Below are 169197 nucleotides of genomic sequence, written 5' to 3'. Positions count from 1 at the left end.
GCTGATAATCTTGTTGACTAACAGTCTTAACTCACAAGCACCCACACGAATTGCTTGATTCAATTGTTAAAGAGCGGTGGGTTGATTCTTTCGTCTCAACCGAGGCGCGCATTCTACGCTGGCCTCACATTCTGTCAAGCGTTTATTTCGAAGTATTTTTCCAGAAACCTGAACAACTTCAAACACTTGACTCGCTTCGATCACTCGTCAGCGGGAGGCGAATTCTACAGCGTTTCAAACCGCTGTCAACCACCTTTTTCACCGCTTCCGAACTTGAAGATCGAAGCACTTCCTCACTGCCTGAACGACTAACTCATTGATTAACAAGGCGTTTATCGTTTCGGCTGCGCCGGAAGTGGGGCGAATTATAGACACTTGAAATCTGCCGTCAACCCCCAATTCAGAAAACCGTCATAAACCTTATTCACGTGCTGCTCCTATATAGAAGCAGCACTACACCACGCCTGCGGCGTGGAGTTGGTCATAGGTCTGGGCATCCATGTTCAACAGCTGCTGCAGGACTTCCTGGGTATGCTCGCTCAGCAAAGGAGGCGCATGTCGGTACTCCACGGGACTTGCGCTCAGCCGTAGTGGGCTGGCGACCATGGGGAGGGTGCCCGCCAGAGGATGTTTCAGTTGAATGGCCAGCCCTCTGGCAAGCACCTGAGGGTCGGCGAACACCTGGGCCAGATCATTTATCGGGCCGCAGGGCACGCCAGCAACTTCGAGTTCGGTGACCCACTGCTGGGTCGTCTTGAACACCGTCGCCTGCCGGATCAAGGGTATCAGCTGCGTGCGATTGGCTACCCGCTGCTGGTTGGAGGCGAAGCGGGGGTCGGTGGCCCACTCGGGATGGCCGGCCACCTGGGCGAACTTGGCGAACTGGCTATCGTTGCCCACCGTCAGGATGAAATCGCCGTCGGCGGTGGGAAAATCCTGATAGGGCACGATGTTTGGATGGGCATTGCCCAAGCGCCCAGGCGCGACCCCTGTGGTGAGGTAGTTCATGGCTTGGTTGGCCAGACAGGCTACCTGCACGTCCAGCAGGGCCATGTCGATCTGCTGGCCACCGCCGCCTTTGTCGCGATGCGCCAATGCAGCCAATATGGCGACAGTGGAATACAGACCGGTCAGGATGTCAGTCAGAGCGACGCCCACCTTGGCGGGTCCGGCACCAGGATCGCCATCGGCCTTGCCGGTGAGGCTCATCAGGCCGCCCATGCCTTGCACCATGAAGTCGTACCCTGGGCGGGTGGCATAGGGGCCGGTCTGGCCGAAACCGGTGATCGAGCAGTAGATCAGTTGCGGATTAACGGCACTGAGTGACGCATAGTCCAGCCCATACGCGGCCAGACCGCCGACCTTGAAGTTCTCGATGAGAATGTCGGAGTTCTCAGCCAGCTCGCGGATCAACTGTTGCCCCTCGGGCCGAGTGAAATCGATGGTAACCGAGCGCTTGTTGCGATTGGCCGCCAAGTAATAGGCGGCTTCACCCGTGCTGTTGCCTGCCTGATCCACCAGAAACGGCGGTCCCCAGGCTCGGGTGTCGTCACCCCGGCCTGGACGTTCGACCTTGATGACCTCGGCGCCGAGGTCGGCGAGGATCTGACCCGCCCAGGGCCCGGCCAGCACCCGTGACAGATCGAGTACACGAAGATGCGAAAGCGCGCCCATGACGACCTCCTGTCAATAGAAGGCTTGCAGGCCGGTTTGCGCACGCCCCAGGATCAAGGCGTGCACGTCGTGGGTGCCTTCGTAGGTATTGACCACCTCCAGGTTGACCAGATGGCGGGCAATGCCGAATTCGTCGGAGATGCCGTTGCCGCCGAGCATGTCTCGGGCCATGCGTGCGATGTCCAGGGATTTGCCGCAGGAGTTGCGCTTCATGATCGAGGTGATCTCCACCGCCGCGGTGCCTTCGTCTTTCATCCGCCCCAGACGCAGGCAGCCTTGCAAGGCGAGGGTGATCTCGGTCTGCATGTCGGCCAGCTTCTTCTGGATGAGTTGGTTGGCGGCGAGCGGGCGACCGAACTGCTGGCGATCCAGGGTGTACTGCCGAGCGGTGTGCCAGCAGAATTCCGCTGCCCCCAACGCGCCCCAAGAGATGCCGTAACGCGCGGAGTTCAGGCAGGTGAACGGCCCCTTGAGACCACGCACATCGGGAAACATGTTTTCTTCCGGGACGAACACGTTGTCCATGACGATTTCACCGGTGATGGAGGCGCGCAGGCCGACCTTGCCGTGAATGGCGGGTGCGCTGAGGCCGGCCCAGCCTTTTTCCAGAATGAAGCCGCGGATGTCACCCGCATCGTCCTTGCCCCACACCACGAACACGTCGGCAATCGGGCTGTTGGTGATCCACATCTTGCTGCCGCTCATGCGGTAGCCGCCGTCGACCTTGCGCGCCCGTGTAACCATGGCGCCTGGATCGGAGCCGTGGTCGGGTTCGGTCAGGCCGAAGCAGCCGATCCACTCGCCACTGGCCAATTTGGGCAGGTATTTCTGCTTTTGCGCTTGAGTGCCGAATTCATTGATTGGAACCATCACCAATGACGACTGCACGCTCATCATCGAGCGGTAGCCGGAGTCCACCCGCTCTACCTCACGGGCGATCAGGCCATAGCAGACGTAGTTGAGACCACTGCCGCCGAATTCTTCCGGGATCGTGGCGCCGAGCAGACCCATCTCGCCCATTTCGCGAAAGATGGAGGGGTCGGTGGTTTCATGACGAAAGGCTTCCAGGACACGCGGCATGAGCTTGTCCTGCGCGTACTGCTCCGCACTGTCGCGCACCATGCGCTCTTCCTGGGTAAGTTGCTGGTCCAGTAGCAGTGGGTTGATCCAGTTGAACCTTGCCATGTGTCCGTCCTCTCGAAATCGATATGCCGGCAGATTAGGCCGCTGTGGCTTGGCGGACAAAGCAGGATTACGCATGGGCTTGTGATAATTTCTCACTTCATAAGTGGGCCATGGTGCACAGCGCCGGGACTTGAGTGAGGAACGGTTACATGCGCAGACGAATACCTAGTACGGCCGCACTGATCTGCTTCGAGGCGGCGGCGCGCCATGAGAGCTTCACCAAGGCGTCTGCCGAGCTGTTCCTGACCCAGGGGGCGGTTTGCAGGCAGATTGCCAATCTCGAGGCGTTTCTCGATGTGCGCCTGTTTCGACGCTCCAAGCGAGGCGTGAAGCTGACCGAAGCGGGATTGTCATACAGCCGCCGGGTGGCTGCGCAACTCGATGCCGTGGAGCGCGAGACGCTGGCGGTGATGGGGCAGCAGGGCGCCAGTACCCTGGAGATGGCCGTGGTGCCGACCTTCGGTACCCAATGGCTGCTGCCGCGACTCAAGGACTTCCAGCGGCATAACCCGCAGATCACGGTCCACCTGACCAACCGGACTCGACCTTTCCTGTTCGCTGATACCGACTTCGATGCGGCGATCTACTTCGGGGACGGTGACTGGCCGGGCACGCAGACCAGCAGGCTAATGGAAGAGCATCCCGTTCCCGTGTGCAGTCCGGCGCTTCTGCAAGGGCAGTCGGCATTGACGCCGGCCCGCATTGCCGAACTTGCGCTGCTGCAGCAGAGCACTCGTCCCTATGCATGGCGACAGTGGTTTGCCAGCCTGGACATGAACGTACCGCGTGATTTGAGCGGTCCGCGCTATGAGCTGTTCTCCATGCTGGCTCAAGCAGCGGTGCACGAAATGGGGATTGCGCTCATACCTCCGTTTCTGATCCAGCGGGAATTGCGCGAGGGCAGCCTGGTCGTTGCTAATGCCCACGAGCTGACCAGTTCCAAAGCCTATTACCTGGCCGTGCCGGACAGGCATCGCGAGCTGGGATCGCTGCGGGTTTTTCGCGATTGGCTGATGCAGCAGGCGCAGGATTATCACGCAATGGAAGGGCGCCAGCATCGCTGACGATGCGTAGTGGTGCCTTGAAAGACCCTACAGATATATGTTTTTGGCGCGTTTCTGAAACATACGAAAAATGGCGAATTTTCAGCGCCAGCCTTTGCACTGCCTGACTATGGCGTGTTTTTGACGCTGATTGGTCTCTACCCTGCAAATATTTCGCAAAATATTTCGACGCATCCAGTCATCGCTGTAAGTACCGATCTAGAAGGCTTTGAGGCCTACCGCTGTGACATTCGGTCACAGCGTGACTTGTAGTGCTTTGCGTGTATCGCTCCACAACCTGTTGAAGCCGCTCGTCGGGGCCTGCAAAATGCCGCGGCCCGCCGTTTTCAGGCGGTATCGTGCTGATGGGCCATCGCAGAATGAGCCATAGCCAGTGCTTGGGTACGACCAGGAAGAAGATCCAGCAGGAGATATAACGTGCACATTGGTGTTCCTCTCGAAACGCAGCAGGGCGAGACACGTGTAGCCGCCACCCCGGAGACCATCAAGAAGCTGGTCGCTCAGGGCCATGTGGTGACGGTTGAAAGTGGCGCAGGCGTGCGCGCGAGCGTGACCGACGGTGCCTATGAGGCCGCTGGCGCGATCATTGGCAGCGCGGCGCAGGTGTTTGCCACGCAGCTGGTGCTCAAGGTCAATCCCCCCAACGACGCAGAACTGTTGCAGATGAGCACCGGTACGGTGCTGCTGGGCATGCTCAACCCGTTCAACAACGAGTTGATCGCCAAGATGGCGGAGCGGGGCATCAGTGCTTTCGCCCTCGAGGCAGCGCCTCGTACGTCACGCGCGCAGAGCCTGGACGTGCTGTCTTCGCAAGCCAACATCGCCGGCTACAAGTCGGTTCTGCTGGCGGCGCATCACTACCCACGGTTCATGCCGATGCTGATGACCGCAGCCGGTACCGTCAAGGCGGCACGGGTGCTGATTCTGGGTGCCGGTGTGGCGGGGCTGCAGGCCATCGCCACAGCCAAGCGCCTGGGTGCGGTGATCGAGGCCTCGGACGTACGTCCTGCGGTGAAGGAGCAGATCGAATCGCTGGGGGCGAAGTTCATCGATGTGCCGTATGAAACCGACGAGGAACGCGAATGCGCCGAAGGCACGGGGGGTTACGCCCGGCCCATGCCTGCCAGCTGGATGCAGCGTCAGGCGCAGGCGGTTCACGAGCGCGCCAAGCAGGCTGACATCGTCATCACCACTGCGCTGATTCCAGGGCGCAAGGCGCCTACGTTGCTCAGCGCCGAAACAGTGGCACAGATGAAGCCTGGCTCGGTGGTGATCGACCTCGCAGCCCTGCAGGGCGGCAACTGCCCACTGACCGTGGCCGATCAGGTGGTGGTGCATAACGGCGTGACCATCGTCGGGCCGACCAACCTGCCGGCGCAGGTGGGTGCCGACGCTTCGGCGCTGTATGCCCGCAACCTACTGGATTTCATGAAGCTGCTGTTCGACAAGGAAGGGCAGTTCACCATCAACCTGGAAGACGACATCGTCGCCGCGTGCCTGATGTGCCGCGATGGCCAGATCGTGCGCAAGAACGGCTGAGGACACTACAAATGGAAGACATGCTGATCTCCCACGGTATCTACAACCTGATCATTTTCGTGCTGGCCATCTATGTCGGCTATCACGTGGTCTGGAACGTGACACCTGCGCTGCACACACCACTAATGGCCGTGACCAACGCCATTTCGGCCATTGTCATCGTTGGTGCCATGCTCGCCGCAGCGCTGACCGTGACGCCTCTGGGCAAGACCATGGGCACCCTTGCCGTTGCGCTGGCAGCGGTGAACGTATTCGGCGGGTTCCTGGTGACCCGGCGGATGCTGGAGATGTTCAAGAAGAAAGCCCCGAAAGTGAAGGATGAGGCGTCCAAACAATGAGCATGAACCTGGTTACGCTTCTTTATCTGGTGGCATCGGTGTGCTTCATCCAGGCATTGAAGGGTCTGTCCCATCCAACCACGTCGCGACGCGGCAACCTGTTCGGCATGCTGGGCATGACCCTCGCGGTGCTCACCACCGTCGGCCTGATCTACAAGCTGGGCGCAGAACTGGCAACCGCCGGCATCGGCTACGTGCTGGTCGGTCTGCTGGTGGGCGGTACCGCTGGGTCGATCATGGCCAAGCGCGTGGAAATGACCAAGATGCCGGAGCTGGTGGCCTTCATGCACAGCATGATCGGTCTGGCGGCGGTGTTCATCGCTATCGCCGCCGTGGTCGAGCCGCAATCGCTGGGCATCGTCGCGCACCTGGGTGACGCGATTCCAACCGGTAACCGCCTGGAACTGTTCCTGGGCGCAGCGATTGGCGCCATCACCTTTTCCGGCTCGGTGATTGCCTTTGGCAAGCTGTCCGGCAAATACAAGTTCCGCCTGTTCCAGGGCGCGCCCGTACAGTTTGCCGGCCAGCACAAGCTCAATCTGCTGATCGGCCTGGGTACCTTGCTGTGTGGTCTGATCTTCATGTTCACGGGCAGCTATGCCGCCTTTGGCCTGATGCTGGCCCTGGCGTTCGTCCTGGGTGTGCTGTTGATCATCCCGATCGGCGGGGCCGGCCTGCCGGGGGGGGGGTCCATGCTCAACAGCTATTCGGGCTGGGCTGCAGCGGGCATCGGATTCTCGCTGAACAACTCGATGCTGATCATCGCCGGTTCGCTGGTGGGTTCCAGCGGTGCGATTCTGTCCTACATCATGTGCAAGGCGATGAACCGTTCGTTCTTCAACGTCATTGGCGGTGGCTTCGGCGCCGTTGCGGACGCGGGCCCGGCGGGTGCCAAGGAAGCACGGCCAGTGAAATCGGGTTCGGCGGACGATGCCACGTTCCTGCTGACCAACGCCGACACCGTGATCATCGTGCCTGGCTATGGCCTGGCCGTGGCCCGCGCGCAGCATGCGCTCAAGGAGCTGACCGAGAAACTGACCCACGCCGGCGTGACCGTCAAATACGCGATCCATCCGGTGGCCGGACGTATGCCGGGGCATATGAACGTGCTGCTAGCCGAAGCCGAAGTGCCTTATGACCAGGTCTTCGAGATGGACGACATCAACTCCGAGTTCGGCCAGGCCGACGTGGTGCTGGTGCTCGGCGCCAACGACGTGGTCAACCCGGCGGCCAAGAACGATCCGAAATCACCCATTGCGGGGATGCCGATCCTTGAAGCGTTCAAAGCCAAGACCATCATCGTCAACAAGCGCTCGATGGCCAGCGGCTACGCCGGTTTGGACAACGAGCTGTTCTACCTGGACAAGACCATGATGGTCTTCGGCGATGCCAAGAAAGTCATCGAAGACATGGTCAAAGCTGTGGAGTAAACGCCGCACCAGGCGCTGCACTGTGAACGGCTAACCCCGCCCATGGCGGGGTTTTTTGCATCTACGGTAAAAGTGTTTTACGGGAAAAGGTGCGGAATAGAGCGGTTGATGCGACTTTGGTCGCAGGACGCGACTGCCTGCATTCACTAGACTGCGCAGCACGCGTTTCGCTTCTCGGGATAATGAACATGCACGCTGACCGTATTCGCCTGGCTTCCTTGCAGGACAAGATAATGAGCGCCGCCCAGGCGGCTGAACTGATCGAAGATGGCATGACCGTGGGCATGAGTGGCTTCACCCGTGCCGGGGAGGCCAAGGCCGTTCCCCAGGCGCTGGCGGAACGCGCGCTGCGCATACCGCTCAAGATCAGCCTGATGACTGGCGCAAGCCTGGGCAATGACCTGGACAAGCAGTTGACCGAAGCCGGCGTGCTGGCCCGGCGCATGCCATTCCAGGTCGACAGCACCTTGCGCAAGGCCATCAATGCCGGCTCGGTGATGTTCATCGACCAGCATCTGTCCGATACCGTGGAACAGCTGCGCAACCGCCAGATCAAGGCCGTCGACCTGGCCGTCATCGAATGCGTCGCCATTACCGAGGAAGGGCATCTGGTGCTCAGTACATCGGTGGGCAACTCGGCAAGTTTCGCGATCCTGGCCGAACAGGTGATCGTCGAGATCAACCTGGCGCAGCCATTGGAGCTGGAAGGGCTGCACGACATCTATATTCCCAGCTATCGGCCCACACGCCTGCCGATCCCGGTGTTGAGCGCCGATACCCGCATCGGTCGCTGCGCGGTACAGATCGATCCAGCGAAGATCAGCGCCATCGTCATCAGCCAGCAGGCCGACTCACCGTCGACCGTGCTGCCACCGGACGACGATACCCAGGCGATCGCGGGCCATCTGGTGGACTTTTTCAAGAGCGAGGTCGACGCAGGGCGTTTGACCAACAGCCTCATGCCGTTGCAGGCGGGCATCGGCACCATCGCCAATGCGGTGATGCACGGCCTGCTGGATTCACCGTTCGACAACCTGACGATGTACTCCGAAGTGCTGCAGGATTCGACCTTCGACCTGTTCGATGCCGGCAAGCTGGCGTTCGCTTCGGGCAGCTCCATGACCTTGTCGGCACGCAAGCACGCGGAAGTCTTCAGCCACTTCGAACGATACAAATCGCGCCTGGTGCTACGTCCGCAGGAGATTTCCAATCACCCGGAGGTGATTCGACGCCTGGGCATCATCGGTATCAACACTGCGCTGGAGTTCGACCTGTACGGCAACGTTAACTCTACCCATGTCTGCGGCACCCGGATGATGAATGGCATCGGCGGGTCGGGTGATTTTGCGCGCAACGCCCACCTAGCCATCTTCGTCACCAAATCGATTGCCAAGGGTGGTGCAATTTCCAGCGTCGTACCCATGGTCAGCCATGTCGACCACACCGAACACGACGTCGATATCCTGGTGACCGAGCAGGGCCTGGCGGATCTGCGCGGCCTGGCACCGCGGGAGCGGGCGCAGGCGGTGATCGATAACTGTGTTCATCCCCAGTATCGAGAGGCCCTGCAGGGCTATTTCGATCAGGCATGCCTACGTGGCGGCCACACGCCTCATGTCTTGCAGGAAGCACTGCAATGGCACATTAACCTGGAAGAGACCGGGCGCATGTTGGCAGGCTGAAGCGCACAGTTTAGCTGTGATGCAATACAGTTCTTGGAAGTGGTATCTGGACTCACCAGCACGAAGCATAAACTGTACTACTGTACGGGTAGAAATCGAGGTCGAGTTGCTTGGAGTGAATGCATATCGAGCAAAAATGCACTACTTGAGGGCAGACCCGTACAGTTGCCTCATTCCAGAGCAAGACAGTTGGGTTTAACAGTCAACTGACCGCACACAATACAGGTGAACTGTGCCTACTGTTCTGGACAGGGAACGCGGAAAATGGGTACCAGATAAACCACTACTCAGCCCCGCCACAAGCGGAAGGATGTACATCATGGAACGTACCCTCAGTTCCGATCTGTTCCAGGCCAACACCAAAACTGCTCAAACTTCGGCTCCTCTGCGCTTTTTCGCCAACCTGATGCTTTGGCAGCGCCGTATCGCCAGCCGCCATCAACTGGCTCGTCTGGATGCTCGTCTGCTGGCCGATGCCGGTATCAGCGAAGCCCAGCGTTGCGAAGAGTTGAGCAAGCCGTTCTGGCGTTGATGCAACGCCGCGCTGGTGACAGAGCCTGAAGGCCGAACCAGCAACGAATTCTAAAAAAGCCCGTCGCGGTCAACGCTGACGGGCTTTTTTTTGCCTGCACAAAAGCTGACAGATACAGTTATGTGATTATGGTCAAAGACCATAACAGTTGAATCATCGCTCACGCTGGATGGTCGGAGTGCTGGCGCCCGAAGCTTCGAGGCGCTCTAATAAGCTTCATAGCGCTCAAACTTCGCCTTGATCTGGAGATCCATCATGTCCCGTAATCATCTGTTGGGTGCCGCCGTATTGTTGGCTCTGGCCAGCGGCGCGCAGGCTTCAAGCTTCGTCGTCACGACCGATGCACTGGTCCGTGGGGTCAATGCATCGACCAATGCAACCTCTGACCTGTCTTCCTCGCTGCGCGACAACAAGATCGTGCGTGAAGCGCGGGACGATGCGGCGAGCTTCGTCGCCAGCCAGGGCGATATCCGCGGTGCCAAGCTGGAAAGCGCTTTTGCCCATATCCGCAAGGTCGCCCCGCAGATGCAGGCCAGCGACGCGCAACTGGCCCAGGCCATTCTGGCCATCTGATGCTCTGCAACGGGTACCTCCCGCAGATGAAGAATGCGGCAGGCTGCTGCAGCCTGCACATCGCGGGTGGTTCTCGGACCCACGTTGGGCTAGCCTTGCCGGCCCAATCGCTCTACATCTGAAGCCTGATGCGTTATTTGCCACTGATTCTCGTCATCTGGGCGTCGTCGGCTGCGGCCTTCGACGTGAGTCTGCAGTCCTCGGTGATCACCTTGTATGTGACCAGCAAGGTCACGACGGCCCCCTTCGATCGCAAGTTGATCCTGTCTGCCCGTGACGATGCTGCGTGCTTCGTCGCCAGCAATGGGCGATGTCGTGGGGCACGGCTGCAGGCAGCTCTGGCGAGCATTCGCCAGAAGCACCCACAAATTGCTGCCAGCGACCTTGAACTGGCGCAGGCGATACTCGTCCAATAGACACCTCGTATTACGGAGAAGCTCCATGCGTACCCCGCTGATTGCCGCTACCCTCGGCCTGTTCTTGTTGGCCGATGTGGCCCAGGCCCAAACTGTCGTGGCCACCAGTAATATCATCGTTCGTGCATTCGGCCGATCGATCGATTTCACGTCCGACACCACCACTTCGATCCGTGACTCCAAGGTGGTCCTGGAAGCTCGGGACGATGCGGCCAGCTATGTGGCCAGCCAGGGCGATATTCGTGGCGCCCAACTGGAGGCGGCTTTCAATACGCTGCGCGAACGCGTTCCACAGGCGCGCAGCGCCAGTGACCAGGATCTCGCCGAAGCCATTCTCGCACTGTGAGACGATTGGCCAGCTGGCTGCTGGCGGCAGGCCTTCTGCTGACGACGGCGCAGGCCACTGCCGGCTTGCAGCTGGTCCTTGATCGCAGCGGGCTGGACGCTCGACAGGCCGATGCCAGCCAGGCACTGCTCGACGATGCGATGGCTGCATTGCCGCCGCGCTTCGTCGAGCAACTGGACCGCCGGATCGACGTCAGTTGGTCGTCGCGCATGCCTGACAACGCCTATGGTCAGGCCTCCCTGGTCTCGAGCCTGGAGTTGAACCTGAACCAGCTGCAAGGACTGGCCGATGGCTCTTCGGCCCAGCGGCGGACCAACCGTCCCCACGGTACGGTGCGCGAGGAGCTGCTGGCCACCGTGCTTCACGAGCTGACCCATATCTATGACCGCGCGCGCCTCTGGACACCTGCCGAGCGCACGCTGGTCAGCCGCTGCGGCCGACAGGATGCAAGCCTGGGCAAGGTAGGCCTGCCCGATGAGTGCCGCGGCCAGACGACTCGCCGCTTCACCCTGAGCGACGATCCACGCCTGTTGGACCTGGCCGGCTGGCAGCAATATGTCGGGCGCCGGGGCGAGCGCGAAGAGCAGAACCGTCAGATCGTGCGCAGCCCTGATATCTATGAGGTGAGCAGCCCCAAGGAATTCGTCGCGGTCAACATGGAGTATTTTCTCCTCGACCCGACCTATGCCTGTCGTCGTCCGGCACTGTTCGAATATTTCAAGGCGCGGTTCGACTGGGCGCCCGCACGCCAGCAAAGCTGTGCTCAAGGCCTGCCGTATCTGAATGCGGGCAGCGACTTTGCCAAGACGCCGCTGGGCAAGATCGATCCTGAACGGGTCTATGCGGTGGACTACCTGCTGGCCGAGGCCAATCAGAACCTGGCCAGCCGCTGGGGGCACAGCATGCTGCGCCTGGTCATCTGCGCACCGGGGCGGCCACGTGGCCCGGACTGTCGACTGGATCTGGAACAGCACCTGGTGTTGTCCTACCGCGCGTTCGTCAATGACGTGCAGCTTTCCACCTGGGGCGGGCTGATGGGGCAATACCCCTCGCGCCTGTTCGTGTTGCCGTTGTCGCAGGTGATCGACGAATACACCAAGACCGAACTGCGCAGTCTGGCTTCGGTGCCGCTAAAGCTGGATCGGCCGGAGATCGAGTCTTTGGTGCGCCATGCGGCCGAAATGCATTGGAGCTACGACGGCAGCTACTACTTTCTGTCCAACAACTGTGCGGTGGAAAACCTCAAGCTGCTGCGCAGTGGTACGCATGATCCGCGCTTGCAGGGTATCGACAGCATCTTGCCTAACGGCTTGCTCGAGGTTCTGGAAGGCCGCGGGCTGGCCGATGGCAGCGTACTGGATGATCCGCGCGAGGCACTGCGCCTGGGTTATCGGTTCGATTCGTATCGCGATCGCTATCAGGCCATGTTCGAGGTGCTGCGCAAGCATCTGCCGATTCCGCAGCAAAGCGTCGAAGCGTGGTTGGAGCAGAGCGCGCAGCAGCGGCAACCCTGGTTTGCCCAGGCCGATCTGCGCACCAGTGCCGCGCTGCTGTTGCTGGAGCAGGCCAGTTACCGACGTCAGCTGCTGTTGGCCCAGGAGGAAGTGAAGCAGCGCTACCTGGGTGCTCGCGAGCTGGGTGATGGTAGCGTGGCCAATGCCAACCAGATGTTGCAGGAGATCCTCGCCAACAGCGGATTTCTCAGCCGACCGGCGGAGTTGCTCGACAACGGGGGCTACGGTCTGCCGCAGACGGCGGAGTGGCAGCGCCTGGAATCGGAAAGCAGTCAGCGCCAGCAACAGCTGCAGCGCCTGAGTACCGATCTGGACAAAGAGGTGAGGGCGCTGCTGACGCCTGAGCGGGCTAGGGAAATTGCGGCCACCGAAGCGAATCTGAAGCAGGTGGGGGAGCATCTGCGTGAGTTGCACAAGGCGGCGGGGGGGTTGGTGTTGCCCTAGGTGGGACCGTTGGATCTTGGTGATCTGACTGGCCTCTTCGCGGGCAGAGCCTGCTCCCGCAAGGTCAATTGTATCGTTTTGAATGGCGAAAGGTTGTTGAAAGCTTGCCGACTTAGCATCGACTCACCCCCGGCGTAAGACCGGCCGGCCAGAAAGCAGCATCCAGATGCGCTTTCGGCCTCTTGAACAACAACAATGGTGAAACCGATGTCCTTGATGATCCCTACCCGTAGTGCCTCCCTTCCCATACTCCCGGCTCTTGCCATTCTTCGCTGAACCTATCGTTCTTCGTCCTTAGCCGCGCTGTGCCTGGAGTATTCCCATGCTGACATTCCTTGGCTTTGCCATGGTCATCACGTTCATGTTCCTGATCATGACCAAGCGCCTTTCCGCGCTGATCGCCTTGATCATCGTGCCTATCCTGTTCGCCCTGTTCGGTGGTTTCGCACCGGAAATCGGCCCGATGATGCTTGCGGGCATCACCAAGCTTGCGCCGACCGGCGTGATGCTGATGTTCGCCATCCTGTATTTCGCACTGATGATCGATTCAGGTTTGTTCGACCCGGCAGTGCGCAAGATCCTCAAGCTGGTCAAGGGCGACCCTCTGAAAGTCTCGGTCGGTACCGCCGTGCTGGCGCTGATCGTTTCGCTGGACGGTGACGGCGCGACCACCTACATGATCTGCGTGGCGGCCATGCTGCCGCTGTACCAGCGCATCGGCATGAGCCCGAGGATCATGGCCGGCTTGATCATCCTGGCAGGCGGGGTCATGAACATGACGCCGTGGGGTGGTCCCACTGCACGTGCCGCCAGCGCCTTGCATGTCGACCCTTCGGACATCTTCGTGCCGATGATCCCGGCCATGGCGTTCGGCGTCATCGCCATCCTGGTGATTGCCTACATGTATGGCAAGCGCGAGCGGGTTCGCCTGGGCGAGCTGCATTTGCAAGGCGATGAAATAGACCACAGCGAGATCAGCGTCTCGCAGTACCCGGACGCGCGCCGGCCCAAATTGATCTGGTTCAACGGCGGCTTGACCCTGCTGTTGATGGTGACCTTGATCATGGGCCTGCTGCCGCTGCCGGTGCTGTTCATGATCGCGTTCAGTATCGCCATGATCGTCAACTACCCGTGCCTGGAAGCGCAGAAGGCACGTGTTGCCGCTCACTCCGGCAGCGTTCTGGCAGTGGTCGGGTTGATCTTTGCCGCGGGTATCTTCACCGGCATCCTGACCGGTACCGGCATGGTCGACGCCATGTCCAAGAGCCTGCTGGCCGTGATTCCGGATGCCATGGGCCCGTACCTGGCCGTGATCACCGCGTTGGTCAGCATGCCGTTCACCTTTTTCATGTCGAACGATGCCTTCTACTACGGCGTCCTGCCGGTACTCGCCGAAGCGGCTGCGCACTACGGTATCTCGCCGGTCGAGATGGCGCGTGCCTCGATCGTCGGACAGCCGGTGCACCTGCTCAGCCCGCTGGTTCCCTCGACCTACCTGCTGGTGGCCCTGGCCGGTATCGAGTTCGGTGACCACCAACGCTTCACCCTCAAGTGGGCAGTACTGGTTTGCCTGTGCATAATGTTCGCCGCACTGGCCATGGGGATCTTTCCTCTGTTCAGCAGTCTATAAATCTTATTCGCGGGCCAGGCCGGATGACGTTGCGCCGCTGCCATTCACAGGTAGCGGCGCCATAGTCTCCGGCCTTGCGTCGCCCTGGCCTCCAACACGAAGGACTTCACATGGAATGGTTCACCAACCCGGAAATCTGGGTTGCTTTCTTGACCCTGACAGCACTGGAAATCGTGCTGGGCATCGACAACATCATCATGATCTCGATCCTGGTGAGCCGGATGCCCAAGCATATGCAGGCGCGTACGCGAATCTTCGGCCTGGCGCTGGCGATGGTCACGCGTATCCTGCTGCTGCTTTCGATCACCTGGGTCATGCGCCTGACCGCCGACCTGTTCGTGGTGTTCGGCCAGGGCATCTCCGGGCGTGATCTGATTCTGTTCTTCGGTGGCCTGTTCCTGCTGTGGAAAAGCTCGCAAGAGATCTACCACGGCATGGAAGGCGAAGAAGAGGGCGGGGACGAAGTTGCAGGCAAGGGCGGCAACTTCATCTACACCATCATTCAGATCGCCATCATCGACATCGTGTTTTCGCTGGATTCGGTCATTACCGCGGTCGGCATGGTGTCCCATGTGCCGGTCATGGTCGCTGCGATCATCGTCGCGGTGTTGGTGATGATGGTCGCCTCGGGCACCATCAGCCGCTTCATCGATCAGCATCCGTCGCTGAAGATGCTGGCGCTGTCGTTCCTGCTGGTGGTCGGTACCGTACTGATCGCCGAAGCCTTCGATGTGCATGTGCCCAAGGGCTACGTGTATTTCGCCATGGCCTTCTCCCTGGCCGTGGAAGCGATCAACATCAAGATGCGTACCGCCATCGCGCGCAAGCGTCGCGAGTCTCAGGAAGAGTCCTGAGCCTGCAGAGCTGCGTGCTGCCCTGGCGGCACGCAGTGATGGCCAGCAATGTGCTATGAACGACTCGCCGGTCAGGGAGTCTGTTCCATTGACTTGGCCGATTTCGATGGAAGGGATTCATGCACGAGCGGGTGAAAAGCGCTCCAGGTACACAGCGCCGCCTGTTGTGCCTGTGGCTTCTGGCAGCGGCGCTGTTGTGCGCCGGCCGTGAATCCTTGGCGCTGGACCGTTTCCAGGTTGAAGGCTATCTGTTGCCCAATGGCCTGCAACTGCTGCTCAAGCCTGGCGACGAACGTGCCCATGTGTCCATCCGCCTGGTTGTCGGCGTGGGTTTCGACGACTTCTCCTGCGCCGATCAGGAATTGCCCCACCTGCTCGAGCACCTGCTGTTCAGCGGTATCGACGAGCACGGCGAAGGCGGCCTCGAAGAGCGCATGCAAGCGCTGGGCGGCGAATGGAATGCCTTCACCAGCAGTGCCGACACCACTTTCGTGATCGAAGCACCGGCGCGCAATCAGCGCAAGGTGCTCGACCTGCTGCTGGCCGCCATCACCCAGACCAGAATCGATGACAACGTCCTGGCAAGCACCAAGCGCATCATCGAGCACGAAGATGGCACCCATCACTCCCACCTGCAGCACCTGCTCGACAAGCCAGCTCAGGACAGCAATGCCAGTAGCCAGTTGGCCATCGAGTTGGGGCTCAAGTGTCCGCAGCCTGCGGAAGTCACCGATCTGACCCTGGAACAGGTGCGTGAGGTTCGGCAGAACTGGTATGCACCGAACAACATGAGCCTGATCGTCGTCGGAGGCCTGGACAAGTTGTTGCCCGCCTATCTTGAGCGGACCTGGGGCGCGCTGGACGCGATCGAGCCCAGCGATCATCAGGATCTTCGTACAGTCACCCACGAAGCCGAGCCGCAGGCCGACCTCATACGCGGCTGGCTGGGCGACGACGCCACGCTTCACCTGTATTTCCTCGAACCGGTGCTGGATACCGCACACCCGGCGACGCTGGACCTGCTGCAAAGTTATCTGGAGTGGGAGCTGTACCGCGAACTGCGACTGGCCCACGGATTGTCGTACGGCCCCTGGGTGGCCCGCGAGTCGTATGGCGACAGCGGCCTGTTGAGCCTGAATGCCGCGGTGGACCAGGCCGATATCGGTCAGGCAGGTCTGGTCATGGGGCAGATGATCGCGCGTCTGCGCGACAACGGTGTGGACGCTGCGACCTTCAAGCGCCTCAAGAACCTGGCGATTGCCCGGCAAGCATGGGCGGCACAAGGCAACATTGTCTTGGCCGACTACTATTGGGGGGCATTGGCCGACTATACCGACGGCCGCTTTGCCAGCCCGGCACGGCAGTTGGGGCAGGTCACCGTGGAAGATGCCAATACTGCATTGCGTCAGCTGGTCAGCAAGCCGGGGTACATACGTGTGGAAAAACCGCTGCTCAGCTATGACCAGTTCTATCAGCTTGCCTGGGCAGTGTTGATCGGCCTGGCACTAATGCTGATGGGCCTGATCGTATGGCGGCGTCGCGCCAAACGACACTGAGCCCTGCCAGAGCCGTCTTCTGATTGCCGTTTCTTTGCCTTTTTTGTGTGGAAGACCATGCCGTACTTCGTCCAGCGACTCATCGACCTTATCAAACGCTATCCGGGCGTGATCGCGCTGGGCGGTTTCCTGTCCGGGATCGGCAGCTTCGTGCTGGTCGATCGGCAGGCAGGGCTGGCCAGCTGGATCGCGGTGGTGATGCTGCTGACCTGGGTCTGGCTGATGCTGGAAAACACCTTCACCCAGTTGTTCGCACGGGTGTTCAAGCGCGAGATACCGACGCCGGTGCTGCGCTATGCCACGCAGATGATCCACCAGGAAAGTCTGTTCTTCGTGCTGCCTTTCTTCTATATCACCACCACATGGAACAGTGGCCAGTGGGTGTTCACCGGCTTGCTGACCCTGGCCGGGCTGGTGTCGATCATCGATCCGCTGTACTACAAATGGGTCGCGCCCCGGCGCTGGCTGTTCATGGCGCTGCACACCTTCACGCTGTTCGCGGCGTTGCTCACGGCGCTGCCGATCATCCTGCACCTGACCACCGACGAAAGCTTCAAGCTGGCGCTGGCCATCGCCATGCTGCTGGCTTTTCCAAGCCTCGCCGTCAGCTTTCCGATCAATCACTGGCGCCGGGGCGTGGCGCTGGTGGGGGTGACCCTGATGATCGGCGGCGCCGGGTGGCTGCTGCGTTCCTGGGTACCGCCTGCGACCCTGTGGCTGACGGAGGTGGCGGTGACCACGGAGCTGGACAACCGTAGCCGCACTCACGGGGACAGTCTGGAGACGGTCAGCGCGGCGCAACTGCGCAGTGGTGGTCTGTATGCCTACACCGCAATCAACGCCCCACGGGGCCTGGACGAGCGGATCTACCACGTGTGGCAGCACAAGGGTAAGGAAGTCGACCGCATCGCCCTGGACATCCACGGCGGCCGCAAGGAAGGTTATCGCGCCTGGAGCCACAAGCAGAACTTCCCCGACGATGTCACGGGAAGGTGGCAGGTGCGGGTCCTGACCGAAGATGGCCAGATTGTCGGCGTATTACGCTTCAAGGTGACCGACAACGCCACTCAGGCAGCGGTGGCGCCGAAGAACCAGTAGCACACGACGATGGCCGCAATGACCCCGGCCAGGTCCGCCAACAGTGCGCAGCCCACGGCGTGGCGGGCGCGCTGGATGCCCACGGCACCGAAGTACACTGCCAGCACATAGAAGGTGGTTTCGGTACTGCCTTGAATGGTGGCCGCGACCAGGGCCGCAAAACTGTCCACGCCGTGGGACTGCATGGTTTCGATCAACATCGCTCGCGCGGCACTGCCGGAGAACGGCTTGACCAGTGCGGTTGGCAGGGCGTCGACGAAACGGGTGTCCATGCCCAGCCACTGGACCAGGTGGCGAATCCCGTCCAACCCCAGCTCCAAAGCGCCCGAAGCGCGCAGCACGCCGACCGCACAGAGCATGGCGACCAGGTAGGGCAGCAGGCTCTTGGCGACATCGAAACCTTCCTTGGCGCCCTCGACGAATGCTTCGTAGACCTGGACCTTGCGTAGCGCCCCGATGGCCAGAAAGAGGATGATCAGGCCGAACAGGGTGAGGTTGCCCAGGATCGACGACAGCCCTGCAAGCGCGGTCGCCGACAGGGTGCCCAGAAACGCCATGAACAGGCCCAGCAGCAGCGCACCCGGGACCAGATAGGCCAGAACCACCGGATCCCAGAGGCGCAAGCGCTGCATCACAGCCACCGCCAGCAGGCCGACCAGCGTACCGGCGGAAGTGGCTAGCAAAATCGGCAGAAAGACCAGAGTCGGGTCCACGGCGCCCTGCTGGGCGCGGTACATGAAGATCGATACCGGGAGGAGGGTCAGAGACGAGGCGTTGAGCACCAGGAAGAGGATCTGCGCATTGCTCGCCGTGGTAGCGCTGGGGTTGAGTTCCTGCAGCGAGCGCATGGCCTTGAGGCCAATGGGCGTCGCGGCGTTGTCTAGGCCCAGGCCATTGGCGGCGAAGTTCATGGTGATCAGCCCCAGTGCCGGATGCCCGCGCGGAACCTCGGGCATCAGCCGGCTGAACAGCGGTCCGAGGATCTTGGCCAGCCAATCGACGATACCTGCCTTCTCGGCGATTTTCAGGAAACCCAGCCAGAGGGTGAGGGTGCCGAACAGCAGGACCATCACTTCGACCGACAGCTTGGCCATGGCGAACAGGCTTTCGACCATGGCCGCGAAGATACCGGCGTTGCCGCCGACCAGCCATTGGCCGAAGGCCGAGATCGCGGCGATCAGAAAGAAGCTGAGCCACAGGCCGTTCAGCATGGGTATTCCCTCATTCGAAGATGCGCGGATGATAGCCCAAAGCGAAGTGGGATTCTGCCCCGCAGGGCAGTGGGGGGTGTCAGGATTTTCGCGCGAAGCCGGACGCGGCTTGCACCGCTACAGGCAGGCACCTATAGCGGTTGTGAGCCCTTCGCGGGCAGAGCCCGCTCCCACAGTTTCATGTAGCTGCGGCGCGAGCTGTGTCAGGAAGCGACGCGCTCCTTGTTGCGCCAATGCGGCAGGGAGTTCCAGTAGCGCTCGCCCTTGGCATCGTCGTACATGCCTTCCCAGCGCGAGATCACCAGCACTGCCAAGGCATTGCCGATCACGTTGAGCGCGGTGCGGGCCATGTCCATGATGCGGTCGACGCCGGCGATGAAGGCCAGGCCTTCGAGGGGGATGCCGACACTGCCCAGTGTTGCCAGCAGGACCACGAACGACACGCCCGGCACGCCGGCGATGCCTTTGGAGGTCACCATCAAGGTCAGCACCAGCATCAGCTGTTGCCCGATCGACAGGTCGATGCCATACAGCTGGGCGATGAACAGCGCAGCGATGCTTTGATAGAGGGTCGAGCCATCGAGGTTGAACGAGTACCCGGTCGGGACCACGAAGCTGCTGATGGCCTTCGGCGCACCATACGCTTCCATCTTCTCGATCACCCGCGGCAACACGGTTTCGGAACTGGCCGTGGAATACGCCAGCACCAGTTCATCCTTGAAGATCCGGAACAGCTTGAAGACCGAAAAGCCGAACAGGCGTGCAATCAGGCCCAGCACGACGATGGCGAAGAACAGGATCGCCACGTAGACCAGCACCACCAGCTTGGCCAGGGGCAGCAGCGAAGCGAAGCCGAAGTTGGCCACCGTCACTGCAATCAGGGCGAAGACCCCGATGGGGGCGTAGTTCATGATCATGTGCGTGACCTTGAACATGGTTTCCGATACGCCCTGGAAGACCTTCACCAACGGCTCGCGTGTCTCGCTGGGCAGGCTCGACAGGCCAAGGCCGAACAACACCGAGAAAAAAATGATCGGCAGCATGTCGCCGCGCACGATCGAGGCGAACACATTGGAGGGAATCAGGTTGAGGAGCGTGGCCACGAACGCATGGTCATGCTGCACCTCGGCCGTAGTCTTCTGGTACTGCGAGATGTCCACGGTACCCAGGGTACTCATGTCGATGCCCACACCGGGCTGGAACAGATTGGCCAGACCCAGGCCGACCAGAATGGCCACCGTCGTCACCACCTCGAAGTAGAGGATGGTCTTGACGCCGATGCGGCCCAGCTTTTTCGCATCACCAACCCCGGCGATGCCGACGATCAGCGACGAGATCACAATAGGGATCACGATCATCTTGATCAGGCGGATGAAGATATCCCCTGCCGGCTGCAGGATGTTGCTGATCCACCAGGCCTTCTCGGCGCTGAAATGATTGAGCAATGCACCCAGTGCGATACCTAGTACCAAGCCGATGAGTATCTGCCAAGCGAGGCTCAGTTTTGCCTTCTTCATGTCGTTACCCTTTTTCCAAGTCAACTCGTGAGCGCCGCGCGGAAACCGAGCGGCCCTCCGTAGAGGCTTCGCCGCCCGTAGCGAAGCGCTTTGGCGAACGAAAAAAGGCGCAACTATTCCGATGCGTTGCAGCAGCGTCTAATGCCGGAAACGACTACCCCATGCAGAATCGGCATAATGTAATCGAGTGGATTTATGACGCAAACGCCTTCGTTCGGATAGACGACTGGTCATGACAGGCGATTCGGGAGGTTTCAACGGATTGATAAGGCGGCATGACCCATTGCGTTCGAGAAACCGAACACGCAGTCAAGAATGTAGGAAAAGTATGAAACAAGATGAAAGGCAGCCAAGTTCGCCTGTATAGGCTCTGCGCAAGCCAGGGTACGCAATGGTCGTACATGGCTTGCGCAGCAGCTGTTGCCTGACCCGGCCCGGTTCGGAGGTCCTCCCTGTACCCCTAGGTCACTCCGAACCAACTGCATTCAGAACAACCCGACCCCATGGTCATGACCGACACCTTCTGAGTGCCGACCATTCGGGCCGGGTAGACCTGGCCCAATCTGTAAATCCATACCACGTTGCGCTACTTGCGCTGCATGCCACGCCAATCAGGAAGTCAGTACCAGTTAGGGTCTTTCTTCAACTGCTCCATCAACATCTGCTGCATACCTTCATCAGGCTTGCCGAGAAAGCGATAGGTGGCGTGACGCGTGGGCGACTTGTCAGCGGGCAAGCCTGCTGGCACCTGAACGTACAAGGCGTAGGCATCTTCCTTGTCCATGCTGAATGCCACCAACAATCGACCACTCTTGCAGCTGTCGGCGGTCTCGCACAGCGGGCCCACCAGATAGTTGTCGCTATCTTCGGCGACGGCAGTCATCTGCTCTGTCGAAACGCCGGACAGATTGATGATCCAATCCGGCACGCGTTCTTCGGATTTGATCACTGACTGCCAGGTGTCACGGTATTCGGCACCCGAGCTCAGAATTTCACTGACTCGGTTCTGACCGTCATTGGCGGCCATCGCCATGCTGCTGCCGACCAGCGACAGCGCCATGGCTATACCCTTGAGGGTCACGCTGGTCATGGTCAGCCTCGACCGCGACGGCCGAAAATGAACGAAACGACGAACAGCACCAGGAATACGACGAACAGGATCTTGGCGATGCCTGCTGCGGTGCCGGCGATACCACCGAAGCCCAGAACGGCGGCGATGATGGCGATGATCAGGAATGTGACTGCCCAACTCAGCATGGTGTATCTCCTTTACGATTTGTCGTGTTTTATCTGTTGATCAGATGCGTTACCCAAGCTCAGAACACCCAACTGCGAATGTGTTCAACCGGTTCGCTGGTTTGTACGCGTTCGATGTTTCCGGATTGCTTGTAGCCCACCCAGTGCGCGCTGGCAGGATTGAGATGAGCCGTATCGACAAGACGCTCTTGAGGCGGCAGGAGAAGCTCCTGCTGCTGCGAGGCTGCCCAGCTTGCATACTGCTGAACCGCCAACAACGTCACAAAAGCGGCCAGGACCAAGAACAATGCTTGGCGCATCGATTGGGACAGGGCGGACGCTTGAGCGGCTTGAGGACGGTTCATCCGGTAACTCCTTGAACTTGGATGGCGGCTGTACGTGTAATCTTGATACGGATATTGCAGCCTGCATGCCAACCTTTTTATTCCAACAATTACCTTTTAAATCAGTTACTTATAGACAATTAAGATTGCCGTTGGGTAGCAACCTGCACGATGAGCCCGTCGAGGTCGGGCTATTTGCACGATCAGATAATGGGCTTGGATATTTTCAGCAGATCGGCATCAACTCCGCGGACACCGCGAATGTTGCGCGCAACCTCGACCGCCAGGGTTTTCTGCTCGGAGCTGGCGACATCGCCCTTGAGCGTGACCATACCGGTACGGGTCTCCACGTCGATGCTCAGCCCGTCGAGATCGCGATTGAGTAGCAGGCTCGCCTTGATCTTGCTGGTGACCCACGTATCACTCAGCGCTTCCTCGGTTTTCTTCGCCTGGGTCTCGGCACGCGTGGTAGCCGTATCCGCCGCGCCGAGGCTGATCAGATTGTTCACCTGGTAGACGCCATCGGTATTGGTCGCCAGGGTGCCTGCCAACTGTTTCGCGTCGGCCGTCTGTGCCTGGCCTTTGAGCGTGACGACGCCATCAGCCGTGCTGACCACGATGTCCAATGCCTGAGTGCTGGTGTTCCACAGCAGCTTGGACTTGATGATTGCCGTGAGCGTGGCGTCTTCCAGATGTTGCGCGAACTGCTGCCGTTGATTGACGTGCTCAACCAACTCCGGATTCAAGGTGAGACGGTTGTCGACCTTGTCGATACCTTGGGTATTGAGCGCTACCTGCTCGGCCAGCTCGCGGTCGACTTCGTCTTCCACGGCGCCTGTCAGGGTGGCGGTACCTTGGTCGACCTTCACGCCGAACTCGAAGCCGTTGAGCTGGCGATTCAAGGCCAATGCCGTCCAGATCGAGCCCTCTTGCCGGGCCGCCTGCAATTGCTGATCGAGACTGGCGGGGGCCGCTGCGGCCAACGACGAAAGGCTGACCAGGCCTGCGATGACGCTCGCCAACGTGAGTCGTTTGAAGCTGCGCATTCGTACTCTCCTCCAATTCAAGACAAACAGCTGATTATCGCAAGGCACATGCCAAACTTTTTACCTACTGAAAGCTCAGACATTTCATACAGTTAGAAATGTCATGAGCGAATAGCTACCATGCAGCCTGCCGAATCAATCAGAATTGACCATGCAAGCTGCCCGATCTTTCCGGGATCAACCAAGAAATTTCTCTAAGGAGCGTAGGAAAATGGAATCTGGCACGGAGCATAAAGGCCGCATTCTGCTGGTCGACGATGAGTCGGCCATCCTGCGTACCTTCCGCTATTGCCTGGAAGACGAAGGCTACAGCGTCGCGACGGCCAACAGCGCCAACCAGGCGGATACCCTGATGCAGCGTCAGGTCTTCGATCTGTGCTTCCTCGACCTGCGCCTGGGCGAAGACAACGGCCTCGATGTCCTGGCGCAGATGCGCGTGCAGGCGCCCTGGATGCGCGTCGTGATCGTTACCGCGCATTCGGCGGTGGATACTGCCGTGGACGCGATCCAGGCCGGTGCTGCCGACTATCTGGTCAAGCCCTGCAGCCCTGATCAGTTGCGTCTTGCGACCGCCAAGCAGCTTGAGGTACGCCAACTCTCGGCACGCCTCGAGGCACTCGAAGGCGAGGTGCGCAAGCCCAAGGACGGCCTGGACTCGCACAGCCCGGCGATGATGGTCGTGCTGGAAACCGCGCGTCAGGTGGCGGTCACCGATGCCAACATTCTGATCCTCGGCGAGTCGGGGACCGGCAAGGGCGAACTGGCACGGGCCATCCATGGCTGGAGCAAACGCGCCAAGAAAAGCTGCGTGACCATCAACTGTCCGTCCCTGACCGCCGAGCTGATGGAGAGCGAACTGTTCGGCCACAGCCGAGGCGCATTCACCGGCGCCAGTGAAAGCACCCTGGGCCGCGTCAACCAAGCCGACGGCGGCACGCTGTTCCTCGATGAGATCGGCGACTTTCCCCTGACGTTGCAACCCAAGTTGCTGCGTTTCATCCAGGACAAGGAATACGAAAGGGTGGGTGACCCGGTCACGCGTCGGGCCGACGTGCGCATTCTGGCGGCGACCAACCTCAACCTCGAAGACATGGTTCGCGAGGGACGTTTTCGCGAAGACCTGCTGTATCGCCTGAACGTGATTACCTTGCACCTGCCACCACTGCGCGAACGCAGCGAGGACATTCTCACCCTGGCCGATCGTTTCCTGGCGCGCTTCGTCAAGGAATACGCGCGGCCTGCCCGTGGCTTCAGCGAAGAGGCTCGCGCCGCTCTGCTCAATTACCGCTGGCCGGGCAACATTCGTGAGCTGCGCAACGTGATCGAACGGGCCAGCATCATCTGCCCCCAGGAGCGCGTCGAGGTCAGCCATCTGGGCATGGCCGAGCAGCCTGCCAACAATGCGCCGCGCATCGGTGCCGCGCTGAGTCTGGACGAATTGGAGAAAGCCCACATCGGTGCGGTGCTGGCCACCAGCGATACCCTGGATCAGGCCGCCAAGACCCTAGGCATCGACGCCTCGACGCTTTACCGCAAACGTAAACAGTACAACCTATGAAACTGGCCATGAAGCTGCATACCCGGCTGTTTCTCAGCATTTCGGCGCTGATTACCGTCGCGTTGCTGGGGTTGGTGCTGGGTCTCGTCAGCGTGATGCAGATGGCTGCTTCGCAGGAAAGCATGCTGCGCAGCCATTTCACCACCCTGGACCTGGGGCTCAAGATGCGCCAGAACCTGGGCGATCAACTGGTCATGATGCTGGACGCGAACCCGAACGCAGCGGGCATCGCTCAGGCACAGCAGCAGTTTCAGGCGTTGCTCGATGAAGGCATTGCGCACGAGCAAAGCCACAGTGCCCACTATGGCTTTCTGCAGTCCGCCGAAAACTTCCAGACCTTCGTCGCGCAATACCGCGCCACGGCCACGCAACACTTGCCGCTGAGCCAGAACCCGCCCTTGAGCCAGGCGTTCAATACCTTGCGCACCGGTTTGATCGACTCTTACAAAGGCACCTTGCAGAGCATCGCGGCGCTGGAGCACGAGTCTCACCAACGAGCGATGTGGGTGTCGGGCCTGCTCGGCCTGGTGGGGCTGGCGGTGCTCATCGTCGGCTACTTCACCGCGCACGGTATCGCCCGCCGTTTCGGTGAACCCATCGAAGCCTTGGCCAAGGCCGCAGACGATATCAGTCAGGGCAACTTCGACGTGCAACTGCCGGTGTCACCGGCGGCTGAACTGAATCGGCTGGCCAGCCGCTTCGGCACCATGGCCCACGCGTTGCGCCAGCACCAGGCGACTAACGTCGATGAGCTTCGCGCCGGTCAGCAACGGTTGCAGGCGGTGCTCGACAGTATCGACGACGGCTTGCTGATGATTGATCGGCAAGGTCAGTTGGAGCATTTGAACCCGGTGGCGCAGCGTCAGCTGGGCTGGGAAGACCATCGTCTGGGCCTGGGTCTGGGTGAGGCGCTGGGCAGACCGGACCTGGACGAGCAGCTGAACCTGATCCTGCGCGGCGGCAGCATGGAACGTGCGCTGGACGACCTGAGTTTCGATGTCGATGGAGAGGCGCGGCTGCTGTCGTACAGCCTGACGCCTGTGACCCACACCCAGGGCAATATCCTTGGTGCGGTCATGGTGCTGCACGATGTGACCGAGCAGCGCGCCTTCGCGCGCGTGCGCAGCGAGTTCGTCCTGCGTGCCTCCCACGAACTGCGTACGCCGGTGACGGGCATGCACATGGCCTTCGGGCTGTTGCAGGAGCGCGTGCATTTTCCCGAGCAGAGCCGCGAGGCGGACCTGCTCATGACGGTGAACGAAGAAATGCAGCGCTTGATGCAGTTGATCAATGACCTGCTCAACTTCTCTCGCTACCAGAATGGTCTGCAGAAGCTGGTATTGGCCCCGTGTGCGCTGGATGACCTGCTGCAACGCGCCTACGAGCGTTTCGCCAGCCGTGCCCATGAACTGGGCATTACGCTGACCGTCGAGCTGACCGAAGGCCTGCCGCGCCTGCACGTGGATGCAGGGCAGCTGGATCGGGTGCTGGACAACCTGCTGGAAAATGCCCTGCGACATACCGCGGAAAACGGTCACATCCGCCTGCAGGCACGTCGCCATGCCGAGCGGGTGATCATCAGCGTCGAAGACAACGGCGAAGGCATCGCCTACGGCCAGCAGGGGCGGATCTTCGAGCCTTTCGTGCAGGTGGGCCGCAAGAAGGGCGGAGCCGGTCTGGGCCTGGCGCTGTGCAAGGAAATCGTGCAACTTCACGGTGGCCGCATGGGCGTCTATTCACGGCCTGGTCAAGGTACCCAGTTCTACATGACCCTGTCGATCTAGGCGGACGTCCCGAGCGCTGTCCGCGCTCAGGCTTCGTCGCCCGCACGCCGGCCAGCGCGGCGCCGGCCCTTGGTGATCAGTTCCTTGAACTGGCGCGCATTCAACGCCTGTGCAAACAGCCAACCCTGACCGTAGTCGACGCCTTCGCTTTCGAGCAACAACGCCTGGGCCTCGTGCTCGATGCCCTCGGCGATCACGCGCAGATCCAGGGCATGGGCCATGCGAATGATGTGGGGTGCCACACCACTGCTTTCAGCGTCATCGCCCAGGGCGTCGATGAACGCCTTGTCGATTTTCAGGCAGTCCACGGGCAGGCTTTGCAGGTAGGCCAGGCTGCAGTAGCCGGTGCCGAAATCATCGATCAATACCGTATGACCGACATCGCGAAGAGCTTGAAGGTTTTCGCGCGCCACGTCGACGTCGATCAGGGAACGTTCGGTGACCTCGAAGGCGATCTGCTCGGGCGCCACGCGATAGATCGCCAGCAGTTGGGCCACCACCTCACCGATACGCGGCACGGTGACGTCGCACGCGGCCAGGTTCACCGAGATGTACAGGTGCGGATTGGCTCGCAACAGGTGGCTGAGCTGCTCCAGCGACTGCTGCAGGACGAAGTCGGTGATCTGCCGGATCTGCCCGCTGTGCTCGGCCAATGGAATGAACAGCTCCGGGCTGGTGAGGGTACCGTCGGGTCGGCGCCAGCGTACCAAGGCCTCGGCACCGACACAGCGCCGATTGCTCAGATCGAAGATCGGCTGGTAGAGCACCTGCAGTTCCCCGCGACGCAACGCACCGTGCAACTCGCCACCCATCGAGCGGCGCTGAGTGATCAGTTGCAGGACCAGCCAGCCAATGCACAGGGCCACCACCAGGCTGACCGGAAACAGCAGCCACAATAGGGTATTGAATATCGGCAGTTCCTTGCTGCGCGGCGCAATCAGCACCAACTGAAAGTCCGGAGACTTGGTGGACATGCGGTAGATCAGCCGGTCCGACGTTACCTGCAGGGCATCGACCGCGTCGGCGCGCCAGCCCGAGGCCGGCGGCCAGGGCTGCTCGGAGCCGAGCACGGGAATCGCCCGGCGGCCCTGATCCAGAACCACCAGCAGGCTGCCACCGGCGGGCAGATCGACCACATCGCTCAAGTGCCCTCGGGAGGTCGAGACCCGGAACGGCCCGCGTCCGAGCATCAGCGCGGCCCAGTTGTCATTGCGTTGGGTAGTGGTGTTGAGCCAATAACTGTAGGTGGAACCCTGGATGTCCGGGGGGCGACTCAGGCTGGCGACGTCCTTGCCACGGCGATTGGAGCAGCGCTGGGCGCCGTCGATGAACGCGGCCTCGAATACGAAGCGGTTATCGAAGCCGATCTTCTCCAGGGCGTCCATCATCTGCGGGCCGCAATGGCGGACAGGTTGCGCCTGCAACGCATCGACACCCTCGCGCAATTGACCGAACACCTGCTCCAGGCGCACCAGGAACCGTTCGCCGCTGGCATTCATCTGCTGCCTTTCGCTGAGCTGAAGCTGATGCATGATCAACGCGAAACTGGCCGCAAACAGCAACAGCGCGCTGGCCAGTGCGGCGAGCATCGCCAGCGCCCAGGGGCGGTACAGAAGACTGCGGAGCTGCGGGAAAACGGCGGCCATCGAGAATCATCCAGTCGGGGGCATCAATGTATAGCAACAGGATGGCGATTGGCCCGCGCTTTCGGGCCCATCAACGTGAAATCCATCGTTACCTGCTGTTGAGCGCCTGCAGGATCGCGGCGCTTTGTGCATCGGGCTCGCCGTCGAAGCGTTGCGGGCGGAAGTGCATCTGGAAGGCGGCGATCACATGCCGTGTGGCGACGTCCAGTTCGCCGGTCTGGACCACGTTGTAACCCAGTCGGGCCAGCTGCTGCTGATACCACGAGATGCTTGGCGGGCTGACCTGGAAACGCGCCTGATTGCGCGCCACGGCTTGCGCATCGGGCCAGATGCCCAGGCCCTGCTCGGCCAGGCGCTGCCAGGGAAACATCGGCCCCGGATCGGTCTTGCGCAGCGGGGCGATATCGCTGTGGCCGATGATGTTGCGCGGGGCGATGCCGTTGCGCTGGACGATATCCTTGAGCAGCGCGATCACGGCCTGGATCTGCGCTTCGCTGTAGGGGTACCAGACACGACCGTTCGGGGTGTCCTTGTAGCCGGGGTTGACGATTTCGATGCCGATGGAGCTGGAGTTGAGCCAGGTCCGGCCATCCCACTGGCTGTCGCCGGCATGCCAGGCACGCTGGCTCTCGTCCACCAATTGGTAGACCGTGGCCGAGCGATCGCCGATCAGGTAGTGACTGCTGACTTCCCCGTGGGTCAGCAATTGCAGGGACCGCGCCTCGTCGGCCGAGGTGTAGTGCAGCACCACGAATTGCACGCGATTGTCGTGATTCGCGGAAGGGTGACTGCGGTCGATGCTCAAACCGTTCGAGCAACCGGCCAGCACCAGCAAAGATAGGGCAACTAGGAGCAACTTCATGGGAGGGTCACATGCAGGTTGTAGGAAAAGAGCGTGAGCATAGCCTAGCTGGTGGCTCGGATTGAGGTGACATGCATGACGCCTCGTTGCCGAATGTTGCGTACACGTTCGAGGCAGGCTCAGGGCGCCTGTTCGATCTGGTTGCGTCCAGCTTCCTTGGCACGGTACAGCGCCTGGTCGGCACGCTTGAGCACCTGACTGGCGTTTTCACCTGATTTGAACACTGCCACACCGGCAGACATCGTCACGGTGACGCGCTCGCCCTTGAAATGGAAAGGGCATTGCTCCACCGCTGCACGCAGGCGTTCGAGCAAGCGACTGCCGCCGCTCAGATCGCTGCCGGGCATCAGCAGGGCGAACTCCTCGCCACCGAAGCGGGCGATGAAATCGTCACCGCGCAGGCCCTTGCGCAGGACATTGGCGATGATCTTCAGAACCTTGTCGCCGGCCTGATGGCCATAGGTGTCGTTGATCGATTTGAAATGGTCCAGGTCCAGAATGGCCAGCAGCAAGCCCGTGCCGGTTTGTTGCAGGCGCCCATGCTCCAGCGCCAGCCGCTCGTTCCAGGCGGCTCGGTTGGGCAAGCCGGTGAGCGGGTCGAGCAATGCCTTGTGGCGCTGCTGTTCGAGCTTGTCGCGGTAATCGAGTGCTTCGCGCTCCATGCTGGTCACTCGCTCGCCGAGACCGTGCAGACGCGCGGCGATTTTCTGCTCGCGGGCCTCACGCTGCAGACGGTGCTGTTCCATGCTGGCCAGCAGGCCTTCGAGGCGGCTTTCCAGCACTTGCTTGAGGCCATCGATATCGGTAGCGCCGCGCATGCTGGTCTGCAGACCGTCGACGTGTTCGCGCAATACATCGTCCAGCGCCAGGGCGGCACTGCGCGACTCGACATGGTCGCCATGGGTGAGCTGCAACTGACGCTGGAAATTCTCCAGACGTTGATTGAGCTGCTGCAGGTAGCGCTCGAATTCCTGCTGGCTGCCGTCGTTGACGGCCAGCATCAATATGGCGAGCTCATCCAGCACCGGCAACAGCTCGTACCAGTTCAGCCCCCGCTGGATGCGCGCATGCATGGCCTGGGCCTGAGCCATGTAGCGCTCGGGCAGGGTCAATTCGCTCAGCAGTTCGAGCAAGGTGGTTTCGATGTGGCTGGCCACGCTGCTATAGGGCGGTTCAAGGCTGGCGGGCAAGGCGTAGAAGGCCTGCTCGTCGGTCAAGTCGCCGTCGAGCACTTCCATCTGTTCGATGGGCTGCTCGGTGGACTGTTCGGGGGGCTCCTCGACAGGCTGTTCGGCCGGCTCGGTGATGGCGGGCGATGCGACGGCCTCGGCATCGCTGACTACAGGCTCCACAGTGCCAGTGCTGCGAGCGGGCAGGATTGGATGGGGCTCTACGGGTTGAACGCGAACGGGCTCAGGCTCGGCAACGGATGACAACTGTACTGGGGGTGCTTCCGGTGCTTCTTGTACTTCTGCCACTTCGGGCACTTCGGGCACTTCGGGCTTTGCCATAGCTGCTGGAGGCACCGAGTCTGGCACCGGCGACGCATCCTGCATGGGCTGGAGCGAGCCCGCATCGACCGCATCGGGACTGCCGAACAGACGCTGCAGCAAGCCCGCCCGCTGCGCGCGCAACGGTCGGTCGAGGGTATTGAGTGCCCGCTCCTGCAGACCACTGAGCTCGCTGAGCAGCAGCGGCATTTCGCGTGCCTGGCCGGCGCGTTCCTCCAGGCCGTGGGCAAGCTTCTTCAAGGGTTTGCTGATGTCGCGAGGCAAGGGTAGCGATTGCAGCTGGGTGACCAGCGCCCCCAGTGCGGTGCCGATCTGCTCGACACGGGACTGACGCCGCTGTTCGGACTCCAGCACTGCGGTTTCCAGGCGCGGGATCAAGGCAGCCAGCTTGGCATCCATGTCCTCGCCGCGCAGTACTTCGCGCATCTCCTTCATGCACGCGTCCACCGCGCGGTCGCTGCCCTCGGCGGCCAGGCTGCTGCGCACCAGACCCCGACGCAGCAAGTCGAGCCGAGCGTTCCAGCGCCGCTCGAGCTTTTCCTGCTGGTCGATGCTGTGCAGGTATTTCTCTTTCCAGCGCTGGCTGTCGTCGCTCATGGCAAGGGCTGCTCGTTGACCTGCAGCTCACGCCCACCCGCGATGGGCGCGCTGCGAAAACGTCGTATCGCGGGTGTCGCCGTTTACTTGGCGGCGGCGCGTTCCTTGGCGATCAGCTGGTCGGCGACGTTCAAGGTCTGCTCCGGACCACCGGCGGTGCCCAGGTCGAAGCGATACTTGCCGTTGACGATCATGGTCGGCACGCCGGAGATCTCGTACTTCTTGGCCAGCTCCTTGGCCTTGGCGATCTGGCCCTTGATGGCGAAGGAGTTGAAGGTCTGCAGGAACTTGTCCTTGTCCACGCCCTGGGTGGCGACGAATTCGGCCATCTCCTGCGGGTCGGTCAGGCGCTTGTGTTCCTTCTGGATGGCGTTGAACACGGCGTTGTGGACCTTGTGCTCCACACCCATGGCTTCAAGGGTCAGGAACAGCTGGCCATGGGCGTCCCAAGGGCCGCCGAACATGGCAGGAATACGCACGAAGTTGACGTCGGCCGGCAGCTTCTCGACCCATGGATTGATGGTCGGTTCGAACGCGTAGCAGTGCGGGCAGCCGTACCAGAACATTTCAACGACTTCGATCTTGCCAGGCTCGGCCACAGGCACCGGGGCGCTCAATTGAACGTAGGTCTTGCCGGCTTCCAGCGGCACATCCGCCGCCTGGGCGGTAACGCCCATGGCACTGGCGACAACGAGAAAGGCGCCGAAAATCAGATTACGCATGCGTGACTCCTGAGCAGTTTCATACAAGGGACGGATCGGTGTGAGCACCGGACCTGCCTGATGGAGGCGGGTAGTGTAACGGCAGTGATGTCAAAAAAGGGTAGACGGGAAGGGCGTTTGCGCTAATTTCATTGCGCAATGGATGCAACACGGCGTGAGCGAACCGCAAGGGCGGACCTGATGCTGACCCGAATCGTATGGCTTCAACGTAGCGCCTGGATATACGCTGCCAGGGCCGCGATATCGTCATCGTTCAGTTTGGCCGCAATCCGATGCATGATCGGCGCCGCAGCGTCGTCACCCTGACGGAAATCGGTCAAGCGCTTGATCAGGTAGGGTGCGTGCTGCCCACCCAGCCGGGGAAAGCCGGCAAGCGCAGCGCCGGCGCCGTCCGGGCTGTGGCAAGCGCTGCAGGCGGGCAGCCCCAGGGCAAGGTCGCCGCCGTGATAGAGGTCCTGACCACGCTGCGGCGCGGCGGCCTGGGCTTCGCCAGGGGTCGGCTTCTGGCTGGCGTACCAGTTGGCAATGTCGAGCAGATCCTGATCGCTGAAGCCGGCCAGCGTGCCGGCCATCTCCGGGACCACGCGACGGTTGTCGCGGATGTCCAGCAACTGCTGGTTCAGATAGCGCTCGCCCTGGCCGGCCAACGCTGGAAAGATCGGCACCAGGCTGTTGCCGCTGGGACCATGGCACGCCGCGCACAGGGTCGTCAGCGGCTGACCTCGGGCGCCATCGCCCACCAGCTCGGCAGCGCTCGCCGCACCGCTGGCCAGCAGGGCGCCGAGCAGGCCCATCACACGTATTGCGCTCATCGACTGATCCAACCAGGGTGAAGTTCGCAGCCTGCCGTACCCCACGGCAGGCCTGGATGCATTATGCCTGTGCGCACGCCATTGCCGGCAAAATCACCCACATATTGCCCAGCCCTATATACTTCGCTGCATCGTTCTTGCGGCCTGTGCATCGGGCCCTGCCTCTACCGGAAATCACATGCAACTCAAAAACCCCATCCTGGGCCTGTGCCAACAGGCTACCTTTTCGCTCAGCGCTGCCAAGGTCGACCAGTGCCCCGATGACGAAGGGTTCGAGGTCGCGTTTGCCGGCCGCTCCAACGCCGGCAAGTCCAGCGCCTTGAACACCCTGACCCACGCCAGCCTGGCGCGCACGTCGAAAACCCCGGGCCGCACGCAGTTGCTCAACTTCTTCAATCTGGACGAAGACCGCCGCCTGGTCGACCTGCCGGGTTACGGCTACGCCAAGGTGCCGATCCCGCTCAAGCAGCACTGGCAGCGTCACCTGGAGGCGTACCTGGGCAGCCGTGAAAGCCTCAAGGGGCTGATTCTGATGATGGACATCCGCCATCCGATGACCGACTTCGACCTTCTGATGCTGGACTGGTCGGTGGCCAGCCACATGCCCATGCACATTCTGCTGACCAAGGCCGACAAGCTGACCTATGGCGCGGCCAAGAACACGCTGCTCAAGGTTCAGGCGGAAATTCGCAAGGGCTGGGGCGATGCGGTGAGCATCCAGTTGTTCTCTGCGCCCAAGCGTCTGGGTCTGGAAGAGGCCTACACGGTGCTCGCGCGCTGGATGGAGTTGCCGGACAAGGACAGCGCCGAGGCCTGAACAGAAAAGCCAGGCAAAAAAAACCCCGGACTTCGTATGGGGAGGGGGAAGTCTGGGGCTCAAGGTCCGAACCGCTGAGGGTCCGGATATCTGCCAACACTTAACACAACATAGGAGCATCGAAAGGCTTCACTAGCCAATCCCAATTTCTGACTGAGGATGGCCGGCGGAGTTCCTCGGTAGATGCAAACTATTTGCACTAAGTCGTTGGTTTCATGTGAAGTTCAGGGTTTCATGATTGCTGGCATCGGGCCAGGCCTGTTCGCGGCCACTGACCGCTCCTACGGAAAATCGGTGTGTAGGAGCGGCCAGTGGCCGCGAAGCAGCCGACACGGTGTCGAATCAGTGCGCCTCGTCCCAGTTGGAGCCCACGCCCACTTCCACCAGCAGGGGCACGTCGAGCTGCGCAGCGCCGCTCATGTGCGGACGGATCTGGGTGCCGATCTGTTCGACCAGATCTTCACGCACTTCCAGCACCAATTCATCGTGCACCTGCAGGATCACCCGCGCATCCAGCTCGCTGTCGGCCAGCCAGGTGTCCACGGCGACCATGGCGCGCTTGATGATGTCTGCCGCCGTGCCCTGCATCGGGGCGTTGATCGCGGTGCGTTCGGCGCCGCGGCGCAAGGCCGGGTTCTTGGCATTGATGTCCGGCACATACAGCCGACGGCCGAACAGGGTTTCGACGAAGCCCTGCTCGGCGGCCTGGGCGCGGGTGCGCTCCATGTACTCGAGCACGCCGGGATACTGGGCGAAATAGCGATCGATGTAGGCCTGCGATTGCTTGCGATCGACGCCGATCTGCTTGGCCAGACCGAATGCGCTCATGCCGTAGATCAGGCCGAAGTTGATCGCCTTGGCGCTGCGCCGCTGGTCGGTGGTGACCTGAGCCAGGTCCACACCGAACACTTCCGCTGCCGTGGCGCGGTGCACGTCCAGATCGTTCTGGAAGGCATACAGCAGGCCTTCGTCCTTGGCCAGGTGGGCCATGATGCGCAGTTCGATCTGGGAATAGTCGGCAGCCAGCAGACGATACCCCGGCGCGGCGATGAACGCCTGACGGATGCGGCGGCCTTCGGCGGTGCGGATCGGAATGTTCTGCAGGTTCGGATCACTGGATGACAGGCGCCCGGTAGCAGCGACCGCCTGATGGTAGGAGGTATGGATACGCCCGGTGCGCGGGTTGATCTGCTCCGGCAGACGGTCGGTGTAGGTGCTCTTGAGCTTGCTCATCGAGCGGTACTGCATCAGCACCTTGGGCAGCGGGTAATCCTGCTCGGCCAGTTCGGCAAGCACTGCTTCGGCCGTGGAAGCCTGGCCCTTGGCCGTCTTGGAGATGATCGGCAGACCGAGTTTCTCGTAGAGAATCACCCCCAGCTGCTTGGGCGAGCCCAGGTTGAACTCTTCACCGGCGATCTCGAACGCTTCGCGCTCCAGGGCGACCATCTTTTCGCCCAGCTCCACGCTCTGGATACCCAGCAGCTTGGCATCGACCAGTGCGCCTTGGCGCTCGATACGTGCCAGCACGGGCACCAGCGGCATTTCGATGTCCTGCAGCACGGGCATGAGGCTAGGCACGGCGTCCAGCTTGGCCTGGAACAGCTGGTGCAGGCGCAGGGTGATGTCGGCGTCTTCGGCGGCGTAGGGGCCGGCCTGTTCCAGAGCGATCTGGTCGAAGGTCAGCTGCTTGGCGCCCTTGCCGGCGATGTCGGCGAACTTGATGGTGGTGTGGTTCAGGTACTTGAAGGCCAGGCTGTCCATGTCGTGCCGAGTCGCGGTGGAGTCGAGCACGTAGGATTCGAGCATGGTGTCGAAGGCCACGCCGCGAACCTCGATGCCGTTTTCCTGCACGCCGCCAATCGCACAGTTGGCCAGGATGTTCATGTCGTACTTGGCGTGCTGCCCGACCTTGAGCTTGCGCGGGTCTTCGAGCAGCGGCTTGAGCGCCAGCAGCACGGTGTCGCGGTCGAGCTGCTCGGGCACGCCCATGTAGGAATGGGTCAGCGGAATGTAGGCCGCTTCGTGCGGTTCGACTGCAAAGGAAATGCCCACCAATTGCGCGCGCTGTGCGTCCAGGCCGGTGGTCTCGGTATCGAAAGCGAACAGGCTGGCCTGTTCGAGCTTCTCCAGCCAGACATCGAAACGGGCCTGATCGAGGATCGTCTCGTAGCGGACCTCGATGGCGGCCACCGGCTCCTGCACCGGGGCCAGTTCCTCACCGGCGCGCCGGGCGTCGCGCTCGACGTCTTCGATCCAGCTGCGGAATTCAAGCTCGCTGTAGATTTCCAGCAGGGCGTCGCGGTCCGGCTCGGTGCACATCAGCTGATCGACTTCGACGTCCAGCGGCACGTCGATCTTGATGGTCGCCAATTCGTACGAAAGAAAGGCCATCGCCCGGTGCTCTTCCAGCTTGGCCGGCAACGACTTGGCGCCGCGAATGGCCAGGGTCGGGACCTTGTCGAGGTTCTCGTAGAGCTCCTTGAGGCCACCGCCGATGCCGGTGAGCAGGCCTTGAGCGGTTTTCTCGCCCACACCGGGAACGCCGGGAATGTTGTCCACCTTGTCGCCCATCAGGGCCAGAAAATCGATGATGTGCTCGGGGCCGACGCCGAATTTCTCTTTCACGCCTTCAATGTCCAGCACGCTGCCGGTCATGGTGTTGACCAGCGTGATGTGGCCATCGACCAGCTGTGCCATGTCCTTGTCACCGGTGGAAATGACCACCGGCCGATCCGCGGCCGCGCTGCTGCGGGCCAGGGTACCGATCACGTCGTCCGCTTCGACATTGTCCACGCACAGCAACGGGTAGCCCAGCGCGCGGACCGCCGCGTGCAAGGGTTCGACCTGCACCCGCAGGTCGTCGGGCATGCTGGGTCGGTTGGCCTTGTAGTCGACGTACAGGGCATCGCGGAAGGTCCCGCCCTTGGCGTCGAATACCACGGCGAACGGGCTGTCCGGATACTGTCGGCGCAGGCTCTTGAGCATGTTCAGCACGCCCTTCACGGCGCCCGTGGGCATGCCCTTGGAGGTGGCCAGCGGCGGCAGAGCGTGGAAAGCGCGGTACAGATAGGAGGAACCGTCCACCAGGACGAGAGGAGCTTTGCTCATGAGCAGAATCAACCTTTTCGGCGAGCTCGGCGTTAGAATGCCCCGAGCTGTGACCACAAGAACCATGTCAACAAGAACTGTGACAACAAAGGGACAAGGTTATCATGCGCAATGTAAAACGCCTGTTGCTCGCGACACTGCTGCTGAGCGGCCCGCTGATGGTCCAGGCTGCTGACGATGCGCCTTCGGCCGATCCGGACGTGACCATTCGCCAGGACGGCGACAAGACCATTCAGGAGTACCGCCAGAACGGCTTCCTGTACGCCATCAAGATCACCCCGAAGCACGGCAAGCCGTACTTTCTGGTGCGCGCCGATGGCACCGACGACAATTTCATCCGCTCCGACCAGCCGGACATGTTGATCCCGGCATGGAAGATCTTCGAGTGGTGAGGCTGTAATTTTCAATTCAACCGGGCGCCGCCGTTGTGGCGCCAGTATGGGCAAATCTACGACATGTCTGTGTTTACACCCTTGACCCGCGCCGAGCTCGAAACCTTTCTGGCCCCTTATGGCCTTGGCCGTCTGCGGGACTTCCAGGGGATTGCCGCCGGTACCGAGAACAGCAACTTTTTCATCAGCCTGGAGCAGGGTGAATACGTACTGACTCTGGTAGAGCGCGGGCCGACTCAGGATTTGCCGTTCTTCATCGAACTGCTCGATGTGCTGCACGACGCGCAGCTGTCGGTGCCCTATGCCTTGCGCACCACCGACGGGGTCGCGCTGCGTACCCTCGCCGGCAAACCGGCCCTGCTGCAGCCGCGCCTGGACGGTCGGCATGTGCAGGCACCGAACAACCAGCACTGCGTTCAGGTAGGCGAGCTGCTGGCGCACATTCATACGGCAACCCTGGACGCACCCCTGGTACGCCGAACCGACCGTGGCCTGGACTGGATGCTGGAGGAGGGCGAAAAGCTGGTCGCTGGCCTCGACGCGGCGGCTGCCGAATTACTGCGTCCGGCCCTGGCCGAGATCCAGGCGCATCACGCGCAGATCCTGGCGCTGCCGCAGGCCAACCTGCACGGCGATCTGTTCCGTGACAACGTGATGTTCGAAGGCACGCACCTGACCGGCGTGATCGATTTCTACAATGCCTGCTCGGGGCCAATGCTCTACGACCTGGCGATCACCGTGAACGACTGGTGCTCGGACGAGCAGGGTGCGCTGGATGCGCCACGGGCGCGGGCGTTGCTGGGTGCCTATGCGGCGCTGCGGCCGTTCACCGCAGCCGAAGCGCAGCTCTGGCCGCTGATGTTGCGCGTGGCCTGTGTGCGTTTCTGGCTGTCGCGCCTGATCGCGGCGCAGTCGTTTGCCGGGATGGATGTGCTGATTCACGATCCCAAGGATTTTCAGGATCGCTTGGGGTTGCGGCAAAAGGTTGGGGTGGCGTTGCCGTTTGCTTTTTAGCTCCCGAGATCGTGGGGCGGCCTTCGCGGGCAGAGCCCGCTCCCACAGGAACCTGCTTCTGGCATGAACCCTCTCTCACAGGGCAGGGGTTCAGGCTTGAGGGAGGAGCGTCAGAGCTTTTCCAGGCAGCCGGCGAGGTTGTCGGCCAGGTTGGCCAGCAGGGTCTCGTAGCCCGTCGCGGTGGCCTCGTCGAAACCACCCAGGGCGTCCAGTTCGGCCAGGGTCACCGGCAGGCCGGCCGTCAGGGTCTGCGCCAGCTTCGGCCGCATCGGCGGCTCGCTGAACACGCACGTCTTGCCCACTTCCTGCAGCCGCTGGCGCATTGCGGCGACATGCTGCGCGCCCGGTTGCACTTCGGCTGCCACGGCAAATACGCCCGTATGCTTGAGGCCATAGGCCTCCTCGAAATAATCGAAAGCCTCGTGGAAGACGAAATAGGGCTTGCCCTGGATACCCGCCACCCGAGCGGCCAGGCGGGTGTCCAAAGCATTGAGACGTTGCGTGAACGCCGCCAGGTTGGACTGGTAGCGGGGCGCATTGGCCGGATCGGCCGCGGACAGGTCGGCGGCCATGCGCGTGGCGATCACCCGGGCGTTGACGGTGGAAAGCCACAGGTGGGCGTCCAGCGTGCCTGGGCGATGGTCGTGATCGTGGTCCGACGCTTCCTCGGCGTGGGAGTGACTGTCCTCGGCGAAATGGCGCAGATGCAGCCCCGGCAGCGTCTGGATGGTCACCGTGGGCTTCTGCCGAGTCTCCAGGACGCGGGGCAGAAAGCCTTCCATGTCCGGGCCGATCCAGTACAGCAGATCGGCGTCGCCTACCCGGCGTACGTCCGATGGTCGCAGCGCATAGTGGTGCGGCGAGGCGCCGGGCGGCAGCAGTACTTCAGGCTGGCCCACGCCGTCCTGCACGGCGGCTGCGATCAGCTGCACCGGCTTGATGCTGGTCAGTACACGCACCTGGGCCTGTGCCGGCAGGGCGGTCATGCAAGCGGCGAGCAAACCGATGGAAAGAGCAAAAATACGAACCACAATGGACACTCTCGGGGGCAAGAACAGGTAACATAATAACGTCTCTATCAGAATTCGTCGCCGCTCATGTCCAAAACACCGCTGGCCAGCCGTCCTCACGACCACTCCCATTGCGTCCATCACGCACTGAGCGAGGCCGATGCCTTGTGCCTGAAACAGGGCCTGCGTTTGACTGCCTTGCGCCGTCGCGTACTGGAGCTGGTCTGGCAAAGCCACAAGCCGCTGGGCGCCTACGACATTCTCGCCGTGCTCAGCGAACAGGATGGCCGTCGCGCAGCGCCGCCCACGGTCTATCGCGCCCTGGACTTTCTGCTCGACAACAACCTGGTGCACCGCATTGCTTCGCTCAACGCCTTCATCGGCTGCAACCATCCCGAGCACGCCCACCAGGGCCAGTTCCTGATCTGTCGCACCTGCCATGTCGCCGTGGAACTGGAGCACAAGACCATCAGCGATGCCATCGTCGAGAGCGCGCAGGGTATCGGCTTCGCCGTCGAGGGGCAGACCGTGGAAGTGGTCGGCCTGTGCGCGGCCTGCCGGGGGGCGTGATGAGCGAAGCCTTGATCCGCTTGGACCAGGTCAGCGTGGAGTTCGCCGGCCAACGTGTGCTCGATAACATCCATCTGTGCGTGCAGCCTGGGGAGATCGTCACCTTGATCGGCCCCAACGGCGCCGGCAAGACCACCCTGGTGCGTGCCGTGCTCGGTTTGCTCAAGCCCGACTCGGGCAGCGTCTGGCGCAAGCCTCGGCTGCGCATCGGCTACATGCCGCAGAAGCTGCACGTGGACCCGACCCTGCCGCTGTCGGTGCTGCGTTTCCTGCGCCTGGTGCCGGGTGTGGACCGCGCGCGCGCCCTGGCGGCGCTGGAGGAAGTGGGCGCCGCCCAGACCATCGACAGCCCGATCCAGACGGTCTCCGGCGGTGAAATGCAGCGCGTGCTGCTGGCGCGAGCGCTGCTGCGCGAGCCCGAACTGCTGGTGCTCGACGAGCCGGTGCAAGGCGTCGACGTGGCCGGCCAGGCCGAACTCTATGCACTGATCACACGCCTGCGCGAGCGCCATGGCTGCGGCGTGCTGATGGTGTCCCACGACCTGCATCTGGTCATGAGCACCACCGATCAGGTGGTTTGTCTGAACCGCCACGTCTGCTGTTCCGGTCATCCTGCGCAGGTCAGCGGCGATCCGGCCTTCGTCGAGCTGTTCGGCAGCCACGCGCCGAGCCTGGCGATCTATCACCATCATCACGACCACGCCCACGACCTGCATGGCGGCGTGGTCAGTGACACTCACGTACACGGAGACAGCTGCAAGCATGGCTGATTTTTTACTGTATGCCTTGCTGGCAGGCCTTTCCCTGGCAGTGGTCGCGGGACCGCTGGGTTCGTTCGTGGTCTGGCGCCGCATGGCCTATTTCGGCGATACCTTGTCCCATGCGGCCCTGCTCGGCGTAGCCCTGGGCTTCGTGCTCGACATCAGCCCGGCGCTGGCGGTAACGGTGGGCTGCCTGCTGCTGGCGATATTGCTGGTGACGCTGCAGCAACGCCAGCCGCTGGCCTCGGACACCCTGCTGGGGATCCTGGCGCCGAGCACCCTGTCGCTGGGCCTGGTGGTACTGAGCTTCATGCATGACGTGCGCATCGACCTGATGGGGTATCTGTTCGGTGATCTGTTGGCGATCAGTGCGACCGACCTGTACTGGATCGTCGGCGGCAGCGTGGCCGTGCTGGGGCTGTTGATCGCCCTGTGGCGGCCATTGCTGGCGATCACCGTTCACGAAGAGCTGGCACGCATCGAAGGGCTGCCCGTGGCAGGTCTGCGCATGGCCTTGATGCTGTTGATCGCCGTGGTGATCGCGGTGGCGATGAAGATCGTCGGCGTATTGCTGATCACTTCATTGCTGATCATTCCGGCGGCGGCCGCCCAACGCCATGCACGCTCGCCCGAGCAGATGGCACTGGGCGCCAGCGTGCTGGGGGTCATCGCGGTGTGTGCCGGGTTGGCGCTCTCGTGGTTCAAGGACACCCCGGCCGGGCCGTCGATCGTGGTGAGTGCTGCGGTGTTGTTTCTGCTGAGTTTTGCGTTGCCCAAGCGGTAGGGCGCGTCAGGCGCGAGTCGCTATGACCTGTATACCTCGCGCCGATTGCCCAATTGAACGACCAGAACTCGCAGCGCCCCATCCTGGATGTCACAGATCACTCGGAAATCCCCAACCCGATATCGCCACAAACCACCCAGCGGCCCCGTGAGTGCCTTGCCAGTGCTCCGTGGATCATCCCGACCGCCAATGCGCTCATCCATGAAATCGAGGATACGCCTGGCTGCCTGCTTGTCGAGTTTGCGCAATTGCGTTTTGGCCGTGTCGGTGTAATCAATCGTCCAGACCAAGGTCTTTCCTCAAGTCCGCTGCCGAATGCACACTCTCCTGACCTCTACGGACACGCTCCAGAACGTCCGCTGCCAAGTAGTAGTCCTCTAGGTCGGCCAGGCCATTGTCGATAATTTCGCGCAGGTAATACGCTTTGGTGCGTCCGGTGCTGCTTGCCAGAAAATCGAGGCGCTGCTCGGTTTCCGGAGCCAATCGAATAGAGGTAGGCATGACAGAAACTCCCGTGTGATACGTGTATTCACTGTATCACACAAAGGTTGTGTTCAAGAATGGACGCTGCATGTCACAACAAAGGGATCATGGGGAAGCGATTTTCGGCGCCCATATTTTCGCCGACACCCCCACGGTGTAGACTTGGCCGTTTTTTGGGCAAATAGAGAGTCGCAGCAATGAAGCCGTTCGCCTCCCGTTATCTGCTACTTGCCACACTTTCCCTGCTGTTGACCGCTTGCCAGACTTCGTCGCGCGACCCTGCCGCTGACGCAGGTCCCGATGCCTGGCAACAGCTGGAAACCAACATCGCCAGCAGCGAGCTGGCCACGGCTGAAGATCAGTTGGTCAAGCTGCAGGCCCAGGCTCCGCAGGATCCGCGCGTCAACGAGGCGCAGCGGCAATTGGCCGAGGCCTATCTGCAGCGCAGCCAGGTGATGCTGCAGAAGGGTGACGTCAATGCGGCGGCCACCGCGCTGGGCCGTGCTCGCGTGTTGATGCCTCAGGCACCGGCCCTCATCGGTGGCGTCAATGGCGCGATCGCCCAGGCGCGCAAGGCCGAGCTGGAAAAAGCCGAAGCGGCCCTGAAAGCGGCCGAAGCGCGGCCGAAGGCCTTGGTGCTGGATCCGAACGCCAGTGTTTCAGCAGTGCCTTTGAAGATGCACAGCGCACCTCAGTTACGCGCACAGATGCGCGACATCGCGACCGACGTCGTTCATTACCAATGTGATGTGATCATTCAGGTGGCCCAACCAGGCGAATATCGCCGGCTGGAAGCGCTGCTCAAGCAGCGCGTCAGCGAACAGTTGCCAGAAATGCAACTGAAGGTCGGTCGCCGTGTGGTGCACGGACAACCGACCCAAGTGGTGCTTATACCGCGCCGTTAAGCCGGAATGGCTTTGGCGGCAGGTTCACGATCCCACACGCGATGCTTGGCGATCGCAGCGATGAACGCCTTGATGGTGCTGTCATCGTCGCCCACCAGCAGACCGGCATCTTCCTGCAGGCGCAGCGCTTCGAGCAGCGCCTTGCCATCCTTGCTGACACCGATTGCCTTGAGGTGCTTGTAGGCTTCGAGCAGGTAGTGCAAGGCCACGCCATCGGCGCTCAGTGCCTTGATCGAATCCGCGCCACCTGGCACCCACACTGCGTCGAAAGCCACCGACGGCAGACCTTCCTGGGAAGCGTCGACTGCCAAAGTCTGGCCGTCGGCAGTCTTGACCGGTGCGCTGGTCGGGCCCAGAACCTTGGCGTGTGCGCCTTCGGCCTTGAGCGCCTTCTGCAGGGCAGCGACCGCTTTGCCATCCACACCGTTGGCCACCAGGATCGCCACCTTGCGGCTCTTGATGTCGCCCGACAGAAGGTTGGTCTGGCTCAGCGCAGGCGATTCCTTCAGTGACGAAGGCTTGACTGATACGGTGCCCTTGGTCGGCGCAGGCAGACCCAGGTTGGCGGCAACGCGCGAAGCCAGTTCCAGATCGATGTTGGCCAGGATTTCGTTGACCTGACGGGCACGAATGTACTCGCGCTCGACCTTGCCCAATTCGAAGCTGTAGGCCGCAATGATGTGCTCTTTCTCGGCATGGCTCATGCTGTTGAAGAACAGCGTGGCTTGCGAGAAGTGGTCGGAGAACGATTCGCTGCGCTCGCGGACCTTGTGTGCGTCGACACGCTCGGGATAGGTCTCGAAGCCGCCATCGATCGGTGCCGATGGAGTTTCCTTCGGCCAGCCACCGTCAATGGAGTTTGGCTCGTAGGACGCACGGCCCTTGTCGATGCGGGTGCGGTGCTGGGCATCACGCTGACCGTTGTGGTTCGGCGCGATCGGACGGTTGATCGGGATCTCGTGGAAGTTCGGCCCACCGAGACGGCTGATCTGGGTATCGGTGTAGGAGAACAGGCGACCCTGCAATAGAGGATCGTTGCTGAAGTCGATACCGGGAACGATGTGGCCCGGGCAGAAGGCAACCTGTTCGGTTTCGGCGAAGTAGTTGTCCGGGTTGCGGTCCAGGACCATGCGGCCCAGCGGAGTGACCGGGACCAGCTCTTCGGGAATGATCTTGGTCGGGTCGAGCAGGTCGAATTCGAACTTGTGTTCGTCTTCTTCCGGCACGATCTGCACGCCCAGTTCCCATTCCGGGTAGTCACCCATCTCGATGGATTCCCACAGGTCGCGGCGGTGGAAATCGGTGTCCTTGCCGGCCAGTTTCTGCGCTTCGTCCCAGACCAGCGAGCAGGTGCCGAACTTTGGCTTCCAGTGGAACTTGACGAACGTTCCCTTGCCTTCGCCGTTGACGAAACGGAAGGTATGGATACCGAAGCCCTGCATGGTACGCAGGCTTTTCGGGATCGCACGGTCGGACATGGTCCACAGCACCATATGCGCAGACTCAGGCACCAGCGAGACGAAGTCCCAGAAGGTATCGTGAGCGGAACCGCCGGTCGGGATCTCGTTGTGTGGCTCAGGCTTCACGGCGTGAACGAAGTCGGGGAACTTGATCGCGTCCTGAATGAAGAAGACCGGCATGTTGTTGCCGACCATGTCGAAGTTGCCTTCGTCGGTGTAGAACTTCACGGCGAAACCACGCACGTCGCGCACGGTGTCACCAGAGCCGCGTGGGCCCTGCACGGTGGAGAAGCGGACGAAGACCGGGGTCTTCTTCGCCGGGTCGCGCAGGAAGCCAGCCTTGGTCAGGGCCGAATGGTCTTCGTAGGTCTCGAAGAAGCCATGGGCAGCAGTACCGCGGGCGTGGACGATACGCTCCGGGATGCGTTCGTGGTCGAAGTGCGTGATCTTCTCACGCATGATGAAGTCTTCGAGCAAGGACGGGCCGCGTGCGCCGGCTTTGAGGGTGTTCTGGTTATCGCTGATCTTCACGCCATGGTTGGTGCGCAGCGCTTGTCCGGTGCCATCGGCACGGAACTGCTCGAGCGATTCCAGTTTGGCGTTGGTGTTCTGACGATCCAGGGTGTCGGTGCCAGCCGCTTCGCTCTTGCCGGCAGGGGGGGTCTTGTTGCTCATCGGGCCTTAACTCCTTGGTTCACGGCAGTCCGTGGACGGACTTTGATAAGTACCCTCACCTGATCACGGCAGGCATGGGTCAGGAATACTCAGCAAGTGACCTGACAAATTGCAGGGGCGTTCCTTTTTTTTTCACGAACGGTCGCAAAGCCGACCTTTAGTCGCGTTATTGCCAAATCGCAGGTTGCGGCGAAAATAAATGCTAAATACGACTGGACGCCTGGGCTAAAATGCGCGCCCGGCTATCAGCTGCTACCCCATTCATGCGCCCCACAAGGTTCGCTACGTGATCGAGTTCCAAGATGTCCACAAGACCTACCGCGTGGCCGGTAGGGAAATTCCCGCGCTGCATCCCACCCGATTCACGGTGCCGGCAGGCCAGGTGTTCGGCCTCATCGGCCACTCCGGCGCGGGCAAAAGCACGCTTCTGCGCCTGATCAACCGCCTGGAAAACCCCAGCGGTGGCACGATCATCGTCGACGGTGAAGACGTCACCGCGCTCGATGCCGACGGCCTGCGCGGTTTTCGGCAACAGGTCGGCATGATTTTCCAGCATTTCAACCTGCTGGCCTCCAAGACCGTTGCCGATAACGTGGCGATGCCGCTGAACCTGGCCGGGCGCCTGTCGCGCAAGGAAATCGACCAGCGCGTGGCCCAATTGCTCGAGCGCGTCGGCCTGTCCGATCATGCGCGCAAGTACCCGGCACAGCTGTCCGGTGGTCAGAAGCAGCGTGTCGGCATCGCCCGCGCGTTGTCGACCAACCCCAAGATCCTGCTCTGCGACGAGGCCACCAGCGCCCTGGATCCGCAGACCACGGCTTCGGTCCTGCAACTGCTGGCCGAGATCAACCGCGAACTGCAACTGACCATCGTGCTCATCACCCATGAAATGGACGTGATCCGTCGGGTCTGCGATCAGGTGGCGGTGATGGACGCCGGACACATCGTCGAACAAGGCCCTGTGGCCGACGTATTCCTGCACCCACAGCATCCGACCACCCGTCGTTTCGTTCAGGAAGACGAGCAGGTCGACGAGAACGAGCAGCGCAGCGACTTCGCCCATGTGGCGGGCCGCATCGTGCGCCTGACCTTCCAGGGCGAGGCCACCTACGCACCGCTGCTGGGCACCGTGGCGCGCGAGACCGGCGTCGACTACAGCATCCTGGCCGGTCGCATCGACCGCATCAAGGACACCCCCTATGGCCAGTTGACCCTGGCAATCACCGGCGGCGACATGGACGCGGCATTCGCCCGCTTCACCGCTGCCGACGTTCACATGGAGGTGCTGCGCTGATGGACCTGATCAACTTCTTCGCCAGCGTCGACTGGAGCGAAATCTGGCAGGCCACCCTCGACACGCTGGTAATGCTCGGTGCGTCGCTGCTGTTCACCATCCTGCTGGGCCTGCCGTTGGGTGTTTTGCTGTTCCTCACCAGCCCGCGGCAGATGTTCGAAAAGCCCAGGCTCTATGCGGTGCTGTCGTTCATCGTCAACGTGGTCCGCTCGCTGCCGTTCATCATCCTGATCATTCTGCTCATCCCCACCACCGTGGTGCTGGTGGGTACCTCGCTGGGCGTGGCCGGGGCGATTCCGCCGCTGGTCATCGGCACCGTGCCGTTCTTCGCGCGGCTGGTGGAAACCGCCCTGCGCGAAGTCGACCGCGGCATCATCGAGGCAACCCAGGCCATGGGCGCCACGACGCGGCAGATCATCACCCGGGCGCTGGTGCCCGAGGCCCTGCCGGGGATCATCGCGGCCATCACCGTGACGACCATCACGCTGGTGTCGTACACCGCCATGGCTGGCGTGGTCGGCGCCGGGGGCCTGGGTGACCTGGCGATTCGCTACGGCTACCAGCGTTTCCAGGACAACGTGATGTACGTCACGGTGATCATCCTGATTCTGATGGTCCAACTGCTGCAGATGCTGGGCGACCGCCTGGTCGTGCACTTCTCTCGCAAATAATCGTAGGTCTGGCCCACGGGCCGAAAAGGAAATCGAAGATGAAAAGACTACTGGCCGCCATGGCCGCCGTCGCTGCACTGTCCGCCCAGGCCAACGAAAGCCTGAACGTGGCGGCCACCGCCGTGCCCCATGCCGAGATTCTGGAATTCGTGAAGCCGCAACTGGCCGAGCAGGGCGTGGACCTCAACATCAAGGTGTTCACCGACTACATCCAGCCCAACGTCCAGGTCGCGCAGAAGAACATGGACGCCAATTTCTTCCAGCACCAGCCGTATCTGGATGAGTTCAACAAGGGCAAGGGTACCGATCTGGTCGCCGTGACCGGCGTTCACCTGGAGCCCCTGGGCGCCTATTCGAGCAAGATCAAGCAGCTCGACGAGCTGGGCAACGGCGCCAACGTGGTGGTGCCCAACGACGCCACCAACGGCGGTCGTGCCCTGTTGCTGCTGCAGAAATACGGCCTGATTCGCCTCAAGGACCAGAGCAACATCCTGGCCACCACCAAGGACATCGTCGAGAACCCCAAGGGCTTGAAGATCCGTGAGCTGGAAGCGGCGACCATCCCGCGCGTACTGACGCAGGTCGACTTGGCGCTGATCAACACCAACTACGCCCTGGAAGCCAAGCTGGATCCGTCCAAGGATGCGTTGTTCATCGAAGGCAACGACTCGCCCTACGTGAACATTCTGGTGGCGCGCCCGGAAAACAAGGACTCGCCGGCCATGCAGAAACTGGCCGCCGCGCTGCACAGCCCCGAGCTCAAGCAGTTCATCACCGAGAAATACAAGGGCGCGGTGCTGCCCGCTTTTTAAGCCCGTGACAGGTCGAGTGTAAGCTCGACCTTCCTTTCTCAATCGCCCGCGACCAGCCCAGGAAGCCGGGCGATCATCTTCGCATTGTCGATCGGCCCGCGAATGAACCCCCTTTGTCGCCCATCCGGCCCGATCAACGCCAGGTTGGCGCTGTGCTCCACCAGGTAATTGGGCTTGCGCGTGTCGGCGGGGATGAACGGAATGCTGATGGCGCTGGCCAGCGTCTGTAGGGTTTCGACCGGCGCGACCCACCCTTCGAAGCCTGCCTTGAAATAACCCAGGTACTGCTTGAGCCGCTCGGGGGTGTCGCGGTGCGGGTCGACACTGATCAGCACCACCTGCAAGCGCTCGCGCGTGGCGTTGGGCAGCTGTTGCTGCACGTCGCGCAGGTTGGCCAGGGTGGTCGGGCAGATATCCGGGCAGAACGTGTAGCCGAAGAACAGCAGCGACCACTTGCCCCTGAGCTGGTCGACGTGAACGGGCGCGCCGTCCTGGTCGGTCATCTGCAGCGCAGGCATCGCGCGACTCTGGGCCAACAGGATAATCCCCGCATCGACCAGTGCGGCGCGGTTGGGTTGGCTCTGCCGGGTGAGCAGGTGGTGAACGCTCAATCCGATCAGCAAGGCGAGGACGCCGGCAACGATGAAGACGATTTTCTGCGCTTTTGTCATGAGTCTGGGGTCAATGCACGTAAGAGGGGCGACGTTATCAGGCGAGCCATGAGGAGGGTAGTGGTTCGCGTCGTTATGAAATGTGTCCCGACTATGACAAATGCGTCTTAGCCTTCCCGATGGGCCAGCTATCGTTCCCACTTCACTTTCGTGACACCCGCCTGGAGCCTTCATGAACACCGCCGCATTGCGCGAGCAGATCCAACGTGCCACCGAACACGAGGCCGCTTCCGGCCAGCTGCAGCAGCGCCTGGAAAAACAGCTGCCGCAGCTGCACCCGTCCATCGACATCGCTGAAGGCAACGACACCGCCCTGTGGCGCTTCGTCAGCGCCTACATCGATGAAGTCCCGCAACTGCTCGACGCCGCCAGCGAAGTGGCGGTCAAGGCGGGTATCCAATCGCAGATCGATCCGGTGCTGAAGATTGCCGAAGAATACTTCCTGCAACCGCCCGGCATTCTCGCGGACCATCCAGGAATGGATGGCCTGCTCGATGAAGCCTACCTGGCCCATCGTCTGGTAGAGGAAATCAACGATCTGTACATTCGTCACCTCGGCCAGCCGCTGATACCGCTGGACATGACCGTGGCCAACCTGATCGCCCACCAGTTGATCGGTGAAACCTTCGCCAACGAGTTGGACGAGGTCGTGCACCATTCGGTGGACCAGATGCTGTGCGATGAAAGCTTCGAGCTGCCGTCGGTGCAAGCCTACCGCGACAAGCTGGTCAGCCCCGAGACCGGGGCAGCATGGAAACAGTGGCCGTGCATGTCGCGGCGCCTGGGGATTGGCCTGGACTTGAACGCAACCTCGCAGGCTGCGACAGGGCCTGACGAGCACTAGTCGCCAAGCCCTGCAGAGCGCTTCCCGATTGCCGGGTCAGCTGCCGAAGCCTGCGCTGGTCCGCAGCTGACCTTCGATGCGCCGCTTGAGGCCGCGGCTTTCGATGATCATCCGCGAGCCCTTGCTCTGATTCGCGCGGCCCCAGTCCTCCAGCAGTTCCAGGCAGGAGTGGTCGATGTAGGTCAGGCCAGCAAGCGGCACATGGACAATCGTACCTTCCGGAATGCTCGCCAATGCCTTGGTCAGCGCCGGGACCTTGAGAAAGGTTGCCGAGCCCACCATGCGCAACTCCACCTCACCAGGGGCCTGGTCGACCAGGGTGATCTTCAGGCGCGCCGCCTTGAAGGCCAGCTTCAGCAGGGTCAGGGCGAAGCCCAGCAGCACACCGGTAAGCAGATCGGTGAAGACGATCGCCAGGGCCGTGGCCGCGTAGGTGAACATCGGCATGCGACCGTAGCGGCCCAGGCCCTTGAAGGCCTTGAAGTCGACCAGCTTGACGCCGGTGAAGACCAGCACGCCCGCTAGGCTTGCCACCGGGATGCTCTGCAACAGGCTGGACAGCAGGACGACGAAACCGAGCAGCCAGACACCGTGCAGGATCGCCGACAGACGGGTCTGCGCGCCGGCCTGGACGTTGGCCGAACTGCGCACGATCACACCGGTCATCGGCAGTGCGCCGAGGATGCCGCACAGCATGTTGCCCACACCTTGCGCCGACAGTTCGCGATCGAAATCCGAACGCTGGCCATTGTGCATGCGATCCACCGCAGCCGCTGACAGCAACGTCTCGGCACTGGCGATGAAGGCCACGGCAATGGCGGCGATCAACAGGGCCGGATCGGCCAGGTTGAGCAGGTCGGCGGGGCGCAGCCAGTCGATGGCTTCAGCCAGGGTCGCCGGCACTTCGACACGCTTGACCGGCATGGCGAAGAACAGGCTCAGCCCGGTGGCCAGCCCGACGCCCAGCAGTGCACCGGGAACGAAGCGCAACTTTTGCGGACGCAGCTTTTCCCAGGCGTACATGACGGCGATGGTCAGCAGGCCCAACAACCCGGCTTGCCAGCCCAGCCCGCCACCGATGCTGGGCATGGCCTGGCCGACGACCGCAGGAAATTCGATCAGGTTGCTCAGACCCGAAGGCTGCGGCGCCCGGTCGAGCATGACGTGGACCTGAGACAAGACAATCAGCACGCCGATACCGGCCAGCATGCCGTAGACCACCGCCGGCGCCGTGACGCGGAACCAGCAACCGAGCTTGAAACGCCCGGCCAACAGTTGCAGCAGACCAGCCAGCAGCAGGATGGGGCCGAGCATGGCCATGCCGTGCTGGCGAACCAGTTCGAAGACCAGCACGGCCAGGCCGGCGGCCGGGCCACTGACCTGCAACGGCGAGCCGGCCAGAAAGCCGACCACGATACCGCCGATGATGCCGGTGATCAGGCCTTTGGAGGGCGGCATTCCCGAGGCGATGGCAATACCCATGCACAACGGCAGCGCGACCAGAAATACCACGACCGAGGCGAGCAACTCGCGCGGCAACACCGCTTTCATGTGTGCAATATTCACGTTCAATCTCCTGCAAGCATTCAAGCGAGCCGGGCCACTCTTTTCGACAGGCAGCAGTGTGCCTGCCCAATCCCCTGTAGCCCAACCGGCGCGGCGGTTACAGGTGGATTCGGCAAGCAATCGTTGAGGTGTGCTGTCGACAGATGATGGCCAGGCAGGCCCTGTCAAACGGACGCCACGGCGACCTAGAAGCGGCCCTTGGGCGTGGCGCTAGGCGTCGTGGTCGTTCTGTCGAGCGGACGGAAGCAGTCCTGCTCGGCGTCGTAGGCCTTGATTTCGCTGGTTTCGATGTTGTAGATCCAGCCATGGATAAACAACTGGCCACTGGCCATGCGCGAGGCCACCGATGGGTGGGTGCGTAGGTGCTGCAGCTGGGAGATGACGTTTTCTTCGGTCAGCACTTTCATGCTTTCGGCTTCGTTGGCGCAGTTGCAGTTGTCTTCGACCACGGTGCGGGCCACTTCCGAGTGGCGCAGCCAGGCCTTGACGGTTGGCATCTTTTCCAGCGAAGCGGGGTTGAGTACGGCGCGCATGGCGCCGCAGTCGGAGTGGCCGCAGACGATGACGTGCTGCACGCCCAGGGCCAGGATGGCGTATTCCAGCGCGGTGGAAACGCCACCGTTCATTTGTCCGTAGGGCGGTACGACGTTACCCACGTTTCGAGTAACGAACAGGTCGCCGGGAGAGCTTTGGGTGATGAGTTCGGGGACGATGCGCGAGTCGGCGCAGGTGATGAACATGGCCCGCGGTGCTTGTGCGGTAGCAAGCTTCTTGAACAACTCTTGTTGCTGAGGGAAGACGTCATGATGGAAATGCAGAAAGCCGTCGACGATTTGTTTCAGGGAGGCTTCAGCCGTATCGGCATGGCTCGGTGTAGGATCCTTGTCGCTCATGATTCATCCTCTTGCTGGATTTGAGATGGTTCCCAGTTTACCGGGTAAAAATTCCCACAGCTCACGGCTGGACGAGACGATTTACATAGGATTATGACTTGTAAGTCATTTGTCACTAACGTTACCGGTGAAAACTTAACTGAACCTGAATCGAGCGCTCTATTGTGCGGGGATGGGGGTTGTCTAGACGATGGACGGCGTCCCTGTAGCAGCGGCGCGAGTCGCGTCCGGCTTCACCGCGTTCGCCCAGATGCACCGCTTAAACCGCCGACGCGGCTTGCGCCGCTGCTACATAAGATTCAAGTCGTCTGCATGGCGGCAGGAGAACTGTGGGAGCGGGCTCTGCCCGCGAAGCAGACGCCGCGGTATGCCTGGGCCACCGCATGCTCCGTTTCGCGGGCAGAGACCCGCTCCCACAGGGTCGATGCGTGGCTTAGCGCACCAGGCAGGGACGCTTGTTATCGAATTTCCAGTCTGAAATCAGGTATTGCATGGCAATGCCGTCATCCCGCGCGCCCAGGCCCTTGGTCTTGTACAGCTCGTGGGCCTTGGCCACTTCGTCCATGTCGATGTCCACGCCCAGGCCCGGCTTGGCGGGCACTTTGACGAAGCCATCGATGATCTGCAACGGCTCCTTGGTCAGGCGCTGGCCGTCCTGCCAGATCCAGTGCGTGTCGATCGCGGTGATCTCGCCCGGTGCCGCAGCGGCCACCTGGGTGAACATCGCCAGCGAAATATCGAAATGGTTGTTGGAGTGCGAGCCCCAGGTCAGCCCCCAGTCGTTGCACATCTGCGCAACCCGTACCGAACCCTGCATGGTCCAGAAATGCGGGTCGGCCAGCGGGATGTCCACCGACTGCAATTGAATGGCGTGACCCATCTCGCGCCAGTCGGTGGCAATCATGTTGGTGGCGGTGGGCAGGCCCGTGGCACGGCGGAATTCGGCCATGACTTCACGTCCCGAATAGCCGTTTTCCGCACCACAGGGGTCTTCGGCGTAGGCCAGCACATGGTGCTGATCACGGCACAGGCTGATCGCTTCTTTCAGTGACCAGGCACCGTTGGGGTCCAAAGTGATGCGCGCGTCAGGGAAACGCTCGGCCAGTGCCGTCACCGCCTCGATTTCCTCGGCACCGCGCAGCACGCCGCCCTTGAGCTTGAAGTCGTTGAAGCCGTACTTGGCCTTGGCCGCTTCGGCCAACCGCACCACCGCCTCGGGGGTCATTGCCTTTTCGTGACGCAGGCGGCTCCAGTCATCAGCGGCGTCCGGCTCGCTGCGGTAGGCCAGGTCGGTCTGGCCACGATCACCCACATAGAACAGGTAGCCGAGCATCTTCACCGCATCGCGTTGCTGGCCTTCACCGAGCAGCGCTGCCACCGGCACCTCCAGAAACTGCCCGAGCAGGTCGAGCAGGGCGGCCTCCATGGCCGTCACGGCATGGATGGTGATGCGCAGGTCGAACGTCTGCAGGCCACGGCCTGCACTGTCGCGAGCCGCAAAGGTGGTGCGCATGCGGTTGAGGATCTGCTGGTACTGGCCGATGGGCTGGCCCACCACCAGGCTGCGGGCGTCTTCCAGGGTCTCGCGAATGCGCTCGCCCCCGGGCACCTCGCCAACCCCGGTGTTGCCGGCGCTGTCCTTGAGAATCACGATGTTGCGGGTGAAGAACGGGCCGTGGGCACCGCTGAGGTTGAGCAGCATGCTGTCGTGCCCGGCAACCGGAATGACTTGCAGGCTGGTGACGATGGGGGCGTTGTGCGTGGTCATGTCGTTTTCCTTGTCATTGAATCCACGCCAGGCGCTGCAGGGGCCTGGCGAAAACGGTACAGGGGATCGCGTTCGTCAGAGCGGTCGCGCCTGCACGGGTTCGGCAATGCCGCTCACGGGTTTGCCAGGCTTGGGCTGCGTACGGGCGAAGAACACCACGATCGCGGCCAGCACCGATGTCGCGGCCAGGCCGTACAGCCCGCCCTGGATCGAGCCGGTGCTCTGCTCCAGGAAACCGAAGGTGGCCGGCGCGACGAAGCCGCCCAGGTTACCCACAGAGTTCACCAGTGCGATCACCGCCGCGGCAATGCGCGCGTCCAGGTAGGCCTGGGGAATGGGCCAGAACAGCGAGGACGCCGACTTGAAGCCGATGGCGGCGAAGCACACGGCCACGAAGGCAAACACCGGGCCGCCCGTGGTGGAAAGGAACATGCCGGCGGCGGCGATCAGCAGCGCTGTGGCCACCCAGGCCTGCTGGAACTTGAACTTGCCCGACAGCGCGGCAAACGCGTACATGGCGATGATCGAGATCAGCCAGGGTATCGAATTGAGGAAGCCCACCTGCAGGTCATCCAGACCGCCCATTTTCTTGATGATGCTGGGCAGCCAGAAGGTGGCGGCATAGATGGTCAGCTGGATGCAGAAGTAGATCAGGCAGAACAGCAGGATCTGGCGATCCTTGAGCAGCGTGCCCAAGGTCGGCTTGACGGTGTGCATGGCATCGCGTTCGCGCTGTTCGCGATCGATCTCGCCCACCAGCGCGTCTTTCTCCTCCAGGGTCAGCCATTTGGCGTCGTGGACCTTGGAATCCAGCCAGAACCAGACGAAGAAGCACAGCAGCACCGAAGCCAGGCCTTCGATCAGGAACATCCACTGCCAGCCGTGCATCCCCAGGCCTTCGATCTGCAACAGCGCACCGGCCAGGGGTCCGGAAATCAGCGAGGCCAAGGCCGAGCCGCTGAGGAAGATGGCAATCGCCTTGCCACGCTCGACGCCAGGCAACCAGCGGGTGAAGTAGTAGATCACGCCAGGGAAGAAGCCGGCTTCGGCGATCCCCAGCAGGAAGCGCAGGATGTAGAAGTGGGTTTCGTTCTGAATGAACGCCATCATCGTGGCGACGATGCCCCAGGTGAACATGATCCGCGTCAGCCAGACCCGTGCGCCGACTTTCTGCAACAGCATGTTGGACGGCACTTCGAACAGTGCATAGCCGATGAAGAACAGCCCGGCACCGAAGCCATAGGCCGCCGCGCCGATGCCCAGGTCATGCTCCAGGTGCGTGCGCACGAAGCCGATGTTGACCCGATCGATGTAGTTGACGATGAACATGATGACGAACAGCGGGAGTACGTGACTCTTCACTTTCGAGACGGCGCGGGCCAGGACGGCATCGCCGGTTGCAACGTTTGAATTGCTCACAATTCAAATCTCCCACTGATTGTTTTTATGCGGGTAGTTTCTGTGTCGATCGGCAGCTGCGTGCTCGGTCGGCAGACATCATACAACTAGATATTCGTTGAACTCAACGTATGCAGGGCCAACCAATCTGCCATTCGTCGTTGTCATACATCTTTTTCAGCGTTGTCGATGCTGTTGTTGAACGGTCGGCGTCATCCTGTGGCTGGTCCGGCAGCGCCCGGAAGATGCTCGCAAGGTATGATCGGTTTTTTCGTCCGGGAGCCTCATCGATGTCGAAGCGACCAAACAGCCTGGCCCATGGGCTGGTCGAGGCCTTGAGCCAACAGATCCGCCTGGGCACCCTGGCGCCGGGCGCCAAGCTACCGTCGGAGGGCGCTATCGTTGCCGAGCACGGCGTCAGCAGAACCGTGGTGCGCGAAGCCTTGTCACGGTTGCAGGCATCGGGTCTGGTGGAAACCCGGCATGGGGTAGGGACGTTCGTGTTGCAACGCGAGCCGGCCCTTGGCCTGCGTTTGAACGTCGACACGGCGCTCAGTGTGCGCGGCATTCTCGAGTTGCGTCTGGGATTGGAGACCCAGGCGGCCGCCCTGGCGGCCAAGCGCCGCAGCGAGTCTCAACTGCAACGCATGCGCAAGGCACTGGACGACTATCAACGCTCGCTGGCCAACAACGATAGCTGCGTGGAGGAAGACAAGCGCTTTCACCTGCTGATCGCCGAGGCAACGGGTAATACGTATTTCACCGACATCATGCAGCACCTGGGCGATGCGATGATTCCGCGCACTCGGCTCAACGCGCTGGAGAAGGGCGATGCCGATCTCTCCCAGCTGGGGCAGGTGGCGAACCTGGAACATGAAGCGATCTACCAGGCGATTCGTAAGCAGGATGCCGATGCGGCACGGGCGGCGATGTGGCTGCATTTGAGCAACAGCCGTGATCGTTTCAATGCGGATTGAGGAGGCCTTTTTACTGGAGGGTGTCGGTGAGGGCCCTTTCGCGGGCAGAGGGCTCGCCGCCCGCACCGCTCCCACAAGGCTGGGATTGAGGGGGCCTTTTTACTGGAGGGTGTCAGTGAGGGCCTCTTCGCGGGCAGAGGGCTCGCCGCCCGCCCCGCTCCCACAAGGCTGGGATTGAGGGGGGTCTTTTTACTGGAGGGGGTCAGTGAGGGCCTCTTCGCGGGCAGAGGGCTCGCCGCCCGCCCCGCTCCCACAGCGGGGTGAATTCTCAACCGGCCTTGTGGGAGCGGGTCTCTGCCCGCGAAGAGGCCGCCAGCCATGATCAATGGCTGGTGGACTGCCCCAGGTCATCGCCGGAGGTGTGCTTCATGTCGTCGCCGCGCATCTGCTTGACGTCGTCGGCCGACACCGTCGAGCCCTGATTGCCCCAGCTGGTGCGGATGAAGTTCACCACATCAGCCACTTCCTGATCGGACAGGCGCCAGGCGAAGCCGGGCATGGTGAAGGTGGACGGCGCCGTGTGCGTGGCCGGCAACGTGCCACCTGCCAGCACGATATGGATCAGCGAACTGGCATCCTCGGTCTGCAGCACCGGGTTGCCAGCCAAGGCCGGGAACACACGGGTGTAGCCCTGGCCATCGGTCCGATGACAGGCCGCGCAGTTGTCGATGTACACCCCGGCACCGACCTTGCTGTCGTCTCCCTTCCACAGTGCGTCAGACACACGTGCGTCGTATTCATGGGGCTTGTCGGCACGGTCCACCGCCGGCAGCGTCTTCAGGTATCGAGCGATGGCAGTGAGGTCTTCATGGGTCATGTACTGCATGCTGTGCTCGACCACATCGCTCATGCCGCCGAACACCGCACTGCGATCACTGCGGCCGGTCTTGAGAAACTGCACCAGTTGCTCTTCGCTCCAGCTGCCCAGACCGTCCTTGTGATCGCCGCGCAGGCTCTTGGCGATCCAGCCTTCGAGCGGTGCGCTGCCAGCCAGGAAGTCGGCGTTGTCGCCGGCGCTCAGGGCCTTCTCCTGCATGGTGATCGCCCGTGGGGTATGGCAGGCGCCACAGTGCCCAAGCCCTTCGACCAGGTAGGCGCCGCGGCTGATCACCGGATCGGAGCCCGGCGGCGGCTGATAGGCGCTGACCGGAGGGGCGAACAGTCCGCGCCAGATCGCCAGCGGCCAGCGCATGCTCAGTGGCCAGGGAATGTCGGTCGGCTTGTTCGGTTCGGCCACCGGCGCCACGCCCTTCATGAAGTAGGCGTACAGGGCGTGCATGTCGGCGTCGCTGACCCTTGCATAAGACGGGTAGGGCATGGCCGGATACAGGCTGCTGCCGCTCTTGCCGATGCCGTGGCGCACGGCCTTGTCGAAGTCTTCGAAGCTGTAGTTGCCGATGCCGTCGCTGTGCGGCGTGATGTTGGTCGAGTAAACCGTGCCGATCGGCGTCTCCATGCCCAACCCGCCGGCGAACGGCGCACCGCCCTTGGCGGTATGGCAGGCCACGCAGTCACCGGCACGGGCCAGGTAACGGCCCTGCTCGATCAGGGCGTCGTCGGACTCCGCGGCCCTGACCGGCAGACTGGTCAACAGACTGGCGAGCAGGGTCAGCGCAGCGATCTGGATAACGTTCATCTCTGCGCTCCTTATGCCTGCACCAGCGGGCCGGGGTTCTTCAGGTACTGCTCGCGAATGGCCCGTGCCGACCAGTAGGTCAGTGCCGCCACCAGGCCGGTGGGGTTGTAGCCCAGCCCCTGGGGAAAGGCCGAGGCGCCTGGAACGAACACGTTGTGCACATCCCAGCACTGCAGGTAGCGGTTGATCGCACTGGTCTTGGGATCGGTGCCCATGATCGCGCCACCGTTGAGGTGGGTGGTCTGGTAGGAGGCGGTATTGAAATGCTCGCCGACCTTTTTGCCCAGCAAGGCAATGGTCTTGGGGTTCATGGCCTGGGCGACCTTGCTCATTTTCTCGACCATGAAGCGGTTCATCTTGATGTCGTTTTCCTGCCAGTCGAAGGTCATGCGCAGCAACGGCAGGCCATAGGCATCGCGGTACACCGGATCCAGATCCAGGTAGTTGCCGCGGTAAGATTGATGGGCGCCGTGGGCGTCCATCGACACCTGATGGGTGTAGTAGTCGGCGGTGGCCTTCTTCCAGGCGCTGCCCCAGGCTGGCGTGCCCGGTGGATTGGCCGTGCCGGCGATGGGTCGGCTGCCGGCCTGGTTGACCCACATCGGCGAGCCGCCGACGAAGCCATGGGGGCCGTGGTCGAAGTTGTCGGCATTGAAGTCGTCGAACGCCACACCGTTGCCACCGGCGCCGATGAAGTTGTTGGTGTGGGTGTCCTTGTCGAAGAACGCCTTGATGGTGGCCATGTTCTGGTAGGCGAAGTTCTTGCCGACCACACCTTCGCCGGTCTTGGGATCGTAGGGCTGGCCGATGCCGGAAAGCAGCATCAGGCGCACGTTGTTGAACTGGAAAGCACCGAGAATCACCAGGTCCGCCGGCTGCTCGACTTCACGCCCCTGGGCATCGACGTAGGTCACGCCGGTCGCCTTGCGCTTGGTGCTGTCCAGATTGACCCGCAGTACATGGGCGTTGGTGCGCAGCTCGAAGGTTTCGACCTGGCGCAACGCCGGGAGGATGTTCACGTTCGGTGACGCCTTGGAATACATGTAGCAGACATAGCCGCTGCAGAAACCGCAGAAGTTGCAGGGGCCCATCTGCGCACCATAGGGGTTGGTGTACGGCCCCGATGTATTGGCCGACGGCAGATTGTACGGCTTGTAACCGACCTCGGCGGCGGCCTTCTGGAACAGCTGCGCCGAAACGGTGTTCTTCTGCGAGGCCAGCGGGAACGGGTTGGAACGATCCGGTGCATAGGGGTTGCCACCCTTGCCTTCGCCGACCCGCACGCCGTTCACCGTCCAGGCCTGACCCGAGGTGCCGAAGACTTTTTCGGCGAAATCGAAGAACGGTTCCAGCTCTTCATAGCTGACACCGAAGTCCTGGATAGTCATGTCCTTGGGGATGAACTGCTTGCCGTAGCGCTCCTCGTAGTGGCTGCGCATGCGCAGTTCCATGGGATCGACACGGAAGTGCACGCCCGACCAATGCAGACCGGCGCCGCCGACACCCTTGCCCGGCAGAAACGCACCCAACTGGCGGTTGGGCAGTGCAACGTCGTTGACGCTGTGGCGGATGGTCACGGTTTCCTTGGAGATGTCCTGAAACAGCTTCTTGCGCACGCTGTAGGTCAACTCGTCGATCACCTGTGGATAACTGCCGTCCGGGTAGGTGTCCTGCATCGGGCCGCGCTCCAGCGCTACCACGTTGAGACCTGCCTCGGTGAGTTCCTTGGCCATGATCGCGCCTGTCCAGCCGAACCCGACGATGACCGCGTCGACTTTCTTCATTACCGTTGTCATGTCAGGCCCTCTCGCCGCGAATCGATACAGCCGGGAAGGGGTATTGCTCGTTGCGTTCCACCCAATCCATGAAGTCGGCGCGTGCGCCGGGAAAACCGATCTGAGTCCAGCCGACCATGCCCTTGTTGCCGCCGTGCACGGGGTCACAGAAGAAGCCTTCACGGGTGTTCTGCAGGATCAGACTGAAGAAGGCAGTGGCGGGCAGTTCGTCGAAAACCAGCTCTCCGGCTTCGATCTTGCCGAGAATACGGTCCTGGGTAGCGCTGTCTTGCTCAGCGAACACTTTGCCCGATTGAGCCTTGCACCAGGCATCAGTGGCAGCGATGCCCAGACGGTAGATCTGCTGGGGCACCAGCTGCAGTTGATAGCCCATCTGGGGCGGGGCATCGGTCACGAACGGACCTTGCATGTACCACAATGCCCCCGTGGCATACGGGGTGTTCATCTGCCGATCAATGAATTCCGCTGCGCCGGCTTCCAGGGCACCGGGGCCCAGGTCATCCGCTGGAATCAGCCGAGCCACCGCGGCCTGTACGAAAGCCCACTCTTCAGCGGTGAAAAACGACGGCTGATAATCGGCGGTTGGCACCGGCTTAGGCGGCGCGGTCCGCGTATCCGCCTGGGCATCGGCCGTCAGGGCACCGAGGCCCAGGCCGCTACTGGCAACGGTCACCACCGGAATCAAGGTCAGTGTTTTGCGCAGAAAATCCCGGCGCGGGTTGTTTTCTTGCTCGGACATCAGGGTTCTCATCAGCTGTTCGATACGGTTTTTATCGATGCGCAGCTCAGCGGTACGTGTTCGTTGCACCACGCGGCCAGAGGCGGGTGATGCTTTGTGGAAGGCGCAGACGCGACACATTCGACACGAAGCCAGGCGCGGCAAAATGCCGCCCTGGCGCTTCAACCGACAAATGTATCTATTTGTGACGGCAAATGAAACCGGTTTCAGCCTCAATATGCACTGACTGGCTGGACGTCATTGTTCAAATCCGTCAAGCCTTGATGCCCAGATCCGCCAGTAACGCCTCGATACCCGGCTTGCTGCCGGCAAAGCTTTCGACCAGCTCCGCGAATGGCCGCGTTCCGCCGGAGGCCAGAATCAGACGGTGGAAATCCTCACCCGCCTGACTCGCCAACAGCCCTTCACGTTCGAAGCGAGTGAACAGGTGGGCCGCGAGCACCTGCGCCCAGACATAACTGTAATAACCGGCCGCGTAGTCCGCGGCAGTGAATACGTGAGCAAAGGTGTTGAGCCAACGCACATAGGGTGGATGACGTACCACTTGCGTGTTTTCAAGCACCTGCTCGCCGATCTCCTGCGGTGAAAGCCCACTGCTCGCGCTGTGCAGGCGATAGTCCACCAGGGCGTATTCGAGCTGCCACAGCAGCGCCTGGGCACGGAAGCGAGCCTTGGCCGCGAGCGCCTGTTCAACGTAAGCGCTGTCGATCCGTTCACCGGTCAGATAATGCCGCGACATCGATTGCAGGATTTCCGGCTGCATGGCCCAGTGTTCGAACACGCCGCTGGGCAGTTCCACCGCATCTTCGGCCACGCCCTTGATGCCGGACACGCTGCCGTGATCGATGCGGGTCAGCACGTGGTGCAACGCATGGCCCAACTCGTGGAAGAACGTCTGGATATCGCCCAGGCTCAAAAGGCAGGGAAACTCTGGCGTCTGGGCAGCGAAATCACAGCCCACATGGGCAATCGGCAGTTGCAGGCGTCCGTCGGCGAAGCGGTGGCGGTCACGCAGAGCCTCCATCCAGGCACCCGCGCGCTTCTTCGGCCGGGTGTGCAGGTCCAGGTAAATGTAGCCAAGCACCTGATCCCCTTCGCTGATCTGGAACAACCGCACCGAAGCCGGTTGGCGCGGTGCTGGCGGGCATTCGTGCCACTGCACGTCGAACAACTGGGCCAGCAAGTGTTGCGTGCCGTCCATCACCGCCTGCATGGGGAAATATTCGCGCACCTTGAGTTCCGTCACACCGTGATGGATCTGCAGGTATTTTTCCTGATAGTAGTTGCAGTCCCAGGCCTCCAGCGTTGGCACACTGAACAGCGCGGCCAGTTCCTGCACAGGGGCGAATTCGGCCTGCGCCGCGGGGCGAACCTTGTCGATCAGCTGCAGCAGCAGCTTCTCCACGTCGGCGGCTTCGTCGAACATGCGTGTGGCCTGAGCCAGCGAGGCGTAGCTGCGATGCCCACTCGCTTCGGCCAACTCGGCACGGGCCGCGAGGATGCGTTGCAGCACCGGCCCGTTGTCATTCTCTCCAGCGCGCGGGCCCTGGTCCGAAGCCTGGGTGTAGAAGGCCTTGTACACCTGTTCGCGCAGCGAGCGGTCGTGAGCCTGGCTCGCCACCGCCAGCACCATCGGCAGTTCCAGGGTCAGTAGCCAACCAGAAAGGCCGGCCTCGCGTGCCCGCTGGGCCATGCTGGCGCGTACGGCGGGGGCGATACCCGCCAGCGCCGCTTCGCCCGCGAAGGCCAAGGGCCAGGCCTGGCTGGCCGCGGCCCGGGTATCGGCGACGTCTGGGACAACCCCGCCAGTTCCACGTGCAGGCGTTCGATGCGCATCTGGGTCGCACGCGCAGTGCCCACCCCGGCCAATCGCGCGGCGCGCAGGGCGTGATTCAATGCCGCCTGCTGGGTCGAATCGAATTCGAGGGCCTGCGGGCTTTGCTGCAGCAGTTGCAAGGCGGCCTGCACCGTGCGGTTGTGTTTGATGGCCGACTCATAGGCCCGTACCCGCTCGCGGCATTTCGCATAAGCCTCAATCACCGCCAGATGGTGATGGCGACTGAGCAACTGCTCGGGTTGCAGCACCGCCAGCAAGCGCTGATGCATGTCTTCCAATGGCTTGACCAAGCCTTCCCACGTGGGTGATTCGAGCTGCTCGGGGAGTAGTTGCGCCAGCTGACGCAAGTTGCTCTCGATCACATGGGTGATGGCCGGCTCGACGTGTTCGGCCTTGATGAGGTGATAGGGGACTATCTCGTGGTTGCCCAGCAAGGGGTTGTCGGCAAGAAGCGCGGGGAGTACCGACGAGGGTGCGGTGGTCATGTTCGATTCCTTGAGTGACGCCTGAGTGGCGAGCCAGTCTAGGAAGGCGAACGACCTGCGAAGTGGTAGCCGGCTATTGCCGTCGACCTGCCCTTGCGGCAAGTCGACGGCAGGCCTGGCTCAAGGTTTCTTGAGCTTGGGGTTGGGGAAGAACTGCACCGGTTGCGAGGTGGGCCGGGCGACCTTGACGGCCACCTTGTTGACCCGTGTGCCCAGTTCGCTGGGCACCGACTGGCCCTGCGCATTGAGCGTGTCGCTGTAACCACAGGCCACGCACTCGCGATGGGGGACCTCGTCGACGCTCCACATCATCAGCTTGTCAGGCTCGCTGCAGGCCGGGCAAACGGCCCCGGCGATGAAGCGTTTCTTGGTGATCATGCCGCCGCTTCCTCGCTCAGACCGCTATGGCGCAACAGGGCATCGATGGAGGGCTCGCGACCGCGGAAGTCGACGAACAGGACCATCGGGGCCTGCGATCCGCCACGCGCCAGAATGGCTTCGCGGAAGGCGCGACCGGTGTCGGCATTGAGCACGCCGTCTTCCTCGAACTTGCTGAACGCATCGGCCGACAGCACTTCGGCCCACTTGTAGCTGTAATAGCCCGCCGCGTAGCCGCCGGCGAAGATGTGCGCGAAGCTGTTGGGAAAGCGGTTGTAGGCCGGCGGACGCATGACCGAAACCTCGTCACGCACACCGTCCAGCACTTCCATCACGCTGCGGCCATCGCCATGGGAGGCATGCAGCTCGAAGTCGAACAGCGAGAACTCGATCTGGCGGACCATCATCAGACCAGACTGGAAGTTTTTCGCCGCCAGCATCTTTTCCAGCAGGTCCTGAGGCAGCGGCTCGCCGGTTTCGTAGTGACCCGAGATCAAGGCCAGGCCTTCGGGCTCCCAGCACCAGTTTTCCATGAACTGGCTGGGCAGCTCGACCGCATCCCACGCCACGCCGTTGATACCCGACACGCCGACGTGCTCGACCCGCGTCAGCAAGTGATGCAGGCCGTGGCCGAACTCGTGGAACAGCGTGGTGACTTCGTCGTGAGTCAGCAGCGCCGGCTTGCCGGCATCGGCCGGGGTGAAGTTGCACACCAGGTTGGCCACCGGGCTCTGCAGCTCGCCATTCTCGGTGCGACGGCGGTCGCGGGCGCCGTCCATCCAGGCGCCGCCACGCTTGTTGGCGCGGGCGTAGAGGTCGAAGAAGAAGCGGCCCACGTGCTGGCCGTTTTCCTTGATCTCGAACAGGCGCACGTCAGGGTGCCAGGTGTCGAAACCTTTCTGCTCGGCGATCTCGATACCGTACAGGCGCTGCACGATGGCGAACAGGCCGCCCAGGACCTTGTCGATCGGAAAGTAGGCGCGCAGTGCTTCCTGAGAAACGCTGTAGCGCTGCTCACGCAGTTTTTCCCCATAGAAACCGCTGTCCCAGCTTTGCAGGTCGGCACAGCCCTGTTCGGCGGCATAGGCGCGCAGCTGCTCCAGGTCCTGGGCCGCGAACGGCTTGCTGCGCTGGGCCAGGTCACGCAGGAAGGTCAGCACCTGATCGGTCGACTCGGCCATCTTGGTGGCCAGGCTCAGTTCCGAATAACTGGCATAGCCCAACAGCTCGGCCAATTCCTGCCGCAGGTCGAGGATTTCGCGCATCACCGGGCCGTTGTCGTTCTGGCCGGCATTGGGGCCCTGGTCCGAGGCGCGGGTGCAATAGGCTGCGTAGACTTCTTCACGCAGGGCGCGGTCTTGAGCGTAGGTCATGACGGCGTAATAGCTGGGGAACTCCAGGCTGATCAGCCAGCCGTCCAGACCCTTGGCCTGTGCTGCGGCCGCCATTTGCGCCTTGGCCGAATCGGTCAACCCGGCCAGGGCCGATTCGTCGGTGACGTGCTTGGTCCAGGCCTGGGTGGCGTCGAGCAGTTGGTTGGAGAAACGGCTGCCCAGCTCCGACAGCTTGCTCTGCACCTGGGCGTAGCGCTGCTGCTGATCCACCGGCAGATCGATACCGGACAGGCGGAAGTCACGCAGCGAATGCTCCAGAATGGTCTTCTGGGCTACGTCGAAGCCCGCGGCTTCAGGACTGTTGGCCAGGGTTTCGAAGGCCTGGAACAGCTCGCGGTTCTGACCCAATTCGGTGGAGTAGGCACTGAGCGCCGGCAGGCAGGCCTCATAGGCCTGGCGCAGTTCGGCGCTGTTGCACACGGCGTTGAGGTGGCTGACCGGGCTCCAGGCAGCGCCCAGGCGGTCGTTCAGCTCGTCCATGGCCAGCACCAGGCCGGCCCAGGTAGGCTGGCTGCCTTGGGTTTGCAGAATGTGGGCAATGGCCGCGCGGTTGTCGGCCAGGATCTGTTCAATCGCCGGTTGTACGTGCTCGGCACGGATCGCCGAGAACGGCGGCAGGTCGTAGGACTGCAGAAGGGGATTCGCGCTCACGGTTAAACACCTTGGCTATGAAGAAACACTGGGACATCTTAATTACAATTACGACTCACCGCAGCTATCGACAACACAGAGGATGCCTATCGTGGCCATTCGCAATTTCCAGCAGCATACGCCGCGCCTGGGCGAACGCGCCTTCGTCGACCGCTCGGCGGTGGTGATCGGCGACGTCGAGATCGGCACCGACAGCTCGGTCTGGCCGCTGACCGTGATCCGCGGCGACATGCACCGAATCCGCATCGGCAAACGCACCAGCGTGCAGGATGCCAGCGTGCTGCACATCACCCATGCCGGCCCTTTCAATCCGGACGGTTTCCCGCTGCTGATCGGCGACGATGTCACCATTGGACACAAAGTCATGCTCCACGGCTGCACCCTGGGCAATCGCATCCTGGTCGGCATGGGCAGTACCGTCATGGACGGCGCGGTGGTGGAAGACGACGTGATCATCGGCGCCGGCAGCCTGGTAGCTCCGGGCAAACGCCTGCAGAGCGGCTTTCTGTACGTGGGCAGTCCGGCCAGGCAGGCCCGGCCGCTGACGGACAAGGAACGTGCGTTCTTCACCTATACCGCTGGCAACTACGTGAAGCTCAAGGACCAACACCTGGCCGAAGGCTTCGACAAGGACTGATTCCGTGCACTATCAAAACATTCTGTTCGACCTCGACGGCACCTTGACCGACCCGCGCGAGGGCATCACCCGCTCCATTCAGTATGCCTTGGCCAAGCTGGGCATCGACGAACCCGACCTGCGCAATCTGGAACACTTCATCGGTCCGCCATTGCTCGAGCAGTTCATGCACGCCTACGGCTTCGACGAGGCCCGCGCCTGGCAGGCGGTGAATTTCTATCGCGAACGCTTCCGCGTCACCGGCCTGTACGAAAACCAGATCTTCGCAGGTGTCATCGCACTGCTCGAAACCCTTCAGGGACAAGGTCGGCATCTGTACATCGCCACTTCAAAACCCTGGGAATTCGCTCGGGAGATCGCCCGGCACTTCGATTTCGCCAGGCACTTCAAGGTTATCTACGGCAGCGAACTGGATGGCACGCGGACCGACAAGGTGCAGTTGATTGCCTACATCGTGGAACAGGAAAAGCTGGACCCTGCCCAGACCTTGATGGTCGGCGACCGCAAGCACGACCTGATCGGTGGCCGCCGCAACGGTCTGGACTGCGCGGCGGTGGGCTATGGTTTCGGTTCGCGGGAGGAATTGGTCCTGGAGAATCCGACGTATCATTTCGACACGTTGCAGGCGCTGCATGAGGCGTTCCTGCAAGACGCAGGATGAGTCGGTAACGATGCGGGCCATTCGTGGCCACTGACCACTCCTACACAAGACTTGTCGCAACCCTGTAGGAGCGGCCAGTGGCCGCGAACAGGCCCGAAAGGGCACTGCAAAACTACCCACCCAACCGCGCCAACTCAGCTCTGCGCTCGTCCATCGGTAACTTGCCCAGTGCCGCCGCCCGATCATAAAAGGCGCGCCAATCGCCAGCGACCTGCCGGAACAAACCCGCGAACGCCGGCACCCACTGGTCGTACAGACCAAACGGCAACAGCTTGGCATTGTTCATCGGCCCGTTGATCCAGGCATCGAAACGCCTGTCTCCCTGCCAAGGCCCATCGCGCAGCTGGCGATATTCGCGGCGCAGGCGCTCGAACTCGGCAACCTTGCCCGTGCGCATGGCCTGCGCAGATAACGGTTGGGCGTACAGCACAGCCAGGCGTTCGCGGGTGGCGAGCACCAAGGCGGTGAACTGGTCACGTTGCGCCACCAGCGTGCTTGCCGCCGACGGCAATCCTCGCTGGACACGCCACTGCCGGGTGCCTTCCTGCTCGACGAAGGTGGCGAAGGACTCATTGAATTCGGTGTCGTCTTTCACATACACACGCTGATGCGCCAGCTCATGGAAGATCAGAGTGGCCAGACGCTCGTCGCCCCAACCGAGCATGGTGTTGAGAATCGGATCGTCGAACCAGCCCAGGGTCGAGTAAGCCTCGACGCCCCCGACATACACATCCTGGCCCGCCAGCTTCTGCAACGCCGCTTCACCCCGAGCACCGGACTGACTGTAGTAACCGCGATAAGCCACACACCCGGCAATGGGGAAGCAATGGGTCAACGGCGCCAGGGAAAACTCCGGTGTGGCGAACACGTTCCACACCACCAATGGCCGACCGATGTCGGCGTACAGGCGATAGCTGCGGTTGTCCGGCAGATGCAAGTGCTCGCTGGCGAAGTCGCGGGCCGCCTGGGCACGCTGCAATTGCTCGCGCAGCCGCGGGTCGCGCGACGGATCGGCAAGGATCTGCGCCACCGGCTCGCGTGCCTGCAACAGCTGCCACTGGCCCTGCATCAACTGGCCGTAATAGCCCGCGCTGCTGCAACCGTTGAGCAGGAACAGCAGGCTCAGGGGAACAAACAGGCGCAAACCGCGGTCGAGTGCGGCAAGAATGGAACGACGAACAACAACGAATTCATGCATGTGGTTTTCCATGGCCAGGCCCGCCAGCGAGCAGGTGTTATCGGCGCTGACCCTGCATCTTACGATCCCATGAGGAGAATTCCATGCGCGCATTGATCATTGCTGGCAGCCTGCTGACGCTTGCCGGCTGTGCCGGACTGCCCGACCCGGATCCCAACCAGGCCTGGATCGATCTTGCGGCCGACGACCAGAACGCACTGCACGCGACCCAGGTCGACGAGAAGGAATGGACCGACACGCGTTATTTCGAAGTCGAACCCGGCCGCCATGAGCTGACCGTACGCCTGCAATTTCCGGTAGAGCCAACCAACATCGGTCCGGTGCACGCACCGCTGTGGCGTGATTGTGAATTGAACGTTACCTACGCAAGCTTCGATGCAGGCCAACGTTATTTTCTGGAAGCGGGCAGCGTCGGCTTCAGCCCTTGGGCCAGACTCTACGACGAGCAGCGCAAGCTGGTCGGCCAGGCCCAACCCGCGGGCTGTCAGAGCACTTGAGCACCGCTCACCCGGTATAACCACTGACGGCGCCGACTCGCGCCGTCGGCACAAAGCTTCTAGACTCGATACTCGTCTTGCCGATGGTTCTCTGCAGCCAAGGAACTCCCATGCGCGCCGTGCTCGCCCTGTTGACCTTCGCCACGCTCGCTGGCTGCGCCAACCCGCCGTTGCCCACCGTCGATCCGGGCAAAGCCTGGATCGACATGTTCACCACGACCGGGCGCCTGGTCATGGCGGAAAGTCTGGATGGCCGCAAGCTCAACGATGGGCGCTATTTCCAGGTGAATCCCGGAAGCCATGAGCTTGAAGTGCGGTTTGATTACGAGATGTATGCCGGAGGCGGGCTGGTCAACGACCCGTTCGACCGTACCTGCTACCTGACCGTGCGCTATGACGGTTTCAAGGCTGGCGAGCGCTACCGGTTGGAGGGCAGGGCGATTGCCATGCAAGCCAGTGCGCGGCTATATGATTCGAGCAGGCAGATCGTGGCCGAGGACCGGGCCATTCACTGCATTCCCTGAGCGGCTGCTTGAGCGCCATGGCGTGATTGCACCGCAGCGCAATCAGTCGTCGTTTTTCTGATAGACGATCTTGCGCGTGCCATTGTCGCAGGAGCCCACGACCATATTCGGGTCCTTGGCATCTAGGTTGTCGACAATTTCCAGTGTGTACGATGTGACACCCTGGGCCTGGATCTTGGCCTCGATTTCGGCCTTCAAATCCTCACATGGCTTGGGTGCTGCCAACGCCGTGGTTGCCAACACACTGCACGCCATCGCCAAAATCAATTGCTTCATGACTCGATTCTCCTGATGAGTGGGCAGTGTAAGGCAACCGGGCGCACGCTACCTCAAGATTCCAGGGTGGCGCTCAGGGTGATGTCGGCGTTCAGTACTTTCGATACCGGACAGCCTTCCTTCGCCTTGTTGGCCAGTTCTTCGAACTTGGCCTGGTCGATGTTCGGAATCTTGGCCGACATGGTCAACTTGATGGCGGTGATTGCAAAACCTTCGCCTTCCTTGTCCAGGCTGACTTCGGCGGAAGTCTTGATTTCATCGGGGGTGAAGCCTTCGCCGCCCAGGATCATCGAGAATGCCATGGAGAAACAGCCGGCATGCGCTGCGCCGATCAGCTCTTCCGGATTGGTGCCCGGCTGGCCTTCGAAACGGGTGTTGAAGCCGTAGGGATTGCTTTTCAGAGCGCCGCTCTGAGTGGAAATCTCGCCCTTACCGGTTTTCAGATCGCCTTTCCAGACAGCCGATGCGGTTTTCTTGATGCTCATAAAAGCCTCCATGATGGGCGCGACGGGTTCGCGCGGTGTCATGTGTTCAGAGGGCAGGGCGCTGGGCAAGTTCAGCGCGATTCGGACAGCTGGCTATTGAATCCGGGCAAGATGCCCATACTGACTATTCATAAGAAATAAACATTCGGTAGCAAAGATGCGCGGGGCATCCCACCTGCCACATACCCACAGGATGCCATTGATCATGACCGTTTTGACCGATACGAAATACTCCGTTCTCGACCTTGTGCCCGTACGTGCCGACCATGGCCCGGCACGGTCGCTGCACAATGCCCTGGACCTGGCGCGCCATGCCGAAACCTGGGGCTACAACCGCTTCTGGGTGGCCGAGCACCACAACATGGATGGCATCGCCAGCTCGGCGACCTCCGTGCTGCTGGGCTATCTGGCCGGCGGCACGTCCTCGATCCGAGTGGGCTCGGGCGGGGTGATGCTGCCCAACCACGCGCCGCTGGTGATCGCCGAACAGTTCGGCACGCTGGAAAGTCTGTACCCAGGACGCATCGACTTGGGCCTGGGCCGCGCGCCTGGGTCGGACCAGATGACCGCGCGCGCGCTGCGCCGTGAACGCTCCGGCAGTGCCGACGACTTTCCCGACGACGTTCGCGAGCTGATGGCCTATCTGGGGCCTCGTACTCCTGATCAGAAAGTGATCGCCGTGCCGGGTAGCGGGACCAACGTGCCGATCTGGCTGCTGGGCTCGAGCCTGTTCAGTGCTCAGCTGGCAGGCATGTATGGCCTTCCCTATGCCTTCGCATCGCATTTTGCGCCGCGTTACATGCATGAGGCGATCCGTGTCTATCGCGCCCATTTCCAGCCTTCCGAGGTGTTGGACAAGCCGTATGTGATGCTCGGTGTGCCATTGGTGGCCGCCGACAGCGACGAGCACGCCGACTACCTGGCCACTTCGGTCTACCAGCGCATTCTCAACCTGATGCGTGGCCAGACCCTGGTGCAGCAGCCACCGGTCAAGAGCATGGAAGGGTTGTGGTTGCCCCATGAAAAAGCAGCGGTCGGGGACTTTCTGGGCTTGGCGGTGGTAGGGGGACCGGCGAAGATCCAGGCCAAGCTTGAGGTGTTGCAGGAGCAGACGCAGGCGGACGAACTGATCTTCACGTGCGATCTGTATGAACATGCCGATCGGCTCAGATCCTATGAGCTGTTGGCGCAGGTGATGAAGGGTTGAGCCTGCGCTGATCTGAGTTGCTGCGGCGCCTGTTTCGCGGCCGCTGACCGCTCCTACAGGGGATTGGATGTCCTGCGGGAGCGAGTCATGGCAGCGATACCATCAACGCTTGTAGACGATGGCCTTGGTGCCGCCTTCACACGAACCGACAACCTGGAAACCTTCATCCGGAGTGACATTGTCGACCACTTCCAGCGTGTAACCCGACACGCCGTTGGCATCGATCTTCGCGGCGATTTCGCTCTTGAGCTCCTCGCACGGCTTGCCTGCAGCGAACACGCCGCTTGCCACGCTCAACAAACCCACAGCCAACAAAATTCGCTTCATCGCTTGCATCCTTGGTTTGGTACTGCCGCTTTAAGACAAACGGCGGATCGCCTGTGGTCAGGTCGATACGCCGGGAGTGTTTTGTAACTCAACCTATGGCATTCGGCCAGTCGGAAGATTCCGTGTTTTCTGTCAGCTATTTTGGATACGGAAGCCAACTTTCAGAGTGACCTGGAAATGAGCCACTCGACCATCCTCGATATGACCACGGGTTTCGGTCACTTCGAACCACTCCATTTTCTCGATGCTCTTGCTCGCTTCGGCCAATGCGTTGTTGATGGCGTCTTCGATGGTGGTGGTCGAGGAACCGACCAGTTCGACTTTCTTGTACGTGTGGTGATCGCTCATGGTGCTCTCCAGTGGATGGACTACGAAAAGTTGTCTACCTGTGTGGGGATTTCTGCGCTAAAAGTTCATACGCACTGCACTTTCATCCTGTCGCGCAGTCGGAATCTACACACGCTATTCACCACAACGAAGGAGAGATACCCATGGCAATTTCGACCCGCAAGGCCTCGCTGCAAAGCATGGAAGCAGAAATCGAAAGCCTGCTGCGCTCCCTGGAAAGCCTGAAGGAAGATTCCACCGAGGAGTCGCGCAAGACCCTCAAAGCGCTGAAGGCCAATGCCGAGACCGCGCTGAGCCACTCGCGCAGCCTGATCAGCGATGCGTACGAAGAAGTGAAGGTCAAGACCAAAGAAACCGGTATCGCTACCCGTGACTACGCTCAAGAGCACCCTTGGGCTGCAGCTGGCGTCGCCGTCGGCGCGCTGGGTCTGATCGCCGCTTACCTGATGTGCAATCGCAGCAACTAATCGACCTGACGCGCCAGCTCTTGCTTGAGCCATAGCGCCAGTTGTCGGGCGCGCCCGTCCGAGGCGCGCCGCGGGACCCAAAGCGCCAGCCGCGCCGGGGTTTGCGTAAAACCCCATGGCGCGGCCAGACGCCCGGCCCGCAGGTCATCGATCACCAGCGGTTCGGGTGCGATGGCAATGCCCAGTCCAGCCACTGCGGCTTCCAGCAGATAATACAAATGCTCGAACCCCTGTCCCAAGGTCAACGCCTCGGGTTCCAGGCCGTTGCGCCGTACCCAGCTGGGCCAGGCCTGTGGCCGTGATGTCGTGTGCAACAGGGCGTGCTTGAGCAAGTCTTTGGCCGTACAGTTCTGCAAGGCTTCGAATCCCTGGAAGCGCGGGCTGAGCACAGGTCCGATGCGTTCTTCGGCCAGTTCGAACACGTCCATGTCGGCGGGCCAGGGTGGTTCGGCAAACATCAGCAAGGCGTCCAGGCCAGGACGGCGAGGGTCCAGATCGCCTTCGCCGGCCGATAGATGCAGGCGCAAGTCCGGCAAGTCGCTGTTCAATCGACCCAGACGCGGGATGAACCAGCGCGCCAGCAGGCTTCCCGAGCAGCCCAGGACGAACGGCGCCTGAGCCTGGGCCTGACTCAATTCCGCACAGACCAGACGCAGGCGTTCGAAAGCCTCGGCGCTGGCATCACGTAGCCGACTGCCGGCATCTGTGAGTTTCAGGCCACGTCCCTGCTTGACGAACAATGCGATGCCCAGATGCTCTTCGAGCAGCTTCAGTTGTCGGCTGACGGCACCGTGGGTCACGCTCAAGGATTCAGCCGCCTTGCTGACGCTGTTGAGGCGGGCAGTGGCTTCGAATGCCTTGAGAGCATTCAGCGGGGGCAGGTCACGGCTCATGGTAATGTGAGAATTCCTGACAGGTTGCCGAGATCTTATCGGTTTTCCTGAGCGGCTGTCATGGGTACAGTAGTGACATCGCCCTTTCATTTCCCCTGGAGCTTCGCATGACCCAGAGCAATCTTCGCAGTGGCCCGGACAGCAACGGCCTGTTCGGCGCCTTCGGCGGCCGCTACGTCGCCGAGACCCTGATGCCGCTGGTGCTTGAGCTGGCTCGGGAATACGAAGCGGCCAAGGCCGATCCCGAGTTTCTCGAGCAGGTCGCCTACTTCCAGCGCGACTATATCGGCCGGCCCAATCCGTTGTATTTCGCTGAGCGCCTGACCGAACATTGCGGCGGGGCGAAAATCTACTTCAAGCGCGAAGAACTCAACCACACCGGCGCACACAAGGTGAACAACTGCATCGGTCAGGTGCTGCTGGCCAAGCGCATGGGCAAGAAGCGCCTGATCGCCGAAACCGGCGCCGGCATGCACGGCGTGGCCACGGCCACCGTGGCCGCGCGCTTTGGTCTGCCTTGTGTGATCTACATGGGTGCCACCGACATCGAGCGCCAGCAGGCGAACGTGTTTCGCATGAAACTGCTGGGCGCCGAAATCGTGCCGGTCACTTCCGGCACCGGCACCCTGAAAGACGCCATGAACGATGCCCTGCGTGACTGGGTCACCAATGTCGACGATACCTTCTACCTGATCGGTACCGTGGCCGGCCCACACCCGTATCCAGCGATGGTGCGCGACTTCCAGTCGATCATCGGCAAGGAAACCCGTGAGCAGATGCAGGAGAAGGAAGGTCGCCTGCCCGACAGCCTGGTTGCCTGCGTCGGCGGTGGTTCCAATGCCATGGGCCTGTTCCACCCCTTCCTGGATGACAGCAGCGTGGAGATCATCGGCGTCGAAGCTGCCGGCCATGGCGTGGATTCGGGCAAGCACGCCGCCAGCCTCAACGGTGGCGTTCCCGGTGTACTGCACGGCAATCGCACCTATCTGCTGCAGGACAACGATGGGCAGATCACCGATGCACACTCCATCTCGGCTGGCCTGGACTACCCCGGTATCGGTCCTGAACACGCCTGGTTGCACGAAATCAAGCGCGTGAACTACACCAGCATCACCGATGAAGAGGCGTTGGCTGCGTTCCATGCCACCTGCCGCCTTGAAGGCATCATCCCGGCGCTGGAAACCGCTCACGCCCTGGCCGAAGCCATGAAGCGCGCGCCGACGCTGCCTGCCGATCACCTGATGGTGGTGTGCCTGTCGGGCCGCGGCGACAAGGACATGCAAACCGTGATGAGCCATATGGGCGCCCAGGGCGCGAAGGAGACACTGGCATGAGCCGCCTCGAACAACGCTTTGCCGAACTCAAGGCCGAGGGCCGCGCGGCCCTGGTCACCTTCGTCACCGCTGGCGACCCCGGCTACGACGCTTCCCTGTCGATCCTCAAGGGCCTGCCAGCCGCCGGTGCGGATGTCATCGAGTTGGGCATGCCCTTCACCGATCCGATGGCCGACGGCCTGGCCATTCAGTTGGCGACCCTGCGGGCACTGAACGCCGGTCAGACGCTGGCGAAAACCCTGCAGATGGTTCGTGAGTTCCGCGTCGAAAACAGCACCACGCCCATCGTGCTGATGGGCTACTACAACCCGATTCACCGCTTCGGCGTCGAAGCCTTCGTGGCCGAGGCCAAGGAGGCCGGTGTCGACGGCCTGATCATCGTCGACCTGCCGCCCGAGCATGATGGTGAATTGGCGACCCCGGCACAGGCCTCGGGTATCGACTTCATCCGTCTGACCACGCCAACCACCGACGATGCACGCTTGCCAAGGGTGCTGGAGCGCAGCTCCGGGTTCGTCTACTACGTATCGGTGGCCGGCGTGACCGGTGCCGGCTCGGCTACCACCGAGCACGTAGGCGCTGCCATAGAGCGGCTGCGTCGGCATACCGACCTGCCGATCAGCGTTGGTTTCGGCATCCGCACGCCCGACCAGGCTGCCGCCATTGCCCGCCTGGCCGATGGCGTGGTGGTCGGCTCGGCACTGGTGGACAAGATCGCCCATGCCCAGCACCACGGTCAGGCTGTGGAAGATGTGCTGTCGCTGTGCAGTCAACTGGCGCAGGGCGTACGTAAGGCTCGTGTCAGCTGAAGGTAAAGATTCCAATACAGAGGAATTAGCCTCCGGTTCACGGGACTAAACGGCAAGACCAAGGGGGATCGAACCTGTGTTCGGTCCCCCTTTTTGCTGTTTGGCCGTGAAGGAAATCCATGATGAACATGCCAAAAAACCTGATCCTGAGCATGGGTGCATTGCTGATCGCTTGTGCACCGCTGGTGCAAGCCGCACCCGGTGGTCCGGGTGGACCGGATGAGCAACGTCAAGGACGCCAGGAACAACCCCATCAGCGGCCGGGCGGACCCGATCGGCCTGATCATGACGACCGCGGTCCGGGCAACCGTGGCCCAGGCAACCCAGGTGGCGGCATCGCGCGCGGTGGTCCACCCCAGGATTTCGGCCCCGTACGCCAGACCATTCAGGATCATCGCGACGTCTTCCGGCCCGGCAACCCACCTCCCGCCAGTATTCGCGCCATCAAGGGACAACCCCTGCCTCGCGGCTACGGTGCCCGCCTCGACGGTCCCGCGCTGAAGCATCTACCACGTTACGAAGGCTACGAATGGCGCCGCATGGGCACGGATGTGGTGCTGATCGCCATTGGTACCGGGATCGTTTATGAGGTATTGCAGGGGGTGCTGAACTGATCAACCATCTAGAGATGCACTGCCTGTCGTGACGCCTTCGCGGCTGTACGCCGCTCCTACACGGTCGCATTTCTTTGTAGGAGCGGCGGACAGCCGCGAAAACGGTGAGATAGGCGCTGCATAGCTTGCAGCAGAACCACGCCGACTCATAGCAGCAACGCAGCAAACTATTCAGCGCATTCGCTTCGAATCACTTCTAGCGCATAGCCAATGTCACTCGGCATAAACGCGTCTAGGAATGCCGGACATATCGTGATACTCAAAGAATGGAATGCTAACACTTCCATGGAAAGGCGCATTTAGCCCCCATTGACCATACCCAGCCTCTAGATGGCTAGGCGCTCCACCGGACGCAGACAGAGGGAAATTTGCAGCGGATAGGCTATCAACAGGCGAGCTCAAAACCGGCATTGACGGCTGCACCGGAACATCCAAGCTTTCATCGAACAGAGCTCTTAAGGCGCTTACAATCTCTTCATGCAAAACAGGATTATCGATACCAGGCTCGAACACACCCCAAAAACTAAATCGAGACAAACCCATCAAATCTCCAAATGTTGTAAACATAGAATTGCTGTTTTTTGTATTGCCAATCACCTTGATACCCCCCGGTGGGTAGTCGAGATTCATATCGTTTATAAGCCCAATCGACTTCACGGCGGCACGCCACCGAGGTAGTATATTTCCGCTGTCTCCGGACAAGACCACTTTTCGAGTCTGTCCTTCTTGGTAGAGATACCCCGTAGTCACCTGGTGACCTATTACACCCACCTCAGCGTGATGTTTTTTAACTGCAAAATGCCATGCTCTCAATGAGTGGCGATTAGAGGTGCCAATTGTCGCCGTACGAAGCGTGACGCGGTCGGTAGCTAAGCCATGTAGCTCCGCCATGACCTCTCCGTTCGGGTGACGAAGCGCCCAAAAGTTGTGGCTCCATAGACCGGCGATAGCATGTGAACGTGCTTCGATTTGATATTGCTGTGACATGGGTAACTCCTGTTAAGGGATGGATGTATGACTTCGCGAACTGTAGCCCGCGGTCTATGCTTCCACTACCCGGCTTATGGAGTTAAATACATAATTAATATTTTCTCATATTCTAATGAGAAGCCGCCCAAGCGCTTATACACCCCATGCCACTAGCCAAAAAGTCCATGGATGACCAATTCGATAGATCTGAAACAGGCTCGACATAGTCGAAACCGTAAACAAGCGTGATATTGCCCCAACAGCCGCTCACTTTTTCGACGTTGCGATCCGGCTGCTGGAAATGGGTTTCGCTGATTACCGTACATACAATCCGGTTCAAGGCGTGTTGAGCAGAAACGCATTCGCCTTTCATGCCTTTGAAAAACGCTACCAGTGATGCATGGTCCAACGGTCGAAATGCCCGAGCGCCTATGGATCTACCTTCATCAAGACGAAGGGAAGGCGAGTGATCATCCGGCATCATGCGGATGATCGTATAGGTGAAGATATCGATTGGGGCAGGCGGCTGATAATCTTGAGGGATGGGTAGATAACATCCTGAAACGGCGGTAGATACAACGGCGACTGCTATGGCACGGCGCATGTCGATGCATTCCTGATCGGTGGGATCATGCAGGGTAGCCAGTCGACCGATAGTGCAGTAGCAGCCGTTTCCCAAGTGAGTGTGGGATATCCCCTCTACCGCTGGCTCTGCTCCTCCATCACCCAATCCACGAACCGTTGCACCATTTGTCCACGGCGTTTGCGTTGCGGCACCACCACGAAATAGCCCAACGCCGATGTGGCGGCGCCTTCGAAAGGGCGGCAGAGCAGTTGCTGCTCCAGCAATGCGTCCACCAGGTGACGCCAGCCGATGGCAACGCCTTGCCCGGCAATCGCGGCCTGGATGAGCAGTGTGTAGTTGTCGAAGCGCAATTGCCCCGGCGCTGGGGCACTGGGGATGTGCAAGGCGCGGAACAGGCCGCTCCAATCGAACCACTGACAGCTGCTTTCACCGCGCAGATGCAGCAGCGGCCATTCGAGCAATGCATCAGGGCCCAGCGGTAGCGTTCGATCTTCCAACAGGCGCGGGCTGCAGACCGGGAAGACTTCTTCGTTGAACAACCAGTGACTTTCACCCTGACGGAAACGGCCATCGCCGAACAGAACTGCCACGTCAATGTTCGGGCCGAGCATGGCGTGGCTGCGTTCGCTGGTGACCAAGCTGACATCGACCTGTGGATAACGCTGATGGAAGCGATGCAGGCGTGGCATGAGCCAATAGGCGGCGAACGCGAAGTCGGTGGAGACCTGAAGCACTTCGTGCTGGGTCTGGGTGGTGATCAAGCCCAGACAGTCGTCGATACTGCGCAGCCCTCCCTGTACCGCCTCGAACAGGGTGTAGCCTGCGTCGGTCAGCTCGATGCCTCGGTAGATACGATCGAACAGGCGGATGGCCAGTTGTTCCTCAAGCCGTTTGATCTGCTGGCTGACGGCAGGTTGCGTCGTACCCAACTCGGCGGCGGCAGCCGTGAAACTGCGCAGCCTGGCGGCGGCCTCGAAGGCCCGCAACAGGTCAAGGGAAAGCTCTCCGAGGCTTGCCAACATAAGCGCTACTTATCCTAGGTATTGTTCTGCGTGGGCTTTACCAGGCCACAGCCGCACCGCATGGTGAACGGCAGAAACTTCGCATTAATCTCCACTATGGAATGCCCTGAGCCGATGAAGCGCAAGAACATTCTTTTCATCATGGCCGATCAGATGGCCGCCCCTCTGTTGCCGATCTACGCGGCGTCTCCCATCAAGCTGCCGAACATCAGCCGCCTCGCCGAAACCGGCGTGGTGTTCGATGCCGCCTACTGCAACAGCCCGCTGTGCGCGCCGTCGCGTTTCACCTTGGTCAGTGGGCAGTTGCCGAGCAAGATCGGCGCCTACGACAACGCTGCCGAATTTGCCGCCGACGTGCCCACCTACGCCCACTATCTGCGCCGCCTGGGTTATCGCACGGCGCTGTCGGGAAAGATGCATTTCTGCGGCCCTGAACAACTGCACGGTTACGAGGAACGCCTGACCAGCGATATCTATCCCGCCGACTATGGCTGGGCCGTCAACTGGGACGAACCCGACGTGCGCCCCAGCTGGTATCACAATATGTCCTCGGTGCTGCAGGCTGGCCCCTGTGTGCGCACCAACCAGCTGGATTTCGATGAAGAAGTGGTGTTCAAGGCCCAGCAGTACCTGTTCGATCACATTCGCCAAGACGGCGACCAGCCTTTCTGTCTGACGGTGTCGATGACCCATCCGCACGATCCCTACACCATTCCCAAGCCGTTCTGGGACCTGTACCGCGACGAAGACATTCCCCTGCCGCAGAACGTGCCGAGCCAGACCGAACTGGACCCGCATTCGCAGCGCCTGCTCAAGGTCTATGACCTGTGGGACAAACCCTTGCCTGTGGATAAGATCCGCGACGCACGACGCGCCTATTTCGGCGCGTGCAGCTACATCGATCACAATGTCGGCAAGCTGATGCAGACCCTGGAAGAAACCGGGCTGGCCGACGACACCATCATCGTCTTCTCCGGCGATCACGGCGACATGCTTGGCGAGCGTGGGCTCTGGTACAAGATGCATTGGTTCGAGATGGCGGCGCGGGTGCCGCTGCTGGTCTGCGCCCCTGGCCAGTTCAAGCCGGGGCGCGTACAGGCGGCTGTTTCCACCGCCGACCTGCTGCCCACCTTCGTCGAGCTGGCCGGCGGCGAACTCGAGCCCGGCCTGCCTCTGGACGGTCGTTCGCTGGTTTCCCACCTGCAGGGTGAAGGCGGCCACGACGAGGTGTTCGGCGAGTACATGGCCGAAGGCACCAGCAGTCCGCTGATGATGATCCGCCGCGGGGCGATGAAATTCATCTACAGCGAGCAAGACCCCTGCCTGCTCTACGACGTGGACAACGATCCACACGAACGCGAAGACCTGAGCCAGTCACCCTCGCACCGGGCACTGTTCGAGGCTTTTCTGAGTGAAGCCCGCCGTAAATGGGACATGCCGGCGATACACCAACAGGTGCTCGCCAGCCAGCGCCGCCGTCGTTTCGTGGCCAGTGCATTGACCCAGGGCACGCTGAAGAGCTGGGATCACCAGCCGCTGGTGGACGCCAGTCAGCAATACATGCGCAACCACATCGACCTCGACGACCTGGAGCGCAAGGCACGTTATCCACAACCCTGCCCATTACATCAGACGCTTTGAGGGGAAGTCCGCATGAAGGTGACCATGAAGATATCCACAGCCCTGGCAGCCGGCTGGTTGGCGGCTGCCGGCTCGCCGGCGTTCGCCGATGAACCGCTGTCTGACCCACAAAGTTGCGCTACCGTGAAGATGGCTGACCCGGGCTGGAGCGACATTGCCGCCACCAATGCGCTGGCCAGCCTGGTACTGGAGGGCATGGGCTACAAGCCCAAGATCGACACCCTGGCCGTGCCCATCATTTTCGGCGGCTTGAAGGATGGGCAGGTGGATGTCTTCCTTGGCAACTGGATGCCGGCTCAACAGGGTTTCTACGACAAGTTCGTCGCCAACGGCGATGTTGTGCAGTACGCCAAGAACCTGGACGGTACCGAGTTCACCCTGGCCGTTCCCGATTATGTCTACGACGCCGGAGTGAAGGATTTCGCCGACCTGGACAAGCATGCCGATCAGTTCGGCAAGAAAATCTACGGCATCGGTTCGGGGGCACCGGCCAACCTGTCACTGGCCGAGATCATCAAGAAAGACGAATTCGGTTTGGGTGACTGGAAGCTGGTGGAGTCCAGCGAGCAGGCCATGTTGGCCGAGGTCAATCGCAACGTGAAGAAGAAGGCGTTCGTGGTCTTCCTCGGTTGGACGCCGCACCCGATGAACGTGCAGATCAAGCTCAAATACCTCACGGGCGGCGAGAAGTATTTCGGCTCCACCGGGACCGTGCACACTTTGACCCGCAAGGGTTACGCCCAGAGCTGCCCGAACACCGCCAAGCTGCTCAGCAACTTGGTGTTCACCCAGGAGATGGAAAACGGGATCATGGCCGATGTGGCCAACAGCAAGAAGACCAGCGCTCAGGCGGCGCATGCCTGGCTGAAAGCCAATCCGGCGGTGCTGGAGAAGTGGCTGGACGGAGTGAAGACACTGGATGGCAAGGATGCGCTGCCAGCGGTGCGGGCGAAGCTTTGATTTTTACGGGCTTGATGGTGGTGGGTGTCAGTGATGGCCTCTTCGCGGGCAGAGCCCGCTCCCACATGGATACCGCGTTGAGCACTGGATCTCTGTAGGAGCGGGGCGGGCGGCGAGCTCTCTGCCCGCGAAGAGGCCTTCACTGACACCCCTTCAATCGACTCGACCCGCCGCCATCTCCCGCCGCAACTGGCTCAGCACCGGCGCCGTATCCACTGCCACGCCGCGCCAGTAGGTGAAAGCTTCCGCCGCCTGCTCGACCAGCATGCCGAAACCATCCAGCGACAGCCGCGCACCGTGTTCGCTGGCCCAGCGACAGAACGGCGTCGGTTCCTTGCCGTACATCATGTCGTAGCAGACCGTGACACCGGGTTCGATCAAGCTGCTGGCAATGGGCGGCAGATCGCCTGCCAGGCTCGCCGACGTGGCATTGATGATGATATCCACAGGCTCTTCCAGCCAATCGAAGCCACTGGCCGCAACCGGGCCCAGATCAGCGAACAGCCGCGCCAGCTGTTCGGCTTTCTCGACCGTACGGTTGGCGATCACCAGCGACAGCGGCTGCTGTTCGAGCAGCGGCTCGATCACCCCTCGCACCGCACCGCCGGCACCCAGCAACAGAATGCGCTTGCCTTGCAAGGTCACACCGGCGTTGTCGACCAGATCGCGCACCAACCCCACGCCATCGGTGTTGTCGCCACGCAGGCCGCCATCGGGCAGACGACTGAGCATGTTCACCGCGCCGGCACGCTGCGCGCGTGGGGTCAGCACGCTGCACAGGCTGAAGGCCTGCTCCTTGAACGGCACGGTGACGTTGGCGCCCAGGCCTTCCTTGAAAAAGCCCAGGGCACAGTCGGTGAAGCCATCGATGGGCGCCAGCAGCGTGCTGTAGTCCAACGCCTGGCCGGTCTGCTCGGCAAACAATCGGTGAATGGCCGGTGACTTGCTGTGACCCACCGGGTTGCCGAAAACCACATAACTGTCCATGCGAAACGGTTCCTGAATCAAAGGGCGGAGGCTTGTGCCAGCCAGTCGCGGTCCTGGAGGAAATAATCGGTCAACCGCGCTTCTTCGCTACCAGGCGCAGCCTTCCAGTCATAGCCCCAGCGCACCTGCGGCGGCAGCGACATCAGGATCGACTCGGTGCGGCCTCCCGACTGCAGACCGAACAGCGTACCGCGGTCGTAGACCAGGTTGAACTCGACGTAGCGGCCGCGGCGGAATTCCTGGAATTCACGCTGCTGCGCGGTGTAGGCCATGGCCTTGCGACGCTGCACGATGGGCAAATAGGCGTCGATGAAGGCATCGCCGATGGCGCGCATGAAAGCGAAGCTGGTGTCGAAATCCCATTCGTTCAAGTCATCGAAGAACAGGCCGCCCACACCGCGCGGCTCGCCGCGGTGCTTGAGATGGAAATAGTGATCGCACCAGGCCTTGTAGCGTGGATAGACATCGGCGCCAAAGGGCTCGCAGGCCTGCTGGGCGACGCGGTGCCAGTGGATGCAGTCTTCTTCGTGGGCATAGTAGGGCGTGAGGTCGAAACCACCACCGAACCACCAGACCGCCTCTTCGCCTTCCTTTTCGGCGATGAAGAAGCGCACGTTGGCGTGGGACGTGGGCACATGCGGGTTGTGCGGGTGAATCACCAGGGACACGCCCAGCGCCTCGAAACCACGGCCGGCCAGTTCCGGGCGATGGGCGCTGGCCGAGGGGGGCAGGCCGGTGCCGAATACGTGGGAAAAATTGACCCCGCCTTTTTCGATCAACTCACCGTCGGCAATCACCCGGGTACGACCGCCGCCGCCCGCTGGACGCGTCCAGGCATCCTCGACGAAGTGCGCGCCGCCGTCTTCGGCCTGCAAGGCGTGGCAGATTCGGTCCTGCAGATCGAGCAGATAGGCTTTTACGGCCTCGGTGCGGGTAGTCATGGCATCACCTTGGAGAAGGGCAAATACCGCCAGCGGCCTGCGAACACGCCTGACCGGCGATCAAGTCGGCGCGTAGCATAGCATCGCTCACCGCCTGCGGCAGTTGACGCCGATCAAGCAAAGGCGTCCGATAGGCCTTCGCCCAACGACAGCAGGAGTGAACAGATGGCAAAGCGTATCCAGTTCGGTTCCACCGGCGGCCCGGAAGTCCTCGAGTTCGTCGACTTCGAGCCCAGGCAACCGGGCCCGCAGGAGATTCGCGTAAGCAATCACGCCGTGGGCGTGAACTACATCGACAACTATTTCCGCAGCGGCCTGTACCCGACGCCACAACTGCCATCGGGCCTGGGCACCGAGGCGGCCGGGGTGGTGGAGGCGGTGGGCAGCGAGGTGGACGGCTTCAAGGTCGGCGACCGTGTGGCCTACGCAGGCGGCCCTCTGGGCGCCTACAGCGACCTGCACGTGTTGCCTGCGGCCATGGCCGTGCACCTGCCGCAAGCGATCAGCTTCGAGCAGGCCGCTGCGGTGATGCTCAAGGGCCTGACCGTTCAATACCTGTTGCGCCAGACCTACAAGGTCGAAGCCGGAGAAACCATTCTGTTCCACGCGGCCGCCGGTGGCGTGGGTTCACTGGCCTGCCAATGGGCAGCGGCGTTGGGCGTGAAGCTGATCGGTACCGTCAGCTCGCCCGCCAAGGCCGAGCGAGCCAAGGCACTGGGGGCCTGGGAGGTGATCGACTACAGCCACGAGGATGTGGCCAAGCGAGTTTTGGAGCTGACCGACGGCAAGAAATGCCCAGTGGTCTACGACGGCGTGGGCAAGGACACCTGGGAAACCTCGCTGGACTGCCTCCAGCCACGTGGCCTGATGGTCAGCTTCGGCAACGCCTCCGGCGCGGTCAGTGGAGTCAACCTGGGGATCCTGTCGCAGAAGGGCTCGCTGTACGTCACCCGGCCGACCCTTGCCAGCTACGCGGTGCCCGGTGCGGTACAGGGCATGGCCGACGAACTGTTCGAGATGATCGCCAGCGGCAAGCTCAAGGTCGACGTCAGCCAGCAGTACCCGTTGAGCGAAGCGGCGAAGGCACAAACGGCCCTCGCCGCACGCGAGACGGTGGGCTCGACCATCCTGCTGCCGTGAAGCCGGGCAGGGAGCCTCACGCTGACGGCTCTCTCGCCAGGTTTAGGGCAAGAGTCAGGGCCAGAGTCAGGGCCTGATCACCTCGCCGGTGACCAGGTCACGGATCACGCTCGGACTCTTCCGCCCACCCAGCGCGCCCCCCAGCACCAGGTCCACTTCGCCCCGGAAGTATTGCTCCACGCGCAGGCGGCTGCGGGCAGCCGGACGGCCCTGGCGATTGGCCGAGGTCGACACCAGCGGCCCTACCAGCGCACACAGCTCGCGCACCTGCGGGTGATCGCTCACGCGCAGGGCCACGGAGTCGTGAATGCCGGTGATCCATTCGGGCAACAGGTCCTGATGAGGCACCAGCCAGGTATTCGGGCCGGGCCAGGTGCTGGCCATCCGATCGATCCAGTCCTCGGGGAAGTCCTCGAACAGGAAGTCGAACTGACGAATGTTGTCGGCGACCAGTATCAGACCCTTGTCGACCGAGCGCTCCTTGATGGCGAGCAAGCGGTAGACCGCCTCTTCGTCCCACGGATCGCAACCCAGCCCCCAGACAGCTTCGGTCGGGTAGGCGATCACCGCGCCCGCTCGGATCTCGCGCGCCGCTTGTTGCACACGCCAACTGCTCACCATCTGCTGTCACTCCCATTGGAAACTGCCGCCAGTGTACTTAGCTGGCACGTGCAAACCAACGCCCCGCCTGACTGACCACACGCCCCTGCAGTTCCAGCTCGGTGAGTTGCGCCATCACCTGGGGCAATGGCCAGCCGAGGGCTGCGGCCAGACCTTCAGTGGTATGCGCCGCTGCCACCAACGTGCTCAGCAGCGGATCTTGCGATCGTTGCGGTGCTGGCGACGAGGCTGGCGGCAGGCGCTGCCAACCCTGCAAGCCTTCGAGGATGTGATCGATGGTCTCGACCAACTGCGCACCGTCGCGGATCAACTGATGACAACCACGGGCGCCAGGATGATGAATCGAGCCTGGCAGTGCCCACACTTCGCGACCATGCTCGGCGGCAAGACGTCCGCTGGCCGGACTCGCTTCGATGACCAGCACGCCCAGCGACAAGCCGCTGATGATCCGGTTGCGCCGGGGAAAATTGCCGGGCTGTGCCTGGGCGTGCAGGGGAAACTCGGAAACCAGCGCGCCACGGGCCTCGACGATGGCCTGCGCCAAGGCACGGTGCTTCTGTGGATAAAGTTTTTCCAGCCCGGTGCCCAAGACCGCGATGGTATATCCACCCACGTCCAGCGCCCCTTGGTGGGCAGCACCGTCCACACCCAGGGCGAGACCGCTGGTGATCGTGAATCCCGCACCTGCCAGGGTGCGAGCGAAGGCCCGGGCATTGTCCAATCCGGGCGGCGAGGCGCGGCGACTGCCAACCACGGCGATCTGCGGCCGCTCCAGTACGCCGGGGTCCCCGCGCACGAACAGCAGCGGCGGTGGATCGGCGATCTCCTTGAGCAGGGCCGGGTAGTCAGGCTGGTCCCACATCAGCAAATGCTGGTCCGCACGCTCTAGCCAGGCCATCGCAGCCGCAGCAGATTGATGAATGCCGGGGTCGCGGCGGGCCTGGGCGCTGGCGTCGCTGCAACCTGCACCGCGCCATTGCACGGCCGAGGCATCGAGCGCCGAACGCGCACAGCCGAAGTGCGCAACGAGCTTGTGAAAGCGTTGCGAGCCAATGTCGGGGAGTAGTTGCAAGCGCAGACGCGCTTCGAGTTCGGAACAGGTGTGGGTGTTGCTTTCGAAAAGCGGCATCCGATCTTCCTTGAATCGGCAGGCTCGCAAGCAGCTGGACAAGCTGTGGATAACTCTGTGCACAAAAGTATCGGAATGCGCCTGGGCACGATCCTCTCGTACCCAGGCGCCAGGTGCGGCTACGGGTTGCCTACCTTGTCCATCACTGCCAACGAGCGGTTGGCGTTGAGGATCAAACCATAGCTCAGCTTTTCATAGGTGCGGAACACCATGAGCAGACCGGAACGCTCGTCCGGGACCTTGATCTGCTCGCCAGTGATACGATCGCGCACTGTCTCGCCGGTCTTGTAGACCGCCAGAACGTCGCCTTCGCGCAGCCCGTCGCGCTTTCCGCGGTTCAAGGTGACCACGTCGTACTTGCCGATCTGTGTAACACCTCGTGGCACATCAATGATCACACCATGGATGTCCGACTGCGGCGCGCTGGGAAAAAATGTCGAATTGACCGCACGCTGTTCATCGCTGAACAGCCGATCGCCCAGGCGAACTTCTTCGCGCGAGCGCTGCAGGACCAGGGTAGAAATGTCACCTTCGGTCGCGACGATTTCGCCACCACCGATATTGTCGGCGTTGATGCCCAGAAACTCCTGGGTATCGGGATCCGTGTAGGCCTTGCCCTGGCGGAAGATGCCATAGACCGACTGCGCCGGATCGAACGATCCGCGAGCGTAGATGCGGTCGCCCATGCCACTGAGCACCCGCTCGGCATTGCCGGCGACGATGTAGGGTGCGGCGTTGAAATCTTCGACCGAATCCATGATGCGGTTGGTCAGCAGAAAGCTGTTGATCGATTCCAGCGGTATGCTGGGAATGGCTTCTGCCACGGGTGTGGTGCGCACTTTGGGCGAGAGCTTGATGGTGCCGCGCGAGGCGCCGCGCTCGAGCATCAGTTGCGGCTGACCATCGACGAAGCCCAGCACCAGCGAGTCGCCGGGGTAGATCAGGTCGGGGTTGGCAATCTGCGGATTGGCGTGCCAGAGCTGCGGCCACTGCCACGGCTGGCGCAGAAACTTGCCGGAAATGTCCCACAATGTGTCGCCACGGACCACGGTGTAGCGCTGTGGGTAGCCGTCCCTGAGCTGCACCTGCGCCTGCGTCAGGCCGGACATTGCCAGCAGTAGCAGGGCGAGTAGTGATTTCCTCATGCCGTGAATCCCTTTATCATGTCTGTTCACGCGAAATAACGACTTTACCTCACAGTGCAGCACATACGCATATGGCTATTTTAAACATCCTCGAATTTCCAGACCCGCGCCTGCGTACCGTCGCCAAGCCGGTCACGGTGGTGGACGACAGCGTTCGCCAGCTCATCGATGACATGTTTGAAACCATGTACGACGCGCCGGGCATCGGTTTGGCCGCTACCCAGATCAATGTGCACAAGCGCATCGTGGTCATGGACCTGTCCGAAGATCGCAGCGAACCGCGGGTGTTCATCAACCCCGAGTTCGAGTCGTTGACCGACGAGATGGACCAGTACCAGGAAGGCTGCCTGTCGGTGCCCGGCTTCTACGAGAATGTCGATCGTCCGCAGAAGGTCAAGGTCACGGCGCTGGATCGCGACGGCAAGCCCTACGAACTGATCGCCGAAGGGCTGCTGGCCGTATGCATCCAGCACGAGTGCGACCACCTCAACGGCAAGCTGTTCGTCGACTACCTGTCCAACCTCAAGCGTGACCGGATCAAGAAGAAGCTGGAAAAACTGCACAAGCAGCAAGCCTGATTCCGGTGCCCCCGTAGGAGCGGTCAATAGCCGCGAACAACGCACCTCGGTGCGTCAGGAAGGGCCCCTTCGCGGCTGTCAGCCGCTCCTACAAAGGGTTGCGGCCCACCTCCAACAGCGAGAACTCCATGCGCATCGTCTTCGCGGGCACTCCCGAGTTTGCCGCCGAACACCTCAAGGCCCTGCTGGCCACCTCCCACGATATCGTCGCCGTGTACACCCAGCCGGATCGCCCGGCGGGACGCGGGCAGAAACTCATGCAAAGTCCGGTCAAGCAACTGGCCCTGGAGCACGGCATCCCTGTGCTCCAGCCAGCGACGCTGCGTGACCCGCAGGCACAGGCCGAACTGTGTGAACTGGCTTCGGACCTCATGGTGGTGGTCGCCTACGGGCTTATCCTGCCGCAGGCGGTGCTGGATATTCCGCCGCTGGGCTGCATCAACAGTCATGCTTCGCTGCTGCCACGCTGGCGCGGTGCAGCGCCGATCCAGCGGGCGGTGCAGGCCGGCGATGCGCAGAGCGGCGTCACCGTGATGCGCATGGAGGCCGGTCTCGATACGGGCCCCATGCTGCTCAAGGTCAGCACCCCGATCGATGCCCACGATACCGGCGGCAGCCTGCACGACCGTTTGGCGCAGCTTGGCCCGCCGGCGGTGGTCCAGGCCATTGCCGGCTTGGCTGCGGGATCCCTGCCAGGCGAAACCCAGGACGACAGCCTGGCCAACTACGCGCACAAGCTGGACAAGAACGAAGCACGCATCGACTGGAGCCAGCCGGCCGAAGTGCTGGAACGCCTGGTACGGGCGTTTTTCCCCTGGCCGATCTGCCACAGCACCTTGAACGGCGAGGCCCTGAAGGTGCTGACGGCCGAGTTGGCCGAGGGCAGCGGTCAGCCGGGTGAAATCCTTCAGGTCGACAAGGACGGGCTGACCGTCGCCTGCGGTGTGCAGGCACTGCGCCTGACCCGCCTGCAGTTGCCGGGCGGCAAGCCACTCAACTTCAGTGACCTGTTCAACAGCCGCCGCGATCGCTTCGTGGTCGGCACGGTGCTGGGCCAATGAACCCACGTCTGGCGGCGGCCCGCGCGCTCGCGGCAGTGCTCAACGGCAAGGCCTCGCTCAACAGCTCCCTGCCCAAGGAATTGGACAAGGTCGAAGCGCGGGACCGTGGCCTGGTCCAGGACCTGGCGTTCGGCACGGCGCGCTGGCAGCCCCGTCTCGATGCGCTGGCGGAACGCTTGCTGCAAAAGCCCTTCAAGGCCGCCGATGCCGATGTGCATGCCCTGCTGCTGGTGGGCCTCTACCAGCTGCTGTATACCCGCGTGCCGGCCCATGCCGCGATTGGCGAAACCGTCGGCTGCGCCGACAAGCTGAAGAAACCCTGGGCCAAGGCATTGCTCAACGCCGTACTGCGGCGCGCACAACGCGAGAGCGACGCCATTCTGGCCGAACTCGAACGCGATCCGGTGGTACGCACCGCACACCCGCGCTGGCTGCAGAAATCGCTGAAAGCCTTCTGGCCAGAGCAATGGGAAGCCATTTGCGCTGCCAACAACGCTCATCCGCCGATGATCCTGCGGGTCAACCGCCGCCATCACGACCGTGATGCCTACCTGGGCCTGCTGGCCGAGCAGGGCGTGGCCGCGCAGGCCTGTGTCCACAGCCGCGATGGCATCGTTCTTTCAGAAGCCTGCGACGTGCGCGGGCTGCCCGGTTTCAGTGAAGGCTGGGTCAGCGTGCAGGATGAAGCCGCGCAGTTGGCCGCCGAGCTACTCGACCTGGCCCCCGGTCAACGCGTGCTCGATGCCTGCTGCGCGCCAGGTGGCAAGACATGCCATATCCTGGAAGCCGAACCGGCCCTGGCTGAGGTTGTGGGAATCGATCTCGAAGCGAAACGCCTGGTCCGGGTGCGCGAGAACCTGCAGCGTCTGGGGTTGCAGGCTCATTTGATCGCCGCCGATGGCCGCGATACCTCGGCCTGGTGGGACGGCAAGCCGTTCCAACGCATCCTGCTCGACGCACCCTGTTCGGCCACCGGCGTGATCCGCCGTCATCCCGACATCAAGCTGACCCGCCAACCCGACGACATCCATGCCCTGGCCGTGCTGCAAGGCCAGTTGCTCGACGCCATGTGGCCGACCCTGGAGGTTGGCGGCGTGTTGCTCTATGCCACGTGCTCGACCTTGCCCACGGAAAATACCGAGGTCATCGAAGCGTTCCTCGCTCGCACGCCCGGCGCACGCGAACTGGACCTGGCCACCTCTGCCGGGATCAAGCAGGCCCATGGCCGCCAACTGCTGGCGCAAGAGGGCGGTCACGATGGCTTCTACTACGCCAAACTGATCAAGATTGCCGCCGTACGCGGCCATTGACGGGGAATAACGGATGAAGATCATCATCCTGGGTGCAGGGCAGGTGGGCGGCACTTTGGCCGAGCACCTGGCCAGCGAGGCCAACGACATCACCGTGGTCGATACCGACCCCGAACGCCTGCGCAACCTCGGCGATCGCCTGGACATCCGTACCGTGCAGGGCCGCGGCTCGTTTCCGACCGTGCTGCGCCAGGCCGGTGCCGACGACGCGGACATGCTGGTGGCAGTGACCAACAGCGACGAAACCAACATGGTCGCCTGCCAGGTCGCCTACACCCTGTTCCATACCCCGACCAAGATCGCCCGGGTGCGCGAATCGGCCTATCTCACCCGTGCCGGCCTGTTCGACAACGATGCCATCCCGGTGGATGTGCTGATCAGCCCTGAACAGGTGGTGACCAACTACATCAAGCGCCTGATCGAATACCCCGGCGCCTTGCAGGTCATCGACTTCGCCGGAGGCAAGGCGCAGCTGGTTGCGGTCAAGGCTTACTACGGCGGCCCGCTGGTGGGCCAGCAATTGCGGCAGATTCGTCATCACATGCCCAAGGTCGATACACGCGTGGCGGCCATCTTCCGTCGGGATCGGCCGATCCTGCCCCGCGGCGACACGGTCATCGAAGCGGACGATGAAGTCTTCTTCATCGCCGCCCGCGAAGACATTCGCGCGGTGATGAGTGAACTGCGCCGGGTCGACCAGAGCAACAAGCGGGTGGTCATCTCCGGCGGCGGGCAGATCGGCGAGCGCCTGGCCGAAGCCATCGAAAGCCGTTACCAGGTGAAGATCATCGAGATGAATCCGGCGCGCTGCCGCTATCTTTCCGACACCCTGGACAGCACCGTGGTGTTGCAGGGCAGCGCCTCGGACCGCGACCTGATGCTCGAAGAGAACATCGCCCAGGCCGATATATTCCTGGCCCTGACCAACGATGACGAGGCCAACATCATGTCCTCGTTGCTGGCCAAGCGACTGGGCGCGCGCAAGGTCATGACCATCATCAACAACCCGGCCTACGTCGATCTGGTCCAGGGCGGCGAGATCGACATCGCCCTGAGTCCACAACTGGCGACCATCGGTACGCTGCTTGCGCACGTACGGCGTGGCGATATCGTCAGTGTGCATTCATTGCGCCGCGGCGCAGCCGAAGCCATCGAGGCCATTGCCCATGGCGATGCGCGCTCGAGCAAGGTGATCGGCAAGCCCATCGAAACCATCGACCTGCCACCGGGAACCACCATTGGCGCGATCATTCGCGATGACCAGGTGATCATCGCCCACAGCGACACGGTGATCGAAGCCGGTGACCACGTGATCCTGTTCGTTGTGGATAAAAAATACATCCGCGACGTGGAAAAGCTGTTCCACGTGGGCCTGAGCTTCTTCTGACCTCCGATCCCGCTCCCTCACAGAGCGAGCTCTCCAGGAGCCCGCTCTGTGGAAGCAGGTCTGGAAGCATGTCCTGTGGGAGCGGGTCTCTGCCCGCGAAGAGGCCATTACGCCAGGCCGCTACCTCAATACCACTTCGCCTCACCCGCGGGCCGCTTCTTGAAGCGCTTCATGCTCCACATGTACTGGCTCGGATAAGCCCGCACATACTTCTCGACCACAGCACTCATCGCCGCGACCGAGGTGTGCGTATCGGTGCTGTACATGGCCTCGGGCGCCGCTTCCAGAATGACCTTGTAGCCCGAACCGTCCGGCAGGCGCAGCGCATGCAGGAACACACCGACGGCCTTGCCGCCAGCCAGCATGTTGGGCACGAACTTGCTGGTCAGCGCCAGCGTACCGAGGAAGGGGACGAACATGCCGGCCGATTCGGCCGGTTCCGGGTCCGCCGGAATGCCCACCTGGCCGCCCTTGCGCACCTCCTTGATGACACTGAGGATGCCTTCCTTGGTCGAGGCCGCCACGCGGTTGCCCAATTGCACCCGCTGCTTCTGCAGCAACTCGTCCACTGCCTTGAGCTTGGGCGGTCGGTAGAAAATGATCGGCTTGCACTGGTTGCAGTAGAAGTGATTGAGCACCTCCCAGTTGCCCAGATGGCTGGTGATGCCGACCACGCCCTTGCCCGACGCCAGCGCCTGAGTGAGCACCTCCAGGCCCTCGACTTCGCGAACCAGATCGAGCGAGCGCTGGGCCGGCCAGATCCAGGCGCAGGCGCTCTCGGTCAACGTCTTACCGATGTCCATCAGGCTGCGGCCTACCAGACGCTCGCGCTCGGCACCGTCCATCTCCGGAAAACACTTGGCCAGGTTGATACGCACCACATCGCGCGACCGGGTCGGCAGCTTCCACATCAGCCAGCCGATGGCGGTGCCGACCCGTTGCACGGTGCGCCACGGCAGCAGCGCGAACAACCGCAAGGCACTGACCATCAGCGCCCCTTTGAACTTATCCACAGATCACTCCTTAATTGCCCAGACGCTCATTCTAGCCTCAGCCGGCCAGCGCGGCGTAGCGATCGCAATCTCGGGTATGGTCCATGACCATGCCCGAGGCCTGCATGAAGGCGTAACAGATGGTCGGGCCGACGAAGGTGAAGCCGGCTTTCTTCAAGGCCTTGCTCATGGCTCGGGCCTCGCCGGTTTCCGTGGGGATGTCGCTGCGATCGTGCGGATGATTGATCTTCGGCTGTCCACCGACGAACGACCAGAGAAAAGCCACCGGGTCTTCAAGCTGCAGCCAGGCGCGGGCGTTCTTGCGCACCCCGTTGAGTTTGAGGCGATTGCGCACGATGCCTGGATCCTGCATCAGCTCCTCGATCTCCTCGTCACTCAGCTGCGCAAGACGTTGCGGGTCGAAGCCGTGGAGCACCTGTCGATAGCGTTCACGCTTGCGCAGCACGGTGATCCACGACAGGCCGGCCTGGAACCCTTCCAGCGAAAGCAACTCGAACAGGGCGCCCGCCTCGCGCAGCGGCACTCCCCATTCAAGGTCGTGATAGGCCTGGTACAACGGGTCTTGGGTACACCAAAAGCAGCGAGGCATTGGGGCTCCATGGGTAGAGGCGCCGCGGAATCGCGGTATACTCCCGCTCTTTATATTCGCAGCCCTAGAAACAGGTGAATTTCGTGAGCCAGCCTACGCCAGCCGTGCGTACCTTCCAAGACTTGATCCTCGCCCTGCAGCAATACTGGGCCGAGCAAGGTTGTGTGGTGCTTCAGCCCTACGATATGGAAGTGGGCGCCGGCACTTTTCATACCGCCACGTTTCTGCGCGCCGTCGGCCCGGAAACCTGGAACGCCGCTTACGTGCAACCCAGCCGCCGTCCGACTGACGGCCGCTATGGCGAGAACCCCAACCGCCTGCAGCACTACTACCAGTTCCAGGTCGTTCTGAAGCCCAACCCGGACAACTTCCAGGAGCTGTATCTGGGTTCGCTCAAGCACATCGGCCTCGATCCGCTGGTGCACGACGTACGCTTCGTCGAAGACAACTGGGAGTCGCCGACCCTGGGCGCCTGGGGTCTGGGCTGGGAAGTCTGGCTCAACGGCATGGAAGTCACTCAGTTCACCTACTTCCAGCAGGCCGGTGGCATCGAGTGCTACCCGGTCACCGGCGAAATCACCTACGGCCTCGAGCGCCTGGCCATGTACCTGCAGGGCGTCGACTCGGTCTACGACCTGGTCTGGGCCGATGGTCCGTTCGGCAAGGTGACCTACGGCGACGTGTTCCATCAGAACGAGGTGGAGCAGTCCACCTACAACTTCGAGCACGCCAACGTCGACAAGCTGTTCGAACTGTTCGATTTCTACGAGAGCGAAGCCAAGCGCCTGCTCGAACTGGACCAGCCCCTGCCGCTGCCCAGCTATGAAATGGTCCTGAAGGCGTCCCACACCTTCAACCTGCTCGATGCCCGCCGCGCCATTTCGGTCACCGCGCGCCAGCAGTACATCCTGCGCGTGCGGACCCTGGCCCGCGGCGTGGCACAGGCCTACCTGATGGCCCGTGCCAAGCTGGGTTTCCCCATGGCGACCCCCGATCTGCGTGATGAAGTATTGGCCAAGCTGGAGGCTGCGCAATGAGTGCTCAAGATTTTCTGGTCGAGCTGGGCACCGAAGAGCTGCCACCCAAGGCCCTCAACACCCTGGCCGACGCTTTCCTGGCCGGTATCGAGAAAGGCCTGCAGGCCGCTGGCCTGAACTACAGCGCCAAGAACGTCTACGCCGCGCCTCGTCGTCTGGCCGTGCTGATCACGGGCCTGGACACCCAGCAGCCGGACCGCAGCATCAACCTCGACGGCCCGCCGCTGCAGGCCGCTTTCAATGCCGAAGGCGAGCCGACCCAGGCTGCGTTGGGTTTCGCCAAGAAATGCGGCGTGGACCTCAGCGAAATCGATCGCAGCGGCCCCAAGCTGCGCTACAGCCAGAACATCGTCGGCAAGCCCACGGCCAGCCTGCTACCGACCATCGTCGAAGACTCGCTCAACGACCTGCCGATCCCCAAGCGCATGCGCTGGGGCGCGCGCAAGGAAGAATTCGTGCGGCCGACCCAGTGGTTGGTGATGCTGCTGGGTGACGATGTCGTCGATTGCACCATCCTGGCTCAGAAGGCCGGACGCGAATCGCGCGGCCACCGTTTCCATCATCCGCAGAACGTACGCATCAGCTCGCCGGCCAGCTACCGCGAAGACATGCGCCAGGCCTACGTGCTGGCCGACGCTCATGAGCGCCGTGAACTGATCGCCCGACGCACCGCCGAGCTGGCTACCCAGCAGGAAGGCAGCGCCATCGTGCCACCGGCCCTGCTCGACGAAGTGACGGCGCTGGTCGAATGGCCCGTACCTCTGGTGTGCTCGTTCGAAGAGCGTTTCCTGGAGGTGCCGCAGGAAGCCCTGATCACCACCATGCAGGACAACCAGAAGTACTTCTGCCTGCTGGATGCCGACGGCAAGCTGCTGCCACGCTTCATCACCGTGGCCAACATCGAGAGTAAGGATCCGCGTCAGATCGTCGAGGGCAACGAAAAAGTCGTACGCCCACGCCTGACCGACGCCGAGTTCTTCTTCAATCAAGACAAGAAGCAGCCGCTGGAAAGCTTCAACGCGCGTCTGGAAAACGTGGTGTTCCAGGCCCAGTTGGGCAGCGTCTACGACAAGGCCGTACGGGTCTCCAAACTGGCGGCCTACATTGCCTCGCGCATTGGTGGCGATGCCCAGCGCGCCGCGCGGGCAGGCTTGCTGTCGAAGTGCGACCTGGCCACGGAAATGGTCGGTGAATTCCCGGAAATGCAGGGCGTGGCCGGCTACTACTACGCGCTCAACGATGGCGAGCCCGAAGACGTTGCTCTGGCGCTCAACGAGCAGTACATGCCGCGTGGCGCGGGTGCCGAACTGCCCAGCACCCTGACCGGCGCAGCCGTGGCCATCGCCGACAAGCTCGACACCCTGGTCGGCATCTTCGGCATCGGCATGCTGCCCACCGGCAGCAAGGACCCCTATGCCCTGCGCCGTGCCGCGCTGGGCGTGCTGCGCATCCTGATCGACAAGCAACTGGACCTGAACATCAACGATGCCGTGGGCTTCGCGGTCTCGGCCTTCGGCAGCAAGGTGAAGTCCGCAGGGCTGGCCGAGCAGGTGCAGGAGTTCATCTTCGACCGCCTGCGTGCTCGCTACGAAGACGAAGGCATCGATGTCGCCACCTACCTGTCGGTCCGTGCACTGCAGCCTGGTTCGGCGCTGGATTTCGACCAGCGCGTGCAGGCTGTCCAGGCGTTCCGCCGGTTGCCCGAAGCGGCTGCCCTGGCGGCAGTGAACAAGCGCGTCTCGAACCTGCTGAGCAAGGCCGACGGCAAGATCTCCGCCACCGTGGAGCCCAAGTACTTCGACAACGCCAACGAGTTCTCGCTGTATTCGGCCATCACTCAGGCCGACCAGGCCGTGGTGCCCATGGCCGCCGAGCGTCGCTACAACGAAGCGCTGACCCGTCTGGCCGCCTTGCGCGAGCCAGTGGATGCGTTCTTCGAAGCGGTGATGGTCAATGCCGAAGATGCCAATGTGCGGGCCAACCGCTACGCCTTGCTGGCACGGCTGCGCGGTCTGTTCCTGGGCGTCGCCGATATTTCGTTGCTGGGGTAAGCCTTGAAACTGCTGATTCTCGATCGCGATGGGGTCATCAACCATGACTCCGATGCCTACATCAAATCGGTCGCCGAATGGCTGCCATTGCCCGGCGCGATCGAGGCCATTGCGCAGTTGCACCAAGCCGGCTGGACGGTGGCGGTCGCCACCAACCAGTCTGGCCTGGCGCGCGGATACTACGATCTGGCTACCCTCGACGCCATGCACGAGTGCCTGCGCTCGCTGGTGGCCGAGCAGGGCGGTGAGGTCGGCCTGATCGTGCATTGTCCACATGGTCCGGATGACCATTGCACCTGCCGCAAACCGCTTCCGGGCTTGTTGCAGACCATCGCTGCGCACTACGACGTGCCTCTGGCCGGCGTCTGGTTCGTGGGTGATAGCTTGAGTGACCTGAACGCCGCAACGGCGGTGGCTGCTCAGCCGGTGCTGGTGAAAACCGGCAAAGGCCTGCGTACCCTGACTCATGAACTGCCCGAAGGGACGCTGATTTTCGATGACCTGGCGGCAGTCGCCGGGCACCTTATCCACACTTGACGGTACCCACCGCTATGTCGATCCTGCGGGCAATCAGAATCTTTGCCTTTTATCTGCTATTGGGCAGCAGCGCCTTGCTGTGGTGCACGCTGAGCTTCTTCATCGCGCCATTCCTGTCGTTCAAGGCGCGCTACCGTTTCATCAACGTGTACTGGTGCCGTTGTGCGCTGTGGCTGACACGCGTCATGCTCGGCATCGATGTGCAGATCAAGGGTGCACACAACGTTCCCAAGACACCCTGCGTCATCGTCTCCAACCATCAGAGCACCTGGGAAACCTTTTTTCTTTCGGCCTATTTCCAGCCCCTGAGCCAAGTGCTCAAGCGTGAGCTGCTGTTCGTCCCGTTCTTTGGCTGGGCCATGGCCATGTTGCGCCCCATCGCCATCGATCGCGACAACCCAAAGCTGGCACTCAAGGAAGTCGCGAGCAAAGGGGACACTCTGTTGAAAGATGGGGTGTGGGTGCTGATCTTTCCTGAAGGTACCCGCGTTCCCTATGGCCAGATTGGCAAATTCACCCGCAGCGGCAGTGCCTTGGCCGTGAATGCCGGGTTACCCGTATTGCCCATCGCTCACAACGCCGGGCGCTATTGGCCCAAGGAAGGCTGGAACAAGCACCGTGGGACCATCGAAGTGGTCATTGGTGAACCGATGTACGCCGAGGGTACAGGCCCGCGAGCCATTGCAGCCCTGAACGAGCGCGTACAGACGTGGAATGAGCAAACCCAGCAGGCCATGGGCGCGCTGCCGGAAAAGCCCGAAATCGCACCGACACCGGTTATCTGATTTCTGTGGATAACTTGTGTATTGTTTCTCGCGTAAACTATTTGAAAACTACGTAACCATTTGTTGGATATGAAGTTTTCTAAAGGCTATAAATCCCTGCCATTGGTGCATAAGTTTTTTGCACGGCGGTGAAAGGCTCGACTTTCGAGCCTTTCACCGCAGCGTCTAGACCTTGTCCAGATCAACGTGCCGCGTTTCCTTCAGACAGAACATCCCCACCACGAAGCTGACCCCGGTCACCAGCACCGGGTACCACAGTCCGTAGAAGATATCCCCCGTGTACACCACCAACGCAAACGAGACCGTGGGCAGGAATCCGCCGAACCAGCCGTTGCCGATGTGATAGGGCAGGGACAGGGAGGTATAGCGGATACGGGTGGGAAAGAGTTCCACCATCACCGCTGCCAGCGGGCCATAGGTCATGGTAGCGATCAGAATCATGGCAACGATGATCAACACCACCATGGGTTGATTCACCAGGCTCGCATCGGCCTTGGCAGGGTAGCCGGCCTGGGCGATGGCAGCCCGCAACGCCGGCTCGTCATAGCCTGTGATGCGCTGCTCGCCGATCGTGATCGCCACATCGCTGCCGTCGGCTGGAGCCGAGGAATACGGCACACCCGATTTGATCAGTAACGTCTTGACCTTGTCGCAGGGGCTGTCGAATTTGGCCTTGCCCACCGGATCGAACTGGAAGGTGCAGGTGGCCGGGTCAGCCATGACCGTCACTGGCGCTGTGCGAGTGGCCTGGTCGATCTGCGGATTGGCGTAGTGGCTCAAGCCCTTGAACAGCGGGAAATAGGCAAAGGTTGCCAACAGCAATCCCAGCATCAGGATGGGCTTGCGTCCAATGCGGTCGGACAACCAACCGAAGAATACGAAGAACGGCGCACCGATGATCACACTGATGATCAGCAACTGGTTGGCCAGCGCCGGATCCATCTTCAGCATTTGCGTCAGGAAGAACAGCACGTAGAACTGCGCGCAGTAGAAGGTCACCGCCTGCCCGGCGTTGATGCTGAACAGCGCGGTCAGCACGATCTTCAGGTTCTGCCAGGAACCGAAGGACTCCCGGATCGGTGATTTACTGGTCTTGCCCTCGGACTTCATCTTGGTGAAAGTCGGCGACTCGCTCAGGCTCAGACGAATCCAGGTCGAGATACCCAGCAACACGATCGACAGCAGGAACGGCAGGCGCCAGCCCCAGACCTCGAACTGATCGCCGCTGATGTAGCGGCTGCCCAGGACCACCAGCAACGACAGGAGCAGGCCCAGGGTGGCGGTCGACTGGATCCAGCCGGTATGAAAACCTCGCTTGCCCTGTGGCGCATGTTCGGCCACATAGGTCGCCGCGCCACCGTACTCACCTCCCAGTGCCAGGCCCTGCAGCATGCGCAGGATCACCAGAATGATCGGCGCTGCGATGCCGATGCTGGCGTAGGTCGGGAGCAAGCCTACCGCGAAGGTCGATATCCCCATCAGAATGATGGTCATGAGAAAGGTGTACTTGCGCCCGATCATGTCGCCCAGGCGACCGAACACCAAAGCGCCGAAAGGGCGCACCAGAAAGCCTGCTGCAAATGCCATCAGGGCAAAGATGAAGGCTGTGGTCTCGTTCACTCCGGCAAAGAACTGCTTGCTGATCACCGCAGCCAGGGCGCCGTACAGAAAGAAGTCGTACCATTCGAACACCGTCCCCAGGGACGAGGCGAAGATGATCTTCTTCTCGTCCCGGTTCACGGCAGGCGCGGCCGCCGCGCCCTGTTGCAGATAATCCGCCATATTCGCATCCTCAGTGATTATTGTTGTTGTTCCACTGTTGCTTGTCCCGAGTACTGCCTGTGCTCGGTCAAATCCTTTCCGGCATTTGCAGCGATGTCGCCGGCACAGCTTGCAAGGGCTGTGGATCAAGGATCATCTGCGCGGCCTTTTCGGCGATCATCACCGTCGGCGAGCAGGTATTGCCCGAGACGATTTCCGGCATGATCGAAGCGTCCGCCACACGCAGGCCCTGTACGCCACGTACCTTGAGTTGCGCATCCACCACCGCGAGGGTGTCATTGCCCATGCGGCAGGTACCCGCTGGATGAAAGATAGTCGTTCCTATGTGTCCTGCCGCTGCGCGCAACGCTTCCTCACTCTGCACCTCTTCCCCTGGCAGGTATTCCTGTGGAGCAAAGCCTTGCAGTGCCGAGCCTTGAACGATCTTGCGCGTCAGGCGGATGGCATCCACGGCCACCCGAACATCCTCGGGATCGCTCAAATAGTTGGGATCGATCAGCGGCGCTGCGTCCGGATCGGCAGAACTGATATCGACCCGCCCGCGACTTTTCGGGCGCAGGTTGCACACCGAGGCCGTGAACGCAGGAAACCGATGCAGCGGCTCGCCGAAGCGCTCCAGCGACAGGGGCTGTACGTGATACTGGAGGTTGGGGGAGGGCTGCTCGGGGCTTGAGCGCACGAACGCACCCAGCTGGCTGGGCGCCATGGCCAGCGGCCCACTGCGGTCGTACAGGTAGCGCACACCCATGCCGAACTTGCCCCACAGGCTGTTGGCCACTTGGTTAAGCGTGCGTGCATTGCTGACCTTGTAGACCAGACGCAGTTGCAGATGGTCCTGCAGGTTGCCGCCCACCCCAGGCAGTTCGTGCTGCACCTGGATGCCCAGGCGTTCGAGCAATGGCCGCGGACCGATGCCGGATCGCTGAAGGATGGTCGGGGAGCCGATCGCGCCCGCACAGAGAATGATTTCCCTTGCAGCCTGGAACCGATGGTCCTCACCCTGCCAGCGGGCAACCACGGTGTGAGCACGGCCATCCTGCAACAGCACCTTGTCCACTCGAACGCCCGTATGGACCGTCAGGTTCGCCCGTTTGAGCGCCGGACGCAGGAACGCCTTGGTCGAATTCCAGCGCACTCCGGCTTTCTGATTGACCTGGAAATACCCACACCCCTGATTGTCGCCGGTGTTGAAGTCATCGATGCTGGCAATGCCGGATTCCGCCGCCGCACTGCGGAACGCATCGAGAATGGGCCAGCGGTAACGCTGCTGCTCCACGCGCCACTCGCCCTCGGCGCTATGGAATTCCGAATTGCCGGCATGGTGGCTCTCGCTCTTGCGAAACAGCGGCAGGACGTCCTTCCAGCCCCAGCCCGGATTACCCAAGGCCTCCCAGCGGTCATAGTCGCTGGACTGGCCGCGCATGTAGATCATGCCGTTGATCGACGAACATCCACCCAGGACTTTGCCCCGTGGGTAATTCAGGGCACGGCCGTCGAGGCCCGGTTGCGGTTGGGTCTTGAAGCACCAGTCGGTGCGGGGGTTGCCGATGCAGAACAGGTAGCCCACCGGAATATGGATCCAGGCATAGTTGTCCCGGCCTCCGGCCTCCAGCAACAAAACCTTGACCGAGGGATCGGCGGACAGTCGATTGGCAAGCAGGCAGCCTGCAGGACCGGCGCCGACAATGATGTAGTCGTAGACGGATGAGATCGATGGCATGGTGTACTCCGCGCCGTTTTATTGTTCTTGTCGTTCCCCATGTTATTGATTAGCTTCGTGGTGAAAACGAAAGATTTCACCCAGGGGCTGAGCGTTTTCGCACAGCGCACCGCGCAGTTGATTAACAAGGGAAAATCGATGTTCGACTGGAACGACCTGCGCTTCTTTCTCGAACTGCACCGCAGCGGTCGCCTGCTGACCGCCGCCAAGCGCCTGCACACGACCCACAGCACCGTCGCACGGCACATCGAAAGCATCGAGCGCCATCTGGGTACGCCACTGTTCGTACAGAATGCCCATGGCTACGAACTGACCCCGGCGGGGCAGACGCTGCTCAAGCATGCCGAGGCCATGGAAAACGTGGCGCTGCGCGCGCAGGAAGACATCACCCAGTCGTTCAACCCGCTGGGCAAGATCCGCCTGGGCGTGACCGAAGGGATCGGCATCGCCTTCATCACGCCCCGCATCGGTGAATTGTTCCGCCGCTACCCGGGCCTGGAAGTGGAGCTGGTGGCGGTTCCACGCTTCGTCAGCATCCTCAACCGCGAAGCCGAAATCAGTGTGCACCTGGAGCGTCCCAACGCCGACTTGCTGATCACTCGCAAACTCACCGATTATCACCTGGCCCTGTATGCCAGTGCCGATTACCTCGCCACCGCGGCACCGTTGCGTAGCCGTGAAGACCTGGCACAGCACCGCTGGATCGGCTATGTCGACGACCTGTTGTTCAGCCAGGAACTACTGATGCTCAACAGCTTCTGTCGCAACCCGGTCGTTGCCTTCCGCAGCACCAGTGTCCTGGCCCAACATGAAGCGGCCTGTATCGGTCTCGGCATCGCGGTGCTGCCGGTGTACATGGCTGCCCATGATCCGCGCCTGGTGCGCGTATTGCCTAACGAGACCATTCAGCGCAGCTACTGGATAAGCACCCGGCGCGAGCTACACAAATCGGTGCGGCTGCGCGTGGTCTGGGATTTCCTCCTGCAACTGTGCGCCGACCAGCAAGCCACCCTACTCGCCACCTGAAGCCATGCCCGGCTCCCACAAGGGAGAGGTATGTTGCCGTCATGTGGGAGCGGTGTGTTGCCGTCATGTGGGAGCGGGCTCTGCCCGCGAAAGCGCCAGTCGCGCCACCACAGATCCAACCGGCTCAAACAACCACCGGCTGCCCGCCATGAACAGCTTCCCCCGCATCGCCATGCAGGGAAATCTTCGACGTCTCGGGCAACGCCAACCCTCCCGCAAGTGCCAGCACCGACACCCCCATCAGGTAGAACGCCGGCGACAGGTTGCTCCCGGTCATGCCAATCAACCAAGTAGCCATCAACGGCGCCGTACCGCCAAACAGGGTATAGGCCAGGTTGTAGGTAATCGCCGACGCCGTGTAGCGGGTCCGGGTCGGGAAGGTTTCCGAGAGCAGCGCAGCAGTCACCACACCGCTGAGCACTGCGCCCACCGCCAGCATCATCACGCCGAACACAGAGGCGGCGAACGAGCCCGAACTGGCCAGCAGGAACGAAGGGTAAACCACCGCAATCAGCAATACGCCAGTGGTGGCCACCGTCGCGCGGCGGCCGACCTTGTCGGAAAACGCACCCGCCACCGGACACATCAATGCGGCGAACACCAGCGCGATCACCGAGATCAGCAGTGCCGTGGCCCTGCTCAGCCCACCCACCACCTGCAGGTAGGTCGCGAAATAGGTCGTGAACATATAGAAGGAGAGGGCGGTCAGCGACACGAATGCCCCCAGGCACAGGATTGCACCGCCATGACTGCGCAGGGTTTCCTTGAGCGGCGAATGGGCGACATCGTGATCCTGTTTCACAGCCTGGAATGCGGGGGTCTCATCCAGGCGCCAGCGCAGATAAAGACCGACCAGGCCCAGCGGCGCCGCAATCAGGAAGGGCACGCGCCACCCCCAACTGGCCATCGCCTCGGGCGACAGCGATGCATCCAGTGCATAAGCCATCACCGCAGCACAGGCAAACGCGCTGAAGGTCGACACCGGGATGAAGCTGCCATACCAGGCACGCTGGGTACGCGGGGCGTGCTCCATGAGGTAGGCACAGGCTCCAGCGTATTCGCCTCCTGCAGAAAAACCCTGCGCGCATCGGATCAGCGTGAGCAGGATCGGCGCGGCAATACCAATGGCGGCATAGGTAGGCAGCAAGCCGATGAGCGTCGTTGCACCAGCCATGAGCAGAATGGTCATGGCCAGCACCCTCTTGCGTCCGATCCGGTCGCCGAGCATGCCAAACACGATCCCGCCCAACGGCCGGAAAGCGAACGCCACGGCGAACACCGCAAAGGTCTTCAACAACCCAGTGGTGGCATCCCCGCTGGGAAAGAACTGCTGGGCAATCGCCGTGGCCAGAAAACCATAGACGGCAAAGTCGAACCATTCCACGAAGTTGCCCACGGCAGCCGCGCAGATCACCTTTTTCAACGTTGCGGGAGAAACCCGCCCCTCCATTGCCTGGTCCATGATCTCCACCCCTGCACAGTTGTATCGAGCGATCGATTATCCGGTGCGTGGCATCCCACGATTGCCAAAAAACGGCATTGGCGTAGTCATGGCCGCAACGCACCTGTGACAGGCCGTCGCAAGATCCACGCCAGCGTCGCACTCGTTACCTGCCAGGCAAGAGACCCAAGATCAGCACCCATAAAAAAACCCCGGGCCAAAGGCACCGGGGTCTTGTTTGCCGAGCGCGTCGACCTATCAGAAGTCCAGGTTCGACACCGCCAATGCGTTACTTTCGATGAACTCGCGACGTGGCTCGACCGCATCACCCATCAGGGTATTGAAGATCTGGTCGGCGCCGATCGCATCCTCGATGGTGACCTTGAGCATGCGGCGCACGCTTGGGTCCATCGTGGTTTCCCACAGCTGATCCGGGTTCATCTCACCCAGCCCTTTGTAGCGCTGGATGGTATGACGCTTGGTGCTTTCGGTCATCAGCCAGTCCAGGGCTTCCTTGAACTCGACCACAGCCTTCTTGCGCTCGCCACGTTTCACGTAGGCACCTTCATCCAGCAGACTGGCCAACTGTGCGCCTAGAGCGGTCACGGTCTTGTAATCGTTGCTGCCGAAGAAATCGCGGTTGAAGGTGATGTAGCTGGCCAGGCCGTGGGAAGTGATCTCCACTTCCGGCAGCCAGACATTGCGCTCACGGTCTTCACGCAGGCTGGCTTTGTACACCAGGCCGGATTTCTCGCTGGTGCGCAGACGCGCATCGAACTTGGCCAACCAGGCTTGCATGGCTTCGTGGTCGCCCAGTTGCTCGAGCGAAACCGCCGGCAGGTACACGAAGTGCTCGGTTAGCTCCTGCGGATACAGGCGCGACAGGCGCTTGAGCGTCTTCATGACCATGCGGAAATCGTTGACCAGACGCTCCAGTGCTTCACCGGAAATCCCTGGCGCCGAATCGTTGAGGTGCAGGCTCGCATCTTCCAGAGCCGACTGCGTCATGTATTCTTCCATGGCGTCGTCGTCCTTGATGTACTGCTCCTGCTTGCCTTTCTTGACCTTGTACAGCGGCGGCTGGGCGATGTAGATATAGCCGCGCTCGATCAGCTCCGGCAGCTGGCGGAAGAAGAATGTCAGCAGCAGGGTACGAATGTGCGAACCGTCGACATCGGCATCGGTCATGATGATGATGTTGTGATAGCGCAGCTTGTCGATGTTGTACTCTTCGCGACCGATACCGCAGCCCAGTGCCGTGATCAGGGTGCCGACTTCCTGCGACGAGATCATCTTGTCGAAGCGCGCCTTCTCGACGTTGAGGATCTTGCCCTTGAGCGGCAGGATCGCCTGGGTCTTGCGGTTACGACCTTGCTTGGCCGAACCACCGGCGGAGTCACCCTCCACCAAGTACAGTTCGGAAAGGGCAGGGTCCTTCTCCTGGCAGTCGGCCAATTTGCCTGGCAAGCCAGCGATGTCCAGAGCCCCTTTACGGCGAGTCATCTCGCGCGCTTTACGAGCCGCCTCGCGAGCACGCGCGGCATCGATCATCTTGCCGACCACGGCCTTGGCTTCGTTCGGGTTTTCCAGGAGGAAGTCCGAGAAGTACTTGCCCATTTCCTGCTCGACTGCAGTCTTCACTTCGGACGAAACCAGCTTGTCTTTAGTCTGCGAGCTGAACTTGGGATCCGGAACCTTGACCGAAATGATCGCGGTCAAACCTTCACGCGCATCGTCACCGGTGGTCGAGACCTTGTTCTTCTTGGCCAGACCTTCCTGCTCGATGTAGTTGTTCAGGTTGCGCGTCAGCGCCGACCGGAAACCCACCAAGTGAGTCCCGCCATCGCGTTGTGGAATGTTGTTGGTGAAGCACAGCAGGTTTTCGTTGAAGCTGTCGTTCCACTGCAGGGCAACTTCCACGCCCACGCCATCATCGCGCTGCACGTTGAAATGGAAGACCTGATTCACAGCTGTCTTGTTGGTATTGAGGTACTCGACAAACGCGCGCAAACCGCCTTCGTATTTGAACAGCTCTTCTTTGCCGCTGCGCTCGTCCTTCAGCAGAATGCCAACACCGGAGTTGAGGAACGACAGCTCACGGATCCGCTTCGCCAGAATGTCCCAGCTGAAATGAATGTTCTTGAAGGTTTCAGCCGACGGCTTGAAGTGAATCTTGGTGCCGGTGGTCTCGCTGTCGCCGACGATCTTCATCGGTTCCTGCGGTACGCCGTGCACGTAGAACTGCTCCCACAACTTGCCAGCGCGGCGCACGGTCAGTTGCAGACCTTCGGACAGGGCGTTCACCACCGACACGCCTACGCCGTGCAAACCACCCGACACCTTGTACGAGTTGTCATCGAACTTACCGCCAGCGTGCAGTACGGTCATGATGACCTCGGCTGCAGATACGCCTTCTTCTTTATGCACGTCCACGGGAATACCGCGGCCGTTGTCGGTTACGGAAATGGATTCGTCTGGATGAATGGTGACGGTGATTTCGTCACAGTGGCCAGCCAGTGCTTCGTCGATGGAGTTGTCCACCACTTCGAAGACCATGTGGTGCAGGCCGCTACCATCATCGGTGTCGCCGATGTACATACCGGGACGTTTGCGTACGGCATCAAGCCCTTTCAACACCTTGATGCTGGAGGAGTCGTACGTTTGATTCTCGCTCATGCCTTCACTCCCGATGATCGTGGGTCTGGGTAATACCGCCTTGTTCCACGTGGAACAAGGCAACTGGCGTTTCCGTCTGCCAGCCTTCCCTCAATAATTCCTGGTCTACGCAGGTGATAAACACCTGGCAGCGTAAGTCTTCAAGCAAGCGGCACAATGCGCGACGGTGCTGTTCATCCAGCTCGGACGGCAAGTCGTCTACCAGATAGATGCATTGACCGCGGCGGGCTTGGCCGACCAGATGACCTTGGGCAATGCGGAGTGCGCACACCACGAGCTTCTGCTGACCGCGCGACAATATGTCGGCCGCGTTGTGGGCGCCCATTCGCAATCGAAGGTCAGCGCGCTGAGGTCCAGCCTGGGTATGCCCCATCTGCTGATCTCTCAACAAGGACCCTGCCAGGACGTCTGCGAGTTCGCGATCCTTGTCCCAGCCTCGGTAATAGCTCAATGTGAGACCTTCCAGCTTCAACAACTCGGCGAGTGTCTGTTCGAACACTGGCTTGAGCGCTTTGATATAAGCGCGCCGATAGTCGTCGATTTCAGCGCTGGCCAGGCAGAGCTCACGGTCCCATGCCGCTTGCGAAGCAACGTCAAGTGTACCATGCCGAAGCCATGAGTTCCGTTGCTTCAGGGCCTTCTGCAACCGCTGCCAGGTCGACATGAATCGAGGTTCCACGTGGAACACTCCCCAGTCTAGGAACTGTCGGCGGATCTTCGGAGCCCCCTCCAACAGTCGAAAGCTATCGGGGTTGATCAGCTGCAAGGGCAATATCTGGGCAAGCTGAGCCGCGCTTCGAGCGTTCTGGCCGTCGATACGAATAGTGAAATCGCCCTGTCTTTCCCGTGAAATACCCAGGTTGCTATGACCGCCTTCGGCCAACTCAACCTGGCCAAATACCGTCGCAGTGGCCTGCTCGTGCTGAATGATCGGCACCAGACGCGTGCTGCGAAACGATCGCGCGAGGCCCAAGAGGTGAATGGCTTCCAGCACACTGGTTTTACCACTGCCGTTGGCGCCGTAGAGGATGTTGATACGCGGGGAGGGGGAGAAGGTCACCGGGTGCAGGTTGCGCACCGCGGTGACTGTAACGCGGGTCAGGGACATTCAGGTGGCTGTCAGAGGCGCATCGGCATGACGACGTATGCCGAGTCGTCATTGTCGGATTCCTGGACCAACGCGCTGCTGTTGGAGTCAGACAGGATCAGGCGAACCTGCTCGGTCGTCATCACTCCCAGCACGTCGAGCAGATAGCTGACGTTGAAGCCGATTTCTAACGCACCGCCGTTATAGTCCACGGCCACTTCTTCTTCCGCTTCTTCCTGTTCAGGGTTGTTGGCCTGGATCTTCAACTGACCGGCAGCCAGCTGCAGGCGGATGCCGCGATACTTTTCGTTGGACAGGATCGCGGTGCGGCTGAAGGCCTCACGCAGTGCCTGACGATCACCCAGTACCAGCTTGTCGCCACCTTTGGGCAGCACACGCTCATAGTCAGGGAATTTGCCGTCGACCAGCTTGGAGGTGAAGGTGAACTCACCCGTAGTTGCGCGGATGTGATGCTGGCCCAGCACGATGCTGACATTGCCGTCGGGCTCGGTCAGCAGACGGGCCAGTTCCAGAATGCCCTTGCGCGGCACGATGACCTGATGGCGGTCGGCTTGACCAATATCGGCCTGCATCGAGCACATGGCCAGACGATGGCCGTCGGTGGCGACTGCTCGGATGATGCCGGCCGATACTTCCAGCAGCATGCCATTGAGGTAATAGCGCACGTCCTGCTGGGCCATGGCGAAGCTGGTGCGTTCGATCAGGCGACGCAGCTTGCTCTGCACCAGGCTGCAGGTCAGCGAACCCGGGCCTTCTTCGACGGTAGGGAAGTCATTGGCCGGCAGCGTCGACAAGGTGAACCGACTGCGCCCGGCCTTGACCACGACCTTCTGCTCATCGACCTTGATGTCGATCAGCGCGTCGTTGGGCAGGCTCTTGCAGATGTCCATCAACTTGCGCGCAGGCACGGTGATCTCGCCAGGCTCGGCCGGCTCTTCCAGCTGCACGCGGCCAACCAGTTCCACTTCCAGGTCAGTACCGGTCAGAGACAGCTGCTGCCCCTGAACCACCAGAAGGACGTTGGAAAGCACAGGCAAGGTCTGGCGGCGTTCGACGACGCCTGCGACCAGTTGCAGGGGTTTCAACAGGGCTTCGCGTTGAATGGTGAAATGCATGGTCTAGTCCCTTGCCTCAAAAGCTGCGTAGTGAATGTTCACGTGGTCAGTGTACGCAGCAGGTTCTTGTAGTCCTCGCGGATATCCGCGTCGGATTCCTTGAGTTCGTTGATCTTGCGGCACGCGTGCAGCACGGTGGTGTGATCGCGCCCACCAAACACATCGCCGATTTCCGGCAGGCTGTGGTTGGTCAATTCCTTGGACAGCGCCATTGCCACCTGCCGTGGTCGGGCCACCGAGCGCGAACGGCGCTTGGAAAGCAGATCGGAAATCTTGATCTTGTAGTACTCGGCCACCGTTCGCTGGATGTTATCCACACTCACCAGCTTGTCCTGCAGTGCCAGCAGGTCCTTGAGCGACTCGCGGATCAGCTCGATGGTGATTTCGCGACCCATGAAGTGGGAGTGCGCAATGACCCGCTTGAGTGCGCCTTCCAGTTCGCGGACGTTGGAACGGATGCGCTGGGCGATAAAGAACGCCGCGTCATGAGGCAGCTCGACCTTGGCCTGGTCCGCCTTCTTCATGAGGATGGCGACACGGGTTTCCAGCTCGGGCGGCTCGACAGCAACGGTGAGACCCCAGCCGAAGCGCGATTTCAACCGCTCCTCGAGGCCTTCGATTTCCTTGGGGTAGCGATCGCTGGTGAGGATGACCTGCTGGCCGCCTTCCAACAAAGCGTTGAAGGTGTGGAAGAACTCCTCCTGGGAGCGTTCCTTGCGCGCGAAGAACTGGATATCGTCGATCAGCAACGCATCGACCGATCGGTAGAAACGCTTAAATTCGTTGATCGCGTTCAACTGCAACGCCTTGACCATGTCTGCAACGAACCGCTCGGAATGCAGGTAAACCACCTTGGCATTCGGATTCTTCTTGAGCAGGTGGTTACCCACAGCGTGCATCAAGTGCGTCTTACCCAGGCCGACACCACCATAAAGGAACAGCGGGTTGTAGCCATGCTTGGGATTGTCCGCCACCTGCCAGGCAGCCGCGCGTGCCAGCTGGTTGGATTTACCTTCCACGAAGTTTTCGAAGGTAAAGGTGCGGTTCAGATAACTGGTGTGCTTGAGCGCACCTTCTACCTGGACAGTGCGTTGCTCGGAACGCACGGGTGCCGGCTGCGAGCTGGCACCGGCCATGGGGTCGAAACTGTCCCGCGAGGGTTCTTCGCTGGCCACTGAAGGCTTGGCAACGGCTTCTATAGGCGCTGCCGCAGGTGCGGCCGCCACCGGGGCGGCCTGCACCTGGTTCGCGGCTGCAGCGGCTGCCAGCGGCGCGTTGGGGGCCGCGCGGGGCGTCGAGCTGCGACGGCTGCCGATCAGCAACGAAAGTGCCGGCGCCAGGCCATTGCCGTGTTCACCCAAAAGTTCGAGGAGCCGCGTCAGGTATTTCTCGTTGACCCAGTCCAGCACGAATCGGTTAGGCGCATAGACGCGCAACTCGTCGCCTTCGGCTTCGACCTGTAGCGGACGGATCCAGGTGTTGAATTGCTGGGCAGGCAGTTCATCGCGCAGGAGTTCCACGCACTGCTGCCAAAGTTCCACTGACACAGGTATCCCCTGAATTGAAAGCCGGCAAGGCAAAAACAACGGCCATTGTACCGGCGCTCCGCACACTTATCCACATGTAGGTCGGGTCCGCTGCCTCTGCCGCACGTAAAAACACAACGTCAATGCCTTGAAAACCTATCTGTGAGCTCTGTGGATAACCCGTCTTGAGATCTATGCACAAGTAGGGGTCGAGCTCTGTGTATAACTCGTCTGTGGATATCCATCGATTTAATCCACAGGTTGTGCGGAGCAATGACACAGGCGCAGCCCATCTTCTGGACAGGGTTGCGGATCTCCAGAACGCCCTGTGAATAAGGCCTCTAGATGGTTATCCACAGATGTTGGCCTCTCTAAGATCTATAAGCATTACAGAAAAGCTCTAAATAAGTCCCTTCTCTATTTTTATATTTGATCGCCTGAATCGTCCAACCCATCCTCCTGAGAAGGCACCGGCAATGAAGGCTCCCAATCCCCGACCTGCGTTCTTCAGTCCCCCTCTATCTGAGCAAAGGGGCCAAAAAGTAATAGTTGGTTGGAAATTGACCTTCTGCCGCGCTTTCACTAGAATCGCCGGTCTCTTAAAACGGGGTCCATTCCGGCCCGTTGTGGACGAACCAGGTAACAACCATGAAACGTACTTTCCAACCCAGCACCATCAAGCGCGCTCGCACCCACGGTTTCCGTGCTCGCATGGCTACCAAGAACGGCCGTACCGTCCTGTCGCGTCGTCGCGCCAAGGGCCGCAAGCGTCTGGCAGTTTGATCCTTCGGCACGGGTGGTGAGTCAGGACTACGGTCGGGAAAAGCGTCTGCTGACAGCCCGGCATTTCAAAGCAGTCTTCGACTCGCCATCTGGCAAGGTACCCGGCAAGAACCTGCTGCTCCTTGCGCGTGAGAACGGCCTCGAACATCCCCGTCTGGGGCTGGTCATCGGTAAAAAGAGCGTCAAGCTCGCCGTTCAGCGCAATCGCTTGAAACGCTTGATGCGTGACTCGTTCCGTCTGCACCAGGACATCCTGGCGGGCTGGGACATCGTCATCGTCGCGCGTAAAGGTTTGGGCGACGTGGAAAACCCTGAATTGCATGAGCATTTTGGCAAGCTCTGGAAGCGCCTCGCACGTAACCGGCCCGCTCCAGTGGTGAAGACCGAACCTGCAGGAGTGGACAGTCAAGATGCGTAAACTGGCAATCGTTCCGATCCAGTTCTACCGCTACGCCATCAGCCCTCTCATGGCGAATCACTGTCGTTTTTACCCCAGTTGCTCTTGCTACGCGCTCGAAGCCATCGAAATCCACGGCCTCTTGCGTGGAAGCTGGCTGACCGTTCGTCGCCTTGGCCGCTGTCACCCATGGAATGCCGGTGGTTTCGACCCGGTTCCAGACGCCCCATCACCCCGTTCTTCTTCGATAGCCGAGTAATCATGGATATTAAACGCACGATCCTGATCGTCGCCCTGGCAGTCGTGGCCTACGTCATGGTCCTGAAATGGAACCAGGATTACGGTCAAGCCGCCTTGCCGACTCAGAATGTGGCTACCCAGAACCCGACGCCGGCGTTGCCGGAAACGGTACCGGGCACCAACACTCAAGCCAGTGCCGATGTACCCAGCGCCAATCCTGATGCCAATCTGCCTGTGCCGACCCCTGTTGTGGTCAGCAAGGACCTGATCTGGGTCAAGACCGACGTGCTCAACTTCGCTATCGATCCTACCGGTGGTGATATCGTCCAGCTGAACCTGCCCGAGTACCCTCGTCGCCAGGACATGCCGAACATTCCGTTCCAATTGTTCGACAATGGTGGTGAGCTGACCTACCTGGCCCAGAGCGGCCTGACCGGTACGAACGGCCCGGACGCGCGTCCAAGCGGACGTCCTGTGTACAGCGCTTCGCAGAAAAGTTATCAACTGGCTGACGGCCAGAACCAGGTCGTGGTCGACCTGACCTACAGCGACAATGGTGTGAACTACCTCAAGCGCTTCACCGTCGATCGCGGTGAGTACGACTTGAAAGTCAGCTACCTTGTGGATAACCAGAGCGCGCAGAACTGGAGCGGCAACATGTTCGCCCAGCTCAAGCGCGACAACAGCTCCGATCCTTCGTCGACCACGGCCACCGGTACCGCGACCTATCTGGGCGCAGCCCTGTGGACAAGTGGCGAGCCGTACAAGAAAGTGTCGATGAAAGACATGGACAAGGCCGGCCTCAAGGAAACCGTACAGGGCGGCTGGGTCGCCTGGCTGCAGCATTACTTCGTGACTGCCTGGATTCCTGCTGCCGGTGACAGCAACAATGTCATGACGCGCAAGGACAACCAGGGCAACTACATCATTGGCTACACCGGCCCTACGCTGTCGGCAGCGCCAGGTGGCAAGGTTGAAACCACAGCCACGCTGTACGCCGGTCCCAAGGTTCAGGACAAGCTCAAGGAGTTGTCCCCAGGTCTGGAGCTGACCGTCGACTACGGCATCCTGTGGTTCATCGCTCAACCGATCTTCTGGTTGCTCAAGCATATCCACGCGATCCTGGGGAACTGGGGCTTCTCGATCATCTGCCTGACCATCCTGATCAAGCTGCTGTTCTTCCCGCTGTCGGCCGCCAGCTACAAGTCGATGGCGCGCATGCGTGCCGTGGCGCCGAAACTGGCTGCCCTCAAGGAACAGCATGGCGATGACCGGCAGAAAATGTCCCAGGCCATGATGGAGCTGTACAAGAAAGAGAAGATCAATCCACTGGGCGGCTGCCTGCCGATCCTGGTGCAGATGCCGGTCTTCCTTTCCCTGTACTGGGTATTGCTGGAAAGCGTCGAGATGCGTCAGGCACCTTGGTTGCTGTGGATAACCGACCTGTCGATCAAGGATCCGTACTTCATCCTGCCGATCATCATGGGCGCGACCATGTTCATCCAGCAGCGCTTGAACCCGACGCCTCCGGATCCGATGCAGGCCAAGGTGATGAAGATGATGCCAATCGTGTTCACCTTCTTCTTCCTGTGGTTCCCGGCAGGTCTGGTGCTGTACTGGGTGACCAACAACACCCTGTCGATTGCCCAGCAGTGGTACATCACGCGCAGCATCGAGAAAGCCGCGGCAAACAAACCTGCCGTCTGACGGGTTGCTCGACTAACCTGTGAACAAAGCGCCCCCTCGTGGGGCGTTTTGCTATCTGAAATTCGACCGGAGTACCTGCATGAACGTCGTTCGCGAAACCATCGCTGCCATTGCCACGGCCCAGGGTCGAGGCGGAGTAGGGATCGTACGCATCTCCGGGCCGCTGGCCAGCCAGGCCGCTCAGGCTATCATCGGCCGCGTGCCGACCCCTCGTCATGCGCACTATGGCCCGATGCTCGATGCGCAGTGCCAGGTCATCGATGAAGGGCTGGGCCTTTACTTTCCAGGGCCCAATTCGTTCACCGGCGAAGATGTACTGGAGCTGCAGGGTCATGGTGGACCCGTGGTGATGGACATGCTGCTGCAGCGCTGCCTGGAACTGGGCTGCCGCCTGGCACGTCCCGGCGAGTTCAGCGAGCGGGCCTTTCTCAACGACAAGCTGGACCTGGCTCAGGCCGAGGCCATTGCCGATCTCATCGAAGCAAGCTCCGCCCAGGCGGCACGCAACGCAGTACGTTCGTTGCAGGGGGCTTTCTCCCGGCGTGTGGATAACTTGACCGAGCAGCTCATCGCGCTGCGGATCTATGTGGAAGCTGCCATCGACTTTCCCGAGGAGGAAATCGACTTCCTTGCCGATGGCCATGTGTTGAGCATGCTCGACAAGGTTCGCAGCGAGTTATCCACCGTACTGCGCGAAGCCGGGCAGGGTGCCTTGCTGCGTGACGGGATGAACGTGGTAATCGCTGGCCGGCCGAATGCCGGCAAGTCCAGCCTGCTCAATCTGCTGGCCGGGCGTGAAGCGGCCATTGTCACTGACATCGCCGGTACCACCCGTGACGTGTTGCGCGAACATATCCACATCGACGGCATGCCGCTGCATGTAATCGATACTGCCGGATTGCGTACCACCCTCGATGAAGTCGAGCAGATCGGCGTCCAGCGCGCGCTGAAGGCCATTGCCGAAGCCGACCGTATCCTGCTGGTGGTGGACGCGACGTCTGCCGAGGCGGCCGATCCCTTCGCGGTCTGGCCGGAGTTTCTGGAACTCACGCCCGACATCGGCAAGGTCACCGTGATTCGCAACAAGGCGGATCTGAGTGGTGAAGCGATCGGTATCCAGCATGACGACGATGGTCACGTGACCTTGAGTCTCACAGCCAAGGGAACTGGCCAAGGCCTTGAACTGCTGCGTGACCATCTCAAAGCCTGCATGGGTTACGAGCAGACAGCCGAGAGCAGTTTCAGCGCCCGTCGACGTCATCTGGAAGCCTTGCGGCATGCGGGTGATCATCTTGACCATGGGCGTGATCAGCTGACGCTGGCGGGCGCGGGCGAGCTCCTGGCTGAAGACTTGCGCCTGGCCCAACATGCGCTGGGGGAAATCACCGGTGCATTCAGTTCGGACGACCTGCTGGGGCGCATTTTCTCGAGCTTCTGCATCGGCAAGTAGATCTCCCGATATCCATGCAGCGCTGCATGGACTCATCAAGAGCCACCTTTCGAGGTGGCTTTTTTTTATACACGCTTCAGGAGCCCTGTGGACAACCCCAGCTGAGCTAGGTTGATAAGCAGGTCCGAAAGCTGATGATAAATGCCGCTGTGGGTAAGCGCAGCTGTTACCCACAGGTTAATTTGGGTTATACACCGAGCTGACAGGCACCTGATCACAACCTTTAATTTCCCTGTACACGTTGTCGATACAGGCTTACAGAGCTTTATCCACAGATACGGTGTTGCCTAGTAATAAACATAAAAACAAAGCTTTAATAAATCTCTCTCTTTTAATTTCTATTACCGACGCTATCCACAGCTGGTTATTTTTTGTGCAGAAGGGTTCTTTAGCCAAGGCAAATTCCCTATACTGCGCAGCTATCCCAATTACCCACATAGAACAGGCACGAGGTGCGTGGTGGATTTCCCTTCCCGTTTTGAAGTGATCGTCATCGGCGGCGGTCATGCCGGTACCGAGGCAGCACTGGCCTCAGCACGCATGGGTGCAAAGACCCTGCTGTTGACGCACAACGTGGAAACCCTCGGTGCCATGAGTTGCAACCCGGCCATCGGCGGCATCGGCAAGAGCCATCTGGTCAAGGAGATCGATGCGCTCGGCGGTGCCATGGCGCTGGCCACCGACAAGGGTGGCATTCAGTTTCGCGTGCTCAACAACCGCAAAGGCCCGGCGGTGCGGGCTACCCGTGCGCAGGCCGACCGCGTTCTGTACAAGGCTGCCATTCGCGAGATTCTCGAGAATCAGCCCAACCTGTGGATATTCCAGCAGCCGGCCGACGACCTGATCGTCGAGCAGGACGAGGTCAAGGGAGTAGTCACCCAGATGGGCCTTCGTTTCATGGCCGATTCCGTGGTGCTCACCACCGGAACCTTCCTGGGCGGACTTATCCACATCGGTTTGCAGAATTATTCGGGTGGCCGTGCCGGCGATCCGCCATCGATCGCGTTAGCCCATCGTCTGCGTGAGCTGCCGCTGCGAGTAGGTCGCTTGAAGACCGGTACACCACCGCGTATCGACGGCAAGTCGATCGACTTCTCGGTCATGACCGAACAGCCGGGCGATACACCCATTCCGGTGATGTCGTTCATGGGCTCCAAGGCGCTGCACCCACGTCAGGTCAGTTGCTGGATCACCCACACCAACGCGCGCACCCATGAAATCATCGCCGCCAACCTGGATCGCTCGCCGATGTACTCGGCTGCCGGGGAAATCGAAGGGGTGGGTCCAAGGTACTGCCCGTCGATCGAAGACAAGATCCACCGCTTCGCCGACAAGCAGAGCCATCAGGTGTTCATCGAGCCCGAAGGGCTGACCACCCACGAGCTGTACCCCAACGGTATTTCCACGTCCTTGCCGTTCGACGTGCAGTTGCAGATCGTGCGTTCGATTCGCGGCATGGAAAACGCGCACATCATGCGACCCGGCTATGCCATCGAATACGATTACTTCGATCCGCGTGATCTCAAGTACAGCCTGGAAACCAAGGTGATCGCCGGATTGTTCTTCGCCGGGCAGATCAACGGCACCACGGGTTACGAAGAGGCCGGCGCCCAAGGTCTGCTGGCTGGCGCGAACGCCGCACTTCGCGCCCAGGGCAAAGAGGCCTGGTGTCCACGCCGCGACGAGGCGTACATCGGCGTCCTGGTCGACGACCTGATTACCCTGGGAACCCAGGAACCGTACCGGATGTTCACCTCGCGAGCCGAGTATCGACTGATCCTGCGCGAAGACAATGCCGACCTGCGCCTGACCGAAAAGGGCCGTGAACTGGGTCTGGTCGATGACGCTCGCTGGGCGGCCTTCAGTGCCAAGCGCGAAGCGATCGAAATCGAGGAACAACGGCTCAAGAGCACCTGGGTACGCCCCAACACCGCTCAGGGGAATGCCGTCGCCGAGAAGTTCGGTACGCCGTTGACCCATGAATACAACCTGCTTAACCTGCTCAGCCGCCCCGAGATCGACTATGTCGGTCTGGTCGAAGTCACCGGCGGCGGAGCGCATGATCCACAGGTAGCCGAACAGGTCGAGATCAAGACCAAGTACGCGGGCTACATCGATCGTCAGCAGGACGAGATCGCTCGGCTGCGCGCCAGCGAGGACACCCGCCTGCCTGTGGATATCGACTATTCCGGGATCTCCGGGCTGTCCAAGGAGATTCAGGGCAAGCTGGGCGCGACCCGCCCCGAAACGCTCGGTCAGGCATCGCGCATCCCGGGCGTCACGCCTGCAGCCATTTCGCTGTTGATGATTCACCTGAAAAAACGCGGCGCAGGCCGCGAGTTGGAGCAAAGCGCTTGAGTTCCATGGTCACCGAACAACACCGCGAAGAGTTGTCCACAGGCGCCCGGCAATTGGGCGTCGAATTGTCCGAGGGCCAGCGCGAACAGCTGCTGGCCTATCTGGCCCTGTTGATCAAATGGAACAAGGCTTACAACCTGACGGCAGTGCGCAATCCTGACGAGATGGTGTCACGGCACCTGCTCGACAGCCTGAGCATTCTTGCGCACCTGGGTAATGCCCAGCGCTGGCTCGATGTCGGCAGCGGCGGCGGCATGCCGGGTATTCCCCTGGCAATCATGTTTCCCGAGAAACACATCGCCACCCTCGACAGCAATGGCAAGAAGACCCGTTTTCAGACTCAGGTGAAGCTGGAACTGGGACTCGCCAATCTTCAGGTTATCCACAGCCGCGCCGAAACGTTCGTACCCGAGCAGCCCTTCGACGGCATCGTTTCCCGCGCCTTCAGCAGCCTGCACGACTTCGCTCACTGGACACGCCACCTGGGCGACAGCGACACGCGCTGGTTGGCGATGAAAGGGCTGCATCCGGCCGACGAACTGGTAGCATTGCCAGCTGACTTCCACCTCGATAGCGAACACGCCCTGGCCGTACCCGGTTGCCAAGGCCAACGCCATCTGCTGATACTGCGCCGCACGGCATGATTGGGAACACGAGCACTAATGGCTAAGGTATTCGCGATAGCGAACCAGAAAGGTGGTGTGGGCAAGACCACCACCTGCATCAACCTCGCAGCATCGCTGGTCGCGACCAAGCGCCGCGTGCTGCTGATCGATCTCGATCCGCAGGGCAACGCCACCATGGGCAGCGGTGTGGACAAGCATGCGCTGGAAAATTCGATCTACGACGTGTTGATCGGCGAGTGCGACCTGGCTCAGGCCATGCATTTTTCCGAACACGGCGGATACCAGTTGCTGCCTGCCAACCGCGACCTGACCGCGGCCGAGGTGGTCCTGCTGGAAATGCAGATGAAGGAAAGCCGTCTGCGCAGCGCCCTGGCGCCGGTGCGTAACAACTACGATTACATCCTCATCGACTGCCCGCCGTCGCTGTCGATGCTGACCCTCAATGCGCTGGTGGCCTCCGATGGCGTGATCATCCCGATGCAGTGCGAATATTTCGCCCTGGAAGGATTGAGCGACCTTGTGGATAACATCAAGCGCATTGCCGAGTTGCTCAATCCGGACCTGAAGGTCGAGGGTCTGCTGCGCACCATGTACGACCCGCGCCTGAGCCTGATGAACGATGTCTCGGCACAGCTCAAGGAGCATTTCGGCGATCAGCTGTACGATACGGTGATCCCGCGCAACATTCGTCTGGCCGAAGCGCCCAGCTACGGGATGCCGGCGCTGTCGTACGATAAATCATCACGCGGCGCGCTGGCCTATCTGGCACTGGCCGGCGAGATGGTTCGTCGGCAACGTCGCCAATCTCGCACCGCTGCAGTCATTTAAGGATTCCAATGGCCGTCAAGAAACGTGGTCTCGGACGTGGACTGGATGCGCTGCTCAGCGGTCCGACCGTCAGCTCGCTCGAGGAGCAGGCTGTCACGGTCGACCAGAACGAGTTGCAGCACCTGCCGCTGGACGTCATTCAGCGGGGCAAGTATCAGCCGCGCCGGGACATGGACCCGCAGGCGCTCGAAGAGCTGGCGCACTCGATCAAGACCCAGGGCGTGATGCAACCGATCGTGGTACGGCCGGTGGCCAACGCACGCTTCGAGATCATCGCCGGCGAACGTCGCTGGCGTGCCGCGCAACAGGCTGGCCTGGAAACCATCCCGGCCATGGTCCGCGATGTGCCGGACGAAGCGGCGATCGCCATGGCGCTGATCGAGAACATCCAACGCGAAGACCTCAATCCGGTGGAAGAGGCCATTGCCCTGCAGCGTCTGCAGCACGAGTTCCAGCTGACGCAGCAGCAGGTCGCCGATGCGGTGGGCAAGTCGCGGGTCACCGTGGCCAACCTGTTGCGCCTGATCGCGCTGCCAGAAGTAATCAAGACCATGCTGTCCCATGGCGATCTGGAAATGGGCCATGCGCGCGCATTGCTCGGTCTGCCCGATGAGCAGCAGGTCGAAGGCGCGCGACACGTTGTCGCACGAGGCCTTACCGTTCGGCAGACCGAGGCCCTGGTTCGCCAGTGGTTGAGCGGCAAACCCGAGCCGGTCGAACCGGCCAAGGCCGACCCTGACATCACCCGGCTGGAGCAAAGACTGGCCGAACGCCTAGGCTCTGCGGTGCAGATCCGCCATGGGCAGAAAGGAAAAGGCCAGTTGGTCATCCGCTACAACTCTCTGGATGAGTTGCAAGGCGTGCTCGCACACATCCGCTGAAACAATTCCTTGTGTAGCGCGCAGTCGGAAATCACTACCCGGCAGTTGAATAGGGGAGGAACCGCCCCTATACTCTGCGCGCATTTTGTCGGCACAATTTATGCCAAGTTACGGCTTATGGCACGTCGACCATTGAGGAGTCGTCACGATGGAAACCCGCACGCCAAACCGCCTGCCGTTCCATCAGTGGGTCGTTTTCCCGATGTTGTTGGCGCAAGGTGTCGTCGTGTTGCTGGCAGCTCTGGTGCTGTGGCAATGGCTCGGGGCGGTCAGCGGTTATTCGGGTCTCTGCGGAGGCCTGATCGCCTGGTTGCCCAATCTGTATTTCGCCTGGAAGGCTTTCCGGTTCACCGGAGCCCGGGCCGCACAAGCCATCGTCCGGTCGTTCTACGCCGGCGAGGCAGGCAAGCTGATTTTGACGGCAGTGCTGTTCGCACTGACGTTCGCAGGAGTGAAACCACTGGCGCCGCTGGCTGTATTCGGCGTCTTCGGGCTGACCCAGCTGGTCAGCTGGTTCGCACCCCTGCTCATGAAAACAAGACTTTCGAGACCTTAGGGCGTTTGAGGCAACCATGGCAGAAACAACCGCTTCGGGCTATATCCAGCACCACTTGCAGAACTTGACCTTCGGTCAGCTACCAGAAGGCGGCTGGGGCTTTGCCCACACCGCTGCAGAAGCCAAGGAAATGGGTTTTTGGGCGTTCCACGTCGATACACTCGGCTGGTCGGTTGCCCTGGGCCTGATCTTCATCCTGATCTTCCGCATGGCAGCCAAGAAGGCGACGTCTGGCCAGCCGGGCGCTCTGCAGAACTTCGTCGAGGTTCTGGTCGAGTTCGTCGACGGCAGCGTGCGTGACAGCTTCCACGGCCGCAGCGCGGTGATCGCACCGTTGGCGCTGACGATCTTCGTCTGGGTGTTCCTGATGAACGCCATCGACCTGATTCCGGTCGACTGGATCCCGATGGCCGCGGCCTGGATCTCCGGCGATTCGCACATCCCGTTCCGCGCCGTGTCGACCACCGACCCGAACGCGACACTGGGCATGGCCCTGTCGGTATTCGCGCTGATCATCTTCTACAGCATCAAGGTCAAGGGCATCGGCGGCTTCATCGGCGAACTGACCCTGCACCCGTTTGGCAGCAAGAACATCTTCGTTCAGATCCTGCTGATTCCGGTGAACTTCCTGCTCGAATTCGTCACCCTGATCGCCAAGCCGATCTCGCTGGCCCTGCGACTGTTCGGCAACATGTATGCCGGCGAGCTGGTGTTCATCCTGATCGCCGTGATGTTCGGCAGCGGCCTGTTGTGGCTCAGCGGCCTGGGCGTCGTGCTGCAGTGGGCGTGGGCTGTGTTCCACATCCTGATCATCACGCTGCAGGCATTCATCTTCATGATGCTGACCATCGTCTACCTTTCGATGGCTCACGAAGAAAATCATTAAGGCCCGCCTGGCGAGCCTGATGCCCCTCGCGCCCTGGCGCGAGGGAGGTCCACACGGGCCGAAACACCGGTTTGTAACACCGCTTTAAAACCTAAAAACCAAGCAAAAGACGACGTAAAAAGTCGGGAGGAAAGATGGAAACTGTAGTTGGTCTAACCGCTATCGCTGTTGCTCTGCTGATCGGCCTGGGCGCACTGGGTACCGCTATCGGCTTCGGCCTGCTGGGCGGCAAGTTCCTGGAAGGCGCTGCTCGCCAGCCAGAAATGGTCCCAATGCTGCAAGTTAAAATGTTCATCGTCGCCGGTCTGCTCGACGCCGTGACCATGATCGGTGTTGGTATCGCTCTGTTCTTCACCTTCGCGAACCCCTTCGTTGGTCAACTCGCTGGCTGATCTCTCGAACCTTCGAGTGGATTGGTGTGATGGACAAAGAACGAGCGAGGTGTTGGCGTGAACATTAATGCAACCCTGATTGGCCAGACCGTTGCGTTCTTCATTTTTGTGCTGTTCTGCATGAAGTTCGTGTGGCCTCCGGTCATCGCGGCTTTGCACGAACGTCAGAAGAAGATCGCTGATGGTTTGGACGCTGCCAGCCGAGCAGCTCGCGACCTGGAGTTGGCCCAAGAGAAAGTGGGTCAGCAACTGCGCGAAGCGAAAGCTCAGGCAGCCGAAATCATTGAGCAGGCAAAGAAACGCGGCAACCAGATCGTCGAAGAGGCCGTTGAAAAGGCCCGTATCGACGCTGACCGCGTGAAAGTGCAGGCTCAAGCCGAGATCGAGCAGGAACTGAACGGCGTCAAAGACGCGCTGCGTGCCCAACTGGGCGTGCTGGCCGTAGGCGGTGCCGAGAAGATCCTGGGCGCCACAATCGATCAAAACGCGCACGCGGAGCTGGTTAACAAACTGGCTGCTGAAATCTAAGCGAGGGCGATCATGGCAGAACTGACCACGTTGGCCCGACCTTACGCTAAGGCGGCCTTCGAGCACGCTCAGGCCCACCAGCAGCTGGCCAATTGGTCAGCCATGCTCGGCCTGGCTGCAGCGGTGGCGCAAGACGCCACCATGCAGAGCCTGCTCAAGGCCCCGCGACTGACGAGCGCAGACAAGGCCGCCACGTTCATTGACGTGTGCGGCGACAAGTTCGATGCCAAGGCACAGAATTTCATCCACGTCGTTGCCGAAAACGACCGTCTCCTGCTTCTGCCGGAGATCGCCGAACTGTTCGACCTGTACAAGGCCGAGCAGGAAAAATCGGTCGATGTGGAAGTCACCAGTGCCTTCGCATTGAACCAAGAACAGCAAGACAAACTCGCCAAGGTTCTCAGTGCACGACTCGACCGGGAAGTGCGCCTGCAAGTTGCGGAGGATGCCAGCCTGATAGGTGGCGTCGTCATCCGCGCCGGCGACCTGGTTATCGATGGCTCGATTCGCGGCAAACTCGCGAAACTGGCCGAAGCATTGAAATCTTGAGTTTGAAGGGGCAGCAGAGCAATGCAGCAACTCAATCCTTCCGAAATAAGTGAAATCATCAAGGGTCGCATCGACAAGCTCGATGTGACCTCCCAAGCCCGTAACGAAGGCACCGTCGTCAGCGTTTCCGACGGTATCGTACGGATCCACGGTCTGGCCGACGTCATGTACGGCGAAATGATCGAGTTTCCTGGCGGCGTCTTCGGCATGGCACTCAACCTGGAGCAGGACTCCGTAGGTGCCGTGGTACTGGGCGCCTACACCAGCCTGGCCGAAGGCATGAGCGCCAAGTGCACCGGCCGCATCCTGGAAGTTCCGGTTGGCAAGGAGCTGCTGGGTCGCGTCGTCGACGCACTGGGCAACCCTGTCGATGGCAAGGGTCCGCTGGGCAACACCGAGACCGACGCGGTCGAAAAGGTTGCACCGGGCGTTATCTGGCGTAAGTCGGTAGACCAGCCTGTACAGACTGGCTACAAGGCTGTCGACGCCATGATCCCTGTCGGCCGTGGCCAGCGCGAGCTGATCATCGGCGACCGTCAGATCGGCAAGACCGCTCTGGCGATCGACGCGATCATCAACCAGAAGAACTCCGGTATCTTCTGCGTCTACGTTGCCATCGGTCAGAAACAATCGACCATCGCCAACGTGGTTCGCAAGCTGGAAGAAAACGGCGCCCTGGCCAACACCATCGTGGTGGCTGCCAGTGCTTCGGAATCTCCTGCGCTGCAATTCCTGGCACCTTATGCCGGTTGCACCATGGGCGAGTTCTTCCGTGACCGTGGCGAAGACGCACTGATCGTCTACGACGACCTGTCCAAGCAAGCAGTGGCCTACCGCCAGATTTCCCTGCTGCTGCGTCGTCCACCAGGCCGTGAAGCCTACCCAGGCGACGTGTTCTATCTCCACTCCCGCTTGCTGGAGCGTGCATCGCGCGTTTCCGAAGAATACGTCGAGAAGTTCACCAACGGTGCAGTGACTGGCAAGACCGGTTCCCTGACCGCGTTGCCGATCATCGAAACCCAGGCTGGCGACGTTTCCGCGTTCGTTCCGACCAACGTGATCTCGATCACCGACGGTCAGATCTTCCTGGAATCGGCCATGTTCAACTCGGGCATCCGCCCTGCAGTTAACGCCGGTGTTTCGGTATCCCGCGTAGGTGGTGCCGCTCAGACCAAGATCATCAAGAAGCTGTCCGGTGGTATCCGTACCGCCCTGGCTCAGTACCGTGAACTGGCGGCATTCGCCCAGTTCGCTTCTGACCTGGACGAAGCCACCCGCAAGCAGCTCGAGCACGGCCAGCGCGTGACCGAGCTGATGAAGCAGAAGCAGTACTCGCCGATGTCGATCGCCGACATGGCGCTGTCGCTGTATGCAGCCGAGCGTGGTTTCCTGACCGACGTCGAGATCGCTAAGGTTGGTAGCTTCGAGCAGGCCCTGATTGCTTACTTCAACCGCGATCACGCCGACCTGTTGGCGAAGATCAACGTGAAGGGTGACTTCAATGACGAAATCGACGCTGGCCTCAAGGCCGGTATCGAGAAGTTCAAGGCCACCCAAACCTGGTAAGCCGCAGCAGGGGCCGCAAGGCCCCTGCTTGCTAACCTGATAGGTGTTACATGGCAGGCGCAAAAGAGATTCGCAGTAAGATTGCGAGCATCAAAAGCACGCAAAAAATTACCAGCGCCATGGAAAAAGTGGCGGTCAGCAAAATGCGCAAGGCACAAATGCGCATGGCAGCCAGCCGCCCCTACGCGGAGCGTATCCGCCAGGTGATTGGACATCTGGCCAACGCCAACCCGGAATACCGCCACCCGTTCATGATCGAACGCGCCGTCAAGCGCGTCGGCTATATCGTGGTGAGCAGCGACCGTGGTCTGTGCGGCGGCTTGAACACCAACCTGTTCAAGGCCCTGGTCAAGGACATGGCGGCCAATCGCGAACGCGGCGTCGAAATCGACCTGTGCGTGATCGGCAGCAAGGGTGCAGCGTTCTTTCGCAACTTCGGCGGCAACGTCGTGGCAGCGATCAGCCATCTGGGCGAAGAGCCGTCGATCAATGATCTGATCGGCAGCGTCAAGGTGATGCTGGACGCGTACCTGGAAGGCCGTATCGATCGCCTGTCCGTGGTGTCCAACAAGTTCATCAATACCATGACGCAACAACCAACGGTGGAGCAGTTGATCCCGTTGGAGGCAACCCCGGATCAAGAACTCAAGCACCACTGGGATTACCTGTACGAACCCGACGCCAAAGAGCTGCTTGAAGGCCTGATGGTGCGTTACGTGGAGTCGCAGGTGTACCAGGCGGTGGTCGAGAACAACGCTGCTGAACAAGCGGCGCGGATGATCGCAATGAAGAATGCAACCGACAACGCCGGCGACCTGATCAGCGATTTGCAGCTGATCTACAACAAGGCGCGTCAGGCTGCGATCACCCAAGAGATCTCGGAAATCGTCGGCGGCGCTGCCGCGGTTTAACGGTTCAAATATTCAGAGGATCCAGCTATGAGTAGCGGACGTATCGTTCAAATCATCGGCGCCGTTATCGACGTGGAATTTCCACGCGACAGCGTACCGAGCATCTACAACGCGCTGAAGGTACAAGGCGCTGAAACCACTCTCGAAGTCCAGCAGCAGCTGGGCGACGGCGTGGTTCGTACCATCGCCATGGGTTCCACCGAAGGCCTGAAACGCGGCCTGAACGTGCTCGACAGCGGCGCAGCCATTTCCGTCCCTGTCGGCAAGGCCACTCTGGGCCGCATCATGGACGTTCTGGGCAACCCGATCGACGAAGCGGGCCCGATCGATACCGAAGAGCGCTGGGGCATTCACCGTCCAGCACCTTCCTTCGCGGAACAGGCAGGCGGCAACGACCTGCTGGAAACCGGCATCAAGGTTATCGACCTGGTCTGCCCGTTCGCCAAGGGCGGTAAAGTCGGTCTGTTCGGTGGTGCCGGTGTCGGCAAGACCGTGAACATGATGGAGCTGATCCGTAACATCGCCATCGAACACAGCGGTTATTCCGTGTTCGCCGGTGTGGGCGAGCGTACCCGTGAGGGTAACGACTTCTACCACGAGATGAAGGACTCCAACGTTCTGGACAAGGTAGCCCTTGTCTACGGCCAGATGAACGAGCCGCCGGGTAACCGTCTGCGCGTTGCTCTGACCGGTCTGACCATGGCCGAGAAATTCCGTGACGAAGGTAACGACGTTCTGCTGTTCGTCGACAACATCTATCGTTACACCCTGGCCGGTACCGAAGTATCCGCACTGCTGGGCCGTATGCCTTCGGCAGTAGGTTACCAGCCGACCCTGGCCGAAGAGATGGGCGTTCTGCAGGAACGCATCACTTCGACCAAGGAAGGTTCGATCACCTCGATCCAGGCGGTATACGTACCTGCGGACGACTTGACCGACCCGTCGCCGGCGACCACCTTCGCCCACTTGGACGCCACCGTCGTACTGTCCCGTGACATCGCTTCCCTGGGTATCTACCCAGCGGTCGATCCACTGGACTCGACTTCGCGCCAGCTGGACCCGAACGTGATCGGCCAGGAGCACTACGACACCGCTCGCGGCGTTCAGTACGTGCTGCAGCGCTACAAAGAGCTGAAGGACATCATTGCGATCCTGGGTATGGACGAGCTGTCGGAAACCGACAAGCAGTTGGTATCCCGCGCTCGTAAGATCCAGCGCTTCCTGTCGCAGCCGTTCTTCGTGGCTGAAGTCTTCACCGGTGCCTCGGGTAAATACGTTTCCCTGAAAGACACCATCGCAGGCTTCAAAGGCATCCTCAACGGCGACTACGACCACCTGCCGGAACAAGCGTTCTACATGGTCGGCGGCATCGAAGAAGCGATCGAGAAAGCCAAGAAACTGTAATCCTGGCGCCCGGCAACGGGCGCTAATCAGGTTGAGGCAAGTATGGCTATGACAGTCCATTGCGATATCGTCAGCGCGGAAGGAGAAATCTTTTCCGGCCTGGTCGAGATGGTGATTGCGCACGGTAACCTGGGTGATATCGGTATCGCTCCAGGCCACGCCCCGCTGATCACCGATCTCAAGCCGGGCCCGATCCGCCTGATCAAGCAGGGTGGCGAAGCCGAGGTGTTCTACATCTCTGGTGGTTTCCTCGAGGTTCAGCCGAACATGGTCAAGGTTCTTGCCGACACCGTGCAGCGCGCTGCCGACCTGGATGAAGCTTCCGCTCAGGAAGCCGTCAAGGCTGCCGAGAAGGCCCTGAACGAAAAAGGCGCAGACTTCGATTACGGATCTGCCGCCGCACGCCTGGCCGAGGCTGCAGCCCAGCTGCGCACCGTCCAGCAGATCCGCAAGAAATTCGGCGGCTGATGCGTCGATTCACTTGCGATTGAGTAAAAGGGTAGCCTCGGCTACCCTTTTTCTTTTTCAGCATTTCCTCCCCGGTCAGCCCGCTGGCCATTCTCCGGATTGGTAGCCGTCCATGTCTCTCGATATCGTCATTCTCGCCGCTGGCCAGGGCACGCGCATGCGCTCGGCCCTGCCCAAGGTATTGCACCCTGTCGCCGGCAATTCCATGCTCGGCCATGTTATCCACAGCGCGCGCCAACTCCAGCCGCAGGGCATTCATGTAGTGATCGGCCATGGCGCCGACGCGGTACGCGAACGCCTCGCTGCCGATGATCTGAATTTCGTGTTGCAGGACAAGCAGCTGGGTACGGGCCATGCGGTCGCACAGGCGGTTCCGGGCCTGAGCGCCGATAATGTGTTGATTCTCTACGGTGACGTACCGCTGATCGAGGTGGCGACCCTGCAGCGGCTGCTGCAGAAGGTCAGTGCTGATCAACTGGGTCTGCTCACCGTCAACCTGGCCGACCCCACGGGGTACGGGCGCATCGTGCGTGATGCCAATGGTCAGGTGCAGGCCATCGTTGAGCACAAGGACGCCAGCGATGCGCAGAAAGCCATCAACGAAGGCAACACCGGTATTCTTGCGGTCCCTGGAAAGCGCCTGGCCGACTGGCTGGCGCGCCTGTCCAACGACAACGCCCAGGGTGAGTATTACTTGACCGACGTGATCGCCATGGCGGTCAGCGACGGCTTGGTGGTTGCCACTGAAACTGCTCAGGATCCGATGGAAGTGCAGGGTGCAAACGACCGACATCAGCTCTCGGAACTGGAGCGCCATTACCAGCTGCGTGAAGGTCGTCGCCTGATGGCCCAAGGCGTGACCTTGCGCGACCCGGCACGCTTCGATGTGCGCGGAGACGTCACCGTGGGCCGCGATGTCCTGATCGACGTCAACGTGGTGCTCGAAGGCCGCGTGGTGATCGAGGACGATGTGGTTATCGGTCCCAACTGCTATATCAAGGACAGCACCCTGGGCCGCGGCGTGGTGGTCAAGGCCAACAGTCATCTGGACGGGGCGGTGTTGCACGAAGGCAGTGATGCCGGCCCGTTCGCGCGGCTGCGACCGGGTACGGTGCTGGAAGCTCGCGCCCATGTGGGTAACTTCGTCGAGCTGAAGAACGCGCGCATGGGCGAGGGCGCCAAGGCCGGTCACTTGACCTACCTGGGTGATGCGGACATCGGTGCCGGCAGCAACATCGGTGCGGGGACCATCACCTGCAACTACGACGGGGCGAACAAATGGAAAACCACCATTGGTGAGGACGTGTTCATTGGTTCGAACAATTCGCTGGTAGCACCTGTGGATATCTTAGCGGGGTCGACCACTGCTGCGGGTTCGACCATTACCCAAGAAGTGCCGGAAGGGCAGTTGGCAGTGGCGCGGACCCGGCAGCGCAATGTTGAAGGGTGGAAACGGCCGGTGAAGATCAAAAAGCCCTAGTTATCCACAGCATGGTGATTTTATCACTGGCCTCTTCGCGGGCAGAGGGCTTGGCCGCCCGCCCCGCTCCCACAGTGTCCTGTGTCCCAATTCGTGAGAGCGAGGCGGGCGGTGAGCCCTCCGCCCCACGAAGAGATTACACAAAAGCTTTGCTTCATCATTGACGGACCTTTCATTTTAGGTTTCTATTGCCTTCGTTATCTTTCGAAACGAAACTTAGGTCGTCATGTCGAAGCGCAATACGCCTCAACGCCGTCACAGCATCCTCGCCTTGCTCAACGAGCAGGGCGAAGTGAGTGTGGATAACTTGGCCAAGCATTTCGCCACGTCCGAAGTGACCATTCGCAAGGACCTTGCCGCCCTCGAGAGTCACGGGTTGCTCCTGCGTCGCTACGGCGGTGCGGTGACCATGCCTCAAGAGCTGATTGGCGAACCGGGCCCGCGCGTCTCGGCCATCAAGCAATCCATCGCCCGCGCAGCCGTTCTGCGTATCAAGGAACACGCGCGGATCATCATCGACAGTGGCAGCACCACGGCGGCGATGATTCCGGAGTTGGGCAAGCAGCCGGGTCTGGTCGTCATGACCAACTCGCTGCACGTGGCCAACGCTCTGGGTGCGCTGGAGCACGAGCCCGTACTGCTGATGACCGGTGGCACCTGGGATCCGCACTCCGAATCGTTCCAGGGCCAAGTGGCCGAACAGGTGTTGCGCTCCTATGACTTCGATCAACTCTTCATCGGTGCCGACGGCATCGATCTGGAGCGCGGCACGACGACCTTCAACGAGTTGCTGGGCCTGAGCAGGGTAATGGCCGAAGTCGCTCGCGAAGTGATCGTCATGGTCGAGTCCGACAAGGTCGGACGCAAGATTCCCAATCTGGAGCTGCCCTGGGGCCGCATCAGTACCCTCATCACCGATGATCGTCTGCCGCTCGAAGCACGCGATCAGATTCAGGCGCGCGGGATCGATCTCGTGCTCGCCGCTACCAGCTAGGAGAAGCGAACATGTGTGGAATCGTCGGCGCCATTGCGGAGCGCAACATCACAGCCATTCTGGTCGAGGGTCTCAAGCGCCTGGAATATCGCGGCTACGACAGCGCCGGTGTCGCGGTGCTGGGCGAAGATGGCAGCGTGCAGCGCCGACGTCGTGTGGGCAAGGTCGCCGAACTGCAAACGGCGCTGGCGGAGGAGCCTCTGCTCGGCAAGCTGGGGATTGCTCACACCCGCTGGGCCACCCACGGTGCGCCCACCGAACAGAACGCTCACCCGCACTTTTCCACAGACGAAGTGGCCGTGGTGCACAACGGCATCATCGAAAACCACGAAGTGTTGCGCACCCAGCTCAAGGAGCTGGGCTACGTGTTCACCTCGCAGACCGACACCGAAGTCATCGCCCACTTGCTGCACCACACCCTCAAGGCCCTGCCGGACCTGGCCGATGCGCTCAAGGCGACGGTCAAGCAACTGCACGGCGCCTACGGCCTGGCTGCCATCAGTGTGCACCAGCCCGATCGTCTGGTCGCCGCCCGCAGCGGCAGTCCGCTGGTGATCGGCCTGGGCATGGGCGAGAACTTCCTGGCCTCCGACCAGTTGGCCCTGCGCCAGGTGACTGACCGCTTCATGTACCTGGAGGAAGGTGACATTGCCGAGATCCGTCGTGAAAGCGTGCAGATCTGGGACGCCGCGGGCGCACCTGTGGAACGCGAAAGCGTGCAGTACCACGAAGGCGCAGAGGCCGCCGACAAGGGCGAATATCGCCACTTCATGATGAAGGAGATCCACGAGCAACCTACCGTGGTACAGCGCACCCTGGAAGGCCGTCTTGGGCAGAACCAAGTGCTGGTGCAGGCCTTCGGTCCACAGGCGGCCGAACTGTTCGCCAAGGTGCGCAACGTACAGATCGTCGCGTGCGGCACCAGCTATCACGCGGGTATGGTTGCGCGCTACTGGCTCGAAGGCCTGGCCGGCATCCCTTGCCAGGTCGAAGTGGCCAGCGAGTTCCGCTATCGCAAGGTCGTGGTGCAGCCCGACACCTTGTTCGTCTCCATCTCCCAGTCCGGCGAAACGGCTGACACCCTGGCCGCATTGCGCAACGGCAAGCAACTCGGGTTTCTCGGCAGCCTGGCCATCTGCAACGTCGGCATCAGCTCCCTGGTGCGCGAGTCCGACCTGACCCTGCTGACTCAGGCAGGCCCGGAGATCGGTGTGGCTTCGACCAAGGCGTTCACCACGCAGCTGGTCGCGCTGATGTTGCTGACGCTTTCCCTTGGCCAGGTACACGGATCATTGGAGGAGGGTGTCGAGGCGCAGCTGGTGGCCGAGCTCCGCCGCCTTCCCACCCGCCTGGGCGAAGCCCTGGCCATGGACACCACCATCGAGCGCATCGCCGAGCTGTTCGCCGAGAAGCACCACACGCTGTTCCTGGGCCGCGGCGCGCAGTTCCCGGTGGCAATGGAAGGTGCACTGAAGCTCAAGGAGATCTCCTACATCCACGCCGAAGCCTATCCTGCTGGCGAATTGAAGCACGGGCCGCTGGCGCTGGTGGACAAGGACATGCCGGTGGTCACCGTGGCGCCGAACAACGAGCTGCTGGAAAAACTCAAATCCAACCTGCAGGAAGTGCGCGCGCGCGGCGGCGAGCTGGTGGTATTCGCCGATGAGCAGGCGCAGCTGAGCAACGGCCCCGGCACACATGTGGTCGCCATGCCGCACATCATCGATGCGTTGGCGCCGATCCTCTACACCATTCCGTTGCAGCTGCTTTCGTACTACGTGGCGGTGCTGAAGGGGACGGATGTGGATCAGCCGCGTAATTTGGCGAAGTCGGTGACGGTGGAGTGAGGGGGGAGTAGGGTTGCAAGCTATGGTCGTTCGGATTGAAAACTGTTCAGAAAGCTAAAAAACTGTACCAACAGGGGGCCTCCAGGTCCCCTGCTTGCCAAACCTGATTGTGTGGCGGTCTACCTACAGGGCGCATTTCTGCGGCGCTGCATACTCGATTCGCGAGCTTTGCTCACTCCTGCGGATTTTGTATCACTTGAATCAGCCGGCTTCAAACCACCCCCTCAACCGATCTCGAAAGCTCTGTATCAACGGCTCCCTCGACCGTCCCCGCCGCAAAGCCAACGAAAACGGTGCCTGATACCCGAACGTCGTCGGCAACAACACCTTCAACCGCTTCTGATCCGCCCAGAATTGCGCATAGTGTTCCGGCAGATAGCCGATATACGCCCCCGACAGCACCAAGATCAGTTGCGCCTCCATCGACTCCACCGTCGCCGCGCTGTGCTTGAACCCGTGGCGGGCCAGTTCCGCCTGGCTCCAGTACCCGCGCCCGACCATCCGTTGTTGGGTGATCACCTCGGCTGGAATTCGCCGCTGCTCGAACAACTCATGCCGATCGCTGCAATACAGCCAGTGTTGTTCGCGGTACAGCGCTTGGTACATAAGCCCATTCATGCGCACGGAGAAGGCGCCGATGGCCAGGTCCAGTCGATTTTCCTGCAAGCCCAGTTGCAGTTGCGCGGGGCTGAGCACGGACAGGTGCAGGTGTACTGCGGGGTGTTCCTTGCTGTAGGCGCCGATGACGTCGGCCAGCGGCAGCGCCGGGTCGCTGACGGTGGAGTCGAGCACGCCGAGATTGAGAGTGCCGCGCAGTTCGCCTTTGAGGGCGGCGCTGTAGCGTTCGAAGCCTTCGAGTTCTGCGAGCAGGCGCAGGGTTTCTTGATGGAACAGTTCGCCTTTGCTGGTCAGGCTGAAGCCACCACGGCCGCGGTGGCAAAGCACCAGGCCGAGCTGGGTCTCGAGCTGGCTCATGTAAGTGCTGATGGCGGAAGTGGAGAGGTTGAGTTCCTGCTGCGCGGCGGCGAAGCCCTGGTGGCGTACTACGCAGGCGAAGATGCGCAGCAGTTTGAGGTCGGGCAGGGCAGAGGACATTGGGGTGGGCTCCGGGGTGGGGCAGCTCAGGTCTTGTAGGGTCGGGCTGTGGCGCGGGTTGATAGGTCAAGGCAGCGATTATGTGTTGGCATGATCGCGGACAGAGCCCTTTTCCACAGGTCCATTGCCGGATGGGATATCGCAGTGTTTCAGAGGGTCAGTGTATCCGCGGATAGTTTAGAAATCTCTGAACTGATTATTTGTGGGCAGCGATTCTTCTAGCTGCGGGGCGTCACCAGAATGGAGTCACTTCAATGACCACAAAGTGAGGCCACCCCGTGGACACGACTTTCCACCAGCCTTTGGGCGGGAACGAGATGCCTCGTTTCGGCGGCATCGCCACCATGCTGCGTTTGCCTCATATACAAGCCGCCGAAGAACTCGATCGGTTGGATGCAGCGTTTATCGGTATTCCGCTAGATATTGGCACTTCGCTGCGTTCCGGCACTCGTTTCGGGCCACGGCAGATTCGTGCCGAGTCGGTGATGATCCGTCCTTACAACATGGCCACCGGTGCCGCGCCGTTCGATTCGCTGAACGTGGCCGACATCGGCGATGTGCCGATCAATACCTTCAACCTGCTCGATGCGGTGCGCATCATCGAGCAGGAATACGACCGGATTCTGGGCCACGGTATCGTGCCGCTGACGCTGGGAGGCGATCACACGCTGACGCTGCCGATCCTGCGGGCCATTCACAAGAAGCATGGCAAGGTCGGACTGGTGCATATCGATGCGCATGCCGACGTCAACGATCACATGTTCGGCGAGAAGATTGCCCACGGCACCACGTTCCGCCGCGCGCAGGAAGAGGGTCTGCTGGACAGCGACCGTGTGGTGCAGATCGGCCTGCGGGCTCAGGGTTATACCGCCGAGGATTTCAACTGGAGCCGCAAGCAGGGTTTCCGTGTGGTGCAGGCCGAGGATTGCTGGCACAAGTCGCTGACGCCGTTGATGGCCGAAGTCCGCGAGAAGGTCGGTGGTGGGCCGGTGTACTTGTCGTTCGACATCGATGGCATCGACCCGGCCTGGGCACCGGGCACCGGGACACCGGAGGTCGGCGGGCTGACTACGATCCAGGCGCTGGAGATAATCCGAGGCTGCCAGGGGCTGGACTTGATCGGTTGCGATCTGGTCGAGGTGTCGCCGCCGTATGACACCACCGGCAACACCTCGCTGCTGGGCGCCAACCTGTTGTACGAAATGCTCTGTGTGCTGCCGGGCGTCGTCCGTCGATGAGCCGTGAAACCGAGGTTCTCGAGGCGGCTGCGGCGCTGGTCGCGGCCTTTGCCAGCAACGACACGGCACGTTATTTCGACTGTTTCAGTCCTGACGCCAGTTTTGTCTTTCATACCCTGGCCAAGCCGCTGAACTCGCGGGCCAAGTATGAAACGTTGTGGCAGCAATGGCAGATCGATGGTTTTGCGGTGCTGGGCTGTGAGTCGAGTAACGCCTGGGTCAACGTGCAGGGCGATACGGCCATTTTCGTGCATGACGTGGCGACGCATGTGCGCATCGGTACCCAAGAGCTGCGCTTGAAGGAGCGCGAGACGATCGTATTCCGCTGTGAGGGCGAGCGCTGGCTGGCCTGGCATGAGCATTTGTCGGAAGTGACGGGCTAACCGCCGCGACATTATAAAAAAATAGCAGCAACCCTCCGCCCGGGGTCAACGGGCGGCCATAAAGGGTCAGCGTGCCTGCGCTGGCCTTACAACAACCGTGACAGGTGCTGGAGCAACACATGAGCCATTCGACGCGTATCGAAACCTTTGGTGTCGAGCAGATACCCGACAACCAACGCGATGCTTCCCCTATCGATCTGTTTCGCTTGATCTTCGGCGGTGCCAATACGTTTGCCACGGCGGTGCTGGGCAGTTTCCCGGTGCTGTTCGGGCTGTCGTTCCAGGCCGGGGTCTGGGCGATTCTACTGGGCGTGGCGGTGGGGGCGTTGATTCTCGCGCCGATGAGCCTGTTCGGCGCCATTAACGGCACCAACAACGCGGTGTCGTCCGGGGCACACTTCGGCGTCCACGGGCGCATCATCGGTTCGTTTCTGTCACTGCTCACGGCGGTGGCGTTCTTTTCCCTCTCGGTCTGGAGCTCTGGCGACGCGTTGGTCGGTGGCGCGAGACGACTGGTTGGCTTGCCGGAAACCGACTTCAGCCTGGGCTTGGCCTACGGGCTGTTTGCGGTGCTGGTATTAGTCGTCTGCATCTTCGGTTTTCGCTTCATGCTGTGGGTCAACAAAATCGCGGTGTGGGCGTCGAGCCTGATGTTTCTGCTGGGCATTCTGGCGTTTGCCGGGCCGTTCGATGCGGGCTATGCCGGCAGCGTCAACCTGCAACAACCGGGCTTCTGGGCGGCGTTCATCGGCGCGGCGTTGCTGGCGATGAGCAACCCGGTGTCGTTCGGCGCCTTTCTCGGCGATTGGTCACGCTACATTCCGCGTGATACCGACAAGACCCGCATCATGCTCGCGGTGCTGGCCGCTCAGGCCGGTACGCTGATTCCCTTCCTGTTCGGCCTGTGCACTGCGACGCTGGTCGCGTCCCAGGCACCGCAATACATCGAGGCGAATAACTATGTCGGCGGCCTGCTGGCGATTTCGCCGAGCTGGTTCTTCCTGCCGGTGTGCCTGATTGCGGTGATCGGTGGCCTGTCGACCGGCACTACGGCGCTGTATGGCACGGGGCTGGACATGTCGAGCATGTTTCCGCGCCTGCTCAGCCGCGCTGGCGCCACGCTGTTGATCGGTGTGGCGGCGATTGCCTTTATCTTCATTGGCCGCTTCACCTTCAATCTGGTCCAGAGCGTGTCGACCTTCGCGGTGCTGATCATCACCTGCACCAGCCCGTGGATGGTGGTGATGATCCTTGGCCTGATCAGCCGTCGCGGTTTTTATCACGCTGATGACTTGCACGTGTTCACTCGTGGCCAGCGCGGCGGTCGCTACTGGTTCCACCATGGCTGGAACTGGCGCGGCCTGGGCGCGTGGATTCCGAGCGCGGCGGTGGGCCTGTGCTTCGTCAATCTGCCAGGGCAATTTGTCGGGCCGCTGGGCGAACTGGCCGGCGGTATCGACATCAGCTTGCCGATCACGCTGGGCCTTGCCGCGCTGCTGTACCTGACCTTGCTGCGCACGTTTCCAGAGCCGGCTTCGGTATACGGCCCGAAAGGCGCGCACCCGATGCTGGGCCGCAAGGCCATGAGCAACGTCACTCAATCGGCCACCGCCCATTTGTGATCCGTGCTGTGCCCAAGCGGGCACAGGCGGCGAGGTTCGCCCATGAAACTGGAAATCTTTCGTACGCTGTGGGGCTATCGCGGCACATGGCAACAGGCGCTGGTCGAGGCGCATGCCGCAGGCTTCGACGGCTTCGAGGCGCGCATCCCCGAGGACACGACCGAGCGGGCGGCGTTCGCGGCGTTCCTGCGTGACAATCGCGTGCCGTACATCGCCATTCTTTTTACTTCGACGCCGGTGCTGCCGTTGCAGGCGGCGACGCCGGCCGAGCACCTGACGGACTTTGCCCGCAAGTTGCAACTGGCCGTCGAACTGGAACCACGCTTCGTCAATGTACTGGCCGGCAACGACCGCTGGCCGCTAGCTCAGCAGGTCGACTTTTTCGCTGAGGCGCTGGAGATTGCAAAACGCAGCGGCCTGACCTGCAGCTTTGAAACCCACCGCGCGCGCTCGCTGTTCAATCCGTGGCTGACCCTGCAATTGATCGAGCAAGTGCCCGACCTGCGCTTTACCAGCGACATCAGCCATTGGGTGGTGACGTGCGAGCGACTGCTCGACGATCCCGCCGATGACCTCAGCGCCTTTGTCGAGCGCGTGCATCATATTCAGGCCCGGGTCGGCTATGACCAGGGCCCGCAAGTGCCGCATCCCGGCGCGCCGGAATACGCCGCTGCGCTGAGGTTTCATCAGCAGCACTGGCAAGCCATCTGGCGTTCGCAACAGGCCCGCGGCTACACCGGCACCACGCTGACGCCGGAGTTCGGACCCGATGGTTACCTGCATCATTTGCCGTTCACCGATGTGCCGGTGGCCGACCTGTGGAGCCTGAATGCGTGGATGGGCCGCACCGAGCGCGAACACTTCACTGCCTTTTCCAACCGTCCAGAGAGCCTGCTGCCATGAGTGATCGTTCTGCTTTCACCCGCATTCCCGTGGTCGATATCCACGGTCTGTTCAGCGAACGCCTGGAAGATCGCCAGGCAGTGGCCCAGGCGCTCGGCGAGGCGGCCCGCCATGTGGGCTTTCTGTACATCACCGGCCACGGCATTGCGCCGCAGCTGATCGATAACCTGCACCGCGCCGCCGAACAGTATTTCGCCCAGCCGCTGGACGCCAAGATGCAGCACTACATCGGCGCTTCCGAGAGCCACAAAGGCTTCGTTCCCGAGGGGGAGGAGGTGTACGGCACCGGCAAGCCAGACCATAAAGAGGCGTTCGATATCGGTTTTGAAGTACCGGCAGACAACCCGCTGGTGCTCAATGGCACACCGCTACTGGGGCCGAACAACTGGCCGACCCTGCCGGGTTTTCAAGCGGCGGTGCAGGCCTATTACAAAGCGGTGTTTGCCTTGGGGCATCAGCTGTTTCGCGGCTTTGCCCTGGCGCTGGGCCTGGATGAACATGCCTTCGACGACATGGCCTGCTTTCCGCCGTCCAAGCTGCGCCTGATCCATTATCCGTTCGACGGCGACGCACAGGACGCACCGGGCATCGGCGCGCACACCGACTACGAGTGCTTCACCATTCTCAAGGCCGACCAGCCGGGCCTTGAGGTAATGAACGAGCAGGGCGAGTGGATCGATGCGCCGCCGGTCGACGGCGCTTTCGTGGTGAATATCGGCGACATGCTCGAGGTGATGACCGCCGGCGCCTTTGTCGCCACGGCGCACCGGGTGCGCAAGGTCAAGCAGGAGCGTTATTCGTTTCCGCTGTTCTATGCCTGCGATTACCACACCCAGATCAAACCGCTGCCGCCCTTCGCGGCCGGCGAGCAGAGCTACGCGCCCATCGCCATTGGCGAGCACATGTGGGCCCAGGCTTTACAGACCTATCAGTACCTTCGCCAGCGTGTCGCCGACGGGCAGATTGCCTTGCCGCAGCACGCCAGAAAGCCTTCTAGCTTCGGGCACCTGAAAAACCAGAACGTGACTTCGTGATCTGCCTTTCCCCTCAATCTGGAATCATGACTATGCCAAACACCACGTTTTCGCGCCTTGCCACTTCTGTGCTCATAGGTGCCGCCCTGTTCGCCGGCAGCGTGCAGGCCGCGCCCACTGCCACGCCCGGTACGCTGAAGGTCGGCATGGAGATTTCTTACCCGCCGTTCGAGTCCTACGACGGCGACAAGGTGGTGGGCTTTGACCCTGAGGTGTCGACCGCGCTGGCCAAGCAACTGGGCGACCTGAAGGTCGAGTTCGTCGACACCCGCTTTCCGAACCTGATCCTGGGCCTGAACGCCAACCGCTTCGACACCATCATTTCCGGCATGTACATCACCGACGAGCGCACCAAGCAGGCCGACGCGATTCCGTACGCGCAAGTCGGCGCGGCGATCATGGTGCGCAGCGACAGCACCGCCAAACCGCAGCTGCCTGAAGACTTGTGCGGTCTGAAAGTCGGCTTGCAGCAGGGCACCAACTGGATCAACCAGCTCAAGGCTGTGTCGGCTGATTACTGCACCAAGCAGAACAAGGGCGAGATCGCCATCAGCGAATTCCCGACCACCGCAGAAGCTTCGCAGGCGTTGATGTCCGGCAATATCCAGGCGCATCTGGAAATCTCGGCGGCAGCGAAAATGATCGTCGACAAGGCCCGTGGCCGGATCGTGATCAGCTCGCAGAAATCCCTCTACCCGCAGACCCTCGGCATTTATGTGAAGAAGGGCAACACCGAGTTGCTGGAAAAGATGCGTGGCGTGGTTGAAACCTACAAGCGCAGCGGCGAGTACAGCGAACTGCTGAAGAAGTACAACCTGGATCCTGCCTGACACCCTCCCTGCGCAGGAGCGCGGCGGTCCGGCATTCCGGCAAGCGCGCTCCTGCAACGTTCGTGCTAACCCCGAGCTGATCGCCATCCATCCGCTATACCGAGGTCATCATGGCATTCGAATGGGCCTATTTTTTCTCACTGTTCTCCGTATCAGCCTTCTGGAAGGCCTGCCTGACGGTGGTGCAGCTCAGCACCTTGTCCTGGACTCTGGGTCTGGTGCTGGGCTTTATACTGGCCAGCGCCAAGCTGTCGACGCGTGCCTGGCTGCGTCTGCCGGTCAGCCTGTACATCTGGCTGTTTCGCAGCATCCCGCTGTTGGTGCTGCTGGTGTTCGTCTATAACCTGCCGCAGCTGTTTCCAGCCGCCGGCAGCGTGCTGTCGCAGCCGTTCTATTCGGGGCTGGTCGCTTTGGTACTGACTGAAACCGCGTACATGGCCGAGATTCACCGGGGCGGTCTGCTGTCGGTGCTCAAGGGCCAGCGCGAAGCGGCCAAGGCGCTGGGCATTCGCGGGCTGGGCGCGCAGCGGCTGGTGATCATCCCGCAGGCGATTCGTATCTCCTTGCCGACGTTGACCAACGAATACGTGACCATCGTCAAACTCACCTCGCTGGTCTCGGTGATCTCGCTCAGCGAGCTGCTGCTGGTCGGCCAGCGCCTGTACGCGCAAAATTTTCTGGTGCTGGAAACCCTGGCAGCGGTAGCCGTGTATTACGTGCTGATCGTTACCCTGTTCGGCTGGCTGTTGCAGTGGGCCGAGCGCCATCTGGACCTCTCACGCAAAAACGCACAAACCCTGGAGGCCGTGCAGACCGAAGCCTTGCGCCAACCAGCCGGCCTTGCGAAGCCGCGTTGCGAGCCGGTGGCGGGACAGCCCGACGCCTTGCAACTGCGCAACATTCACAAGCGCTATGGCAACCATGAAGTGCTCAAGGGCATCGACCTCGCTGTGCGGCCCGGTGAGGTGATTTCGATCATCGGCCCGTCCGGCTCCGGCAAGACTTCGTTGATCCGCACTATCAATAGCCTGGAGACCATTGATCAAGGCGAAATCGTGCTGTTCGGCCATGACTTCATCAAGGCCGGCACACGCACCGATTCTCCGGTGATCCGCCAAGGCATCCGGCGCATCGGCATGGTCTTCCAGAACTTCAATCTGTTCCCGCACCGGACCATTCTCGACAACGTCATCCTTGCCCCGCGTTACCACAGCCTGGCCAGTACGGCTGAGTTGCGCCGCAAGGGCCATGCCTTGCTGGACCGGGTCGGGCTGCTGGCGCATGCCGACAAGTATCCGCACCAGTTATCGGGCGGCCAGCAACAGCGCGTGGCGATTGCCCGCGCGCTGGCGATGGAGCCGGACATCATGCTGTTCGACGAACCGACCTCGGCGCTGGACCCGGAACTGGTGGGCGATGTGCTCAAGGTGATTGGTGACCTGGCGGCCGAAGGCATGACCATGCTGATCGTCACCCACGAGATGGATTTCGCCCTGTCGATTTCCGATCGCATCGTGTTCATGGAAAACGGCCACGTGGTCACCGACGCCTCGCCAGCGGCGATCCGCCACAAAGGCGATGCGCGGGTGCGGCGCTTTATCGGTCTGGAACAGGAGAGCGCAGCATGAGTACGTGTGCAAGCACTTGCGGAGAGTTTCTGGTCAAGCAACTGCATGCCTGGGGCGTCGACATGGTGTTCGGCATTCCCGGCGTGCACACCGTCGAGCTGTATCGCGGCCTGCCGCACAGCGGCATTCGCCATGTCACGCCGCGCCACGAACAGGGCGCGGGCTTCATGGCCGACGGCTATGCGCGTGTCAGTGGCAAGCCTGGGGTATGTTTCATCATCACCGGCCCCGGCATGACCAATATCCTCACCGCGATGGGCCAGGCGTATGCCGACTCGATTCCGATGCTGGTGATTTCCAGCGTCAACGAGCGTCATCGCCTGGGCCTGGGCAACGGCTATCTGCACGAGTTGCCCAACCAGCGGACGATGGTCGCCGGCGTCAGCGCATTCAGCCACACGCTGATGAGCGTCGACGAACTGCCTGCTGTGCTGGCGCGGGCCTTTGCGGTGTTCGACAGCCAGCGCCCACGTCCGGTGCACATCGAGCTGCCGCTGGACATCATCACCGCCAGCGCCGATCACCTGACGCTGTTGCCGCGCCAGGTCATCGCCCGACCGGCGCCGGACCTTGAGGCGATCAGCAAGGCGGCTGCGCGGTTGCGCGCAGCCCAGCGGCCGCTGCTGTTACTCGGTGGAGGCTGCGTGGCCGCGATGGACGAAGTCCGCGAGCTGGTCACCCGGCTGGATACACCGACGGCCCTGACCATCAATGCCAAAGGTTTGTTGCCGGGCGGGCACCCGTTGTTGCTGGGCAGCAACCAGTCGCTAGTACCGGTACGGCAACTAGCGCTGGACGCCGATGTGGTGCTGGCGATCGGCACCGAGCTGGGCGAGACCGATTACGATGTGGTGTTCGATGGCAACTTCAGGATTGGCGGCGAACTGATCCGCATCGATATCGATGCCGAACAGTTGACCCGCAACCATACGCCGCATCTCGCGATCCTCAGTGATGCGACGGCAGCGATACGCGCTTTGCTCGCCGAGCTGCCGGCGCGGGCGGCCAGTGCCGATAGCCTTGGCGTGCAGCGTACGGCGGCGGTGCAGCGGCAACTGGCCGAGGATTTCAGCGGCTTGGCGCACTACCGCAAACTGTTCGACTGCGTGCTTGAAGTACTGCCCGAGGCGCGCTTTGTCGGCGACTCGACGCAGACGGTGTACAGCGGCAATCACCTGGTCGAGCTCAGCAGCCCACGCCGCTGGTTCAACGCCTCCACCGGCTACGGCACTCTTGGCTACGGCCTGCCGGCGGCCATCGGCGCCAAGTTGGCCGAGCCTGCGCGGGTGGTGATCAGCCTGATGGGCGACGGCGGCATTCAGTTCACCCTGCCGGAACTGGCCAGCGCCGTGGAAGCGCAGGTTGGCATCATCGTGCTGCTCTGGAATAACCAGGGCTACGGCGAGATCAAAAGCTACATGCAACGCCGCGACATCACGCCGCTGGGCGTCGACATCTACACCCCGGACTTTCTCGCGATAGCCCGCGGGTTTGGCTGCGTGGCCGAGCGCGCCCGCGATTACCAACACCTGCAAACCCTGCTGCGCGAAGCCCCGGATGATCGCCCGCTGATCATCGAAATCAACCAGGCTCCACCGTTTGCTCCCTGAACCCGCTATAAAATCCCCGATGGAGCCACACCATGAACACCCCGCACTACATCAATGGCCGCTGGCAGGCGGGCGAGGGCGCTGATGTCCTGACCGTGTACGATCCGGCGCTGGGACTGCCCTTCGTCGAACTGATCGCCGCCAGCAGCGCACAGGTCGATCAGTCCGTGGCTGCCGCCCGCACCGCGCTGCCTGCTTGGAAAAACACCCCTGTCGCCGAGCGCGCCGCCGTATTGCGCGGTTTCGCCGAGTACCTAACCCAGCGCCGCGAAGCGCTGGTCGCCTTGCAGATGCGCAACAACGGCAAGCCTCGGCACGAAGCCGAAGTCGATCTCGACGACGCTGTGGCGACCTTCGGCTATTACGCCAAGCTGATCGAAACCCAGGCCAGCCACCGCGACGTCGAACTGGCCGTGCCCGGCTTCACGTCCCGCACACGGCTGGAACCGGTGGGCGTGGTTGGCCTGATCGTGCCGTGGAATTTTCCGCTGGTCACCAGCGCGTGGAAACTCGCCCCGGCCCTGGCGGCCGGTTGCACCGTGGTGCTCAAACCCTCGGAAGTCACCCCGCTGATCGAGCAGACCTACGCCGAAATCGCCGATAGCCTGGGTTTGCCCGCCGGCGTGCTGAATATCGTCAACGGCAAGGCCGACATCGGCGCGGCACTGAGCAACCATGCGGGCCTCGACAAGCTGTCGTTCACCGGCAGCAACAGCGTAGGTAGCCAGGTAATGCACAGCGCAGCGGCATTCTGTCGGCCAGTCACTCTGGAGCTGGGCGGAAAATCGGCGTTCATCGTGTTCGATGACTGCGACCCCGACGAGGCGGTGGAATGGATCGTGGGTGGCATCTGCTGGAACGCAGGACAAATGTGCTCGGCCACTTCGCGGCTGCTGATTCAGGACGGCATCGCCGAGGCACTGATCCCGCGCTTGCAGGCTGCGTTCGCCGCACTGCGGGTAGGTAACCCCCTGACCGAAGAGGTCGACATGGGACCGCTGACCAGCCAGGCGCAGTGGCATAAGGTGCGCGAGTATTTCGCCATTGCCGAACAGGAAGGCTTGCGGTGCCTGAGCGGCGGCGCCGCGCTGACGCGAGACGGTTGGTTCGTAAGCCCGACGCTTTACCAGGACGTGCCGACGAGCAGCCGTTTGTGGAATGAAGAAATCTTCGGCCCGGTGCTGTGTACTCAGCGTTTCAGCCGTGAACAAGAGGCGATCGATCGTGCCAACGACAGCCGCTTCGGCCTGGTGGCCACGGTAGCCAGCCGCGATATTGCCCGCGCCGAGCGGGTGGCTGATGCGCTTGAGGTCGGGCACGTGTGGATCAACTCGATTCAAGCGGTGTTCGTCGAAACGTCGTGGGGTGGCAGCAAGGGCAGTGGCATTGGGCGCGAACTCGGCCCCTGGGGGCTGGCGGCGTATCAGGCGGTGAAGCATGTGACGCGGGCCGGGGTGCCTGGGCTGAACTGATGCGAGGTAGCCAACCGTGTAAAGCAAAAAAGTCAGGTCGCTTGCGCGCCTGGCTTTTTCGTTCATCGCGACCTTTTTTCTCCAATGGCATGAGCACAGACGGTTATGCGGCCAGTTGGAGGGTGGGTTTCCACAAGCCTTCTCACACCGTCCCCTCAGGCTCCACCTTCGCCAGGATCCGATCCAACCGCTCGACGATCTCCTTGTCGATCTTTTCATGCAGTCGCATGATCTCCAGCTCCGCGCGCAGGTTCACCTCGAAGTCCAGGCTCGCGGCCAGGCGGTCTTTGGCTGACTGGCGGTTCTGGCTCATCATGATCACCGGCGCCTGAATGGCTGCGACGGTGGACAGCATCAGGTTGAGGAAGATGTACGGGTAGGGGTCGAAGGCCAGGCCGAAGTGATCGAGCACATCGGTGTTGAGCAGCATCCAGCCCAGCAGGATGATGGTGAAGGCGATGATGAAGGCCCATGAACCACCGATTGCCGCTACCCGGTCGGACAGCCGTTCACCGAAGGTGGCTACCTCATCGGATGCGTCACCGGCATCGCGGCTGACGGGCAGTCGTTTTCTCATCTGCTCCAGCACATGGATTTCTTCGGGTTCGAGCTGATGGGGGTGTTTGCCGAGGAAGCGTCGAGCCAGCGGTTCAAGTGGGTGCTTGGTGGCCATGGGGCAGGGTCTTCAGATGGTGAGGAAGACGGCCACTATCCCATGGAATTCGACGCTGTTGAATGCCCGGATGTGACTGGCGCGAAGGATGTCTCCTCTGCGCAGGTGCCGGGTATAGAGGGGTCTGGATTACTCTGAAAGGGCTTTGAGCACTTCATTGCGCAGGTTCTGGATGTGCTGTCGCATCGCCAATACCCCGGCCTCGGTATCCTGCTGGCGCAACGCATCGAGCACGGCCGAATGCTCGCTATGGTTTTCCTTCTGCCGATGCAGGGGGCTGTGCAGGCGGAAAAGGCGGGAGTTGGCGCGCAGTTGGGCGAGCAACTTTACCAGCACCGTATTGCCGGAGGCTTCGGCAATGAAATTGTGCAGGCGATCGTCGAACAGCCAGTAGTCGTTCTCGTCGTGCTCGCCTTGGTCCAGTTCCTGCAGTTCCGCCGCGAAGACTTCCAGTTGAGCTTGGTCGATCCGTCCGGCAGCCTTGACGATGGCTTCGCACTCGAGCATTTCGCGCAGGGTCATGCTGTCGAAGTATTCCTTGGTATCCACCGCGCGAACGGCAAACGAGCGGGCGCCGCGGCGTACCAGCAGGCCCTCGCCGGCCAGGCGTACCAAGGCTTCACGCATGGGTGTACGGGAAACCTTGAGCTCATCCGCCAACCGGGATTCAGACATCTCGCTGCTGCCCGGGATCTTGCGTTCCAGGATCAACTGACGCAGCAGTGTGTAGATCTGCTCCGCCAGGCTGGAAGATTTCAGGGAGAGCGGGGTGGCCGCCATGATCGCGGCGAGCGCTTTGTCTTGGTTGTCCGACATGAAAGTGTTGAATCCGTAATGAATGAGTGCAGCCCGGTCATTTCTGCGCAGGGAAGGGCGCTGCGCATGGGAGGAAACGCCCCGCTCCGGCGGTGCCGCAATAGGCACCGTGGGCCCACACCGGCTTGCCACGCGACAAGGTCCATGCCGGCCATGCCTTGAGCTTGAAGCCTTCGTACGGAGTGTAATCTGCCGCGCTATGCAGGTCGACATGGCGAAGGGTCTTATCCAGGTCGTTGTCCCAGATCACCAGATCGGCATCGGCGCCCACGGCGATGGTGCCTTTCTGGGGATACAGCCCGTACAGGCGTGCCGGAGCCGTGGCCGTGAGTTCCACGAAACGCTCGGCGCTGATGCGTCCGCCCAATACACCTTCGCTCATCAGCAGCGGCAAGCGGGTTTCCAAACCCGGGATGCCGTTGGGAATACGGTCGAAGGAGGCATCTTCGCCGTGCAGCTTCTTGCCCTGCGGATCGTCGAAGTTATAGGGGGAGTGGTCCGACGAGAAGATCGTGAACGTACCGTTGGCCAGCCCATTCCAGATGGCCTTCTGGCTATCTGCATCTCGTGGCGGCGGGCTGCAGATGCACTTGGCACCATGGAAATCGTCACCTATGCCCAGGTCTTCGGCCGTCAGAAATAGATACTGCGGGCAGGTCTCCGAGAAGATGTTGAACCCTTGGCCGCGCGCCCAGTGAATCTGCTCCACTGCCGCGCGGCTGGAGACATGCACCAGCAGGATGGGGACGTCTACCAGTTCGGACAGGGAGATAGCCCGGTGGGTCGCCTCGCGCTCGCCAATCGCGGAATGGGCCAGCGCATGGTAGCGCGGGGCAGTCTTGCCTTGAGCCAGCAGGCGCTCGGTGAGCCAGGCGATGCAGTCGTCGTTTTCCGCATGGATCATGCTCAAGGCACCCAGCGTGCGAGCCGCGTCGAGTACATCGAGGATTTCACGGTCTGACAGCTTCAGCGATTCATACGTCATGTAGATCTTGAACGAGGTGTAACCCGCCTCGACCATGCGCGGCAGTTGTTCCTTGACCACAGCGGGAGAAGCGTCGCTGATGATCAGGTGAAAGGCGTAGTCGATGCTGGCCTGACCCTCGGCACGTCGGTGGTAGTCGGCCACTGCTTCGTCCAGGCTTTGTCCCTTGAACTGCATGGCGAACGGAATCACCGTGGTGGTGCCACCGCAGGCTGCCGAGCGGGTGCCGGTGAGGAAGTCATCCGAGCCTTTGGAGCCATCGTCGGATGCTTGATCCAGATGACAGTGGGCGTCTACGCCACCCGGGGTGACCATGCGCCCGGCAGCATCGATCACCTGGTCGGCCAGGGCAGGATCCAAGCCGTGGGCCAAGGTCGCGATACGACCGTCGCGAACGCCTATGTCGGCGTTGAAGCGACCGCCTACCGTGACGATATCGGCGTTGCTGACAATCAGGTCGAAGCGTTGCATTCAGCGACTCTCCTTGGCGGTGGTGGGTAAGGCAGCAGGTGTGTCGAGCGCAGGCACATTTTTATTGCTGCCGCGATCGACAAGGTAGGCGGTTGCGTAATGACGCTCGATGCGCCGTTGGACGAAATCCCACAGGGTGGTGAGGATCAGGTAATAGGTGGCCGCCACCATGAACAATTCCAGCACCATGAATTTCTCCTGAATGAGCATCTGCGTGCGGCGCAGCAACTCCTCCATGGAAATCACCGACGCGATCGAGGTGGTCTTGAGCAGGCCATTGAAGCTGTTGCCCAGGGTCGGCACGATCAGGCGCATGGTCTGCGGGAACACCACATAGCGCAGTACGCCCAGGCCGCGGAAGCCCAACGCCTTGGCCGCATTGATCTGCCCCGGCGGGATGGCCTGGACGCCACCGCGGATGATTTCGGCCAGGTACGCCGCTTCGTTGATCACCAGCCCCAGCACCACCGCTTCGAGCACGCTGAAGCGCAGCCCCAGTTGGGGCAGGCCGGTATAGATGATGATGAGTTGGACCAGCAACGGCGTGCCGCGGAAGATCCAGATGTACAGGCGCGCCGGGGTCGACAACCAGACCCTGGGCGACATCCGCGCGAACGTCAGCAGCGCACCCAGTACAAGGCCGCCCAGCATCCCGGCCAGAGTCAGGCAGACGGTGTAGAACGCCCCCATCATCAAGAAATGATTGAAGAGGTAGTCGAAGTACCCGGTCCAGCTCCAGCCTTGATTCATCAGTCATGCCTCCTTTGAGTGGCGGACGTTCAGGTGGTCGGGCCCTTGACGGTGAAATCGCCGGACGTGCTCTGGGCGCCGTAGCGCTTGAACAGGGCCTCCAGGCTGCCATCGGCGCGCATGTCGTTGAGCACCTTGGCGGCGGCATCGGCCAGGGCGCGGTCCTTGAAGGCGATGGCGACCGGGGTCGGTTCCAGTCCGGCGATCACCTGTTTGAATTTGCCTTGGTTCTGATACTCCACGGCGACCGAGTCCAGGCTGACCACCGCTTGAACCTGGCCGGCGCGCAGGGCCTGGAAGGCGATGGAGAAGTTATCGAAGGTACGGATATCGATAGGCTTGAGGCCCTTGGCAACCAGTTCGGCGCTGGCTTTCTTGGCAGCGTTTTCCTCGAAGCCACCAATCTCCACGCCCACGCTCTGGCCGGCGAGATCTTCCAGACGGCTGATCTTGCCGGGATTGTCCGGGAGTGCCGACAGGCTGACGGCCTGGTTCTCGTAAGGGATCATCCACATGATCCTGGCTCGCTCGGGGGTGAAGAAAATGCCGGTATTGATCATGTCCCAGCGGCCTCCCTGTAGGCCCGGCACCATGGCCGAGAATTCGATACGCACGTAGTCGGGCTGCAGGCACAGGCGCTTGGCGATTTCCGCGCCCAGCTCGATGCGCATGCCCTTGAGCTCGCCGCTGCTGTCGACGAACTGCAAGGGTGGCAAGGTTGGGTTGGTCGACATCACCAGGTGGCCGGGGTTGATCAGGGTCAGTCCCGTCGGGGCGGTGCAGTCGGCGGCAAAGGCCGGGGCTGCCGCGAAGGTGGCCAGCAGGCCGAGGGTCAAAAGGCTGCGCAGGGGTGCTCTCATGGACGTGCTCTCTAGTCGGCGAAGGATTGATCAGCCACGCAGGCTGCCGATGACCTGAAGTTCTTCCAGGGCGGCGCGCAAGGCGTGTTGTTGCGGCAGTGCCAAAGGCAAACGTGGCGCGCGCGGGTCGCCGACTGCGAGTCCGAGCATGTCCAGCCCGGCTTTGCTGGCTGCCACATAGTGCGGGCCGCCTACGGCACGCACGATGGGCAGGATTTTCTTGTAGATGGCCAGCGCTTCGTCGCGATTACCGCGGTCCACAGCGGCTTCGAACATTTGCGCGGAGAGTTTGGGCAGCAGGTTGGACGTCACCGCGATCCAGCCGCAAGCACCGAGCCAGAACGACTCGTAGCCCAGAATGCCGGCGAACACGTTCATGCGTTCGCCGCACAGTTCGATGATGTCGCGTACCCGGGTGACTTCCAGGGTGGACTCCTTGATGTAGTTCACGGTGTCGATCTGCGCCAGGCGCGCTACCGTGCTGGGAATCAGGTCGACGTTCGCGGTCGCCGGGTTGTTGTAGATCATGATTGGTATGTCGATTGCTTCACCCACTGCGCGGTAGTGAGCGAACAGCTCGTCCTCGTTGGGACAGCTATAGAAAGGCGGGATGATCATGACCCCATCGGCGCCCATCGACTGCGCTTCCAGGCTCAGCTCGACGCAATCGCGGGTCCATTCGGCGCCGGTGCCGATCAGGACCGGAACACGCCCGTTGGCGGTGCGAATTACTGTTTCGGTGACCAATTGCCGCTCTTCGCGGGTCATCGACAGAAACTCGCCCGTGCTCCCCAACGGAATCAGGCCGTGGATGCCTTCGGTTATCTGCCATTCCACCAGGCGTTCCAGAGCAGCAACGTCAACCGCGCTGCCGTCGGCCGTGAAAGGTGTGATCAGGACTGTGTAGGTACCGCGGAAATGTGTCATCGCAGATTCTCGAAGGTTGTTGCATACCGATTGTATACGTATACAATCGGTATGCAACAACCTCTGGATCTTTTCTGATGCGTCTTATCCATCCCGCAATCGAAAGCATCGCCGCTGCCGTTACCTTCGAATACGACGGGCAGCCGGTCTCAGCACTGGCGGGCGAAACCATTGCCGCGGCGCTGGCTCGGGCGCACATCGTGGGCGTGCGGCAGACCCGCTACAGCGGTCGGCGCGGTCTGTATTGCGGGATGGGCGCGTGTTTCGAATGCGCCGTCGAAGTGGACGGGCAGGGTGGACAGCGCAGTTGTCTGGTCAAGGTCAGCGATGGGATGCAGGTCAGCAGTGGCTTGCCAGCCCAGGCACAACTGGCGCCCCTGGCGCCGACACCCCAAGGTCATGAGCCGGCAGTAGAGCGCCCGGATGTACTGGTGGTCGGCGCCGGCCCTGGCGGTTTGTCGGCTGCACTGGCCGCCGCGCAGCGGGGTGCCAAGGTACTGGTGCTGGACGAGCGCCCACAAAGTGGCGGGCAGTTCTACAAGCCCTTGGCACCGTCCCACGGCTTCAAACGTGCCCCGGCCGCGCAGTTCGCCAAAGGGCTGGCATTGGTAGCCGCAGCCAGGGCGGCCGGCGTGCAAATCCGTCAGGGCGCCAGCGTATGGGGCGCCTTCGGCGTCAACGAGATTGCCGCGCTGGTAGACGGTGAAGCCTGGGTATTCGAGCCTCGTCAGCTGATCCTCGCGCCGGGCGCCTACGAGCGGCCGGTACCGTTTCCTGGCTGGACGCTGCCAGGGGTCATGACCACAGGCGCCGGGCAGACGCTGGCGCGGGCCTACCAGGTCGCTGCAGGCGAGCGCACCGTGATCAGCGGTAACGGCCCCTTGAATCTGCAGCTGGCGGCAGAGCTGTTGAATGGTGGAGCCGGAGTGTGCGAGGTGTTGGAGTCGGCACCGGCGCCTTCCTTGCAGCGGTGGAGGGAGCTATTCGGCCTGCTGCGCGAGGGCAGTGACCTATTGGCCGAGGGCGCCGCGTACCTGAGTCGCCTGAAGCGCGCCGGGGTGCCGCTGCGCTGGGGGCAAACGGTGATCGCAGCGCATGGCAACGAACGCCTAGAGGCGGTGACCGTCGCCCGCCTGGACATCAACGGCAAAGCGGTGCCCGGCAGCGAGCGACGCATCGAATGCGATGTGTTGTGCCTGGGACACGGCTTCATTCCTTCCACGGAACTGGCCCGGATGCTCGGCTGCGAGCAGTACCTGCGTACCACACCCTTCAGCACGCCTGCGGTGCGTACTGCCGAGGATGGCGCGAGCAGCATCGCCGGTGTTTACGTGATTGGCGACGGTGCCGATCTGGGTGGCTCGCGGGTGGCGCTGGCACGCGGCACCTTGGCCGGGCTGGCGGTCGCCCAGGCACTGGGACTGGGCAGCGATGAAGGTCAGGCGGCCTTGGCGCGGCGGCGGCTGCACAGCGCCGAACGGTTCCAGTCAGCGTTGTGGCGCCTGTACCAAGCGCCGCCGGTAAAGCTGGCGGGCCTTGCCGATGCGACTCCGATCTGTCGTTGCGAAGAAGTCGACCTGGGCACCTTGCGCAAGGCCGTCGGCGACGGGCACGACACACTTGCCAGCCTCAAGCGCAACACGCGTCTGGGCATGGGGCGCTGTCAGGGCCGCTATTGTTCGGGCGTCGCCTGCCAGCTGCTGGAGGAAACCTGCGGCCGGGCTCCTCAGGTGGAAAGCGGCTTCGCCCCACGTCCACCGGCAAAGCCGGTACCCATTGCGGCCCTGACCTTCGAGAAGCCCGAGTGGGGCGGCCACTTGCCCGCAATGACACCGAACCTGGCCCGGCCGGTGGAAACCACGCCGCTGACCGAGCAGCATACCGATGTGCTGGTGATTGGCGCCGGAGTACTGGGCAGTTGTCTGGGCTATTACCTGGCCAAGGCGGGTGCCCAAGTGCTGGTGATCGACCGTGATGACAGCAACCTGCAGGCGTCGGGCGCCAATGCTGGCAGTCTGCATGTGCAATTGCTGTCGTTCGACTTCGGCGCCAAGGCCCAGGCGGGCGGTGGCCCCGCCGCGCAGACTCTGCCGCTGGGGCCGCTGTCCATCAAGTTGTGGCAAGACCTGGAGCGGGCGTGCGGCGAGTCGCTGGAAATCAAGATCACCGGCGGCCTGATGGTTGCCGAGAACGAACCAGGCCTGCGCTTCCTCGAGCAGAAGGTACACCTGGAACGCAGCTACGGTATCGATGCGCAGATGCTCGATGGCGCCGAACTGCGCCGGCTTTCGCCGCACTTGGCCGATAACCTGATCGGTGCCGAACTCTGCCCTCTGGAAGGCAAGATCAACCCGTTGCGCGCGACCTATGCCGTCGGCGCGCTGGCCCGTGAGCAGGGCGCACGCTTTCAGCGCGGTACCAATGTGCAGGGCATCGAAAAACTGGCCAACGGCGGTTTTCGCGTGACCTCCAGCCGTGGCGTTATCGTAGCCAAGCGCTTGATCAACGCCTCGGGCGCCTGGTCCAGCTCCATTGGCGACATGCTCGGTGTGGCCATTCCGGTGAAGGGCGCGCCCTTGCAAATGATCGTCACTGAACGTGCTCCGCCCTTGGTTGATCACCTGATCGCCCATGCCGACCGTCACCTGAGCCTCAAGCAGAGCGCCAACGGTGGCCTGCTGATCGGCGGCGGCTGGAGCGCCGGCTTCAATGCAGCCATGCGCCTGAACCACGCCGTGCGCAGCAGCATCGAGGGCAATCTGTGGGTCGCCGCCAGGGTCCTGCCCGCCCTGCGCGGGTTGCATATGCTGCGCAGTTGGGCCGGCATGAACGTGAACATCGACGGCGCACCCATTCTGGGTGAAGTCCCCGGCGTACCTGGTTTCTTCAACGCCGTCACCTCCAATGGCTACACCCTGGCGCCGATCGTGGCGCACACGGTGGCCGAACTGATCGTCAACGGGCGGACCGAACTGGACATTTCCGCCTTCCGTATCGAGCGCTTCGGCGCCACAGCCTGACAGGGATCGAAGTGCATGCACGACCTCAAGCAACATCTCGCGGCTCGGATCGACCAAGGCTTCACTGCGCAAACCGCAATGCTGCAAGCCTTGGTGCGTAAGCCGTCGGACAATCCGCCCGGCGACTGCACGCCTCATGCTGAAGCCACGGCGCGCCTGCTCGAAGCCATGGGTCTTGAGGTCGAGCGGCATGTCACCCCAGCCGAAGTGGTGGCCGAGGCCGGGATGCTCAGCGCCACCAACCTGATCGTGCGCCATCGGTTTGGCCCTGGCCCCACCATCGCCCTGAATGCCCACGGCGATGTGGTGCCGCCCGGCCGTGGTTGGAGCGCCGACCCCTATGGCGGTGAGGTTCGCGAAGGCTGGCTCTACGGTCGCGGCGCTGCGGTGTCCAAGTCCGACATCACCACCTATGCCTGCGCGCTGGCAGCGCTGAAAACACTGCAAACACCGCTGGCCGGCAGTGTCGAATTGCACATTACCTACGACGAGGAAACCGGCGGTGCCACAGGCCCCGGCTGGATTCTGGGCGCTGGGCTGAGCAAGCCCGACTACGTGCTCAGCGCGGCGTTTTCCTACCATGTGATTACCGCCCACAACGGCTGTCTGCACCTGGAGCTGACCCTGCTTGGCAAATCTGCCCATGCGGCGATGCCCGATACCGGCGTGGATGCCATCGAGGCCAGCGTGCCGTTGCTGCAGGCCTTGTACCGCTACCGCGACAGCCTGCGCGAGCGCCCTTCGGCCACCCTGGGTATCAGCCATCCCACGCTGGTAGTGGGCTTGATCGAAGGCGGCATCAACACCAACGTCGTCGGCGACCGCCTGACCCTGCGTCTGGACCGCCGTATCGTGCCGGAGGAGTCACCCGAAGCGGTGGAGACCGAATTGCGCGATCTGATCCAGACCGTGGCCGCGCAGCTCCCAGGCATCACCATCGACGTTTCGCGGATCCTGCTGGCGAGGCCTTTCGTGCCGGTGGCAGGCAGCGAGCGCCTGGCCGAGTTGGTGTGCCGTGAAGCGGGCGCAGTGTTCGGCGAGCCGGTCACACCCATCGGCGTGCCGCTGTACACCGACGCTCGCCTGTACAGCGAGGCGGGCATTCCAACCGTCATGTACGGTGCCGGCCCGCGTACGTTGCTGGAAGCCAACGGCCATCGCGCCGACGAGCGCGTCCCCCTGCAAGACCTGCGCAAGGCCACCCAGGTGGTTGCCAATACTCTTCTGGAGCTGCTCAAGGAGGGCGTTGAAAAATGATCGCCATCAATCAGGTGAACAAGTTCTATGGCTCTTTTCAGGTGCTGAAGAACTGCACCACGCAAGTGGCCAAAGGTGAAGTGATCGTGGTGTGCGGCCCCTCCGGTTCGGGGAAATCCACGTTGATCAAATGCATCAATGCGCTGGAGCCCTTCGATGAAGGCGAGATCCATTTCGATGGCATCTCCGTGGGCGCCAAGGGTACCGATCTGCCGCTGCTGCGTCGCCGGGTGGGCATGGTCTTCCAACAGTTCGAGCTTTTTCCTCACCTCACGGTGATGGACAACCTGACCATCCCACAAACCCGCATTCTCAAGCGGAGCAAGGCCGCTGCGCTGATCAAGGGCCGCGAGCTGCTGGAGCGGGTCGGTCTTGCCGCCCACGGTGACAAGTACCCTGCTCAGCTCTCTGGAGGGCAGCAGCAACGCGTGGCGATCGCACGTGCGCTGGCGATGGAGCCACAAGCCATGCTGTTCGACGAGCCGACTTCAGCGCTGGATCCCGAGATGGTGGCCGAAGTGCTGGCTGTGATGACCGAGCTGGCCCGTGAAGGCATGACCATGTTCTGCGTGACCCATGAGATGGGTTTTGCGCGCAAGGTGGCCGATCGTGTGCTGTTCATGGATGCGGGAGAAATCATCGAGGATGCGCTGGCGGAAGACTTCTTCAATGCCCCGAAATCTGAGCGGGCCAAAGCCTTCTTGCAACAGATTCTCCACCACTGACCCGCAACCGCGTGCTCCCGTCTGGCCAGTGCGCGAAGCCGAAGGTGACGACGCGCACAGCCAGCGTCCCTGGTGCGCAGCGCCTGGGAAGATCACTCAACCCTGCGGAATAATGGCCAGCGCATCCGGCTCCGGGCCTGCCGGCCAGCGCGCCTCCACGGACCAGGTGGCAGTGTCGATCACGGCAATCTCGTCGCCGCCGCTGATGGCCACGAATGCACGCTTGCCGTCCGGCGCCACCACCGCGCCGATGGGCAGGGCTGCGGCGCCCAGCAAGGTTTCGCGATACACCGCGCCTTTTCGGGCCAGATCGATGCGCTTTATCTCGCGCTTGTTCGCCACGTCGATCACCGACAGTTCGGCAGATTTGGCGCAGCTGACCAACGCATGTTTGCCGTCTGGTGTCATGACGATGCGGATCGGGAAGCGGCCGGTCTTGATCCGATCCACCACCTTCAGCGTCTGGGTATCGACCAGCGCCACCTCGTCGTCTTCACGGTTGCTCACCCACACATGCTTGCCCGACGGCTCGATGGCAATGCCCTCGGTGCTGTTGCCGGTGGGCACCGAGGCGAGCTTGCGGTGCTGTACAAGGTCGACCACCGACAGGCTGCCGCCTTTGACGTGGGTCACGTAGGCGCGGCTGGCGTCTGCCGACAGCACCACCATATGGGGCTGACCACCGCCCACGTCGATGCGCTCGAGCACCTTGCCCTGGGCCAGGTCGACCACCAGCAGGCGTTCGCTGTCTTCGGTGGTCACCACGATGCGTTGGTTGTCGGGAAAGAAGCGTATGCCGTGGGGGCGCGAATCCTGGCCCAGGTCGATGGTGCGCAACACCTTGCGGGTCGGCCAGTCGATCACGCTCAGGCTGTTGTTGGGCTTGCCCTGGGCGCCGTAATTGCCCACCACCGCCAGCCGACCGTCGCCGGCGACGATGACCTCATGGGGGCCGGTGCCGACTGGCAGCTTCAACAGTTCCTTGCCGTTGACCATGTCCAGTGCCGACACACTGGCGCCGGCCTTGTTGCCCACCAGCAGGACGTCGGCCGCATGGGCCATCGGCAAGGCGCCGAGCAACAGCCCGGCCAGGCAGGCGCGGCGCAGAGGTGTCAGCAGTGTAGAGGTCGAGTAGGACATGGGCTGTCTCCTGAAAGTCCGTTGGCAGGGCGTGGAGTTGTGACCTGCAGGAAATCATGAGAGTTCGGATCTAGAGCGGTCGGTGAGGCATCCCATGGCTGCCTGAGTGAAGACTGCAGTCGGCTGTGTGGGATTTTTTTCCCGCTCAGTGAGAATCGTCCTTCAGAATCGAGAATTTGTTCTTATAGTGCAGTCATGAACGACCCACGAACCACAGGCATCGTCGACCGTGTACTGCAGGTGCTGACCTGTGTGGCCAAGGCCGGACAACCGATAGCGGCCAAGCGCATTGCCGCGCAGGTTGAGCTGCCGCTGAGCACGGTCTACCGGCATCTGGCGTCGCTGAAGAAGTGGGGCTTGCTGCAAGAGCACATGACCACCGGGCTGTACGAACCCGGTGCGACCGGGGTGCAACTGGCCTGGGGCTTCGATCAGACGTCCCACCTGATCAGCCAGAGCCGCGACGAGATCGGTGCCCTGGCTGAACGCACGGGCGAAAGTGTTGGCCTGCTGGTGTACAGCAACGGCCAGATGGTGTGCATCGCCATGGAGGAGAGCAGCAGCTCGCTGCGTTGCTCGTTCACCAAGGGCCGCGCGCATTCCATGATGCAGGGGGCATCGGCCAAGAGCCTGCTGGCGTTTCTGCCCGAGCCGGTGCAGCGCCAGTTGCTCGCAGAGCAAGCGCAACAGGGCGCCGTGGACGTCGCGGCGCTGGAAAAGGAGATCGCCCGAATTCGCAAGAATGGCTATGCCACCAGTGACAGTGAAGTCGATCTGGGTGTCTGGGGCGTGAGTGTCCCATTGGTTTCAGCGGACGGTGGCCTGCAAGGCACCATTACGTTGATGGCGCCGTCATTGCGCGTTGGCCCACGGGAGGCTGAGCTGATCAGCCTCACCAGAAAAGCAGCCAGCCGCATCTGCAATCGCTTCTAACTGCCGCTCAATCCATGTTTCGGGTCCTGACGGACTCACCCTTGCCAAAGGAATTTGTGATGAAAGCGTTGAAGTTGTTCACCCCCCTGGCCGCCGCGCTGACGCTGATGGCCTCGCTCTGCACCTCAGCCCAGGCAGCCGACGATGTGATGCGTGTCGGCACCGATGCCACCTTCCCGCCCATGGAGTTCGTGCAGGATGGCAAGCGCACCGGCTTCGATATCGAATTGATCGAAGCCATCGGCAAGCAACTGAACAAGAAAGTCGAATGGGTCGATATCGGCTTCAAGGGGCTGATTCCTGGCTTGATTTCGAACCGCTTCGATGTCGCTGCATCGGCTATCTACATGACCGAAGAGCGTCAGAAGGTGGTCAACTTCACCGACTCCTACTATCGCGGGGGCCTGGCTGTATTGGTCCTGAAGGAGGACGCCAGCATCGACAAGCCTGCCGATCTGGTGGCGGGCAAGAAGGTTTCGGCCCAGGTGGGCACCAAGTCCATCGACTTTCTGAAAACCAACTACCCCGCAGTGACTATGGTGGAAGTGGAGAAGAACCAGGCCATGTTCGACCTGTTGGCCATTGGCCGGGTCAACGCTGCGGTCACTGGGCGTCCGGCGGCAGTGGAATACGCCAAGCGTCAGCCCAAGGTCCGGGTGCTGGACGAAGGCCTGACCACCGAACTGTACGGTTTCGCCATTCGCAAGAATGACACCGAGCTGCAACAGCAGATGAACCAGGCGCTGCAGACCCTGCGCAGCAACGGCGAATATGCCGCCCTGACCCAGAAATGGTTCGGCACCACCAAAGAATAAGCCGCCACTGCAGGTCCGCGCGATGCTTGCGGCGGACCTGCACATCTCGCCTTCAACCGTAGCCTGTGCGGAGTACTTCATGGATCTCGACTTTTCCCCGGTCTGGGACGGCTGGCGCGCGCTCGCCTCCGGCACCCTGATCACCATCGAAATCACGGCTGCGGCATTGGTGCTGGGCTGTGTGCTGGGCCTGTTGATCGGGCTGGGTCGGCTCAATCCCAATCGCAAGATCATCTATGGGCTGTGCACCACCTACCTGACGCTGGTCCGTGGCACGCCGCTGCTGGTGCAGTTGTTCATTCTGTTCTTCGGTCTGCCGCATTTCGGCATCCAATTGCCGGCCTATGTGTGTGGAATCTTCGGCCTGGGCATCTACAGCGCGGCCTATGTCTCGGAGATCGTCCGCGGGTCGATCCAGTCCGTGGAAAAGGGCCAGATGGAAGCCGCCCGATCCTTGGGTCTGCCGCACAAGCTGGCGATGCGCAAGGTCATCCTGCCCCAGGCCTTCGTGCGCATGATTCCTGCCCTGGGCAACGAATTCATTGCCTTGATCAAGAACTCGGCGCTGGTGTCGCTGCTGACCATTGCCGACGTGATGCACGAGGGCGAGAAGATCATCAGCGTGTCCTATCGCTCGCTCGAAGTGTACCTGGCCATCGCCTTCATCTACCTGATGCTGACCAGCATCACCACCTTGATCCTGCGCCGCACCGAGAAAGTGCTGCGCGCCGACGGGAGAGTGTGATGAGCACCGCCATCATCGACATTCGGAACCTGAGCAAATCCTTCGGTACCCATCAGGTGCTGCACAACATCGACTTCAGCGTGCAGCCCAGCCAGGTTGTGGTGGTGATCGGCCCCAGCGGTTCGGGCAAGAGCACCTTCCTGCGTTGCATGAACGGTCTGGAGACCGCCGAAGGCGGAACGCTGCGCGCCTGTGGCCACACAGTGGTGGAGCAGGGCCGGATGATGTCCGAAAGCAAACTCGACGCCCTGCGTAGCGAAGTCGGCATGGTGTTCCAGTCCTTCAACCTGTTCCCGCACCTCAGTGTGTTGGACAACATCACCCTGGCGCCCATGGCCCTGCGCGGCAAGTCGCGCCAGGCTGCGCAAGAGCAGGGTTTGCGCCTGTTGAACAAGGTCGGCCTCGAACACAAGGCCCAGGTCTATCCCGGCACCCTGTCGGGCGGGCAGAAGCAGCGCGTGGCGATCGCCCGTGCATTGGCCATGGAACCCAAGGTCATGCTGTTCGACGAGCCGACCTCGGCACTGGACCCGGAACTGGTGGGCGAGGTGTTGCAGGTCATGAAGACCCTGGCGAACGAAGGCATGACCATGATCATCGTCACCCACGAAATGGGTTTTGCCCGGGAAGTGGCCGATGTGGTGGTGGTCATGGACCAAGGCGCCATCGTCGAAGCCGCGCCGCCAGCCCAGCTGTTCACCGCGCCTCGCGAAGCCCGTACGCGCAGCTTCCTGCAAAGCGTGCTGTCGCGAGACGCGGCGCCTGTTCTCTGATTGCCCGCGCCTGACTCACTGCCCAGAGGTTCATGTGGATACACCCTTGGATTCACCCACCAGCCACGCCCAGAGCAGCCTGTTTGCCCACAGCGCGTTACTGCCCGATGGCTGGCAGCGCAATGTGCTGCTGAGCTGGAACGCGCTCGGCGATCTGACCACCGTGAGCATCGATGCCGTGCCTGCGGCCGGCACGCCGGTGGCGCGGGGCCCGGTGATCAGTGGCATGCCGAACCTGCATTCCCATACCTTTCAGCGCGCCATGGCCGGGTTGACCGAAACCCTGGGCGACCCGAAAGACTCCTTCTGGAGCTGGCGCACCCTGATGTATCGCTTCGCCCAGCGCCTGCAGCCGCGGCACCTGCAGGCCATCGGCCGGCATCTGTACATCGAGATGCTCAAGGCCGGGTACACCTCGGTCTGCGAGTTTCACTACGTGCACCATGGCGCTGACGGCCAGCCCTACGCCAACCCCGCCGAACTGTCCCTGCGCGTGGTTCGTGCAGCCGAGGAGGTGGGCATCGGCATGACCCTGCTGCCGGTGCTGTACCAGTACGGTGGCCTGGGTCAGGCAGAACCGTTGCCGCACCAGCGTCGCTTCATCAATTCACCCGAGTGGATCTTCAAGCTGCGTCAGCACCTGCAAAAAGCCATGCCGGAGAACGGCAATCGGCGCTACGGCGTAGCGCCGCACTCGTTGCGCGCCGTGAGCGAAGCCTCCTTGTCGAGGCTGATCCAGGGCTTGGACAGTGAAGACCCGCGGGCGCCCGTGCATATCCATATTGCCGAACAAACCCGTGAGGTCGATGACTGCGTAGCCATCCTCGGCCAGCGACCGGTGCAGTGGCTGTTGGACCGCCAACCCTTGGACCCGCGATGGTGCCTGGTGCACGCCACCCACATGGACGACGCTGAATACGCCGCGTTGGCGCGCAGTGGCGCCGTCGTCGGACTGTGTCCGACCACCGAAGCCAACCTTGGCGATGGTTTGTTCGATGCGCAGCGTTTCCTGGCCGACAAGGGAAATTGGGGTATCGGTTCGGACAGCAACGTGGCGGTCAATCCCTGGGCCGAACTGCGCTTGCTGGAATACGGCCAACGTCTTTTGCATCGCCGCCGCAACGTGCTGGCCAGCGCCGAAGCGCCGGTGGTGGCGGACCGACTGTTCGCTCAGGCGGTCAGTGGCGGGGCGCAGGCCACGGGCCGCTCGGTGGGCGGACTGGTGGTCGGCCAGCGTGCCGACCTGGTCGTGATCGATTCGGACGCCGCCAGTACCGCCCCGGGCAACCCGGCACAGCTGTTGTCTTCGATGGTGTTCTGCGAACACGGCACCCGCCCCGTGCGCGATGTCTTCGTCGGCGGCAGGCAGGTCATCGACAACGGCCAGCACGCCCTGCAAGTGGAAGCGCTGCACGGCTACCGCGCCACCCTGGCCGACCTCCTGGAGCAAACGATATGAGTCAGCAACACACGTTCGAGCTGCATGAGGGCATCGGCCCCTTGCTGATCTCCATGCCCCATGTGGGCACTGAATTGCCAGACGATCTGAAGGCGCATTACAGCCCGGTCGGCCAGGCGGTAGACGACACCGACTGGCATATCCATGAGCTGTACGACTTCGCGACCGCGCTGGGGGCGTCGACACTGCGTCCACGCTTTTCGCGCTACGTGATCGACCTGAATCGCCCGGCCGATGGCGCCAGCCTCTACCCTGGCCAGAACACCACCGGACTCTGCCCGCTGGCGACCTTCGACGACGTGCCGCTGTATCAACCGGGACACGAGCCTGACGACACTGAAATCGCCCGACGCCTGGAGCACTATTGGCAGCCGTACCATCGGGCCTTGCACCAGCAATTGCAGCGAATCAAAGCCATCCACGGGTATGCCCTGCTATGGGATGCCCACTCGATCCGCTCGGTCATCCCCCACCTGTTCGAAGGCGAGTTGCCGGTGTTCAACTTCGGTACGGCAAGCGGCAGCGCCTGCGCGCCTGGCGTTGGCGAGCAGTTGCACGCCTTGGCCGAGCAGTTGGCTCCGCAGTTGCCAGCGGTGCTCAATGGTCGGTTCAAGGGCGGCTACATCACCCGCCAGTACGGCAGCCCGGCCCATGGGGTTCACGCGGTTCAACTGGAGCTGGCGCAGCGTGCCTACATGCAGGAAACGCCGCCCTATGGGTTGCAGCAGGCCAAGGTCGACACCTTGCGGCCGGTACTGCTTGCGCTGATCGAGCGCTTCATGGCGTTCACGCCTGCCTGACATTTCTTTGGTAGCCGGATTCCGATGACTGATTCGCACTTGTACCAACCCGAAGCGTACACGGCCATGCCCTGGAAAAACGGGGGTGGCAGCACCTTGGAGATTGCCCGGCAGCGCTGCGTCGATGACAGCGGCTATGACTGGCGCCTGTCGATCGCCCAGATCGATGTCGATGGACCCTTTTCCGTGTTCCCCGGCTATAGCCGGGTCATCACCGTGCTGCATGGCGATGGGATGGTGTTGCAAATCAATGGGGTGGACAGTGAGGCGCTGGGTCCCCTGCAGCCGCTGAGTTTCGACGGTGGAGCGACCGTGCAGTGTCGCTTGCTGGGCTCGCCGATCGAGGATTTCAACCTGATCTACCGCCCGGATCGGATCAACGCTTCCTTGCGCTGGGTGGATTGTCATCCGGCCGTGGTGTTGGGCTCCAAGGCGACTCAGGTCGTTTTCTTCAATGCGTCAGTGGGCATCGTCAACGTCACCCACGCGAGCAGTGGACAGCGCCATGAGCTGGCCCCGCGAGCGACGCTGCGGTGCACCAACGTCGGCGGTCAGTTGCAGCGTTATAGCCTGGAGGGTGCAATGGCGCAGGTCTGTGTGGTGGAGTTGGACAGGGTGGACTGATCGTTCTGTGAGCCTGATGCTCAGTACCGTCCGCGTGCAGGCAGGACTGATTTCCCGCCACAAATGTGAAAAAAAAGTAAAAATCAGGTAAACGATTCTAGTTCTTGTTTGAAAATTCCTACATTATCGCCGTCCTTTTCTTCGTCTTGGGACGCCGATCTTGAAGCCTCGTATTTCCGCCACCCTGTTGCTGGCCGGCGCCTGCGGTACCTTTCCGCTGGCGCACGCCGATGATTCCCTCACGCTGCCGTCTATCCAGGTGCAGGAATCGGCCTCCGAAGACCAGTACAGAGATCCCACCGTCAGCTACACGGCCAAGCCCTCCTCGAGCACCACCAAGCTGGGGCTGAGCAAGCAGGAAACACCACAGGGCATCACCACCGTCACCCAGGCGCAGATGGAAGACTTCAAGATCCGTGGCATCAAGGACGCCTTGCGCGCTGCACCTTCGGTGACGGTGGAGCAGAGCGAGAGCGATCGGACCGAATTCACATCCCGCGGCTTTGAAATCACGTCGTTCGAATACGATGGGATGAGCATGCCGTTTTCCCAGGCCACCTTGATCGGCGACGTCGACATGGCTGAGTACGAGCAGATCGATGTGCTGCACGGGGCCAACGGATTGATGAGCGGGACCGGCAACCCATCGGCAACGGTGAATTTCGTGCGCAAACGCCCAACCGAGACCTTCCAGGCGCAGATCGATAGCAGCGTGGGTTCCTGGGACGGCCGCCGTATCGCCGCCGACGTCTCAGGCCCGTTGACCGACAGCGGTAACGTGCGTGGCCGTTTCATCTACGCCCACGACAAGGGCAACTCCTGGATGGACCGCTACAGCCACGAACGCAACGTGGCCGCGGGTTTGCTGGCGTTCGATCTGAGCGAGCGGGATACGCTCACGGTCGGCTTCTCCCAGCACAACAGCGACTCCAATGCCAGCACTTGGGGCAACCTGCCGCTGGTGGACGACGGCGGCAACCGGTTGCACTACAGCAGCCGCAGTTCCAACGTGGGCCAGCCTTGGACCTACTGGAACATGCACACGCAGCGCACCTTCGCCGAACTGCAGCATGCCTTCGACAATGGCTGGAATGCCACGCTGACGGTGACCGGTATTCATGAATACCAGGACACCAACATGTTCTACGTGGCGGGTCTGGACGCTGATCAGGCGCTGGTCTTTGCGGCAGACACCTCAGCCACGGCCAACCAGGCCATTGGTGAAGTGAAGCTGTCGGGCCCTTTCAGCCTGTTCGGTCGCCAGCATGAACTGACCTTTGGGGCCACCTACGGACGAACGCACCAGACTGCGCGTGAGTACGACTCTTCCGAAGGAATAGAGCTGGGGGGGTATTACTACACGTCATTCGCAAACATCCTGAACGGCACCACCGCACGTCCGTCCTTCACCGAAACCAGCGATACCAATACCCAGAACTTCGTGGACAGGCAAAAGAGCCTGTTCGCCGGCGCGCGCTTCAACCTGACGGACGATCTGCACTGGATCGCGGGTGCACGCATGCTCAGCGCCGATGGCTCGGGTGATAGCTACGGCTCGGATCATTCCCTGCGCGAGCATGGCCGAGTGACGCCGTACACTGGCCTGGTCTACGACCTGAGCGAGCAGTGGGCGGTGTACACCAGCTGGACACGGATCTTCAATCCGCAATACGCCACCTATGGGCTGGATGGCAAGTTGCTTGACCCGCTCGAAGGCAAAAGCCTGGAGGCCGGCGTCAAGGGTCGCTTGCTCGACAACCGTCTGGACCTGACGGCGGCTGTGTTCAAGACGCAGCAGAGCAATGTGGCCGGGGCCTTCACCCAAGTGGGTTCGCAATACCTGTACGAGACCGAGGACTACAAGAGCCATGGGGTGGAACTGGAGGCTTCAGGCGAAGCGTACCCCGGCCTGGACGTGCTGGCCGGCTACACCTATGTCGCCATCGAAGACGAGGACGGCAGTGATGCGCGCAACTATGTGCCTACACACAGCTTCCACGGTCTGGTCAGCTACCGCCTGCCGATGCTGCCGAAGGCTCACGTGGGCACGCGCCTGAGCTGGCAGAGCGGGGTGGAGAACGACACCAACAGCGCCATTCGCCAGAATGCCTATGCCATCGTCGACCTGATGACCCGCTATGACATCGACGACCATTGGAGCACGTCGCTGAACTTCAACAATGTCACCGATCGCAAGTACCTGCGCTCGCTGTACAGCCAGACCGCCAGCAGCTATGGCGCGCCGCGCAACATCACCGCATCGGTCAGCTGGAAGTACTGACCGGGTGCCAGCGCCATGCCCTGAGAACCCAACGGTCTCAGGGCATGGCGCTTGGCCCCTCAGCCGCGGCTCATGCTCGTGCGCATGGTCTTGGCCTTGCCGGTATCTGCACGTTTGCTCTTGACCACCCACCGACTCAGCGGCCCCTGCAACAGCCACTGCCGCGTGCGGTTGCCGATCTGCTCCTGGAATATCACGCAGATGATGATGCACAGCAGCAGCAGGATAGGGTAGTACGCCAGCGACAGCGGGTGGCCCTTGGCTTGCGCAACGCAGGCCGAGGCATTGCTGAAGCACAGCGGCACATTGATGTTCGCCAGCATTTCCAGACGACGGAAGATGATGAAGATCGGTGTGTGCAAGGCGAACATCGGCAGCGATGCCGCGCCCATTCGGCGCGCCCATTTGATGTAGCGCTCGCTGCGCGGACTCGAGGCCATGGCGCACAGCGTGATCCCACTGAGCACCAGCGGCAGCAGCAGGCCATTGTGCAGCAGCACATACCAGTGGCTGGCACCCCGCCAGTTGACCTCGGCGGCGATCGCTACACCAAAGCCCAGGGCAACCACCGCCAGCAGTTTGCCAGGGCCCCGCAACCCGACGCCCATCAACCGATGCTCGCGAAACAATAGATAAGCCACGATGCCGGCGAGGAAGACTGGTAGCCGCAGCAACGGAAAGTGGTGAAGGAAACCGATCCAGATCGAGCTGTAGTCATTGTTGAGGACCACCAGCAGCGGCGGGACCAGACACGCCGCCCAGATGATCAGCAGCAACCGCACCTTGTGTTTGGCGGCCGCCAGACGCGGTGCGAACCAGGGGAATACCAGATAGAAGAAGAACAGTGCCGAGATCGACCACAGCGGCCCGTTGTAGGCGAGGTAGACCGGGTTCCAGGCTTGCAGCAGGGTGACCTGCAGCACCGCGTTGACGGCTATCTGGAAGTCACTGAGGTGGTATTTCAGCAGCTCGGGAGCGGTGCGCTTGAGCAGGTCATCGGATCGATAGGCGACACCCAGGTCGGTGTTGCTGTCGAACAGGCCCGTGAGCGCGATCAGGATCACGCAACTGGCAAGGCCGAACAGGTGAATGGGGTAGAGATTGGCGAAGCGCTTGGTCATGAAGGAGAGCGGTGGCTCTCGAAGCTTGTTGCCGTCCAGGTAGACGTGGGTAAGGAGAAAGCCAGATAACGCGAAGAAGCTACTGGTGGCGAAAAATCCCAGTTCGGTGAACTCCACCAATCCGCTCAGGTGTGTGTACTCGCTGTAGAAGGGGAGTGTGTGAAACATCACAAGGTACACGCCGAGGAAAAAGCGCAGCCATTCCAAACCTATGAATCTTTCGTTGTCTGCGCTCATGCAGGTCCATTTCCTTGATGATGTCGAAGCCCGGGCATGGTACAGCAAGCATTTCCGATGTTTCCGGATGTGTCCTGTAGCTGCCAGCGTAGCTGATGACGTGAAAATTTAATTACAGATCGAAGGATTACCGACCCACGGCACCTGACTCGATGATCGACTGGTCATCCGGGTACCGACTTCTGAGCTAGTCTTTTGTGCTGAATCGTTCAGACAGGGGAGAACTTCCATGCTCGCGCACCTACCGCCTGTGTTGCAAAACCTGCAGCTTCCCTTACGGCTGCGTCTCTGGGATGGACACGAAATGGACCTGGGTCCTTCACCAAGCGTCACACTCGTGCTGAAAGAGCCGCAGGTCATCAGCCAGTTTTCCCACCCCAGCCTGGATCAGCTTGGTAGTGCCTTCATCGAAGGCAAGGTGGATGTGGAAGGCGAGATCGGTGACGTCATTCGCCTGTGCGATGAACTCAGCCAGGCGATTCTGCACGACGATGAGGGGCCCGTGCCCGTGCGCTCGGCACACGACAAAGACACCGATGAACGCTCGATCGCCTATCACTACGACTTGTCCAACGAGTTCTATCAGCTCTGGCTTGACCGCGACATGGCTTACTCCTGTGCTTACTTCCATACCGGTCAGGAGACCTTGGAACAGGCGCAACAGGACAAGTTCAGACACCTGTGCCGCAAATTACGTCTGCGCCAGGGTGACTACCTGCTGGATGTCGGTTGTGGATGGGGTGGCCTGGCGCGATTCGCAGCGCGGGAGTTCGGTGCCAGGGTGCTCGGCATCACCCTGAGCAAGGAGCAGCTGAAGCTGGCTCGGGCGCGAGTAGTGGCCGAAGGCCTGCAACATCAGGTCGAACTACAGCTGCTCGATTATCGTGACCTGCCCCAGGACGGACGCTTCGACAAGATCGTCAGTGTGGGCATGTTCGAGCATGTTGGCCACGCCAACCTGGGGCTCTATTGCCAACGCCTTTGCGGCGCTGTTCGCGAGGGTGGCCTGGTGATGAACCACGGCATCACGGCCCGGCATACGGACGGCCGTCCGGTAGGCAGGGGCGCGGGGGAGTTCATCGGCAAGTACGTCTTCCCCCACGGCGAATTGCCTCATCTGTCCATGGTCGATGCGCAGGTCAGCGAAGCGGGACTTGAGGTCGTGGACGTCGAAAGCCTGCGTCTGCACTACGCGCGCACTTTGCAGCACTGGAGCGCGCGCCTGGAGAACCAGTTGGAGGCCGCCGCCGGCATGGTATCCGAACAGTCTCTGCGGATCTGGCGTCTGTACTTGGCCGGTTGCGCCTATGGGTTCAGTCGGGGCTGGATCAACATCCACCAGATCCTTGCCGTCAAACCCTACACCGACGGCCATACCGGATTGCCCTGGACCCGCGATGATATCTACAGCAGCTGAGCAGGCTAGAGGATGGGTGAGATCAGCCGCGCAACGCGCATGCCCAACTTTTGCAGGCGATGGGTTTCCTTGCTGTCGCGTACATCGATCTCGCGCGATTGAGCGAAGTCGTCCAGCAGCATCTGTTCGACTTCGCTGGTGAAGGCTTTATCCACGGTCAACAGCATGATTTCGAAGTTCAGGCGGAAAGAGCGGTTGTCCATGTTGGCGCTGCCGATCGCGGTGATTTCGTCATCGATCAGCACCACTTTCTGGTGCAGAAATCCCGGTTCATAGCGGAACATCCGGACACCCGCACGGACGGCCTCGAAGGCGAACAGGCTGGAGGCGGCATACACCACTTTGTGATCGGGACGAGACGGCAGCAGGATCCTGACGTCCACACCGCGCAGCACGGCCAGCCTCAGAGCGGCAAACACCGCCTCATCGGGGATGAAATAGGGCGTCGTGATCCAGACCCGTTCGTTGGCGGCGTGAATCGATTCGACGAAAAACAGTGAGCAGGTTTCATAGGAATCCGCCGGACCGGTCGCCAGCACCTGGCACAGCACTCCGTCCTCTTCGTACGCATCCGGCAGAATCAACGGTGGCAGCTCGCGTGCCGCCCAGAACCAGTCCTCTGCGAAGGACTCCTGCAGGCAGGCGATCACGGGGCCACTGATGCTCACATGGGTATCGCGCCAAGGCGACAGCTTGGGATTGCCACCCAGGTATTCGTCACCCACGTTATGACCGCCGATGAAGCCTTTGATACCGTCCACCACCACGATCTTGCGATGGTTACGGAAATTCACCTGGAACCTGTTCAACCAGCCGCTCTGCGTGGCGAACGCCTTCACGTTCACTCCACCGTCACGCAAGCGCTCGACGTATTCACGGGGCAGGGCATGGCTGCCTACCTGGTCATACAGCACATAGACCTGTACACCTTCGGAAGCTTTCTGCAACAACAGGCCTTGCAGCTGACGCCCGATATGGTCGTCATGAATGATGAAGAACTGTACCAACACTACCTGTCTGGCCTCGCGAATGGCCGCGAAGATGGCATCGAATGTGGCGTGGCCGTTGACCAGCAGGCCGACCCGGTTGTTGGCCAGGCAGGGCATGCGACCAAGCTTGGGCATGGCTCTGAGCGATGCGTAGGACGTCGACTTTCGTGCAGCCAGCGCTTCCTCGATCCACGGCCGCCAATCCAGGTCGGCAATGGCCGTGTGCATTTCCTTGTTGGCATGCCGACGCGCCTCGATGTAGCCATCGAACGTGCTGCGCCCGAACACCAGATAAGGGATCAATGTGAGGTAGGGAATGAACATCAACGACAAGGCCCAGGCGATCGACCCTTGCGCGGTGCGTACGGTAAGCACGGCATGGACGGCCGCCCCGATGCCCAGTACGTGCAGCAGGCCAAATAGATACCCAAAAAAAATCGGACTGTGATAATCCATTGCACGGCGGCTCCTTGATTCGCTGTGGTAACAGACCACGTTCAGGAGCGGTTGTCGCGTTTTTATTGCCGCGCAACTCGGGTCCGTTTTCGGCGTCAAAAGCCGAGGCGCCCGCGCTTTTCCCAACGACCTTCAGGAGTGACATCAGATGAGATTCAAATGGCCGATGGCAGCATTGATAGTGAGCCTTTCGGCGACAGGCGCTCAGGCGCAGATGTTGCAGCCAGGTCTGTGGGAAATGACCACCAGCAACATGCAGGTCGATGGCAAGCCATTGCCGGACATGCAGGTCATGCTGGGCCAGCTGAAAATGCTCCCACCCGAGCAAAGGGCGATGATGGAAGGCGTATTGGCCAACCAGGGCATTACATTGGGCGGTAACGGCATCCGTTCATGCCTGACCCCAGAACAGGTCAAGACCAACGATATCCCGCTGCAGGACCCAAAATCGGGTTGCACGCAGAAGATCACCGAACGCAATGGCAACGTGTGGAAATTCCAGTTCAGCTGTCCCAAGGCTCAAGGCGCGGGACAGGCACAATTCCTGAGCGACCGGGAATTTCTGACCACGGTCAGCGGCACCTTCAATGCCTCAGGTACCGCACAGAAGGGCAGCATGAATACCCGTGCTGTCTGGTTGGGTAACGACTGCGGTGCGGTGAAGCCCCGTACGTGAAACATAGAGCACGTGTTCCACGTGGAACACGTGTTTTTTTGACTCATGACGACTCGGTTAAGTGACAACAGATCAACGCTGTTAATGTTATGTTATAACAATAAAAACAGCGTATAGTCCGTTGTAACCGTTCCTGATGAGGTCCGTCATGCCCAACCGTTTACCCGTCACTGTGCTTTCAGGTTTTCTGGGAGCCGGCAAAAGCACCCTGCTCAATCACATCCTGCGTAATCGTGACGACTTGCGCGTCGCGGTGATCGTCAATGACATGAGCGAGATCAACATCGACGGCAGCGAAGTGCAGCGCGACGTCAGCCTCAACCGCGCCGAAGAAAAGCTGGTCGAAATGAGCAATGGCTGCATCTGCTGCACGCTTCGCGAAGACTTGCTTCAGGAAGTAGCAAAACTTGCCGCCGATGGGCGTTTCGATTACCTGCTGATCGAATCCACCGGCATCTCCGAACCGCTACCCGTGGCGGAAACCTTCACCTTTCGCGACGAGCAAGGCCAGAGCCTGGCCGATCTGGCGCGGCTCGACACCATGGTCACCGTCGTTGACGGGGTCAATTTCCTGCTCGACTACCAGGCAGCGGAAAGTCTGGCGACCCGAGGCGAGACGTTGGGGGAGGAAGACGAGCGGGCGATCACCGAGCTGTTGATCGAGCAGGTGGAGTTCGCCGATGTGATCCTGATCAGCAAGATCGACCTCATCAGCCAGGCCGAACGCACCGAGCTGACTGCGGTGCTGCAAAAGCTCAACCCGGTCGCACAGGTGCTGCCGATGGTCATGGGTCAGGTACCTCTGGCGCGCATCCTGGACACCGGGTTGTTTGATTTCGAGCGCGCGGCGCAGGCGCCGGGCTGGCTGAAGGAACTGCAGGGCGAACACGTGCCCGAAACCGACGCGTACGGCATCGCCTCGACGGCCTATCGCGCCCGGCGTCCGTTCCATCCACAACGCTTCCATGCGTTCATCGACCAACCCTGGACCAACGGCAAGCTGCTGCGCTCCAAAGGCTTTTTCTGGTTGGCCAGCAAGCCCCAGGAAGCCGGGAGCTGGTCACAGGCGGGTGGACTGATGCGCTATGGTTTTGCCGGGCGCTGGTGGCGCTTCGTGCCTGAAACGCAATGGCCGCAGGATGCTGAAAGCATCGCTGCCATCCAGCACAACTGGAACGCCGACACCGGCGACTGCCGGCAGGAACTGGTGTTCATCGGCCAGAACATCGACTTCGCTGCTTTGAGTCGAGACTTGGACAGTTGCCTGCTCGACGACGAGGAACTGGCCCAGGGCGCACGCGCCTGGACCCGTTGGCCGGATCCCTTCGGTGACTGGCACGAACAGACGCCGGCGGTGTAGCTTCGGCTATCAAGGGGTCTCCCAGTGGCCCCCACTGTTCTGTTCGCAGAATGGCTTGAGGTAAGCGGCATCGCTGGCCACACCGTAGTAGTGGATGTCCTGTTCATAGGGCATGCGCTCCACACGCGCGCCGCGACAGACGCCGTAGGCGCCTTGCGGGCATTGCTCCAGGTGTTGCACCTCGACCTTCTGGCCCGGCAGATTCGGCTGGCAGAATCCATCATGAAACAGCTTGGGCGGTATAGTGCGATTCTGCTGGCACACCTCAACGCTCACCCGCTCGGCCTGACTGTGTACCACGCAGGCCTCGGCCCATACCTGAGTGCTGGCCAGCAGGCCCAGCAAAACCCACACACGCATCGTTCAACCTCCATAGACATCCGACCATGCTGCAGAACATTCCCACCCATGTCATCGCAGGCCCCTTGGGCGCCGGCAAGACCAGCCTGATTCGTCATCTGCTGACGTGCAAGCCAGCGGACGAACGCTGGGCCGTCTTGATCAACGAATTCGGTCTGGTGGGCATAGACGCCGCGTTGTTGGCTACAGCCGACGATGGTATCGCAATCGGTGAAATCGCCGGGGGTTGCCTGTGCTGCGTGAATGGTGCGCCGTTTCAGATCGGCCTTGCCCGCTTGCTGCGCAGTGCCCGTCCGGATCGATTGTTCATCGAGCCGTCGGGCCTGGGCCATCCCCTGCAGATCCTCGCACAACTGGGTGAAGCGCCTTGGCGCGGGGTCCTGGCCGTGCAACCGCTGGTGATGGTGCTCGACGCGCTGGCTCTCAGGGCGGGGAATGCGCTACCTGCGGTTCAGCTGGAAGCCGCGCGCACGGCGGGATTGCTGATCATGAACAAGGCATCCGGTACCGATGAGCTGTGCATAAGTACAGATTTACCCACAGCGCAAATGCTGTGGCGGGACGTCGATGAAATCCGCTTTGATCAATTGCCGATTGTGGATAAGCCTGACGTGATTTTTGTGGACAGGCTGATAGACAGCCCCAATGCGCTGGGTGATCTATGGGTGGATAAGTCTCGTGTCCAATGCCAAGTCCAGGATCATCCTGATGGCTGGAGCATCGGCTGGCGTTGGCATCCACAGGTGCAGTTCGATCTGCAGGCCCTGGGGCGTTGGCTGGAGGATGAAGGTTGGCGTCGGGCCAAGCTGGTTATCCACAGCACGCAGGGGTGGCGATCAAGCAACTTGCTGGCAGGACAAGTCGCCCAATGGAGAACGAGCGAGTGGCGTCGCGATTCACGGGTGGAGCTGATATTCGACACACCCCAGGACGCAGCGCTCCTGCAGCAAGGGTTGTTGCGAGCACAGGTGGCGGATCCGTTGCAGGACTGACACCCTCAGGGGCGCCAGCGTTTGTGTTCCTGGCGCCACTGGCTCATTTCGATGACTTCGGCACTGGTCGGCGTCTTCACTTCGAACGGGTAGGGTGCCAGCTCGATCTGCACCGCGTGCGGCCCGAACTGGGTGGCGATGCCTGCATGGCGCTGCTCGCCGGTGACGGTGAACTCGAAGTTGTACACCCGCGCCAGGC

At 61.5% G+C, this 169197-nt stretch carries 159 protein-coding genes (1 of these 159 running past the window's edge); 94 read left to right on the top strand and 65 right to left on the bottom strand.

What is annotated here, in order from left to right:
• Window positions 1–453: 453 nt before the first annotated feature.
• Together AC788_RS10300 and AC788_RS10295 are read right to left on the bottom strand one after the other, a co-directional pair.
• Window positions 454–1674 (bottom strand): CaiB/BaiF CoA transferase family protein, encoded by a 1221-nt coding sequence (locus tag AC788_RS10300; protein ID WP_049860542.1) that lies wholly within the window; start codon window positions 1672–1674, stop codon window positions 454–456.
• A 12-nt stretch (window positions 1675–1686) separates the two neighbouring features.
• Window positions 1687–2859, bottom strand: coding sequence for an acyl-CoA dehydrogenase (locus AC788_RS10295; RefSeq protein ID WP_049860541.1), 1173 nt, complete (start codon window positions 2857–2859; stop codon window positions 1687–1689).
• A 149-nt stretch (window positions 2860–3008) separates the two neighbouring features.
• Between AC788_RS10295 and AC788_RS10290 the strand changes: the two genes are divergently transcribed.
• The 14 genes from AC788_RS10290 to AC788_RS10225 all read left to right on the top strand — a co-directional run bounded on the left by AC788_RS10290 (window position 3009) and on the right by AC788_RS10225 (window position 17875).
• Window positions 3009–3923 carry a LysR family transcriptional regulator gene (locus AC788_RS10290; RefSeq protein WP_049860540.1) on the top strand — a complete coding sequence of 305 codons (915 nt, stop codon included), beginning with the start codon at window positions 3009–3011 and terminating at the stop codon, window positions 3921–3923.
• A gap of 417 nt (window positions 3924–4340) precedes the next feature.
• Window positions 4341–5462 (top strand): Re/Si-specific NAD(P)(+) transhydrogenase subunit alpha, encoded by a 1122-nt coding sequence (locus AC788_RS10285; protein WP_049860539.1) that lies wholly within the window; start codon window positions 4341–4343, stop codon window positions 5460–5462.
• 11 nt (window positions 5463–5473) lie between these two features.
• Complete coding sequence (locus tag AC788_RS10280; protein ID WP_043191874.1) at window positions 5474–5800, top strand: NAD(P) transhydrogenase subunit alpha; 327 nt, start codon at window positions 5474–5476, stop codon at window positions 5798–5800.
• The gene (locus AC788_RS10275; protein ID WP_049860538.1) at window positions 5797–7230 is read left to right on the top strand and encodes an NAD(P)(+) transhydrogenase (Re/Si-specific) subunit beta; all 1434 of its coding nucleotides are present in this window, start codon (window positions 5797–5799) and stop codon (window positions 7228–7230) included. Before AC788_RS10280 ends, AC788_RS10275 begins: the two co-directional genes overlap by 4 nt.
• Window positions 7231–7418: 188 nt before the next feature.
• A complete protein-coding gene (locus AC788_RS10270; protein ID WP_049860537.1) occupies window positions 7419–8912 on the top strand; it encodes an acetyl-CoA hydrolase/transferase family protein in 1494 nt (497 codons plus the stop codon).
• Between the two features lie 319 nt (window positions 8913–9231).
• Window positions 9232–9444 carry a DUF1127 domain-containing protein gene (locus tag AC788_RS10265; RefSeq protein ID WP_049860536.1) on the top strand — a complete coding sequence of 71 codons (213 nt, stop codon included), beginning with the start codon at window positions 9232–9234 and terminating at the stop codon, window positions 9442–9444.
• 255 nt (window positions 9445–9699) lie between these two features.
• On the top strand, window positions 9700–10017 hold the full coding sequence (locus AC788_RS10260; RefSeq protein WP_043191880.1) for a DUF2388 domain-containing protein: 318 nt from the start codon (window positions 9700–9702) through the stop codon (window positions 10015–10017).
• Between the two features lie 128 nt (window positions 10018–10145).
• A complete protein-coding gene (locus tag AC788_RS10255; RefSeq protein ID WP_049860535.1) occupies window positions 10146–10433 on the top strand; it encodes a DUF2388 domain-containing protein in 288 nt (95 codons plus the stop codon).
• A gap of 25 nt (window positions 10434–10458) precedes the next feature.
• Window positions 10459–10779, top strand: a complete 321-nt coding sequence (locus AC788_RS10250) for a DUF2388 domain-containing protein (RefSeq protein WP_049860534.1) — start codon at window positions 10459–10461, stop codon at window positions 10777–10779.
• Window positions 10776–12737 carry a DUF7844 domain-containing protein gene (locus AC788_RS10245; RefSeq protein ID WP_049860533.1) on the top strand — a complete coding sequence of 654 codons (1962 nt, stop codon included), beginning with the start codon at window positions 10776–10778 and terminating at the stop codon, window positions 12735–12737. Before AC788_RS10250 ends, AC788_RS10245 begins: the two co-directional genes overlap by 4 nt.
• A gap of 322 nt (window positions 12738–13059) precedes the next feature.
• Window positions 13060–14367 (top strand): CitMHS family transporter, encoded by a 1308-nt coding sequence (locus tag AC788_RS10240; RefSeq protein WP_049860532.1) that lies wholly within the window; start codon window positions 13060–13062, stop codon window positions 14365–14367.
• 110 nt (window positions 14368–14477) lie between these two features.
• Window positions 14478–15221 (top strand): TerC family protein, encoded by a 744-nt coding sequence (locus AC788_RS10235; RefSeq protein WP_049860531.1) that lies wholly within the window; start codon window positions 14478–14480, stop codon window positions 15219–15221.
• Window positions 15222–15340: 119 nt separating this feature from the next.
• Window positions 15341–16777, top strand: coding sequence for a M16 family metallopeptidase (locus AC788_RS10230; RefSeq protein ID WP_152965734.1), 1437 nt, complete (start codon window positions 15341–15343; stop codon window positions 16775–16777).
• Between the two features lie 57 nt (window positions 16778–16834).
• On the top strand, window positions 16835–17875 hold the full coding sequence (locus tag AC788_RS10225; protein WP_049860530.1) for a DUF5924 family protein: 1041 nt from the start codon (window positions 16835–16837) through the stop codon (window positions 17873–17875).
• On the opposite strand, the gene AC788_RS10220 is transcribed toward AC788_RS10225, so the two are convergent.
• The 6 genes from AC788_RS10220 to AC788_RS10200 all read right to left on the bottom strand — a co-directional run bounded on the left by AC788_RS10220 (window position 17845) and on the right by AC788_RS10200 (window position 23229).
• The gene (locus AC788_RS10220) at window positions 17845–19086 is read right to left on the bottom strand and encodes a nucleoside recognition domain-containing protein (RefSeq protein ID WP_049860529.1); all 1242 of its coding nucleotides are present in this window, start codon (window positions 19084–19086) and stop codon (window positions 17845–17847) included. The genes AC788_RS10225 and AC788_RS10220 overlap by 31 nt on opposite strands.
• A gap of 203 nt (window positions 19087–19289) precedes the next feature.
• Complete coding sequence (gltP, locus tag AC788_RS10215) at window positions 19290–20603, bottom strand: glutamate/aspartate:proton symporter GltP (protein WP_049860528.1); 1314 nt, start codon at window positions 20601–20603, stop codon at window positions 19290–19292.
• A 619-nt stretch (window positions 20604–21222) separates the two neighbouring features.
• Window positions 21223–21693, bottom strand: coding sequence for an inhibitor of vertebrate lysozyme family protein (locus tag AC788_RS10210; RefSeq protein WP_049860527.1), 471 nt, complete (start codon window positions 21691–21693; stop codon window positions 21223–21225).
• Window positions 21694–21695: 2 nt separating this feature from the next.
• Window positions 21696–21860: a DUF1328 domain-containing protein gene (locus AC788_RS21330; RefSeq protein ID WP_043191899.1), complete on the bottom strand. Its 165-nt coding sequence runs from the start codon at window positions 21858–21860 to the stop codon at window positions 21696–21698.
• Window positions 21861–21919: 59 nt separating this feature from the next.
• Window positions 21920–22204, bottom strand: coding sequence for a hypothetical protein (locus AC788_RS10205; RefSeq protein WP_049860526.1), 285 nt, complete (start codon window positions 22202–22204; stop codon window positions 21920–21922).
• A gap of 182 nt (window positions 22205–22386) precedes the next feature.
• Window positions 22387–23229, bottom strand: coding sequence for a BON domain-containing protein (locus AC788_RS10200; protein WP_049860525.1), 843 nt, complete (start codon window positions 23227–23229; stop codon window positions 22387–22389).
• 211 nt (window positions 23230–23440) lie between these two features.
• Between AC788_RS10200 and algB the strand changes: the two genes are divergently transcribed.
• Together algB and AC788_RS10190 are read left to right on the top strand one after the other, a co-directional pair.
• Window positions 23441–24787 (top strand): sigma-54-dependent response regulator transcription factor AlgB, encoded by a 1347-nt coding sequence (algB, locus tag AC788_RS10195; RefSeq protein ID WP_049860524.1) that lies wholly within the window; start codon window positions 23441–23443, stop codon window positions 24785–24787.
• Window positions 24784–26571 (top strand): KinB sensor domain-containing domain, encoded by a 1788-nt coding sequence (locus tag AC788_RS10190; protein WP_049860523.1) that lies wholly within the window; start codon window positions 24784–24786, stop codon window positions 26569–26571. The genes algB and AC788_RS10190 overlap by 4 nt, the downstream gene beginning before the upstream one ends.
• A gap of 26 nt (window positions 26572–26597) precedes the next feature.
• Here AC788_RS10190 and AC788_RS10185 read toward each other — a convergent pair whose 3' ends face one another.
• The 5 genes from AC788_RS10185 to AC788_RS10165 form a co-directional block, all read right to left on the bottom strand.
• On the bottom strand, window positions 26598–28217 hold the full coding sequence (locus tag AC788_RS10185) for an EAL domain-containing protein (protein ID WP_049860522.1): 1620 nt from the start codon (window positions 28215–28217) through the stop codon (window positions 26598–26600).
• A gap of 88 nt (window positions 28218–28305) precedes the next feature.
• The gene (locus tag AC788_RS10180; protein ID WP_049860521.1) at window positions 28306–29079 is read right to left on the bottom strand and encodes an N-acetylmuramoyl-L-alanine amidase; all 774 of its coding nucleotides are present in this window, start codon (window positions 29077–29079) and stop codon (window positions 28306–28308) included.
• A 119-nt stretch (window positions 29080–29198) separates the two neighbouring features.
• Window positions 29199–31187 carry a diguanylate cyclase gene (locus tag AC788_RS10175; RefSeq protein ID WP_049860520.1) on the bottom strand — a complete coding sequence of 663 codons (1989 nt, stop codon included), beginning with the start codon at window positions 31185–31187 and terminating at the stop codon, window positions 29199–29201.
• An 83-nt stretch (window positions 31188–31270) separates the two neighbouring features.
• Window positions 31271–31909 (bottom strand): thiol:disulfide interchange protein DsbA/DsbL, encoded by a 639-nt coding sequence (locus AC788_RS10170; RefSeq protein WP_049860519.1) that lies wholly within the window; start codon window positions 31907–31909, stop codon window positions 31271–31273.
• A 203-nt stretch (window positions 31910–32112) separates the two neighbouring features.
• Window positions 32113–32721, bottom strand: a complete 609-nt coding sequence (locus tag AC788_RS10165) for a c-type cytochrome (RefSeq protein WP_049860518.1) — start codon at window positions 32719–32721, stop codon at window positions 32113–32115.
• Window positions 32722–32899: 178 nt separating this feature from the next.
• Between AC788_RS10165 and yihA the strand changes: the two genes are divergently transcribed.
• Window positions 32900–33538, top strand: a complete 639-nt coding sequence (gene yihA / locus AC788_RS10160; protein WP_049860517.1) for a ribosome biogenesis GTP-binding protein YihA/YsxC — start codon at window positions 32900–32902, stop codon at window positions 33536–33538.
• 342 nt (window positions 33539–33880) lie between these two features.
• Here the strand turns inward: yihA and polA are convergent, their stop codons facing one another.
• Entirely contained in the window at window positions 33881–36646 is a 2766-nt protein-coding gene (gene polA / locus AC788_RS10155) for a DNA polymerase I (RefSeq protein ID WP_049860516.1), read from the bottom strand.
• 104 nt (window positions 36647–36750) lie between these two features.
• Between polA and AC788_RS10150 the strand changes: the two genes are divergently transcribed.
• Together AC788_RS10150 and AC788_RS10145 are read left to right on the top strand one after the other, a co-directional pair.
• On the top strand, window positions 36751–37038 hold the full coding sequence (locus AC788_RS10150; protein ID WP_049860515.1) for a DUF2782 domain-containing protein: 288 nt from the start codon (window positions 36751–36753) through the stop codon (window positions 37036–37038).
• 63 nt (window positions 37039–37101) lie between these two features.
• Window positions 37102–38052: a homoserine kinase gene (locus AC788_RS10145; RefSeq protein WP_049860555.1), complete on the top strand. Its 951-nt coding sequence runs from the start codon at window positions 37102–37104 to the stop codon at window positions 38050–38052.
• 110 nt (window positions 38053–38162) lie between these two features.
• On the opposite strand, the gene AC788_RS10140 is transcribed toward AC788_RS10145, so the two are convergent.
• Window positions 38163–39038 carry a zinc ABC transporter substrate-binding protein gene (locus tag AC788_RS10140; protein ID WP_442965537.1) on the bottom strand — a complete coding sequence of 292 codons (876 nt, stop codon included), beginning with the start codon at window positions 39036–39038 and terminating at the stop codon, window positions 38163–38165.
• A 111-nt stretch (window positions 39039–39149) separates the two neighbouring features.
• On the opposite strand from AC788_RS10140, the gene zur reads away from it, so the two are divergent.
• Genes zur through znuB form a run of 3 tightly spaced genes read left to right on the top strand, consistent with a single transcriptional unit; the run spans window position 39150 to window position 41177 of the window.
• Window positions 39150–39632 carry a zinc uptake transcriptional repressor Zur gene (zur, locus tag AC788_RS10135; RefSeq protein ID WP_049860514.1) on the top strand — a complete coding sequence of 161 codons (483 nt, stop codon included), beginning with the start codon at window positions 39150–39152 and terminating at the stop codon, window positions 39630–39632.
• Complete coding sequence (gene znuC / locus AC788_RS10130) at window positions 39632–40402, top strand: zinc ABC transporter ATP-binding protein ZnuC (RefSeq protein ID WP_049860553.1); 771 nt, start codon at window positions 39632–39634, stop codon at window positions 40400–40402. The genes zur and znuC overlap by 1 nt, the downstream gene beginning before the upstream one ends.
• On the top strand, window positions 40395–41177 hold the full coding sequence (gene znuB, locus AC788_RS10125; RefSeq protein WP_049860513.1) for a zinc ABC transporter permease subunit ZnuB: 783 nt from the start codon (window positions 40395–40397) through the stop codon (window positions 41175–41177). Before znuC ends, znuB begins: the two co-directional genes overlap by 8 nt.
• A gap of 20 nt (window positions 41178–41197) precedes the next feature.
• Here znuB and AC788_RS10120 read toward each other — a convergent pair whose 3' ends face one another.
• Window positions 41198–41425, bottom strand: a complete 228-nt coding sequence (locus AC788_RS10120; RefSeq protein WP_236690502.1) for a type II toxin-antitoxin system RelE family toxin — start codon at window positions 41423–41425, stop codon at window positions 41198–41200.
• Window positions 41426–41450: 25 nt separating this feature from the next.
• The gene (gene relB / locus AC788_RS10115; protein WP_049860511.1) at window positions 41451–41678 is read right to left on the bottom strand and encodes a type II toxin-antitoxin system RelB family antitoxin; all 228 of its coding nucleotides are present in this window, start codon (window positions 41676–41678) and stop codon (window positions 41451–41453) included.
• Window positions 41679–41857: 179 nt separating this feature from the next.
• Here relB and AC788_RS10110 point away from each other — a divergent pair, with 179 nt between their 5' ends.
• A complete protein-coding gene (locus tag AC788_RS10110; RefSeq protein ID WP_049860510.1) occupies window positions 41858–42565 on the top strand; it encodes a PA5502 family lipoprotein in 708 nt (235 codons plus the stop codon).
• On the opposite strand, the gene katE is transcribed toward AC788_RS10110, so the two are convergent.
• On the bottom strand, window positions 42562–44700 hold the full coding sequence (katE, locus tag AC788_RS10105; protein ID WP_049860509.1) for a catalase HPII: 2139 nt from the start codon (window positions 44698–44700) through the stop codon (window positions 42562–42564). The genes AC788_RS10110 and katE overlap by 4 nt on opposite strands.
• Before the next feature lie 286 nt (window positions 44701–44986).
• On the opposite strand from katE, the gene AC788_RS10100 reads away from it, so the two are divergent.
• The 3 genes from AC788_RS10100 to AC788_RS10090 are packed head-to-tail and all read left to right on the top strand — an operon-like array spanning window position 44987 to window position 47477.
• Window positions 44987–45994 (top strand): methionine ABC transporter ATP-binding protein, encoded by a 1008-nt coding sequence (locus AC788_RS10100; protein WP_049860508.1) that lies wholly within the window; start codon window positions 44987–44989, stop codon window positions 45992–45994.
• Complete coding sequence (locus AC788_RS10095; protein WP_049860507.1) at window positions 45994–46665, top strand: methionine ABC transporter permease; 672 nt, start codon at window positions 45994–45996, stop codon at window positions 46663–46665. The genes AC788_RS10100 and AC788_RS10095 overlap by 1 nt, the downstream gene beginning before the upstream one ends.
• A gap of 38 nt (window positions 46666–46703) precedes the next feature.
• Complete coding sequence (locus AC788_RS10090) at window positions 46704–47477, top strand: MetQ/NlpA family ABC transporter substrate-binding protein (RefSeq protein WP_049860506.1); 774 nt, start codon at window positions 46704–46706, stop codon at window positions 47475–47477.
• Between the two features lie 38 nt (window positions 47478–47515).
• Here AC788_RS10090 and AC788_RS10085 read toward each other — a convergent pair whose 3' ends face one another.
• Complete coding sequence (locus AC788_RS10085; RefSeq protein WP_049860505.1) at window positions 47516–48148, bottom strand: SCO family protein; 633 nt, start codon at window positions 48146–48148, stop codon at window positions 47516–47518.
• A 172-nt stretch (window positions 48149–48320) separates the two neighbouring features.
• On the opposite strand from AC788_RS10085, the gene AC788_RS10080 reads away from it, so the two are divergent.
• A complete protein-coding gene (locus AC788_RS10080; protein ID WP_049860504.1) occupies window positions 48321–48992 on the top strand; it encodes a hypothetical protein in 672 nt (223 codons plus the stop codon).
• 36 nt (window positions 48993–49028) lie between these two features.
• Here the strand turns inward: AC788_RS10080 and AC788_RS10075 are convergent, their stop codons facing one another.
• The 4 genes from AC788_RS10075 to AC788_RS10060 form a co-directional block, all read right to left on the bottom strand.
• Window positions 49029–50543, bottom strand: coding sequence for a SulP family inorganic anion transporter (locus tag AC788_RS10075; protein WP_049860503.1), 1515 nt, complete (start codon window positions 50541–50543; stop codon window positions 49029–49031).
• A gap of 200 nt (window positions 50544–50743) precedes the next feature.
• Window positions 50744–51451 (bottom strand): carbonic anhydrase, encoded by a 708-nt coding sequence (locus AC788_RS10070; RefSeq protein ID WP_049860502.1) that lies wholly within the window; start codon window positions 51449–51451, stop codon window positions 50744–50746.
• 433 nt (window positions 51452–51884) lie between these two features.
• On the bottom strand, window positions 51885–53219 hold the full coding sequence (gene gudD, locus AC788_RS10065; RefSeq protein WP_049860501.1) for a glucarate dehydratase: 1335 nt from the start codon (window positions 53217–53219) through the stop codon (window positions 51885–51887).
• A 75-nt stretch (window positions 53220–53294) separates the two neighbouring features.
• Window positions 53295–54641: an MFS transporter gene (locus AC788_RS10060; protein WP_376787072.1), complete on the bottom strand. Its 1347-nt coding sequence runs from the start codon at window positions 54639–54641 to the stop codon at window positions 53295–53297.
• 266 nt (window positions 54642–54907) lie between these two features.
• On the opposite strand from AC788_RS10060, the gene AC788_RS10055 reads away from it, so the two are divergent.
• Complete coding sequence (locus AC788_RS10055) at window positions 54908–55594, top strand: FadR/GntR family transcriptional regulator (protein WP_049860499.1); 687 nt, start codon at window positions 54908–54910, stop codon at window positions 55592–55594.
• Between the two features lie 322 nt (window positions 55595–55916).
• Here the strand turns inward: AC788_RS10055 and AC788_RS10050 are convergent, their stop codons facing one another.
• From AC788_RS10050 to prlC, 7 genes are all read right to left on the bottom strand, one after another.
• Window positions 55917–57230: a c-type cytochrome gene (locus AC788_RS10050; RefSeq protein ID WP_049860498.1), complete on the bottom strand. Its 1314-nt coding sequence runs from the start codon at window positions 57228–57230 to the stop codon at window positions 55917–55919.
• An 11-nt stretch (window positions 57231–57241) separates the two neighbouring features.
• The gene (locus tag AC788_RS10045; protein ID WP_049860497.1) at window positions 57242–59026 is read right to left on the bottom strand and encodes a GMC family oxidoreductase; all 1785 of its coding nucleotides are present in this window, start codon (window positions 59024–59026) and stop codon (window positions 57242–57244) included.
• Between the two features lies 1 nt (window position 59027).
• The gene (locus AC788_RS10040) at window positions 59028–59765 is read right to left on the bottom strand and encodes a gluconate 2-dehydrogenase subunit 3 family protein (RefSeq protein ID WP_049860496.1); all 738 of its coding nucleotides are present in this window, start codon (window positions 59763–59765) and stop codon (window positions 59028–59030) included.
• A gap of 253 nt (window positions 59766–60018) precedes the next feature.
• Entirely contained in the window at window positions 60019–61515 is a 1497-nt protein-coding gene (locus AC788_RS10035; protein ID WP_152965731.1) for a M3 family metallopeptidase, read from the bottom strand.
• Window positions 61413–62087, bottom strand: coding sequence for a hypothetical protein (locus tag AC788_RS10030; protein ID WP_049860494.1), 675 nt, complete (start codon window positions 62085–62087; stop codon window positions 61413–61415). Before AC788_RS10030 ends, AC788_RS10035 begins: the two co-directional genes overlap by 103 nt.
• 120 nt (window positions 62088–62207) lie before the next feature.
• Window positions 62208–62465, bottom strand: a complete 258-nt coding sequence (locus tag AC788_RS10025) for a YheV family putative zinc ribbon protein (protein ID WP_043191945.1) — start codon at window positions 62463–62465, stop codon at window positions 62208–62210.
• Entirely contained in the window at window positions 62462–64510 is a 2049-nt protein-coding gene (gene prlC, locus AC788_RS10020; RefSeq protein WP_049860493.1) for an oligopeptidase A, read from the bottom strand. Before prlC ends, AC788_RS10025 begins: the two co-directional genes overlap by 4 nt.
• Window positions 64511–64601: 91 nt before the next feature.
• On the opposite strand from prlC, the gene AC788_RS10015 reads away from it, so the two are divergent.
• Together AC788_RS10015 and AC788_RS10010 are read left to right on the top strand one after the other, a co-directional pair.
• Window positions 64602–65147: a gamma carbonic anhydrase family protein gene (locus AC788_RS10015; protein WP_043191947.1), complete on the top strand. Its 546-nt coding sequence runs from the start codon at window positions 64602–64604 to the stop codon at window positions 65145–65147.
• A 4-nt stretch (window positions 65148–65151) separates the two neighbouring features.
• Complete coding sequence (locus AC788_RS10010) at window positions 65152–65808, top strand: HAD family hydrolase (protein ID WP_049860492.1); 657 nt, start codon at window positions 65152–65154, stop codon at window positions 65806–65808.
• 112 nt (window positions 65809–65920) lie between these two features.
• Here the strand turns inward: AC788_RS10010 and AC788_RS10005 are convergent, their stop codons facing one another.
• On the bottom strand, window positions 65921–67006 hold the full coding sequence (locus AC788_RS10005; protein ID WP_082223635.1) for an aminopeptidase: 1086 nt from the start codon (window positions 67004–67006) through the stop codon (window positions 65921–65923).
• 83 nt (window positions 67007–67089) lie between these two features.
• Here AC788_RS10005 and AC788_RS10000 point away from each other — a divergent pair, with 83 nt between their 5' ends.
• The gene (locus AC788_RS10000; protein ID WP_049860491.1) at window positions 67090–67503 is read left to right on the top strand and encodes a PA0061/PA0062 family lipoprotein; all 414 of its coding nucleotides are present in this window, start codon (window positions 67090–67092) and stop codon (window positions 67501–67503) included.
• Between the two features lie 110 nt (window positions 67504–67613).
• Window positions 67614–68027, top strand: a complete 414-nt coding sequence (locus tag AC788_RS09995) for a PA0061/PA0062 family lipoprotein (protein ID WP_049860490.1) — start codon at window positions 67614–67616, stop codon at window positions 68025–68027.
• A gap of 42 nt (window positions 68028–68069) precedes the next feature.
• Here the strand turns inward: AC788_RS09995 and AC788_RS09990 are convergent, their stop codons facing one another.
• Together AC788_RS09990 and AC788_RS09985 are read right to left on the bottom strand one after the other, a co-directional pair.
• Window positions 68070–68303 (bottom strand): DUF1161 domain-containing protein, encoded by a 234-nt coding sequence (locus AC788_RS09990; RefSeq protein WP_049860489.1) that lies wholly within the window; start codon window positions 68301–68303, stop codon window positions 68070–68072.
• 53 nt (window positions 68304–68356) lie between these two features.
• A complete protein-coding gene (locus tag AC788_RS09985) occupies window positions 68357–68782 on the bottom strand; it encodes an OsmC family protein (RefSeq protein ID WP_043193753.1) in 426 nt (141 codons plus the stop codon).
• Window positions 68783–68993: 211 nt separating this feature from the next.
• Between AC788_RS09985 and AC788_RS09980 the strand changes: the two genes are divergently transcribed.
• Window positions 68994–69995 (top strand): LLM class flavin-dependent oxidoreductase, encoded by a 1002-nt coding sequence (locus AC788_RS09980; RefSeq protein ID WP_049860488.1) that lies wholly within the window; start codon window positions 68994–68996, stop codon window positions 69993–69995.
• Window positions 69996–70097: 102 nt separating this feature from the next.
• Here the strand turns inward: AC788_RS09980 and AC788_RS09975 are convergent, their stop codons facing one another.
• Entirely contained in the window at window positions 70098–70322 is a 225-nt protein-coding gene (locus AC788_RS09975; RefSeq protein WP_049860487.1) for a DUF1161 domain-containing protein, read from the bottom strand.
• Between the two features lie 132 nt (window positions 70323–70454).
• Window positions 70455–70670: a dodecin gene (locus AC788_RS09970; protein ID WP_043191958.1), complete on the bottom strand. Its 216-nt coding sequence runs from the start codon at window positions 70668–70670 to the stop codon at window positions 70455–70457.
• Between the two features lie 143 nt (window positions 70671–70813).
• Here AC788_RS09970 and AC788_RS09965 point away from each other — a divergent pair, with 143 nt between their 5' ends.
• On the top strand, window positions 70814–71137 hold the full coding sequence (locus AC788_RS09965) for a DUF883 family protein (RefSeq protein WP_043191960.1): 324 nt from the start codon (window positions 70814–70816) through the stop codon (window positions 71135–71137).
• On the opposite strand, the gene AC788_RS09960 is transcribed toward AC788_RS09965, so the two are convergent.
• A complete protein-coding gene (locus AC788_RS09960; protein WP_049860486.1) occupies window positions 71134–72030 on the bottom strand; it encodes a LysR family transcriptional regulator in 897 nt (298 codons plus the stop codon). The genes AC788_RS09965 and AC788_RS09960 overlap by 4 nt on opposite strands.
• Before the next feature lie 107 nt (window positions 72031–72137).
• On the opposite strand from AC788_RS09960, the gene trpB reads away from it, so the two are divergent.
• The 3 genes from trpB to AC788_RS09945 all read left to right on the top strand — a co-directional run bounded on the left by trpB (window position 72138) and on the right by AC788_RS09945 (window position 74787).
• On the top strand, window positions 72138–73364 hold the full coding sequence (gene trpB / locus AC788_RS09955) for a tryptophan synthase subunit beta (protein ID WP_049860485.1): 1227 nt from the start codon (window positions 72138–72140) through the stop codon (window positions 73362–73364).
• Window positions 73361–74173 carry a tryptophan synthase subunit alpha gene (gene trpA / locus AC788_RS09950; protein WP_049860484.1) on the top strand — a complete coding sequence of 271 codons (813 nt, stop codon included), beginning with the start codon at window positions 73361–73363 and terminating at the stop codon, window positions 74171–74173. Before trpB ends, trpA begins: the two co-directional genes overlap by 4 nt.
• Window positions 74174–74295: 122 nt before the next feature.
• Window positions 74296–74787, top strand: coding sequence for an RcnB family protein (locus AC788_RS09945; protein ID WP_049860483.1), 492 nt, complete (start codon window positions 74296–74298; stop codon window positions 74785–74787).
• 213 nt (window positions 74788–75000) lie between these two features.
• On the opposite strand, the gene AC788_RS21615 is transcribed toward AC788_RS09945, so the two are convergent.
• The 3 genes from AC788_RS21615 to AC788_RS09940 all read right to left on the bottom strand — a co-directional run bounded on the left by AC788_RS21615 (window position 75001) and on the right by AC788_RS09940 (window position 77364).
• Window positions 75001–75774 (bottom strand): hypothetical protein, encoded by a 774-nt coding sequence (locus AC788_RS21615; protein ID WP_152965730.1) that lies wholly within the window; start codon window positions 75772–75774, stop codon window positions 75001–75003.
• A 112-nt stretch (window positions 75775–75886) separates the two neighbouring features.
• Window positions 75887–76360, bottom strand: coding sequence for a hypothetical protein (locus AC788_RS21610; RefSeq protein ID WP_152965729.1), 474 nt, complete (start codon window positions 76358–76360; stop codon window positions 75887–75889).
• Between the two features lie 95 nt (window positions 76361–76455).
• Complete coding sequence (locus AC788_RS09940) at window positions 76456–77364, bottom strand: choline sulfate utilization transcriptional regulator (protein ID WP_049860482.1); 909 nt, start codon at window positions 77362–77364, stop codon at window positions 76456–76458.
• A 114-nt stretch (window positions 77365–77478) separates the two neighbouring features.
• Here AC788_RS09940 and betC point away from each other — a divergent pair, with 114 nt between their 5' ends.
• Together betC and choX are read left to right on the top strand one after the other, a co-directional pair.
• Window positions 77479–79005 (top strand): choline-sulfatase, encoded by a 1527-nt coding sequence (gene betC / locus AC788_RS09935; RefSeq protein ID WP_049860481.1) that lies wholly within the window; start codon window positions 77479–77481, stop codon window positions 79003–79005.
• A gap of 24 nt (window positions 79006–79029) precedes the next feature.
• Window positions 79030–79965, top strand: coding sequence for a choline ABC transporter substrate-binding protein (choX, locus tag AC788_RS09930; protein ID WP_049860551.1), 936 nt, complete (start codon window positions 79030–79032; stop codon window positions 79963–79965).
• Between the two features lie 153 nt (window positions 79966–80118).
• Here choX and aroE read toward each other — a convergent pair whose 3' ends face one another.
• Window positions 80119–80952: a shikimate dehydrogenase gene (gene aroE / locus AC788_RS09925; RefSeq protein WP_049860480.1), complete on the bottom strand. Its 834-nt coding sequence runs from the start codon at window positions 80950–80952 to the stop codon at window positions 80119–80121.
• Between the two features lie 17 nt (window positions 80953–80969).
• Window positions 80970–81893: an oxygen-dependent coproporphyrinogen oxidase gene (hemF, locus tag AC788_RS09920; protein WP_049860479.1), complete on the bottom strand. Its 924-nt coding sequence runs from the start codon at window positions 81891–81893 to the stop codon at window positions 80970–80972.
• Between the two features lie 165 nt (window positions 81894–82058).
• Here hemF and AC788_RS09915 point away from each other — a divergent pair, with 165 nt between their 5' ends.
• On the top strand, window positions 82059–83033 hold the full coding sequence (locus tag AC788_RS09915; protein ID WP_049860478.1) for an NADPH:quinone reductase: 975 nt from the start codon (window positions 82059–82061) through the stop codon (window positions 83031–83033).
• 66 nt (window positions 83034–83099) lie between these two features.
• Here the strand turns inward: AC788_RS09915 and AC788_RS09910 are convergent, their stop codons facing one another.
• The 3 genes from AC788_RS09910 to AC788_RS09900 all read right to left on the bottom strand — a co-directional run bounded on the left by AC788_RS09910 (window position 83100) and on the right by AC788_RS09900 (window position 85928).
• Entirely contained in the window at window positions 83100–83654 is a 555-nt protein-coding gene (locus tag AC788_RS09910) for an L-threonylcarbamoyladenylate synthase (RefSeq protein ID WP_049860477.1), read from the bottom strand.
• A gap of 37 nt (window positions 83655–83691) precedes the next feature.
• Window positions 83692–84783, bottom strand: coding sequence for a DNA-processing protein DprA (gene dprA / locus AC788_RS09905; RefSeq protein WP_049860476.1), 1092 nt, complete (start codon window positions 84781–84783; stop codon window positions 83692–83694).
• Window positions 84784–84902: 119 nt separating this feature from the next.
• Complete coding sequence (locus AC788_RS09900) at window positions 84903–85928, bottom strand: LysM peptidoglycan-binding domain-containing protein (protein ID WP_049860475.1); 1026 nt, start codon at window positions 85926–85928, stop codon at window positions 84903–84905.
• A 71-nt stretch (window positions 85929–85999) separates the two neighbouring features.
• Between AC788_RS09900 and def the strand changes: the two genes are divergently transcribed.
• The 4 genes from def to trkA all read left to right on the top strand — a co-directional run bounded on the left by def (window position 86000) and on the right by trkA (window position 90264).
• Window positions 86000–86506 (top strand): peptide deformylase, encoded by a 507-nt coding sequence (gene def, locus AC788_RS09895; RefSeq protein ID WP_049860474.1) that lies wholly within the window; start codon window positions 86000–86002, stop codon window positions 86504–86506.
• Window positions 86507–86634: 128 nt separating this feature from the next.
• The gene (gene fmt, locus AC788_RS09890; protein ID WP_049860473.1) at window positions 86635–87567 is read left to right on the top strand and encodes a methionyl-tRNA formyltransferase; all 933 of its coding nucleotides are present in this window, start codon (window positions 86635–86637) and stop codon (window positions 87565–87567) included.
• Window positions 87564–88877, top strand: coding sequence for a 16S rRNA (cytosine(967)-C(5))-methyltransferase RsmB (gene rsmB / locus AC788_RS09885; RefSeq protein WP_049860472.1), 1314 nt, complete (start codon window positions 87564–87566; stop codon window positions 88875–88877). The genes fmt and rsmB overlap by 4 nt, the downstream gene beginning before the upstream one ends.
• A gap of 13 nt (window positions 88878–88890) precedes the next feature.
• Window positions 88891–90264 (top strand): Trk system potassium transporter TrkA, encoded by a 1374-nt coding sequence (trkA, locus tag AC788_RS09880; RefSeq protein WP_049860471.1) that lies wholly within the window; start codon window positions 88891–88893, stop codon window positions 90262–90264.
• Window positions 90265–90389: 125 nt separating this feature from the next.
• On the opposite strand, the gene AC788_RS09875 is transcribed toward trkA, so the two are convergent.
• Window positions 90390–91277: a lysophospholipid acyltransferase gene (locus tag AC788_RS09875; protein WP_049860470.1), complete on the bottom strand. Its 888-nt coding sequence runs from the start codon at window positions 91275–91277 to the stop codon at window positions 90390–90392.
• 37 nt (window positions 91278–91314) lie between these two features.
• A complete protein-coding gene (locus AC788_RS09870) occupies window positions 91315–91866 on the bottom strand; it encodes a DNA-3-methyladenine glycosylase I (protein WP_049860469.1) in 552 nt (183 codons plus the stop codon).
• Window positions 91867–91949: 83 nt separating this feature from the next.
• On the opposite strand from AC788_RS09870, the gene glyQ reads away from it, so the two are divergent.
• Genes glyQ through AC788_RS09850 form a run of 4 tightly spaced genes read left to right on the top strand, consistent with a single transcriptional unit; the run spans window position 91950 to window position 96276 of the window.
• Complete coding sequence (gene glyQ / locus AC788_RS09865; RefSeq protein ID WP_043193756.1) at window positions 91950–92903, top strand: glycine--tRNA ligase subunit alpha; 954 nt, start codon at window positions 91950–91952, stop codon at window positions 92901–92903.
• Window positions 92900–94954, top strand: coding sequence for a glycine--tRNA ligase subunit beta (glyS, locus tag AC788_RS09860; RefSeq protein ID WP_049860468.1), 2055 nt, complete (start codon window positions 92900–92902; stop codon window positions 94952–94954). The genes glyQ and glyS overlap by 4 nt, the downstream gene beginning before the upstream one ends.
• 3 nt (window positions 94955–94957) lie before the next feature.
• Window positions 94958–95491, top strand: a complete 534-nt coding sequence (gmhB, locus tag AC788_RS09855; protein WP_049860467.1) for a D-glycero-beta-D-manno-heptose 1,7-bisphosphate 7-phosphatase — start codon at window positions 94958–94960, stop codon at window positions 95489–95491.
• Between the two features lie 14 nt (window positions 95492–95505).
• Window positions 95506–96276, top strand: a complete 771-nt coding sequence (locus tag AC788_RS09850; protein WP_049860466.1) for a lysophospholipid acyltransferase family protein — start codon at window positions 95506–95508, stop codon at window positions 96274–96276.
• A 165-nt stretch (window positions 96277–96441) separates the two neighbouring features.
• On the opposite strand, the gene AC788_RS09845 is transcribed toward AC788_RS09850, so the two are convergent.
• Together AC788_RS09845 and AC788_RS09840 are read right to left on the bottom strand one after the other, a co-directional pair.
• Window positions 96442–98058, bottom strand: a complete 1617-nt coding sequence (locus AC788_RS09845) for an MFS transporter (RefSeq protein ID WP_049860465.1) — start codon at window positions 98056–98058, stop codon at window positions 96442–96444.
• Between the two features lie 67 nt (window positions 98059–98125).
• Window positions 98126–99778, bottom strand: a complete 1653-nt coding sequence (locus AC788_RS09840) for a GMC family oxidoreductase (RefSeq protein WP_049860464.1) — start codon at window positions 99776–99778, stop codon at window positions 98126–98128.
• Between the two features lie 138 nt (window positions 99779–99916).
• Here AC788_RS09840 and AC788_RS09835 point away from each other — a divergent pair, with 138 nt between their 5' ends.
• Complete coding sequence (locus AC788_RS09835; RefSeq protein ID WP_049860550.1) at window positions 99917–100804, top strand: LysR family transcriptional regulator; 888 nt, start codon at window positions 99917–99919, stop codon at window positions 100802–100804.
• Between the two features lie 124 nt (window positions 100805–100928).
• Here the strand turns inward: AC788_RS09835 and AC788_RS09830 are convergent, their stop codons facing one another.
• From AC788_RS09830 to dnaA, 5 genes are all read right to left on the bottom strand, one after another.
• Window positions 100929–102266: an MFS transporter gene (locus tag AC788_RS09830; RefSeq protein WP_049860463.1), complete on the bottom strand. Its 1338-nt coding sequence runs from the start codon at window positions 102264–102266 to the stop codon at window positions 100929–100931.
• A 237-nt stretch (window positions 102267–102503) separates the two neighbouring features.
• On the bottom strand, window positions 102504–104921 hold the full coding sequence (gene gyrB, locus AC788_RS09825) for a DNA topoisomerase (ATP-hydrolyzing) subunit B (protein ID WP_049860462.1): 2418 nt from the start codon (window positions 104919–104921) through the stop codon (window positions 102504–102506).
• Window positions 104922–104925: 4 nt separating this feature from the next.
• Window positions 104926–106029 carry a DNA replication/repair protein RecF gene (gene recF, locus AC788_RS09820; protein WP_049860461.1) on the bottom strand — a complete coding sequence of 368 codons (1104 nt, stop codon included), beginning with the start codon at window positions 106027–106029 and terminating at the stop codon, window positions 104926–104928.
• Between the two features lie 11 nt (window positions 106030–106040).
• On the bottom strand, window positions 106041–107144 hold the full coding sequence (gene dnaN / locus AC788_RS09815) for a DNA polymerase III subunit beta (protein WP_049860460.1): 1104 nt from the start codon (window positions 107142–107144) through the stop codon (window positions 106041–106043).
• A 38-nt stretch (window positions 107145–107182) separates the two neighbouring features.
• Window positions 107183–108691, bottom strand: a complete 1509-nt coding sequence (gene dnaA / locus AC788_RS09810; protein WP_049860459.1) for a chromosomal replication initiator protein DnaA — start codon at window positions 108689–108691, stop codon at window positions 107183–107185.
• Window positions 108692–109318: 627 nt separating this feature from the next.
• Here dnaA and rpmH point away from each other — a divergent pair.
• The 21 genes from rpmH (at window position 109319) to glmS (ending at window position 129521) form a co-directional block, all read left to right on the top strand.
• Complete coding sequence (gene rpmH / locus AC788_RS09805) at window positions 109319–109453, top strand: 50S ribosomal protein L34 (protein ID WP_043192020.1); 135 nt, start codon at window positions 109319–109321, stop codon at window positions 109451–109453.
• Between the two features lie 13 nt (window positions 109454–109466).
• On the top strand, window positions 109467–109871 hold the full coding sequence (rnpA, locus tag AC788_RS09800; RefSeq protein ID WP_049860458.1) for a ribonuclease P protein component: 405 nt from the start codon (window positions 109467–109469) through the stop codon (window positions 109869–109871).
• Window positions 109864–110109, top strand: coding sequence for a membrane protein insertion efficiency factor YidD (gene yidD, locus AC788_RS21325; protein ID WP_082223633.1), 246 nt, complete (start codon window positions 109864–109866; stop codon window positions 110107–110109). Before rnpA ends, yidD begins: the two co-directional genes overlap by 8 nt.
• Window positions 110110–110111: 2 nt before the next feature.
• On the top strand, window positions 110112–111797 hold the full coding sequence (gene yidC / locus AC788_RS09795) for a membrane protein insertase YidC (RefSeq protein ID WP_049860457.1): 1686 nt from the start codon (window positions 110112–110114) through the stop codon (window positions 111795–111797).
• Between the two features lie 79 nt (window positions 111798–111876).
• Window positions 111877–113247, top strand: coding sequence for a tRNA uridine-5-carboxymethylaminomethyl(34) synthesis GTPase MnmE (gene mnmE / locus AC788_RS09790; RefSeq protein ID WP_049860456.1), 1371 nt, complete (start codon window positions 111877–111879; stop codon window positions 113245–113247).
• Between the two features lie 459 nt (window positions 113248–113706).
• On the top strand, window positions 113707–115605 hold the full coding sequence (gene mnmG / locus AC788_RS09785) for a tRNA uridine-5-carboxymethylaminomethyl(34) synthesis enzyme MnmG (RefSeq protein ID WP_049860455.1): 1899 nt from the start codon (window positions 113707–113709) through the stop codon (window positions 115603–115605).
• Window positions 115602–116249 carry a 16S rRNA (guanine(527)-N(7))-methyltransferase RsmG gene (gene rsmG / locus AC788_RS09780; protein ID WP_049860454.1) on the top strand — a complete coding sequence of 216 codons (648 nt, stop codon included), beginning with the start codon at window positions 115602–115604 and terminating at the stop codon, window positions 116247–116249. The genes mnmG and rsmG overlap by 4 nt, the downstream gene beginning before the upstream one ends.
• Before the next feature lie 18 nt (window positions 116250–116267).
• Entirely contained in the window at window positions 116268–117059 is a 792-nt protein-coding gene (locus AC788_RS09775; protein WP_049860453.1) for a ParA family protein, read from the top strand.
• 8 nt (window positions 117060–117067) lie between these two features.
• Window positions 117068–117940 carry a ParB/RepB/Spo0J family partition protein gene (locus tag AC788_RS09770; RefSeq protein ID WP_049860452.1) on the top strand — a complete coding sequence of 291 codons (873 nt, stop codon included), beginning with the start codon at window positions 117068–117070 and terminating at the stop codon, window positions 117938–117940.
• A gap of 148 nt (window positions 117941–118088) precedes the next feature.
• Window positions 118089–118496, top strand: coding sequence for a F0F1 ATP synthase subunit I (locus AC788_RS09765; protein WP_043192037.1), 408 nt, complete (start codon window positions 118089–118091; stop codon window positions 118494–118496).
• Between the two features lie 16 nt (window positions 118497–118512).
• On the top strand, window positions 118513–119382 hold the full coding sequence (gene atpB, locus AC788_RS09760) for a F0F1 ATP synthase subunit A (RefSeq protein ID WP_049860451.1): 870 nt from the start codon (window positions 118513–118515) through the stop codon (window positions 119380–119382).
• A gap of 134 nt (window positions 119383–119516) precedes the next feature.
• Window positions 119517–119774, top strand: a complete 258-nt coding sequence (gene atpE, locus AC788_RS21320) for a F0F1 ATP synthase subunit C (RefSeq protein WP_002555987.1) — start codon at window positions 119517–119519, stop codon at window positions 119772–119774.
• Window positions 119775–119831: 57 nt separating this feature from the next.
• The gene (locus AC788_RS09750) at window positions 119832–120302 is read left to right on the top strand and encodes a F0F1 ATP synthase subunit B (protein WP_043192045.1); all 471 of its coding nucleotides are present in this window, start codon (window positions 119832–119834) and stop codon (window positions 120300–120302) included.
• Window positions 120303–120314: 12 nt separating this feature from the next.
• On the top strand, window positions 120315–120851 hold the full coding sequence (locus AC788_RS09745; protein WP_043192047.1) for a F0F1 ATP synthase subunit delta: 537 nt from the start codon (window positions 120315–120317) through the stop codon (window positions 120849–120851).
• Window positions 120852–120872: 21 nt separating this feature from the next.
• Entirely contained in the window at window positions 120873–122417 is a 1545-nt protein-coding gene (gene atpA, locus AC788_RS09740) for a F0F1 ATP synthase subunit alpha (protein ID WP_049860450.1), read from the top strand.
• A gap of 50 nt (window positions 122418–122467) precedes the next feature.
• On the top strand, window positions 122468–123328 hold the full coding sequence (gene atpG / locus AC788_RS09735; protein ID WP_043192052.1) for a F0F1 ATP synthase subunit gamma: 861 nt from the start codon (window positions 122468–122470) through the stop codon (window positions 123326–123328).
• 27 nt (window positions 123329–123355) lie between these two features.
• Window positions 123356–124732, top strand: a complete 1377-nt coding sequence (gene atpD / locus AC788_RS09730; RefSeq protein WP_049860449.1) for a F0F1 ATP synthase subunit beta — start codon at window positions 123356–123358, stop codon at window positions 124730–124732.
• A 42-nt stretch (window positions 124733–124774) separates the two neighbouring features.
• Complete coding sequence (locus tag AC788_RS09725) at window positions 124775–125200, top strand: F0F1 ATP synthase subunit epsilon (RefSeq protein ID WP_043192055.1); 426 nt, start codon at window positions 124775–124777, stop codon at window positions 125198–125200.
• A 112-nt stretch (window positions 125201–125312) separates the two neighbouring features.
• The gene (glmU, locus tag AC788_RS09720; protein WP_049860448.1) at window positions 125313–126680 is read left to right on the top strand and encodes a bifunctional UDP-N-acetylglucosamine diphosphorylase/glucosamine-1-phosphate N-acetyltransferase GlmU; all 1368 of its coding nucleotides are present in this window, start codon (window positions 125313–125315) and stop codon (window positions 126678–126680) included.
• 226 nt (window positions 126681–126906) lie between these two features.
• Window positions 126907–127674, top strand: a complete 768-nt coding sequence (locus AC788_RS09715; protein ID WP_043192059.1) for a DeoR family transcriptional regulator — start codon at window positions 126907–126909, stop codon at window positions 127672–127674.
• A gap of 11 nt (window positions 127675–127685) precedes the next feature.
• A complete protein-coding gene (gene glmS / locus AC788_RS09710) occupies window positions 127686–129521 on the top strand; it encodes a glutamine--fructose-6-phosphate transaminase (isomerizing) (protein WP_049860447.1) in 1836 nt (611 codons plus the stop codon).
• A 201-nt stretch (window positions 129522–129722) separates the two neighbouring features.
• Here glmS and AC788_RS09705 read toward each other — a convergent pair whose 3' ends face one another.
• Window positions 129723–130616, bottom strand: a complete 894-nt coding sequence (locus AC788_RS09705) for a LysR family transcriptional regulator (protein WP_049860446.1) — start codon at window positions 130614–130616, stop codon at window positions 129723–129725.
• Between the two features lie 278 nt (window positions 130617–130894).
• Here AC788_RS09705 and speB point away from each other — a divergent pair, with 278 nt between their 5' ends.
• The 9 genes from speB (at window position 130895) to AC788_RS09660 (ending at window position 141336) form a co-directional block, all read left to right on the top strand.
• Complete coding sequence (gene speB / locus AC788_RS09700) at window positions 130895–131854, top strand: agmatinase (protein ID WP_049860445.1); 960 nt, start codon at window positions 130895–130897, stop codon at window positions 131852–131854.
• Entirely contained in the window at window positions 131851–132237 is a 387-nt protein-coding gene (locus AC788_RS09695; RefSeq protein WP_049860444.1) for a nuclear transport factor 2 family protein, read from the top strand. Before speB ends, AC788_RS09695 begins: the two co-directional genes overlap by 4 nt.
• Window positions 132238–132356: 119 nt before the next feature.
• On the top strand, window positions 132357–133859 hold the full coding sequence (locus tag AC788_RS09690; RefSeq protein WP_049860443.1) for a purine-cytosine permease family protein: 1503 nt from the start codon (window positions 132357–132359) through the stop codon (window positions 133857–133859).
• 42 nt (window positions 133860–133901) lie between these two features.
• On the top strand, window positions 133902–134762 hold the full coding sequence (locus tag AC788_RS09685) for a sugar phosphate isomerase/epimerase family protein (protein ID WP_049860442.1): 861 nt from the start codon (window positions 133902–133904) through the stop codon (window positions 134760–134762).
• Window positions 134759–135796, top strand: coding sequence for an isopenicillin N synthase family dioxygenase (locus tag AC788_RS09680; protein WP_049860441.1), 1038 nt, complete (start codon window positions 134759–134761; stop codon window positions 135794–135796). The genes AC788_RS09685 and AC788_RS09680 overlap by 4 nt, the downstream gene beginning before the upstream one ends.
• 32 nt (window positions 135797–135828) lie before the next feature.
• Window positions 135829–136626 (top strand): ABC transporter substrate-binding protein, encoded by a 798-nt coding sequence (locus AC788_RS09675; RefSeq protein ID WP_049860440.1) that lies wholly within the window; start codon window positions 135829–135831, stop codon window positions 136624–136626.
• Between the two features lie 110 nt (window positions 136627–136736).
• The gene (locus AC788_RS09670; RefSeq protein ID WP_049860439.1) at window positions 136737–138254 is read left to right on the top strand and encodes an amino acid ABC transporter permease/ATP-binding protein; all 1518 of its coding nucleotides are present in this window, start codon (window positions 136737–136739) and stop codon (window positions 138252–138254) included.
• Window positions 138251–139864: a 5-guanidino-2-oxopentanoate decarboxylase gene (locus tag AC788_RS09665; protein WP_049860438.1), complete on the top strand. Its 1614-nt coding sequence runs from the start codon at window positions 138251–138253 to the stop codon at window positions 139862–139864. Before AC788_RS09670 ends, AC788_RS09665 begins: the two co-directional genes overlap by 4 nt.
• A gap of 32 nt (window positions 139865–139896) precedes the next feature.
• Window positions 139897–141336: an aldehyde dehydrogenase family protein gene (locus tag AC788_RS09660; RefSeq protein WP_049860437.1), complete on the top strand. Its 1440-nt coding sequence runs from the start codon at window positions 139897–139899 to the stop codon at window positions 141334–141336.
• Window positions 141337–141478: 142 nt separating this feature from the next.
• On the opposite strand, the gene AC788_RS09655 is transcribed toward AC788_RS09660, so the two are convergent.
• From AC788_RS09655 to dapA, 6 genes are all read right to left on the bottom strand, one after another.
• Window positions 141479–142009 carry a DUF1003 domain-containing protein gene (locus AC788_RS09655; RefSeq protein WP_049860436.1) on the bottom strand — a complete coding sequence of 177 codons (531 nt, stop codon included), beginning with the start codon at window positions 142007–142009 and terminating at the stop codon, window positions 141479–141481.
• A gap of 129 nt (window positions 142010–142138) precedes the next feature.
• Window positions 142139–142825 (bottom strand): GntR family transcriptional regulator, encoded by a 687-nt coding sequence (locus AC788_RS09650; protein ID WP_082223632.1) that lies wholly within the window; start codon window positions 142823–142825, stop codon window positions 142139–142141.
• A gap of 37 nt (window positions 142826–142862) precedes the next feature.
• Entirely contained in the window at window positions 142863–144281 is a 1419-nt protein-coding gene (hydA, locus tag AC788_RS09645) for a dihydropyrimidinase (protein WP_049860435.1), read from the bottom strand.
• Entirely contained in the window at window positions 144282–145031 is a 750-nt protein-coding gene (locus AC788_RS09640) for an amino acid ABC transporter permease (protein WP_049860434.1), read from the bottom strand. It lies immediately after the preceding gene.
• Window positions 145032–145060: 29 nt separating this feature from the next.
• Window positions 145061–145891 carry an ABC transporter substrate-binding protein gene (locus AC788_RS09635; RefSeq protein ID WP_049860433.1) on the bottom strand — a complete coding sequence of 277 codons (831 nt, stop codon included), beginning with the start codon at window positions 145889–145891 and terminating at the stop codon, window positions 145061–145063.
• 30 nt (window positions 145892–145921) lie between these two features.
• Complete coding sequence (gene dapA / locus AC788_RS09630) at window positions 145922–146818, bottom strand: 4-hydroxy-tetrahydrodipicolinate synthase (RefSeq protein WP_049860432.1); 897 nt, start codon at window positions 146816–146818, stop codon at window positions 145922–145924.
• Between the two features lie 77 nt (window positions 146819–146895).
• Here dapA and AC788_RS09625 point away from each other — a divergent pair, with 77 nt between their 5' ends.
• From AC788_RS09625 to AC788_RS09615, 3 genes are read left to right on the top strand one after another with little or no spacing between them, the layout of a single operon-like run.
• Complete coding sequence (locus tag AC788_RS09625; protein WP_049860431.1) at window positions 146896–149838, top strand: FAD-dependent oxidoreductase; 2943 nt, start codon at window positions 146896–146898, stop codon at window positions 149836–149838.
• 15 nt (window positions 149839–149853) lie between these two features.
• Window positions 149854–151095, top strand: coding sequence for a M20/M25/M40 family metallo-hydrolase (locus tag AC788_RS09620; RefSeq protein WP_049860430.1), 1242 nt, complete (start codon window positions 149854–149856; stop codon window positions 151093–151095).
• Complete coding sequence (locus AC788_RS09615; protein WP_049860429.1) at window positions 151092–151820, top strand: amino acid ABC transporter ATP-binding protein; 729 nt, start codon at window positions 151092–151094, stop codon at window positions 151818–151820. Before AC788_RS09620 ends, AC788_RS09615 begins: the two co-directional genes overlap by 4 nt.
• Before the next feature lie 96 nt (window positions 151821–151916).
• On the opposite strand, the gene AC788_RS09610 is transcribed toward AC788_RS09615, so the two are convergent.
• Window positions 151917–152960 (bottom strand): YVTN family beta-propeller repeat protein, encoded by a 1044-nt coding sequence (locus tag AC788_RS09610; protein ID WP_049860428.1) that lies wholly within the window; start codon window positions 152958–152960, stop codon window positions 151917–151919.
• Window positions 152961–153155: 195 nt separating this feature from the next.
• Between AC788_RS09610 and AC788_RS09605 the strand changes: the two genes are divergently transcribed.
• From AC788_RS09605 to AC788_RS09570, 8 genes are all read left to right on the top strand, one after another.
• Window positions 153156–153893: an IclR family transcriptional regulator gene (locus tag AC788_RS09605; protein ID WP_049860427.1), complete on the top strand. Its 738-nt coding sequence runs from the start codon at window positions 153156–153158 to the stop codon at window positions 153891–153893.
• 59 nt (window positions 153894–153952) lie between these two features.
• Complete coding sequence (locus AC788_RS09600) at window positions 153953–154708, top strand: transporter substrate-binding domain-containing protein (protein WP_049860426.1); 756 nt, start codon at window positions 153953–153955, stop codon at window positions 154706–154708.
• A gap of 79 nt (window positions 154709–154787) precedes the next feature.
• Window positions 154788–155453 (top strand): amino acid ABC transporter permease, encoded by a 666-nt coding sequence (locus AC788_RS09595; protein ID WP_049860425.1) that lies wholly within the window; start codon window positions 154788–154790, stop codon window positions 155451–155453.
• An 11-nt stretch (window positions 155454–155464) separates the two neighbouring features.
• Window positions 155465–156226: an amino acid ABC transporter ATP-binding protein gene (locus AC788_RS09590; protein WP_201777941.1), complete on the top strand. Its 762-nt coding sequence runs from the start codon at window positions 155465–155467 to the stop codon at window positions 156224–156226.
• A 46-nt stretch (window positions 156227–156272) separates the two neighbouring features.
• Window positions 156273–157685, top strand: a complete 1413-nt coding sequence (locus tag AC788_RS09585) for a formimidoylglutamate deiminase (protein ID WP_049860423.1) — start codon at window positions 156273–156275, stop codon at window positions 157683–157685.
• Window positions 157682–158485: an N-formylglutamate deformylase gene (hutG, locus tag AC788_RS09580; protein WP_049860422.1), complete on the top strand. Its 804-nt coding sequence runs from the start codon at window positions 157682–157684 to the stop codon at window positions 158483–158485. Before AC788_RS09585 ends, hutG begins: the two co-directional genes overlap by 4 nt.
• 24 nt (window positions 158486–158509) lie before the next feature.
• Window positions 158510–159109, top strand: a complete 600-nt coding sequence (locus AC788_RS09575; RefSeq protein ID WP_049860421.1) for a HutD/Ves family protein — start codon at window positions 158510–158512, stop codon at window positions 159107–159109.
• Window positions 159110–159269: 160 nt separating this feature from the next.
• Window positions 159270–161390, top strand: coding sequence for a TonB-dependent siderophore receptor (locus AC788_RS09570; protein ID WP_236690497.1), 2121 nt, complete (start codon window positions 159270–159272; stop codon window positions 161388–161390).
• Window positions 161391–161449: 59 nt separating this feature from the next.
• Here AC788_RS09570 and AC788_RS09565 read toward each other — a convergent pair whose 3' ends face one another.
• A complete protein-coding gene (locus tag AC788_RS09565) occupies window positions 161450–162748 on the bottom strand; it encodes an acyltransferase family protein (RefSeq protein WP_049860420.1) in 1299 nt (432 codons plus the stop codon).
• Window positions 162749–162977: 229 nt separating this feature from the next.
• Here AC788_RS09565 and cfaB point away from each other — a divergent pair, with 229 nt between their 5' ends.
• Window positions 162978–164165: a C17 cyclopropane fatty acid synthase CfaB gene (cfaB, locus tag AC788_RS09560; RefSeq protein ID WP_049860419.1), complete on the top strand. Its 1188-nt coding sequence runs from the start codon at window positions 162978–162980 to the stop codon at window positions 164163–164165.
• 5 nt (window positions 164166–164170) lie between these two features.
• On the opposite strand, the gene cls is transcribed toward cfaB, so the two are convergent.
• A complete protein-coding gene (cls, locus tag AC788_RS09555; protein WP_049860418.1) occupies window positions 164171–165610 on the bottom strand; it encodes a cardiolipin synthase in 1440 nt (479 codons plus the stop codon).
• Between the two features lie 148 nt (window positions 165611–165758).
• Between cls and AC788_RS09550 the strand changes: the two genes are divergently transcribed.
• Entirely contained in the window at window positions 165759–166286 is a 528-nt protein-coding gene (locus AC788_RS09550; RefSeq protein WP_049860417.1) for a DUF3617 domain-containing protein, read from the top strand.
• Between the two features lie 148 nt (window positions 166287–166434).
• Entirely contained in the window at window positions 166435–167646 is a 1212-nt protein-coding gene (zigA, locus tag AC788_RS09545; protein ID WP_049860416.1) for a zinc metallochaperone GTPase ZigA, read from the top strand.
• 9 nt (window positions 167647–167655) lie between these two features.
• Here zigA and AC788_RS09540 read toward each other — a convergent pair whose 3' ends face one another.
• Window positions 167656–168006: a hypothetical protein gene (locus tag AC788_RS09540; RefSeq protein ID WP_049860415.1), complete on the bottom strand. Its 351-nt coding sequence runs from the start codon at window positions 168004–168006 to the stop codon at window positions 167656–167658.
• A gap of 26 nt (window positions 168007–168032) precedes the next feature.
• Here AC788_RS09540 and AC788_RS09535 point away from each other — a divergent pair, with 26 nt between their 5' ends.
• Window positions 168033–168998 carry a CobW family GTP-binding protein gene (locus AC788_RS09535; RefSeq protein WP_049860414.1) on the top strand — a complete coding sequence of 322 codons (966 nt, stop codon included), beginning with the start codon at window positions 168033–168035 and terminating at the stop codon, window positions 168996–168998.
• 5 nt (window positions 168999–169003) lie between these two features.
• Here AC788_RS09535 and AC788_RS09530 read toward each other — a convergent pair whose 3' ends face one another.
• Window positions 169004–169197: the 3' end of a DUF3301 domain-containing protein gene (locus AC788_RS09530; RefSeq protein WP_049860413.1), read on the bottom strand. Its footprint extends 196 nt past the window's final position; only the last 194 of its 390 coding nucleotides appear in the window; its start codon lies off the right edge, out of view; it ends in the stop codon at window positions 169004–169006.

This window comes from Pseudomonas sp. RIT-PI-a (genome assembly GCF_001187875.1).
In the GTDB taxonomy this organism is placed as follows: Bacteria; Pseudomonadota; Gammaproteobacteria; order Pseudomonadales; family Pseudomonadaceae; genus Aquipseudomonas; species Aquipseudomonas coleopterorum.
This window is presented reverse-complemented; position numbering and strand designations above follow the sequence as displayed.

Excerpts from the sequence above, each read along its gene's own strand:
- AC788_RS10300 (WP_049860542.1), bottom strand. The coding sequence starts at position 1,674 with ATGGGCGCGCTTTCGCATCTTCGTGTACTCGATCTGTCACGGGTGCTG.
- AC788_RS10295 (WP_049860541.1), bottom strand. The coding sequence starts at position 2,859 with ATGGCAAGGTTCAACTGGATCAACCCACTGCTACTGGACCAGCAACTT.
- AC788_RS10290 (WP_049860540.1), top strand. The coding sequence starts at position 3,009 with ATGCGCAGACGAATACCTAGTACGGCCGCACTGATCTGCTTCGAGGCG.
- AC788_RS10280 (WP_043191874.1), top strand. The coding sequence starts at position 5,474 with ATGGAAGACATGCTGATCTCCCACGGTATCTACAACCTGATCATTTTC.
- AC788_RS10275 (WP_049860538.1), top strand. The coding sequence starts at position 5,797 with ATGAGCATGAACCTGGTTACGCTTCTTTATCTGGTGGCATCGGTGTGC.
- AC788_RS10270 (WP_049860537.1), top strand. The coding sequence starts at position 7,419 with ATGCACGCTGACCGTATTCGCCTGGCTTCCTTGCAGGACAAGATAATG.
- AC788_RS10265 (WP_049860536.1), top strand. The coding sequence starts at position 9,232 with ATGGAACGTACCCTCAGTTCCGATCTGTTCCAGGCCAACACCAAAACT.
- AC788_RS10260 (WP_043191880.1), top strand. The coding sequence starts at position 9,700 with ATGTCCCGTAATCATCTGTTGGGTGCCGCCGTATTGTTGGCTCTGGCC.
- AC788_RS10255 (WP_049860535.1), top strand. The coding sequence starts at position 10,146 with ATGCGTTATTTGCCACTGATTCTCGTCATCTGGGCGTCGTCGGCTGCG.
- AC788_RS10250 (WP_049860534.1), top strand. The coding sequence starts at position 10,459 with ATGCGTACCCCGCTGATTGCCGCTACCCTCGGCCTGTTCTTGTTGGCC.
- AC788_RS10240 (WP_049860532.1), top strand. The coding sequence starts at position 13,060 with ATGCTGACATTCCTTGGCTTTGCCATGGTCATCACGTTCATGTTCCTG.
- AC788_RS10235 (WP_049860531.1), top strand. The coding sequence starts at position 14,478 with ATGGAATGGTTCACCAACCCGGAAATCTGGGTTGCTTTCTTGACCCTG.
- AC788_RS10230 (WP_152965734.1), top strand. The coding sequence starts at position 15,341 with ATGCACGAGCGGGTGAAAAGCGCTCCAGGTACACAGCGCCGCCTGTTG.
- AC788_RS10225 (WP_049860530.1), top strand. The coding sequence starts at position 16,835 with ATGCCGTACTTCGTCCAGCGACTCATCGACCTTATCAAACGCTATCCG.
- AC788_RS10220 (WP_049860529.1), bottom strand. The coding sequence starts at position 19,086 with ATGCTGAACGGCCTGTGGCTCAGCTTCTTTCTGATCGCCGCGATCTCG.
- gltP (WP_049860528.1), bottom strand. The coding sequence starts at position 20,603 with ATGAAGAAGGCAAAACTGAGCCTCGCTTGGCAGATACTCATCGGCTTG.
- AC788_RS10210 (WP_049860527.1), bottom strand. The coding sequence starts at position 21,693 with ATGACCAGCGTGACCCTCAAGGGTATAGCCATGGCGCTGTCGCTGGTC.
- AC788_RS21330 (WP_043191899.1), bottom strand. The coding sequence starts at position 21,860 with ATGCTGAGTTGGGCAGTCACATTCCTGATCATCGCCATCATCGCCGCC.
- AC788_RS10205 (WP_049860526.1), bottom strand. The coding sequence starts at position 22,204 with ATGAACCGTCCTCAAGCCGCTCAAGCGTCCGCCCTGTCCCAATCGATG.
- AC788_RS10200 (WP_049860525.1), bottom strand. The coding sequence starts at position 23,229 with ATGCGCAGCTTCAAACGACTCACGTTGGCGAGCGTCATCGCAGGCCTG.
- algB (WP_049860524.1), top strand. The coding sequence starts at position 23,441 with ATGGAATCTGGCACGGAGCATAAAGGCCGCATTCTGCTGGTCGACGAT.
- AC788_RS10190 (WP_049860523.1), top strand. The coding sequence starts at position 24,784 with ATGAAACTGGCCATGAAGCTGCATACCCGGCTGTTTCTCAGCATTTCG.
- AC788_RS10185 (WP_049860522.1), bottom strand. The coding sequence starts at position 28,217 with ATGGCCGCCGTTTTCCCGCAGCTCCGCAGTCTTCTGTACCGCCCCTGG.
- AC788_RS10180 (WP_049860521.1), bottom strand. The coding sequence starts at position 29,079 with ATGAAGTTGCTCCTAGTTGCCCTATCTTTGCTGGTGCTGGCCGGTTGC.
- AC788_RS10175 (WP_049860520.1), bottom strand. The coding sequence starts at position 31,187 with ATGAGCGACGACAGCCAGCGCTGGAAAGAGAAATACCTGCACAGCATC.
- AC788_RS10170 (WP_049860519.1), bottom strand. The coding sequence starts at position 31,909 with ATGCGTAATCTGATTTTCGGCGCCTTTCTCGTTGTCGCCAGTGCCATG.
- AC788_RS10165 (WP_049860518.1), bottom strand. The coding sequence starts at position 32,721 with ATGAGCGCAATACGTGTGATGGGCCTGCTCGGCGCCCTGCTGGCCAGC.
- yihA (WP_049860517.1), top strand. The coding sequence starts at position 32,900 with ATGCAACTCAAAAACCCCATCCTGGGCCTGTGCCAACAGGCTACCTTT.
- polA (WP_049860516.1), bottom strand. The coding sequence starts at position 36,646 with ATGAGCAAAGCTCCTCTCGTCCTGGTGGACGGTTCCTCCTATCTGTAC.
- AC788_RS10150 (WP_049860515.1), top strand. The coding sequence starts at position 36,751 with ATGCGCAATGTAAAACGCCTGTTGCTCGCGACACTGCTGCTGAGCGGC.
- AC788_RS10145 (WP_049860555.1), top strand. The coding sequence starts at position 37,102 with ATGTCTGTGTTTACACCCTTGACCCGCGCCGAGCTCGAAACCTTTCTG.
- AC788_RS10140 (WP_442965537.1), bottom strand. The coding sequence starts at position 39,038 with ATGACCGCCCTGCCGGCACAGGCCCAGGTGCGTGTACTGACCAGCATC.
- zur (WP_049860514.1), top strand. The coding sequence starts at position 39,150 with ATGTCCAAAACACCGCTGGCCAGCCGTCCTCACGACCACTCCCATTGC.
- znuC (WP_049860553.1), top strand. The coding sequence starts at position 39,632 with ATGAGCGAAGCCTTGATCCGCTTGGACCAGGTCAGCGTGGAGTTCGCC.
- znuB (WP_049860513.1), top strand. The coding sequence starts at position 40,395 with ATGGCTGATTTTTTACTGTATGCCTTGCTGGCAGGCCTTTCCCTGGCA.
- relB (WP_049860511.1), bottom strand. The coding sequence starts at position 41,678 with ATGCCTACCTCTATTCGATTGGCTCCGGAAACCGAGCAGCGCCTCGAT.
- AC788_RS10110 (WP_049860510.1), top strand. The coding sequence starts at position 41,858 with ATGAAGCCGTTCGCCTCCCGTTATCTGCTACTTGCCACACTTTCCCTG.
- katE (WP_049860509.1), bottom strand. The coding sequence starts at position 44,700 with ATGAGCAACAAGACCCCCCCTGCCGGCAAGAGCGAAGCGGCTGGCACC.
- AC788_RS10095 (WP_049860507.1), top strand. The coding sequence starts at position 45,994 with ATGGACCTGATCAACTTCTTCGCCAGCGTCGACTGGAGCGAAATCTGG.
- AC788_RS10090 (WP_049860506.1), top strand. The coding sequence starts at position 46,704 with ATGAAAAGACTACTGGCCGCCATGGCCGCCGTCGCTGCACTGTCCGCC.
- AC788_RS10085 (WP_049860505.1), bottom strand. The coding sequence starts at position 48,148 with ATGACAAAAGCGCAGAAAATCGTCTTCATCGTTGCCGGCGTCCTCGCC.
- AC788_RS10080 (WP_049860504.1), top strand. The coding sequence starts at position 48,321 with ATGAACACCGCCGCATTGCGCGAGCAGATCCAACGTGCCACCGAACAC.
- AC788_RS10075 (WP_049860503.1), bottom strand. The coding sequence starts at position 50,543 with ATGAAAGCGGTGTTGCCGCGCGAGTTGCTCGCCTCGGTCGTGGTATTT.
- AC788_RS10070 (WP_049860502.1), bottom strand. The coding sequence starts at position 51,451 with ATGAGCGACAAGGATCCTACACCGAGCCATGCCGATACGGCTGAAGCC.
- gudD (WP_049860501.1), bottom strand. The coding sequence starts at position 53,219 with ATGACCACGCACAACGCCCCCATCGTCACCAGCCTGCAAGTCATTCCG.
- AC788_RS10055 (WP_049860499.1), top strand. The coding sequence starts at position 54,908 with ATGTCGAAGCGACCAAACAGCCTGGCCCATGGGCTGGTCGAGGCCTTG.
- AC788_RS10050 (WP_049860498.1), bottom strand. The coding sequence starts at position 57,230 with ATGAACGTTATCCAGATCGCTGCGCTGACCCTGCTCGCCAGTCTGTTG.
- AC788_RS10045 (WP_049860497.1), bottom strand. The coding sequence starts at position 59,026 with ATGACAACGGTAATGAAGAAAGTCGACGCGGTCATCGTCGGGTTCGGC.
- AC788_RS10040 (WP_049860496.1), bottom strand. The coding sequence starts at position 59,765 with ATGTCCGAGCAAGAAAACAACCCGCGCCGGGATTTTCTGCGCAAAACA.
- AC788_RS10030 (WP_049860494.1), bottom strand. The coding sequence starts at position 62,087 with ATGACCACCGCACCCTCGTCGGTACTCCCCGCGCTTCTTGCCGACAAC.
- AC788_RS10025 (WP_043191945.1), bottom strand. The coding sequence starts at position 62,465 with ATGATCACCAAGAAACGCTTCATCGCCGGGGCCGTTTGCCCGGCCTGC.
- AC788_RS10005 (WP_082223635.1), bottom strand. The coding sequence starts at position 67,006 with ATGCATGAATTCGTTGTTGTTCGTCGTTCCATTCTTGCCGCACTCGAC.
- AC788_RS10000 (WP_049860491.1), top strand. The coding sequence starts at position 67,090 with ATGCGCGCATTGATCATTGCTGGCAGCCTGCTGACGCTTGCCGGCTGT.
- AC788_RS09995 (WP_049860490.1), top strand. The coding sequence starts at position 67,614 with ATGCGCGCCGTGCTCGCCCTGTTGACCTTCGCCACGCTCGCTGGCTGC.
- AC788_RS09990 (WP_049860489.1), bottom strand. The coding sequence starts at position 68,303 with ATGAAGCAATTGATTTTGGCGATGGCGTGCAGTGTGTTGGCAACCACG.
- AC788_RS09980 (WP_049860488.1), top strand. The coding sequence starts at position 68,994 with ATGACCGTTTTGACCGATACGAAATACTCCGTTCTCGACCTTGTGCCC.
- AC788_RS09975 (WP_049860487.1), bottom strand. The coding sequence starts at position 70,322 with ATGAAGCGAATTTTGTTGGCTGTGGGTTTGTTGAGCGTGGCAAGCGGC.
- AC788_RS09970 (WP_043191958.1), bottom strand. The coding sequence starts at position 70,670 with ATGAGCGATCACCACACGTACAAGAAAGTCGAACTGGTCGGTTCCTCG.
- AC788_RS09965 (WP_043191960.1), top strand. The coding sequence starts at position 70,814 with ATGGCAATTTCGACCCGCAAGGCCTCGCTGCAAAGCATGGAAGCAGAA.
- AC788_RS09960 (WP_049860486.1), bottom strand. The coding sequence starts at position 72,030 with ATGAGCCGTGACCTGCCCCCGCTGAATGCTCTCAAGGCATTCGAAGCC.
- trpB (WP_049860485.1), top strand. The coding sequence starts at position 72,138 with ATGACCCAGAGCAATCTTCGCAGTGGCCCGGACAGCAACGGCCTGTTC.
- trpA (WP_049860484.1), top strand. The coding sequence starts at position 73,361 with ATGAGCCGCCTCGAACAACGCTTTGCCGAACTCAAGGCCGAGGGCCGC.
- AC788_RS09945 (WP_049860483.1), top strand. The coding sequence starts at position 74,296 with ATGAACATGCCAAAAAACCTGATCCTGAGCATGGGTGCATTGCTGATC.
- AC788_RS21615 (WP_152965730.1), bottom strand. The coding sequence starts at position 75,774 with ATGTCACAGCAATATCAAATCGAAGCACGTTCACATGCTATCGCCGGT.
- AC788_RS21610 (WP_152965729.1), bottom strand. The coding sequence starts at position 76,360 with ATGCGCCGTGCCATAGCAGTCGCCGTTGTATCTACCGCCGTTTCAGGA.
- AC788_RS09940 (WP_049860482.1), bottom strand. The coding sequence starts at position 77,364 with ATGTTGGCAAGCCTCGGAGAGCTTTCCCTTGACCTGTTGCGGGCCTTC.
- betC (WP_049860481.1), top strand. The coding sequence starts at position 77,479 with ATGAAGCGCAAGAACATTCTTTTCATCATGGCCGATCAGATGGCCGCC.
- choX (WP_049860551.1), top strand. The coding sequence starts at position 79,030 with ATGAAGATATCCACAGCCCTGGCAGCCGGCTGGTTGGCGGCTGCCGGC.
- aroE (WP_049860480.1), bottom strand. The coding sequence starts at position 80,952 with ATGGACAGTTATGTGGTTTTCGGCAACCCGGTGGGTCACAGCAAGTCA.
- hemF (WP_049860479.1), bottom strand. The coding sequence starts at position 81,893 with ATGACTACCCGCACCGAGGCCGTAAAAGCCTATCTGCTCGATCTGCAG.
- AC788_RS09915 (WP_049860478.1), top strand. The coding sequence starts at position 82,059 with ATGGCAAAGCGTATCCAGTTCGGTTCCACCGGCGGCCCGGAAGTCCTC.
- AC788_RS09910 (WP_049860477.1), bottom strand. The coding sequence starts at position 83,654 with ATGGTGAGCAGTTGGCGTGTGCAACAAGCGGCGCGCGAGATCCGAGCG.
- dprA (WP_049860476.1), bottom strand. The coding sequence starts at position 84,783 with ATGCCGCTTTTCGAAAGCAACACCCACACCTGTTCCGAACTCGAAGCG.
- AC788_RS09900 (WP_049860475.1), bottom strand. The coding sequence starts at position 85,928 with ATGAGGAAATCACTACTCGCCCTGCTACTGCTGGCAATGTCCGGCCTG.
- def (WP_049860474.1), top strand. The coding sequence starts at position 86,000 with ATGGCTATTTTAAACATCCTCGAATTTCCAGACCCGCGCCTGCGTACC.
- fmt (WP_049860473.1), top strand. The coding sequence starts at position 86,635 with ATGCGCATCGTCTTCGCGGGCACTCCCGAGTTTGCCGCCGAACACCTC.
- rsmB (WP_049860472.1), top strand. The coding sequence starts at position 87,564 with ATGAACCCACGTCTGGCGGCGGCCCGCGCGCTCGCGGCAGTGCTCAAC.
- trkA (WP_049860471.1), top strand. The coding sequence starts at position 88,891 with ATGAAGATCATCATCCTGGGTGCAGGGCAGGTGGGCGGCACTTTGGCC.
- AC788_RS09870 (WP_049860469.1), bottom strand. The coding sequence starts at position 91,866 with ATGCCTCGCTGCTTTTGGTGTACCCAAGACCCGTTGTACCAGGCCTAT.
- glyS (WP_049860468.1), top strand. The coding sequence starts at position 92,900 with ATGAGTGCTCAAGATTTTCTGGTCGAGCTGGGCACCGAAGAGCTGCCA.
- AC788_RS09850 (WP_049860466.1), top strand. The coding sequence starts at position 95,506 with ATGTCGATCCTGCGGGCAATCAGAATCTTTGCCTTTTATCTGCTATTG.
- AC788_RS09845 (WP_049860465.1), bottom strand. The coding sequence starts at position 98,058 with ATGGCGGATTATCTGCAACAGGGCGCGGCGGCCGCGCCTGCCGTGAAC.
- AC788_RS09840 (WP_049860464.1), bottom strand. The coding sequence starts at position 99,778 with ATGCCATCGATCTCATCCGTCTACGACTACATCATTGTCGGCGCCGGT.
- AC788_RS09835 (WP_049860550.1), top strand. The coding sequence starts at position 99,917 with ATGTTCGACTGGAACGACCTGCGCTTCTTTCTCGAACTGCACCGCAGC.
- AC788_RS09830 (WP_049860463.1), bottom strand. The coding sequence starts at position 102,266 with ATGGACCAGGCAATGGAGGGGCGGGTTTCTCCCGCAACGTTGAAAAAG.
- gyrB (WP_049860462.1), bottom strand. The coding sequence starts at position 104,921 with ATGAGCGAGAATCAAACGTACGACTCCTCCAGCATCAAGGTGTTGAAA.
- recF (WP_049860461.1), bottom strand. The coding sequence starts at position 106,029 with ATGTCCCTGACCCGCGTTACAGTCACCGCGGTGCGCAACCTGCACCCG.
- dnaN (WP_049860460.1), bottom strand. The coding sequence starts at position 107,144 with ATGCATTTCACCATTCAACGCGAAGCCCTGTTGAAACCCCTGCAACTG.
- rpmH (WP_043192020.1), top strand. The coding sequence starts at position 109,319 with ATGAAACGTACTTTCCAACCCAGCACCATCAAGCGCGCTCGCACCCAC.
- yidD (WP_082223633.1), top strand. The coding sequence starts at position 109,864 with ATGCGTAAACTGGCAATCGTTCCGATCCAGTTCTACCGCTACGCCATC.
- yidC (WP_049860457.1), top strand. The coding sequence starts at position 110,112 with ATGGATATTAAACGCACGATCCTGATCGTCGCCCTGGCAGTCGTGGCC.
- mnmE (WP_049860456.1), top strand. The coding sequence starts at position 111,877 with ATGAACGTCGTTCGCGAAACCATCGCTGCCATTGCCACGGCCCAGGGT.
- AC788_RS09775 (WP_049860453.1), top strand. The coding sequence starts at position 116,268 with ATGGCTAAGGTATTCGCGATAGCGAACCAGAAAGGTGGTGTGGGCAAG.
- AC788_RS09770 (WP_049860452.1), top strand. The coding sequence starts at position 117,068 with ATGGCCGTCAAGAAACGTGGTCTCGGACGTGGACTGGATGCGCTGCTC.
- AC788_RS09765 (WP_043192037.1), top strand. The coding sequence starts at position 118,089 with ATGGAAACCCGCACGCCAAACCGCCTGCCGTTCCATCAGTGGGTCGTT.
- atpB (WP_049860451.1), top strand. The coding sequence starts at position 118,513 with ATGGCAGAAACAACCGCTTCGGGCTATATCCAGCACCACTTGCAGAAC.
- atpE (WP_002555987.1), top strand. The coding sequence starts at position 119,517 with ATGGAAACTGTAGTTGGTCTAACCGCTATCGCTGTTGCTCTGCTGATC.
- AC788_RS09745 (WP_043192047.1), top strand. The coding sequence starts at position 120,315 with ATGGCAGAACTGACCACGTTGGCCCGACCTTACGCTAAGGCGGCCTTC.
- atpA (WP_049860450.1), top strand. The coding sequence starts at position 120,873 with ATGCAGCAACTCAATCCTTCCGAAATAAGTGAAATCATCAAGGGTCGC.
- atpG (WP_043192052.1), top strand. The coding sequence starts at position 122,468 with ATGGCAGGCGCAAAAGAGATTCGCAGTAAGATTGCGAGCATCAAAAGC.
- atpD (WP_049860449.1), top strand. The coding sequence starts at position 123,356 with ATGAGTAGCGGACGTATCGTTCAAATCATCGGCGCCGTTATCGACGTG.
- AC788_RS09725 (WP_043192055.1), top strand. The coding sequence starts at position 124,775 with ATGGCTATGACAGTCCATTGCGATATCGTCAGCGCGGAAGGAGAAATC.
- glmU (WP_049860448.1), top strand. The coding sequence starts at position 125,313 with ATGTCTCTCGATATCGTCATTCTCGCCGCTGGCCAGGGCACGCGCATG.
- AC788_RS09715 (WP_043192059.1), top strand. The coding sequence starts at position 126,907 with ATGTCGAAGCGCAATACGCCTCAACGCCGTCACAGCATCCTCGCCTTG.
- glmS (WP_049860447.1), top strand. The coding sequence starts at position 127,686 with ATGTGTGGAATCGTCGGCGCCATTGCGGAGCGCAACATCACAGCCATT.
- AC788_RS09705 (WP_049860446.1), bottom strand. The coding sequence starts at position 130,616 with ATGTCCTCTGCCCTGCCCGACCTCAAACTGCTGCGCATCTTCGCCTGC.
- AC788_RS09695 (WP_049860444.1), top strand. The coding sequence starts at position 131,851 with ATGAGCCGTGAAACCGAGGTTCTCGAGGCGGCTGCGGCGCTGGTCGCG.
- AC788_RS09690 (WP_049860443.1), top strand. The coding sequence starts at position 132,357 with ATGAGCCATTCGACGCGTATCGAAACCTTTGGTGTCGAGCAGATACCC.
- AC788_RS09685 (WP_049860442.1), top strand. The coding sequence starts at position 133,902 with ATGAAACTGGAAATCTTTCGTACGCTGTGGGGCTATCGCGGCACATGG.
- AC788_RS09680 (WP_049860441.1), top strand. The coding sequence starts at position 134,759 with ATGAGTGATCGTTCTGCTTTCACCCGCATTCCCGTGGTCGATATCCAC.
- AC788_RS09675 (WP_049860440.1), top strand. The coding sequence starts at position 135,829 with ATGCCAAACACCACGTTTTCGCGCCTTGCCACTTCTGTGCTCATAGGT.
- AC788_RS09670 (WP_049860439.1), top strand. The coding sequence starts at position 136,737 with ATGGCATTCGAATGGGCCTATTTTTTCTCACTGTTCTCCGTATCAGCC.
- AC788_RS09665 (WP_049860438.1), top strand. The coding sequence starts at position 138,251 with ATGAGTACGTGTGCAAGCACTTGCGGAGAGTTTCTGGTCAAGCAACTG.
- AC788_RS09660 (WP_049860437.1), top strand. The coding sequence starts at position 139,897 with ATGAACACCCCGCACTACATCAATGGCCGCTGGCAGGCGGGCGAGGGC.
- AC788_RS09655 (WP_049860436.1), bottom strand. The coding sequence starts at position 142,009 with ATGGCCACCAAGCACCCACTTGAACCGCTGGCTCGACGCTTCCTCGGC.
- AC788_RS09650 (WP_082223632.1), bottom strand. The coding sequence starts at position 142,825 with ATGTCGGACAACCAAGACAAAGCGCTCGCCGCGATCATGGCGGCCACC.
- hydA (WP_049860435.1), bottom strand. The coding sequence starts at position 144,281 with ATGCAACGCTTCGACCTGATTGTCAGCAACGCCGATATCGTCACGGTA.
- AC788_RS09640 (WP_049860434.1), bottom strand. The coding sequence starts at position 145,031 with ATGAATCAAGGCTGGAGCTGGACCGGGTACTTCGACTACCTCTTCAAT.
- AC788_RS09635 (WP_049860433.1), bottom strand. The coding sequence starts at position 145,891 with ATGAGAGCACCCCTGCGCAGCCTTTTGACCCTCGGCCTGCTGGCCACC.
- dapA (WP_049860432.1), bottom strand. The coding sequence starts at position 146,818 with ATGACACATTTCCGCGGTACCTACACAGTCCTGATCACACCTTTCACG.
- AC788_RS09625 (WP_049860431.1), top strand. The coding sequence starts at position 146,896 with ATGCGTCTTATCCATCCCGCAATCGAAAGCATCGCCGCTGCCGTTACC.
- AC788_RS09620 (WP_049860430.1), top strand. The coding sequence starts at position 149,854 with ATGCACGACCTCAAGCAACATCTCGCGGCTCGGATCGACCAAGGCTTC.
- AC788_RS09615 (WP_049860429.1), top strand. The coding sequence starts at position 151,092 with ATGATCGCCATCAATCAGGTGAACAAGTTCTATGGCTCTTTTCAGGTG.
- AC788_RS09610 (WP_049860428.1), bottom strand. The coding sequence starts at position 152,960 with ATGTCCTACTCGACCTCTACACTGCTGACACCTCTGCGCCGCGCCTGC.
- AC788_RS09605 (WP_049860427.1), top strand. The coding sequence starts at position 153,156 with ATGAACGACCCACGAACCACAGGCATCGTCGACCGTGTACTGCAGGTG.
- AC788_RS09600 (WP_049860426.1), top strand. The coding sequence starts at position 153,953 with ATGAAAGCGTTGAAGTTGTTCACCCCCCTGGCCGCCGCGCTGACGCTG.
- AC788_RS09595 (WP_049860425.1), top strand. The coding sequence starts at position 154,788 with ATGGATCTCGACTTTTCCCCGGTCTGGGACGGCTGGCGCGCGCTCGCC.
- hutG (WP_049860422.1), top strand. The coding sequence starts at position 157,682 with ATGAGTCAGCAACACACGTTCGAGCTGCATGAGGGCATCGGCCCCTTG.
- AC788_RS09575 (WP_049860421.1), top strand. The coding sequence starts at position 158,510 with ATGACTGATTCGCACTTGTACCAACCCGAAGCGTACACGGCCATGCCC.
- AC788_RS09565 (WP_049860420.1), bottom strand. The coding sequence starts at position 162,748 with ATGAGCGCAGACAACGAAAGATTCATAGGTTTGGAATGGCTGCGCTTT.
- cfaB (WP_049860419.1), top strand. The coding sequence starts at position 162,978 with ATGCTCGCGCACCTACCGCCTGTGTTGCAAAACCTGCAGCTTCCCTTA.
- cls (WP_049860418.1), bottom strand. The coding sequence starts at position 165,610 with ATGGATTATCACAGTCCGATTTTTTTTGGGTATCTATTTGGCCTGCTG.
- AC788_RS09550 (WP_049860417.1), top strand. The coding sequence starts at position 165,759 with ATGAGATTCAAATGGCCGATGGCAGCATTGATAGTGAGCCTTTCGGCG.
- zigA (WP_049860416.1), top strand. The coding sequence starts at position 166,435 with ATGCCCAACCGTTTACCCGTCACTGTGCTTTCAGGTTTTCTGGGAGCC.
- AC788_RS09540 (WP_049860415.1), bottom strand. The coding sequence starts at position 168,006 with ATGCGTGTGTGGGTTTTGCTGGGCCTGCTGGCCAGCACTCAGGTATGG.
- AC788_RS09535 (WP_049860414.1), top strand. The coding sequence starts at position 168,033 with ATGCTGCAGAACATTCCCACCCATGTCATCGCAGGCCCCTTGGGCGCC.